We start from the raw sequence: 230,686 nt of genomic DNA, 5'->3' as shown, positions 1-230,686 counted from the left end.
GGCACAGGCGTTGGGGCACCCGTTGATGTTGATGGTGAGCGGCTCGTCGAACTCCGGCAGGCGGCGCTCCAGTTCGTCGATGAGCGAGGCGCCGCGCGCCTTCGTCTCGACGATCGCCAGCTTGCAGAACTCGATGCCGGTGCAGGCCATCGTGCCGCGTCGGAAGGACGAGGGCCGCACCTGGAAGTCCAGTGCCTCCAGCCCTTCGACCAGCGAGTCCACCTGGTCGGGCGCCACGTCCAGGACGATCATCTTCTGCTCGACGGTGGTGCGCAGCCGGTCGGAACCGTGCGCGGCGGCGAGATCCGCGATCTTGGTGAGCGTCGAACCGTCCACCCGGCCGACGCGCGGGGCGAAGCCGACGTAGAAGTTGCCGTCGTTCTGCCGGTGCACGCCGATGTGGTCGCGCCAGCGGGAGGTGGGCTGCGCGGGGGCGGGGCCGTCGAGCAGCGGACGCTTCAGGTACTCGTCCTCCAGCACCTGGCGGAACTTGGCGGGACCCCAGTCGGCCATCAGGAACTTCAGCCGGGCGCGGGTGCGCAGACGGCGGTAGCCGTAGTCGCGGAAGATCCCGACGACCCCGGCCCACACGTCGGGCACCTCGTCCAACGGCACCCAGGCGCCGAGCCGTTCGGCGAAGCGCGGGTTGGTGGAGAGCCCGCCGCCGACCCAGACGTCGAACCCGGCACCGTGCTCGGGGTGTTCGACGCCGACGAAGGCGATGTCGTTGATCTCGTGGACCACGTCCTGTACCGGTGAACCGGAGATCGCGGTCTTGAACTTCCGCGGCAGGTTGGAGAATTCCTTGCTGCCGATGTACCGCTCGTGGATCTCGTCCACCGCCGGCGTGCCGTCGATGATCTCGTCCGCCGCGATGCCCGCCACCGGCGAACCGATGATCACGCGGGGGCAGTCGCCGCAGGCCTCGGTGGTGGAGAGCCCGACGGCCTCCAACTTCTCCCAGATGGCCGGGACGTCCTCGATGGCGATCCAGTGCAGCTGGATGTTCTGCCGGTCGGTGATGTCCGCGGTGCCGCGGGCGTACTGCTGGGAGATCTCACCGATCACCCGCAGCTGGGCGGAGGTCAGCCGGCCGCCGTCGATGCGTACCCGGAGCATGAAGAAGCGGTCGTCCAGCTCCTCCGGCTCCAGCACGGCGGTCTTGCCGCCGTCGATCCCGGGCTTGCGCTGGGTGTAGAGGCCCCACCAACGCATGCGTCCGCGAAGGTCGTTCGGGTCGATCGAGTCGAAGCCGCGCTTGGAGTAGATGTTCTCGATGCGTGCCCGCACGTTGAGAGCGTCGTCGTCCTTCTTGAACTGCTCGTTCCCGTTGAGGGGGGTGTAATGCCCCATCGCCCACTGGCCCTCGCCGCGGTGGCGTCCGGCCTTGCGGCGAGGCGTGGTGGTCGCAGGCTGTTCAGGGGTAGCGGCCATGACAATACGTCCTTCGGGACTGCGGGCGGGCGGCTCTGAGCTGCGCACTCGCGTGGACGCGGTGGTGCGACGGGGCTTGCAGAGGAGGGGGAGCGCGGCGGTGCTGGGACTCTCAGCCCGCCGGACAGATGGCGCTGGACATGCGGCAGAGGTCGACGTGGCGTCGACTCACCAAGGCAATTCCAGTTCCAGGCATGACGGAAGCGTGTCACGCGCATCTCTGGACAGTCCATACCTATCCATCATCCGGACGAGATCGTCTCGCACAGTGAGACGATGTGGATTGCGTCACCCGGGCGCGTCTCCGTTGGGTCCGCATCGGTCCCGCTATGTCCCAAAGGTGCTCGCGGATCATCCGCCAGACGGGGGTTCAGCTGCTGGACACCCAGCTCAGCGGCGGTCCACCCGGCCCGCTCACGCCGGGAACGCTCATGCCGGGAACGCTCAGGCCGGGAACGCTCAGGCCGGGAACGCCCCCGGCCACGGCCCGGGTGCCGCCACCTCCGGCTCCGGCCCGACCGTGGTGTCGAAGAGCCGGTACCCCCGGCGCTCGTAGTTGGCCAGGGCGTGCGGGCCGTCCAGCGAGCAGGTGTGCACCCATACCCGTCGGGTCGCCTGCCGGCCGGGCCACCGCCCGGCGAGATCCCAGGCGCGCTCGGTTCCCCGGCTGAGCAGATGGCCACCGATCCGGCGCCCCCGGAAGGCCGGGACGAGCCCGAAGTACATGATCTCCACGACGCCGTCGGCCTGCGGGTCCAGCTCGACGTACCCGGCCGGCGTCCCGTCGACGTACGCCACCCACGTCTCGGCCCCCGGCCGGTCCACGATCTCCTGCCACTGCGCGTACGTCAGGCCGAGCCGGTCCGTCCACCGGACGTCCCCGCCGACCGCCGTATAGAGGAAACGGCTGAACTCCGGCGACGGCACCTCGGCCCGGACGATCCGCACGTCGTCGTCCGGCGCCTTCGCGGACGCGAGATCGCTGGGGGAGGTCTGCTCCAGGGACCAGGTGATCACGTCGACCATGGGAGCGGTGGGAGCGGTGGGAGGCATGGGGGCTGTGGGGCGATCGGGGCTGTTCATGGGCGTCAGCGAACCACGACCGCCGCCGGACCGGGGAGGCGGGTCCCCGGACGCGGCGAGGACCCGGACGACACCGGGGACTCCCGCGGCGGCGCCCTCAGGAGCTCCCCGCCGAGGCCCTGGCCCGCACCACCACCGGCGCGGTCGAGTGCGGCAGCAGATCGGCCGGTTCGTCCGGGTGGACGACCTCCACGTCGACCCCCTCCCGGAAGCGGTACGGGCGGTGGGCCAGCACCTCCGCGAGGTGACGGCGCATCCGGGAGATCTCGGCGCGCACCGTCACCGTGCGGGTTCCGTCGCCGAAGATGTCCCGCGCCAGCTCGGAGGCCGTACACCCCTCCTTGCGCAGGGCCAGTGCGTACAGCATCTCCGCATGCCGGGGCGAGAGCCGCTGCGTCCAGGTCCCCACCGGCCCCGCCACGTGCACCACCGGCTGCCCGGCCCGCCCCAGGTCCAGCACCACCCGGCGCGGCGGCCCGTCCGAGGCGTTCGTGGACGCCCCGTCCAGCACCTGGACCAGCCAGCCTCCGGGCAGCGGCTCCACCCGGCACATCCCCAGCGACGGGAACCACACCCGGCCAGGGGCGAGCGACTTGGGCAGCGGCAGCCGGTCCACCGGCGGCATCCCGGCCACCGCCGCCAGCCGGCCGTGGGTGTCCACGGCGAGGGCCCGGCCACCGATCCGGCAGAGAATCGGCGCGGCCACCGACCGCAGCCGCTCGATCGTCGCCAGATGACGATTGCGTATCTCGCTCTCGGCGAGCTTGGCCACCGAGTCCACCAGGGCCAGCGTCGCCGGGTGGAAGGTGGACTCCGGACCGCTGATGTCGACGATGCCGATCAGGCGCCCGTCACGCGGGTCGCGCACCGGCGCCGCCGCGCACGTCCAGCTCTGCAGGGCGTTCACGAAGTGCTCCGCGGAGTGCACCCGAACGGGGGTACGCGCGACCAGCGCCGTGCCGATCGCGTTCGTCCCTCTCACCGGCTCGGTCCACGTGGCGCCCTCCTCCAGCAGGATGCCCTCCGCCCGCCGCATCACGGAACGGTCGCCCTGCCGCCACAGCACGCGCCCCTGCGCGTCGCTGACCACCATGATCTGCCTCGTGCCGTCCGCGAAGGCCGCCAGCCCCTCGCGCAGCAACGGCATCACCGCGCCGAGCGCCGTGGCACGCCGCTGGTGTTCGATCTCCTCGGCCTCCATCAGTGGCCCGTCCGGCGCCCGCTCCGGGTCCACCCCGCTGCGCAGCACCCGGGACCAGGAGGCATCGATCTCCGCCCGGGGCGCGGCCGCGCGCCGGCCCGACAGCCGTGCCTCGCGGGCCCGGCGCAGCGCGTGCACCGCGTCGACGGGTGCCGGCCCGGAAGCCGGCGGGGCGGTTCGGGCAGGGCCTGACTCCATCGCTGGTTTCACGAGTTTCCCCCCACAAAAGGTGCCTCGGCCCCCGATCCAGGTCCCAAGGTACTCATCCTGCTCGCCGACGGGGACCCGCGCGTCCCCCACACCCGCCCCGCTTGCAACCCTTTGCAACTCTGGCCAAGCCTCGGGCGAAGGGTGAGAATGTGTCCACACCGTTCGGTGCGGCTTCACGCCGGCGCCGCCCGGTGCAGCACCGGCGTGGAGGGTGGTGCCGTGTCGGCGCAGCACCACCCTCCTTCGCTGTGCCCGGCCCGCCGGCCGCCCGGCACCACACCCGTCAGAGACCGGTCGGCCGTGCCCGGGCGACGACGGACGCCAGGTCGAGGGTGTGCGGCAGCGTTCCGAACGCCGATCCCCAGTCGCCGCCCAGCCGCGAGGCGCAGAACGCGTCGGCGACCTCCGGCGGCGCCCAGCGCACCAGCAGCGACCCCTGGAGCACCAGTGCCATCCGCTCGACGATCCGCCGGGCCCGCGCCTCCACGCCGTCCAGATCGGCCAGTTCGGTCAGCAGGTCCTTGATCGCCCCGTCCAGCCGGTGATCGGCTCCCCGCGCCTTTCCGACCTCCCGCAGCAGCGCGTCCAGCGCCCTCGGTTCCCGCTGGAGGGCGCGCAGCACGTCGAGAGCCTGCACATTGCCGGAGCCCTCCCAGATGGAGTTGAGCGGCGCCTCCCGCAGCAGCCGGGGCATGCCGGACTCCTCGACGTACCCGTTGCCGCCCAGGCACTCCAGCGCCTCGCCCACCACCGCGGTGCACCGCTTGGTCACCCAGTACTTCGCGGCCGGCACGGCGAGCCGCAGGAAAGCCCGTTCCTCCTCGGTGTCGGCGTCGTACGCCGCGGCCAGCCGCATCCCCAGCACCGTCGCCGCCTCCGACTCCAGCGCGAGGTCGGCCAGCACGTTGCGCATCAGCGGCTTCTCGATCAGCAGCCCGCCGAAAGCGCTCCGACGGGTGCTGTGGTGGATCGCCTGCGCCACCGCCTGCCGCATCAGCGCGGCGGAACCGACGACGCAGTCCAGGCGGGTGGCCGCGACCATCTCGATGATGGTGCGCACCCCCCGGCCCTCCTCGCCGACCCGGCGGGCCCACGTCCCGTCGAACTCGACCTCGCTCGACGCGTTGGACCTGTTGCCCAGCTTGTCCTTGAGCCGCTGGATCGCGAACACGTTCCGGGTGCCGTCCGGCAGTACCCGCGGCACCAGGAAACAGGTCAGACCGCCCGGCGCCTGAGCCAGCACCAGGAAGCCGTCCGACATCGGCGCGGAGCAGAACCACTTGTGCCCGGTGAGCAGGTACTCGCCGTCGGCGGCCAGCGGCTCGGCCCCGGTCGTGTTGGAGCGGACGTCCGTACCCCCCTGCTTCTCGGTCATCCCCATGCCGAACAGGACCCCGGACTTCTCCGCGGCGGGCCGCAGCCCCTCCTCGTACACGTGCGAGGTCAGCAGCGGCTCCCACACGGCGGCGAGCGCCGGGTCGGTACGGAGCGCGGGCACCGCCGCGTGCGTCATCGACAGCGGGCAGCCGTGCCCCGCCTCGGCCTGCGTCCAGACCAGGAAGCCCGCCGCCCGCCGCACGTGGCCGCCCTCCCTGCCCCAGGCGTCGGTGAGGCCGGCGGACACGGCGTGGCCCAGCAGCCGGTGCCAGGCCGGGTGAAATTCGACCTCGTCGATCCGGTGTCCGTATCGGTCGTGAGTGCGTAGTTTCGGTGGATTCTCGTTCGCCTGCGCCCCCCACTCCTGAGCCTGGGCCGATCCGGCCGCCTGTCCGAGAGTGCTCAGCTCCTGCCGTGCCTGGAGCAGGATTCCGGGCGCGAGATGTCGTTCCACCGCTTCGGACAGGGCGCGGTCCGCGCCGAAGACGTCGTAGCCGACCAGCGGCGGTACCTGATTGGTCACTGTGTGGGTGGTGGCTGCCATGCCGATACGGTAAGGACGTGCAGGCAGCAAATGAAACACCCGAGCGGAGATCGAGCCGGCTCCACCGCGCCCGAGTTCTCTACCGCAACGTCTCCAAGCGGCAGATGGCGTGGCATCTGCTCAAGGACACCGTCAACTCGTGCATGGAGTACCGGATCCTCGGGCTCGCGGCCGAGGCGGCGTTCTTCACCCTGCTGTCCTTGCCGCCCCTGTTGCTCGGCCTGATCGGCCTCCTCGGGTACGTCGACGACTGGACCTCGACCACCACGGTCGCCTCCATCGAGCGGAACATCCTCGACGCCGCGCAGACCGTCCTGTCCGAGCGCGGTGTCAACGACTTCGCCAAGCCGCTCCTGGACGACATCACCAACGGGGCCCGCCCCGACGTCATCTCCATCGGCTTCGCCATCGCCCTGTGGTCGGGCTCCCGCGCGGTGAACGTCTTCGTCGAGACCATCACCGTCATGTACGGACTCGACGGCCAGCGCGGCATCGTCAAGACCCGCCTGCTCGCCTTCCTCCTGTACGTCGTCGCCCTGCTGCTGGGGGCGGTGGTGCTGCCGCTGCTGGTGGCCGGCCCGGACCGGGTGGTCGACCTGGTCCCCTGGGGCACCGAGGTCCTGGCCGTCCTGTACTGGCCCCTGGTCATCCTGCTGACCATCGCCTTCCTGACGACCCTCTACCACGTGTCCGTCCCCGTGCGGTCGCCGTGGATGGAGGACGTCCCAGGGGCCCTGGTGGCCCTGGGGATGTGGGTGATCGGCAGCTTCGTCCTGCGCTTCTACCTGACCAGCACCGTCGAGGGCCCGACGATCTACGGCTCCCTGGCGGCCCCCATCGCCGTGCTCCTGTGGATCGGCGTCTCCGCCTTCGCGGTGCTCGTCGGCGCCGCGGTGAACGCGGCCATCGACCGGGTGTGGCCGTCCCTGGCCACGGCCGAGGCCCGCGAGGCCAACGACCTCGCCCGCGCCGCCCAGGCCGCCGAATTCGTGGCCCGGACCCGGCCCTCGGCCTGGGCGGTGTACGACGACGACGAGGACGGCCTCGACGAGGGCGGCGACATGCCCTCCGAGTACCCGGAACGATGGTCCCGCTTCCTGCCCCCGGAGGACCTGAGGTCCCGGCTGCACGCGGCCTGGGACAAGGAGTCGCGGGACGCCAGGGAGAGTAAGGCGCACCGGGACGACAAGGAGCCCCGGGAGCCGAAGGATTCCGCCGAGGGCACGGTCGGCGGCTCCACCTGGCGGCCCGGGGCGCCGAAGTAGTCCGGGGGCCATCCGCCCGACCGCAGGCGTTCCGCAGGATCCGTCACGGCCGCGGCGACCTCTACCGCGCGTGCCGCCCGCCACGGCCACGGCGTTACCCTCGGGTCCGGACCGTGGTCCGGGCCGTCCCGTACCCGACCGCCGGCCGGTCCGCTCCGGACGGGGGAATCCATGGAACTGCGCCATCTGAGGGGCTTCGTCGCAGTGGCCGAGGAGCTGCACTTCGGCCGCGCCGCCCGACGGCTCCGGATGGCCCAGCCGCCTCTCAGCCGGCAGATCCGCGGTCTTGAGAAGGAACTCGGCGTCCAGCTCTTCGAGCGCAGTACCCGTTCCGTACGGCTGACCGGTGCGGGGGAGTCCTTCCTCGAACCGGTGCGCCGGGTCCTGGCCGGACTGGACACCGCCGTCGGTGTCGCCCGGGCGGCCGGGCGGGGCGAGTACGGCAGAGTCACCATCGGCTTCGCGGGGGCTTCCTCCCACGAGACCCTGCCGAAGCTCACCCGGGCCGTCCGCGCCGCCCACCCCGGCCTCGAACTGGTCATGACCGGTCAGACCTACGCGAACGTGGCCCTGGCCCGGGTCGCCGACGGCTCGCTCGACCTCGGGTTCGTACGGCTGCCGGTGAGCAGGCCGGGCGTCGCCCACCGGGTGATCGGCGAGGAGGAACTCATCTGCGCGCTCCCCTGCGACCACCCGCTCGCGGGCCTGCCCGCCGTGCCGCTCGGCGCGCTCGCCGACGAGCCCTTCGTCTCCTTCCCGGCCGACGCGGGCTCCACCGTCCGGGACGCGATGGAACAGGCCTGCGCGGCCCACGGGTTCGCCCCGCACGTGGTGCAGGAGGCCCCCGACTCGTACACGATCATGGCGCTGGTCGCGGCCGGGGTGGGCGTGACCCTGACCGTCAGTTCCTGCGGGCACATCCAGCAGAACGGGCTCGTCCACCGCCCCCTCGCGGGCCCGCCCGTACGCCGCCACACCGCACTCGCCTGGCGGGAGGACAACCCCTCGGCCGCCCTGCGGGCGGTGCTCGCCGTGGCCGCGCAGGCGCTGCCCACACCGCCCGTACGACCGGCCACGACCGATTAGTACGCCGATCGTCCTCAATCAGGGCCCATTCGGTATTGGACCGACTCGGCCGCCGGGTGCGAGGGTCGTGGGGAACGGAACGCCGGGACCGCCGCCCGAGGGACGCCGCGCGCCCGCCGGTACCCGCGCACCGCGAGGCCCCGGGCACGTACCGCCGCCATACCCGCGTACGCCGCCCCGGCCGTGATTCCGTACCCGCAGAGAGAGGCCCCACCGTGATGGACCCGCTCGACGTCGTCGTCTGCGAACCGCTGCGCACCCCGATCGGCCGTTTCGGCGGCTCCTTCGCGCGGTCGACCCCCGCCGCGCTCGCCGCGCGCGTCATCTCCGAACTGGTCGCGCGCACCGGCATCGACCCGGAGCGGATCGACGAAGTCGTCCTCGGCCACTCCTACCCGAGCGCCGAGGCGCCCGCCGTCGGCCGGGTCGCCGCGCTCGACGCGGGGCTGCCCGCCACCGTCACGGGCACACAGATCGACCGGCGCTGCGGCTCGGGTCTCCAGGCCGTCCTGGACGCGGCGATGCAGATCCGCGCCGGCTTCAGCGAGGTCGTGATCGCGGGCGGAGTCGACGTCATGAGCGCCGCCCCCTACTACACCCACGACGGCCGCTGGGGCATCAAGGGCCCCGGCCTCCAGCTCCACGACTCCCTCGCACGCGGCCGGGCCACCGCCGGCGGCCTCCACCACCCCGTCCCCGGCGGCATGATCGAGACGGCCGAGAACCTGCGCAGGACGTACGGAATCAGCCGAGAGGACCAGGACGCGCTCGCTCTGCGCTCCCAGCACCGCGCCGCCCGCGCCGCAGCCGAGGGCCGCTACGGCGCGGAAATCGTCCCCGTCACGGTCCGGACCCGCGAGGGTGAGCGGACCGTCACGGCCGACGAGCACCCCCGCCCCGACACCACCGCCGAACAACTGGCCTCCCTGCGCCCGGTGCTGGGGAAGGCCGACCCCGGCGCGACGGTCACCGCCGGCAACGCCAGCGGCCAGAACGACGCGGCCGCCGCCTGCCTCGTCACCAGCGCCGCCACTGCCGAACGCCTGGGCCTGACACCGCTGGTGAGGCTGGTCTCCTTCGCGCGTGCCGGTGTTCCCGCCGCCACCATGGGCATCGGTCCGGTTCCCGCCACCCGGACGGCGCTGGAGCGCGCCGGACTCACCCTCGCCGACCTCGACCTCATCGAGATCAACGAGGCGTTCGCCGCCCAGGTCCTCGCCTGCACCCACGAGTTGGGCCTCGGCGAGAAGGACCACGAGCAACGGATCAACGTCAACGGCTCGGGCATCTCCCTCGGTCACCCCGTCGGCGCCACCGGCGCCCGCATCCTGGCCACCCTCAGCCGGGAGATGCACCGCACCGGCGCCCGCTACGGCCTGGAGACCATGTGCGTCGGCGGCGGGCAGGGCCTCGCCGCGATCTTCGAGCGGGTCGCCGTCTGACGGGGCGCACCGTCAGACGGCGATACCGGAAGGGGTGTCACCACCCCGAGCGGGCACGGCCACTGGTGGGAAGCCGCGGGTGAGGCGCGGGCGTCGACGCACCACGCTCTCCCGGGACTGGGCTCCCGGAACAGCGGAAGGCCCGGCCGGGAAGCGCTCGCTCCCGGGCCGGGCCGCACGGTCCGACGTACCTCAGTTGCGCGCGTCCCGGGCGCGGCGCATCAGCAGCACCCCGCCGAGCAGCATCGCGGCGCTCGTACCCGCGGCCAGACCGGTCTCGGCCGCACCGGTCTCGGCCAGCTCCGGCGGAGCCGGCGCCACGGGGGTGTCGACCGGCGGTTCGTCGACGGGCGGCTCGTCGATGGGCGGGACGTCGACCGGGGGCTGGACCGGGGGCTGGACCGGCGGCTCGACCGGGGGTTCCACCGGCGGCTGGACCGGCGGCTCGACCGGGGGCTCGACCGGGGGTTCCACCGGCGGCTGGACCGGGGGTTCCACCGGCGGCTGGACCGGGGGCTCGACCGGGGGTTCCACCGGCGGCTCGACCGGCGGCTGGACCGGGGGCTGGACCGGCGGGACGTCGGGCGTGCTCGTGTTGGCGCAGGTGTTGCCGAACGCCGGGTTGAGCAGCGCGATGACGTTCACCGTGTTGCCGCAGAGATTGACCGGGACGTGGACGGGGACCTGGGCCACGTTTCCGGAGCCCACCCCCGGGGAGCCGACTGCCGCGCCGGACGCGTCGGCATCGGCGAACGCCTGCCCACCGGCGACGGAGAGGAGCCCCGAGGCGGCGGCGATGAGCAACGTGCTTTTCTTCAGAACCTGTCGCATTTCCTGCTCTTCCTTGGAAATTTTCCGTATGACCGGACCCGCTCGAGGAATGACTGGGCGGTTGTCACTGTGCGACCGGGGCCGGAGACCTTGGCGGACAGACGTCCCACGTGCGCGCTGGATAACAGCCCTAACGAAGCGGGCCCGTGATGGAAACTCGGAAAGTTCCGGAAAGATCTCAATCACTCGTACGGATTACTCGTGAATGCGCGAAATGACGCGCTGTCCGAAAGATGGTTGCCTCAACTACCCTTTGGTCTCCGCCTGTTCGGCGAAGAGTCCGCCTCCTGTGCCCCTGGTGGGAATGGGCCCTCTGGAGCGTAGTTTTGTGCGCTGAATGTGGTCGCAATTGGTGTGATTTGTCCGCCGCGAATGGAATGCGGGAGGGTTCGGGACGGTTCACGGTCTGCGGCCCGGCGGGCGTCCGAGAGGGGTTGCGGGAGGCTCCGGTGGGCCCGCAGAAGTCTCGTACGTGCGGTCGGACGCCCACTCGGACGGGCAAGAATTTCCGCGTTTCGCCAGGTGGGCGAAGGGGCTGCCGGGCAATCGGGTGAACGCGGAGAACCAAACGGCGGGCAGCGAGTTGATCAGGCCGTTCCCCTCCACGGGGCAACGAGTACGAGAAGGGTTAATCGTGATCAAGAAGGTTCTGGCGACGGGTGCCGTCGCCGCATCCATCCTCGGTCTCGGGGCCACGCAGGCCATGGCCATCGGCAACGACGGCGGCACCACTTCGGTCAACGGCAACGGAGCCACTCAGTCGTACGGCAACGCCGAGACGAACGGCGACTGGAGCCCGCAGTTCGGCCTGGTCCAGGGATCGCTCAACAAGCCCTGCGTGGGTCTGCCGCTCAAGGCCAACCTCGGTTCGCTCATCGGGGCCATCCCGATCTCGGTCCAGGACGTCAACGTGCTGTCCTCCCCGCAGAACCAGCAGTGCACGGAGAACTCGACCCAGGCGAAGGGCGACGAGGCGCTGTCGCACATCCTGGACGACATCCCGATCCTCTCCGGCAACGGCATCGGCAACAACTGATCGACGCACGTCGGAGGGCCCGGGCCGACGGCCTTCCTCCCCGTGCGGCCCGGGCCCGTCCGCTGCCGTTCTTCGGCAGTGCGCGGCGGCCCGCCCGTGCCGCGTGCCTGTCGCGACACTGGTGGCCGTCGGATCATCACACCATGCGGGTGGATTTCCGGAAAATCTCCTTGAGGGAGTTTCGATTCCGCCCACTCCTCGTTATGAAGGAAAGCGTCGGAGTTGCGAGCGATCTTCGGAACGCTCGTGCGGCACGAAATACGTGACCGCCTCGGGCTCCGCCGCGAGAAAGGGATGAAAATGAAGTACACCAAGGTTGCCGCTGTCGCCGCCGGAACTCTGATGGCGCTGGGTGCCGCTGCCCCCGCCATGGCCGACGCCGGTGCCGAGGGCGTCGCCGCCGGTTCCCCGGGCGTCATCTCCGGGAACGTCATCCAGGTCCCGGTCCACATTCCGATCAACCTCTGCGGCAACACGATCAACGTGATCGGCCTGCTGAACCCGGCCTTCGGCAACACCTGCGTCAACGCCTGAAAAAGGCCCGGGTGAGCCGAGCTCATCCATGGTCGGCCCCGGATCGCCTCGGTGACCCGGGGCCTTCGCTTTTACCCAGAACGCTCCGCCGGCCCCGGGCAGCGGTTTGTTCGGGGGCCGGGAAGTCCGGAAAATTTCCCCCCGCACGCAGTTTCCGGGGCCGTCCCGGACTCGTTGTCCTGGTGCGAGCGGCAGGAGTCACAGCCACGGAAGGCTTGTGTGCGGTCGCCCTGAAGGGCCGACACGGCTGCCGCTCCGGAAGGGAAGCTGAAAGTGAAGTACGCGAAGACTGCCGCGTTCCTTGCCGGTTCGGTGGTCGCCCTCGGAACGGCCGCCCCCGCGTTCGCCGTCGCGGAAGCCGCAGCGGAAACCTCCACGGCCCCCGTCTTCAGTCTCGACACCGGCCTGAACCAGGTCATGGACAACACTCCGCAGGTTGTCGACGCGCTCGGCGGCACGGTGGAAGGGGCGACGGAGACCATGAAGAAGGACGGCACCGTCGGCAGGCTCGCCGGTGAGGCGAAGAGCGCCGCCAAGGGCGCGACGCCGCTCCTCGGCGGGCTTTCGCTCGGCGGCTGACGAACGATCGCTCAGCCCGTCCACGGCTTTCCGCAGGGCCCGCCCGCGGAAAGCGCCGATGCGTCGGACCGGTCCGCGCCGAGCGCCGACTTCCGCGGCCGAAACACCATTTGAGTGAACCGCCGCAACCAATCCCGCACCCGAGAGTTGATCAGGTCGCTCCGGACAGGCGGGCTCGTAGACATTTCAAGAAGGGCATTTCCATGTTCAAGAAGATTATGGCCTCCGCTGCCGTCGCGGCCTCCGTCGTCGGCGTCTCCGCCGCCTTCGCGCCCTCCGCGATGGCCATCGGCAACGACGGCGGCACCACGTCCGTCAACGGCAACGGCGCCGTGCAGTCCTACGGCAACTCCGCCACCCACGGCGACTGGAGCCCGCAGTTCGCGCTCATCCAGGGCTCGCTGAACAAGCCCTGCATCGCCCTGCCGGCCAAGGCCAACCTCGGTTCGCTCATCGGACTGGTTCCGATCACGGTCCAGGACATCAACGTGCTGTCCTCGCCGCAGAACCAGCAGTGCACGGAGAACTCCACCCAGGCGAAGGGCGACGAGGCGCTGTCGCACATCCTGGACGGCATCCCGATCCTCTCGGGCAACGGCACCGGCAACAGCTGACACCCGCGGGTGCGGCCGTGACGCCGCGAGGACGCGCGTCCCGCACCCACGGCTGTCCCGTTCACCGGCGCTGGATTACGCGCGGGGCCTGTTCCGTCGTACGACCGATCCTTCGGCCGTGGGACGGGACAGGCCCTTCGTCGTGTCCGGGCCCCCGCGACGATGTCGCGCCGATACCGCTGTCGGTACGGCTGTTGGGCCGGATGCCGCAGCGTGGGCTCCCGCGACGGCCGGGTGCGGGTAGGGGTCCTCCATGGACCAGTACGACAGTCAGAATCCGCCGCACGGGCAGCGGCCCGCGGAGAGCGACACCCCCATCTTCGACCGGCTGTTGGCCGAGTGGCAGGCGGCGAAACGTCTTCCCGGACCGACGGACCCCGTCGCCGCGGTCGCGGGCTACCGGGTACCGGCGGCTCGAAATCATCATAAAACGCCTGGAAGGTAAGCCATTGGCGTCTATTTCACGCCAGATCAAACCCATTTGAGTGGTACTGCGCAACCGAATCTTCCGCAGAGGGTTGATCAATACGTTCCACAACGGAACGCTCCGAAAGGTGAAGCGTGATGAAGAAGATGATGACCGGCGCGGCAATGGCCGTGTCCCTGATCGGTCTGTCCGTCGCCGCGGCCCCGATGGCCCTGGCGATCGGCAACGACGGCGGCACCACGACGGTCAACGGGAACGGTGCCGAGTCGGAGGTCGGCAACAGCGAGACCAACGGTGCCTTCAGCCCCCAGAACCAGCTCATCCAGGGCACGCTGAACGACCTGTGCCTCGGTGTTCCGGTCAAGGCCAACGTGGGCTCGCTGATCGGGCTCATCCCGATCACGGTCCAGGACGTCAACGTCCTGGCCAACCCGCAGAACCAGCAGTGCGCGGACAACTCCACGCAGGCGAAGGGCGACGAGCCGCTGTCGCACGTCCTGGACGACATCCCGGTCCTCTCGGGCAACGGCGCCGGCAACAACTGACCCGCGCGCGGGCGGGCGGTCGGCGGGAATCTCCCCGCCGCCGCCCGCACCCGCGGGTGAGGCACCGCTCATGATGATGTCCACCACCCCACGGGGATGGTGGACATCGTCGTTTTCGTGGGGAGGCGGGGCCGGGTCAGCCGAGCGCGCGCACCGGCATCATGCAGTGGGCCGAGGTGGCGACGATGTCGGGGTTCGCGGCGAACGCCCGCAGCTGGTCCTCGGACACCGGCCGGCCGGGCACCGCCTCGGGCCACGGACGGGTCGCGAACATGCCGTACACCTGGCCCCGGTCCCTGGCGGCGGCCAGCCACTCGGCGGGCGCCGGGTACTGCGCCGTGAAATGAGGAAGCGTCAGGACCGCCTGCCCGGACTGGACGAGGAGTTTGACCTGGACGCCGGACTTCTCCGCCGTGTCGACGACTCCGCCGCCGACCTGGAGGCCGGCGCGGTCGAGTGCCGTCCGCATGGCGGCCTGGCCCGCCACCGGGCCGTCCTGCCCGTCCCCGAGGGAGTAGGTCAGGAGGAAGGCGACATCGGGCCCGCCCTCGGGATGCCGGCCGCTCCAGCCGATCACGATCTGGGAGCCCAACTGGGCAGGGGAGTAGGGGTGGATGGACGTCTGGGGTGAGGTCATGCTCGGCACCCTAACCGTGGCGGACCGGGTGTTGTGCACGCTTATCACCTGAAAGAGGGAGATCTGCTGGTAATGCCGACGTGTGACCACAGAAGCCCGCAGAGCCGCGGCCGGCCGTGTACGGGGGCTCCCGGAAAATCCGTTGGCGGCCACCGGGGCGGCTGGCTAGGGTGGACACCGTTCCCCTGCGACAGCGCACGGGACGGAGAGCCGGCGGACGACCACCGCCGAGGAACCAGGAGGTGAGGACATTGATGACTGTCATGGCGACGGGCGCTGCCCGCAATCGGACGAGCACTGTTCTCCCCCCTGTGGCCACCGGCTGACCTTCACTTCGCTGAGCGCGACGCGCTGCCGGGGCCACCCTGTGAAGGGTTTCCCCTTGTCTTTCCCCTCTCTCACCGCTCTCTCCGGCCTCCCGTCCCCGTCGCATCCCCTCACGCCCTACGGCTGGGACGACGACTGGGCCGCCGCCTTCGCCCCGTACGCCGCGCAGGGTCTCCTGCCCGGTCGCGTGGTGCGGGTGGACCGGGGCCAGTGCGACGTGATCACTCCCTCCGGCACTCTGCGGGCGGACACCGCGTTCGTCGTGCCCCGTGACCCGATGCGGATCGTCTGCACCGGCGACTGGGTGGCCGTCGATCCCGACGGTGACCCGCTGTTCGTCCGTACGCTGCTGCCGCGGCGTACGGCCTTCGTACGGTCGACCTCCTCGCAGCGTTCCGAGGGACAGGTGCTCGCCACCAACATCGACCACATCGTCATCTGCGTCTCCCTCGCGGTCGAACTCGACCTCGGGCGGCTCGAACGCTTCCTCGCGCTCGCCCACTCCAGTTCCGGCGGCGACGCCCTGCTGGGCGGTGCGGCCGATGGCGGCGGACAGCCCGAGACGGTGGTCGTCCTCACCAAGGCGGACCTGGTGCCGGACGCGGCGACACTCGCACACCTCACCGAGGACGTCGCCGCCGTCGCCCCCGGCGCGCAGGTCCTCACCGTCAGCGCGCACGCCGGCGAGGGCCTCGACGTCTTCACCGCCCTCGTCTCCAGCGGTACGAGCGTCCTCATCGGCATCTCCGGCGCGGGCAAGTCGACGCTGGCCAACACCCTGCTCGGCGAGGACGTGATGGAGGTGACGGCCACGCGTGACGTCGACGGGAAGGGCCGTCACACCACCACGACCCGGAATCTGCTGATCCTGCCGAACGGTGGCGTGCTCATCGACACCCCCGGGCTGCGCGGGGTCGGACTCTGGGACGCGGAGGCGGGCGTCGGCCAGGTCTTCTCGGAGATCGAGGAGCTGGCCGGAGACTGCCGCTTCCACGACTGCGCCCACGCTTCCGAACCCGGTTGCGCGGTGGCCGCCGCCATCGAGGACGGGTCTCTCTCCGTCCGGCGGCTCGACAGCTACCGCAAGCTCCTGCGCGAGAACCAGCGGATCGTCGCCAAGACCGACGCCCGCGTCCGTACCGAGATGCTGCGCGAGTGGAAGCGCAGAGGAGCGGAAGGCCGGTCCGCCATGGAAGCCAAGCGGGGGCGGAGCAGGTAAGGGCTGTCCCTCGGGGATCACCCCTCACGTCCGCCGGGCCGGTGCCCCGGTCCGGCGGACGTGATGAGCTAATGAGTGGCATGACCTACTTCATGTACGACATCACGGGCACTCCGGTCGAGGAGCCCGACGCCGACGCCGTGAAGGCGGCGGTGGCCTCCCTCGGCGAGACGGACCGCGAGAACCCGGACATCTCGCTCACCCACGACTCCGGCTGGTCGCTGACCGCCTACGCGGGAGGGCTGCTGCTCTGGGAGAACGTGGAGGACGACACGCTCGTCCCCGGCGTGATCGAGCAGGCCACCACCGAGGACGTGCTCCGGCTGTTCGGCAGGCTCGCCGCCGGAGACACCGACACCGTCGAGGCGGAGGGCTGGCGCCGCGAGTGAACCGGTGCGCGCGGGCGCGGGCGGTCCGGGGCCGGTTCAGCCCAGGACGACCGCGCCCAGCCACGCCCCGGCCACCAGCAGACACGCGTACAGCTCCACCAGCAGCGCGTAACCCGTCGCCCGCAGCACCGACCTGACCGAGGCCCAACCGGCGTTCCGGGACCCCAGCCGCAACCGCTCGACGCCGTAGACACCGCCGACGTAACCGAGGGCCCCGCCCACCACCGGCAGCACGAAGAACCCCCCGATGGCGGACAGCCCGCCGATGAGCAGGGTCCGGCGCGGCGTCCCCGACTCCCTCGGACGGCGGGGCGGCAGCAACGGCTTCAGCGCCTGGTTCAGCAGCAGGACGGCCGTCGACCCGATCAGCACGACCCAAGCGAGCGGCGACACGTCGGTCAGGGCCCACCACAGCACGGCGGCCCAGACGATCGCCTGGCCCGGTACACCGGGGACCAGGACTCCGACCAGCCCGAGCAGCATCACCAGGCCCACGGCGACGAGCTGCCACACACTCATTCGCCCAGACTGCCAAAGGCCCCGCGTTCCCGCGCGTCAGCACGGGTCCCACGGGGCGTGCCCGGTCCCGGCACGACGGCCGCGGCCTGGTCCCGGCCCGAGCGGTGGCCGGGACCAGGCCGGCGGGATCAGGGCCGGGGGTGGGACGAGAACCGGGGTGGGATCAGGGGTGGGATCAAGGACCGGGCCGGGATCAGGGCCGGGGGTGGGCGCGGGCCACCCAGCCGCGCTCGTACGCGTGCCAGCCGAGCTGGAGCCTGGTCGACACGCCCGTCAGCTCCATGAGCCCCTTCACCCGGCGCTGAACCGTCCGCAGCCCCAGCTCCAGCTGTTTGGCGACACTCGCGTCCGTCAGACCCGCGAGCAGCAGCGACAGGATCTCCAGATCGGTGGAGTCGGGGCCGTTCTCGCCCTCCTTCAGACATCCCTGCTCGCCCAGCCGGAGCGGCATCGCCTCGCGCCAGACGGCCTCGAACAGGCCCATCAGCGACTCCAGCAGTCCGCTCGCGTGCACGACCAGAGCCGCGGGCTCGGCGTTTCGTCCGGTCAACGGCACCATGGCCAGAGCCCGGTCCGCGATCACCAGTTTCGTCGGTACCCGCTCCACCACCCGGCACTGTTCGTCCCGCCCCAGCGCGGTCGAGACCTCCACGATGCCCTGCGGCAGCGACAGCATCTCGCGCTCGATGACCACGCGGAACGACACCCCGCGCGCCGCCGCCCGTTCCTCGGACTCGTTGTCCATGCCGCTGACCGCTATCGGTTTCCCGGTCACGAGCGCGCAGACCTCGAAGACCGCGCCCAGCTGCAACTGGTGGAAGCGCTGGGCCACCGCGCTCGCCCCGGTCACCACCTCCACCAGATCGTGCACGGTCGGTTCGCTCGCCTCGGCGCGGTACTCGGCCGCCAGCAGAGCGGACGCCAGCTCCGCCTGATCCAGTTCGTGCCGCTGCTGGATCAGCAGAGCGCCCAGCGCGACCCCCGGCGGCGCCGCCACCCACCGGTCGGAGCGGGCCGACGACTGTGCGGCGAGCCCTTGTTGTTCCAGCCGGCGCAAGGCCCGCTCGGTCTCCGCCTCCGGCAGGCCCAGACGGTGGGCGAGATGCGGGAGTTCGGCCGCCCCCAGGGCGACCAGCGCACGGTAGGCGGCTTCCTGTCGTTCGTCGAGACCTATGGCACTCAGCATTCTCCTCGGACCCTCCCCGGGCGTAGCGAATCACGCACCACCTGCACCGGCCGACCCGCCGTGGCGGGAAACGGCCACGGCGCAAACCCGCCGCGCCCATCATCCCCGTACCGGAGGCCCCCCTGCCAAGGTGGCCCCACCCGGGGGCGGTTCCGCGTGCGCCGCGCACGTGTCCGGTACAGCCGCTCCGGGCCGCCGGGACCGGCGCGCCGGGCGCCCTTCCCGTGGGGGGTGGGGCAGCCCGGCGGGCCCACCCAGCGCCACCCTTTTTCGCGGCGACCCGGTTTGGTCCGCCGTTCCCGGTGGACAATGAGGGCATGAGTCAGCAGGGGGAGAACCCCACCGCCCACGAGGACGAGTGGTGGCGCAAGCTCTACGACGGCGCCGCGCCGGACACCGGACCCGCCACCGCGCGGGACAGTCTGGACGACCGCTTCGACTCCGCCGCGGACGCGGTGAGTCCGCCGACGCCGCCGGACCCGCTCGACGGCCCGTCGGGTGCGGGAACGTACGGCGACGACCCGTCCGTCCCGAACGCCGACACGGGTCCGTACGCGCCGTACGCCGACGCGGACCTCGACGGGGAGACGGATCCCCGGACCGGCTTCCGGACCGCCGTGCCCCTGGCCGGGACCGACGACGACGAGGCGCTCCTCGCGGACCAGGAACACGAGGACACCGTGATCACCGACGCCTGGCCGGGCACGGTGTCACCCGCGCCGCAACACCGCCCGGAACCCCGCCCGTCCGAGCCCGGCCCGTCCGAGCCACCTCCGCCGGTGCTCGGACCGCCGCAGCGCCCGCCCGCCCCGCGCACCGCGCCGACGCCCGGAGCCGTCCGGTTCGCGGCACCGTGGGAGACGCCCGCCGGGCCGCCGGAACCCCGCACCTTCGCCGTACCCGTGCCCGTACCTCCTCCACCGGAGCCCGCCCCGGAGGAGAGCCGGACCGACACGGCCGGTGGCCGGCACGCCAAGGGCCCCGCCCGGCAGGAGGCGGACGCGCCGCTCCCGGTCACCGGACGCCGGCCGGTCGCTCCCGGACACCTCGGGGAGCACGCGCCCGCCTTCGAGGCCGAGCCCGCCACCCTGCCGGCCGCCACCCCGCTCAACCTCGACGGACTCGTCCCCGACACCGTCCTCGACGGTGCCCGGTACGGCACGTACACGCTCCGCACCGTCTCCGTGCGCGGCGACGCGGCCCGCTTCCGCGGCGAACCCCGGGGCGACGCGCTGCTCACCGCCCGGTTCGGCAGCGGCGAGGGCGGCCTCGTCCTCGTCGCCGTCGCCCGGGGCACCCGGGGCGCGGAGGGGGCGCACCTCGCGGCGGCGGACGCCTGCCGCTGGATCGGCGGGGCGGTGGGCCGCAGCCACGCACGGCTCTCCGAGGACGTCCGGGCCGGACGCCGGGGCGACCTGAAGTCAGGGCTCCACCGGCTCACCGACCGTACGTACGGCAAGCTCCGGTCCCGCGCCGCCGAACTGGGGCTGGATCCGCGCGACCACTCCGTCGAACTGCGCTGCCTGCTGCTGTCCGCCGATCCCCGGTGCCGCACCCGGGTCTTCTTCGGCGTCGGCGGCGGAGGCCTCTTCCGGCTCCGCGACGGCGTCTGGCAGGACCTCGAACCCGCACTCCCGGAGGGCGGGGCGGCCACCGGTGCGGCGGTCGTCGGCTTCGGCTCGCCGCCGCGCGAGCCGATCGCCACGGGCACGCCCGGCCCCGCCGAGGACCGGCTGACGCTGGACCTCCAGATCGTGACGCCCCCGGGGCCGTACATCGAGGGTCCGGTGCCCCCGCCGTCCGAGCCCTTCAGGTTCCGGGCCTCCGTGGCCCGTTCGGGCGACACGCTGCTGCTCTGTTCCCCCGGGCTCGCCGATCCGATGCGCGCAGAGCCGGCGCTCGCCGGGGAACTCGCCGCGCGCTGGACTCCCGAAGGCGCGCCCGGCCTCGCCGAGTTCCTGGCGGATCTCCAGATCCGTGTCGAGGGACACGCCGACGACCGCACGGCCGCCGCGGTCTGGGAGGCGTAACCCCGCCCGCCGTGGGTTGATGGACTGCGGAGACCGTCCGGCTGCGATTCCCGGGAGCCCGGGAGTTTCGGGTTCCGTAGTCCGGACAGCCGAGCGTGCACGGAGCACGGGCAGAGAGGGCACATTCCCATGGCCAAGCAGAACGTGTCGGAACAGTTCGTCGACATTCTCGTACGGGCGGGAGTGAAGCGGATGTACGGCGTCGTCGGCGACAGCCTGAACCCGGTCGTCGACGCCATCCGGCGCCACAAGGGCATCGAGTGGATCCAGGTCCGGCACGAGGAGACCGCGGCTTTCGCGGCAGGCGCCGAAGCGCAGATCACCGGTGACCTCGCGGCCTGCGCCGGCTCCTGCGGCCCCGGCAACCTCCACCTGATCAACGGGCTGTACGACGCACACCGCTCCATGGCGCCGGTGCTCGCCCTCGCCTCGCACATTCCCTCCGGCGAGATCGGACTCGGCTTCTTCCAGGAGACCCATCCGGAGCTGCTCTTCCAGGAGTGCAGCCACTACAACGAGATGATCTCCAACCCGCAGCAGATGCCGCGCCTCCTCCAGACGGCCATCCAGCACGCCATCGGCCGGGGAGGCGTCAGCGTCGTCTCCATGCCCGGTGACATCGCCTCCCAGCCGGCGCCCGAGAAGTCGGTCGAGCACGCCCTGATCACCTCGCGGCCCACGGTCCGCCCGGGTGACGAGGAGATCGACAAGCTCTGCCGGATGGTCGACGAGGCCAAGCGGGTCACGCTGTTCTGCGGCAGCGGCACGGCGGGCGCGCACGCCGAGGTGATGGAGTTCGCCGAGAAGGTGAAGTCGCCGGTCGGCCACGCGCTCCGCGGCAAGGAATGGATTCAGTACGACAATCCGTACGACGTCGGGATGAGCGGACTGCTCGGCTACGGCGCCGCGTACGAGGCGACCAACGAGTGCGATCTGCTGATCCTGCTCGGCACCGACTTCCCGTACAACGCCTTCCTGCCGACCGACGTGAAGATCGTCCAGGTCGACGTCCGTCCGGAACGGCTGGGACGGCGTTCCAAACTCGATCTCGCCGTCTGGGGCGACGTGCGCGAGACACTGCGCTGCCTCACGCCGAGGGTCAAGCCGAAGAGCGACCGCAAGTTCCTCGACCGGATGCTGAAGAAGCACGCCGACGCGCTGGAGGGCGTGGTCAAGGCGTACACCCGCAAGGTCGAGAAGCACGTGCCGATCCACCCGGAGTACGTGGCCTCGGTCCTGGACGAGATCGCCGACGAGGACGCGGTGTTCACGGTCGACACCGGCATGTGCAACGTCTGGGCGGCACGCTATCTGACGCCCAACGGCAAGCGGCGGGTGATCGGTTCGTTCAGTCACGGCTCGATGGCCAACGCCCTGCCCCAGGCGATCGGCGCACAGTTCACCGACCGCAACCGCCAGGTCGTCTCGATGTCCGGCGACGGCGGATTCTCCATGCTGATGGGCGACTTCCTCACCCTCGTCCAGTACGACCTGCCGGTCAAGGTCGTCCTGTTCAACAACTCTGCCCTCGGCATGGTGGAGTTGGAGATGCTGGTCGCCGGACTGCCCTCGTTCGGCACGACCAACAAGAACCCGGACTTCGCCGCGGTGGCGCGTGCGGCCGGTGCCTACGGCGTCCGGGTGGAGAAGCCGAAGCAGCTGGAGAGCGCCTTGCGGGACGCCTTCAAGCACAAGGGGCCGGCGCTGGTGGACATCGTCACCGACCCGAACGCCCTGTCCATCCCGCCGAAGATCAGTGCCGACATGGTGACCGGCTTCGCACTCTCCGCCGGGAAGATCGTGCTGGACGGAGGGGTGGGCCGGATGCTCCAGATGGCCCGCTCCAACCTGCGCAACGTCCCACGGCCCTGACCCGCCGGACACCACGGGGGACGCGGACCCGGTCGGGCCCGCGCCGCCGGTGGGGGGCGGCGGCGCGGGCGGAACCGGATCTCCTGGTGGGAGTGACCCGTCAGCAGCCGTGGTCGACGAGGTCGAAGGTCACGTAGTGGTCGGCGGTGTAGTAGTCCTGCACCGCCGAACCGGTGACGATCCGGCGGGCGCCCCTGGTCGAGGAGCCCGGCGTGACCACCGTGTACTCGTGGTAGTAACCGGAGGCCTTGGCGGGCAGGACGCCCTCGCGGTTCTGGAACACCACGCCGTCCTGCGAGTAGGGGAAGGGGCCTCCGGCGTCGATGAGGTCGAGCGTGTCGTGCGCCTGGGACGGGAGGGCGGAGTAGCAGATGCTGCCGACCGAGGCGGCGGAGAGCGGGGTGTAGCGGGAGGAGGCGGCGTACGCCGGGGAGGAGGCGTACGCCGCGGGGTGGGTGGGGGAGAGGTCCGTGACGGCGGCCGACGCCGGGGCGCCGACGAGGAGCGCGGACAGGAGGGCGGCGGTGCCGCTGAGCGTGATGACCCGTGGGGGGATTCGCATGAGCCCTATGATGACGCGCGTAGATCCCTCCGCGTCAACGGCAACTCACGGAAGTTTTCTGGAAGTTAACCCGGGGCGGTGCCGGTCGGCGCCGTCGTGCGCGACGAAGCGTGATCGGGCGGTGACGGGGCATGCATCCCGTGAGGACGTTCGAGGGATCGAGGCAGAAGGAGGCCGATTCGGCGTGCGGGCGGGGGACATGATGGAACGTCACGACAGGGCCGGTCACCGCGGAGGCGGTGGGCCGTCCCCTGGTGGGGGAGAGGGGCAGGGCGAGTGTCTGTACCGCCGCCTCGGACACACGGACAGCTCCGCGGTCGGACAGGTCCGGCGTGATCTCCGGGACTTCCTCCGGCCCCGGATCGGCACCGGGTCCGTGGAGACCGCGGAACTGCTGTTGAGCGAACTGCTGACCAACGCGCTGATCCACACCCGCAACGGCGCGGCCGTCACGGCCACGGTCGAGGGGGCGAAGGTCAGGGTGGAGGTGCGCGACTTCGCGTCCGGCATGCCCCGGTCGTACGTACCGAACGCCGACGACGGTACGCACGGCCGGGGTCTGATCCTGGTGCGGAGTCTCGCGGACGCCTGGGGGGTGGAGGCGCAGGCGCTGGGCAAGGTGGTCTGGTTCGAGGTGGCCGAGTGAGGCCGCCGGGTGTGCTCAGCCGAACTGCTGCTCAAGATCCTTGAGTTTGCGCTCCAGGGAATCGAGGCGCGGCAGAGCCTGGGTGTCGTCCTCGGCGGTGAGGTCGACCAGCGGCTCGCCGCCGGGACCCGGCGTGCCGTTCTTCGGGCCGGAGTCGCCCGTCGTCCGCTGCGAACCGCTGACGGCCTGCAACGGTGGCCGGGGCCGCAGCGGCAGTTGGCCCGGTTCCGTCGTGGCGGATTCCACGACGGGCAGCTCCGGGACCGGCGCGGGGGGCAGGGCCGGAGCCTCCACCTGGCGGCCGTTCCGGCCCCTGTTCCAGGCGCGGTTCTGCCGGTTGAGGGCCTTGATGTGGGCCCGGTCCAGCTTCTCCTGGCCCCGCCTGCGCAGGCGGTCCTGCTCCTGCTCGCGGCGGTCCTCGCGCACCTCGTCGACCGCCTCGTCCAGGGTGCGTACGCCTTCGAGGAGCATCAACGACCAGGCGTCGAAGGTCTCCCGGGGGGCGCGCAGCCAGCGGACGATCCTGATCTGCGGCAACGGCCTCGGAACCAGGCCCTGTTCGCGGAGTGCGGCCCTGCGGGTCTGCTTCAGCGCGCGGTCGAAGAGCACGGCCGCCGAGAGCGACATCCCCGCGAAGAACTGCGGCGCGCCCGCGTGGTCGAGGCCGCGCGGTGCGTGGACCCAGTTGAACCAGGCAGCCGCCCCGGCGAACGTCCATACCAGCAGCCGCGATCCGAGCGCCGCGTCTCCGTGGCTCGCCTCCCGCACGGCCAGCACGGAACAGAACATGGCCGCACCGTCGAGACCGAACGGGACGAGGTACTCCCAGCCTCCGCCGAGACCGAGGTTCTGCTGGCCGAAGCCGACGAGGCCGTGGAAGGACAGTGCGGCGGCGACGGCCGCGCAGCAGAACAGCAGGAGGTAGGAGGCGGTCGCGTAGAGCGCTTCCTTGCGCCTGCGGCGGTCCTCGCTGCGTTCCCAGGTGTCGTCGGCAGAGGCTTTGCCGGCCGCACGCTTACCGCGTGCGACCACCGTCACCGCCGCCGTGACTCCCACGAGCAGTACGGCGCCCGGAAGCAGCCAGTCGAGCGACATGTCGGTCAGTCTCATGCGCGGTTCCTCGGGTCACGTAGGGCGTTTTCGGACGCCATCGTGACGGAACTTCCGCCCGTCCCAAGCCGATTCGGGGCAAGAGCACGCCTTCGGGGGGCCCGGAACGCACAAGTGACCCCATTTTGGTCGAACTGCCGCACGATATCGGGGAGTTGCATTCGAGAGGGACTCCCTCGTGCGGGTGGTGTCGGTCAGAGGGCCGTGGCGAGCCTCTTCACGCGGTCGCTGTCGCACGTGCGCGGGCAGGTCACGCAGGTGTCCTCGGGGCGCAGGGTGTAGAAGAGGCAGCAGCTCGCGCGGTCGCGGGTCGGCAGCGACTCGCCGCTCGGGCCGGTCAGCTCGCGGAAGCCGGCCGCTCCGACGTACGGCTTGGTGGCGCCCGGGAGCAGGCGTTCCAGCTCGGTCATCGCCCGGGTCTCCTCGCCCAGCAGGTGGGCGACGTACCAGAGGCCCTCGACGATCTCGTCCGTCGCCATGCCCCACAGCGCCCGCTTCCCGCGCCGCATGCGCGGTCCGAAGCCCTCCAGGACCGGGCCCATGTGGGCGGCGACGGAGGCCAGCACCTCCGCGCGGAGCGCCGCTTCGTCCGGTACGACGCGCGCGTCGGGGTGCGAGGCCGCAGGGTCGTCGGGCAGGCAGGCGAACTCCGGTACACGGACGGCGAAGTGGCCCAGCGCCCGCTGGAACGCCACGTCCTCGACCGGTACCCGCACCACTCTCCGGTGCAGGAACCACGGCAGGGTCACCAGCAGGCAGGCGGGCCAGGCGTACCGGTGGAGCCCGAAGCTGGCCACCACGTCCGGGCGGGCCCGCTGCTGGTAGTCGCGCAGGATCTGCGCCTCGTCCCACTCCAGGAAGGCGTCGACCACCGCGCCGCCCGAGGCGAGCGCGTCGGCGCGCACCCAGCCGGAGCCGGAGGGCAGTGGTGCGGTCCGGTCGAGCACGTCGGTGCGCAGCCCGGGGAAGACCTCGGCGAGGCGCGCGTACGCGGAGGCCACCGGGGAGGCCGGTGTGGCGGCGCCTGCGGGCGCCGTGGGAACGGTCATGCGGGACCACCGAATCGCGAGCGCTGACAGGCAAGGCTTACCTTACCCGACGTGATCGACGTGTGAACCTCGGGCCCCTGCGCCTATCGTGCACGGGTGGCGCCGTCCGAGCGGGACGACGCGGTCGGGGCGGGACGGGTACGAGGAGGACCGGTGGAGCAGGGCAGAACGCGGCAGGACGCGCCGGCGTACTCCGCCGCGTACCCGGCGGAGCGTGCCGGGGCTTGTGGAGCCGGTACGGACCCCCGGGTGCCCGCGCAGGCGGGACGCGGCTCGGCGCGGGGCGACCACACCCACGGCGAGGCCGCCGCGCCCCCGCCCGTCCACCGGTATTCCGTACGCGGGCAGATCCTGGACGCCCTGCGCGACGCCCTGGCCGCGGGGGAACTCGTCCCGGGGCACGTGTACTCCGCCCCCGCGCTCGGCGCGAGCTTCGGGGTGTCCGCCACCCCGGTGCGCGAGGCGATGCAGCGGCTGGCCGCCGAGGGGGCGGTGGAGGTCGTGCCGAACCGGGGATTCCGCATCATCGAGCGCGGCCCGCGCGAACTGGCCGAGCTGGCCGAGGTCCGCGCGCTGATGGAGGCTCCCGTCGTGCTGCGACTCGCCCGGACCGTGCCGGCCTGCCGCTGGGCGACGCTGCGCCCGCTGGCGGAGGCCACGGTCGCGGCGGCGGCGACCGGCGACCGCTCGGCCTACACGGAGAGCGACCGCGTCTTCCACCGGGCGCTGCTCGGGTTCGCCCAGAACGTCCAACTGGTGGCCCTCGCCGACGACCTCCACCGCCGCTGCCCCGGGCCGCTTCCGGGAGCCGTGCCGGGCCGGCCCGCGAGCCTGCGGGCCGACGCGGCGCAGCACACCGCGCTGCTGGACGCGCTGGGCGACCGTGACCTGACGGCCGTGCGGGCCCTGGTGGCGGAGCACTACCGGAGCCCGGCGGACGCCTGAGAGCCTCTCGGCCGTGTCCGGCCATTCCCGCCGGGCGCGCATGGCCGGACACGGACTGCGGCGGCCTCCGGCACGGGCCGCACGCGTGCGCCCGGGGCCGGGCGCACGCGGACGGGGCTCAGTTCGCCGCGGCGACCTGCGGCTCCGGCGGCTCGTCGAGCAGCGGGGCGAGCCAGGTGGGTACACCGCCCAGCAGTCGGAAGAGGCGGCCCGCCTCGGCGCGCAGCCGGGTGGCCACCGGCTCCGTCTCGGTCTCGGCGAGGGAGATCAGCGCGGGTGCCGTGCCGACGAGATAGCCCAGTTCCTCCCGTATCCGCAGCGACTCCGCGAACCCGTGGCGTGCCTGCGGCAGGTCCCCCTCGCTCAGGGCCAGGGAAGCCAGGTGGCGCCAGGTGAAGGAGAGCAATAACGCGTCCCCCCGGGCGGTGGCGCCCGCGTGCGCGCGGCGGAAGGCGGTCCGCGCGGAATCGGGCGCGCCGGCGATGTTCTGCGCGATCAGCCCGCGCCGGAAGTCCAGCAGGGGCCGGCCCGGCGCGTCCGGGGCGAGCAGCGCGGCCGCGCGGCTCAGCGCCACGGACGCCTCGTCGGCGCGGTCGCGGATGCCGAGCAGGGTGGACGCGTACGCGAGGTAGCCGCGCTCGCAGGCCGCGGCTCCCCGCTCGGCGTTGTCCTTGGCGAGTGCCTCGGCCGTCCGCAGGGCATCCTCCGCCTCGGTCCAGCCCTCGGTCGTGTAGAGGCAGCGCTCGGTCAGCAGCGTGGTGCGCTGGAGGGCCGCGACCGGGTCGGTCGCGGCGCTCGGGCCGAGCAGGGCTGCGGCGTCCGTCCAGCAGGCGCGGGAGCGCAGCCGCCACACCGCGGTCAGGAGAGGAGGTTCGTCATCGGCTGTCGTTCCGGACCCAGACATGGCGGTGTGCGCCACATTGCCTCCCCGAGCGCGCCATTGAGCTGTTGAGTGTGGGCGCATCTCAGCACGGATCGGCAGCCCGGCCAAGAGGGCGGGCCAGGTTCAGGTGAAAGATTTCACAAACGGGTGTCGGCCTTGTCGCGCCCGGGCGGTGCCCGGCCGGACGAGGAAGGTCAGCTCATGCGCAGGGCGAGGAAGAAATCGAGCTTGTCCTCCAGCCGGGCGAGGTCGCGACCCGTCAACTGCTCGATACGCCCGACGCGGTAGCGCAGCGTGTTGACGTGCAGGTGGAGGCGGGTCGCGCAGCGGGTCCAGGAGCCGTCGCACTCCAGGAACGCCTCCAGCGTCGGGATCAGCTCGGCGCGGTGGCGTGCGTCGTAGCTCCGCAGCGGGTCCAGCAGCCGCGCGGTGAAGGCCCGCCGCACGTCGTCCGGGACGAACGGCAGGAGCAGTACGTGCGAGGCCAGCTCGTCGTGGCCCGCCGCGCAGACCCGGCCCGGGCGGGCCGCCGCGACCCGGCGGGCGTGCCGGGCCTCCTCCAGCGCACCGTGCAGCCCCTCGGCCGAGTGGACGGCCGCGCTGACACCCAGCGTGAGCCGGCCGTCGTCCGCGAGTCCCGCCGAGAGCGGCTCGCGCACCGCGTCCAGCAGGGTGCTCGCGCGCAGAACGGGGCCCGCTCCGTGGACGGAGCCGTCGTGCTCCGGCCCCTCGCCGGGTGCCTGCCCGGCCGGGGCGACCGCGGGCAGCGGTACGAGCGCGATGGCCTCGTCCTCCGTGTACGCCACCGCTATCCGGTCGGCGGAATCCGGCCCGGTGACCGCCGGATCGACCAGGATCTCCTCCAGCAGCGCCTGGGCCACCGGGCCGCCCGCGCGGTCCTGCGCGCCGCTGCGGGCGGGGGAGCCGCCGTCCGGGGCCGCCTCCCACTCCACCCGTGCCACCACGACCTGCCAGTGCGGCGCGGTACCGAGGCCGGGCAGCAGCACCGGCGCCGCCACCCGCAGCCGGGCCGCGATCTCGGCCGGGGCGGCGCCGGTCTGCACGAGCTCCAGCACCTCCTGGGCCAGCCGCCGCCGCACCGTGCGCGCGGCGTCGCGCCGGTCGCGCTCGACGGCGATCAGCTGGGTGACCCCCTGGAGCAGGTCCAGCCGGGCCTCGGGCCAGTCGCCCGGGTCGGCCTCCACCGCCAGGAGCCACTCCGAGAGGGCGGACCCGCGTGAGTCCTGCGGGGCGGGCACGGCGCTCCGGCCGGTGTTCCGGATCGGGAAGAGCGCGTACGTGGTGCCGTCCACCGAGGTCGCGTGCGGACCCCGGCGACCGGTCCTGGCCGCCGCCAGGTGACGGCCCGCGAGAGCCGTCGCGACCGGGCCGGGCAGCGGCTTCCCTGCGTCGGCGATCCGGCGTCCGGTGGGCGAGAGCACCCACGCCGACAGGGACAGATCCCCGGCGAGCAGGTCCAGCACGACCTCGGGACCGCCGCCCGCCGGGCCGGAGGTCATCAGCCTGCGGTGCCGGTCCACGACGGCGGCCAGATCCCCGGCGCGCTCGCCCGACACCTGCCGTACGACGTGTTCGGTGATCGTCGCGAAGGCAACCGTCTCGTTCACCGCGAAGAGCGGCACGCGGTGACGCAGACAGGCCTCGACCAGGTCGCCGGGTATGGGACCGAGCTCCGCCTCGCCCGCCGCCAGCGCGCTGACCCCGGCCTGGGCGAGTATCCGTACGAAGGGCTCGGAGTCCGCCGCGTCACGGCGCCAGGCCAGTCCGGTGAGCACGAGCTCGCCGCCGGAGAGGTAGCGGCTCGGGTCGCGCAGGTCCGTCGTCATGACGCCCCGGACCGGACGGTCCAGCTCGTCCTCGCCGCCGAGCAGCCGCAGCCCCAGCGCGTCCGTGTCCAGCAGTGCGCGCAGCCGCATCTCGTTGCCGCCGATCTGTTTTTCCGTAGGTCCAGGGCCCCGGTGAAGGTCCAGGAGTCTTGTGATGGTCCAGGAGTCCTGTGAATTGCGGTGAGGTTTCCGACCCCCACCATTCGTTCGAATCTACAAGACGAGCGAGGAGACCAGCCAACTCCTTCATTGTTTCGGTGACTGCACCGGTTGGAGCACGGCTTGTGTACTGGAGGCCACCCTGCGTCAACAACTGATGAAGAGCGACCGCTCCCCGGCCCCACGCGGGCCCCTCCACCCTGCGCAGCCCATCGAGAAGAGAGCCACTCATGGACTTCCTTCGGCCCGCCGCCTGGGAGGACGCGCTCGCCGCCAAGGCCGAGCACCCGGCGGCCGTGCCCCTGGCGGGCGGCACGGACGTCATGGTCGAGATCAACTTCGACCACCGCCGCCCGGACCACCTCCTCGACCTGAGCCGGATCGGCGAGCTCCACCAGTGGGAGGTCGGCGAGCGGACCGTACGCCTCGGCGCCTCGGTGCCGTACAGCGCGATCATGGAACACCTGCGGTCCGAGCTGCCCGGACTGGCCCTCGCCGCGCACACCGTCGCCTCCCCCCAGATCCGCAACCGGGGCGGCGTCGGCGGCAACCTCGGCACCGCCTCACCCGCCGGGGACGCCCACCCGGCGCTGCTCGCCGCGGGCGCGGAGGTCGAGGCGGTGTCGGTGCGCGGCACCCGGATGATCCCGATCGACGCGTTCTACACCGGCGTCAAACGGAACGCCCTCGCCCCCGACGAACTCATCCGCGCCGTGCACGTCGCGAAGGCGGACGGCCCCCAGCAGTTCTCCAAGGTCGGCACCCGCAACGCCATGGTCATCGCCGTCTGCGCCTTCTCGATCGCCCTGCACCCCCGGACCCGTACGGTGCGCACCGGCATCGGCTCCGCCGCGCCCACCCCGGTCCGCGCCACCGCCGCCGAGGAGTTCCTGAACGCCGCGCTCGACGAAGGCGGCTTCTGGGAGAGCGGCGACATCATCACCCCCTCCCTCGCCCGCGAATTCGCCGGCCTCGCCTCGGGAGCCTGCAACCCGATCGACGACGTCCGCGGCACCGCCCGCTACCGCCGGCACGCGGTCGGCGTCCTCGCCCGCCGCACCCTCGGCTGGACCTGGGAGCAGTACCGCACCGGCCGCACCCTCGAAGGAGCCCGCTGACCATGCGCGTCCACTTCACCGTCAACGGCCGGCCACAGCAGGCGGACGACGTCTGGGAGGGTGAGTCCCTCCTGTACGTCCTGCGCGAACGCATGGGCCTGCCCGGCTCCAAGAACGCCTGCGAACAGGGCGAGTGCGGCTCCTGCACCGTCCGCCTCGACGGAGTGCCCGTCTGCGCCTGCCTGGTCGCCGCCGGACAGGCCGAGGGCCGCGAGGTCACCACCGTCGAAGGACTCGCCGACTACGCCCGCCACCGCGCCGACGCCCACCCCGGCAGCGGCTGCGCGGCCCGGGGCTGCGGCACCGGCCTCGACGAGGCCCGCGCGTGGCAGGCCGCGCCAGGACCCGACGGGCCCCCGCTCTCCCCGGTCCAGCAGGCATTCATCGACGCCGGAGCCGTGCAGTGCGGCTTCTGCACCCCCGGGCTCCTGGTCGCCGCCGACGAACTGCTCGAACAGCGACCCTCCCCGTCCGACCAGGACATCCGCGAGGCGCTCTCCGGCAACCTCTGCCGCTGCACCGGCTACGAGAAGATCCTCGACGCGGTACGCCTCGCCGCCGCCCGCACCAAAGCGGCGGTCCGGCCATGACGAAGACGACCACCGGCACCCCGGTCGGCCTCACCCAGGGCTCACCCACCCGGGGCGGGATCGGCGAGTCCACCCTCCGCCCCGACGGCACCCTCAAGGTCACGGGGGAGTTCGCCTACTCCTCCGACATGTGGCACGAGGACATGCTCTGGGGCCACACCCTGCGCTCCACCACCGCGCACGCCGAGATCCGCTCCATCGACGTCGCGGAGGCGCTCGCCACCCCCGGCGTGTACGCGGTCCTCACCCACGACGACCTGCCCACCGCCGTGAAGAACTACGGCCTGGAGATCAAGGACACCCCCGCCCTCGCCCACGGCCGGGTCCGCCACCACGGCGAACCGGTCGCCCTGGTCGCCGCCGATCACCCCGAGACAGCCCGCCGCGCCGCCGCCAAGATCCGCGTCGACTACGCCGAACTGCCCGTCGTCACCGACGAGGCGTCCGCCACCGCACCCGACGCCGTCCTGCTCCACGAGGGCCGCGACGACCACCACAGTGCCCACGTCCCGCACCCCAACGTGGTGCACCGCCAGCCGGTCGTGCGCGGCGACGCGGCGGCGGCAGCGGCCCGCGCGGACGTGATCGTCCGCGGCAGTTACGTCTTCGGCATGCAGGACCAGGCCTTCCTCGGCCCCGAGTCCGGACTCGCCGTACCCGCCGAGGACGGCGGCGTGGACCTCTACGTCGCCACCCAGTGGCTGCACTCCGACCGGGGGCAGATGGCACCCGTCCTGGGCCTCCCGGAGGAGAAGATCCGGATGACGCTGTCCGGAGTCGGCGGCGCCTTCGGAGGCCGCGAGGACCTGTCCATGCAGATCCACGCCTGCCTGCTCGCGCTGCGCACCGGCAAGCCCGTCAAGATGGTCTACAACCGCTTCGAGTCCTTCTTCGGACACGTCCACCGCCACCCCGCCAGGCTCACCTACGAACACGGCGCGACGCGCGACGGCAAGCTGACCCACGTGAAGTGCCGCATCGTGCTGGACGGCGGCGCCTACGCCTCGTCCTCCCCGGCCGTCGTCGGCAACGCCGCCTCGCTCTCGGTGGGACCGTACGCCGTGGACGACGTCGACATCGAGGCGATCGCCCTCTACACCAACAACCCTCCCTGCGGGGCGATGCGCGGCTTCGGAGCCGTTCAGGCCTGCTTCGCGTACGAGGCGCAGATGGACAAGCTCGCGGCCGAACTCGGGCTCCACCCGGTCGAGTTCCGCCGGATCAACGCGATGGAGCAGGGCACCCTGCTGCCCACCGGGCAGCCCTGCGACTCGCCCGCACCCGTCGCCGAACTCCTGCGCCGCGTCAAGTCCCGCCCGTTGCCGCCCGAACGGCAGTGGCTCGTCGCGGGCCCGGCGTCGGGCGCCGGTCCGGTCGACCTGCGCGCACTGCCCGGAGGCCTCTCCAACACCACGCACGGCGAGGGCGTCGTACGGGGCGTGGGGTACGCGGTCGGCCTGAAGAACGTCGGCTTCTCCGAGGGCTTCGACGACTACTCCACCGCCCGGGTCCGGATGGAGGTCATCAACGGCGAGGCCGTCGCGACCGTGCACACCGCGATGGCGGAGGTCGGACAGGGCGGCGTCACCGTGCACGCCCAGATCGCGCGCACCGAACTCGGCGTCGGCCAGGTCACCGTCCAGCCCGCCGACACCCGGGTCGGCTCGGCCGGCTCCACCTCCGCCTCCCGCCAGACGTACGTCACCGGGGGCGCGGTCAAGAACAGCTGCGAGGCCGTCCGGGAGCGCGTGCTGGAACTGGGGCGTGCCAAGTTCGGTACGTACCACCCCGCTTGGGCCACCGCCGAACTGCTCCTGGAAGACGGCAAGGTCGTCACCGACGGCGGCGAGGCCCTCGCCGGCCTCGCCGACGTCCTGGGGGACGAGGTGGTCGAGGTGGAGCTGGAGTGGCGCCACCGCCCCACCGAACCGTTCGACCTCCGCACCGGCCAGGGCAACGGCCACGTGCAGTACTCCTTCGCCGCCCACCGCGCCGTCGTGGAGGTGGACACCGAACTGGGACTCGTGAAGGTGGTCGAACTCGCCTGCGCCCAGGACGTCGGCAAGGCACTCAACCCGCTCGCCGTCGCCGGACAGATCCAGGGCGGCACCACCCAGGGGCTCGGCGTCGCCGTGATGGAGGAGATCCTCGTCGACCCGAAGACCGCCAGGGTCCGCAACCCGTCCTTCACCGACTACCTGATCCCGACCATCCTCGACACGCCGCCCATCCCCCTCGACGTGCTCGAACTCGCCGACCACAACGCCCCGTACGGTCTCCGGGGCGTCGGCGAGGCCCCCACCCTCTCGGCCACCCCCGCCGTCCTCGCCGCGATCCGGGCGGCGACCGGCCTCGAACTCAACCGCACCCCGGTGCGCCCCGAGCACCTCACCGGTACCTGACCGGTTTCCCGGCGCGACGACCCCTGTTCCGACGCCGCAAGAGAGGAGAGAAGCATGCTGGACATCGCCGCCGAACTGCACCGATGGACCGTGCAGGGAAGGGACTTCGCCGTCGCCACGGTCGTCCGGGTCACCGGGAGCGCACCTCGACAGCCGGGCGCCGCCCTCGCCGTCGACCGGGCCGGTGAGGCGGTCGGCTCGGTCTCGGGCGGCTGCGTGGAGGGCGCGGTGTACGAACTGTGCCGTCAGGCCCTGGACGACGGGATCACCGTGCGCGAGCGGTTCGGCTACAGCGACGACGACGCCTTCGCGGTCGGCCTCACCTGCGGCGGGACCATCGAGGTGCTGGTCACCCCGGTCCGGGCCGGCGACGCCGTCCTGCCGGTCGTGGCGTCGGCGCTCGCGGCATCGGCGGCCGGGCTGTCCACCGCGCTCGCCCGGGTCGTCGCGGGCCCCCCCGAATTCCTCGGGCGGGCCGTGGCGGTGCCGACGAGTGACCTCGCTGAGGGGCAGGGTGATGGGCAATCAGAATCCACGGATGCCTTCGAGCGGGCGGTCGTCGAGGAAGCGCGGGCGATGCTGGCTTGCGGACGAACCGGCCCGGTCACCGTCGGGACGGACGGCTCGCGGTGCGGGCCGCCCGTCGTCCTGTTCGTCGAGTCGAGCGTGCCGCCACCCCGCATGATCGTCTTCGGGGCCGTCGACTTCGCCTCCGCCCTGACCCGCGCGGCGACGTTCCTCGGCTACCGGGTCACCGTCTGTGACGCCCGGCCCGTCTTCGCCACGGCCGCCCGCTTTCCCGAGGCGGACGAGATCGTTGTCGACTGGCCGCACCGCTATCTCGCCACCGCCGAGGTCGACGCGCGTACCGTCCTCTGCGTCCTCACCCACGACCCCAAGTTCGACGTACCGCTGCTGAAGGCCGCGTTGCGGCTTCCGGTCGGGTACGTCGGCGCCATGGGGTCGCGGCGCACGCACCGGGACCGGGAGGCGGCACTGCGCGAAGAGGGGCTCACTGAGGGCGAGTTGGGGATGCTGCACTCGCCGATCGGGCTGGACCTCGGGGCCCGCACGCCGGAGGAGACCGCCCTCTCGATCATGGCGGAGATCGTCGCCGAGCGGCACGGCGGCAGCGGTGCGCGGCTCACCGGCGCCCACACCCCGATCCACCACGGGTCCGCACACTCGCCACGCGTCCCAGTCATGGACTTCGCCGCCATGAACGTGTTTGCCGTGCCTGGCGGTTAGTCGCCACGGCGGCTTCCTGCCATTGCGAAACCGCATGGCAGCCCGCCATTTGCCGGTAGATCAACACCATGACATTTTCAGCCTCCTCCGTTTCCGGCCGGGCGAGACCCGCTCGTCAGGGACGCACGCTCCTCCTCATGGCGACCTCCGTCGCGCTCGTGAGCGGTGTCGTGCTTCCTGCCGCCGGTTCCGCTTCGGCATCCCCCCGCTCGGCGAACCCCCAGCCCTCGACCGCGCACCCCCGGCAGGCGGCCGAACCGCAGAGCCACGACATCACCCTCGTCACCGGCGACGTGGTGCACTACGTCCAGGGCGTCGGAGCCGGCGACGAGGGCACGGTCACCGTCGACCGCCCGGACGGCGCGACCGGCGGCGTCCACGTGCAGCAGGCCGGTGACGACCTCTACGTCCTGCCCGACGAGGCCACCTCCCTCCTCGCCGCGGGCAAGCTCGACCGCAGGCTCTTCAACATCTCCGCACTGATCGCCATGGGGTACGACGACGAGGGGACCGGCGGAATCCCGCTGATCGCCACCTACCCGCAGTCCGTGGCGCGTTCGCTGCCCGTCGCGCCGGACGGCGCCAGGAAGACGCGCACCCTGGAGTCGATCCACGGAGCGGCACTCACCGCCGACAAGGCGGACGCCCGCACTTTCTGGGACGACATATCCGGTTCACAGACGGCCCGTTCGCTGGACGCCGGCATCTCCAAGCTCTGGCTCGACGGCCGTTCGACGGCCCAGCTGTCCGAATCGGTGCCGCAGATCAACGCCCCCGCCGCCTGGGCGGAGGGGTACGACGGCACAGGCATCAAGGTCGCGGTCCTGGACACCGGTATCGACGCCGACCACCCGGACGTCAAGGACCGCGTCCTGGAGTCGAAGAGCTTCGTCCCCGGCGAGGAGGTGGACGACAAGAACGGCCACGGCACCCACGTGGCCTCGACCGTCGCCGGCTCCGGCGCGGCGTCGGGCGGGCTGAACAAGGGCGTCGCCCCCGGCGCCGGACTGCTGATCGGCAAGGTGCTCGGCGACAGTGGCGAGGGCGCCGACTCCGGCATCATCGAGGCGATGGAGTGGGCGAAGGCCGAAGGCGCCGACGTCGTCTCCATGAGCCTCGGCGCCCCGGTGCCGGACGACGGCAGCGACCCGATGGCCCAGGCGGTCAACGCTCTCTCGGCGGACGGCGGTCCCCTCTTCGTCATCGCGGCCGGCAACTCCTACGGCGCCGGTACCATCAGCGCCCCCGGCTCCGCCGCCGAGGCGCTCACCGTCGCCGCCGTCGACAAGCAGGACAACCGCGCGGACTTCTCCTCCATGGGCCCGCTGATCAACACCCACGGCCTGAAGCCGGACCTCTCCGCCCCGGGCGTCGGCATCAACGCGGCGGCCTCCCAGTCGGTCCCCGGCATGGAGGGCATGTACCAGTCGATGGACGGTACGTCGATGGCAACCCCGCACGTCGCCGGTGCCGCCGCCATCCTCAAGCAGCGCCACCCCGACTGGTCCGGCAGCCGGCTCAAGGACGCGCTGATGAGCTCGTCCAGGCAACTCGACGCGTACACCCCGTACGAGCAGGGCACCGGACGCGTCGACGTCAAGGCGGCGGTCGACACCACGATCGTTGCCACCGGCTCCGTCGAGGTCGCCGACTACGCCTGGCCGCACGACGCCTTTGACGAGGTGGCCCGGCGGACCCTCACGTACACCAACACCGGCAAGCAGGACGTCACCCTGCACCTGGCGACCGACGTGGACGCCGCGGCGTACACCCTGTCCGCCCCGGAGCTGACCGTCCCGGCCGGGTCCACCGCCGAAGCGGTGCTCTCGATCGACCCGTCCAAGGTCGACGCGGGCACCCTCTTCTCGGGACAGGTCCTCGCCACCGACGCGACCGGCGCGACCGTCGCCCACACGGGCTTCGCCGTCAGCAAGGAGGAGGAGCGTTACGACCTCACCATCCAGCTCCGTGACCGCGCGGGCCGACCGGCCGACGGCCAGGTCGTGTTCGCCGCGCTCGAAGACCCGAACCTGAGCGTCGTGAACGTCTCCGGCTCCACCACACTGCGGCTCCCGCCGGGCAACTACACGGCCTGGACCGCGCTCGACGTCGACGGCGACCGCGCCGACTCCAAGGCGCTCGCCTTCCTCGCCGCACCCGAGACCATCCTCACGGACGGCCCGCGGACCATCACCCTGGACGCGTCGAAGGCCCACAAGATCAGCGCCCGGGCCCCGCAGGAGTCCGAGACCCGCCAACTCCGCTACGACATGGCCAGGACCGCCCCCAGTGGCCTGGTCCAACGTGATCTCTACCAGATCCCGCTGGTCTACGACGAGTTGTGGGCCGCGCCCACCAAGAAGGTCACCCAGGGCTCCTTCAGCTTCCTGACCCGCTGGCGCCTGGGCGAGGAGCAGATCGACGTCACGGCCGACCAGACCGATGTCCCCGTCACCGTGCAGGGCGGCTCCGTCGTCGCCGAGGACCGTGAGCAGAAGCTGAAGTCCGTCTACGCGGGCGACGGAAGCGCCGCCGCCTACAAGGGGCTTGGTGCCAAGGGCAAGGCCGTGGTCATCGACCGCAGCGACGCCGTCGCCCCCGTCGACCGGCTCGCCAACGCCCTCGCCGCGGGAGCGTCGGCCCTCTTCGTCGTCAACGACGGCCGGGGCGTCGCCATGGAGACCTACACCGACTGGGGCACCGAGACCGCCATCCCGGTGGTCGCCGCCCAGAAGCTCGCCGGCCAGGCCCTGATCAAGGCAGCCCAGCGCGGCAAGACGATCAGCGTCGACCAGAAGAAGTTCGCCGACTACGTCTACGACTTCGTCGACCGCCACGACGGCACCATCCCGGACCGCTCCCTGGCGTTCGCCCCGTCGGTCCGCCGGCTGGCCAAGGTGGAGAACACCTTCTACGGTGCCAAGAAGACGCTCGGCGCCGGCTACCGCTACGACATCCCGGACTACGGACCCGGCGTCGGCTTCGAGGAGTACGAGCAGTTCCCGGGCGTCCGCGACGAGTGGGTCACCCCCCTGCCGGGCGACTCCTTCTGGTACGAGAACCACTCCGTCCTCAACGCCGACGCCACCGACACCGCCGCCGAGATGCGCAGCACCGACCTCGACTACACGGCCGGCCACACCTACAAGGACGACTGGTTCGCCCCGGTGACGAGCCCCCGTCTCGGCACCGGCTTCTGGGGCCCGTTCCGTACCTCGTACAACGACATGCAGTTCAACATCAGCGCGTGGACCGACTCGGGCGAGGGCCACTCGGGTTCGATGCCCGCGGACGAGTACGACACCACGAGCTACGCCTTCTACCAGGGTGACACCCTGATCAAGGAGGGCGCGGGCCGGGCCGGTTACGCGTGGGACCTCTCGCCCGAGAAGCTGCCGTACCGACTGGTGCTCGACTCCCGCCGTGACGCCGACACCTGGAAGTCCTCCACCCGCACGCACAGCGAGTGGTCGTTCCTCTCGGGGCAGCTCGACGCGGGCGAGGCCGGCTACGCCCAGGCCGACATCCCCCTGATCCAGCTGGACTTCGACGTCGACACCGACCTCGCCGGTGACGTGAAGGCGGGCAAGAAGGTCGAACTCGGCCTCGGTGCAGGGACGCAGGCCTGGCTGGACGGCGCGGTGAAGGCGACGAGCGCCTCCCTGCAGGTCAGTTACGACGACGGCGCCAAGTGGAGCACCGTCAAGTTGAGCAGGACCGCGTCCGGTCAGTGGGCCGCGACGTTCACCCCGCCGAAGAAGGGGGCCTCCTCGGTCTCCCTCAAGGCGCACGCCGAGGGCCCGGACGGCCTCGCGGTGGACGAGGAGATCATCAGGGCCTTCGGCCTGAAGTGACCTCCGTGCGCTGAGAACCGATGGTGGCCCCGTACCCCCCGTCCGTCCGAGGGGGTGCGGGGCCACCGTGCGCCGCACCGAGGGGGTGCCGTTACGCGGCGGAGACGGTCCTACCGGCGCCCGGTACCCGTCGGCGTGCCCCGCGCGCTCTCGACACGATCACCGCCGCCGACAGGGCGGGTACGGCGGCCAGCGCGAAGCACACCGCCGTCGGCAGCCGGTCCACACCGAGGCCCGCCGCTGCGGCACCCAGTGAACTTCCGGCGTTGAAAGCGGTGTTGGCCCAGGCCCCGGCGCGGGTGCGGGCCTCCTCGTGAACCGCCGCGTCGGCCAGCAGGTACGCCGTCGTGATCACCGGAGAGACGAACAGCCCGGCGACACCGGCGACCGCCACCAGGACGGACACGTGCGGGGAGAGGCCGGCGACGGCCAGCGCCGCGCCGAACGCCCCGGTCAGGACGGCCGCCCTCACGGCGCCGCCCTCCCGCCGGGCCAGCGCGCCGTGGGCGAGGCCGCCGACCGCGCTGCCGGCCGAGAGGGCGGCCAGCACCCAGGCGGCGGCTTGAGGGCGGTCCGGCGCGAAGGCCACGACCAGGAGGTCCAGCGCCCCGAGCCCCAGCCCGACGCCGGCCATGACGGTCACGGCGTGGCGCACGCCCGCCGTCCGCAGCGGTGACGGGCGTCCGGAGCCGCCGCCGACCGCCCCGCCGGTGCCGTCCGCGCGGCCGGACTTTCCGCCCGCGGCGCGGACGGCCTCCCCGGCGCGGACCGCCGGGGAGTACGCGAGTACGAGCGCCCCCGCCACGACGAGGGCGGCGCCGGCGGCCAGACCCGCTGCCGGGACCGCGTGGAGGACGAGGAGCCCGACGAGCAACGGGCCGCTGACGTACAGCAGTTCCTCGGCCACCGCGTCCAGGCTGTACGCCCTGCGCAGGAGGTCGCGGTCGGTCAGGAGCGCGCTCCACAGGGCTCGCATCACCGGCCCCATCGGGGGCATGCAGAAGCCGGCGGCCACCGAGAGCGTCACCAGCCGCCACTCCGGCGCCCCCGGCCGCCAGGTCTCCCTGGCCAGCAGGGCGAGCAGGAGCGCGTAGGCGCCGGCCATCGGCGGAAGGGCCCGGCGGGCTCCGTACCGGTCCAGCAGGGCGGCCCGGGCGGGGGAGAGAACGACCCCGGCGGCCCCGAACAGGGCCCCGGCGAGTCCGGCCGCCGCGTAGGAGCCGGTCGCCCCGGAGACGGCGAGCATCAGGGAGAGCGGAACCGTCCCGTAGGAGAGGCGCCCGAGCAGAGAGGCGACGAAGGCCGTCCGGGCGAGCGGGGTACGGAGAACGGCCCGATAGGAAGGGGGAGAAAGGGAAGACATGGGGGTTCCTCGGAAGGGCGACGCGCGGGCGCGACGCGGGCGTGCGGGGACACCGGAGTGCCGCTGCCACCGAGTGGGAGCGTGCGCGGGGTGGTGTCCGGGACCGTGTCTGACCATTCGCGCCGGATCGGCGGAACGGCCGGACAGGGCCTAAGCACGGGAGAGGAACATGGGCCGCAGCCTACCGAGCCGGTCCGGCCGGGCGGAAGGGCGCGTGCCAGGGCGGGCCGGCACCCGCTCCCGGCCCGCCCGCCCGCGCGTCGCCCGGCCGATCCGGCCGTCCCGGTCAGCCGCCGGCCTGGAGGGCCTCCCAGGTGGCCGTACCGACGATGCCGTCCACCGTGAGTGCGCGGTCGGTCTGGAAGGTGCGTACGGCGGTGGCGGTGCCCGAACCGAACTGGCCGTCGATGGCGACGGTCGAGCCGAGGGCCGCCGTCAGCGACCGCTGGAGGCGCCTGACGTCGTCACCGGTGCTGCCCTGCCGCAGGTCCGGGGTGGTACCGGCCGACAGCAGCGCCGTCCAGGTCTTCGTGCCCACGATGCCGTCCGCGCTGAGTCCGCGGGCCCGCTGGAAGTTCTGGACCGCCGTCTTGGTCTCTGCGCCGAACACCCCGTCCTGCGCTCCGGCTTCGTAACCCTGGGTGTTGAGGAGCTGCTGCACGGCCTTGACCTGGGAGCCGCTGGAGCCGGACTGCTGGGTCGTGTAGGTGGCGAAGCTCAGCGCGTCCGTCGTTCCACCGGTGGTGCCGCCGACCAGCTGCATGTAGGTGGTCCAGTCCCAGTAGGGGCCCGGGTCCGTGTGGTCGTTTCCGGGCGCCTCGCTGTGCCCGATGATGTGCGTCCGGTCCTTCGGGACGCCGTGCCGGTCGCAGAGGTAGCGGGTGAGCGCCGCCGAGGAGCGGTACATCGCGTCCGTGAACCAGCTCGGGTCGTCGATCCAGCCTTCGTGCTCGATGCCCAGGGCCGAGGCGTTGGCGCTCTTGGCGTGGTACGCGGTGTCGCTGTCGCGCACCATCTGGGTGATCTGGCCGTCCGAGGAGCGGATCACGTAGTGGGCGCTGACCACGGCGGCGGGGTCCTGGAACCAGCTGATCGAGCCCGCGTACGAGCCCTGCGTGACGTGGATGACGATCTTGTCGATGTCCGCCGTCCGGCCCACCCGGTAGTTGGTGGTGGCGGCCGGCACCCAGAGCGCCGAGGGGTAGTCCGCCGACCGGGTGCTGACGTCCGGCGGCGCGATCGTGCCCTTCTCCGGGGAGACCGGACGCGAGGTGACGGTGACCTCCTCGCCCTCGGGGGTCCTGCCTCGCAGACCCCCGGCGAGGAAGGAGTAGACGGCGTCCGCGTAGAGCGCGGCGGCCGGCCCGTCGGCGCCGCCGTACCGGGCGACGGCCGGGTACCAGGAGTCGACGTCGAGCCGCTCGTCCCCGTCGAGCCCGAGGGAGTCGGCGTACGAGCGGAGCACCGCGGCGCCGCCGAGGACGTTCGTCGCGGTGTCCTCGCGCAGCCGGGCGGCCGAGGCTCCGGTGAGGGCGGCGGCCTTCTCCAGGGACCGGTTGGTCGGGTTGCTCACCAGGTGCATGACGCCGTAGCCGTTGTCCTGGCTGGGCAGTCCGTGGTGGCCGTCGAAGTGCGTCTCGCCGTAGCCGACCGCCGCGAGCAGGTCGCGGGGTACGCCGTACTCCGCGGCGGCGCGGGCGAAGGCCCGGTTCAGGGAGTTGGCGGCCGGGTCCGGCGCGGCCGACGCCGGGGTCGGCGCTCCCGCCGTCACGACGGCCGCGACGGTGAGGGCCGCCAGGGCGGCGGCGGAGGCGCGACGACGCGATGGGGTCGCGGGGCGTCTGGGCATGTCTGCTCCTGTGTGTGGGGGGAGAGGAGCCCCACGTCCCGGTGGGGGTGGGCGAAGGGCTGCCGAGCGGGCACAGGCTACCCACGTGATGAATGCATGACAACGACGCGGCCGTGCGGCGCGCCGGGTCAACACCTCATCGGCGCAACGGAACTGACGGTTCGTCCGCAGATGGCGGCGCCCGCCACCCGGACGGGTGGCGGGCGCCGGGAAACCGAGTACTACCAGCGGTCCCGGTGCACGACCTCGGCGACCGGGCGACGCCGCACGGGGCCGAAGTTCCCCTTCGGCCACCCCACCGGGACGGCGGCGAAGGTCCGCATCTCCTCGGGGATGCCGAGCGCCTCCTTCCACTCCTCCTCCAGCATCAGGTGCCAGATGGTGACATTGGCCGCGAGACCCAGGCCCCGGGCGGCCAGCAGCAGGTTCTGGACCCCCGGATAGACGCAGGAGCCCTCCGCCAGCGCCTGGAAGCGGTCCTGCGTGGTCATCAGCCGCTCGGTCGCCACCGGCCCCAGCGCCACGGCGGAGGCGATCAGGCCCTCCTCGTCCAGGCGGGGCTCGGGGAACCGGTAACACGGCACGATCAGCGCGGGCGTGTCGGCGAAGTGGTCGCGCTGGTACTCGATGGCCGCGACCATCCGGCCGTACGCCGCCTCGTCCATGCCCTTCGGCGCGTACTTCCCGGTCGTCGCCAGATAGGCGTCCACGCACCGCTTCCACAGCGGCGCCAGATCCGCCATCACCTGCCGGTCGGTGACGACGACGTACTCGTAGGCCTGCATGTTGCCCCCGCTGGGGCCCCACACGGCGGCCTGCACGAGTCGCTCCAGCGTCTCCCAGGGCACCGGCTCCGGCGAAAGCCGCCGCATGGCGCGCATGGTGGACATGGTGGCGAAGAGGGTCGGGTCTTCGGTTGCCGGGACTTCCCGGAGCGGCGATTCCGTCGTCATGATCGCGGAGTCTACGGGTCCAAATGGGGGAACGTGCGGGGGCGTTGGCCGCCCGCCGGAGAGTCGTCCGGCAGGGACGCCGGAGAGACGTCACCATCGAGCCGGCTCCCGGGGATTCGCACACCTGCCCAGACCCCCACCGCACGGGGGAACGTGGGGCCGATCATGCTCCGCGAGGGCGTATAAAGGCCCTTCGGAGCAGCCGGCGTCCCCCGATGGCCCACCTCATCCCCACGCGGCAGGCGTCACCGCGTCACCGAGCGGAGGAGCGCGCCATGAGCACCTCGGAACACATCACCGACCTGCTGGTGTCGAACTTCGGTACCGACCCCGAGTCGATCGGGAACGATGTGCCGCTCCGTCGGCTACGTCTGGACTCCCTCGCCCTGGAAGAGCTGAGGCTGCTCATCGAGGACCGGATGGACGTCGACCTGGAGGACGTCGAGATCACCTCCCGCGACACCGTCGGCCGGCTCGTCTCCGCCGTGCACGACAGGGTCACCGCGTGACGGGCCGGCCGGCCCCCGGTCCGTGGCCGCGTCCCCGCCCGGAGCCGTTCCACGCCGCCGTGACCGGCATCGGCCTGGTCACCGCCGCCGGCGTGGGTACCGATGCCTCGTGGCGCGGAGTCCGGGGCGAGGGCGGCGGGCCCTCGGTTCCCCACCGCAGCGAGCTCGAAGGCCTGCCCTGCGACTTCTTCTACACCGTCACCGGTCTGGACACCCGCGCCGAACTCGGCATCGCCGCCCAGCGGCTGATGGACCGGTTCTCCCAACTCGCGGTCATCGCGGCCCGCGAGGCCGTCGCGGACGCGGGCCTCGACCCCTCGGTCTGGGACAGCGCCCGGGTCGGCGTCGTGATCGGCTCGGCCCACGGCGGACTCCCGTTCTACGACGAACAGCACACCGCCCTCGGCGAGCGCGGCGCACGCCGGGTCTCGCCGAAGCTCGCTCCCCTCGTCGTCGTCAACGGCGCCGCCAGCAGCGTCACCCTGGACCTCACCGTCCACGGCCCCAGCCTCGCGGTCTCCACCGCCTGCTCCTCCGGCACCGTGGCCATCGGCACGGCACACCAGTTGCTCCGCACCGGAGCCTGCGACATCGTGATCGCGGGCGGCGCCGAATCGGTCTGCTCCCGGCTGCTGATCGCCAGCGCCTGCCAGATGAAGGCGGTCTCCACCCGACGGGACGACCCGGCTTCCGCCTGCCGCCCCTTCGACATCCACCGGGACGGCTTCGTCGTCGGCGAGGGCGCCGGGCTGCTGGTCATGGAACACCCCGACCACGCCCGCGCCCGGGGCGCCCTCGTCCGGGCCCACGTCAGCGGCTACGGCGCCGCCAGCGACGCCTTCTCCACCGTCGCCCCCGAGCCCGACGGCCTGGGCGTCGAACGTGCCCTGCGCACCGCCCTCGCCGACGCGGGGCTCACCGGCCGGGACATCGGCCACGTCAACGCGCACGGCACCTCGACGGTCGCCAACGACCTCATCGAAGCGACCATGCTCCACCGGGTGATCGGCGACCAGGCCCTCGTCACCTCGACCAAGGCGATGACCGGCCACACCCTCGGGGCCGCCGGAGGCATCGAGACCGCCCTGACGGTCCTCGCGCTCCAGCACCAACTGATCCCGCCGACCGTCAATCTCGACGCACCGGACCCCGAGATCCCGGTCGAGGTGGTGAGCAAGGAGGCGAGGCCGCACACCTTCGAACACGCCGCCAAGACCTCGCTCGGCTTCGGCGGACACAACGCGGCCCTCGTTCTCACCCGGGCCTGAGGCAGGAGGAGCACGCGTCATGGGCGAGGAGATCATCCGGTCGTTGTCGGTGGAGGGGGTGCCCTTCTCCTACCGCCTGCTAAGACGCGGCGGCGGTCCCGACGGCTCGGGGCAGGCGCGTGTACCGGGCCCCGGTGCCGGTCCGGACGCGGCGCGGGTGCCCGGCCCGCAGGAGGCGCCCGGGGCCGGTGCGGCCCCGGGCCCCGGCCCCGCCACCGAGCCGGTCGTGGTGCTCGGCGGCGCGCTCCAGGGCATGTACGGGTGGCCCCAGATGGACGACCACCTCGGACCGGTCGCCGACGTGGTGACCGCCGACCTCCCCGGCATGGGAAGCGCCGGTGCGCTGCCGCCCGGACCGAGTGCCGTACTGCTGCGTCGGGCGGTCACCCGCATCGTCGACGACCTCGGCGTCCCACGGGTCAACCTCTTCGGCTTCTCGTACGGCACCGCCATCGCCTTCGACTGGGCCCGCCACAACCCCGGCAGGGTGGCCCGGATCGCGCTGGGCGGGGTCCCCACGCACATCTCCCCGGCCCAACGCGCCCACTGGCAGCGGGCGGTGGAACGGATGACCGCAGGCGACGCGGACGGGCTCGCCACCCTCGCGGCCGAGGCCCTGATGTGCACGGACCCCGAACGGTACGTCCACCGGGGCGCGTTGGCCCAGCGTTACGTACGGCGGTCCTTCCTGCACGCCCTGCGCACCTCGCCGCACGCGGCCGACTCGCTGGTACGCGCCCTGGGCGACCGCCCCGACTTCTCCGGCGGGCTCACCGGGGTGCCGGCGCTGATCTTCGCCGGCGAGCACGACACGGTCACCTCGCCGGAGCGGCAACGGGAGTTCGCGGAGAGCGTCGAGGGCAGCCGGTTCCTCACGCTCGCCGACGCCGACCACTGGGTGGTACTCGAACGCGCCGACGACGTCGCCGAGTTGGCGGCCCGCTTCTTCACCGACCGCCCACTCCCGGCCGACCGGAGGCCAGGCCCGGGGATCGGGCAGGCGTACGCCGCGCCCGCCCCCCGGGCCGGGTCCTGAGGGCGCCGCCGAGCGGCTACGCCGCCGGCTGGGGCTGCTGGGACAGCTGGACCAGCGAGCCGTCGGCAGGGTCCAGGGTGTAGCCGAACACCAGCGGATCGGTGGAGCGGTCGGCGAGCCTGTCGAGCTGTTCCAGGAAGCGGGCCAGGTCGATCGGCCGGTCCGTGGCCGAGGAGTTGAAGGGCCGTGCCACCTCGATCCGGGCCGTCTCGGCGATCCGGATGTCGTGCGTCCGGCCGCTCGCCTTCCACAGGGGCACCGAGGACTCGGAGCAGTCCCAGGCGCCTTCCTCGGCGGAGAGGTAGATGATGTCCTGGCTGATGCGGTGGCCGAGCAGGCGCAGCGCGTGGCCGGTCGGGTCGGCGCACTCGTCCGGGTTCTGCGGGGCCGGTGACGACGACGGTGCGGACGTGCCGGCGGTCTCGGCCGGGGAGGCGGGCGCCGAAGCCGCGGGGGAGGGGGTGGAGCCCGTGGATGGTGCCCCGTGCGCGGACGGCTCGTTCTTCGAGCCGTCGCAGCCGGCGACGGCCAGTAGCAGGGCGATTCCGAGCACCAGCGGCCCGCTCCGGGCGTACCGCCGTCCGCCGTCCCCAGAGCGCCCGGCCGTTCCAGCTGTGCCGATCATGGTTCCCCCCATGGTGATTCCCCCGTGCGCGGACGGCCTGTTGGCTCTCCGCGGGGCGAGTGGGCGACCGCGCACCCGCCACTTACTGAATGCGCCCGGAGGGCCGTCCGGTTGCACCTCGGGGGAAACTGGTGCACGTCGTTCCGCCGGCGCACGGTGTCCTCCGGCGTGGCGCACGGTGTCGTGAGGTCCGGTGCGCGGTGTCCAGTGGTGCGGCACACGGTGCTTTGTGGTCCGGCACGGCGGAGGGCCGCCCGCGAGCGGACGGCCCTCCCCTGTCGACGGTGCGGGGTCAGTGCCCCTTGCCGTGCCCTTTGTCCTTGCCGTGGTTCTTGTCGTCGTGCTTCCTGTCGTCCTTGGCCGAGCCGCCGAGGTTCACGCGGACGATCTGCGGGTCGTGGTCGCTCGCCTGGTCGGAGAACTCCGCGTTGATGTGCACCACGTCGTAGTCGAGCCGGCGGACGCCGGGGCTCGTCAGGATGTGGTCCAGCGTCTGGGAGTTGCCCTCGTACACGTAGCTGTACTGCTCGTTCGCGGGCAGTGTGGTGATCAGCGGCTTGAGCACCTTGCCGTCGGTCAGCGCGGTCACGGCCGGGGAGAACGCGAAGTCGTTGAGGTCGCCGAGCGTGATGATCTTGGCCGACTTGTCGGCCGCCAGCAGCGACTTGACGAAGGCGTTGACCTCGGCGCCCTGCTGGATGCGCTTGACCTCCGAACTGCGCTCCGGGGCCTGGTTCTTGCCGTGCAGGGGCAGGTCGCCGCCCTTGGAAGCGAAGTGGTTGCCGATGACGAAGACGGTCTCGCCGTCGAAGCGGAACTCGCCCACCAGCGGCTTGCGGCTGTCGGCCCACGCGGCGCTCGTCGGGTTGATCCGGCCGGGTGAGGCGGAGAGCTCGACGCCCTTGCGGGTGTCCACCGCGGTGACGGCGGTCGTCGCGCCGCCACCCGGGCGGTCCACGAAGGAAACCCGCTTCGGGTTGAAGAGGAAGACGTTACGGATGTTGCCGCCGGGCTCGCCGCCGTCCTTGCCGTCCTCGGGGGCGATGTAGCGCCAGGAGTACCGCGGTCCGCCGGCGGCGACGATCGCGTCGGTGAAGCGCTTCAGCGTCGCCTCGGAACCGACCGTACCGTCGCTGGTCGCGCCGTTGTCGTCCTGGATCTCCTCCAGGGAGACCACGTCCGGCGAGGAGAGGTTGACGGCGACGCCCGAGGCGAGGGTGTCGAACTTCGCCTGGTCGTCGAGCGCGTCCAGGTTCTCCACGTTGTACGTGGCGACCGCGAGTTCCTTCTTCTTCTGCTTGCGGGTGACCTCGCGCTTCAGCCCGTTGTCGGTGCGCGTGCCGACCTCCGTGGCCTGGAGGGCGTAACCCCCGAAGGAGACGTAGTCGAGGACGCCCGTCGTGGTGCCGGAGAGCACGTCGCCCACGTTCGCGGGCGGGAGCGGATCGGCGGTGTCCAGGGACATCACCTCGATGCGCCCGGTGTTCTGGTCGGTGTACGAGGTGTAGATCGTGCCGCCGCGCGCGCTGGGGTTCTCGTTCGGCTTGACCGTCACCCACATCTCGCCGTAGGAGTTGGTCGCGCCGACGACCCGGGTGTCCGCGATCCGGACGCGGACGCCTTCGAGGGACTCGTACAGGTCGAGGGCGTAGGTGCCCGGCTCCAGCGGGAGCGCCTCGATCGAGCCGCCGCCCGCGGTGGGCGTGTACGCGGCGGGTACCGAGGAGGCGTCGAGCACGACCGGTGCGGGCAGGGCGTTGCCGCGCGACAGCACCGTGGTCTTCGGGGCGGTGATCTCGGTGACCGACTGGGCCCCGGTGCCCGGGTAGTACTCGTCCACCTTGCCGCTGACCAGGACGGAGTCACCGGCGACGACGCCGGGGGCGGCCGATCCGGTGTAGACGAAGACTGCCTCGCTGGTGCGGGCGTCCGCGTCGGGGGCGGTGTCCTGAAGCCAGTAACCGCGCGAGCCGGTCGTACGGACACCGGTGACGACGCCGGGTACCGCCGTGACCGTCTGGCCGTCGAGCGGCGAGAGGCGGGTGGTGCCCTGGATGTCGTGCACCCGGACGGTGCCGGGCTCGGTGGGCTCGCTCGGCTCCTCGGGGTCGGTGGAGCCACCGCCGGGGGTCTGGCCGGCCGAGTTGACCGGGGTCGGGGCGCCCGCGGCGAGATCGGCCGAGTTGTCGTCGGTGTCGGCCAGCGAGGCGGCACGGGTCACGGAGGCGGTGGCGGACGGGGCAGGGGCCGGGGCGGTCTCGCGGACGACGGCGGAGCCGTACCCGACGAGGTCGACGATCCGGGTGTCGATGGCGCAGTCGGCCGCGGTCTTGCAGGTGAGCGGGGTGGTACCGGAGACCAGCGCGACCGTGCCGCTGCCCGCGGCCATCGCGACGGTGCCGGTGGCGTCGGGGGTGGGCAGCGCGACCGTGCCGCCCGTACCCGCGGCCTCGGCCACGAGGTAGCGGCCACCCGGGGCGACGGAGCCGGCCAGGGGGGACACCTGCCAGAGCGAGCCGGCGGACGGGGTGCCGGGCAGGTACTGGACGCTGTAGCCCGAGAGGTCGAACGCCGCACCGCCCGCGTTGCCCAGCTCGATGAAGTCACGGGTGAGCGTGGCGCCCGAGTTGCCCCCGCCGCCATAGACCTCCGCGATCACGGCGTCGGCGGACGGGACTGCGAAGGCGGCGGGCAGGGCCGTCACCGACAGCGCGACGGCGACGACACCGGCCAGCGCGGCCGAACGGGCTCTGGATATCTGCACGGGTACTGCCCCCAAAATGTGTAGTTGAGAGCAGAAAGCTATGCGCGTAGAACAGGCATGACAAGGCATCAGAGGTTAATTCCCCGCATCGTGTGGGTGAGTTGCGGGTGCGGGGCGGGCGGCGGCGCGCTCGTCGGCGATGCGTTCGGGTGGCGCATTCGGGTGTACGGGCGGTTGGTGCGGACGGACGGTACGGGGTACGCGCCGGGCCCGGCGCGGCCGGCCTCCGGCGGGTGCGGGGCATGGCGGGTGCGGGGCATCGCGGGTGTGCGGGCCCGGCGCGCGGGCACGAGTCCTCCCGTGCCGGACCGGCCTATTGAAGGGACACCTGGAACGATGCCTGGAGAGACTCCGGCAGAGACACCTGAAGGACCACCTGACGGCCCGCCCGAAGGGATGTCCGAGGGGATGCCCGCGCGGGCCGGGATGAGGAATCCGGGCAGCCCGCCTAGGGTCCGAAGCATGACTCCGAGCACGGCGCGTCCCGGTTCGCAGGGGCCCGGAACACCTCCCGGCTCCCCCTCCGGCTCCGGCGGATCCGGGCAGGGCGAGCCCGACCCCAACCGTTGGCGGGCCCTCGCGGTCTGCCTGGTGGCCGGGTTCATGACCCTGCTGGACGTGTCGATCGTCAATGTGGCGCTGCCGTCCATCAAGGAAGGGCTGCACACCCCCGAATCGGATCTCCAGTGGGTGCTCTCCGGCTACGCCCTGGCCTTCGGGCTCTTCCTGATCCCGGCCGGACGGCTCGGCGACGCGCGGGGGCGGCGCGCGGTGTTCATGGTGGGGCTCGCCCTGTTCACCCTCTCCTCCGCCGCGTGCGGGGCGGCCCAGTCCAGCCTCTGGCTCGTGGTCGCCCGACTGGTCCAGGGACTCGCGGGCGGCCTGCTCTCGCCCCAGATCTCCGCCCTGATCCAGCAGATGTTCTCCGGGCACGAGCGCGGCCGGGCCTTCGGGATGTTCGGCACGGTCGTCGGCATCTCCACCGCCGTGGGACCGCTGCTCGGCGGGCTGCTGATCCAGCTGGCCGGCGCGGAGGAGGGCTGGCGCTGGGTGTTCTACGTCAACCTTCCGCTCGGCGTCGTCTGCCTCCTGCTGGCCCGCCGGCTGCTGCCGGACACTCCGTCGGCCGGTCACGTACGCGCCCGCGACCTGGACCCGCTCGGCGTACTGCTGCTCGGCGCGGGCGTGCTCTGCCTGCTGCTGCCGTTCGTCCAGGCCCAGCAGTGGCACGGCAACGAGAAGTGGCTGCTGCTCCTGGTCGCCGCGGCGCTGCTCGTGGTGTTCGTCGCCTGGGAGGCGCGCTGCGCCGGCGGAGGGACGCAACCGGTGCTGGACCTGTCGCTCTTCCGGCTGCGTTCGTACTGGCTGGGCTGTCTGCTGATCCTGCTGTACTTCGCCGGGTTCACCTCGATCTTCTTCGTCACCACGCTCTATCTGCAGTCCGGCCTCGGCTACAGCGCTCTCCAGGCGGGCCTGGCCATCTCCCCGTTCGCGGTCGGCTCGGGCCTCTCGGCCATGATCGGCGGACGGCTGGTCGGGCGCTTCGGGCGTCCACTGGTCGTCGTGGGGCTGGCCATGGTCGCGGTCGGCCTGGCCGGGACGGCCCTCGCCGTGCACCAGGTGCCGGGGCACAACGCGGGCTGGGCGATGGCGGCCCCCCTGCTGTTCGGCGGGATCGGCAGCGGCCTGGTCATCGCCCCCAACCAGACACTCACCCTCTCGGACGTACCGGTGGCCCACGCGGGCAGCGCCGGCGGCACCCTGCAGACCGGCCAGCGCGTCGGCTCCGCGATCGGCATCGCCGCGGTCGGGGCGGTCTTCTTCGCCCAGGTCACCGGCGACGGCTGGGCCACGGCCTACGACCACGGCCTCATCGTCTCGGTCGCCTTCGTCTGCGCCGGACTCGTCGCGGCGATCGCCGACGTGGTCGCCGGGCGCCGCCACGGCAGGCGTACGCGGAAGCCGGCCGGGCGGGCCGGCGGGGCGTGACCGGCGTACCGGTCACCGCCTACTTCACGCGGGACGGGGGCAGGGGATTGCCGGAGGCGAGGGGCGACCGGGAGAGCTCCAGACAGCCCACGCCGATCAGAGCGACCGCCACCAGCTCCGGCAGCAGCCACCAACCGGTGCGCAGCGTCTCCCCGAAGAGGGTCACCCCGTACAGGACGCTGATCAGCGCGTCGCCGAGCGTCAGCATCGGCTGGACGGCCACCAGCGTGCCCGCCTGAAGGGCGTTCTGGAGCAGGTACAGCGCCCCGACCCCGGCCGCCGCCGTGGCGTAGAGCTGCCAGGCGGCGAGCAGTCGGGTCACCCCGCCGGAGCCGTCCAGCCGGCCCATGGCGTCCTTCATCAGGGCCGCGGTCAGCGCGTATCCGCAGGCGGCGGCGAGCCCGAGCAGTGCCGCACGGACGTTGCGCCGGGAGGCCAGGGCCGCCACGATCAGGGCCGCCTCGAAGGCCCCGGTGACCAGGAGCGCCACGACCCAGACGGTGCCCACGACCGTGTCGTGGCCCCCGCCCGGGGCGGCCGACGCCATGCCCAGGGCCAGGCCGGTCGTCACGGCCGCGACCCCGTACCAGACCTGGCGGGGGACCCGGACGCGCATGACGAACCCGGCCAGCAGCAGGGTCGAGGGAAGCTCGATCACGAAGATCGGCTGCACCACGGCGATCGGTCCGGTCGCGAGGGCCACGGCCTGGCAGACGGCCGCGACGATCACCAGCGCGATCCCGCCGAGCCACACCTTCTGGCGCAGCAGATGGCCGAACAGGGAGAGCCGCATCGCCGCGGAGTCCGGCACGTTGACGGCCGCCCGGCGCTGGAGGACCGAGGCGGCGCCGTTGCTGAGCGCGGTCAGGACGGCGAACAGGACGCTGATCACCGGTCCATCATGCGGGCGGGGCCGCTCCAGCCCCGGGCACACGGGCTGCCCGAGTGTGTCGCCCGGCCGGAACGGTCGCGGCGGAGAGGACGGTCGCAGGGGCGCGGGAGCCCCGGGTGCGGGAGCGGGAGGCAAGGGCCGCCGGAGAGGGAGCCCCGGGTGCGGGAGCGGAGGAAAGGGCCGCAGGAGCGCGGGAGCTCCGGGACGGCGCCGCCGACCGGCCGAGGAACATGCACCGAGCGGCGCCTTCGCGGACCGGAACTGTCCGCGAGTCCGCGTACCGTGCCGGGCATGGCCGCCCAGAAGAACCCTCCCGGACCCCGCCCCACCACCGGGCCGGTGCGCCCGGCCGTGCTCTCGGCCCGGGCGCTGAACCGGGCCACGCTCCACCGCCAACTCCTGCTCGAACGGTCGGAGATGTCCCCGAAGGGCGCCGTCGCCCACCTCGTCGGACTCCAGGCGCAGAACACCAAGCCCCCCTACTTCCAACTCTTCTCGCGGCTCGCGGACTTCGACCCCGCCGACCTCTCCGCGCTGATGGAGTCGCGCGAGGTCGTACGGATCGTCACCCTGCGCTCCACGATCCACACCCACACCGCCGAGGACGCCCTCACCATCCGCCCGCTCGTCCAGCCCGCCCGGGACCGCGAGCTGAGACTCTTCCGCCAGGGACTCGCCGGGGTGGACCTCGACCGGCTCAAGGACATCAGCAGGGCGCTCGTCGAGGAGCGGCCCCGCACGGTGAAGGAGCTGCGCACGGCACTGCTCGCCGAATGGCCGGACGCCGACCCGCTCGCCCTCACCGTGGCGGCCCGCTGCGCGCTTCCGCTGGCGCAGACCACGCCCCGGGGCCTCTGGGAGCGGAGCGGGCAGGTCACGCTGACCACCCTGGAGCACTGGCTCGGCCGCCCCGCGCAAGACCTTCCGGCCCCCGACACCCTGGTGCTGCGCTATCTCGCGGCCTTCGGCCCCGCCTCCGTGAAGGACCTGCAGAGCTGGTCCGGACTCACCCGGACGCGCGAGGTCTTCGACCGGCTGCGGCCTCGGCTCCTCACCTTCCGCGACGAGAACGGCGTCGAGCTCTTCGACCTCCCCGACGCCCCGCGCCCCGATCCGGACCTCCCCGCCCCGCCGCGCTTCCTGCCCGAGTTCGACAACGTCCTCCTCGGCCACGCGGACCGCACCCGGGTCATCCCGGCCGAGTTCAACGGGCGCAACGGCAGGGGGAACCAGGCGTACGGAACGGTGCTCGTCGACGGATTCCTCGCCGCGGTCTGGCGCCTCGACCGTACGGACGACACCGCGACCGCCACCGTGCAGCCGCTGGGCCGGCTCGGCCGCGCGGACCGGGAAGCCGTGGCAGAGGAGGCCGTGCACCTGCTGACCGTGATGACGGACGCGGGCGTACGCGAGGTCCGTTTCGCCGGCTTCGTGGACTTCGGGGAGTGAGCGGACCGGGCCGGGCGGGCGGGCTCCGCAGCGGGTGAACCGGGCTGCGGAAAGCGCGCACCGCGGTGGGTGGTGGGGCGGGAGGGGCTGGTTGAATCGAGGGAGGCGACCGGTCCGGTCCACACAGAGGAGGACACATGTCGGCAAACAGCGCGACCGAGACGTTCCGGGCGGCTAGGGACTTCTTGCTCCGGCACCGTGAGGACTGGGCGACCGCCGGTGCGGGGTTCCGGTGGCCCCGGTTCGACCGGTTCAACTGGGCGCTCGACTGGTTCGACGTGATCGCCGAGGGCAACGACCGTACCGCCTTGCACATCGTGGAGGAGGACGGCCGACGCACCGAAGTGTCGTTCGCCCGCATGTCGGCCCGCTCCAACCGGGCGGCCAACTGGCTCGCCGCTCAGGGAGTGCGCGAGGGCGACCGCATCCTCGTCATGCTGGGCAACCAGGTCGAGTTGTGGGAGACCGCGCTCGCCGCGATGAAACTGCGCGCCGTGGTCATCCCCGCGACCCCGCTGCTCGGACCGCTCGACCTGCGCGACCGGGTCGAGCGTGGCCGGGTCGCCCACGTGATCGTGCGCGCGGAGGACACCGCCAAGTTCGACGACGTGCCCGGCTCCTACACGCGGATGGCCGTGGGCGAGGCCGGCGACGGTGAGTGCCCGGACGGCTGGCTCCCCTACGCGGGCGCCGACGAGCACTCCGAGGTGTACGTACCGGACCGGGAGACGGCCGCCGACGAGCCGCTGATGCTGTACTTCACCTCCGGCACGACCGCCAGCCCGAAGCTGGTGGAACACACCCATGTGTCGTACCCCGTGGGCCACTTGGCGACGATGTACTGGATCGGGCTGCGGCCCGGAGATGTCCATCTGAACATCTCCTCGCCAGGTTGGGCCAAGCACGCCTGGTCCAACCTGTTCGCCCCCTGGAACGCCGAGGCGACCGTCTTCATCTTCAACTACCAGCGCTTCGACGCGAGTCGGCTGATGGCGGAGATGGACCGCTCGGGCATCACCAGCTTCTGCGCCCCGCCGACCGTCTGGCGGATGCTCATCCAGGCGGACCTCACCCGGCTCGCCCGCCCCCCGCGCGAGGTCGTCGCGGCTGGTGAGCCGCTCAACCCCGAGGTCATCGAGACCGTGCGGCGAGCGTGGGGGGTGACCGTCCGGGACGGCTTCGGCCAGACCGAGACCGCCGTCCAGGTCGCCAACTCGCCCGGCCAGCAGGTGAAAGCCGGCTCCATGGGTCGCCCCACCCCCGGCTACACGGTCGAGCTGCTCGACCCGGTCACCGGTGAACCCGGCGCCACGGAGGGGGAGATCTCCCTCGATCTCGCCGACGCCCCCGTCGGGCTGATGACCGGCTACCACGGGGACGCGGAGCGTACGGCCGAGGTGATGGCGGGCGGCTACTACCGCACCGGTGACATCGGCTCGCGCGACGCGGACGGGTACATCACCTACATCGGGCGGTCCGACGACGTCTTCAAATCCTCCGACTACAAGATCTCGCCCTTCGAGCTGGAGAGTGCCCTGCTGGAGCACGAGGCGGTCGCCGAGGCGGCGGTCGTGCCGGCCCCCGACCCGGTCCGCCTCTCGGTGCCGAAGGCGTACGTCGTACTCGCCGAGGGCTGGGAACCCGGGCCGGACACCGCGAAGGTGCTCTTCGAGCACTCCAGGGCCGTCCTCGCCCCGTACAAGCGGCTGCGCAGGCTGGAGTTCGCGGAACTGCCCAAGACCATCTCGGGCAAGATCCGCCGGGTCGAACTGCGCGAGCGGACCGCTCGCTCCACCGGCACGGAGTACACCGAAGGGGACCTGCGGTGAGCGGACCGACGTAGCGCACCGCACCGGGCGCCGATGGGCACCGGGGCCGATGCGGCGCCGGGGGGCCCGGCGGTGATGCGCGAGGTGCTCCGGCGGGCGTTCGCACGCGCGCCCGCGACCCCGGCCCTTCGCCGACTCAGGCGGCCTCGACTATGTCCGTCCCGGGGTCCCGGGTCGCCGCCGCCCATTCGATGAGCAGGACCTCATAGGCCTCGGAGGACCAGTCCCGTCCTGCGCGGGAGTCCACGAGGGCCCTGATGGCCTCGTTGGTCTCGACGGCGGACGGGCTCGTGGAGCCGGTGGGCCGAGGGGGGCGGGCGGAGGAGTGACGAGAAGTCAGAGCCATTCCCGAAGGCTAGCGTTCGCCACTGACAACGCCGGTCCGGGGGGCCCGGCCCGATGTCCGGTCGCCGCCCAGCGCGAGAGGACGGGGCAGCACGATCCGGGCGGGCTCGCGGCGCATGCAGACGCGGGGCCGCCGGTCCAGGCCGTTGCCCACCTCTTCGGCCCTGATCCGCCGCAGCCCCTCGGTGAGTTGGTCCTCGCGCAGCACGGCGAACCCGATGCGCGCGTAGTACGGGGCGTTCCACGGGACGTCGGAGAAGGTCGTCAGGGTGAGAGCGCGGAGACCCTGGCCCTCCGCCCACGCGGCGGCATGGTCGATGAGGGCCCGGCCGATGCCGAGCCGGGCCGCCGAGGGATGGACCGAGACCTGTTCGATGTGGGCGGCACCGTCCACGGGGTCCGCGATGAGATAGCCGACGGGGCTGTCGTCCGCGGGGGTGTCGGGACGGGTGGCCACCCAGCAACGTCCGGCGGCCCGGTAACTCTCCAGCAGTTCGAGGGGCGGCGGCTCGTCGTCGGCGACGTCTGCCATCCCGAGGGCTCTGAACGGTTCCCCTGCGGCGCGCTCGATGTCCTGGAGCCGGCGGAGATCGGAGCGTCTGGCGGAGCGGATACGCATACGGTCAGTGTGACTCCTCGCCCACCCGAAGGTGGGGGCTTCTCGTGACGCCGTGACGGCGTCGCCTACGCCCCCGCGCTCAGCAGTTCCTCGGCGGCGCCGTTGGCCGGCTGCGGAGTACCGGTGAGGTCCAGGGCGAACAGTGGCATCGACACGAGGTCCGCCCGCCGGGTGGCCGCGTCCTCGTATCCCGCGAGCGAGAAGAAGATGCCGGACACGGACTCGCTCAGCGCGTTCAGCCAGAGGCACTCGATCTCACGCACCCCGGTCGGGCAGGTCGAGGTCTCGACCTGCGCCATCGCCCCCTCTGCCCGCAGATCGATGCGCGAGGCCGGGCGTTCGTCCGGCTGGGAGATCCCCCGGTAGCCGAGCCAGCCGAGGTACAGCCCGGCCGCCGTCACCGCGTCCCGCGCGGTGCGGACGGGTAGTGGCTGGAAAGGCGCGCGCGGCCGGGACGCGGTACGGGGGAGCGGGATGTGCGCGGGAGGCCCGCCGCCCGCCGCCGGCCCCGCGACGGTCGTCGGTGCCGCACCGGTGGCGGCTCCCGCGTCCGGACCGGCCTCGGTACCGGGTTCCGGCTTCGTGGCGGCCTCGGGACCGGTTTCCGGCTCGGTGGCGATGTCGGCGGGGGGTCCGGTCAGGACCGGGACGCGCAGGACCGTGCCGCAGGGGCATCCCAGCTCCGGCTGCGGCCAGTGGTCCTCGCGCCCGCACGCCTCGCAGCGCGCGGTGACCCAGAAGTCCGCCCAGACGCGCTGGGTGACCGTGGTCGCGGGCGCCCCCCGTGCCGCACGCAGGGCGACGGGGGCGCCACAGGGGCAGGAGTGGACGGGGACCACGAACGCGTGGTCGCGCAGACAGAGGGGGCAGCGCACGAGCACAGGTTCCACAGCGTCTCCTTCCGCCGACGCCCGGACGCGGCGCGGCGTTCTGTGGGTGATGGGTGATGGGTGATGGGCGATGGCGTGAACGGTGAGGGAGGTGAGGGAGGTGATGGAGGTCGCGGGCAAGGGAGCGGTGCGTGGGGCGGTGGGAGGAGCGGCCTCGCCAGCTCCGCTCCTCCCACCGCCCCTCGTGCGCCTGCGCACATCGTCCTCCAGGGAGGGGTGCCGGGTCAGGCGATCGGTGCTGTTTCCGGTCGATCCGGGCAACCGGGGCAGCCGCCCCGCCGCGTTACAGTCGGGGCCGAGCCGGCCTGTACGCCGGCCGGAACTCCCGGGAGGGACCGTGCGTCTGAGGGTGGAATTCACCACCGAACCCTTCGATCTCGACGAGGCCCCCGCACACGCGGTGGTGGCCCGTGAGGTCATCGGCGCCGCGCCGCTGGACGCGGTGGACGTCGGCCCCTTCGGCAACACCGCGGAGGGCGGCGCCGAGGTGGTGCTGGCCGCCGTGGACGCGTTGCTCCGGCGCACCATCGACGCCGGGGCCACCCGGATATCGTTCCAGGTCAACGTGATCGCCGAGGGGGAGAGGTGAGCACCGGAGCCGCCCCGGAACACCCCGCCCCGGAACACCCTCTGGTCGTCGCCGTGAAGCCGCTGGTGGACGCGATGGGCGGCGAACTGCTGGAAGCCGCCCAGGCGGGGCCGGACGACGTGGTGCTCGTCTGGGAGGGCCGGGACGTCATGGCCGTACGGCTGCCCCAGCTGTCGGAGTCCCTGGACCACGTTCTCTCCGCGATGGAGCGGACGTACGGCAGCCCGCTGTCCGGACTTGACCGTCGGGCGAAGCAGTCCGTGGTCCGCACCCTGGAGGCCCGGGGAGCGTTCGCCGTACGGCACGGGGTGGAGACGGTGGCGAGCGCCCTCGGGGTCAGCCGCTTCACCGTCTACAACTACATCAATTACGCCAACGAGCAACGGGCCAGAGAGGCCGGCGGCGGCTAAGGGCTGTCCCGCAATTCGTGGTGGATCAGTGCGCGGCGTCAGATGCGGTGCATCGCAAGGCGGAGGGGCGTCCGCATACTGGATGTATGTGGACGTTCCGACAACGCGGCGAGGTGCCGTAGCTGTCGTCGCGCACCCGCCAGGAATTGCGGGACAGCCCTTAGTACTCCAGCCGTAGATCGTGATCTTCAAGTCTGATTCGCGGCTTGTCGGTGGTAGTGGCTGGCCTGGGCTCGGGCCTGGTGACAGCGTCGCCAGGCGGACCAGCGGAGCCGGTGGACCGCGTCGCGCATCGGCCGGACGAATGCTGTGAACAGTCTCTGGATCTCGTTGCAGGTGAGCGGGATCAGCTCGTCCGGGGCGGGATGGCAGGCGTGTTCATCGGCACGGACGACGGCGAGGGAGGCGTGAGCGAGCATGGCCAGGGTGACCCAGCGGGACCATGAGGTGAAGCGTCTCCTCGTCGCCCAGATGCTCCAGCACATACTCACGCACGTCGTCACGCACACGGTCGGCATCCCACTTCGCCCGGGCGAGCAGGTGCTGCATGCCGTCCGGACTTGCCTCCCCGGCCCACTCGGCGATCGACCAGCAATTCTTGCGCAGCAGGTCCGACAGCAGCCCCAGCACCAAGTCCTTCACCCGGCGCCGGGGTTCGACCCGTGTGAACCGGCCTGCGATCCGGGCCATCAGGCCCTCGAACGCCTCCTGCCAGCGGGCAGGGTCCACGCTGACCTGCGACCACCGCACGATCGTTTGCCCTCACACACCGATGATCAGCGGTGGCCGCAGCCTTCCCGCAGCCAGACCACCAGCAAGATCACGGTCTACCGCTTCGGTACCAAGTCACGCTGATACCAGGGGCCTGAGCTACCACCGAGGTCGGCCGGGTCCGCCGGGCTGACCAGGACAAACCCAGCCTTGATCAGCACCCTCTGGGACGCGACATTCTCGCAGGAGGTGCCCGCCCGCAGGGCGCGCAGCCCATGCCTCGCCACCGCCAGCCGGCACAGCTCCCGGACGGTCGCGGTCGCCATGCCGCGGCCGGCGATGTGCTGCGCGACCCGGTAACCGAGCTCAGCAGCGCCGTTCTCGAGGTCGTACAGGTTGAACCGGCCCAGAACCGAGCCGTCGTCGGCAACGAGTAGGTAGAAGGCGCAAATGCCGGCCTCCTGCTCGGCCAGCAGGGCGCTGTACCGGTCCGTGAACTTGTCGAAGAAGTCGTCGCCGCGGTCGGGGACCGAGGCAGCGAAGTAGGCGCGGTTCGCCAGCTCGAAGGCCAGGACTGCCGGGGCATGGCCAGCATGCAGCCGCTTCAGATTGGGCACCGCCCGACCCTAACCGGTTGGTGGGCTCAGATCCTTTGAGTTTCCGCCAGCGGCAGACAATCCCCAGACCAGGACACATGACGATCTACGACTGGAGTACTAGTCGTAGATCGTGATCTTCATGCCTGAGTGGCTTGCTGCCGGTAGTGGCTGGCCTGGGATCGGGCCTGGTGGCGGCGCCGCCAGTCGGACCAACCAAGCCGGTGGGCGGCATCGTGGACCGGTCGGACAATGAGGGTGATGAACAGGCGCTGGATCTCGTTGCAGGTGAGCGGAATGAGGGCATCGGGTGCGGGGCGGGTGTGCTCGTCTGCGCGTACGACGGCGAGGAAGGCGTGCGCGAGCATGGCGAGGGTGACCCAGCGGGACCAGGACGCATAGCGGCGGACCTGGTGCTCGTCGAGTGCGGCCAGGCCCTTGCCGGACTGGAAGAACTCCTTCACTCGTCATCTTGATCCAGCGACTCTGACCAGTACGGTCAGCGGCGCAGGTGCGGGCGAGTAGCAGCGGTAGTAGGCGAGTTCGCCGGTGCTGCGGTTGCGGCGGATCAGCAGCTGCCGACTCCCGGGGCGAGGGTCGGCGAGGTCGATGACTGCCCAGTCGGTGCCGGTGTATTGGCGCTGGACGCCGACCGTGCCAGTGCCCTTCTTCACGTCGCCGGTCTCGTCCACGACCAGTACCGCCTGGTCGTCGTGCAGGTGCTCCACCACGTAGCTGCGTACGTCGTCGCGGACCTGATCGGCATCCCACTTGGCCCTGCCCAGCAGGTGCTGCATGCCGTCCGGGGTCGCGCCGCCGGCCCACTCGGCGATGGTCCAGCAGTTTTTGCGCGGCAGGTCGGACAGCAGTCCCAGCACCAACTTCCCCATCCGGCGCCGGGGTTCGACCCGGGCGAACCGACCCGCGACCCGGCCCATGAGGTTGTCGAACGCCTCCTGTCAGCGGGCGAGGTTCCCGTGGGGCCCGGCGGTCACCAGTTGGCCGCAAGAGGCAGGAGGTTCTTTCACAGGCCCAACTGGTCGCGCATCGCATCGGCGTCGCGCAGGGCCCAGTGCTCGACGATTCGGCCGTTGCGGACGCGGACCATGTCCATGCTGAGGACTTCGTAGCGTCGGTCGGAGTCCGTGTGGGTGCCCCTGCTGGTGTACCGGTTGACGGAGGTGTCGCCGGAGACGATGTTCTGCTCAATCGTCACGGAGACGTCGTGGAACGCGCTGCCCGCGCTCATCCGCTCCCACTTCTGTCGCCAGGCGTCGCGTCCCCGGTGATCGCCTTGGGTGCCTCCCCGGTGGTCGACGACTTCGGGGTCGATCAGTTCCAGGGCGTCTTCGAGCCGGCCTTCCAGGATCTGCGCGTAGCTCTCGACGATGCGCCGGTGAATCTCTCCCGGTCCCGGGTGCGCGGTGCCTTTTGTCCCCTGCGGCATGCGGCATCTCCTCTGGTGGGAATACGAGGCGGCAAGTGGGGAGTTCCCCACTTGCCGCGTTCGGCTACCGTAACCGGGGAAGTCCCCGATTAACAAGGAGGGTCATGCCATCGCAGAGCGCCGGACCTGCGCCGCGTTCGGAACCCCAGCGTCGTCGTCGCGCGGACGCCCAGCGCAACTACGACCTGCTCGTGGCCGCGGCCAGAGATATCTTCCACGACCACGGCGTCGACGCCCCGCTTGACGACATCGCCCGCCGGGCCGGCGTCGGTAACGCCACCATGTATCGGCACTTCCCGACGCGTCGCGAACTGATCATCGCCGTCTACTCCGAGGAAGTGGCCGAGCTCTGCGCCCGGAGCCAGTCCCTACTGGCCGAGGATCCTCCCGGCGACGCCCTCTTCGCCTGGCTTCAGGATTTCATCGCACACGTGGCAGCCAAGCGGGAACTGGCGCTGTCGATCACCGATGACCGCACCGGTCAGCGATCGGCGCTGTTCGACCGCTGGCACCAGTCGATGCACACAGCCGCGTCCGCACTGCTGACCCGGGCGCAAAGCGCCGGTGCTGTCCGCGCCGACCTCAACGCATCGGAACTACTTGCCCTGGCCAACGGGATCGCCCTGACCACCACCGACGCCACTCAAGCAGAGCGACTGGTCGTCCTGGTCAGACAGGGCACGGACACTCGCTCGACACCGGCCGACAGCATCCGCTGAAAGTGGCAAGCACGACGCCGACTTCCGCCGCGTCCTCGAAACACGCGCTCTGGACCCTACTGCGAGCCACTCGGGCATGAAGATCACGATCTACGACGAAGTGTGACTCGCATGCCGCGTTGGTCCATGACATGGCGTCGGCGCTCGCCGAGATGTCTGCCGCCGATCGGCAGCGTGTCTACGACAGGTTGGACGGGCGGCCCCGGTCCAGAGTGCCTCGACCGACGCCGGACGAGCGGGAACTTCCTCGTCTCGACGGGCCTCCGCGCCCTCCGGGACGGTGGTGCGACTGACAGGGGCGGCTGGAGTCTTCACGGGCGTCCACCGACTTGGGCTGGGTGACCTGCTCGCAGGACGGGCACCGCCAGTACTCCGGCCGGGGCCTTGACGATCCCTCTTGACCGGGGAGGACGGCCTCTTCCATCCGCTACCAGGCCCGCGTACTTACAGGGCAAGGCGGGGTTCGGGAAAGAGACGCGCGGGCGGGGGCGCTGGGGAACAATACGGAGCAACCACGGTGGGCTGGGGGGAGAGTGGGGCGTTGGCTTCGTTCGTAGGGACCGGATGCCTTGTTGTGGACGTCACGGGGGTGGCAGCGGGCGGGAAGACCGGGTGGGAAGCAGGGCCATTAGCCGTAATCACGGGGGCGGGTCCGGTGGACGGGAGCGACGTGGTCCTTGCCGGACGGGAGGTCAGGCTCGGGTATTTCGAGCACCGCGTGGCGGAGGCACTGTACGGGGCGCCGGGCCAGTCCGCACGCTGGTCCCGACGAGTTTCCGGACGGATCGGCAGAACGCAGGTCCTCGCGGTTGAAGTAGTGCGGGTGCCAACGGAGTTCAGCGAGGGCGACGGGCTCGCTGTGCTCCATGTACGCTTCGGCGCCGATCCGCTCACCGAACTCGAAGGGTTGACCGACCTTTCGGCGTCCGAGCACGGGAGATCCAACCGCGAGGCGATCGAGGCTTTACTGCCTGCGGGAACGGGCGTCGCGAAGGGGTTCCGGCGCTGCTGGACGCTGGTCCACCTGACCCGCTCCGAAGGGCCCTGGCCGGAGGTGATGCCAGCCGCTTACAGCGCCTGGGGAGCCAGAGACCAATGGCTGTGGCTACTTGCTGCGGCTACCCCGGTGGACCGGTATCCGCCGGACCCTGAGGAGCACGCTGACTCCTTCCGCGGCCGAGTCCGCTTCTCCGCCGACTGGCAGGCGTTGGTGCTGCGGGACGGTGCGGCCTTCCTCGGCACGACGGCGGACCCGGAGGATCGCGGTTCCTTCCACCGGCTGGCCCGCACGCATGTGCACAGTATCTACCTGGACGCCTTCCTGCTGGGCAGGCTCCAGATGAAGGCGTTGGGCGATCTGACGGAGCGGGTGGCGGCGATCCGGTCCCACCGGTTGGATTCGTCCGCGATCGCGACGCTGGAGCGCCAATTGATCGATTTCCGCAGTGTGCTGGGTGCCGATCACGTCACCGTGCGGGGAAAGGGCAACGAGTTGCTGGCCGCCTACCGCGAGCAGCACCGGCTGACCGAGTTGCGCGCCCGCGTGGTAGACGACCTGGCCGTCTGCACCCGCGTTGTGGAGGCATCGACCGCCCGCGCCGTGAACGCGGCGCTCGGCATTGTCACGGTGCTGGGCGTGCCGTTCTCGCTGGTCTATGGTGGCGCCGCACTGGCAGTCGGCAGCAGCAGTGGCGCGTTCCTTTGGGCCACCGGACTCTCGGTGTTGCTGGCCGGCGCCGCCCTCGCACTGGTCCCCCCGCTCCGTGGCATGCTCCGCGCTCTCCGCGGCAGCTCCCGCACCCGTCGGCGAACCGAGCCCCGTGACGGGCCGACTTCACAGGGCGGAGCCTCCGGCGCGTAGCTGCCCGGACACCACACGTGAGATCCGGACACCGTACATGAGAAAGGAAGCCGCCTGTGCTGGTGGGTTTGTACCGCGATGGCGCGTTGCGCCAGCGCATCCGCAAGGGCTACGTGATCGCCGGCGAGGACCCTGCGGAGGTCATGAGGCCGCTGCTCGGACGGCCTCTGACGACGGAGCGGCAGGCACCCGTCGTCCGCGGTGAAGTGCAGCCGGCCGGGGCCGGTCGGGTGTGGCTCGACTCGGGTCCCGTCTCCCTGAGCACACCTGTGACCCGGGCGCGAATCGCTCGCTCGCTCGCCCGTGCCACTGCGGCTCTCGCTACTGAGGTACGGCGCCGTGGCGGGGTACTCCTCCCCTCGGGATACGTGCCCGGCGGCCCGCCCACGTCCGCCTGGCTGACCGGCGACGAGTACGACGTCGAGGTGCACAGTGACGTCCAGCGGGAGCTGTGCACCAACCTCTTCCGGCAGCATTCGGCAGCGCTGATCGCTTTGACCGGACGGAGCGCGTACGGCCCGCACACCGCCGGCGGCCAGGGGTCACGCCGACTGGCCGAGGTGACGGACCAGCTCACCACCCGGTACCTGCACTCCGCCTCGCCCGTCCATCTGGAGCGATTAATCGCCTCCTTGAGCCGTGACGAGGGGGTGACCCGACTGGACCTGATGGACGTGGACCCCCTGGGAGGGAGTGACGACGGTTTCCCCGCGGTCACGTTGCGGATGTTCGACGCCCAGATCCTTGTGGCTGACACGATGGCGCATGCCCTGCTCGTGCAGGCCCTGGCCATCCGGGCCCGCCGGTTCGAGCGGGAGGGGCGGCGGGTCCCCGCCCTGCCGCAGCAGATCGTCGACTCCAATCGCTCCCGAGCCATAGCCCACGGCTTGGCCGCCTCCTTCAACGTCGAGCCCGGTCCGGCGAACCGGCAGGGGCGGGGCGGGTCCGGGGCAGGCAGAGACGGCGGGCAGCGTGCCACCGCAGACCGGGCGAAGACCAAACCGCCGGCCAAGGTTCGCAAGGCGCACCACGTGTGCCTGGAGCTACTGAAAGACCTGACGCCGGAGTTCCGGGCCATGGACGTCGGGTTCACCGAGGTCGCCCCGCTGCTGGTCGGCTTGGCCCTCCAGGACACGCATTCGCTGGCCGCCTGCAACGAGAACGACCTCGTGGCGTTCTGGCGCCGCACCACGCCCGCCGAATTGCACGGCCGGCAGGTCGCCGACCGGCTGGCCGACGCTGACTGGTTGCTCACCGACCATGTGGCCGCGCTGGCCCGCAGTCTCGCCCCCGGCTCGACCTCTCTCCTCGCGCTGGAGTGGGAGCAGCCGCTGGCCTGGAACACCCCCGCGCAGCCCGCCAGAAGGGAGCGGCCGAGGGACCGGCGCGATGCGAGCGACTCCATCGGCCGCCCGGCCAAGCGCCGCCCGGGGCAGCCTCCTCAGAGTCGTGCCACAGCTCCCCGGACTGCCGCCACGCTTCTCACCGCCCTGGAACGGGCCGACAACCCGTCCGGTGCCGCGGCGTTCGCGGTGGTACGCGAGCACCTCACCGGCGGAGGCGGCGGTGATCTGGACCGGGAGTTGCGCAACCACGCCCGGGCCCGCGAGATCCGCCGCTCCCTGCGCCCGCCGAGGCGGCAGACCGTCACCGCCGACGACGCACGCTTCAACTGGGACAGCGAGGCGGCAGTGCAGGCCGTTGCCTTGGCCCGTCGGTACGGTGTCGCGCTCCTGGCCTGCGACGTCCCGCTTTCCGACAAGCTCGACCTGAACGCCTCGGTGCGGCACTGCGCCCACCATCGCCCGGAAGGGCTGGCGGTGGTGACCCTGGCATCCACGGTCTACCGTTCGGAGCGAGGCCAGCGTGCCAAGTCGGAAATGCTGGTGGTCGACATCGCCGGGAGTCGCACCGCACCGGTCCGGGGAGGCGACGAGCCGCCGGCGGACGACGAATCACCTGCGCATCACGAGCCCCTCTCGAACCAGCAGGAACCAGACATCCGTGGTCGGCGTGCGGACGAGGAGGCTGCCCGATGAGCGACCCAGCACACCCTGTGCCCGTCAGCCTTGACGTGCGCGCATACCGCGAGCCTCTGCCGGACGCAGACGCCTACCTGGCTCTCTGGCAGCTGATCGAACCGCACCTGCTCCGCGTCGACCCGCGCGAGCACCGGAGTCTGCGGCTGGACCTGGGCGACCGCGGCGCGCTCACGCTCCAACTGCTCGACCCGGTGGGCAATCCCGACGCTTTCAGCTCGGCTACGGAGTTCGCTGTCCGCGGCATCCTTGAGACCGCGCGCGTCCGGTACACGTGTGGGCCCTGCGTCACCGCGGGCACTCGCACGTACGGGCCCTTCCAGTGCCACGTCTGCAACGAAGAGACGCGCAAGGAGGGCGGTACCCGGCTCTGCGACCGGCATGTGATTCTCCTGGAAGGCGCCTTCCGCACGGTATGCCCCGACCACGCCCCTGCCTGCCCTGCGTGCGGCCGGCCCGGCGAATTCTGGTGCGACGGTGCCCGCTGCAGGAACCGTCAGGCGTGGTGCTCCGCTCACCAAGTCCCGCACCCGGGTGACGCCCGTACCTCCTACTGCCGGCACTGCTTCGACGACCGCTTCCCGACGTGCGTGGCGCCGCGGTGCGGGCAGACCGGCTACCTGCGCTGTGAGTATGTGCGCGCCGCGGGCGAGTCCTGCCCGCACCGGGTTTGCGCCGTGCACGCCGGGAGATGGCAGATCTATGGACCTCACAAGCGCGGGCTCGCCCTGTGCCCGACTCACCTGACCGGGCTGCGCCGCATGTCACGGGAGGACACCGTCTTCCAGATCGTTGCCGCCACGGCCCTGCGCCGTCGGTCGCGCGCGATCGGCCCGGCACTGCTCCCGCGCCTGTCCGTCGTGCGTCACATCCTGATTCACGTACGTGACGAGGCGCTGGACATGGGCGTCATCGACGCGCTGTTCACCCGGCTGCGGGCCACGCTCGACGGCACCGGCGGTGGCGCGGCGATGGCTACCCTGCTGGACGCGCACGCCCGTGTGCGCCAGCAGGATCTGACCGTTTTCCGGGGCGATCGGGAGGTGGGCCGCCGGCACTACGAGACCCTGCTGCGCATGCTGATCGCCGACGGCAGAGGTCAGCTCGCCGAACGGCTCTCCTTCTCGGACTTCCGGCCCAAGGCGAACACCCTCTACGTCAGGGTGCCGCCGGATGTGGCCGGGTTGTTCATCGGGCGCGGCGGCTCGGGTATCCGCGACCTCGGCGCCCGGCTGGGTGTCACGTTGAAGGTGGAGAAGCGATGAGGGTCCTTCTGGGCCGCGTCCACGGTACGCGGCTGGTGATCGTCGCCGGCGATGGGCTGGTCACGGACAACCGGGTCGGTGTCTCGGCGGCCGACATGACCGCCGAGTGCACGGGCTTGCTGCTACCCGCGCACGGCGACGAGCGACGCGGTTCGGCCGTGCGGATGGTTCCGACACCCGATCTGCCGACGGGTGTGGTGGCCGTGCACGAGGACCTGGCCCGGGCAACGGGCCTTTCCGGCGCTGCCGGCGAGGACTGGCTGCTGCTCGAACGGCCTGCCACTTTCGCGGACTCGGTCGTGCTGGAGTCCGCTGCCGACGCCCCTCCGGAGGTCTCGGTAAGACAACTGCGCGGCTCCTCCGCTCTGGATGGCCAGGTCTTCCGGCACGAACCCGAGGCGCGCGAGGCCACCTGGTTGTACGTGGACGGCGTGCCCTACCGGGTGCGCAGCGTTGCCGACGGCTCGGGCGAACCGCTGACCGGACTCCTGCGGATCGGCGCTGCCACCACCTTGCACCTGTTCCTGCCGGGAAACAGGACCGGCGTGGACGTGGTGATCCTCGCCGACTGCAGCGGCTCGATGTCCTGGGATGACGTGCTGGACGACAGGGACGTCGGGCGCTTCGGCGGTCGTGCGCAGCGGTACGTGACCCGGATGCACGCGCTCAAGCACGCGCTGCACGAGATGGCCGACGTCCGGCTGTCCTCGGGCGGTCGGCCCACCCGGCTGGCGCTGGTCCGCTTCACGAAGAGCTCCGTCCCGGTGTTCCCGCGTTCCGGTGGGATGGCCGACCTCGGCGACGAGTCCACCATCGAGGAGTTCCGCGCCGCGGTGGGCCTGCTCAAGCCGGAGTCGGCGGGCACCGACATCGGCCAGGCGCTGCACCATGCCTCGGAGCTGCTGCACCGCTACGGCAATCCGCACAACGAGCGCTTGGTGGTGCTCGTCAGCGACGGCGCCGACTGGGTGGAGAAAGGCGTGGACGCGACTGGCGAGATGCTGGCGGCAACTGCGGACCCGGTGTCGCTGATGGAGGAGCTGAACGGCTCGCTCGGCATCCGCCTGCACGCCGTGGGGGTCAGCGCCGAGGCTACCTTCTGGCCGTGGTGGGAGCGCCACCACCGGCGCAGCGACGGTGAGCCGCATGTCAGCATCGTCCCCAACCACGTGCTGCTGCGCCACTTGGTGGACGTGGGTGGCGGCGACCCGACCCGCATTGGCGGCACCGATGTACTGATGGAATACTTCGGCGAGTTGGGCGCCGGGGTCACCCGGACGGTGGGCCATCCGCAGCCTGGGCGGCTGCCCGAGCCGCAGCCCGAGATCGGGTCTGCTCTCAGCCTGAGCGCTGCCACGGCCACCGACGCCAGGCGCGGTGAACTGGCGGAGAAGATCAGCCTGTTGTACTCGTCGTGTGTCGACGCGTCCCGTCGGCGCATCGGCCGACCGCTCTACCGGCAAACCAACGACACCCGGGCCCTGCACCACACGGGCCAACCGGTCCGCGACCGCGCGGCCTTCGCGGCCTGGGTACTCGACGTGCACAAGGTCTTCTACGAGCAGCAGGAAAGCGCCCTCAACTCGCCGCAGGACAGGGGCTCCTACCCCATCCCGGGCGTTGCCGACATCATCTGGGACGGCCGCCTCTTCCGGATCCACACCATGCGGCTGGAGACGGCGCACGACAACGTCGGCCGGAACAACAAGAAGCAGGCGGAGCAGCACCAGCGCATGGTGGGAGAGGTATTTCGCGCCCACACCGGCCGTTACCACCTGCTTGACGATGACGAGGTCGGCTGGGGCCGGCTGCAACTGGGTCTGATGGAGGACCTGGCCGGGATGCTCACCGACGTCTACGCCGTGCTGAACACCGAGCAGGTACCCGCGCCGGCCTATGCGGAGGCGGCGCAGGATGGGCAAGCCGGGGGGTTCATGCCCGCGGAGAGTACTGCGTTGCGGGTCCAGGGCTTCTGAACCCAGTCGTCCCGGTGCCGGCGTACGGTCACGTCCACGGGTACGCCGGCACCGGGGGAGGCAGCCGCCGAATCCTGCTGCGCGGTCGGGCGTCGGTCTACAGCTACCTCCACCGCGAGAAGGGCCACGGAGGGACGGCCCGCGAGACCGTCGGGCCGGCCCCGACAGGCCAATTTCAACAAACTGTTGACGAGAAGTCGGACGGGGGCGTTAGCTGTTCGCAGCCCGCACGACGCCTAGCGACGTGACAGCGACGATCAGCGCGGAGGCTCCGTGACGTCGAGTTCCTCATCGGGCCTGGCCCGGTTCAACGCCCTGGCGCACGACGAAGTCGCCGACGTACTGCACGAGATCTGCTCCAGCGACGCTTGGGTCGCCGCCCTCCTCGCGTCCCACCCCTACGCCACCGCCGCCGACCTGCTCGCCGAGGGCGACGCTGCCACCGCCGCACTGTCCGGGGAAGAGCTCGCCGAGGCCATGGCCGGTCATCCGCCGATCGGGCGACCCGAGCCAGGCGATCCCGTGTCCGCGCGGGAACAGCGGGGGATGGCGGACGCGTCCGACGCCCTCAGGGCCGAGATGCTCGAACTGAACCTGGCCTACCAGGAGCGCTTCGGCCACGTCTTCCTGATCTGCGCCACGGGCGCCACGGGCGAGCAGATGCGCGACGCCCTGCGGGCCCGCGCGGCGAACACGCCAGAGCGGGAGAACGCGATCGTGCGCACCGAGCTGGGCAAGATCAACCGTATCCGGCTGACCCGCCTCCTGACCGAAGGGGAGTGACGGTCCTGAGTACCGACACCACCACCGCCACGGTGTCCACGCACGTCCTGGACACCAGCCTCGGCCGTCCCGCGGCTGACGTCCCCGTCCGTCTCGCCACCCGCCCCGGCCCTACCGCGGGCTGGGAGCAGCTCGGCGGGTCGGTGACCGACGCGGACGGCCGCTGCGCGGATCTGCCCGCCCTGCCGGAGGGCACCGCCCAGGTGCGCCTCGAATTCGACACCGACACGTACTTCGCCCGGGAGGCCGACGGGCCGCCCGCTCCGCACGCCGTCGGCGGAACGTTCTTTCCGGAGGTCGCGATCACCTTCACCGTCCGTCCCGGCGAGCACCACCACGTACCCCTGCTGCTCAGCCCGTTCGGCTACTCCGTCTACCGGGGGAGCTGAGGCCCCCGCACCGGGTCACCGGCCACCTCGTCGCCGACACGCACCTCACCGCGGCGGGGCTGCCCCGCCGTACCCGGACGCAGTCCGCTCGCACCACCGCCCCGTACGTACGCCCCCGGGCCCGCACCCCTGACGGCGCCGCTTCCGCTTCCCGCAGAAAGGTCCGGCACCCATGACCACTTCCGCCCAGCAACCCCCCGAGGCCGCCGCCCCCCGGTCCCGCACCGTGGTCCTCGGCCAGAACCAGTACGGCAAGGCCGAGAACCGTGTCGTCAAGATCGTGCGGGAAGGCGCCACCCACCACATCAAGGACCTGAACGTCTCGGTCTCCCTCTCCGGCGATCTCGACGAGGTCCACATCTCCGGCGACAACGCCGCGGTGCTGCCGACGGACACCATGAAGAACACGGTGTACGCGTTCGCCAAAGAGCACGGCATCGACTCCGCCGAGCAGTTCGGCATCCACCTCGCCCGGCACTTCGTCCTCTCCCAGCCGGCGATCACCCGGGCGCGGGTGCGGATCGAGGAGTATGCCTGGGAGCGCATCGAGGACCCCTCCGCCACTGACCCGGACCGCCCGCGCCACTCCTTCGTACGCAAGGGCCAGGAGGTCCGCACCGCGCAGATCGCCTACGACGGGGAGCGCTGGGAGGTGATCTCCGGAGTGCGGGAACTCACCGTGCTGAACTCCACCGCATCCGAGTTCTGGGGCTACGCGAAGGACAGGTACACCACCCTCAAAGAGGCGTACGACCGCATTCTCGCGACCGACGTCTGCGCCCGGTGGCGCTACAACTGGTCAGAGGACACCGAGGAGATGCCCCGCTGGGAGGAATCCTGGCAGCAGGCCCGCGCGCATCTGCTCCGGGCGTTCGCCGAGACGCACTCCCTCTCGCTCCAGCAGACGCTCCACCGGATGGGCGCCCGGGTGATCGAGAACCGCGACGAGATCGACGAGATCCGCTTCTCGCTGCCCAACAAGCACCACTTCCTGGTGGATCTGGAGCCGTTCGGACTCGACAACGCGTCCAAGGACGGTGCCGTCTACCTCGCCGCCGACCGCCCCTACGGACTGATCGAAGCCACCGTGCTGCGCGAAGGCGCCGCGCCGTCGATCCCGGTGGACCTCACCAATCTCTGATCCGGTCCCGCGAACCGCAGGCCCGTACGCATCGGCTCTCACCCCTCGGTACTCACACAAGTCCGGCACTCACCGGAGCCCGGCACTCGTAGAAGGAAGCACGATGACCGATCCGGCAGGGATCCAGCGCCTCGTCATCGAGAACTGCGCGGTCGCCACCGTCGACGCGCACGACACCGAGTACGCCGGCGGTCATGTCGTCGTCGCGGGCGACCGCATCGAATCCGTCGGCGCGGGCCGCGCCCCCGAAGGGCTGGTGAACGTGGTCCGTCGCATCGACGGCACCGGCCACCTGGTCACACCCGGGCTCGTCAACACCCACCACCACTTCTACCAGTGGATCACCCGGGGCCTGGCCACCGACCACAACCTCTTCGACTGGCTCGTCGCGCTCTATCCGACCTGGGCACGCATCGACGAACCCATGGTCCGTGCGGCGGCGCAGGGTTCGCTGGCGATGATGGCGCGCGGCGGCGTCACCACCGCGATGGACCACCACTACGTCTTCCCCCGGGGTTCCGGCGACCTGTCCGGGGCGATCATCGAAGCCGCCCGGGACACGGGCGTACGCTTCACCCTCGCGCGAGGTTCCATGGACCGCGGGGAGAGGGACGGCGGACTGCCGCCGGACTTCGCGGTGGAGACGCTCGACGGCGCGCTCGAAGCAACCGCGGCCACCGTCGACGCCCACCACGATCCGTCGTTCGGCGCGATGACACAGATCGCCGTCGCACCCTGTTCACCCTTCTCCGTGTCCACCGAACTGATGCGGCAAGGGGCGGAGTTGGCGCGCGCCAAGGGAGTGCGACTGCACACCCACGGCTCGGAGACGGTGGAGGAGGAGCAGTTCTGCAAGGAGCTGTTCGGGATGGGGCCGACCGACTACTTCGAGTCCACCGGCTGGCTCGGCGACGACGTGTGGATGGCCCACTGCGTCCACATGAACGACTCCGACATCGCCGCGTTCGCCCGGACCGGTACGGGCGTCGCGCACTGCCCGTCCTCCAACGCCCGCCTCGCCGCCGGAATCGCCCGGGTGCCGGACATGCTCGCGGCCGGGGTTCCGGTCGGTCTCGGCGTCGACGGAACCGCCTCGAACGAGTCGGGAGAACTCCACACCGAGTTGCGCAACGCTCTCCTCGTCAACCGCCTGGGGCCTTACAGGCACCGCGCTTTGACGGCACGTCAGGCCTTGCGGCTCGGTACGCACGGCGGGGCCCGGGTGCTGGGCCGCGCCGAACAGATCGGTTCCCTCGAAGCCGGGAAGCTCGCCGACCTGGTGCTCTGGCGGATGGACACCCTCGCCCACGCCTCCATCGCCGACCCGGTCGCGGCCCTCGTCCTCGGTGCGGCGGCCCCCGTCACCCTGTCGCTCGTCGGCGGCCGGCCGGTCGTGGAGAACGGGCGGCTGACGACCGTGGACGAGGACGCCGTCGCCATCGCCACCCGTGAGGAGGCCCGGCGCCTGGCACGCGCCGCGCGTTCCTGAGGGCTGTCCCACGGGGTTTGTCGGTGGTGGGTGAGCGGCAGGCGGTCCTTGGGGGTCGATCAGCCGGAGCCGGCCTCTTCCCTGGGTGTCCTGGTGTCCGGTTCGACGGTGGTGGGCGTGCGGTGGCGCAGGCAGGCGCGGACGAAATCGCCGATGACGGCGTCGTTGTCGCCCGCGGGTGCCCACGCGACCCCGACCTGGCTGGAACTGACGCCGGTAACGGGGCGGTAGGTCACCCCGGGGCGCTGGTAGAAGCGGGCGGTGGCCTCGGGGGTGAGGCTGACGCCGTAGCCATTGGCGATCGCGGTGAGCCATTCGTCCGGGTTCTGGGCGATGGCGCCGATCTTGACGGGGCGACCGCCGCGTTCGTCGGTGGCCAACCAGTAGTCGCGCCACCAGCCTGACTCGGTCGGGGTGGCTACGAACGGCTCGTCCCAGAGCTGACGGAAAGGAATCTCGGCAAGCTCCGCGAGCGGATGGGTGCTGGGGATGCCGACCCATCGCGGCTCGGTGATCAGCACCTCGACCCGTAGCGCGTCCTGGCCGGGGAACGGCAAGCGCAGCAACGCCACGTCCACCTGCCCGTCCGCCAGTCCCGCGGTGGGGTCGGACCAGCCGGTCTGCCGCATCTCCACCCGCCAGCCGGGGCGGTACCGGGCGAACGAGCCGATGATCTTCTGGGTGCTCTCGTTGGCGGCGCTGGCCACGAATCCGACTCGCAGGACGTGGGAGGCGCGGCTGGCGGCGCCGCGCGTCTCGCGCAGTGCGATGTCCCAGTCCTCCAGGACGATCGGGACCCGCTCGGCCAGCATCCGTCCGGCGTCGGTGAGGGACATGCCGGTCCGGGAGCGGGTGAACAGCTCGACCCCCAGTTGGGCCTCCAGCTGCTTGATCTGTTTGGTCAGGGCCGGTTGGGAGATGAACAGCCGCTCCGCGGCCCGGGTCAGGTGCCCTTCCTCGGCGACGGTCGCGAAGTAGCGCAGCAGCCGGGTGTCGATGTCCATGCCGTCAGGTTATGGATGCGGGTATTGGACGGTGACGGCGGGGCCCAGCAGGATTGATCACGCAAGCAGGAACCGGCAGGTCGACCGAAAGAGCGGACACCATGAGCGACAAGACCTCGAAGATCGACGCCATCAACAAGTTCTTCTCGGCCTATGCCACCTACGACCTCGACGGCATGCGGGCGGTGCTGACGGACGATGTCGAGTGGACCATCCCCGGTCACCACGCGCTGTCGGGGACCAAGCGCGGTGTGGAGGAGGTCGCGGCCTTCTTCACCCAGCTCGGCAAGGCCAGTTTCCAGGCCGAGCCGCTGTTCCTGGAGGCCAATGAGGAGTACGTCGTCGACATCCACCGCGGCTGGACCACCGAGGGGACGGGCAAGGTGGATACCACCTGGGCCCTGGTGTGGCACTTCAACCGCGAGGGCAAGGTCGACCGGGTCGTCAACCTCTCCGGCGACCAGCACCAGATGGACGCGTACGTCTGGAACAACTACACGCTGGCCCCGATCCCCGACCGGCTGGCGTGAACCGTCCCGAGAGTGCCTGGTGGGCCCGGGCAGACCGGTTCCGAGGGGTCACGCAGGTGTGTGGAAGACCGTAGGAGAGTCCAACCCCTCCGTACGACGGAGGGGTTGGACTTCCGCGCGAACTCATCCAGGGCGGAACACGGCCCGGTGCTTCGCGGATCGTCTCCCGCCCGGAACCGGACAGCCTGCGGTCACGCTTCATGGCGACGGCGGATGGAGCGGCTTCTCGGGGGTACGCGAGCCGAGCGACGCAGGGCGGGCCGGCGCGCTGTGAGGGGAGTCGGTTGATGAGGTTCGACGACGACGCCGCCCTGGACACCTCCGAGGTCCAGGACAACCGGGGCGGGGCACTGGGTGGGATTCCCGGTGGCGGGAAGACCGTGGGCGGCGGGGTGGTCGGTCTGCTGGTGCTGATCGCCTCGGTGGTGTTCGGGATGGACCCGGGCATGCTCGGTTCGGACCCGGCCACCGGCACCGGCGCGTCCAGTGGGGGCGATGCCGGGGATCTGGCAGCGGACTGCCGGACGGGTGCCGACGCCAACACCAAGGACGACTGCCGCATCGTGGCCGTGGTCGACAGCGTCCAGGCGTTCTGGAAGCAGACCGAATCAGCCGCCGGGAAGTCCTACACGCAGGCCCCCACCTTGCTGTTCACCGACAGCGTGAGTACCGGGTGCGGTGACGCGACGTCCGAGGTGGGCCCCTTCTACTGCTCCGCCGACGACAAGGTCTACCTCGACCTCGGCTTCTTCGACGAGCTCACCAGCAAGTTCGGCGCCCGGGGAGGCCCCTTCGCCGAGGCGTACGTCGTCGCGCACGAGTACGGGCACCACATCCAGGACCTCAGCGGCACCATCTCCCGCGGCAGTGGCCAGGGCCAGGACAGCGGCTCGGTGAAACTGGAGCTCCAGGCGGACTGCTTCGCCGGAGTCTGGGCCCACCACGCGACCACCACTCCCGACCCGAAGAGCGGCAAGCCCTTGATCACCGAACTCACGGAGGCGGACATCAATCTGGGACTGGACGCGGCTGCCGCCGTCGGCGACGACCGTATCCAGGAGAAGTACCAGGGCAAGGTCACGCCGGACTCCTGGACGCACGGCTCCGCGGCGCAGCGTCAGAAGTGGTTCACCGTCGGCTACCGGTCCGGCGAGGTCGCCGACTGCAACACCTTCGCCTGAACGTGACCCTGCCGCGTCAGCCGATGTGGTAACTGTCCCCGTACACCTTCCAGTCGAGCGGCGGGTTCAGGCCGAGGTTGCCGTTCCGCAGGAAGACCCGCTGTGCGGTGTCGACTCTGCTGGTGTCGGAGTGGGCCTCCTCCTGCCGCATGGCCCACACCCGCGCGTCGAGGTAGGCGTCGAGGTACACCGTCTCGCCGCCGCCCTCCGACGGTGGCCGGGCCTTGGCGAGGGCTCTGGAGCGGATCGATCCGAAGCTCGCGCTGTCGTCACCCTCGCCGTGCATGACGAGCGCGTCGTAGTACGCGAACTGGCCCAGCGTGCCGAGGCCGTCGGCCTTCGCCTGCTTCACCGCCGGGTCGAAGTACACCCGGTCGCGCTCGTCGTCCTGCACCCCGCGGAAGACCGGGTCGGTCAGCGCGGCCTTCTCCCACGCGGCGGTGAACCGGGAGCCGAGCCCCTCGTGCGAGTCGGTGCCGTCCACCTCGCGCAGCGCGGGCAGGAACGGCGCGAGGATGTTGCCCGGAGCGCGCTCGGTGTAGAGCTCCACGACCCCCAGCATGTCGCTGGTGCCGGAACAGAATCCGACGATGCCGCCGGTGTAGCCGCGGCCGTCACCGATGTCCTCGATGTACTTGTACTGGTCCCGCCAGTCCAGGCTGGAGTTCTCCGCACTGGAGACCAGCTGCATGGCGATCTCCTTCTTCGCCGGATCGTCCAGCCCCACCGTGGGGGCCCACGCGACCGGCCGGACCGCTTCGTGACGCATCGCCACCTCCTGAGTCGGAGAGTCCGCCAGGGCGCTGCCCGGGGCGACGGTGAGGGCGAGCCCGAGAGCGGTGGCCACGGCCACCGAGGGGAGTGCGGTACGGCGGCCGGTGGCTGCGCGACGGGCCCGGGCGGCCGGAACGGGGGAGGCGTCGCGACTGCGGAACGCGGCATCGGCCTGGGTGTGAGGCACCTGTCCTCCATCGGAGACACGTTGATCATCTGCTCTGTCGCGAGCTTCCTATCAGGCCTTTCGTGTCTCACCGGCCTCCCGTTCCGGTCGAAACGCCGTGTCACCCGCCCGGGTCAGGACGGGCGGGAGCGGGCGCTCCTGGCGGGGGCCGACGACCGGCAGGGACCGGCAGGGGCGGGGTCCTGGAGCCCCGCACCGCTCGGCTGGCGCGGTGCGGGGCGGTCCGGGGAGAGGCGGGCCGCACTCCCGGAGTACCGGCCTCCGGATCGCCAACGGTGCGAGGTACCGATCCGTCACGGGCGGGCGGGCGGGACGGCCGGGGGCCGGGGCCGGGGCCGGGGGCTGGGGGCGGGCTGCCCACCCGGTTGCCTCAGCCGTCGATCCGGAAGCTCTCCCCGTACACCTTCCAGCGCAGCGGGGTCTCCAGCTGGAGCTTTCCCTCGCGCACGAACCGGCGCTGGGCCGTCTCGATCCTGCTGGTGTCGGTGTGCGAGGGCTCCTTGGCGATGGCGGCCACCCGGGCGTCGAGGAAGGCGTTGAGGTACGCCTCCTCGTCACCGCCCTCGGCCGGGGAGTCGGCGGCGGCCAGTGCCTGGCGGCGGATGCTCGTGAACCCGACCGTGCCTTCGGTGTCGCCGGCTCCGTGCATGACGTACGCGTCGTAGTAGATGAACTGGCCCAGAGCGCTGAGACCGTCCTTCTCGGCCCGGTCCACCGCCGGCCTGAAGTAGCCCGCGTCCAGGACCGCGTCCTGTGCCGCGCGGAAGGCGGAGTCCTTCGCGGCGGCGGCCCACGCCTCCGTGAACGCCGTGCCGAGGCCCGCGTGCGAGTCGGTTCCGTCCACTGCCCGCAGGGCCGGGACGAACCGCGCGAGCCCGTTGCCGGGGCGGGCCTTCGTGTACCGCTCCACCACGTCGAGCATGTCGCCGGTGCCGGAGCAGAACCCGATGATGCCGCCGGTGTAGCCGCGGCCGTCACCGATGTCCTCGATGTACTCGTACTGGTCTTTCCAGTCCAGGGTGGAGTTCTCCGCACTGGAGACGAGCTCCATGGCGATCCGTTTCTTCGCCGGGTCGTCGAGACTCTTCTCCGGCTTGTCGTCCGTGGTGGAACAGGAGGTCAGCAGGGCGGTGGTCAGCAGGGAGACGAAGGCCGTGGCGAGCAGACGGTGGGCGACGGGCCGGACGGTACGGTTCACCCCCCAAGCCTGCCAGGCCGGGGTGCGGCGCTCGGCCCCGCCCACCGGCTGTAGCGTCAGGGGCATGGAAGATCAGTCTGTTGTGGATGTGGGCGATGTACGGCTCGCGTACCGGACGTGGGGCGACCCCTTCGGCTCGCCGGTCGTCCTCCTGCACGGTCTCGGCGGTTCGTCCGCCGACTGGGAGGCCACCGGGAGCCTGCTCGGCGCGGAGTGGCGGGTGTACGCCCTCGATCTGCGCGGGCACGGTGAGAGCGACTGGCCGGACGAGTACGCGTTCGAGCAGATGAGGGACGACGTGGTCGGGTTCCTCGACGAGTGCGAACTCGACCGGGTCGGGCTGGTGGGCCACGGCATGGGCGGCACCGTCGCCCTGCTGCTCGCGGAGGAGCACGCCGACCGGGTGGAACGGCTCGTCCTGGTGGAGACCCCCGCACCCTTCCCCGGGGACCCGGGGCCGGCGGGGCGGGCCGAAGGGCCGGTCGACTACGACGAGAACGCCGTGCCCGCGGTCCACGCGCAGCTGTCCGAACCCGACCCGGAGTGGGCGGAGACGCTCGGCGAGATCGTCGCCCCCACGATGATCATCGCCGGCGGTCCCGAGAGCGCCCTGCCGCAGGCCCTCCTGCCGGAGGTGGCGTCACGCATCCCCGACTGCCGCATGGTCACCGTGCCCGGCGGCCACCGGATGCACGAGACCCGCGCCGACCAGGTCGCCCAGCACATCAGCGAGTTCTTCACCAGCTGAGACCAACAGGAGGGAGGCCCGGCGAACCCGCCGGGCCTCCCTCCTCGCACGCACGATCCCTGAGCGCGTTGCGAAGGTAGCGCCGTCCGTCCGCCGGACAGGCGGGACTTTCGACACACGCCCTAGTCGGCGCCGAACTCCATGGCGGCGCTGTCGAGCAGCTTGTCGCCGCCCGGGGCCTCGCCGCGCGAGGCGATCTCCTGGGCGTTGCCCTCGGGCATCGCACCGATCAGCGGGGTGGAAGCGGCCTGCGCACCGATCAGCGCCTGGTGGGAGGTGCCGACCATGCCGATGGCGGCGTACTGCTCCAGCTTGGCGCGGGAGTCGGCGATGTCGAGGTTGCGCATGGTCAGCTGACCGATCCGGTCCACCGGCCCGAAGGCGGAGTCCTCGGTGCGCTCCATGGACAGCTTGTCCGGGTGGTAGCTGAACGCCGGTCCTGAGGTGTCCAGGACCGAGTAGTCCTCGCCGCGCCGCAACCGCAGGGTCACCTCGCCGGTGACGGCCATGCCGACCCACCGCTGGAGCGACTCGCGGATCATCAGCGCCTGCGGGTCCAGCCAGCGGCCCTCGTACATCAGGCGGCCGAGGCGACGGCCCTCGTTGTGGTAGGTGGCGAGGGTGTCCTCGTTGTGGATCGCGTTGACGAGGCGCTCGTAGCAGGCGTGGAGCAGGGCCATGCCCGGCGCCTCGTAGATGCCGCGGCTCTTGGCCTCGATGATCCGGTTCTCGATCTGGTCGGACATGCCCAGCCCGTGCCGGCCGCCGATGGCGTTGGCCTCCAGCACCAGGTCGACGGCGGAGGCGAACTCCTTGCCGTTGATGGTGACCGGGCGGCCCTGCTCGAAGCCGACGGTGACGTCCTCGGTCTCGATCTCGACGGACGGGTCCCAGAACCGCACGCCCATGATCGGGTCGACGTTCTCCAGGCCGGTGTCGAGGTGTTCGAGGGTCTTGGCCTCGTGCGTCGCGCCCCAGATGTTGGCGTCGGTGGAGTACGCCTTCTCCGTGCTGTCCCGGTAGGGCAGCCCGTGGGCGAGCAGCCACTCGGACATCTCCTTGCGACCACCGAGCTCGGTGACGAAGTCGGCGTCCAGCCAGGGCTTGTAGATGCGCAGCGACGGGTTGGCCAGCAGGCCGTAGCGGTAGAACCGCTCGATGTCGTTGCCCTTGAAGGTGGAGCCGTCGCCCCAGATCTGGACGTCGTCCTCCAGCATGGCGCGCACCAGCATGGTGCCCGTGACCGCCCGGCCGAGCGGGGTGGTGTTGAAGTACGCGCGCCCGCCGGAACGGATGTGGAAGGCCCCGCAGGTCAGCGCGGCGAGCCCTTCCTCGACGAGGGCGGCTCGGCAGTCGACCAGCCGGGCGATCTCCGCCCCGTAGGCGTGGGCGCGTCCGGGCACGGAGGCGATGTCGGGTTCGTCGTACTGGCCGATGTCGGCGGTGTACGTGCACGGCGCCGCGCCCTTGTCGCGCATCCACGCGACCGCGACGGAGGTGTCGAGACCGCCGGAGAAGGCGATGCCGACGCGTTCCCCGACGGGCAGAGAGGTCATTACCTTAGACATAGGAAAAGTATGCACTTCGATGCATGTTCATGCAACCCGGTCGGCCGAGTCGTGGCTCACTCGATAGGTGGGTGGCGGTCGAGATGTCGAGGAAGACTCCTTAGGGTGACGATCGCGTCGTCCAAGGTTACCCAACGTGACCAGGGGTAGGTCTCGCGTCGCCCACGACTGCCTCCTCGGTCCGTGCCGACGAGGGGTCGGGGGTGGAAGTGGAAGACACCTCGTACCCGTCTCTTCGGGGCGGGAGATCCAGGGAGACCGCTCATGGCAGTACGGAAGACCGCCGCGATCCTGTCGGCCGCGGCGGCGCTCGTCGCCGGCTCGCTCTTCGGGCTGATGGGGCCGGCGTCGGCCTCCGCCCGACCCGACACCGCCCGACCCGAGGCCGCCCTCGCGGCCGACGCGCTCGCGGGCGCCCGCCGGCACGCGGTGGAGTCGCCCACCGTGGCGAAGTCCGCCGCCGCCGCGCTGTCCTGCTCCTACACCTACGTGTGCGGGCAGGGCTCCAACGGCAGCAGCTTCGCCTACACCAAGTGCAACACCCTCTACCAGCTCCCCAACCTGACCGGCAGCGGCCCCCTCGTCAACAACCAGACCCCCGGCACCGTGGCGTACTTCTACGACAAGAACCAGAACTACCTCTTCTCCTCCACCGCCTATCAGTCGACGACGGTGAACTGGACCCCGGTCTGGTACGCCATCGCCTGCTGACGGCCCGTCGGTGATCGAGGCGGGGCGCCCGTGCCGTTCCCGGGGCCGGTGGCCCGGGTGCCCCGCCCGTTCGCCTGAACGTCCGCCAGGCGGAATCAGGGACTCCGTAACCACATCCGGGTGCCCCGGTGCAAGCCGGACGGGGCGTACATCGGCACATTGCGGAACGTTCCGCGCACCCCTCTTGTGACCGGCCCGCGCGCCGTGCCATACAGGTCTGGACCAACGCCCCGGATGAAAGGCGGCAGCGCCGTGCAACGTCCCCCCACGCGTGTCGTGTCGACCTGTTCCGCAAGCCTTCTCCTCGCCCTGCTCGCCGGATGCGGCGGCTCGGCGGAGGCGTCCGACACCGACGCGCCCACCACCCCCCAGGACGTGACCGCCCAGTCGAGCAGCGCCACCTCCGTGCACGTCATGTGGGAGCCGTCCACCGACGACAAGGCGGTCACCGGATACGAGATCTACGACGGCGCCACCCGTGTGAAGACGGTCCCCGCCACCAAGCACATGATCGACGTCGACGGGCTCACCGCGTCCACCGGACACACCTTCACCGTCCGGGCCCGGGACGCCGCCGGCAACCTCTCCGAGCCCGGCCCCGGGGTGTCCGTCACCACCCAGGCCACCCCGCCCGACGACCGGAAGGCGCCGTCCGTCCCGGCGGCACTGCGCGCCACCGCGGTCGGCACCGACAGCCTGACCCTGTCGTGGAAGGCCGCGACGGACGACGTCGGCGTCTCCTCGTACGACGTCTACCAGGAGGACTCCCGCATCCACAGCGCCTCCGGCACCGTGACCAGCGCCCGGCTGACCGGCCTGCGACCCGGGACGGTCTACACCTTCACGGTCCGCGCCCGCGACGCGTCGGACAAGTCCTCGGACGACAGCCGGTCCGTCGACGTCACCACCCGGTCCGCCCCCGGAGCCCCCGTGAGCACCGCCCCCACCGGCCTGCGTGCGGAGACCAGGGACGAGTCCGGCAGCTACGTCGTGCGACTCTCCTGGGACCAGCCCGAGCTGGGCGGGGCGATCCCCGGGTACGAGCTGTACCTCGACGGGAAGGCCACCACGACCATCGTCTGGGGCGGAACACCACCGAAGGGCCGCGCCACCTACGAGCTGACGCTCACCGAACCGAAGGGCACCCGGCACTCCGTCAAGCTCCGGGCCAAACTCCCCGACGGCACGTGGGGAGACTTCTCCGCGCAGCGCACCCTCGTACTCGGCGGCTGACGGTCCGGCCGGCGGGCGCGACGTCCGGCCTCGCGGACGCGCGTGGGCGCCCGCCCTGTGGTCCATTGATCCCTGAGGGGCGTCCCTCAGGGCGTGTCCGCGAAGCCCCGCGCCCGGCCCGCCGCGCCCGGCGGGGACCGTCACACACCGGGGGCCGCGGACGCGAGTACACGAGGAACAGGGGTGTGCACCATGGACCTGAGCACCCGGGTCGACGCGCTGATGGACGGTCTGACCGCCGACCTGGAACGGCTGACGGCCATCGCCTCCGTCGCCTTCCCCGGCTTCCCGCCCGAACCGGTCCTGGAGGCCCACGACCTCGTGGTGGACCTGCTGCGCGGGGCCGGCGTCACGCGGATCGACCGGCTGGACCTCCCCGGCACCGCACCCGTCATCGTGGCCGAGACGCCGCCGCCCACCCCCGGCGCGCCCACCGTCCTCCTCTACGGGCACTACGACGTCCAGCCCCCGGGCGACGAGAGCCTCTGGCGGTCACCGCCCTTCGAGCCCACCCTCCTCGACGACGGAGGCGGTCTCAGGGCCCGGGGCGTCGCCGACGACAAGGCGAACGTCATCGTCCACCTCGGCGTGCTGAGGGCTTTCGGCGGTGTGCCACCGGTCGGGCTGAAGATCGTCCTGGAAGGCCAGGAGGAGTACGGCAGCGCCTTCGACGAGTATCCGCCCACCGACCCGGACCGCTTCGCCTGCGACGCCATGGTCATCGCGGACCTCGGCAACATCCGCCCCGGCAGCCCCACCCTCACCACGGGGCTGCGCGGTGCCGCGGAGGTCGTCGTCGAAGTGCGTACCCTCGCGGAGCCCCGGCACAGCGGCGAGTTCGGCGGCGCCGCCCCCGACGCGCTGCTGGCCCTGCTCGGCGCGCTCTCCACCCTGCACGACGCGCACGGCGACGTGGCCGTGGAGGGGCTGCGACGCGAGGAGTGGACCGGTACCACCTTCACCGAGGAGGAGTTCCGCTCCCTCGCCGGAGTCCTCGACGGGGTACCCCTGACCGGATCGGGCAGCCTCGGCGAACGGCTCTGGAGCGGACCGGCGATCACCGTCGTCGGCATCGACGCCCCGAGCGTCGACCACGCCGCCTCGGCCGTCGTGCCCTACGCCCGCGCCAAGCTGAACCTCCGGTTCCACCCGTTGCAGGACCCGCGGGAAGCGAGGGGACTCCTCGTCACCCACCTGGAGGCACTCCGCCCGTTCGGAATTCCGCTCACCGTCACCGCCGGGGACACCGGCCCCGGATTCGAGGCCCGGACCGACGGCCCGGCCTACCGGGCGGCCCTCACCGCGCTGCGCGAGGGCTGGGGCGCGGAACCCGCGTACATCGCCAGTGGCGGATCGATTCCACTGGTGAACGGTCTGGCCAAGGCGGTGCCCGGAGCGGAGGTGCTGCTGTTCGGGGCCCAGGACAACATGTGCAACCTGCACGCCCCGAACGAACGGGTGCTCTTCTCCGAACTCCGGTCGGCGGTGATCGCCGAAGCCGCTTTCCTGAGGGAGTTCGCGGCCGGCCACCGGGCCGGAGGTGCGGCGTGAGCACCCAGGTCACGGGCGGCACCGAATCCGACGAGAAGCCGCCGCCCAAGCGGAAGTTCACGTTCCCCAGCGCGCTGACGGTCCTCGCCCTGGTGACCCTCGCCGTCTGGGCACTCGCCTTCCTCATCCCCTCCGGGGCCTACGACCGCAACGACGACGGCGCCCCGGTCCAGGGCACCTACCACCGGGTCCCCTCCGGCCAGAGCCTCGTGGACCGGCTCAACGACCTCTTCCTCTCGCCCGTCAACGGCCTGTACGGAGTCCGGGACCCCGAAACCGGCCAAGTGGGCCCCGATCTGGCCGGCGAACTGTACGGCAGCGCGGGCGTGTTCCTCTTCGTCATCGCGATCGGCGCGTTCATCACCGTCGTCTTCGCCACCGGAGCCCTCGACCGGGGCATCGGCCGCCTCGCCCACCGGCTGCGCGAGCGCGGCGCGCTGCTCATCGCCGGAGTCATGGTCGTCTTCTCGCTGCTCGGCACGGTGGAGGGCTTCGCCGAGGAGACCCTCGGCTTCTACGGGCTGATCGTGCCGCTGATGCTCGCCCTCGGCTACGACCGCATGGTGGCCACCGGCACCATCATCCTCGGCGCCGGTATCGGGGTGCTCTGCTCCACCGTCAACCCCTTCGCCACCGGCGTCGCCTCCTCCGCCGCCGACATCTCCCTCGGCGACGGCATCGTGCTGCGCGGGCTCATGTGGATCGTCCTGACGGCGGTCACCATCGCCTACGTCGTCCGGTACGCCTCCAGGGTCCGCAAGGACCCCGCACGTTCCCTCTCCGGCTTCCTGCCAGGCGACCGCGAGCAGTCGGCGGTGAAGACGGAGGAACCGCCTCCGCTCACCCGGCTGCACCAGATCATCCTGGTGCTGGTCGGACTGACCTTCGCCTTCATGATCTTCTCCGTGGTCCCGTGGTCCAGTGCGCTCACCGGAGACGCCGACGCCACTCCGTACGCCTTCGAATTCGGCTGGTCGTTCCCGCAACTGGCCGCGCTCTTCATCGTCGCGGCAGTGGTCGTCGGCGTGGTGGCCCGGTTCGGCGAACAGAAACTGAGCGCGACGATCGTGCAGGGCGCGGCCGACTTCATCTCGCCCGCGCTCGTCATCGTGCTGGCCCGGGGCGTCACCGTCATCATGAACAACTCGCAGATCACCGACACGGTCCTGCACTCCATCGAGGGGGCGGTGTCCGGGGTCTCGTCCGGTCTCTTCGCCGTCGTCGTGTTCATCGTCAACCTGCCCCTGGCATTCCTGATCCCCTCCACCTCCGGCCACGCGACCCTCGCCATGCCGATCCTCGCGCCCCTGGCCGACTTCGCGGGCGTCTCACGTGCCGTGGTGGTGACGGCCTGGCAGGCGGCGAGCGGCTGGATGAACCTCTGGGTGCCCACGACGGCCGTGACCATCGGCGGTATCGCGCTGGCGAAGATCGGCTACGACAAGTACCTGCGCTTCGTCTGGCCGCTGCTGGCGATCCTGTCCGTCCTCATCTGCGGATTCGTCGCGCTCGGCGCGGTGTGGACGTGATCTCGCTGCTCCGACGAATGCGCGGGCGGGGCAGGGGTGCGATTTAGTCATGATCATTGGTCTTTGTCGAGTGTTCCGAGTCACTCGCGACCATCGGTCGTTTCTCGCCCGTCCAGCTGCCATTCCCCGTCGTTAACGTGCGACCTGCCCGTTTCCCTCCCGAATTCGACCCGGGAAGAGGCAATCAGGAATGCGCAAGGATTCGGGCCCGATCGGACAATGGACTTGCCTGAGGCACCCTTCTGGGGATAGATCTACTTCACGACCCTGGGGAGGGGCGCCACCGTTGGTGGGGGGTTTTTCCGTTTCCGTCATGCCGTGCGCCGGTGTCACGACCGACATCGAATGCACGTCGACGGCGCCATGCATCCGACACCGCTCACGCGTGAGTCGGCTCCGGCGCGCGCCACTCTCCGTGGAGTCGTCATTTCCACAGGAGGCAGAATGCCCAACCCCGCAGTACCCGGGACCCGACGGTCCCGGAAGATGGCCACCTCGGCAGCGATAGTCTGCGCCGGTCTCCTGGTCAGCGGTTCGATGACGATCACCGCACACGCGGCCGGGAACGACGCCGCAGACCACGGCACGGTCGCCGTGCCGCAGCACTCCACCCCCGCACACTCCACCTTCACCGCCCCGGACCGCCAGAACGCCGTGGCGCCGAAGGCCGGCAACCCGATGGCCCGTTCCGCCGTCGACCTCACCGTCACGGCCGCCCAGCGCGCCGACTTCGACGGCGACGGCACCGGCGACATCGCGTACCGCGAGAGCTGGGGGGACGTCTACACCGACTGGGGCTACAGCTGGGCCGACGTCATCTCGGGCGAAACCGCCGAGGTGAAGGACCTGCTGCTGCCGGGCGACATGACCGGCGACGGCAAGGCCGACCTGCTGACGGTGACGCCCACCGGGTCGCTCCGGCTCTACAACGGAGCGAACGCGACCGTCGACGGTGGACTCAGCTCGTACACCACGCTCAGCAGCGGCTGGCAGGCGTACAACAAGCTCATCGTCCCCGGTGACCTGAACGGTGACGGCGCTCCGGACCTGCTGGCCCGCAGCACCGCCGGTCTGTTCCTGTTCCCCGGAACCGGAACCAACTTCGGCAAGGGCATCCAGGTCGGCGGCGCCGGCTGGTCCCAGTTCGACCAGCTGGTCGGCGCGGACGACCTCAACGGTGACGGCTTCGCCGATCTGGTGGCTCGCAACGCCACCGGGCTCTACCTGTACCCCGGCAACGGCAAGGTCAACGGCTACCCGTTCGCCACCCAGATCCAGATCGGAGGCACCGGCTGGGCGCAGTACAACCAGATCACCGGCGGCACCGACTACAACGGCAACGGAACCGCGGACCTCACCGTCCGCGGCTACGACGGCAAGTTGTACTTCTACGACGGCAAGGGCACCGGCTTCTTCCAGGCCCGCGTCGCGCAGTCGACCACGGGCTGGAACACGGTCACGCAGCTGGCCGGGGCGGGCAACAACGCGGCCTTCGGCAAGTCCGGAGTCTTCGCCCGCACCAGCGGCGGCACCCTGTACTACTACGAGGGCACCGGACTCGGGAAGCTCTCGACGAAGTACCTCATCGGCACGGGCTGGACCCGTTCCGTGAGCAGCCTCACCCACAGCGTCTCGCTCACCTCCAACGGGGTGTCGGACCTGATCGAGCACAGCGCGTACGACGGCCACCTGTACAACACGGCCGCCTACGCGCAGAACGACCCCGAGATCGCGGCTGCTTCGAAGTCGTACAACCTGGTCGTCGGCCCCGGCGACCTGAACGGTGACGGCAAGAGCGACCTGATCGCCCGCAGCTCCACCGCTCTGTACTTCTACGCGGGCAACGGCAACGGCCTTTCGTTCAAGGGCCGGGTCCAGGTCGGCGGCAGCGGCTGGAGCCAGTACAACAAGCTGGTCGGCGCGGGAGACTTCAACCGCGACGGCCATGATGACCTCATCGCCCGCAGCTCCGCCGGGCTGTTCTTCTACCCCGGCACCGGCAAGGCGGCCACCCCGTTCGGGGCCCGCGTGCAGGTCGGCGGCACCGGCTGGAGCCAGTACTCCAACCTCACCGCTCCGGGCGACATCAACGGGGACGGCATTGCCGACCTCCTGACGTCCAACTCCAAGGGCCAGCTGTTCTTCTACGCGGGCACCGGCGTCACCAAGACGCCGTTCAAGGCCCGTGTCCAGATCGGCACCGGGGGCTGGAACCAGTACCCCGACCTGGTCTGATCGCTGAACCCGGCGATGCGCGCTGAGCGCATCGGCGAACACCGGCCGCCCCGCCCCCGTACACCAGCGGGGGCGGGGCGGCCGTTCGCTGCACGGCTCGGGTTCAGGTCCCCGGGTCAGTAGCGTGCGGCGTCGGTCACGAACGCTGTCCAGGCGTGGGGGGCCAGGGTGAGTGTGGGGCCGGTGTGCTGCTTGGAGTCGCGGACGTGGACGGTGCCGGGGGAGGTGGCCGCCTCCAGGCAGTCCCCGCCTTCGGCGCCGCTGTGGCTGCTCTTGACCCAGTGGAGTGCTGCGACGGAACCGCCTGTGGTGACGTGGACGCTCATACCTCTGCCAATCCTTTCGGCAACGGCTACGGGGTCAATCGCGTGCGGCGTCGGTCACGAACGCTGTCCAGGCGTGTGGGGCCAGGGTGAGTGTGGGGCCGGTGTGCTGCTTGGAGTCGCGGACGTGGACGGTGCCGGGGGAGGTGGCGACCTCAAGGCAATTCCCGCCTTCGGCGCCGCTGTGGCTGCTCTTGACCCAGTGGAGTGCTGCGACGGAACCGCCTGTGGTGACGTGGACGCTCATACCTCTCCCAGTTGTTTCTCGATGAAGCCCAGGGACTCACGCGGGTTGAGGGCCTGGGCTCGGATGATCCCATAGCGGGCCGACAAGGCCCGGACCTCCGCCCGCTCGGTCACCAGTGTGCTCCGACCCTGCACTTCGAGATAGCCGACCGGCTCGCCGTGATGCGGAGTGAGGAGAGTGAACGGGCCGTCCACGCCCGCGTTGTCCTCGCGGTCCGCCGGCATCACCTGGATCTCGACATTGCGCTTCTCCCCGATCAGCAGCAGGTGTTCGAGCTGGCCGCGTCGCGCCTCGCGGCCGCCCAGGCCCCGGGTAATGACGTACTCCTCCATCACGAAGCTGAGCAAGGGTGCCGGCCAGCGGTTGAAGATCTCTTGGCGCGCCTGCCGTGCGGCCACCCGGAGTTCGATGGTGGCCTCGTCGAGCAGGGGGCGACGATCCTTCAGGAGCGCGCGGGTGTACTCCTCGGTCTGAAGGGGGCCATTGACCACCAGGGACTCGTAGCCGGAGAGTTCCGCCGCCTCCGCCTCCATTTTGGCGGCGTCCCGGAAGAAGGCCGGATACTGCGCGCGGGCCACTTCCTCCTTGCCCGCGCCCAGCACCCCGTTGGCCCCGAGGACCTCGTCCACCTGGTCGATGAACTTCGGCGGGGGGATGCGTCGCCCCTGCTCGAAGGCCGCGATGGTGGAGGCGGAGTACCCGGTCAAGTTGCCGAGCTGGGCCCGCTCCAGACCGGCCGCCGCCCGGAACAGTTTCAACTGGCGCCCGAAGACGGCCAGGATGCCCGTCCCGCTCTCGTACGCCTCAGGTGGTTGCTGCTGCTCCGGCATGACGCCTGCCTCCACGATCGTTCCGCCCTGCCGTCTCACGCTCCGTCGCGTGTACAGGGTGCGCACTGCCGCGTACAGCACCGAGCCGTCAGCGCGTCAGTCCTGGTCACGTTATGCGGACGCGGCCAGGGTTTTCCTCATGAACGAAGCAATTACCTCTCCCGGGGAAATGGTTGAAAATCGCACTCCGACACGGGAGTTCGCCATGCGGTTCACCTCGACACCGCGCGGTGCCCGGTTGTCCCGACGGCTCGTCTCGCTTCGGCTGCACGAGTGGGGACACCCCTGGACTTCGGAGACGAACGACACTCTGTCCCTCATCGCCGCCGAGCTGACCGCGAACGCGGTGCGTCACGGTCGGGTGGCGGGCCGGGACTTCCATGTGCGGCTCACCGAGGTGGGCAGCACTCTGCGGGTGGAGGTGACGGACACCCGCACCGAGCGGTGCCCGTCACCCGGTGATCCGCTCGAACCGGCCTTGGACGAGGAGTCGGGCCGGGGGCTCCTCCTCGTCTCCCGGCTCGCCGACCGCTGGGGAGTCGCGCCCCGACCCGGTGCACCGGGCAAGACGGTGTGGGCGGAGGTGAGCGGGGAGAAGGGCCCGCCCGGCACCGTCTGACCGTACGCGGTCAGCTCTGCCCGGTCTGCCTCTCTCCCGCCGTCTTCGCGGGCAGCTCGCCCGCCCGGTCGACCACGCCCCAACCGGTCCGCGCCAGACCGGAGAGGAGGGTGCCCGCCTCCCCGTACGAGGTGTCCTCGGTGAGGTAGCTGCGCGAACCGAGGAAGGAGAGGTCGGTCCGGTCGAAGACCCACTCGGTCCGGGTGCCGTACCGGGTGTCCTCGCGGGCGATACCGAGTCCGTGCCGTCCGAGGGCGTCGGCGGCCTGCGGGGCCTCGACCACTCCCGGGAGTCTGGCCGCGGCCTCGTACAGGGCGGCGGCGGTGGGCGCGGGCATCACCGCGGTCAGCAGCTCGCCGATCCGGTCGAAGACGGCCTGGGCGCGCTCCTGGTCGGGGGATTCGGGGGTGTGCGCGTAGAGGTACGTCAGCAGCTTCTCCGGGTCGGTAGGGAGCGAGCCGAGCCAGGCGTACGTGGGACGGCTGAGCCCGGCGGGCGTGCCCTCCGTGTCGCCCAGCTCCGCGTTGATGGCGAAGGTCTCCCCGCCGGTCCGGATCAGACCGAGCTTCTTCAGCGGACGCGGGTCCTGGGCGGCCCACTCCTCGCGCTCCTCCGGCGGGCCGACCACGGCCTTCCCGCTGGTGAGGTCCGCGCCCCGGACCGTGGAACGGGTGTAGAGGAACTGGTCGTCGCGGACGGCGGGCACGCCCGTGCGCAGTGCCACCGCGGAGATGCGGTGCAGCAGAGCCGGGCCGCCGTGGCCGGTGCCGCCGGACGCGGGCGAGGCGGAAGTGGTCGGCCGGTCCGGGCCCGGGGCGACGGCGACGGCGGTGATCACCACTCCGGCGAGGGTGAACGCCGACACCGGTACGAGCAGGGCCGGGCGGAGGAAACGGCGACGGGGCGACCGGCCGGGCCCGCTGGTTCCGGAGGTGACGGTGGTGGTGCCGGCCTGTTCGGCCGTGTCGTGGTCGATGAGGTTCATGAGCAGCTCCTTGTGGTGGCGGTGCCGCTCGGGGGAGAGCGCGTCCACGTCCGGGGCCGGCAACAGCCGGGCGATCTCCCGGGCGTCGGCGTCCGGCGGCTGCCGGACGCCGCGCCGGTCCTGGGACAGGCCGGTGTCGTCGTGGTTCATCGGGTCTCCTCCCGTACGGGCAGGGCCGTGAGTACGGCCGTACCTGTCACCTCTCCGCGAGTGCCGCGCGGTTCCCGTTCCTCTTCCACGAGCCGGGCGAGCCTCTCGCGGGCGCGCGAGAGGCGCGAGCGCACCGTCCCGACCGGCACTCCCAGGGCCCGCGCGGCCTGCTCGTAGTCGAGTCCGGACCACACGCACAGGGACAGCACCTCCCGGTCGTGCCGTCGCAGCCTGCCGAGAGACTCCTGGACCGCCCGGAGCCGCCTCACGTCGTCGAGGCGGCCCACGGTCTCCGGGGCGAAGTCCGGCACCACTTCGGGCCTCGGCCAGCGGGCGAGGAAGGCGATGCGGCGGCGGGCTCCGCGCCGGGCGTTCTCGCACTTGTGGGTGGCGATGCCGAGGAGCCAGGGGAGCAGTGGGCCGCCCTCCTCCGTCACTGTCTCCCGTCGGCGCCAGGCGGTCAGAAAGGTCTCCGACATGATGTCCTCGGCGGCCGACGGGTCGCCCGTCAGCCGCAGAGCGTGCCGGTGGACCCGGGGCGCGCACTCCTCGTACAGCTCGGCGAACGCCTCGCGTTCACCCGCCCGTACGCGTCGGCGCAGGTCGTCGTCTTCTTGTTCCCTCACACCTGTCATCTCTCCGCGGCACGGGCCGGGTTCCTGTGACCTGGGTCATGCCGACAAGCAGCGCGTACGCGCGCGACCGCCCCCGGCGTGGTGCGGTGCCGGGGGCGGCCGGGGCGGGAGCGGGGTGCGCTCAGCGCAGCTGCTCGTACGCGGGCAGGGTGAGGAAGTCCGGGTAATCGGTGTCCAGCGCCACCTGGAGCAGCAGGTCGTGGGCCTGCTGCCAGCGCCCGGCCGCGAAGGCATCCTCGCCGATCTCGGCGCGGACGGTGGCGAGTTCCTCGGCGGCCACCTTGCGGGCGAGATCGGCGGTGGCGTGTTCGCCGTTCTCGAAGACCACGTCCGCGTTGATCCACTGCCAGATCTGCGAGCGGGAGATCTCCGCCGTCGCCGCGTCCTCCATGAGGCCGAAGATGGCCACGGCGCCCGTACCGCGCAGCCAGGCCTCGATGTAGCGGATGCCGACCGCGACCGCGTTGCGCCAACCCTCGTACGTGGGACGGGCGTCCAAGGTGTCGACGGCGATCAGGTCGCCCGCCGCCACCGAGACGTCCTCGCGGAGCCGGTCCTTCTGGTTCGGCTTCTCGCCGAGCACCGCGTCGAAGGAGGCGAGGGCGATCGGGACCAGGTCCGGGTGGGCGACCCAGGAACCGTCGAAGCCGTCGGCGGCCTCGCGGTCCTTGTCCGCCTTGACCTTCTCGAACGCGACCTTGTTGACCTCGGCGTCGCGGCGCGAAGGGATGAAAGCCGCCATGCCACCGATGGCGTGCGCGCCCCTCTTGTGGCAGGTGCGGACGAGGAGTTCGGTGTACGCGCGCATGAACGGGGCGGTCATCGTGACCGCGTTGCGGTCCGGCAGCACGAACTTGGAGCCGCCGTCACGGAAGTTCTTCACGATGGAGAAGAGATAGTCCCAGCGCCCGGCGTTGAGGCCGGAGGCGTGCTCGCGCAACTCGTAGAGGATCTCCTCCATTTCGTAGGCGGCGGTGATCGTCTCGATGAGCACCGTCGCGCGCACCGTGCCCTGCGGGATGCCGACGTAGTCCTGGGCGAAGACGAAAACGTCGTTCCAGAGCCGGGCCTCCAGGTGGGACTCCGTCTTCGGGAGGTAGAAGTACGGGCCCTTGCCGAGGTCGATCAGCCGCTGCGCGTTGTGGAAGAAGTACAGGCCGAAGTCGACCAGGGCTCCCGGGACCGGGGTTCCGTCGAGCCGGAGGTGACGCTCGTCCAGGTGCCAGCCCCGTGGGCGGGTGACGACGGTCGCCAGTTCCTCGGCGGGCCGCAGGGCGTACGTCTTCCCGGAACCCGGGTCGGTGAAGTCGATGCGGCGCTCGTAGGCGTCGATCAGGTTGAGCTGCCCGAGGACGACGTTCTCCCAGGTGGGGGCCGAGGCATCCTCGAAGTCGGCGAGCCAGATGCGGGCGCCGGAGTTGAGCGCGTTGACCGTCATCTTCCGGTCCGTCGGCCCGGTGATCTCCACCCGGCGGTCGTCCAGCGCCGCCGGTGCGGGCGCCACCCGCCAGGAGTCGTCGGCGCGGACGCCGACCGTCTCGGGCAGGAAGTCCAGTGTGGAGGTGCGGGCGATCTCGGCACGGCGCTCCGCCCGGCGGGCGAGGAGCTCGTCGCGGCGGGGCGTGAACCGCCGGTGCAGTTCGGCCACGAACGCGAGGGCCGCGTCGGTCAGCACCTCCTCCTGCCGGGGCAGGGGCTCGGCATCGACGATGGCCAGCGGGGAGGGCGCCGGTGCGGACATGAGCTGTCACTCCTTCAGCGAGCGGGCGAGCGGGCGGGCGTGACGCCGGGCGTGACGCCCGGCGTGCGGGGGCTGCAGGGCTCCCGGTCCGGTCGTGTCTTCTGGCTAGTGGATAGTAGTTTCCTCATGGTGGAACCTCAATGGTTCGCAGGCGTGGCGCGCGTCGAGGCGAACCCCGCCGACTGCGGCCCCGGCCTCCTCGGCGGCGGTGCGAACATGTGCGTCATGGCGACTACGACGGTTCGAGGACTGCCCCTGCCCGCCCGACTGACGTCCCTCATCGAGCGCGGCCTCTGGCAACACCCTGGCGATGCCGTACTGGCCGAGGTCGTCCCGTGGTTCGAGGACCCGCTGGCCTTCGTGAGGAACCCGGAGCAGATGATGTACGCGTCCATGTCGCTGGACATGTTCGCCGACGATCCGTACTCCGACTACTTCAGGGTGGGACGCGGAAGCCGGTCGGACGCCCCGCTCGACCTGCCGTGGCTGGACGCCGATCAGGCAGTGCTGATCGCCATCACGCGCAATCCTGGCGATGACGGCGCCCTCGCGCTCGACTACCGGACCGATCCTGACGACCCACGGGTCGTCGGTACCGACTTCTGGACGGACGACACCGATCTGTGCCGATGGCGGGTCGTGGCACCCGCCTTCTCGGCATTCGCCGGACGACTGGGTCTGTAGGGTGCGGGCGGCGTCCCGGCGGCTTCTCACCGGTCCACGAGGCGCACCAAGTCCTCCGGGGTGTCGATGTCGTACGGCTGCGCCACGTCACCGCACTCGACGAGCCTGAGCGCCTCCCGGTGCTCCCGCAGATAGGCGCGGGCCCCCTGGTCGCCCGTCGCTCCCGCCGACACCCCCGCCCAGTGGTCCGCGCCGAGGAGTACCGGGTGGCCACGCGTGCCGTCGTACGAGGCTGCCGCCAGGGCCACCCGCGAGGTGTGGGCCGCGCGGAGCCGGGACACCGCCTCGGCTCCGATGCCGGGCTGGTCGACGAGGAGGACGAGCGCCGCGTCCGCTCCGGTCCCCGCGAGCGCGGTCAGGCCCGTACGCAGCGAACTGCCCATGCCTCGTTGCCACTCCGGATTGACCGTCACCGCGCATCCCGCGAGCGACGCCCGGGACCGCACCTCCTCGGCGGCGGCGCCCAGGATCACCACGATCCGGTCACAGCCGCCGTCGCGAAGTGATCGAATCGCGTGTTCGACCAGCGGGCGACCTCGGTACGTGAGGAGTGCCTTGGGCCGGCCGCCGAGGCGCCGACCGCCGCCGGCGGCGAGCAGTACCCCGGTGACCAGGGGGTTCTTCCGTACAGGGACCATATGCACTGGATACCACCGACGCTCCGTCGAACGTGCTCGCACACGCGAAGTCGGGGTCACTCTCAGGGGTAACCCCGATTTCTCGTCACGGAGTGGCGCCGGCCACCTCCGATGGCGTTAACTTGCCTCCACTCCGGAGCACTTGACCATGCGCCGGAGCGCGAACGGCAGACGGCACGATGGCGTGCGAGGGGGAGTGCATTGTTGCGAAGTGTGGAGCAGAAGCGGGTGACCGGGAGCGGCGAGGACCCCAGGGTCACGGAGTTGCGGACATCGGTGTCCAAGCTCCGTCGCGAGCTGGCCGGGCATCCCGCGGAGTTCTCCGACCGGGGCATCGCGGAGGACGAGCTGGCCGCGCTGGACGCCATGGCGGTCAGCGGAGTGCCGGAGATTCCCCGACTCCGCCGTTCCCTGCTGCTGATCGCGGGAGCGATCGGCTCGGTGAGCGCGCTGGCGCCCGGGCTCCGGGCGGTACGGAACGCGGTGGATCTCTTCGGGGAGCCGCCGCGCGGGTGACGCGTCACGCGGACGGGCCTCGAAAGCCGCACCCGGGCCGTCCGAGAGTCGTGCGTACGTCGTATACGGGAGGGGCGGCGGGGGGCCGTGTCCCCGCCGCCCCTCCCGGTGCCGTCCGCCACGCCGGCCGTGACGGACACCGGCCCGGCTCGTCCTCCCGGCGCCCGGCCTCCCGCCGCTCAACCCCCGCCGCTCAACCCCCCCGCCGCGAGAACCTCGGAGAGCTTCTTCGCGGTCTCCTGGAGGATCGGCACGATCCGTTCCGTCGCCGCCTCCGTGACGCGTCCGGCCGGGCCCGAGATGGAGATCGCGGCGGCGGTGGGAGAGTCGGGCACGGCGACGGCGAGACACCGCACCCCGATCTCCTGCTCGTTGTCGTCGACGGCGTAACCGGTGCGGCGGACCTGCTCCAGCGCTTCGAGGAAGCCGTCAGGGGTGGTGATCGTCTTCTCGGTGGCGGCCGGCATCCCGGTGCGCGCCAGCAACGCCCGTACCTCCTCGGGCGACGCGTGCGCGAGCAGCGCCTTGCCGACTCCGGTGGAGTGCGGCAGTACCCGGCGGCCCACTTCGGTGAACATCCGCATCGAGTGCTTCGACGGGGCCTGCGCGACGTACACCACCTCGTCGCCGTCGAGCAGTGCCATGTTCGCGGTCTCGCCCGTCTCCTCCACCAGATGCTGGAGGTAGGGCCGCGCCCAGGTACCGAGCAGCCGGGAGGACGATTCACCCAGGCGGATCAGCCGGGGACCCAGTGCGTAGCGGCGGTTGGGCTGCTGGCGTACGTACCCGCAGACCACCAGGGTGCGCATCAGGCGGTGGATGGTGGGGAGCGGCAGGCCGCTGGTCGTGGAGAGCTCGCTCAGACCCACCTCGCCCCCGGCGTCGGCCATCCGCTCCAGCAGGTCGAAGGCGCGCTCCAGGGACTGCACCCCGCCGCTGGAACCGGAGGTCTTGAGGTCGGAAGTGCTGGCGTCGGACGACGGCACGTCAACGGTCCTTTCGAAGCGGGAGGCAAGGTAGCAGAGTACCGGCAGGGTCGCGTTCCGCGCACTGGTCGTGGCAGGGCGTATTTGCCGGTCAGGGGCTGTTTCCCGTCGTCGCGGGCGGGCCCCGCGAGCTTCCCGAGGGCGTCCGCCGACTCCGTGGGCATTCCGAAATGCGGAAGCCTGGTTCTGTTTCACGGAAGTTTCGGCCCGTCCCCGCGTTCCTCTCCGAGGGGATGCGGGCGCGGCGCTCCGGCGGAGGAGAGGTCTTGACGGCGGGGAACCCCGCATGAAGACTCCCCGCAGGGAGCTCCCTTCAACAGTTCGTTGAATTCGCCGAGGGATCGCCGAGGTTGTCCCGGTGCAAGCAAACGGAGCGAGGAGTACGGGTGTTCGGTGCGGACGTAGGGAAAGACCTGAACGCCGAGGGGCGCACCCCGGGCGGCCCGGCCCCGGATCTGATGCTGCGCTCGACCCGCGTCGTCACACCGGCGGGGACCCGCCCCGCCCTGGTCGCGGTCTCGGCCGGACGGATCGAGGCGGTCCTGCCGCACGGCGCCGAAGTGCCGCCGGGCGTCAGGCTGGAGGAGCTCGGCGACCTGGCCCTCCTCCCCGGGCTCGTGGACACCCACGTCCACGTCAACGATCCCGGCCGAACCGAGTGGGAGGGATTCTGGACCGCCACCCGGGCGGCGGCTGCCGGCGGCGTCACGACCCTCCTCGACATGCCGCTCAACTCCCTCCCCCCGACCACCACCGTCGGACACCTGAGGACCAAGCAGCGGGTCGCGGCCCCCAAGGCGCACGTGGACACCGGCTTCTGGGGCGGTGCGGTCCCGGCGAACGTCAAGGACCTGCGCCCGCTCCACGAGGCCGGGGTCTTCGGCTTCAAATGCTTCCTCTCGCCTTCCGGCGTCGAAGAGTTCCCGCACCTGGACCAGGAAGGGCTGGGGCGCTCGATGGCCGAGATCGCGGGCTTCGGCGGTCTGCTCATCGTCCACGCGGAGGACCCCGGCCACTTGGACGCGGCCCCGCAGCAAGGCGGCCCCGCCTACGCCGACTTCCTGGCCTCGCGCCCCAGGTCCGCCGAGAACGCCGCGATCGAAGGGTTGATCGCCCACGCGAAACGGCTGGACGCCCGCGTCCACGTCCTGCACCTCTCTTCCGGCGACGCGCTGCCGCTCATCGCCGCGGCCCAACGCGAGGGCGTACGTGTCACCGTCGAGTCCTGCCCGCACTTCCTCACCCTCACCGCCGAGGAAGTGCCGGACGGGGCGACCGAGTTCAAGTGCTGCCCGCCCATCCGGGAGGCGGCCAACCAGGACGCGCTGTGGCAGGGGCTCGCCGACGGGGTCATCAGCTGTATCGTCTCCGACCACTCGCCGTGCACCACCGACCTGAAGACGCCCGACTTCGCCTCCGCCTGGGGTGGTATCTCCTCCCTCCAGCTGGGCCTCCCCGCCATCTGGACCGAGGCCCGCCGACGCGGCCACTCGCTCGACGACGTGGCGCGCTGGATGTCCACCGGCCCCGCCCTGCTCGCCGGAGTGCACCGCAAGGGTGCCATCGAGCCGGGCCGCGACGCCGACTTCGCCGTACTCGACCCGGAGGGCACCTTCACCGTCGACCCCGCGGCCCTCCACCACCGCAACCAGGTCACCGCCTACGCGGGCCGGACCCTGTACGGCGTCGTCACCTCGACCTGGCTGCGCGGTGAACGGATCGTCCACGACGGCGTGTTCGCCGAACCCTCCGGCCGCCTTCTCGAAAGGACCCACTGACCATGACGGAGTCCGCCCCGCCGCGCTGGACCGGAGACGCCCTCCCCTACGCGGGGGGCGATCCGTACGCCGACTACCGCACCCCGGGCCCCGCCGGTTTCCCCTTCGGCCACCTCGTGGACCTCGCCGGACGGCAGCTCGGCGCCGGGGTGATCGCCGCCAACGACGAGTTCTTCGCCGAGCGGGAGAACCTGCTGAAGCCGGGGCCCGCCGTCTTCGACCCCGAACGCTTCGGGCACAAGGGCAAGATCATGGACGGCTGGGAGACCCGCCGCCGACGCGGAGCGCGTGCGGACCGCCCGCACCCCGAGGACGAGGACCACGACTGGGCGCTGGTACGGCTCGGTGCCCCCGGTGTCGTGCGGGGACTGATCGTCGACACCGCACACTTCCGCGGCAACTACCCCCGTGCGGTCTCCGTGGAGGCCACCTCCCTGCCCGGCTCGCCCTCGCCCGAAGAACTGCTGGCGCCCGACGTGAAGTGGACGACGCTGGTGCCCCGTACGGAGATCGCAGGTCACGCGGCCAACGGCTTCACGGTCGACGCCAGACAGCGCTTCACCCACCTACGGGTCAACCAGCACCCCGACGGAGGTATCGCCCGGCTCCGGGTCCACGGCGAGGTCGCGCCCGACCCCGCCTGGCTCACCGCCCTCGGCACCTTCGACCTGCTGGCCCTGGAGAACGGCGGCCGGGTGGAGGACGCCTCGGACCGCTTCTACTCCCCGGCCACCAACAGCATCCAGCCCGGTCGCTCCCGGCGGATGGACGACGGCTGGGAGACCCGCCGCCGCCGGGACCGGGGCAACGACTGGATCCGCTACACGCTGCCCGCGCAGGCGGAGATCCGGGCGGTGGAGATCGACACCGCCTACCTCAAGGGCAACGCCGCCGGCTGGGCGACGCTCTCGCTCAGCGACGGCCCGGCGGGAGCGGACGGCGACGGCGAGGTGTGGACCGAGTTCCTGCCCCGGACCCGCCTCCAGCCCGACACCAACCACCGCTTCCTCCTGGAAGCCCCGGTCCGTGCCACCCGGGTGCGCATCGACATCTTCCCGGACGGCGGGATCTCGCGACTGCGCCTCTTCGGCTCCCTCACCGAGGCCGGGGCACGCCGGCTGGCGGCCCGTCACCACGAGCTGGGCGGCTGAGCGGCCGCACGCACGGAAGCGGAGGCGGTCGGGGCGGTCGGAGGCGGTGGGCGCGGACCGGTGTGCCCGAAAGGTTCGTCACGGGGCGATATGCCACCCTGGTCGGTGCCGCCGGGCCTCCGACGCCCGGCGGCCCGTCACCGTACGCCCCGACCAGGAGCAGCCATGATCTTCATCGCCGTCAAGTTCACCGTGCTCGTCGCCGAACGCGACAACTGGCTCCCCGCAGTGGAGGAGTTCACCGTCGCCACCCGGTCCGAGCCGGGGAACCTGTTCTTCGACTGGTCGTACAGCGTGGAGAACCCCAACCAGTTCGTGCTGCTCGAAGCCTTCGCGTCGGCCGAGGCGGGGGAGGAGCACGTGAAGTCCGCCCATTTCCAGGCCGCCATCAAGACGATGTCGTCCCTGGTCGCCGAGATCCCCGAGATCATCAACGTCGAGGTCCCGGGCGAGGGCTGGTCCCGGATGGCGGAGGTGACACCCGTCAACCGCTGACGGGAACGCGGCGGTGCGTGCGCGCGCCCGGAACCCCGGGCGCTCCCGTCGGCCCCTCGCCGCAGGGTAACGCCTCGGGCGCTACCACCGGTTGCGCGCCTCCTCGGCCCAGCCGACCAGCCCGTCGAGATCCGTCCTCGTCCCGTCGTCGGTCATGGCCCAGCCGCTGAAGGTGCCGAAGCACTGGTGCGTCTCGTTCGCGACGACCAGCAGATTCGTCCGGCCGCGCCTCTCGTGGAACGGACGGAACCACACGTCCACCCGCTCACCGGCGATGTGCCACGGACGCATCCAGTCCCGCCGGTCGTAGCTCCAGCGGAGATCCTCGCCGATCTTGTGCAGGCGGCCGTCGACGAACAGGGCGTTCTCGGTGCTGCCGGTGCCGTCGGTCCACTCGCCGCCCAGCTGGAGCGCGCGCCCCGGGGCCGCGCCCGCCGCCCAGTTCCACCGAACCGCGTACGGCCACTTGCCGCGCCCGTGATCCAGTACCGCGAACGCCTCCGGGCCGCCCACCTCGTAGGTCCGTCCCCGCACCGACAGCGTGCCGTGCACCGGGCGGCCGACGTCCTTGACGGTGTACTGGAACCGCTTGCCGCTCCACGGCACGACCACCCCGAGCGATTCGTGCCCCTCGGGCAACGGCACCTCCACGTCGAGGCGCACCCCGGGCGCCGTCGCGCGGATCGTGGTGCCGTCCGGTGCCTGCGCGACAGCGATCTCCAGCTTGCCGGCCCGCGCCGAGACCTCGCCCTCCCCGCTGCGCGCGGGCAGCACCGTGCCGCGGGCCAGTGGTGCCACCACGTCGGTGCTGTGCTCGACGCCGGTCGACCGGTCCAGCACGTAGAGCCCGTGCACACCCGCGTAGTCCAGTGACGAGACGACCAGGCCGACCACGTGGTCCGGCGTGACGACGCCCCAGTACTCCCAGCGCTTCCCCCTGCCCCAGCCGCGCAGGTTGGCGGTGTGCAGGGGGCGCCGGGTCCAGCCGACCGCCGCGGGGTTCAACCGTCCGCCGGGGAGGCAGAGGTCGACGGGGGACGTCAGCTCGGTCTCATGCGTCATCCGCGCAGAATAGAACTCCGGCCGCCGTGTCGTCCGTACGGAGGTCCGTACGGACGAGGAAGCGGCCACCACACACCGCTCCCCATGGGGCGGACGTTGCCGGGCGCGGCACTCGGCCGTGTCTCGAAGGTCCCGTCTGTCCGGCCTCGGCGAGGACGGCGCCACTCTCCGGACACGCCTTGGCAGGCACGGGAAGTCCAGTCCTCCAGGTTCCGGTGGCGGTCCAGCCCCACGGCCTCGAACCCGTCCTCGCCCGGACTCCTTCGTGCGCCCAGCCGCCCCAGGGCCGGGCGGGCGGGACTTTCGGCACCGCCCCGGAGAGCCACTTCCCCATCTCCTCGCCCGGCGGCCCCAGGACCAGTACCAGTGCGCCGGCGTCCCAGACGGCGGCTCGTCGCTCGCCGACTCCCCCGAAGCAGGAACCGCGGGCTTCGCCCGGAACCCGTACCTCGGCAGCGGGTTCCAGCCACGTGAACCGTCGGATTCCGCGACCCGCCGGTCTCGGTTCAGAACTCCTCGTGGTCGTCCGGGTCGCCGCCGAACCGGTGCCGGTCTCCCGAGCCGATCCGGTCCATCTGGTCCGTCGTCAGCTCGAAACCGAAGAGGTCCAGGTTCTCCCGCTGCCGCCCGGGGTCGGCCGACTTCGGGATCGGTACGACCCCCAGCTGGGTGTGCCAGCGCAGGACCACCTGTCCGGGCGTCACCCCGTGCTCGCGGGCGATGGCCACGGTCTCCGTCGCCTCCAGCACCTCGCGTCCGCGCGCCAGCGGACTCCAGGCCTCCGTGACGATGCCCTTCGCCGCGTGCACTTCCCTCAACTCGTCCTGGGGAAGCAGCGGATGCAGCTCGATCTGGTTGACCACGGGCAGCACCCCGGTCTCCCGCTCCAGCCGGTCGAGCTGCGCGGGGGTGAAGTTGGAGACGCCGATGGAGCGGATCAGCCCGTCCTCGCGGAGCTTGATCATCGCCTTCCAGGTGTCCACGTACTTGTCCACCCGCGGCAGCGGCCAGTGGATGAGATAGAGGTCGACGTACTCGACGCCGAGCGCGGCCCGCGACTCCTCGAAGGAGGCCAGCGTCTCTTCGTAGCCGTGGTGGCGGCCCGGCACCTTGGTGGTGACGGTGATCTCCTCGCGAGGCACGCCGCTGCGGGCGATCCCGCGTCCGGTGCCGCGCTCGTTGCCGTAGTTCTTCGCCGAGTCGACGAGCCGGTAGCCGAGGCCCAGCGCCCCGGCGACCGCCTTCTCCGCCTCCTCGTCGTCCAGGGGATAGGTGCCGAGACCGACCGCGGGGAGGGTGCGGTGGTCCAGGAGGGGGAGCTGAGGGGCGGCGCTCATGATCGTCCTTTCGGTGATCGGTGATCGGTGATCGGTATGTCCGTGGTCCGTGCGTCCGTGGTCCGTGTGTCCATGATTCGTGATCTTGAATCCGGGACCCGTACCGGTGCCGCCAGGGTAGGACGCCCGGTGGCTCCGGGCAGGTCGCGGGGGGAGAGGCCGCGTGCGGGGCGGGGGAGTGGCGTACCGGGGCGGGGCGAACGGGTGAGCGCGGCCCGGAAAAGCGGGTTCCGCGCGGGAGTGGCGCCCGGTAGCGTGGGCCGGTCGGTGTGCGAGCCAGCGAGGTCTCCACGCTCGTGTCCCGTCATGGAGAATCCAGGAGTACCAGGTGTCCGCTGTCGCCGTGCCCGCCGTCGCCCCGTCCCGTTCCGCCTGGTCGACCGACCTGCCCGTACTGGCGGTCGCCGTCGTCTGGGGATCGAGCTACCTCGCCGCCAAGGGCATCACCACCCCGCAGACCGTCGTCGCGGTCCTCGTCTTGCGCTTCGCGGTCGTGCTGCCCGTTCTGGCCGTCGCCGGAGCGCGTGGGCTGCGGGCCCTGACCGCGGCCCAGTGGCGGGGCGCGGGGCTGCTCGGGCTGATCCTCAGCGGGATCTTCCTGCTGGAGACGTACGGAATCGTGCACACCTCGGCCACCAACGCCGGGCTCATCATCAGCCTCACCATGATCTTCACCCCGCTCGCGGAGTCGGCGGTGACCCGCACCCGCCCGACCGGCCGCTTCCTCCTCGCCGCCGGGCTCTCGGTCGTGGGCGTGCTGCTGCTGACGCAGGGCGGAGGGTTCACCAGCCCGTCCGGCGGCGACCTGCTGATGCTGCTCGCCGCGCTCGCCCGTACGGTCCACGTCCTCGCGATGGCCCGGCTCAAGGCGGTCCGGTCGGCCGACTCGCTCCCCCTGACCACCGTCCAGCTGGGCGCCGCGGTGGCCGTCTTCGCCGTGCTCGCCGCCGCGCCCGGTACCGGCACCGCGCCCTGGACCGTGGCCGCCGACTTCGGTGCGGGGGAGTGGGCGGGCCTGCTGTTCCTCGCGGCCTTCTGCACGCTCTTCGCGTTCTTCGTGCAGATGTGGGCGGTCCGGCGCACCTCGCCGTCCCGGGTCAGCCTGCTGCTGGGTACGGAACCCCTGTGGGCCGCCGCGGTCGGCATCGCGATCGGGGGCGAGCGGCTCGGAGCGGTCGGTGCGGTGGGCGCCGTACTGGTGCTGGCCGGAACGGCCTGGGGGCGGCGCGGCGCACGGGTCTGAACCGGCCAAGTGCAACCGCGTCCGAGGCTCGGAGGGTTGGACCGCCCAGCAGTGAGGTAGGGACTCGCACGAGGGCGGGCCGCTCCCGCTGCCGTCACGCGCCGGCTACGGTCCGCACCCGGTCGGCGCGGCCGGACCTCCGAAAGGAACCGCAGTGACCACCGAAGCGATACTGGATCTCGGCGCACTGGGCGAGGCGTTCACCCGGGACCCGTACCCCACTTACGCCGAACTCCGCGCCCGGGGACCGGTCCACCGGGTGGTCCTGCCCGACGGAACGCCCGCCTGGCTCGTGGTGGGATACGAAGCAGGACGCGAACTCCTCGCCGACCAGCGGCTGTCCAAGGAGTGGGGGAACGCCTCGCCGCTCCTCGACCTCCATCAGATGACGGCCGGGAGGTCGATGCTCAGTTCGGACGCACCGGACCACACCCGGCTCCGCAAGCTGGTCAGCCGCGAGTTCACCCCGCGCCGGATGGAGCAACTCGTACCGCGCGTACAGAGCATGACGGACCAGCTGTTGGACGCGATGCTGGCGGAGCCCGACCGACGCACCGATCTCGTCGACGCGCTGTCGTTCCCGCTGCCCATGGCGGTGATATGCGAGCTGCTCGGCGTGCCCGACATGGACCGGGTGAGCTTTCGGGAGTGGTCCAACACCGCCCTCTCCTCCACCGACGCCGAGACGCGCCGGCGCGCAGCCGCCGCGATGAACGCGTACATCGCCACGATGCTCGACGACAAGCGCAAGAAGCCGGGCGACGACCTGATGAGCGCGCTGATCCACACCGCGGACGAGGAGGGGGACCGGCTGTCCGGTGACGAACTGGCGGGCATGGCCTGGCTGTTGCTCGTCGCCGGACACGAGACCACCGTCAACCTCATCACCAACGGGGTACTCCATCTCCTCGCCCATCCTGACCAGTTGGCGGCCCTGCGCGCGGACCCCGGGCTGCTCGGCAACGCGGTGGAGGAGATCCTGCGCTACGACAGCCCCGTCGAGACCCCGACGTTTCGCTTCACCACCGGGCCGCTCGACGTCGGCGGCTCCGTGATCCCGGGCGGCGGCGAGCTCGTGCTCGTCGCGATGGCGGACGCCAACCGGGACCCCGCCCGTTTCGAGGGCGCGGAACGATTCGACATCACCCGCGACGCGCGCGGCCACGTCTCCTTCGGCCACGGCATCCACTACTGCCTCGGCGCACCGCTCGCCCGCGTCGAGGCGAGGGTGGCGATCGGCTCGCTGCTGGCGCGCTGCCCCGGACTACGGCTGGACACCGGTCCGGAGCGGCTCGTCTGGCGTACCGGAATGCTGATCCGGGGCCCCGAGCACCTGCCGATCGCCTGGTAGAGCCGCCCCGGGGCCGGTCAGCCGAAGGGGATCTCGGCGAGCGCCACCGGGCGCCGCTCCCGCCGCGAGCGCTCGCACGCCTCGGCGATCCGCAGCGCCGCCAGGGCTTCCCGGCCGTCGCACGGATTGGCCGCCCGGCCCGCCGCCAGCCGGACGAAGGCGTCGAGCTCGGCCTCGTACGCCGGGGCGAACCGCTCCAGGAAGCCGGGCCAGGCCTTCAGCGGGGCGTCCGGGCCCCCCGGCTCGACCGAGGTGAGCGGGGCGCGGTCGTCCAGGCCCACGGCGATCTGGTCCAGCTCACCCGCCAGCTCCATCCGTACGTCGTACCCGGCGCCGTTGCACCGGGTCGCCGTGGCCGTCACCAGGGTCCCGTCGTCCAGGGTCAGCAGCGCGGCGGCGCTCGACACGTCGCCCGCCTCGCGGAAGGCGGCCGGGCCGGCGTCCGACCCGGTGGCGTACACCTCGCTCACCTCGCGGCCGGTCACCCACCGCACCATGTCGAAGTCGTGGATCAGGCAGTCGCGGAAGAGCCCCCCGGAGAGCGGGAGGTAGGCGGCGGGCGGCGGGGCGGGATCGGAGGTGACGGCCCGCACCGTGTGCAGCCGGCCGAGCCGCCCCTCGCGGACCGCCTCGCGCGCGGCGCGGTACCCGGCGTCGAAGCGGCGCATGAAGCCGAGCTGGAGCACCGACCCCGCCGCCTCCACCTCCGCCAGCGCGGCCAGTGTCCCCGGCAGGTCCAGGGCGACGGGCTTCTCGCAGAACGCGGGCAGTCCGGCACGGGCCGCGCGGCCGATCAGACCGGCGTGGGCGGCCGTGGCCGACGCGATCACCACCGCGTCCACCCCGCCGGCGAAGACCTCGTCGACCCCCACCGCCGTCGCGCCGGTACGGGCCGCCGCGGCCGCCGCGTGCGCGGGATCGACGTCCGCCACGACGAGTGAACCCACCGCGGGATGACGGCTGAGCGCCTCCGCATGGAAGGTCCCGATACGTCCCGTTCCGACCAGTCCGATACGCATGGCCTCACCGTGGCGTCCGCCCTGTCGCCGTGTCAAGCACGTGCAAAGGGCCGGGCCCGCCACAGCAGCCCCCCGCGACCTGGGAATTCACCGGTGCGCCCGCGCGACACATTCATTTGCCCGGGCCCTGCCGGGTGCCGCCCGTCGAACCTCGGGGATACTTGGGCAGCCGGGCCGGGACTCCACACGTCCGCGGCGCACCAGGCGGCACAGTGAGCGGCACAAGAAGGGCACGGCTTCGTGGCAAGGGTTCGGACAGGGGTACGCGCGATGGGCGCCGTGCTGGCAGTGGTGCTCGGGGCCTCCCTCGCGGGATGCAGCAGCACCGGCGGCAGGCGGGCGGAGGAACGCGCGGCAGCATCCCAGGCCGCCTCCGAAGGCCATTCGGCCGTGAACACGCCCCGCTGGACGTTCGCCATGATCACCCACTCGGGTGATGGCGACACCTTCTGGGACATCGTCCAGAAGGGCGCCGAGGAGGCGGCCGGCAAGGACAACATCAACTTCCTGTACTCGCACAACGACGAAGCGCAGCAGCAGGCGCAGCTCGTCCAGGCCGCGATCGACAAGAAGGTCGACGGAATCGTCGTCTCGCTCGCCAAGCCGGAGGCGATGAAGGACGTCCTCGCCAAGGCGACCAAGGCCGGCATCCCGGTGATCACCGTGAACTCGGGCTCCGCCGAGTCCAAGGCCTACGGCGCGATCACCCACATCGGCCAGGACGAGTCGATCGCCGGCGAAGCGGTCGGCGACGAGCTGAACGCGCGCGGCCGCGAGAACGCCCTCTGCGTGCTGCACGAACAGGGCAACGTCGGCCACGAGCAGCGCTGCGCCGGTGTGAAGAAGAACTTCGACGGCAAGACCACCAACCTCTACGTCGACGGCACCAACATGCCCGACGTCCAGGCGTCCATCGAGGCGAAGCTCCAGACCGACAAGAGCATCGACGCCGTCGTCACCCTCGGCGCCCCCTTCGCCGACGCCGCAGTCAAGGCCAAGAAGTCCGCCGGCAGCGGCGCCGAGATCGACACCTTCGACCTGAACGCCAAGGTCGCCGCCGGGCTCAAGGCCGAGACCCTCGGCTTCGCCGTCGACCAGCAGCCCTACCTCCAGGGCTACGAGGCCATCGACCTGCTCTGGCTCTACCGCTTCAACCGCAACGTCCTCGGCGGCGGCCAGCCCGTCCTCACCGGCCCGCAGATCATCACGGCCGCCGACGCCGACGAACTCGCCGAGTACACCGCCCGGGGCACCCGATGACGGGAACCACGGCCCCCGCCCCGGCGCCGGGCGGGACCGACGAGCGGCTGCTGCGCACCTCACCGCTGCGCAGGCTCCTCGGCCGTCCCGAACTCGGCTCGATCGTCGGCGCCCTCGCCGTCTTCCTGTTCTTCGCCGTGGTCGCGGACAGCTTCCTCCAGCTGTCCAGCTTCGGCACCGTGCTCTACGCGGCCTCGACCATCGGGATCATGGCCGCGCCGGTCGCGCTGCTGATGATCGGCGGGGAGTTCGACCTCTCGGCCGGCGTCATGGTGACCAGCTCGGCGCTGGTCTCCTCGATGTTCAGCTACCAGATGACGGCCAACGTCTGGGTCGGTGTCTTCGTCTCGCTGCTGGTCACCCTGGGCTTCGGGGCGTTCAACGGGTTCATGCTGACCCGGACGAAGCTGCCGAGCTTCATCATCACCCTCGGCACCTTCCTCATGCTGACCGGACTCAACCTCGGCGTCACCAAGCTCATCAGCGACACGGTGTCGACCAAGGCGATCGGTGACATGTGGGGCTTCGACTCCGCCCACGCCCTCTTCGCCTCGCAGCTCACGCTCGGGGACGTCGAACTGAAGGTGACGATCCTCTGGTGGGCGGGCCTGGTCGCCGTCGCCACCTGGATCCTGCTCCGTACCCGCTTCGGCAACTGGATCTTCGCGGTCGGCGGCGACGAGAGCGCGGCCCGCGCGGTCGGCGTCCCGGTGATCCGCACCAAGATCGGCCTCTACCTCGGGGTGGCGTTCGCCGCCTGGGTGTCCGGCCAGCACCTGCTCTTCAGCTACGACGTGGTCCAGTCCGGCGAGGGCGTCGGCAACGAGCTGATCTACATCATCGCGGCCGTCATCGGCGGCTGCCTGATCACCGGCGGCTACGGCTCCGCCATCGGCTCGGCAGTCGGCGCGATCATCTTCGGCATGACCAGCAAGGGCATCGTCTACGCCGAGTGGAACCCGGACTGGTTCAAGTTCTTCCTCGGAGCGATGCTGCTCCTGGCCACCCTGCTCAACGCATGGGTACGCAAGCGCGCGGAGGCGACGACATGACGGCCCCGGACGACCGGGCGACGGCCCCCCAGGCGCTGGTCCAGCTCGACCACGTCAGCAAGTTCTACGGCAGCATCAAGGCCCTGACCGACGTCTCGCTGGAGGTCCACGCGGGCGAGATCACCTGCGTGCTCGGTGACAACGGCGCCGGCAAGTCCACGCTCATCAAGATCATCGCCGGACTGCACCGGCACGACGAGGGCGCCTTCCGGATCGACGGCGAGGAGACCACCCTCGCCAACCCCCGTGACGCCCTGGACCGGGGCATCGCCACGGTCTACCAGGACCTCGCCGTCGTCCCCCTCATGCCGGTCTGGCGCAACTTCTTCCTCGGCTCGGAGCCCACCACCGGCTCCGGCCCGTTCAAGCGCCTGGACGTCCGGCTGATGCGCGAGACGACCCGCGCCGAACTGCTCCGCATGGGCATCGACCTGCGCGACGTCGACCAGCCGATCGGCACCCTCTCCGGTGGAGAGCGGCAGTGCGTGGCCATCGCGCGGGCCGTCCACTTCGGCGCCAAGGTCCTCGTCCTGGACGAGCCCACGGCGGCCCTCGGCGTCAAGCAGTCCGGAGTCGTCCTGAAGTACGTCGCGGCGGCCCGCGACGCCGGACTCGGCGTGGTCCTCATCACGCACAACCCGCACCACGCCTACCTCGTCGGCGACCGGTTCGTCCTCCTCAAGCGCGGCGCGATGGCCGGCAGCCACACCAAGAACGACGTCACGCTCGACGAGCTGACCCGGCAGATGGCGGGCGGCAGCGAGCTCGACGAGCTCAGCCACGAGCTGGAGCGGGCGCCCTCGCCGACCTCCATCGGCGGTCACCCGGTGGACGACGACACCGAGTGACCGGGCGGCGCCACCGCCTCGGCGAACCGTCGAGGCGGCTCGGGGCGGACGGCAGTGGCAGAATCGATCGAGGTGGGCGCCGTCCGCCGCCGGCAGCACTGACCCGCCGGCCACCCCAGACACCGCAGGGACGATGAGCACGTACCGCGACTTCACCCACCGCGGCTCCGCCCGCGCCACCGTCCTCAAGACCGTCGGTACGAGGGAGCGGCGCTCCCACCTGACGGCGCCCCGCGTCCCCACCGTCGGCATCGACATCGGCGGCACCAAGGTGATGGCCGGCGTCGTCGACGCGGACGGCAACATCCTGGAACAGCTCCGCACCGAGACGCCGGACAAATCCAAGAGCCCCCGGGTCGTCGAGGACACCATCGTCGAACTGGTGCTGGACCTCTCCGACCGCCACGACGTCCACGCCGTCGGCATCGGCGCGGCCGGCTGGGTCGACGCGGACCGCTCCAAGGTGCTCTTCGCCCCGCACCTCGCCTGGCGCGACGAACCGCTCCGCGACGCCCTGGCCTCCCGCCTCGTCGTCCCCGTCATGGTCGACAACGACGCCAACACCGCCGCCTGGGCGGAATGGCGCTTCGGCGCCGGCCGGGGCGAGGACCACCTGGTGATGATCACCCTCGGCACGGGCATCGGCGGCGCGATCCTGGAGGACGGGCAGGTCAAGCGGGGCAAGTACGGCGTGGCCGGCGAGTTCGGGCACATGCAGGTGGTCCCCGGCGGCCACCGCTGCCCCTGCGGCAACCGGGGCTGCTGGGAGCAGTACAGCTCCGGCAACGCCCTGGTCCGCGAGGCCAAGGAGCTCGCCGCCGCCGACTCCCCGGTCGCCTACAACCTCATCGAGCGCGTCAAGGGCAACATCCCGGAGATCACCGGGCCGCTCATCACCGAGCTCGCCCGCGAGGGTGACGCGATGTGCATCGAGCTCTTCCAGGACATCGGCCAGTGGCTCGGCGTGGGCATCGCCAACCTCGCCGCCGCGCTCGATCCCTCCTGCTTCGTCATCGGCGGCGGCGTCAGCGCCGCGGACGACCTGCTGATCAACCCCGCCAGGGACGCCTTCAAGCGCCACCTCACCGGCCGCGGCTACCGCCCCGAGGCCCGGATCGTCCGGGCGCAGCTGGGCCCCGAGGCCGGCATGGTCGGGGCCGCCGACCTCGCCCGGCTCGTCGCCAGGCGCTTCCGCCGCGCCAACCGCCGCCGGGTCGAGCGGTACGAGCGCTACGCCCAGATCTACGACCAGGCCGCGAGCACCCTGCGCAGCACGCGGAGCGCCCGTACCGGCGACTGACCGCCGGGCGGTCCGCGCGGAGCCCGCTCCCGCCGGCCGCCGCAGGCCGCCCCGTAACCCCGCCCGCGTACCGAAGCTCCGAGGGATCCGAAGATCATGACCGCAGCCGAGCATCCGAGTTCCGAAGGGACCGTGATCGCCGAAGCCGCCGAGCATCCCGTGGTGCCGCGCCAGTGCGCACCGGGGGACGGTGAGCCCGTGCGGGACCCGCGCCGGGTCTTCCGCAGACGACTGATCACCGCGACCATCATCGTGCTGCTGATCGGCATCCCGGCCGGTTACCTGCTGGTCTCGGCCGGCCAGAGCCGCAGGTCCGGTAAGGACAAGGAGGCCGAGGCGGCCGCCCAGGGGCTGCGCGCGAGCTGGCCGTCGCGGATGCAGCGGCGGATCTTCGAGGTGCCCGTCCCGGGGAACGCGACCGGTGTGCAGTACTACGAGACCAACAACTGGAAGGCGAGCCGGATGTACCTCAAGTTCCGGACCACCTCCGCCGGTCTCGACCGCTTCCTGAGCGGGATGGGCACCGACCGCGCGGCGCTGAAGACCGGCAAGGTCACGATCTCCCAGCGGGACATCCGGATCACCGACTGGAACTTCTGGTCCGGCGCCGAGTGGGCCGGGACGACCCACAAGAACAAGGACCCCCGGCCCACCCAGAACATCACCGTCAACATGACCGACCCGGCGTCGCCGGTCGTCTACGTGGTGTCGGCCGCGACGCCCTGACCACGCCCATCCCGGCGAGCGCCTCGCCACTGCCCTGCGCAGGCGCGCCCCCGCGGGCTTCTCTCCGGTGAACCCGCCCTGCCCGGAAGGCCGTTACGCGCCGCCCACGCCGTACCGCGCGGACAGGACAAGGCCCATCCTCTGGCCCGGCGCACGAGGGAACCCCGCTACCCCGTTGCCCGGATGCAGCCACCACAGCCTCACACCGCCCCCGGACCGACGGCCCCGGAACAGCCGCGCAAGCGCACCAGGACCGTGCTCCTCCCCCTCCTCGCCGGGCTCGTGCTCGGCGCCGCGGGGACAGGTGCCGCATGGATACTGAGCACCGGCGACGCCTCCGTCGAAGGAAGCCCGGCCGGCCGAAGCGGGTTCCCCGAGCCGTGGGCGCGGCGCCGGGGGCCCTGCCGGGCGGCCTGCGAACGCCCCGCCGCGCCGCCGAAGCCGGCGGGTAGAGTCCATGCCGGCAGTCACGGACCGGGGAAGGGCGGGATCTGGGGTGGGCGCGTCGTCGTGGCAGTACATCGAGCCTTGTGCCGGAGGAGTCGCGGCGGCCTTGGCCGCCGTACGGCAGAGGGAGTTCGAGAGGCTCTTCGTCCGCGGAACGGACGGGAACGGGCTGCGACCCCCGGGTAAGCCGTTCACCTCGGTCGACGACCTGGACGACCTCTGGGAGGACGAGACCTTCGGCAGCGAGGGAACGCACACGGTCATTGACGTGTGGGAGTTGATCGACGCCGAGGCGTACGACGACGACCACACCGTGCGCCCGCTGTCGGACGAGGAATCCATCGAGCTCTTCGGGACCGTGGAGCCGACCCTGGCGGACTTCGCACGAGCCCAGGAGCGTGACGCCGCACAGCACTCCGGCTCGGACGGACTGTGGGACATGCCGAGTTGGTCGGCGTGGTGCAGGCCGTTGAAGGACGCCGATGGGGCGAACACGGTGATCGCCTTCTGGGGCAGGTCCGGCGACTGAAGGCCGCTCCGGGCCGGGGAAGCCCCGATGCCCCGGCCCTACCCGGGCGGGGGAGCCGTGCTCTCCCGCAGGACGAGCCGCGTCGGTACGAGGGTCGTCCCGTGCTCGGGGCCGCTCTGCCGCATCTGGTGCAGGACACCCGCGACGCAGCGGCGGCCCACTTCGGCGAAGTCCTGGTGGACGGTGGTCAGCGGCGGCTGGAAGGAACCGGCCTCGGCGATGTCGTCGAAACCGACGACGGAGACGTCCTCGGGTACCCTGCGACCGCGCTCGTGGAGGGCGCGCAGCAGGCCGAGCGCCATCTGGTCGTTCGCGGCGAACACAGCGGTGCAATCGGCCTGTTCGGCGATACGGAGCCCCGCCCGGTAGCCGGACTCCGCCGACCAGTCACCTCGTACGAGGGGCGGTGGCACCCGCCCCTCCTTCTCCAGCGCGGCGCGCCAGGCGTCCGTCCGGCGCTGCGCCGCGTAGGAGTCCCCGGGACCCGCCAGGTGCCAGACGGTGCGATGCCCCAGGCCCAGAAGGTGGTTGACGGCGTCGCGGGTGCCGCCCGCCTGGTCGGTGTCGACGACGGAGTAGCGGTCCCCGGCGTCGGAGTCCGCGACGACGACCTTCACGTGAGGCGGCAGCGAGAGGCGCGCCTCGTCGAGGAGGTGGACCTCCATGATGACGATGGCCGCGTCGATGGCGAGTTCGCCCAGGCGTGAGAAGGCGCCCCGGACCTCGTCCTGGGTGGGGACCGCGACCGGCAGCAGGGTGACCGCGTACCCCTCCTGGGCGGCCGAGGTCGCGATGGCTTCCAGGGTGCGTACGTTCCCGGTGGTGGAGAGCGTGAAGGTGATGACGCCGATGGTGCGGAACTCGCCGCGCTTGAGCGCGCGTGCCGCGCTGTTGGGGCGGTAGCCGAGGTCCTTCATCGCGGCGAGCACCTGCCGCCTGGTCTCCTCGTTCACACCCGGGAAGCCGTTGGAGACGCGGGAGACCGTCTGGGAGGACACCCCCGCGACGCGGGCCACGTCCGCCATCGAGGCGGTCCTGCGCCGCGTGGGACTCCCCTTTCCGGGAGCCGGCCCGGTCGGGGCCGAGCCTGTGGCTGGGGGGCGTTCGCCTGCTTCGTCCACCGTCTCCCTCATCGGATGTCGCCTTCCGTGTGCGGCTCTTGACCGCCCGTCTGGGGGCAGTGTAGACATGCCGCCACCGAATGTTTACGTAAACATAATGCCAGGCGGGCAGTCAGGGCGAGCCTGTTCACCGGCCTGGAACGTGTGCGTGAACGTCCTCTTCGGTCTGGTGAAGCACGAGCGAGGGGCGCGAGATGACGACGCTGCAACCGCCGGCGGCCACAGGGGCCCGTCCGGCCGGACCGCCGATGACACGGCCACGCCGTTCATGGGCGGGCTGGGGGTTCATCGGCCCCTTCGTGCTCGTCTTCGCCCTGATCTTCCTGGTCCCTCTCGGGTACTCCGTCTACCTGAGCCTGTACCGGACCCAGCTGATCGGCGGCACCACGTTCGTCGGCTTCGACAACTACCAGCAGGCCTTTCAGGACCCGCAGTTCTGGGACGGAGTCGCCCGGGTCGGAATCTTCCTGCTGGTCCAGGTGCCGATCATGCTCGGCATCGCGCTCTTCGTCGCGCTCGCCGTCGACAGCGGACGTCTGTACGGCAAGGAGTTCTTCCGGATATCCGTCTTCCTGCCCTACGCCGTCCCCGCCGTCGTCGCCACCCTCATGTGGGGCTTCCTGTACGGCCCCCGCTTCGGCCTCGTCGGCGACATCAACGACGCGTTCGGCCTGCACCTGCCCGACCCGCTCTCCTCCGGACTGGTCCTCGCCTCGATCGGCAACATCGTCACCTGGGAGTTCGTCGGCTACAACATGCTGATCTTCTACTCGGCGCTGCGCGTGATCCCGCACTCCCTCTACGAGGCCGCGGAGATCGACGGAGCCGGCCAGTGGCGGGTCGTCTCGGCGATCAAACTCCCGGCGATCCGGGGCGCCCTGGTCATCGCGACGATCTTCTCGGTCATCGGCAGCTTCCAGCTCTTCAACGAGCCGGCCATCCTCCAGAAGCTGGCGCCGAACGCCATCACCACCGACTACACCCCGAACTACTACACGTACTCGCTGTCCTTCTCCGGCCAGCAGCACAACTACTCGGCGACGGTCGCCATCGTCATGGGCGTGATCACCATGGTCGTCGCCTACGTCGTCCAACTGCGCGGCATGCGCAAGGAAGCGTGAGCGTGATGACGACGAACAGTGCGATGACCGAGACCGCACGACCCGGCACGGCCCCCAGGAGCGCGGCCGTACCGCGCCTGCGCGCACAGCGCCGCGCACACACCCCGGGACGCCCCCGGCGCAGTGTCCTGCTGACCGTGGTCACCGGCGTGGTCCTTGTCTACAGCCTGCTCCCGCTGGTCTGGCTGGTCATCAGCGCCACCAAGTCCCAGACAGGACTGTCCCGTTCGTTCGGCCTCTGGTTCGACGGCGACTTCGCTCTGTGGGACAACCTGAGCCAGACCTTCACCTATCAGGACGGCGTCTTCGGCCGCTGGCTCCTCAACACCCTGCTCTACGTCGTCGTCGGAGCGGGCGGCGCCACCTTCCTCGCGGTACTCGGCGGTTACGCGCTCGCCAAGTTCCAGTTCCCGGGAAAGCGCGCCGTGTTCGCGGTCGTCATCGGCGCGGTCGCCGTCCCGACCACCGCGCTCGCCGTCCCGACCTTCCTGCTGTTCAGCAAGATCGGACTGACGGACACCCCCTGGGCGGTGATCATCCCCTCCCTGGTCTCGCCGTTCGGGCTGTACCTGATGTGGGTGTTCGCCACCGAGGCCGTCCCCGTCGACCTGATGGAGGCCGCCCGCATCGACGGCGCCGGCGAACTGCGCACCTTCTTCCAGGTCGCGCTGCCGCTGCTCGCCCCGGGCACCGTCACCGTGCTCCTGTTCACCACGGTCGCGACCTGGAACAACTACTTCCTGCCGTTGATCATGCTCAAGGACCCCGACTGGTACCCGCTCACGCTCGGCCTGGACGCCTGGAACAAGCAGGCTGCCACGGCCGGCGGCGAGGCCGTCTTCAACCTGGTCGTCACCGGCTCGCTGCTCACCATCGTGCCGCTGATCGCCGCCTTCCTGCTCCTCCAGAAGTACTGGCAGTCCGGCCTCGCCGCCGGGAGCGTCAAGGAATAGCGCGGCCCCGGGCGTCGCGCGTGTCCGCCGCGACGCCCGCCCCCTCTCACCGTCCGCACGTCATGTCGATCGAACCACGAGGAAGTGGAAATACCGCCATGTCCCAGCACTCACGCCGCCTATTGCGCGGCCTCGGTCTTGTCTGCGCCCTGGCCCTGGGCGCGACCGCCTGCGGTGGCTCGGACGACGACGCCGGCCAGAAGCCGGTGGGTTCGTCCGACATCCAGTCCGCCCTGCAGAAGGGCGGCACCGTCACGGTGTGGGCGTGGGAACCCACGCTGAAGCAGGTCGCCGAGGACTTCGAGAAGAAGTACCCGAAGGTCCACGTCGAGCTGGTCAACGCGGGCACCAACAACGACGAGTACAAGGCGCTGTCGAACGCCATCTCAGCGAAGAAGGGTGTCCCCGACGTCGCCCAGCTGGAGTACTACGCGCTCGGCCAGTACGCCCTGACGAAGCAGGTCGCCGACCTCAAGGCGTACGGCGCCGACAAGCTGGCGGACTCGTACTCGCCCGGCCCCTGGAACTCGGTCTCCTCCGGCGGTGGTGTCTACGGCCTCCCGATGGACTCCGGGCCGATGGCGCTCTTCTACAACAAGAAGGTCTTCGACACGTACAAGATCGCCGTGCCGACGACCTGGGACGAGTACGTCGAGGCCGCCCGCACGCTCCACAAGGCGAACCCGAAGGCGTACATCACCAGCGACCTCGGTGACGCCGGTCTGACCACCAGCCTTCTCTGGCAGGCGGGTTCGCACCCGTACACGGTGGACGGCACGAAGGTCGGCATCGACTTCACCGACGCGGGCGCAGCCAAGTACACCAACACCTGGCAGAAGCTGATCGACGAGAAGCTCGTCGCTCCGATCGCCGGCTGGAGCGACGACTGGTACAAGGGCCTGGGCGACGGCACCATCGCCACCCTGCCGATCGGCGCCTGGATGCCCGCCAACTTCGCCTCCGGTGTGAAGGACGCCGCCGGCGACTGGCGCGTCGCCCCGCTGCCGCAGTGGGAGGCCGGCGCGAACGCCAGCGCCGAGAACGGCGGCAGCTCGCTCGCCCTGCCCGCGCAGGGAGAGAGCAAGGAACTCGCCTACGCCTTCGTCGAGTACGCCAACTCCGGCGCGGGCGTCCAGACCCGCATCAAGAACGGCGCGTTCCCGGCGACCACCGCGGACCTGGACTCCAAGGAGTTCCAGGACACCGAATTCCCCTACTTCGGCGGCCAGAAGGCCAACAAGATCTTCGCCGAATCCGCGAAGAGCGTTCCCAGCGGCTGGAGTTACCTGCCGTACCAGGTGTACTCCAACTCGATCTTCAACGACACCGTCGGCAAGGCGTACATCTCCTCGACCAAGCTGTCGGACGGGCTGAAGTCCTGGCAGGACAAGTCGCTCCAGTACGGCAGCGAACAGGGCTTCACCGTCGAGAAGTAGCACCCGAGGCCGCCGGGGGCGGTGTCCGGCGGATCAGGGCAGGGGCAATGCCGTGACCGCCCCCGATCCGCCGGACACCGCCCCGTCACCTCCTCTCAACCCCGGCCTGTGGAAGGACGCGCATGACCTCCCCCCGCACCTCCCGTTTCCCGTACGCGAAGGGCCCCGACGGCAGCCGCCGGCTCGGCTACGGCGCCGACTACAACCCGGAGCAGTGGCCACGGGAGGTGTGGGAGGAGGACGTCAGACTGATGCGCGAGGCCGGGGTGAACATCGTCTCCCTGGCGATCTTCTCCTGGGCCCGACTCCAACCCACCTCCGACAGCTGGGACTTCGGCTGGCTGGACGAGGTCATGGGCCTGCTGCACGCCGGTGGCATCGGTGTCGACCTCGCCACCGCCACCGCCTCCCCGCCGCCCTGGCTGACCACCGAGCACCCCGAGATCCTCCCGGTGACCGCCACCGGCGAGACCGTCTGGCCCGGCGCGCGACAGCACTGGCGGCCCACCTCGCCCGTCTTCCGCAGCCACGCACTGCGCCTCGTGAGGGAGATGGCGACGCGCTACGCGGACCACCCGGCCCTCGTCGCCTGGCACGTCAGCAACGAACTGGGCTGCCACAACGTCTACGACTACTCCGACGACGCGGCCGACGCCTTCCGCGACTGGCTGCGCCGCCGGTACACCACGCTCGACGCCCTCAACCACGCCTGGGGCACCAACTTCTGGTCCCAGCACTACAGCGACTGGGAACAGATCCTGCCGCCCCGACTGGCCGGCTCGCACCCCAACCCGACCCAGCAGCTCGACTTCAAGCGCTTCTCCTCGGACGCGTTGAAGGGGTACCTGCTCGCCGAGCGCGAGATCCTGGACGAGATCACCCCCGGCACCCCGGTCACCACCAACTTCATGGTGATGAGCGGAATCAAGGGAATGGACTACGCGGACTGGGCGGACTCGGTCGACTTCGTCTCCAACGACCACTACGCCACCACCGGACCGCGCAGCCGCGACGAACTCTCCTTCTGCGCCAACCTCACCAGCGGGATCGCGGGCCACCGGCCGTGGTTCCTCATGGAGCACTCCACCAGCGCGGTCAACTGGCAGCACATCAACCTGCCGAAGAGGCCCGGCGAGCTGGCGCGCGATTCCCTGCTCCACGTCGCGCACGGAGCCGACGCCGTCTGCTTCTTCCAGTGGCGCCAGTCCGCGGCGGGCGCCGAGAAGTACCACTCGGCGATGGTGCCGCACGCCGGAGAGGACAGCCAACTCTTCCGCGACGTCGTGGAGCTGGGCCGCACTCTGGAGGCGCTCGCACCCCTCGGCGGCAGCGTGCGCGAACCCGCCCGGGTCGCGATCCTCTTCGACTGGGACTCCTGGTGGGCCAGCGAGCAGGACTCGCACCCCACCTCCCTCCTCGACTACCACCGCGAGGCCCTCGACTGGTACTCCGCGCTGCTGCGTCTCGGCGTCCGCGCCGACGTCGTACCCGCCCACCGCACCGAACTCGGCCCCTACGACGTCGTGATCGCACCGGTCCTGCACGTATTGCCGCAGACGCTCGCCAAGGAGCTCACCCGCTACGTCGAAGGCGGCGGCCACCTCGTCACCACCTACTTCTCCGGTGTCGTCGACGAGAACGACCACATCTGGCTCGGCGGTTACCCCGGCGCCCTGCGCGCCCTGCTCGGCATCCGGGTCGAGGAGTTCGGCCCACTGGCCGACGGGGACACGGTCGGCCTCGACCCCGACCCCGCCGCCGGTGTTGACGGAGCCCTGACAGGAAGCCTCTGGACCGACCGGATCGACGTCACCGGTCCCGACGTGGAGATCCTCGCCCGCTACCGCACCGGAACGTACGCCGCACGCCCGGCCGTCACCCGCCGTCGCATCCCGGACCGGGGTTCGGCGACGTACGTCTCCACCCGCCTGGGTGCCGACGGCCTGACCGCGCTGCTTCCCGGGCTGCTCGCACCCGCCGGGGTCGCCGGCGAACTGCCCGAGGAGGCGGGGGGCGCGGTCGAACAGGTCGTGCGCCGCGACGGCGGCAACCGCTACGTGTTCCTGGTGAACCACGGTGACGCCGAGGTCCCGTTGCCCGGACTGACCGGTGAGGTGCTGGTGGGACCGCCGGCCGCAGAGACGCTCGTCCTGCGTCCCCGGGAGGTCGCCGTACTGCGGCAGACCGCATCACCGGACGCGGCGACGCAGCCGCACCGGACACGCTGACGCGCCCGGGAGTGCCGGGCGGGCATCCGGACGGCCGACGCGTGAGGGCGGCGGACCCGTACGACAGGGTCCGGAGGATGCCCGCCCGCGCCGGCCGTCCGTGCGTGCCTGGCCGTGCCGGAGGGCGGGAACGCGCCAGTACGAGCAGGGGGCGGTCCTGACAGGCGTGGTCGAACCCGCCCTGGCGGGCGTACCAGTACTTCTCGAACCTCGGCAGGTCGTGAAGCCGCGTACCTCGCCCTCGCCGAAGGCCAGCGACACCCGCGCGTCGGTGCCGCACGCCACCAGCGTCTCGCGCAGGACCCCTTCGGTCCGGGCGGCCGTCCACGAGATGCCGTACGTGGTGATCGGCTGGGCTTCCAACTCACCTAGACGCGGGCTGAGTTCCTCGCGCAGTGGCTCGATGCGCGGCTCGATGCCCGCTTCCGCGACTCTGGTCCGCTCGGTGCGGATGCGCCGACGCGGACGCGCGGACACCGGGGTCAGACAGCTCTCGGAGTCGCCGTCGTCGACCATCGGACAGCGCGTCGGGCAGTCCGCGGTACGCTCCGCGACCGCGAGCCAGCGCTCTGCCGCTGTCGGGGCACACCACCGGCTCCGCCGCGGGCACGACCCGGTGCCGCGTTCCGGACGCCGAACCGACCCGGTGACGGCTCGGCGCTCCCATGGGCCGTCCCGCATGTCCTGGCAGGCGGGCGACGACGCCTGCGGCACCCCGCCGGACTGTCGAAAGGTTCCGCTACATCCCGTACGCGGATATTCCTTCGCCTTGCGACGTACCGCATCCGACGCCGTGCACCGATCCACCGCGCGTCGCGGGGACGGCCCTTTAGGACACAATGCCCGGGGACGACCTCACCGTCTCCCACCTCCCTCTTTCTGCGAAAGGTCCCTTCTCCTCATGCCGCTGGCTTTGCTGGCTCTGGCCGCCGTCGCGTTCGGTATCGGCACGACCGAGTTCACCACGATGGGACTTTTGCCCCAGATCGCCGACGGAGTCGGCGTGTCCGTGCCGCACGCGGGCAACCTCGTCTCCGCGTACGCCCTCGGCGTCGTCGTCGGCGCACCCCTGCTCACCGGCATCGGTGCGCGAATACCGCACAAGCGGCTGCTGCTGCTCCTCTCCGCACTGTTCATCGTGGGCAACACCGCGTCGGCGCTCGCCCCCGGCTTCGGGACACTCTTCGCCGCCCGCTTCGTGGCGGGGCTGCCGCATGGGGCGCTGTTCGGCGTCGGCGCCGTCGTCGCCTCCCGGCTGGTCGTTCCCGAACGGGCGGCGCGGGCCGTTTCGAAGATGTTCCTCGGCCTCACCGTCGCGAACATCGTGGGCGTTCCCGCCAGTACGGCCTTGGGCCAGCACCTGGGATGGCGGTCCGCCTACTATGCCGTCGCCGTCATCGGACTCATAGCCCTCGCGGCACTCGCCGCCTCCGTCCCCGACCAGCCCCGCGGCGAGCAGTCGGGCATCCGCCACGAACTGCGGGCGATGGGCAACAGGCAAGTCGTCCTCGGCCTGGCCACGGCCGTGGTCGGATTCGGCGGTTTCTTCGCCGTCTACAGCTACTTGGTGCCGATGCTGACCCACCTGACGGGCATCTCGGACTCCTCCACCACCCTCGTCCTCGCGCTGTACGGCGTCGGGATGACGGTCGGCACGCTGATCGCGGGGCCGCTCACCGACCGTGCTCTGCGGCCAACCCTGTACGGCGGCCTCGTCCTCCTCGCCGCGGCGCTGGTGACGTTCTACTTCACCGTGCACCACACGGTGCCGGCGCTCATCAACGTCGCCTTCATCGGAGCGGTCGGGGCGCTCATCACCACGCCCGTGCAGATGCTCCTGATGGCCAAGGCGAAGAGCGCACCCACCATGGCGGCGGCCTCGAACCATTCGGCGTTCAACCTGGCCAACGCCGGCGGCGCCTGGCTGGGCGGCATCGTCATCTCGGCGGGCTGGGGCTGGGCCTCGCCCACCCTGGCCGGAGCGGTCCTGGCCATGGCCGGACTGGGACTCGCCGTGGTCAGCGGCCGTATGGACCGAGGCGGCCCCGCCTGCGAACCGACCACCTCCTCGGGCACACCGCTCCCGACCGGAACGGAACCGGCATCTGCGGACAGGTGAGGTCGCCGAGGCTCCACCAGGCCCGCCTCCGGCGCTTCGTCCGCCTGGTTGACGAACATCGTCACCGGTCATGTACGTCACGACGAAGAGCAGGAAGATCGGCGCGCTCCGCGCGATGAACGCCTGCCGGACTGCACTGCCCGGCGGCAGGAACTCCATCGCGCGCGACACCAGGCCCGGCCGCGGCTCAGGGTTCGACCGGCGGCTCTCGTTGGCTCCTGGGCCACCGTCGTCCGCCTGATCGGCCGCCGAGTGCAGCGAGGTTGCCGCAGGAGGAGACCGCTACCGCCGTCCCCAACGCGACCACCTGATAGCCGACTTGAAGAGCTTCGCCACCGGCTCCGTGCGCTGGGGGCGGTCGGCGCCGTCGCGACCTGGTGGTGTGCCGGATGCCGACCAGCCCGGCCCACCCGCACGGCGCACCTCCGCTCGCGCGGAGAACACGCGGTGAGCCGCGGCATCAACCAGTGCGCCTTCGGCTCACCTCCGCTCGCGCGGAGAACACAGGAGCTTGGCGAGGGTCCGGGAGTTCAGCGGCGGCTCACCTCCGCTCGCGCGGAGAACACGCTGGATGGCGTCTGCTCGCCAACGACCGGATCGGCTCACCTTCGCTCGCGCGGAGAACACTACTTGGCGTTGGTCCAGAACACGGGGTTGAGCGGCTCACCTCCGCTCGCGCGGAGAACACGTTGGCTCGGCTGGCAGCCGGACGGGACATTCCGGCTCACCTCCGCTCGCGTGGAGAACACGCCGGCCCGAGCGCGAACGCCCATCTCGGCACCGGCTCACCTCCGCTCGCGCGGAGAACACAAGCGGCCTTCGGTGTCCGCGACCTTCTTCAGCGGCTCACCTCCGCTCGCGCGGAGAACACAGCGTGTGTGAGGCACTCGTGAAGGTGGTCAGCGGCTCACCTCCGCTCGCGCGGAGAACACCCCATCGACATGTCCGGCGGATTCAAAGACTTCGGCTCACCTCCGCTCGCGCGGAGAACACCCGGTAACACCAACAAGCAGGCGGCGCCCCAACGGCTCACCTCCGCTCGCGCGGAGAACACTCCGGCAGTTCACAGCCAGCGCGCTGGTACGCCGGCTCACCTCCGCTCGCGCGGAGAACACGTCGGGGCATGCGGCTTCGAAGCGGTCGGCGGCGGCTCACCTCCGCTCGCGCGGAGAACACCGGGGATCGACGTTCCACAGTTCGTCGTACAGCGGCTCACCTCCGCTCGCGCGGAGAACACCTTCTGGTCATCGGTTCCGTCGTTCTTCTGTCCGGCTCACCTCCGCTCGCGCGGAGAACACCGCTCACCAAGGACCAGCAGCAGGACAAGCGGCGGCTCACCTCCGCTCGCGCGGAGAACACCTCGCCAGCCTCATCATCTTCGGGCGAACCGGCGGCTCACCTCCGCTCGCGCGGAGAACACCGGCGCATCTGGCAGCACAAGATCGTGCGCGACGGCTCACCTCCGCTCGCGCGGAGAACACCCTTTTTGACCTGCAACGTTAGAGGGGGTTTGCCATTTCTTGACTCTCTCTGGAGAAGGTGATGAGCGTGAGTCCGTCGAAGTCGAAGGGTTCGCGGCGGCGGATGCCTGCTGTTCTGAGTGGGAAGCCCTGTTCGTTGTCGGCAGGGTGGGCGAGGGCGGCATGCCGTCGTGGGTGCTGGCGGCGAAGGCGGCATCCTGAAACGGCACCTCCCTAAGCCCGGTCGCGCCTGTGAGTCGTCTCGCCGAGCCCGAGGGCCATGCCGCCCATGAGTTGACGAGCGAGGTCCTCCAGGATCGAAGGATTGGCAGCGAAGAACTCCGTGATCCGCTCGGTTCGCTGCTCAGGCGAAAGCTCTTTGAGTTTCTGCTGCCATGCCAGGGTGGCAGCACCGCCATCCTCGACCTCGGCATTCACGATGAGGCTCCAGAGCGCCTGTTGGGCGTCCTCACGGGCGAGCCACGTCGTGAACATCTGCTGGAATTGCTCGCTCGTCACAGTGACCTGCGGGTTGCTGGGCGCGCCGGCCACCCCTTGGGAAGGCGCGTCCGTCGCGATCTCCGGGACGGCAACAGGAGGTGCCGTCGTGACCCCGGCGCGCAAGGCCTTCTTCCGAGCTCTTCGGGCCTGGTGCTTCAGCACCACGGCTTCGCGCTTGGCGACGAGGAAGGGCTCGGCCTGGGTGTGCCACCAGCGGGCTACGAGGGGCTTTGCGACTTCTACGAGACTCTCGATGATCTGGCGCGCGATTTCGGCCTGGAGCTGTTGGCCGGGGGTGAGCTGAGGACGCTGATCCTCCACGTACTCGGTGACGTAGACGATCTCGGGCCTGTCCGCGAAACCTGACTCGTCTTCGGCCTTCAGGCGGATCTCGACGTGCTGCGGCCCCTTGTCACTCGTCTTGGGAGTGAACCCACGACTCCAGCCTTCGTTCGTCCGTGAGTCGGCGAGGCGCTCGCCCTTGGGGATGCGAACAACTGCGTTGACCTCGTCGTAATCCTCGTCGCCGGCCATGCGTCCTCGTCGGTGCTGGGGTCTTCCTCGGTACTCGGTCGACGAGGAAGTCGCGGTAGTGGAACCTCACCCGTAACCGTAGCGGTCCTGTCCGAGGGTTCGGCAGGTTCGGCGAACATCGCATCAGCCACCACCGAGCCGTAGCCACAAGGTTGTTACCCACCTCCTTGCCGGATTCGCTCGTCGGACACGATTCCGTAGACGTACCGCCCGGAACGTTGGGGGCATCGTGGAATCTCCGACGGCCCCACGACCGGCGATGCCTCCAGCGCTGACCTGGTCTCGTGCACTGCACGTTGCGCCGGCTCCCGACGGTGACCAGGGTCTGGCGGTTGGCCGGTGGGTGAAGGGCTTGCCGGTCTTCGTGCGGAAGACCTCGCCCTGGTGCTCCTCGATCCGAGGCCTCGTCGTCTCCGTGTCGGGACCGACCGGCACCGGCTCGGGCGGCGGTGGCACTGGACGCCTGCCCACCGGAGCCTTTCGTCCGGAGTCGGCATCGAGAACCTCGCCGGGGACGGACTCACATGATGGGCGGACAAGGCGCACCAATGGGTCAAATGGGGACTGTTCGGGCCCCGTTTTGGGGCCGCCGTCCCAAGCGAAGGAAGCGCGCCGTCACCACAGCAGCCACGCCCGGATCCGCTGCCTCGGCGAGCAGGCCAGGGCCAAGGGCTGCTGACGACTCCTCCGCAAGCTCCGGTGCGGCACCAACCGCATCGCCGACATAGTGAAGGCCGCCCTCGCCCTTCACCTCACCTCAATCTGAGGTTGGAAAGGGCTCAGGGCTCACTACTGGTTGAGGATGATTGCCCGGACGTCCGCCAACCATGGGCGCAGCTGAACCCCCGTAGGCGGGGCGACTGCACGTCCCAGTGCGCTCGTCCATTTTCTGAGAGATTGATCCGATTCGTTGAGGGTGAGGAACTCGCGGATTTCCTCCGCCACTTGTTGAAGGTCACTCTCGGGTGTATCCGAGATGTAGTCGTCAAGGGCTTCTCTGTGTGAGGAGTAATCCAGCGGGAAGTCCTGGTGGAAGTACGCTCCCAGCATCTGTGCCAGTTCGGGGAAGCGCTCTGCCCACCCCTGCGCGGTTCGAGGCGGGGTGCGGGCGGATGTTGCCGGACCTGTCAGGCTCCTTCGGAGGTGGCCGCCGATGACGGCGAGGCACCCTTCCACCGTCTCTCCGTCGGGTGGATTGATCCTGGGAAGGAGATCGACGTCTTCCGCCATTTCTTCGTCGAACAGGCCGACCGTGAGGAGATCCTCGATTTCGGCTACCGCCTCGGCCGCGCGTCCTGGGTCTGACGCCGTTTGACTGAGGTAGGCGGAGAGTGCGTCCCCGGGGCGGCTCTCGGTATCGTCGAAGGCGAGACCCGTCGATTCGTAGGAGGACAGGAGACGCCGAAGTTCTCGGAATCGATCGGTCGATGTTGCCACTTACGTATGCCTCTGTTCATGAGCTATGCCCCGCGCGACCCATTGGGAATGGACAGGCGTGACCGTGCGGCGGGGCACCTCCCCTTCCCGGGGCCCTGCCGCACGCAACTCGTCAGGGAGCCCACGGCCCGAGCGCGCTCTTCATCGCGTCGGTCATCGCGAGTTGCAGCAGCGGGCCGTAGGTGATCCGGCCGACACCGAGGCGCCGGAAGCGCTCGAGGTCGTGCTTGACGGGATGAGCGGTGGAGTTCACCGGGACGGCTACGGCGCCGGTCACGGCCGTGAGCAGATCGTCGTCGTCCTGGATACGTACCGGGTAGACGCTGTCGGCGCCGGACTGCTCCATGGCCCGCAGGCGCTCGATCGCCTCGTCGAGGACATCGGCCGGCTTCTCCGCGTGCAGGAAGAGGTCGGTGCGCCCGTTGATCCAGACCGGGACGCCGGCGTCGTCGGCCGCCGCGCGCAGGCCGGCGATGTAGCGCGCGTGCTCCTGAGTGCTGCGCACGCGGCCGCCGTCGGAATGGACGGTGTCCTCGAGGTTGAGACCGACGCCGCCGGCCTCGGTGAGTCCGGCGATGAGGTCCGCGGGCTCCTGCCCGTATCCGGCCTCCAGGTCGACGGAGACGGGGATGTCGACCGCTGCGATGATCGGTCGGACGGCGGCGAGAACCTCTTCGAAGGTCTGCCCTTCCTGGTCGTCGGCTCCCCGGGAGTTGGCGAGCGGATGACTGCCGATGGTCAGCGCGGGGAATCCGGCGTCGGCCGCCGTCCGCGCCGACCAGACATCCCACACGGTCGGCAGTACGAGCGGCCTGTGTTCGGCATGCAACTGCTTGAGACGGCGAGCGCGTTCAACAGTGGTACGAAAGTCCATGGTCGGCACGCTACTCCTGGAACACGTTGCCCGGTGCTCCGACGGCAGGCGTGGCGTCCACACCTGCTCTGGACGTTCTGGGTGCAGGCCGGCGGGCGGGACGCGCCGCTGTCCATGAGTTTCTGGTCGATATGGCGCGGTGCACAAAGCGGAGAAGAGTTCACGAGCAGGCAGGTGCGTCGGCGCGCGTACGAGGTCATGGGAACCCTCGAACTCGACGTGTCCGGCTGTACGACGCTCGCTCAGGGCTGTTCCGCAGTTCCCGGCCAACATGGGAGCGCCCGACCCGGGCGAAGGGGCGCGGCCGGTAGGGCCGACCCGGTTCTGTGATTCCTCATGCGGTCCGTCAAGCCCGTCGGGACAGCAGCCGGCGGCCGCTCTCGTCGATCGCGACGCAGTGGTGGTGGGTCTTGCCTGCGTCGATGCCGGCCCAGATCAGAGTCATGGGTGCCTCCGTGCGGTGTGAAGCGGGTGCCTGCCACGGACGACCTCGCTGTCGATTCCCTACTCAGCGATCATTCGCAATTCCTCATTGGCAGCCGGGTCGTCGTGGGGCCGTACAACACGGGGCTACGGCTCGAAAACCACAGCGGCAACGGGACCACCGTGGTGAGCGGCAACGACACCACCAACTACTTCCCCAAGGTCACCGCGTGTGTCAACCTCGCTGTGCAGCCGGACTGGCGCGGCCGGGATGACCGCCCCGGAGGCGGACGGTAGTCAGCATTCCATCGCGGTGGGGCGGTCCGGACCGCCCCACCGCGCGGTCGCGTTCCAGGCACGCACGACAGCACAGCGAGGACAGAATGGGTGGGTACGGTGCATGAGTCGGGGGACGGGCAACCCGTTCTGGAGATCACAGGGTTGCGACACAAGGCGGGCGAGCGAACGCTCTTCACGGACCTCGCCCTCTCGCTGCGTGCCGGAGGGTCCGTGGCCGTGACCGGACCCAGCGGATCAGGGAAGAGCACACTGCTGTCGTGCGTGCTGGGACTGATCAGTCCGGACGCGGGTTCGGTGAAGGTGGCCGGCACGGAGATCGTGGGGCTGCGGCGATCGCGGCTCGCCACGCTGCGGGCCCGGGCGATCGGCATGGTCTTCCAGTTCGGCGAACTCCTCCCGGAACTGAGCCCCGTGGACAACGTCGTACTCGCCTCCCTGCTCTCCCGCGACAGCCGCGGCGACGCACGCGACCGGGCGCAGCGTCTGCTGGACGACCTCGGAGTGCCAAGTGCTACGACCAGTGAGGAGCTGTCCGGCGGCGAGCGGCAGCGTACGGCGGTGGCCCGGGCACTGATCAACGAACCGGCCCTCGTACTGGCCGACGAACCGACCGGTGCGCTGGACGCCGAGACCCGCGACCGGACCGCGGAGCTGCTGTTCGCCCTGCCCCGGCGTCATTCCTGCGGGCTCCTCGTCGTGACCCACGATCCGGGCATCGCCGAGCGCGCCGATCGTGTGCTCCGGCTCTCCGCCGGAACACTGGAAACGGTCATCGAGGGAGCGGCCGAGTGAAGGGCACAGGCGACTCGCGCGGGCTCGCGCGAAGGCTCCTGGCAGTCGGCCGGGTCGCGGGCCGGCGCTCGGAGGCGGGCGGAGCGCGGTTCGTCGCGCTGCTTCTCGCGACGGTCGTTCTCGTCCTCGGTCTGGGCACGCTGGTCGCGGTGCACGCCGTGTACACGGGCCAGGAGGAACGGCGGGTGGCCCGGACCCCGGTGGTGGAGCGTGCGTCGCAGCAGGCGGAGGGTTCCACCGCGTGGTTCGTGGGATCGGACACGCTCGACGGGGAGCGGCGTTTCAGCGTGGTGTACCTCGCCCCTCACCGGGGGAACGCGCCGCTTCCGCCCGGCGTGGACCACTGGCCGGCTCCCGGGCAGGCGGTACTGTCCCCCGCCCTCCGGGAAGCCGGCGCGGACGAGGACATCGACCTCCGGTACGGCGAACTGGCCGGCACCATCGGGCCGCTGGGGGTGGACGAGCCGTCCGAGTGGCTCGCGTACGTCCGCCCGCGCGACGGCCTGGGAGCGCAGCCGCCGAGCGCACTGGTCAGCGGGTTCGGGCCGACTGCCGGACAGGTCGCCACCGGCCTCGAACCCGGCTCGGGCCGGTACGACAACAAGCCGGAGTGGATGTTCGAGGCCGTCGTGGCCGGCATGGTCGTTCTGCCCGGGCTCGCCCTGCTGGTGGTAGGGGTACGGATCGGTGCCCACGCCCGCGACCGCAGGACCGCGCTCGTCGCCGCTCTGGGCGGTAAGCGACGCGACCGTGCCCTCGTCGCGGTCGGCGAGGCCCAACTCCCGGCCCTGATCGGCGCCGCCCTCGGAGCGGCAGTCGTGGCCACCGCGCTGCTGCGCGACCTCCGGATTCCCCACACCGGCTATGCGCTCTCCTCCGCGTATCTTCGCGAGCACGGCTGGGGAATCGCACTGGTGCCCGTGGTGGCGCTCCTCGTCGTCCTCGCGGCGGTGGTCATCGCGGACCTCGCTCCGCGCCGGGGTGCGGGAGGGACACGGCCCCGCAGCACGGCCAAAAACACCTGGATGTCTCGTCTGGCCGCCCTGTGCCCGGTCATGACGCTCGTCGCGATACGCGGACCGGACTTCGCCGGAACAGGCTCCGCCTGGCACATGCTCCTCGGCTGGGCAGGTACCGCGGGCACCATGCTCACCCTCCCCGCCGCGGTAGCGACCGTCACAATGGCCACCGGACGAGTCCTCACCCGACAGGGACAGGCACACGGCCTCGCCGGAACCCTAGTGGCGGGACGCCGCACCAGCACACACCCCGGAGCCACCGCCCGTCTGGTCACCGGCATCACCGTGGCGCTCATCGTGCTGATGCAGGCCATCGCCTGGCAAGGCCTGTTCGCATCGCAGAGCACCGACGCCCAACACACCCTCAACCGCATCGGCCGCAGCGCTGTTTCGGTCGGTACCCACGGCACCGTGACCACAGCCGACATGACCACCTTCCTCCGACGCCTCCCGGACACCGAGGCCGTCCTGCTCACTCCACCGACGGACAGCCGCGACGGGCCGATCACCCTGTACGGCGACTGCACAGCCCTCACCGCCCTGCGACTCCCCTGCCCTCCGCACGACGCGCGGGCGGACGGCGTGCCAGAGGATCTGAGACTGCGGGAACTGCTCCGCTGGACACCCCACGGCTCTCTCACACTCGACATCCGCCGCACCACACACGACACGCTCGCCCGACTCGCCGCCGCCTCCAGCGAGAATGCCACCTTCGCGGTTCTGCGCCCCGATGGGGCCGATCTCTCCGTTCCCGCCCTCAAGAAGTTGTCGTACGAGGTGTTCCCGCGCGGCGCGAGGGTCGGCGCTCCGGGCGAAGGCGAGCTGACCGCCGGCATGCCCAACCGGGACCAAGGCCGTTGGAGCGTCCTGTTCGGCGTATTCGGTATCGCCGTGCTCGCCGTGACGGCCGGACTCAGTGGCGTGGCCGAGTTCCTCCGCCACGGACGGGCGCTCGCACCGCTGTCCGTCCTGACCGGTGGCCTGCGGGTCTTCCGGACGAGCGCCGCGTGGGCCGTCCTGGCCCCCCTCGCACTCGCCGGTCTGTTCGGCAGCGCTGTCGCGGCGGCCCTGGCCGCCCCCATCAACGCCAACGGCGAGTCCTACATCACCCGCGAACTGCTCTGGTCAGTGGCGGGAGTCGTCCTGGTCATCAGCATCCTGATGTGGATGTGGGCAGTCACCGTCTCCACCCGCCTGGCCCAGGCTTGGCGACCGCGCGGCGACTGACACCGACCGGCGGTACGACGCTCGCTCGTCGTGCCTGACTTTCCTGGCCAACAACGGAGTGCCTGACCATATTCTCGCGCGGTGGGCCGGTCACAAGAACGTGAGTACGACCAAGAGGTACTACGTGAAGCCCGGCGTGGAGGACCTGCGCGCTGCCGCCGTCACATGGGACGGGCTCCACGGGCGTCCGGCGGGCGGGCCGGCGGCGGGGCTGCCCCCGCAGACGAAGGGGCGCAGCCGGTAGGGCCGACCCGGTTCAGTGAGAGATAGTGAGAGATGAGAGGGTCGGGCGGGTGAGCGAGACATCATCGAACACCCTCCAATACCGCTTTGACGGGCCAAAAGACGCTCCGGTCCTGGTGATCGGGCCGTCCCTGGGTACTACATGGCACATGTGGGACCGCCAGATACCGGACCTCTCCCAGCACTACCGGGTGCTGCGGTACGACCTGCCGGGCCACGGCGGCGCACCGGCCCGTCCGGCGGTCTCCGTCGCCGAACTCGGCGACCGGCTGATCGCCACCCTCGACTCCCTCGGCATCCAGCGCTTCGGCTACGCGGGCTGCTCCATCGGCGGCGCCGTCGGTGCCGACCTCGCGCTGCGTCACCCCCACCGGGTGGCCTCGCTCGCGCTCGTGGCGGCCTCGCCCAGATTCGGCAGCGCCGACGAGTTCCGTCAGCGCGGGGTGATCGTCCGTACCAACGGCCTGGAGCCCATCGCCCGCAGCTCTCCCGAGCGCTGGTTCACGCCCGGGTTCGCCGCCGCGCAGTCCGCCATCGTCGAGTGGGCCGTGCAGATGGTGCGTACCACCGACCCCGGGTGCTACATCGCCGCGTGCGAGGCGCTCGCGTCCTTCGACATCCGCGGTGAGCTGGACCGCATCGGGGTGCCCACGCTCGTCGTGGTCGGCGCCGAGGACCGGGTCACCGGCCCCGCCGAGGCACGCACCCTGGTCGCGGGCATCCCCGACGCCCGCCTCGCCCTGGTGCCGGGGGCCTCGCACCTCGCGCCGGTGGAGCAGCCGGCCGCGGTGATGGAGCTGCTGTTCACCCACTTCTCGACCACCTGGCAGGACACCCTCGGCGCCGTTCCGGTCGTCGCGTCAGTCCCTCCCGCCGCCGTCCCGCCGCTCTCCGCTCCGTACGCGCCGGTCGCGGAGATCGCGCCGCCGGCCCCGCGCGCGGTCGACTCGGAGCGTACGGACCGCCACGCGGTCGGTACGAAGGTCCGCAGGGAGGTGCTCGGCGACGCCCACGTGGACCGGGCCGGCGCCGCCACCGACCCGTTCACCGAGGACTTCGAGGACCTCGTCACCCGCTACGCGTGGGGCGAGGTCTGGAACCGAGAGGGTCTCGACCGTCGTACCCGCAGCTGCGTCACGCTCACCGCGCTGATCGCGTCCGGCCGGCTGGAGGGCCTCGCCGCACACCTGCGGGCGGCGCTGCGCAACGGCCTCACGCCCGCCGAGATCAAGGAAGTGCTGCTCCAGACCGCCGTGTACTGCGGGATTCCCGCCGCCGGGGCCGCGTTCGCCGTGGCCCAGTCCGTGATTCAGGAAGAAACGACACCGCCCGCGTAGCAGGATGGAGACCATGAACGCATCGCCCCTCACGCTCACCAAGAAGCGGCACTCCTGCGTCCGCCTGGACAAGGACGGACAGGCCCTCGTCATCGACCCGGGCGGGTTCTCCGGGGAGGACGAGGCCGTCGGCGCCGACGCCATCCTGGTGACCCACGAGCACCCGGACCACTTCGACGAGGGCCGGCTGAGGTCGGCCCTGGAAGCCAACCCGGCGGCCCGGATCTGGACACTGCGCAGTGTCGCCGAGCAGTTGGCGGCGGCTTTCCCCGGGCGGGTGCACACCGTCGGCCACGGCGACACCTTCAGCGCCGCCGGGTTCGACGTCCAGGTCCACGGCGAACTCCACGCGGTGATCCACCCCGACATCCCGCGCATCACCAACGTGGGCTTCCTCGTCGACGGCGCGGTCTTCCACCCGGGCGACGCGCTCACCGTTCCCGAACAGCCGGTCGACACCCTGCTGCTGCCGGTGATGGCCCCGTGGAGCAAGATCTCGGAGGTCATCGACTACGTCCGCGAGGTCGGGCCGCGCCGGGCCATCGACATCCACGACGCCCTGCTCACCGACCTGGCCCGGCCGATCTACGACAGCCAGATCGGGGCTCTCGGCGGCAGCGACCACGGCCGGATGGCGCCGGGGGAGCACACCGGGTTCTGAGGACTCGCCCGGCTTCGAGGGCTCTCCCGCCACCAGCCGGCCAGGTCCGCGACTGTCGGTGGCAGCGGTTAGGTTGGGTCCCATGCGCATCGCCACGTGGAACGTCAACTCGATCACCGCCCGGCTGCCGAGGCTGCTGGCCTGGCTGGAAAGCACCGGCACCGATGTGCTGTGCGTCCAGGAGACCAAGTGCACGGCCGAGCAGTTCCCCGCCGACGAACTGCGGGAGCTGGGGTACGAATCCGCCGTGAACGCCACCGGTCGATGGAACGGCGTGGCGCTGATCTCCCGCGTGGGTCTCGACGACGTGGTCATGGGCCTGCCGGGCGGCCCCGCGTACGACGGTACGGAGGAGCCCCGGGCGATCTCCGCGACCTGCGGGCCCGTCCGGCTCTGGTCCGTCTACGTACCCAACGGCCGCGAGGTCACGCACGAGCACTACGCGTACAAGCTGCGCTGGCTGGAGGCGCTGCGCGGTGCCGTCGCCGCGGACGCGACGGGCCCCCGGCCCTTCGCGGTGCTGGGCGATTACAACGTCGCGCCCACCGACGAGGACGTGTGGGACCCGGCGCTCTTCGTGGGCGCCACCCACGTCACCCCCGCCGAGCGGGACGCCCTCGCCGCACTGCGCGGGCAGGGGCTGAGCGACGTGGTGCCGCGCCCTCTGAAGTACGACCACCCGTTCACCTTCTGGGACTACCGCGAGCTGCGCTTCCCGAAGAACAGGGGCATGCGGATCGACCTCGCCTACGGCAACGCCCCGTTCGCCGCCGCCGTGAAGGACGCCTACGTCGACCGCGAGGCGCGCAAGGGCAAGGGTGCCTCGGACCACGCCCCGGTCGTGGTGGACCTGGAGTTCTGAGGACCGGGTCCGCAGGGCGGAGGCCGGTACCCCGGTAGCCGCGGCCTCGTCGACACGCCACCGACTGACAACCGAAGGTTGACACTCTCCGGAGTGTCAACTTAAGGTTGACATATGACGCAACCGGCATCAGTGAACCCGCCCGTGCGCCTCGACGACCTCATCGAGGCCATCAAGAAGTCCCACGCGGACACCCTGGAGCAGCTCTCCGGCGCGGTCGTCGCGGCCGACCACCTCGGTGACGTCGCGGACCACCTCATCGGCCACTTCGTGGACCAGGCCCGCCGCTCGGGCGCCTCCTGGACCGACATCGGCAGGAGCATGGGGGTGACCCGGCAGGCCGCGCAGAAGCGCTTCGTCCCGAAGAAGCCGGACGAGTCCGCGGAGCCGGACCCCAACGAGGGCTTCGCCCGGTTCACCCCCCGGGCCCGGAACGTCGCGGTCGCCGCCCACAACGAGGCCCACCTCGCCGGGAACACCGAGGTCCTTCCCGCGCACCTGGTGCTCGGCCTCGTCGCCGACACCGAAGGTGTCGGCGCCCGGGTGATCGCGGCGCGGGGCGTCACCCCGGAAGCCGTGCGCGCCGCGGCCCTCGCCGTGCTCCCGCCCGCCGCCGACGAGGTTCCCGAGCTGATCCCGTACGACGCCGGCTCCCGCAAGGTCCTGGAGCTCACCTTCCGCGAGGCCCTCAGGCTGGGCCACGCCTACGTGGGAACCGAGCACATCCTGCTGGCCCTGCTGGAGCACGAGGGCGGCGACGGGGTGCTCACCGGCCTCGGGATCGACAAGCAGCACGCGTCCGCAGCCGCTGAAGCCATGGTCGCGGCCGCCACCGGGGCCACCCGGAACCGGCCCGGCGCCTGACCCGCTCGCGGGGGTGTTCGCACGGTGGACGCCCCCGCGACCATCCGAGCACCCGACCATCCGAGCACCCGACCATCCGAGCACCCGACCATCCGAGCACCCGACCATCCGAGCACCCGAGCACCCGCCTCAGTGGACGGAGAGCCCGCCGTCCACGAAGAGCGACTGCCCGGTCACGTACGCCGAGCCGGGACCGGCCAGGAACACCGCGGCGGCGGCGAAGTCCTCGGCCAGCCCGTTGCGCCCCACCATGGTGCGGGCGGCCAGCGCCGCCACCTTCTCCGGGTCCGAGGAGAGCCGGGCGTTCAGCGGGGTCATCACGAAGCCGGGGACGAGGGTGTTCGCCGTGACCCCGTGCCGCGACCACGCCTCCGCCTGGGACCGGGCCAGCGACTCCAGTCCGCCCTTGGAGACGCCGTACGCCCCGCTGTTCACGAAGGCGCGGTGCGCCTGCTGCGAGGAGATGTGGATGAGCCTCCCGTACCCGCGCTCCGCCATCCCCGGCCCGAACCGCTCGCCGAGCAGATAAGGGGCCTTGAGGTTGATCGCCATCGTGGTGTCCCAGACGTCCTCGCCCAGCTCGCCCATCGGCGGACGCAGGTTGATCCCGGCGCAGTTCACCACGATGTCCGGTTCCCCGGACCGCGCGACCGCGGCGTCGGCCGCCCGCCGGACCCCTTCGGTCGTGGCGAGGTCCGCGCTCACCCAGCCGGCGCGGCAGCCTGCCTCGGTCAACTCGTCCACGGTCGCCTTCAGTTCGGCCTCGCGGCGGGCCACGACGGTCACCTCGGCACCCGCGCGGGCGAGCGCCTCCGTGATCGCCCGGCCGATGCCGGAGCTGCCCCCGGTGACGAGGGCGGTCCTGCCTTCCAGGGAGAAGAGTCCGGAGAGATAGTCCTGTGTGCTCATCCCGGCAGCTTACGGAGCGGCCGGTGCCCCTCCCGGGCCGGGTGCCACGCCCTTGTCGCGTGGCGCGCGCCCTGTGGCGTACGGGGGGACGAAAGTGCGACCCTTGTGGGGTGAACATCCCCTTCTTGGACAACTGGCGCAAGCGTCAAGGCGGTACGCGCGCGGTGACGCTGGCGGAGACCGCGGCGACCGACCCCGCCGGCCTCGCGGAAGTTCTCGCGGAGTGCGAGCTGCTGCGCGTCCGCGCGGAGAGCGGCGGCCTCGAACTGGACGACACCCCGGGCTCGTTGACCGCGCTCGACCAGCTGCCGCCGCGCTGGCGCGACGATCCGGAGGAGGTGCCGTGGATGGGGAACGACGCGGGCCTCTACCTCGGCACCGTGCTCGTACGGACCGTGCCGGGCGCCCGGTGGGACATCTGGCCGAGCGGGCAGCCCGTCGTGCTGCTGGCCTCCGGGCGGGAGATCGACGTCGTCGGGGCGGGCCTGGACTGGGCGGTCTACGGCAGTCCCGAGCTGTCCCAGGTGTACGCGGAGGCGGCCGAGGAATGACGTCCGGGTGGTGTCCGGCCTCCGGTCCGCCGGAGACCACCTAGATAAACAGCCTTTTGCCCTGTTTGCGTGTCGGGCGTGAAGTCCCTTACCCATGCGGATAGTTTCCGCTGAGCCGACACACAGCGACACATGGGCAGGGCAGCGTATGGCCGTCGATCCGTTGATCGATCTGCGGGACGTCAACAAGCACTTCGGAGAGTTGCACGTTCTGCGGGACATCAATCTCACCGTCGGCCGCGGGGAGGTGGTGGTGGTCATCGGCCCCTCCGGCTCCGGGAAATCCACGCTCTGCCGTGCGATCAACCGGCTGGAGACGATCGAGTCGGGCCGGATCACCATCGACGGGAAGCCGCTCCCCGAGGAGGGCAAGGGACTGGCGCGGCTCAGGGCCGAAGTCGGCATGGTCTTCCAGTCGTTCAACCTGTTCGCGCACAAGACCGTGCTGGCCAACGTCTCCCTCGCGCAGATGAAGGTGCGCGGGCGGAAGAAGCAGGTGGCCGACGCCCGTTCCAGGGAACTACTGGAGCGCGTGGGGCTCGCCGCGCACGCCGACAAGTTCCCCGCGCAGCTCTCCGGAGGACAGCAGCAGCGCGTGGCCATCGCCCGCGCACTCGCCATGGACCCCAAGGCCCTCCTCTTCGACGAGCCCACCTCGGCGCTCGACCCGGAGATGATCAACGAGGTGCTGGAGGTCATGCGGCAGCTGGCGCGGGACGGAATGACCATGGTCGTCGTCACCCACGAGATGGGCTTCGCCCGTTCCGCCGCGAACCGGGTCGTCTTCATGGCGGACGGACTCATCGTCGAGGACCGCACTCCGGAGGACTTCTTCACCGCGCCCGAGAGCGACCGCGCCAAGGACTTCCTGTCCAAGATCCTCAAGCACTGACGGGAGGCTCCGCGTTGCGTACGAAGAAGATCACCGCACTGCTGGTCGGCCTTGTGCTGGCGACGCTCGCCGCCGGGTGCGGCAAGGAGGGCAGCCCGCCGGTCAAGGGACCCAAGGCCGACGCGTTGCCGCACTACACGGTGAACACCGGCTTCCGGCTCCCCGCGTCGAAGACCTGGACCGCGGCCGAACGGCGCGGACGGCTGGTCATCGGCGCCAAGGAGGACCAGCCCTACCTCGGCGAGAAGGACCCGGCCACCGGGATCTACTCCGGCTTCGACATCGAGATCGCCACGATGGTGGCGGCCTATCTCGGCTTCGGTCCGAAGGAGATCCAGTTCAAGACCATCGCCTCGGCCAACCGCGAAACCGCCCTGCAGAACGGCCAGATCGACTACTACGTCGGCACCTACACCATCAACGACATGCGCAAGAAGCTCGTCGGATTCGCCGGCCCGTACTTCATGGCCGGACAGGGGCTGCTGGTGCGCACCGACGAGAACGACATCCACGGTCCCGAGGACCTGGCCGGCAAGACGGTCTGCTCGGCCGCCGGGTCCACCCCCTACCAGCGCATCGCCGCCGACTACCCGAAGGCGGACCTGGTCGCCTACGACACGTACTCCATCTGCGTCGACAACCTGCTGACCTACCAGGTCGACGTCGTCACCACGGACGACGCGATCCTGCTCGGCTTCGCGGCGAAGGCGCCGGACGAGATGAAGGTCGTCGGCAAGCCCTTCTCCGAGGAGCCGTACGGCATCGGCGTGCCGCGCAGCGACAACGCCCTGCGGTCCGCGATCAACGACGCGTTGGAGGAGAACGAGAAGAACGGCAACTGGAGGAAGGCGTTCGAAGCGACGCTGGGGCTGTCCGGAGTCCCTGCGCCGACGCCGCCGCCCATCGACCGCTACCCGGCGAACTGAGGGACCGGCCACCATGGACGTACTGACAGAGAACTTCTCGCTCTACGGCAAAGGGTTCCTCGGCACCCTCGAACTCACGGTCTTCGCCTCGCTCCTGGCCCTGGTGCTCGGCTTCGTCATGGCCTCGTTCCGGGTCGCGCCGGTCGGCTCGCTCCGGCTCGTCGGCACCGTCTGGGTGACGGTGCTGCGCAACACCCCGCTCACCCTGCTGTTCTTCGCCGTCCTCCTCGGCCTGCCGCGCTTCGGCCTCGTCCTGCCGTTCGACGTCTTCGCCGTCCTGGCGCTCGGCTGCTACACCTCGGCGTTCATCTGCGAGGTACTGCGCTCCGGCATCAACACCGTGCCCACCGGCCAGGGGGAGGCGGCCCGGAGCCTCGGAATGTCCTTCGGGCAGACGCTGAACACGGTGGTGCTGCCGCAGGCGTTCCGCTCCGTGATCCCGCCGGTCGGCTCCACACTCATCGCGCTCGCCAAGAACTCGGCCATCGCCGGCGCCTTCAGCGTCACCGAGCTGCTCGGCACCTACAAGACCCTCAACGAGCTCGGCTACAGCATCATCTGGACCTTCGTCTGGATCGCCGTCGGCTACCTCATCATCACCCTGTCCATCAGCGCGCTCTTCACCGTGCTGGAGAAGCGCTGGGGAGTGACGCGATGACCACCCACGCCGTGCCCGCCGCCACCGCGCTCTACGACATCCCGGGCCCCGAAGCCCGCAAGCGGCACTTCCTCTACGGCGTCGCCGCCACGATCCTGGTGGCCGCCCTCGTCGGCTGGATCGTCTATCTCCTGATCGACACCGGCCAGTTCGCCGCCGCCAAGTGGAACCCCTTCACCTACAAGGGAATCCAGGAGCTGCTGCTGCGGGGCCTGGGCAACACCCTCAAGGCGTTCGGGTACGCGGCGGTGCTCTCGCTGGCACTCGGCGCGGTCCTGGCCGTCGGCCGGCTCTCCGTGCACCGGCCGGTCCGCTGGATCGCCACCCTGCTGGTCGAGTTCTTCCGGGCCATGCCCGTGCTGGTGATGATCTTCTTCATCTTCGTGGCGCTGAAGGTCCAGCCGCTGCCCGCGCTGGTCGCCGGACTGACCCTCTACAACGGGTCGGTACTCGCCGAGGTGTTCCGTACCGGCATCAACTCCGTGGAGCGCGGCCAGCGGGAGGCGGCGTACGCGCTGGGGATGCGCAAGACGCAGGTCACGGCCTCCGTGCTCGCGCCCCAGGCGGTACGCGCCATGATGCCGACCATCATCAGCCAGCTCGTGGTGGCCCTGAAGGACACCTCGCTCGGATACCTGATCACCTACGAGGAGTTCCTGCACGCGGGGAAGCTCATCGCCTCGAACCTCGACTACGACCTGCCGTTCATCCCGGTCGTGATGGTGATCTCCCCCATCTACATCGGGATGTGCATGCTCCTCTCGTGGTTCGCCACCTGGATGGCCAAGCGCCAGCGCCGCAACCCGAAGACGGAGGCCGTGGAAGTCTCCGCGGCCGGACCTGGACCCCTGTTGCCCTGAGGGGGCCCGGTGGATCAACCCCGGACACCCCGGCCGGCCAGCAGCCGGTGATCACCTCCCGCGCGCCCGGAACCCGGACGTCTTCCGGGCTCCGGCCCGCGCGGGGAGAAGGTCAGCTGTATGCCGGTGAACCCGCCGAAAGGCAGAGGGGGCGTTGCCCAACCGAAGTACCGGAAGGTGCCGTTGACGGAGAACGGGTCGTCGTCGTGGGGATGCACGACGAAGGCCCGTTCCTCTGTTCGCTTCCCCTGCGCTGTCTGTTCGCTTTCGGTTCGGGTGGCCGAAACCCATGTGTTTACTGTGTGATGCGTGTCACTTCGATACGTTGTCGCTGGTGGTATTGGAACCGGGAGGACGGGTTCCGAATGGGTGCGAAGATCGGATGATCTGAGGGATTTGGTGGAGGTGTCGAGAGGATGACCTCGCCGCCCCGGTGGCACTCCGTAGTGAGCGGAGGTGGATGGGGCGAGGTGCGAATCTCGGCATACAGGTTGTTCTTCGGGGGTGATCGCCGACAAACCTCTGGTGGAAGTCAGGCCACTCCTTGACGAGGGTGTCCGATCGATCGTTGACTCCCCTCCCGTTGGAGTACGCGGTGTGAGGAGTTACAGCCGTACCGTCGTCAGCTACGACAACCTCTACCGGGCGACCAGGTCACAGATTTCCCTCGCGGCCTCGGACCCGCTCGTCACGTCGAAATCCGCCGCGGCCACGTACACCTCCGACACGGCCTACAACCCCGACGGCACAGTGGCGTCCACCACGGAACCCGCGGCCGGGGGACTTCCCGCCGAGACGATCCAGACGAAGTACACCGCGACGGGCCAGCCCACGTCCGTCTACTCCGGCACCTCCGGCTATCTGCAGAGCGCGAGCTACAGCGCGCAGGGGCAGCCCCAACTGCTGAGCCTCGCCGTGTCGTCCGCCACGGGCAGCAAGAAGACCGACCTCAACTTCGACTACGAACCGGGCACCGACCGACTGCTCCGCTCCTACGTCACCACCCCGCAGACGGCGCCCTGCAAACCCCAGGGCCTCACCTACACGTACGACGACGCGGGCAACGTCCTGAAGATCACAGACGAGCCCAATCGCGCATCGGGGCCCGTGAGTTCGACCCGGCCACAGGGCGCTTCCTCAGCGCGGACCCGCTGTTGGAGACGGGCAAACCCCCATCGCTCAACGGGTACTCGTACGCCGAGAACAACCCCGTGACGCTGGCGGACCCGACCGGCATGTACGTGCGTTGGTGCTCGTTCTCAGCGCGACGATTCTGTCGACGGCGTGTACGACAACGCCCCCGGACCCCGCTGAAACCGGATACCGGATGGAGAACGGTGAACTGGTAGTCGTCATGCCTGTCTGCCCCGGGGTCTCGATCCAGTCGGTCGAGGTGGCGGTGAGAGTGAAGGGTGAGGGTCGCGGGGACGGTTCGTGACCCTGTGGGAGGCCACCGGTCCAAGGACGCAGGAGGCGCGGGAGGGCGCCTTCACGGTGGGCAGTGCGCGGAGCTTCGCCACGGAGCGGAAGCCGTTGGCCCGAGCGCTTCCCAACATGTACTACGTCCTGGCGCGGTACACCCCTGAGGCTTTCGGATCCACCAGCGAGGAGGGGGCGGTGGACCTTGGACGGCTTCGGTCGGCGACCCTGGGCCCCGACGAGTACATGACTCATCGGAGCGAGGTGATGACCGAAACTCAGATCAGGGCCCAGTACCCCTGTGCGGAAGCGTCCGCCACGCCCTCGCTGTAGGCCTGCGGCGTCCGGGAGAAGGCCGGGGCATGATCGGGCCGTTGCCGCCGGGGATGCACGACGGCAACGGCCCGATCTCCGTGTGCGCTCCGCCGAAGCCGCCGATGCCGCCGCTCAGTCGGCGGCATCGGCGGCGGGCCGTCGGCGGGAGAAATGTCTGTGCGGCGTGCGTCACGCCTGCTGCCACCTGCACCCTGCCGGGGCCCTACGCCTCGGAGTTGACGGCCTTCCGCAGCGGACGGAAGGCCGGGTCGCGGTGGGCCCGCGCCAACTTGTCCTCTCTGCGCGAGAGTTGGCGGGACGCGGCCTGGTCGGTGATCGCGCGCCGGCCGCGGAGGAGGGGCGCGCACTGTGGCGTGTCTCCCGTCCGTCCCGCGTTTCGCATCCCTCCCCGGACCCTTTCCTGTCATTGGTCCGCTGGGATCTGACGTCGGTGTGCTGCCTCTGACGTAACTGACGATTCCCTGAACCGCACCGCCTTGTCCGCGTCTCCGCGACCGTCGAACCTTGAGGTCACGGCCTGGTGGCGTGTCCTGGAGAGGTGGGCGAAGTCCGGTGGAACCTGTGACGGGCGGTTCGTGGGAGTGGGCGGGAACGGGGTGCGCGGACGGCTCGGCCGTCGGGCGCACGCCGCGGCCCGGCCGCGCCGCACGGCCGCCCGTCCGTCCGGCCGGCCCCGTCCACGAGGCGCCGACAGCCGCTGTTCGCGTGGTTCGTGGCGTGCCCGCCGCCGTGGGGGCCTCTTCGTCCGTCGACCCCGCGCCCGGGGCACCGGCCGCCGCCGAAGCCGGCGTCCGCGGTCCCGTCGTCGCGCGCTGTCGGCCCACCGGCTGACCCGAGCGGCCCGTTCTCAGGGCCGCGACCCTTCCCGCCCGTCCGGGCGCGTCCGTGCGTGCGCATCGTCCGCGCAGGCAGCGCCGGAAGGTCCCGCAGCGGGCGCGCCACGCCGCAGTCATGTCATGAACGCAACATGAACCAGGAGTGAGTGATGCACAGCACGCTGATCGTGGCACGGATGGAACCAGGCGCGAGCGCCGACGTCGCCCGGTTGTTCACCGAGTTCGACGCCACCGGAATGCCGCACCGGATGGGCACCCGCCGACGCCAGTTGTTCTCCTACCGAGGCCTGTACTTCCACCTCCAGGACTTCGACGAGGACAACGGCGGCGCCCTGATCGAGGAGGCCAAGACCGACCCCCGCTTCCTCGGCATCAGCGAGGACCTCAAACCGTTCATCGAGGCGTACGACCCCGCGACCTGGCGCTCCCCGGCCGACGCGATGGCCAAGCGCTTCTACACGTGGGAGGCGTCCGCGTGAGCGAGCGCCGCGTCGTCATCACCGGCGTCGAGGTGCTCGCACCCGGCGGGGTAGGCGTCAAGGACTTCTGGAGCCTGCTCAGCGAGGGCCGCACCGCGACCCGGGGCATCACCTTCTTCGACCCCGCGCCGTTCCGCTCCCGCGTCGCCGCCGAGATCGACTTCGACCCGTACGAACACGGGCTGACGCCCCAGGAGGTCCGGCGGATGGACCGCGCCGCGCAGTTCGCGGTCGTCGCCGCGCGCGGAGCGGTCGCCGACAGCGGCATCGCCACCGGCGAGCTCGACCCGTACCGGATCGGCGTCTCCGTCGGCAGCGCCGTCGGCGCGACCATGGGACTGGACGAGGAGTACCGCGTCGTCAGCGACGGCGGGCGGCTCGACCTCGTCGACCACCGGTACGCCGCGCCCCACCTCTACGGTCACCTCGTCCCCAGCTCGTTCGCCGCCGAGGTGGCCTGGGCCATCGGCGCGGAAGGCCCCAGCACCGTGGTCTCCACCGGCTGCACCTCCGGCATCGACTCCGTCGGCTACGCCGCCGAACTGATCCGCGAAGGCAGCGCGGACGTGATGGTCGCGGGTTCGTCGGACGCACCGATCTCCCCGATCACCATGGCCTGCTTCGACGCCATCAAGGCCACCACACCCCGCCACGACGACCCCGCGCACGCCTCCCGCCCGTTCGACGGCACCCGCAACGGATTCGTTCTGGGGGAGGGCGCCGCCGTGTTCGTGATCGAGGAGCTGGAGAGCGCCCGCCGCCGAGGAGCGCACATCTACGCCGAGATCGCCGGCTACGCCACGCGCTCGAACGCCTACCACATGACCGGACTGCGCCCCGACGGCGCCGAGATGGCCGAGGCGATCCGGGTCGCGCTGGACGAGGCGCGGCTGCCCGTGGAGTCGATCGACTACATCAACGCGCACGGCTCGGGCACCAAGCAGAACGACCGGCACGAGACGGCCGCGTTCAAGAAGAGCCTCGGCGACCACGCCTACCGGACGCCGGTCAGCTCGATCAAGTCCATGGTGGGCCACTCCCTGGGAGCGATCGGTTCCATCGAGATCGCGGCGTCCGTTCTCGCCATGGAGCACGACGTGGTCCCGCCCACCGCGAACCTGCACACCCCCGACCCCGAGTGCGATCTCGACTACGTGCCGCTGCACGCACGGGAGCAGCTCACCGACGCGGTGCTCACCGTCGGCAGCGGGTTCGGCGGGTTCCAGAGCGCGATGGTGCTGGCCGACCCGGAGAGGAGAGCGGCGTGACCACTCCCTCCTCCGTCGTCGTCACCGGCCTCGGCATCGCCTCGCCCAACGGCCTCGGTACCAAGGACTACTGGGCGGCCACCCGCGGCGGGAAGAGCGGCATCGGCCGGCTCACCCGCTTCGACCCGTCCCGCTACCCGGCGAGGCTCGCCGGCGAGGTACCCGGCTTCACCGCCGAGGACCACCTGCCGAGCCGCCTCATCCCGCAGACCGACCGGATGACCAGGATCGCCCTCGCCGCCGCCGACTGGGCGCTCGCCGACGCCGGGGTGCGCCCCGAAGAGCTCGACGCGTTCGACATGGGCGTGGTCACCGCGAGCGCCTCCGGAGGCTTCGAGTTCGGCCAGAACGAGCTGCGCAAACTGTGGAGCCAGGGCAGCAAGTTCGTCTCCGCCTACCAGTCCTTCGCCTGGTTCTACGCCGTCAACAGCGGACAGATCTCCATCCGCAACGGCATGAAGGGGCCGAGCGGGGTCGTCGTCGGGGACCAGGCCGGCGGACTCGACGCCGTGGCCCAGGCCCGCCGCCAGATCCGCAAGGGCACCCGGCTCGTCGTCTCCGGCGGAATCGACGCCTCCCTCTGCCCCTGGGGCTGGGTCGCACAGCTCGCGAGCGGCCGGCTCAGCACCAGCGAGGAACCGAGCCGCGCCTATCTGCCCTTCGACCCGGACGCCCGGGGGCACGTGCCCGGCGAGGGCGGCGCGATCCTCATCCTGGAGGACGCGGAAGCCGCCACGGAACGCGGCGCCCGCCACTACGGGGAGATCGCCGGATACGGCTCCACCTTCGACCCGAAGCCCGGTTCCGGACGCCCGCCCGGTCTGCGCAAGGCCATCGAACTCGCGCTGGAGGACGCCTCGTCGGACCCGGAAGGCATCGACGTCGTCTTCGCCGACGGCGCGGCCGACCCCGGACTCGACCAGGCCGAGGCCGAGGCGATCACCGCCGTCTTCGGGGAGCGCCGCGTGCCGGTCAGCGTGCCCAAGACCATGACCGGCCGGCTCTACTCGGGCGGTGCCCCGCTCGACGTGGCCGCCGCCCTGCTGGCGCTGCGCGACGGGTTGATCCCCGCCGCCGTGAACGTGCGGCCTTCGCCCGGCCACCCGCTCGACCTCGTCGTCGACCGGCCCCGCCCGGCCGCACTGCGCACCGCGCTCGTGCTGGCCCGCGGCCACGGTGGATTCAACTCCGCCGTCGTGCTGCGCGCCCCCGCCGAGCCCCGCCCCGCCCACTGACCCGACCACTTGAGGACTCCCCATGCCTGCCGCAGAGTTCACCCTCACCGACCTCGAACGGATCCTCCGGGAGGCCGCCGGCGCCGAAGAGCGCACCGACTTCCACGACGCCGTCCTGGACACCGATTTCGGGTCCCTCGGTTACGAGTCGCTGGCGCTTCTGGAGACCGGCGGAAGCATCGAACGCGAGTACGGCGTGACGCTCGACGACGACGCGCTGACCGACACCACCACGCCGCGCGCGCTCATCAAGGTCGTCAACGAACTGCTGTCCGCCTCCGCCACCTCCTGACGCCACTTCCTGACGTCCGCCACTTCCTGACGCCACCTCCTGACGTCCGCCACTTCCTGACGCCACTTCCTGACGTCCGCCACCTGCTGAGAGGACCATCCACCATGACCGCCACCACCAGCGAGGCAGGCCGCGTCGCCCTCGTCACGGGAGCCACCAGCGGTATCGGACTCGCCGTCGCCCGACTGCTCGGCGCTCAGGGCCACCGGGTCTTCATCGGCGCCCGCGACGCAGGGAACGTCGAGTCCACCGTCAAGGAACTCGCCGCCGAGGGGCTGACCGTCGCCGGAGCCGTCGTCGACGTCCGGGACGCCGACGCCGTACGGGAGTTCGTACAGGCCGCCGTCGACCGGTTCGGCACCGTCGACGTGCTGGTCAACAACGCCGGCCGGTCCGGCGGCGGCGTCACCGCCGACATCGCCGACGAACTCTGGGAGGACGTCATCGAGACCAATCTGACCAGCGTCTTCCGGGTCACCCGCGAGGTCCTCACCACCGGCGGCCTCCGCCACAAGGACCGCGGTCGCATCATCAACATCGCGTCGACCGCCGGAAAGCAGGGTGTGGTCCTCGGAGCCCCCTACTCCGCCTCCAAACACGGCGTCGTCGGCTTCACCAAAGCCCTCGGCAACGAACTGGCGCCCAGCGGGATCACCGTCAACGCGGTCTGCCCCGGATACGTCGAGACGCCGATGGCCCAGCGGGTCCGGCACGGATACGCCGAGGCGTGGGACACCACCGAGGACGCGATCCTGGCGAAGTTCCAGGCCAAGATCCCGCTCGGCCGGTACTCCACCCCCGAGGAGGTCGCCGGTCTGGTCGGCTACCTCGCCTCCGACCCCGCCGGTTCCATCACGGCCCAGGCGCTGAACGTCTGCGGCGGCCTCGGCAACTTCTGACCGCCGCGAAACCCGGTCCCCGGGCCCACCCGCGAAGCCCGGACCCGGGCCGACCGCAGGACCCCTCCGCGAAGCCCAGCCCCCGAACCTGAGGAGCAGTGACCATGACGACCCGTGAGGTCGAGCACGAGATCGCCGTCGACGCCCCCGCACCGGCGGTCTACCGCCTGTTGGCCGAGGTGGTGAACTGGCCGCGCATCTTCCCGCCGACGATCCACGTCGACCAGGTGGAGCGGAGCGAGGGTGAGGAGCGCATCCGGATCTGGGCCACCGCCGGCGCAGGCGGAGAGGCCAAGAACTGGACCTCGCGCCGCACCCTGGACCCGGAAGCCCTGCGCATCACCTTCCGGCAGGAGATCAGCGCCCCGCCGGTCGCCGCCATGGGCGGCACCTGGATCGTCGAGCCGCTCGACGGGGACAGGGCACGGGTGCGGCTGCTGCACGACTACCGCGCCGTCGACGACGATCCCGCCGGACTCGCCTGGATCGACGACGCCGTCGACCGCAACAGCCGCTCCGAGCTCGCCGCCCTCAAGATCAACGTCGAGGCGGCCCACGCGGCCGAGGAGCTGACGTTCTCGTTCACCGACAGCGTCCAGGTCGCGGGGGCCGCGAAGGACCTCTTCGACTTCATCGACCAGGCCGACCGTTGGGAGGAGCGGCTGCCGCACGTGGCCACCGTGCGGCTCACCGAAGACGCCCCCGGACTCCAGACGCTGGAGATGGACACCCGCGCCAAGGACGGCTCCACCCACACCACGAAGTCGTACCGGGTGACGTTCCCGCACCGGCGCATCGTCTACAAGCAGGTCACCCTGCCCGCCCTACTGACCCTGCACACCGGCGTCTGGACCTTCGACGAGGGGCCCGACGGCACGGTCGCCTCCTCCCAGCACACCGTCACCCTGAACACCGAGAACATCCCTGCGGTGCTCGGCCCCGACGCCGGCGTGTCCGACGCCCGTGCCTATGTGCACTCCGCCCTGTCCACCAACAGCCTCGCCACCCTCGGGCACGCCAGGGCGTACGCCGAGAACCTCGCAGGGGAGCAGGGCTGACATGGTTCACGACCGTCCGGACACCCAGGTGGTGGTCGTCGGAGCCGGTCCCGTCGGGCTGCTGCTCGCCGGGGAACTGCGCCTCGGCGGGGCGCGGGTCGTCGTACTGGAACGGCGCACCGGACCCCTCACCGAGTCGCGGGCCACGACGCTGCACGCCCGCACCATGGAGATCCTGGACAGCCGTGGACTGCTGGAGACGATCCCCGCCCCGCCGAACGACCTCCGCGGCCATTTCGCCGGCATCCCGCTCGACCTCGGCCTGCCCGGCAGCCACCCGGGCCAGTGGAAGGTTCCCCAGGCCGCCACCGAGCGGCTGCTGGGCGACTGGGCCGCCGGGCTCGGCGCCGACATCAGGCGCGGCCACGAGGTACGGGCCGTCACCCGGAACGCCGGGCACGTGGAGGCCGAGGCGCTCGGACCCCGCGGCCCCGTGCGGATCCGGGCCGACCACCTCGTCGCCTGCGACGGCGAGGACAGCACGGTCAGGCGGCTGGTGGGGGCGGACTTCCCCGGCCACGACGCGCGGCGCGAGATGGTGCGCGCCGACGTCGACGGCATCGACGTGCCCGACCGCCGGTTCGAGCGGCTGCCGGACGGCCTGGCCATCGCCGCCCGGCGGCCCGACGGCGTGACCCGGCTGATGGTCCACCCGCACGGTGCGCCGGTCCGGACGCGCACCGGCGCACCGGCGTTCGCCGAGGTGTCCGAGGCGTGGAAGCGAGTCACCGGCGAGGACGTGAGCACGGGCGTGCCGTTGTGGGTGAACGCCTTCGGCGACGCGTCCCGGCAGCTCGCCCGCTACCGGCACGGGCGGGTGCTGTTCGCGGGGGACGCGGCCCACCGGCAGATGCCGATCGGCGGCCAGGCACTGAATCTGGGCCTCCAGGACGCCTTCAACCTCGGCTGGAAACTGGCCGCCGAGGTCACCGGCCGCGCCCACCCCGGCCTGCTCGACACCTACCACGACGAACGCCACGCCGTGGGCGCGCGGGCCCTCGCCTCCATCGAGGCACAGGCACTCCTCCTGCTGGGCGGACCCGAGGTCGACGCGGTGCGCACTCTGATCCGCGAACTCGTCGCCCACGCGCCCGTCCGCGCGCGTCTGGCCGCCGCCGTCGGCGGACTCGACGTCCGCTACCCGGTCGGCGGTCCGCCGCACCCGCTGCTCGGCACCAGGCTGCCGGTCGTACCGCTGGCGGCCGCGGGAGGCGCCCCCGCCACCAGCACCCAGGTGCTGCGGGCCGGGCGGGGTCTCCTCCTCGGCCGGGGCACGCCCCCCGGCCTCGGGGGCAGGACCGTCCCCGTCTTCGCGCCGGGAGAAACCGGTGGGGGAGAGGACGGCGGCTGGACCCTGGTGCGCCCCGACGGCCACGTCGTCCTGGCCGGCGCCCACACCGACACGCACCAGAAGGAGTTCCACGACGCGCTCACCCGGTGGTTCCCGGCCGCCTGACGCCCCACCTCCCCGTACCCCCGCCCCACCGACCCTGCCCGCTCAGGTCCACCGGCCGACGCGGACAGGCCCGCCGCGGCCGGACTCCGCACCCGCCGCACATCCGATCACTTGCTCACGGAGGAACGACCATGCCCCTCATCACGCCCGACGACCACTACCTGACCCTCTTCAACGTCTTCGAGACGGAGACCCCGGAGCTCCAGGACGAAGTCCTCGAAGCCATGCGGGACATCGTCGACAACGCCGATTACCCCGGCTGGATCTCCTCGACGCTGCACGCGGGCGTGGACTCCCCGGGCACCGCCAACTTCATCCAGTGGCGCAGCGCCGCCGATCTCCAGGCCCGCTACGAAGGCCAGAAGTTCCAGCAGAAGACCGTGCCCCTCTTCCACAAACTCTCCCGCACCGTGAGGCAGTTGAAGACGGAGCTCGCCTTCAGTCAGCATCACCCCGCGTTGCGGGGCCCCATCGAGTTCTCGCCCGACCGGGACGACCACACCGTGCTCATCGTGCTCGACACCCGGCCGGAGGACCAGCGAGAACTCCTCGACACCCTGGCCGTGCCCGACGAGTGGATCAAGACGGTGCCCGGCTACCGCTCGCACACCTACTTCCGCGGCCTGGACGGAACCTTCGTCGTCAACTACGCCCAGTGGGAGAGCAAGGAGCACTACGACGCCTTCCACACGTTGCCCGAGGAGCAGCGGCCCGCCGACGTCCGCGCCGGCCGCGACCGCGCCCGCGCCCTCGTCACCGGACGGCAGGCCAACGCCTACCGGGTGACCCGCTCGCGCTCCGCGGCGACGGGCTGACGGCCATGGCGACGGAACGCAGGACCGCGGCGGACCCCCGGCACGTGACCGCCGAGACGCCGGACACCGAGACGCCGGACACCGAAGGGCCGGACACCGAGGGGCCGGACACCGAAGGGCCGGACAGCGGGGTACCGGCGGCCGAAGAGCTGGACACCGACGTGATCATTGTCGGCGCCGGCCCCACCGGCCTCACACTCGCGGGCGAACTCCGCCTCGGCGGCGTACGCGTCGAGGTCCTGGAACGCCTCACCGCGCCCACCGGGCAGTCCCGGGGGCTGGGCTTCACCGCGCGGGCGATGGAGACGTTCGACCAGCGCGGGCTGCTGTCCCGGTTCGAGCCGTGCGGTACGCCCGAGACCAGCCCGATGGGCCACTTCGGCGGCGTCCGGTTCGACTACACCGTGCTGCCGGGCGCCCACTTCGGCGCCCGCGGCATACCCCAGTCCCGGACCGAGGCCGTCCTGGAGAGCTGGGCCGTCGAACGCGGGGCCCGTGTGCACCGCGGATGGGAATTCGCCGAACTGCACCGGGGCGCCGGGCCCGACGACGGTTCGGTGGAGATCACCGCACGCACCCCGGAGGGCGAACGCAGGCTGCGCGCCGCCTACCTGGTGGGCTGCGACGGCGGTCGCAGTCCGGTCCGCGAGGCGGCCGGCATCGCCTTCCCCGGTACCCCCGCCTCCCGTGTGATGTACCTGGCCGACGTCGTCGGCCGGTCGCTGCGCCCCCGGCCGCTGGGCGAACGTCTGGAGCACGGCATGGTGATGGCCGCTCCGCTGGCCGACGGGGTGGACCGCGTCATCGTCTGCCCGGACGGCAGCCCGCCCGGCGACGACGACGTTCCCGCCGCCTTCGCCGAGGTCGCCGCCGCGTGGCAGCGCCTCACCGGTGAGGACATCGCCGACGCCGCCACCGAGTGGGTGAGCTCCTTCACCGACGCCACCCGCCAGGCCGCCGAATACCGCAGGGGCCGCGTGCTGCTCGCGGGCGACGCCGCCCACATCCACCTGCCCGCCGGCGGCCAGGGCATGAGCACCGGCATACTCGACGCGGTCAACCTCGGCTGGAAACTGGCCGCGGTCGCCCGGGGGACGGCCCCCGACCCGCTGCTCGACACGTACCACTCCGAGCGCCACCCGGCCGGTGCCCGGCTGCTGACGAACACCCGCGCCCAGGGCACCGTCTTCCTCGGTGGGCGCGAATCGGACCCGCTGCGCGCCCTGTTCGCCGAACTCATCGAGTACGACGACGTCAAGCGCCATCTCGCCGGAGCGGTGAGCGGCCTCGACGTGCGCTACGACACCGGTGGCGGCCACCCGCTGGCCGGCCGCCGCGTCGCACGACGGGTGCTGGTCGGGCCCGCCGGCGAGACCACCACCACCCGGCTCCTGCACTCCGCCCGCGGAGTCCTGCTCGACCTGAGCGACGACCCGGCGGTGCGCGAGGCAGCCGCCCCCTGGCGCGGCCGGGTGGCGGTCACCACCGCCGCCCCCAAGCCGGCCGACGAGGCGGACGACGAACTCGCCTCCGTGACAGCCCTGTTGATACGCCCCGACGGATACGCCGCCTGGGTCTCCACCATCTCGGGGGCCAACGGGCTCACCGAGGCACTGCACCGCTGGTTCGGCCCGCCCCCGGCGCGCGTCCCGGCCGGCGCGCCCGCCCCGCAGACGAAGGACGTGTGATGGCAGTACGCCTGTTCACCTCGGAATCGGTGACCGAGGGACACCCGGACAAGATCGCCGACCAGATCAGCGACACCGTCCTCGACGCCCTGCTGCGCGCCGATCCGACCGCCCGGGTCGCCGTGGAGACGCTGATCACCACGGGCCTGGTGCAGGTCGCGGGCGAGGTGACCACCACCGCCTACGTCCCCATCGCCCAACTGGTGCGCGAACGCATCCTCTCCATCGGCTACGACTCCTCGCACAAGGGCTTCGACGGCGCGTCCTGCGGAGTCTCGGTGTCCATCGGCGCCCAGTCGCCCGACATCGCCCAGGGCGTGGACACCGCTTACGAGAGCAGGGTGGCCGGGCAGGAGGACGACCTCGACCGGCAGGGGGCCGGCGACCAGGGCCTGATGTTCGGCTACGCCTGCGACGAAACGCCCGAACTGATGCCGCTGCCGATCCAGCTGGCCCACCGGCTGGCCCGCAGGCTCGCCGAGGTCCGCAAGGACGGGACCGTGCCCTACCTGCGGCCCGACGGCAAGACTCAGGTCACCGTCGAGTACGACGGCGACCGCCCGGTGCGCCTCGACACGGTCGTCGTCTCCTCGCAGCACGCGGGCGACGTGGACCTGGACGGCCTGCTGATCCCCGACATCCGCCGCCACGTCGTCGAGCACGTGCTCGCGGTGCTGCTGGACGCCGGTCTCAAGCTGGACACCGAGAACTACCGTCTGCTGGTCAACCCCACCGGGCGTTTCGAGATCGGCGGCCCGATGGGGGACGCCGGACTCACCGGCCGCAAGATCATCATCGACACGTACGGCGGCTACTCCCGGCACGGCGGCGGCGCGTTCTCCGGCAAGGACCCTTCCAAGGTGGACCGTTCGGCCGCCTACGCCACCCGCTGGGTGGCCAAGAACGTGGTGGCCGCCGGGCTCGCCACCCGCTGCGAGATCCAGGTGGCCTACGCCATCGGGAAGGCGGCCCCGGTCGGTCTCTTCGTCGAGACCTTCGGTACCGCCACCGTGGACCCGGTCGCCATCGAGCGGGCGATCGGCGAGGTCTTCGACCTGCGCCCCGCGGCGATCATCCGGGACCTCGACCTGCTGAGGCCGATCTACGCGCTGACCGCCGCGTACGGCCACTTCGGGCGCGAGCTGCCGGAGTTCACCTGGGAGCGGACCGACCGGGCGGCGGCGCTGCGCACGGCGGCCGGAGCGGATCCCGCGTGACCGCCGTGACCCCGTCCGCCGTCGCCCCGCCGCTGTCCGCCGGGGTGCGCCGCGTCGTCCTCGACGGCGCGGGCGTCCAGCTCTCCGCGCTGCTCGCCGAACCCGCCGCGGGCCGTGCCCCACGTGCGGTCGTGGTCGCGGTGCACGGCGGCGGGGTCACCTCCGGGTACTTCGACGGGCAGGCCCATCCGTCGCTCTCGCTGCTGACCCTCGGCGCGAGCCTCGGATACACGGTGCTGGCGGTCGACCGCCCCGGCTACGGGGACTCCGCCGCCCGCCTGCCCGCCGGGCTGCCGCTCGCCGAGCAGGCGGTGGTGGTGCGCGCCGCGCTGGCGGGATTCTCGGAGCGGCGCCCCGGCGACGCCGGACGTCTGCTGCTGCTCGCGCACTCCTTCGGCGGCAAGCTGGCCCTGCGGCTGGCCGCCGACGAAGGGCTGCCCGGTCTGCGCGGCATCGACATCTCGGGCTGCGGCCACCGCAGTACGGTCCGTGCCGACGAGCCGCTGCCCCGCGCCGGTATCCGCCGGGCGGTGCGGCACTGGGGTCCCGCCCGTCTCTACCCGGCCGGCGCCTTCCGGCCCGGCCGGGTGCCGGCCGCCCCGGTACCGGCTGCGGAGGTCGCCGAACTCGCCTCCTGGGCAGCCGACTTCGAAGAGATCGCGCCCCGCGTCCGGGTGCCGCTGCGGTTCACCTTCGCCGCGCACGAACCCTGGTGGCGGCACGGCGACGACGACCTCGCCGACCTCGCCGCACGGTTCGTGCACGCACCCCGGGTGCACACCGAACGGCTCCCGGAAACCGGCCACAACATCAGCCTGGGGCTGACCGCCCGCGCTTACCACCGGGGAGCGCTGGACTTCCTGGGCGGGTGCCTCGCCGACCCGGAGCCACCCTGAGGGCCGCCCGCGCCCGCCCCGACCGCCCGCCCCACACCCACTGACCCGTCGCCCCGCCCCGCCCGCCCCGCACCCACTGACCCATCGCCCCGCCCCGCCCGCCCCGCACCGACCCCACCACCCCGCACCGCCCGCCCCGCACCACCCGCATCCCAGAAGGAGAGGCCGAGTCGACATGACCACCACCGCCACCGGCGCCGCGCCGCAGAACCGGACCGAGCCCCGCGCCGGACACGACGACGGAGAGCCCGACACCACCGGGGAGACCGTGAGCGCCCTGCGCGCCGAGGTCCGCCGGCTCACCGACCGGGCCGACCTCGTAGACCTCGTCGACCGCTACGTCCACCACCTCGACCGGGACCGCCACCGCGACGACTGGTTCGCCGACGTCTTCACCGAGGACGCCGAACTCACCCTCCCCATGGGGACGTACGAGGGATTCTCCGGGCTCGCCGCGTTCCAGGAAATGGCCCGCACCACCTTCGAGCGCACGCACCACCAAGCCTCCGCGCACGCCGTCGCCGTGGACGGCGACCGCGCCACCGTGCGGGCCCACCTGACCGCCGTACACGTCCGCACCGCCGGCGAACCGGCCACCCACTTCGACATCGGCGGCCACTACGAGGCGACCGCCGTGCGCACCCCCGACGGGTGGCGCGTCAACCGGTTCTCCTTCGACCTGGTGTGGAGTACCGGCCAGGGGCCGCAGGGCGCTCCGGGCCACTGACCTGCACATCTGCAGGGATCTGACGTACTGCACAAAGACCTGACACAACGTGCCTTGAATCTGCCGGTCACTCGGAACAGGCTTCATCCGGGCCTGTCGGTGCGCCCCGATCCGAAGTCCCCGGCCACCACCCCTCATCAAGGAGGAAGCTCCGCCATGCCCACAGCCAGCAACGAACCGCCCCTGCCCGCACAGGTGCTGCAGATCCTCACGGCCGGTTGGCTCGCCCAGGCGGTGAGCGCCGCCGCCGAACTCGGCGTCGCCGACGCGCTCGCCGACGGGCCCCGGCCCCTGGCCGAGATCGCCGCCGCCACCGACACGCACGCCCCCAGCCTCTACCGGCTGCTGCGGGCATGCGCCGACATCGGGCTGTTCGCCGAGAACGACGACCAGGTCTTCGAACTGACGCCCCTGGGCGACGCCCTGCGCGTCGACAGCCCGGTCAGTCTGCGGAACTTCGCGATCTGGACCGGCCTGCCCGCGGAACGACACGCCTGGGCCGGACTCGCCGACGCCGTGCGCACCGGGCAGACCGCCTTCGCCCAAGTGCTCGGCAAACCGGTCTGGGACTACATGCACGAACACCCCGAGGTGCTCGGCGTGTTCGACCGGGCCATGACGGAGGCGTCCCGGCAGATCATCGCACCCGTCGTCGACGCCTACGACTTCTCGCCCTTCGGCACCGTGGTGGACGCGGGCGGCGGGCGCGGCGCCCTGCTGGCCGCCGTCCTCGCCTCGTCGCCGCACACGCGCGGCATCCTCTACGACCGCCCCGAGGTCATCGCCGGCGCCGGAGCGCCGCTGGACGACGCGGGAGTGCGGGACCGCGCGGAGCTCGTGGCCGGAGACTTCTTCGCCTCGGTGCCGGCCGGCGCCGACGCGGTCGTCCTGTCCAACATCATCCACGACTGGGACGACGAGCAGTCCCGCCGCATTCTCGTCAACGCCCGCGACGCCCTCGCCGACCAAGGCCGCGTCCTGCTGGTGGAAGCGGTGCTGCCGGACCGGCCGCGCCCCTCGCCCACGGTCTCCCTGATGGACCTCGACATGCTCGTGGTGGCCGGCGGACAGCAGCGCACCACCGACGAGTTCGCCGCCCTGCTCACCTCCGCCGGCCTCCGGCTCTCCCGTGTCGTCCCCGGCGGCCACTGCAGCATCGTCGAGGCCGTGCGCGCCTGACGGCCGCCCGGCCCCCGCCCCACCCATCGAGCAACGCTCCGTGCACCCGCACGGCCCGCACCAGGAAGAAGGTGGCCTCCAGCCATGCCAGAACGGCTCGCACGCAGACTGTGGTTCGGCGTAGGACCGGGGATCGGAGTCGCCGACGCGTCCGAGATCGTGCGCACCGTCGAGTACGCGGACAGGGCGGGGCTCGACTTCTTCACCGTCTCCGACCACCCGTACTTCGGTGACCGGCTGGAGGCCTACTCCTCCCTCGCGCTGCTCCTCGGCCGCACCCGGAACATCACGGGGGTCGCCACCGTCACCAACACGCCGACCCGGCCGGTACCGCTGCTCGCCCGTTCGCTGGCAACCCTCTCCGTGCTCTCCGGCGGCCGGGTCGTCTACGGCGTCGGCGCCGGCGGGTACTGGGACGACATCGTGCGCTTCGGGGTGGACCGGCTCGGATCCGCCGCCGCCGTACGCGCCATGGAGGAGGCCATCGGCCTCGTCCGGGCGCTGCACGGCGGCGGCGCGCCGGTCACCCTGGACGGCGAGTTCACCCGGGTCGACGCGCTGGACCCGGCGGCGGTCCCCGCACCTCTGGTGTGGACGGGGTCGGTCGGCCCGAAGTCCCTGGCCGTGACCGGCCGGACGGCGGACGGCTGGATACCGGGAAACGCGGCCGACTGGCGCAGCGAGCGCTACCGCACCTCGCGCCCGCTGGTCGACGAGGCCGCCCGGGAGGCCGGCCGCGACCCCGCCGACATCGCGACCGTGTTCAACCTGCCCGGCCGCGTCACCGACGCCCCGCTGCCGTCGACCCGGGACGCCACCGGGCGCTGGCTCGGCGGTTCCACCGGCCAGTGGACCGAGGAACTCACCGAGGCGGTGCTCGAACACGGCGCCTCCGGATTCGTGTACTTCGCCTCGGGCGACCCCTCGGGCCGCATCGGCATCGAGCGCTGGGCCGAGGAGATCGTCCCGGCCGTCCGTGAGGCGGTCGCCAAGGGCTGACGACGGGACGAGCGGGCCGGCGACGACGGAGCAGGAGAGGAAGAGGCGGACATGCCCGAGGCGAAAGTGACCCTGACGGTCAACGGTGTCCAGCACACCATCGACATTGAGGCCCGGCTCACCCTGGCCGGCGCCCTCCGCGACGAACTGGGTCTGACCGGAACCAAGATCGGCTGCGACCGGGGCGAGTGCGGTGCCTGCACCGTGCTCGCCGACGGGCGCCGGATCAACGCGTGCACCGCTCTCGCGGTGATGCAGGACGGGCGCGAACTCACCACCGTGGAAGGGCTGGCGGCCGAGGACGGCACCCTGCACCCGGTGCAGGAGGCGTTCGTCCGGCACGACGCCTTCCAGTGCGGCTACTGCACCCCCGGCCAGCTGCTCTCCGCCGTCGCCTGCATCGCGGAGGGCCACACCGGCGACGACGACGAGATCCGGGAGTGGATGAGCGGCAACCTCTGCCGCTGCGCCGCCTACCCGCAGATCGTCGCCGCCGTACGCGACGCGGCGCGCCGCACCGGCGAAACGGCGGCCCGCGATGCGTGACTTCGCGTACGCCAGGGCGGCCGACGCCGATGCCGCCGTCACTCTGCTCGCCGACCGCCCGGACGCCCGGCTGATCGCCGGCGGCACCGACCTGCTGGGTCTGCTCAAAGAGGACATCGAGCATCCCGGCCTGCTCGTCGACATCTCACGGACCGCCCTGACCGGCGTCTCGGCCGGCCCCGACGGGCTGGTCCTCGGCGCACTCACCCGGCTCTCCGACGCCGCCGCGCACCCCCTCGTACGGGCCGCCTTCCCCGCGCTGGCAACGGCGTTGGAGAAGTCCGCCTCACCCCAGTTGCGCAACCTCGCCACGCTCGGCGGGAACGTGCTCCAGCGCACCCGGTGCCCGTACTTCCGTGCCGAGACCGACCTGCCCTGCAACAAGCGGACCCCCGGCTCCGGATGCGCCGCCCTCACCGGGCACCAGCGGGCCGCCGGGCTCTTCGGGACGAGCGACGCCTGCGTCGCCACCCACCCGTCGGATCTCGCGGTCGCCCTGGCCGCGCTGGACGCGACCGTCCTGGTCCGGGGCGCCCGAGGGGAACGCGCGCTCGGCATCGAGGCGCTGTACGCCCCTGCGGACAGCCCTCCGCACGTCGAACACCGCCTGGAGCACGCGGAGATGATCACCGGAATCCGGGTTCCCGCCACACCGCTCGCCGCTCTCTCGCGCTACCTCAAGGTCCGCGAGCGGGCGTCGTACGAGTTCGCCCTCGTCTCCGCGGCGGTCGCCGTCACCGTCGACCGGGGCACGGTGAGCGACGTCCGGATCGCGCTCGGCGGAGTGGCCCCCCGGCCCTGGCGGCTGCGCGGAGCCGAACAAGCCCTCAGAGGAGGGCCGTTGACCCCCGAGTCGGTCGCCGACGCCCTCGCAACCGAACTGGACGGCGCCCGCACCCTGCCCGGAAACGCCTTCAAGGTCCCGCTGGTCCGCAGGACCGTGGTCCGCGCCCTGACGGGAGAGAGCCCATGACCGCGCCCACCGCCGACCGGTACACCCGCACCGACGCCCGGGAGAAGCTCACCGGCGCCGCCCGCTTCGCCACCGACCGGCCGGCCTCCACCCACGCCGTCCTCGTCAACTCCACCGTGGCACGCGGCCGGATCACCCGCATCACCCTGGACCGGGACTTCCCCGGCGTCCGCCTGCTCACCCACGAGAACGCCCCCCGCCTCGGCCCGCTCGACGAGGGCGGCCAGATCGCCGAGGGCAAGGTCGCCGTCTACGTCCAGCGGCTGCTGCCACTGCAGGACGACCGGGTGCACTACGAGGGCCAGCCCGTCGCGGTGGTCCTCGCCGACCGTCTCGACCTCGCCCGGGAGGCGGCGGACGCCGTCCGGATCGACTACGCCACCGAACCGGCCGTCGTCCCGGCGGACGCGGACCCGGCCGATGCCCGGCCCGCCCGCGACTGGCTGGTGCCCTCCTCCTCGGACACCGGCGACATCGACGCCGCCGTCGCCGGCGCCGACCTCGTGCTCTCCCGCGACTTCACCACCGCCGCCCGCCACCACAGCCCCATCGAACCCGCCGCGACGGTCGCCTCCTGGGACGGGTCCGCCCTCACCCTGCACGACGCCACCCAGTCGCTGTTCGCCGTACGCGCCACCGTCGCCGCCGTGCTCGGAATCCCCGAGGACGCCGTGCGGGTCGTCGCCGAACACGTCGGCGGCGGCTTCGGCGCCAAGGGATACGTCTGGCCGCACGTCCTGATCGCCGCCGTCGCCGCCCGCCTGGTCGGCGGGACCGTCTCGCTGGCCCTCACCCGCGCCCAGAGCTTCACCGCGCACGGCTACCAGCCCGGGACCCGCCAGCACGTGCTGCTCGCCGCGCGCGCCGACGGCACCCTCACCGCCGTACGCCACCACTCGGTCAACACCACCGCCCGCTACGCCGAATACCCCGAGTTCTCCACCGTCGGCACCCGCACCCTGTACGCCGCCGACGCCATCGAGACCCGGACCTCGGTGCTGCCCGCCGACCTGAACCTGCCCACCCCGATGCGCGCTCCGCACGAGGGGACCGGCATGTTCGCCCTGGAATCGGCCATGGACGAACTCGCCTACGCCCTCGACATCGACCCGCTGGAACTGCGGCTGCGCAACTACGCGGAGGAGGACCCCACCGAGAAGCGCCCCTTCTCCTCCAAGGAGCTGCGCGCCTGCTACGAGGAGGGCGCCCGGCGCTTCGGCTGGCAGAACCGTCCGATGCGGCCGCGCAGCCTCCGCGACGGCGACGAACTGGTGGGGCAGGGCATGGCCAGCGTGATCCTCCACTCGGTCCGGCTGCCCGCGACCGCCCGCATCTCGATGGACCCCGACGGGCACGTCACCCTGTCGGCCGGCACCCAGGAGATCGGCGGCGGCACCCGGACGATCATGCCGCAGATCGCCGCCGAGACACTCGGCATCGACCGCGACCTGGTCACCTTCGAGATGGGCGACACCGCCCTGCCGGCCAACCTCTACTCGGTCGGATCCTCCACCGCCAACAGCCTCGGCTCCGCCGTCCGGGCCGCCGCACTGGCCCTGCTGGAGCGGCTCGGGGGCGACGCGCGGCCCCCGGCCGAGACCGTCACCGTCACCGAGACCTGGCTGCCGCGCCCGTCCGACCACTCCGTGCACAGCTTCGGCGCCGTCTTCGTCGAGGTCGGGGTCGACGCCGGTCTGGGCACCACCCGGGTTCGGCGGCTGACCGGCGTCTACAGCGCCGGCCGGGTGATCAACCCGCTCACGGCGCACAGTCAGCTCACGGGCGGCGCGGTGTGGGGGATCGGACAGGCCCTTCTGGAGGAGTCCGCCGTCGACCCGGTCCTCGGCCGGTTCGTCCACAAGAACTTCGCCGGCTACCTCATCCCCGTGAACGCCGACGTCCCCGATCTCGACGTGTCCTTCGTCGACGAGTACGACCCGCACGCCGGGGCGCTCGGCGGACGCGGCATCGGCGAACTCGCCCCCATCGGGGTGGGCGCCGCCGTGGCGAACGCCGTCCACCACGCCACCGGACTGCGCCTGCGCGACCTGCCGCTGCGCACCGTCGAAGCCCTCACCGCCGACTGAAGCGCCGCGCCCCGGGCCGCCCCCTCTCACCCGGACCCTTGCGTCACCCGAACCCCCCGCACGTCCGCACCACCCGCACCCCGCACCTCAGAGAGGTACCCCGATGTCCCCAAGAACCTCCGGGCCGGACCACCGCCCGCGGCTCCGCCTCGCCCTCGCGCTGCTGGCCGTCGCCCTCCCCGTCGCCGCCTGCTCCGGCGGCGGCACGGAGAACACCGGTGCGAGCGCGAGCGGTGGCACGCCCCGCGACGGTGGCACCCTGCTCATCGGCTCCGAGGCGGACCCCTCCTGCCTGGACCCGCAGCAGACCGGCCAGATAGCGGCCCTGGACATCTCGCGCTCCGTCGTCGACACCCTCACCGACCAGGACCCGAAGACCGGGCGCATCGTCCCCTGGCTCGCCACGTCCTTCGAGACCAGCGCCGACGGCCGCGCCTTCACCTTCGTACTGCGCGAGGGCGCCACCTTCAGCGACGGCAAACCCGTCGACGCCGCCGCGGTCAAAGCCACGTTCGACAACCTGGTCAAGCTCCCCGCCAACGGGGCGCCCAGCTATCTGCGCGGCTACGAGGGAACCACCGTGGACGGGGCCCAGCGGCTGACGGTGAAATTCGACGCCCCCAACGCCCAGTTCCTGCAGGCGACCTCGACCACCGGGCTCGGCATCCTGTCGCCGGCCACCTTCTCCGCCTCCGCAGCCGAACGCTGCCGCGGCTCGTTCATCGGCTCCGGCCCGTACGTCCTCGACCACTACACCGCCAATCAGGAAGCCGTGCTGAAGAAGCGCGCGGACTACGCCTGGCCCTCGTCCCTGGCCACCACCAAGGGCGCGGCCCACCTCGACAGCGTGACGTTCTCGTTCATCCCCGAGGGCGGGGCCCGCTCCGGCGCCCTCGGCTCCGGGCAGGTCCAGATCGCCAAGGCGTTGCAGCCCACCGACGAGGTCCGCTTCAAGGGCAACGGTTTCCGGATCCTCTCCTCGCCCGCCCCCGGCGTCGTGCCCCCGCTCTCCCTCAACCACAAGGGAATCCTGGCCGACCAGAAGGTGCGCCGGGCGCTGCTGATCGGTGTCGACCGGCAGGAACTGGTAGAGACCGTCTTCAGCTCCGCGTACAAGCCCGCCACCAGTGTGCTGTCCTCGGCCACCCCGTTCTACAAGAGCGCGGGTGACAAGCTCCGGTACGACCCCGAAGGGGCCGGAGCCCTGCTCGACGAAGCCGGCTGGAAGAAGGGCGCCGACGGCCTCCGGGCCAAGAACGGCAAGCCGCTCAGCCTCACCTGGCTGATCCCGGCGCCCATGCCGCCCGCCGACGAGGCGGTCCAGGCCCAGCTGCGCAAGATCGGCGTCGACGTGAAGCTCAAGGCGGTCCCGCCGGCCGCGTACGTCGAGCAGCAGGGCAAGGGCCAGTTCGACCTCACGGCCGTCGGCGTCAGCCGGGCCGACCCGGACGTGCTGCGCAACCTCTTCTACAGCAAGGGCTCCAACCTCTGGCACCTGCCGCCGAGCGATCTCGACGGCTTCCTGGAGAAGCAGGCCGCGGCCCCCGACGAGAAGAGCCGGCAGGAGGCCGTGACCTCCGCCGTCGACTGGCTCCTCGACCACGCCGACACGGTTCCCCTGTACGAGGGCGCCCAGGTCCACGGCGTGTCCGACAAGGTCGGAGGCCTCGAACTCGACGCCTCCAACCGGCTCGACCTGCACGACGCCTGGCTCGGCTGAGGGGAGGAGAACCCGTGACCACGGCCCTGTACGCGGCCACCCGGGCATCGCGCGCGCTGTTCGTCGTCTGGGCCGCCTTCACCCTCACCTTCGTCGCGCTGCGGCTGCTGCCCGGCGACCCCGTCGCGCTGATGCTCAGCGGACGCGGCGGCTTCGAGGAACTGACGCCCCAGCAGATCGCCGAGGCGCGGGCGGAGCTCGGCTTCGACCGCCCGCTGCTCACCCAGTACGGCTCCGCGCTCGTCGACGCGCTGCACGGGGACTTCGGCGCCTCGCTCCAGACCGGTCAGCCGGTCTCCCGGATGATTGCCGACGCGATGCCGCCGACCCTCCGGGTGGGGCTCATCGCACTCGGTCTCGCGCTGGTCCTCGGCACCCTGCTCGGGGTGTCCGCGAACCTCACCCGGAGTTCACCGCTGCGGCAGTTCCTGCGCTCCGTGCCGTCGCTCGCCGCCTCCCTGCCGTCCTTCTGGGTGGGGCTGCTCCTCATCCAGCTGCTGTCCTTCCAGTGGCACGTGTTCCCCTCCCTGGGGGACACCGGTGCCGAGAGCCTGGTCCTGCCGGCCTGCACCCTGGCGATCCCGGGGGCCGCGCTGGTGGCCCAGGTCCTGGGCAAGAGCCTGCACACCACCCTGCAGGAACCGTACGCCGACACGGTCCGCTCCACCGGAGCGGGCCGGGTCCGGCTGCTGTTCGGCCACGGGCTGCGCAACGCGGCCATCCCCGCCGTCACCGTCGTCGGACTCCTGGTCGGCTATCTGATCGGCGGCGCGGTGATCGTGGAGACCGTCTTCTCCCGGCCCGGCATGGGCCGCATCACCCAGTCGGCCGTCGCCACCCAGGACCTGCCGGTGGTGCAGGGCGTGGTGGTCGTCGCCGCCGTGGCGTTCGCCGTGGTGAACCTGCTGATCGACCTGGTCTACCCGGTGCTCGATCCGCGGATCCGCTCGACCGGACGGCTGGTGGCGGCATGACGCGTACCGCCCCGGCCGCCGCCCCGTCCCTGTCCGGCCCGCCGGAGCCGGCGGACCGCGAGGACCGCGCGAAGCCCGCGTCGGGCCGGCCCGGCCGGCTGCGGCGAGCCGTGTCGCTGCCCCTGAGGTCGCCCGGCGTCACCCTGTCCGTGCTGGTCCTGCTGCTGGTGCTCGGCTGGGCCGTCGTGCCCGAGTGGTTCACCGGCCGCAACCCGCTGATCGGCGTACCGGCCGAGCAGTTCCGGGCCCCCAGCGCGGAACACCCCTTCGGAACAGACCAGTTGGGGCGTGATGTGTACGCCCGCGTGGTGCACGGTGCCTCCCTCTCGCTGCGCGCCACGGTCGCCGCCCTCGCGATCGCCCTGGCCGGCGGAGTCGTGCTCGGCCTCATCGCCGGCTTCTTCGGCCGCTGGGCCGACTCCGTCATCATGCGGCTCGTCGAAGTCATGCTGTCGGTGCCGCCGGTGCTGCTGTCGCTCACCGTCATCACCGCCCTCGGTTTCGGCACCGCCCAGGTCGCCTTCGCCATCGGCGTCACCAGCGTCGCGGCCTTCACCCGGCTCATGCGCGCCGAGGTGCTGCGGGTGCGGACCGCCCCGTACGTCGAAGCGGCGATCCTCTGCGGCGCGCGCTGGTGGCGGATACTGCCGCGCTACGTCCTGCCCGCCGCCATCGGCCCCGTACTCGCCCTGGCCGCACTCGACTTCGGTCTCGTCGTCCTCGCCATCGCCGGACTCAGCTTCCTCGGCTACGGGGAGCCCCCGCCCGCCCCCGAATGGGGCTCGCTGGTCGCCGACGGACGCAACTACCTCGCCACCGCCTGGTGGCTCACCACCCTGCCCAGCCTCACCGTGACCGCCGTCGTGCTCGCGGCCAACCGGCTCTCGCGGGTCCTGGAAGCGGAAAGAGGACGCCGATGAACGCCCCGCGCACCCCGACGGACAGCCCGCACCGGGAGAGCCCGCCCGACCCGGCGGCCACCAAGACCGCCGATGCCCCCTTGCTCGTCGTCGAGGGACTGCGGGTCGCCTACGGCACGGGCGCGGGCCGCCGGGTCGCCGTCGACGGACTCCACCTCACCGCGGCGGCCGGACAGATCACCGCCGTGGTGGGCGAGTCCGGGTCCGGCAAGAGCAGTACCGCCCACGCCCTCGTCGGACTGCTGCCGGCCGGCGGAACCGTCGAGGCGGGATCGATCCGGCTCCGCGGCGAGGAACTCACCGGACTCGGCGAACGCGCCTGGCGGGACGTCCGGGGCCGACACGTCGGCCTCGTCCCGCAGGACCCCGGTGTCTCCCTCGACCCCGTCAAACCCGTCGGCCGCCAGGTCGCCGAAGTGCTGCTGGTGCACGGACTGGCGACCCGCCGGGAAGCGGGAGGCCGCGCCGTCGACCTGCTCGCCGGGGCCGGGCTGCCCGACCCCGCGCTGCGCGCCCGCCAGTATCCGCACGAACTTTCCGGCGGCATGCGCCAGCGCGTCCTGATCGCCATGGCCACCGCCGCCCGCCCCCGCCTCTTGGTGGCCGACGAACCCACCTCCGCACTGGACGTCACGGTGCAGCGGCAGATCCTCGACCACCTGCAGGAAGTCGTCACCACCACCGGCACCGCGATGCTCCTGGTCACCCACGACCTGGCGGTGGTCGCGGACCGCGCCCAGCACGTCGTGGTGATGTCACGGGCCCGGGTGGTCGAGGCGGGCCCGACCGAACAGGTGCTCACCGACCCCCGCGACCCGTACACCCGCCGACTGCTGGCCGACGTCCCCACGGTGGCCGCGCGCCCCGGGCGGCCCCGGCCGCCGGACCCCGGGGCACGGGAACCCCGCACCGGCGAAAGCCCTGGGCCCGCGGCGAGTTCCGGCCCGGCCCGGAACTCCGTACAGGCCCAGGATCCGCCGCCCGGACCGCTGCTCCGGGTCACCGGGCTGACCCGGTCCTTCCCCGTCCGCGGCACCGGCCTCGCCCGTCGCCGCACGCGGACCGCCGTGGACGGGGTCAGCCTCGACCTCGCCCGCGGCGAGACCCTGGGACTCGTCGGGGAGTCCGGCTCCGGCAAGTCCACCACCGCCCGCATGATCCTCGGCCTGGAGAGCGCCGACAGCGGCAGCGTGCTGCTCGACGGCCGCGACGTCACCGGACTCCGGGGCGCCGCCCGGCGCGCGGTCCACCGCCGGATGCAGCTCGTCTACCAGAACCCGTACGCCTCGCTGAATCCGCGCTTCACCGTGGGCGAGATCCTCACCGAACCGCTGCGCAACCACGGCGTCGGGGACCGGACCGAGCGGGCCGCGACCGTACGCCGGCTCCTTGACGACGTGGCCCTGGCGCCGGGGACCGAGGACCGCAAGGCGGCCGAGCTCTCCGGCGGGCAGCGCCAGCGTGTCGCCATCGCCCGCGCGCTGGCGCTCGGTCCCGAACTCCTGGTCTGCGACGAGCCCGTCTCCGCGCTCGACGTCACCGTCCAGGCCCGCATCCTCGAACTCCTCGCCGGCCTCCAGGAGCGGCACGGCCTCAGCTACCTCTTCATCTCCCACGACCTCGCGGTGGTCGCGCAGGTCAGCGACCGGATCGCCGTCATGCGGCACGGCCGGATCGTGGAGAGCGGCCCCGCCGAGCAGGTCCTGCGGGCCCCCACCCACCCCTACACCGAAGAACTGCTGGCCGCCGTCCCCGGCGACCGGCGCACCCACGGCACGACGGAGGACCTCACATGGAGCTAGGGCTCATCACGTTCGGCAGCCTTCTCCCCGACCCGCTCACCGGCGAGACGCTCACCCAACGCCAGCGACTGCGCGACGTGGTCCGGGCCGCCGCGGAGGCGGAGCAGGCCGGCTTCGCCTGGTACACCGTCGGCGAACACCACTTCGGGGAACGCGACGTGATCCCTTCCCCCGCACTGGTCCTGGCGGCCATCGCCGAACACACCTCGACCATCCGGCTCGCCACCGGCACCACCCTGGTCGCCAACCGCGACCCGGTCCTCGTCGCCGAGGACTACGCCCTGGTCGACCTGCTCTCCGACGGCCGCCTCGAACTGATGGCGGGGGGCTCCTTCTTCCCCGACCCGTACACCGTCTTCGGCCAGGACCCCGCCACCAAGGCCGCGCGCAAACGCGAGAACACCGAACTGCTGCTGCGCCTGTGGTCCGAGGAGAAGGTCACCTGGCAGGGGGAGTTCCGTCCCCCTCTGACGGGCGTGACCGTGCAGCCGAGGCCCGTGCAGGAGCGCGCCCCGCTGTGGATCAGCGGTGGCATCGGCCTCGAGTCGGTCCACCTCGCCGTCGACCACGCGCTTCCCCTGGTGGTCGGCACCACCGCCCGTGAACCAGGCCTGTTCGTACCGGTCTTCGACGCCTACCGGAACCTGTGGCGCGAACGCGGGCACGCCGGTCCGCCCGGCCGGCTCGGCGCCGCCAGCCACGTGTTCGTCGCCGAGTCCTCCCAGCGCGCCCGGACCGTTTGGCAGCAGTACATGAACAACTACCTCACCGTGAGGAAGCCCGGCACCACCCACCACACCACCCCGCCCGACTTCGACACCTACATCGGCGACCAGGGGCCTGCGATCTGCGGCAGCCCCGCCGAAGTCGTCGACAAGCTCGGCAGGCTGCACGAGGCGTGGGGCCACGACCTGCACCTGCTCGCCATCGACGTGGGCGGCATCCCGTACGCCGAGGTCCGGGCCGCCACCGAACTGACGGCGTCCCAGGTGCTGCCGCAGGTCGCCGGCCTCGGCACCGGGACGGTGACCGCCGGTGCTTGACGCCGACGTCCGCGAGCTGGCCGCCGCCCGCACCCTCGGGGCGTTCACCACCCTGATGCCCGACGGCACCCCCCAGACCAGCCTGGTCTGGCCGCACGCCGACGACGAGCACGTTCTCGTCGGCACCAACGACTCCCGGCAGAAGTACCGCAACGTGGTGGCCGATCCGCGCGTGAACATCCTGCTGATGGACTCGGTCAACAGCCGCCGGTACATCGAGATCCGCGGCCGGGTCGTGGCCGTGGAGCCCGGCGAGGCCGCTCTCGCCCTGGCCCGTACCACCTTCACCAAGTGGACCGGCAGCGACCGGCTCAGGGTCGCCGAGGGGGAGCGAGTCCTGCTCCGGATCCTCCCCGACCGCGTCCACCGCAAGGAATGACCGACCGGGGGCCGGTTCCGGGCGGCGCCGCCCGGGACCGGCCCCCGCGCCCGCCCGTACGTCCCGCGCCACCGGAAGGACCCGCCGTGCCCGAACCCGTACGCCCACCCGCCCCCGCGCCGGACCCCGCCGCCTCCGCCTTTGCCCTCCCGCCCGTGGTCGACGCGGCCTGGGTACGCGAGCGCCTCGGCGCGCTCGTGCTCGCCGACGTGCGCTGGTTCCTCGACGGCCGCAGCGGCCGGGACGCCTACCGGGCCGGACATCTGCCCGGAGCCGTCTGGGTCGACGTCGACACGGTGCTCTCCGCGCCGGCCGACGAGGTGGAAGGGCGCCACCCGCTGCCGGACCCCGAGGACTTCGCCCGTGCGCTCGGCGCGCTCTCCGTCGGGGACGGCACCACCGTGGTGGCGTACGACGCCGACGGCGGGGCGTACGCCGCCCGGCTGGTCTGGCTGCTGCGGAGCACCGGGCGGCCCGCCGCCCTGCTCGACGGCGGACTCGCCGCCTGGGAGGGGGAGCGGGAGACCGGAGACGTGACACCGGTACCGGCTGTGCTCACCCCCGTCGACTGGCCCCGGGACCTGCTGCGCACCGCCGACGAGGTCGCCTCCGGCGAGGCCGTGGTCCTGGACGCCCGCGCCGCCGACCGCTACTCCGGGGCCGCCGTACTCCCCTCCGACAAGGCGTCGGGGCACGTCCCCGGGGCCCGCAGCGCCCCCTGGGCCGGCAACCTGGCCCCGGACGGCTCCTTCCACACCCCCGAGCGGCTGCGCGAGCGGTTCCGGGCGCTCGGCGTGGAGGAAGGGACCGGGGTCGTCGTCTACTGCGGCAGCGGTGTCACCGCCTGCCACGACCTGCTCGCCCTGGAACGCGCGGGCGTCACCGGAGCGGCCCTCTACCCGGGCTCCTGGTCCGCCTGGTCGGCGGACCCGTCCCGCCCGGTGGCGACGGGACAGGAACCCGGGTGAGTGTGCGGGCACCGCGGAGCGGCCCGGGTGCCCGGGCCGCTCCGGCCGGATCACCAGCCGGTGCCGTACCGTGCCATCGGCTCGATCAACTCCGCTTCCTCGTAAGCGAGATGCGACAGCAGTACGTCGGTGAGCAGGTCCACCGCGGCGGCCAGCCCGTCCCGGCCGCCCTTGCCCTCGACGAAGGCGACCAGCTCCCGGTCGAGCCGGTCGATCACCCCCTGTATGGCGTGGTGCTCCTCGGTGAGCCGGTCGAGGACCGGGGCGAGGCCCGGTTCGGAGCGGCGCAGGTGCGGGAAGAGGTCCTCGTCCTCGCGCGTGTGGTGCAGGGTGGTCACCCGGCAGTACGACGCGCAGTAGGCGCCCAGCGTCCAGTTGTTCTGACGCAGGCTCAGCTTCTGGATCTCCGAGCGGGCCGCGCCGGGGTCCAGGGTCTCCGCCAGCACCTCCCGTGCCACCTCGCGGAGCCGGTCCAGGTCGGACCGGAGGCTGTCGTGCGCGGCCACGAGATTGCGCGCCGGAGCCGGGTCGCGCCGCCGCTCCGGGCCGGCGGGCGGTGCGACGGGCCGGGTCGACTCGTCCCACAACCGCTCGGTGGAGAAGCGCTCGGCGGGCGGCGGCGTGGCCCGCACCCCGAGCCGGTCCCCGTCGCCGGAGGGCTCCGCCCGGCGGCGGGCGGGGGGCACCGGAGCGGCGGGCCGCGCCTGAGGCTCCGTACCGCCGCCGCCCCTGCGCGCCCGTTCCACCAGCTCCCGGGTGGCCGGGGCCACTTCCTCGCCGAACGTCCGCAACAGATCCGGGTGGTGGGCCGGCAGCAGGAACGCGCTGGTGCCGTGCTCCAGGACCAGTTGGGCCAGTTGCTCCGGCCACGCGGCGGGAGGCCCCTCGGGGAATCCGCCCGGTCCCGGCGAGAGGTTGTACAACCGCCGTACGTCCGCCGGAGCGCGACCCGCCCGTTCGGCGGCCTCGTCGACGATCCGGTGGCCGGCCCCGAGACGCGCCGGCGGCACGTGCGGCACGCTGGGCAGCCAGCCGTCGCCCGCCGACCCGACCAGCTCCAGCATCCGGGGACCGACCGCCCCGACCCACAGGGACATGGGGTGGGCCGGGGCGGGGCCGGAGGAGGCCCCGTAGAGCCCGTAGTGCTTGCCGTCGAGGCGGACCTGCCGCCCAGGGGTCCAGAGCGCCCGGATGACCTCGATGGCCTCCCGGGTCGCCCGGACCGCCTCGCCGGGGGTCCTGCGCGGTCCGCCGTCCGCGGCGATCGAGTCCCAGTAGGCCCCCGCGCCGAGGCCCAGCTCGACGCGCCCGCCGGTCAGCAGGTCCAGGCTCGCCGCCGTTCGGGCCAGCACGGAGGGCGGACGCAGCGGCAGGTTCGCCACGTTGGGGAAGACCCGCACCCGGGAGGTGGACGCGGCGATGACCGCGAGCGCCGCCCAGGCGTCGAGCATGCCCGGCTGGTAGGGGTGGTCCGGGACGCTCACCAGGTCCAGTCCGGCCCGGTCGGCCGTGCGGGCGAGGGCGACGGCCGAGTCGCCGTCCCCGGCCGAAGGCACCAGGACGGTGCCGAAGAGGAGGTCGTGTCCGTAGTCGGGCATGCCTGTGGGCTCCTGGGATCGTCAGGCGGCGCTGGGGCCGCTGCTCGGGGCGGCGGCGGGGGCCACGGCCTTGCGGCGCAAGGACCCCGGACCCGCCAGGGCGGCCAGCGTGGCTACGCCGAGGGCGATCGCGGACATCACGAACGCCGTGGTGTAGCCGGACTCGACGGGGATCGGCGTGCCCGGGATCGTCTCCGCCGCGACCAGCGACGCCGCGATCTGCGCGCCCAGCGAGCCCCCGATGGTCCGCATGATGGTGTTGATGCCGGTCGCCTGGCCGGTCTGGCTGCGGTCGACGGCGCTGACCACGAGGTTGGCGAGGGCCGCGAAGGCGAACCCGACACCGATGCCGAGGACGGCGGAGCCCGCGTACATGGCCCACTCGCTGTCGTGCGCCGCCGCGTAGACGACGAACCCGACCACGCCGATCAGGCAGGCCAGTACCAGCGGGAGCTTCCACCCGAAGGCCGCGCCGAGCCGGCCGGCGAGCGGACTCGCGAACAGCATGGTCACCGCCATCGGCACCATGAACAGCCCCGACTCGGTGACGGAGGCGTCGAAGCCGTATCCGGCCCGGGATGGGGTCTGCGCGAGCAGCGGGACGAGGGTGAAGGCCCCGTACATGCCGAAACCGATGATGAGGGCGGTGATGTGGCTGGTCAGGACCGCGGGGCGGCGCAGCAGTTCGATGTCGATGAGCGGCTCGCGCACCTTGGTCTCCACGTACCAGAACACCACCAGCAGAACGAGCGCGGCGACGAACAGACCGATGACCGAGGCCGAGGCCCAGCCCCACGACTTGCCCTGGCTGATGGCGAGCAGCAGCGCCACGATGCCCGCGCTGAGCAGGAAGACGCCGGGCCAGTCGATGCGGCCGGGGGAACGGACCGAGGACTCCTGGATGAAGGCGGCCACGGCGGCGATGCCCAGCACGATCACGATCAGGCCGAGCCAGAAGATCCAGTGCCAGTCCAGCGCGTCCACGATCGGCCCCGGGATCACCAGGCCCACTCCGAAACCGATGCCGAAGGTGGAGGAGATCAGCCCGATGGCCACCGGGACCCGCTCGCGCGGGAACTGGTCGCGCACGATGCCGAAGGCCAGCGGGAAGGCGGCCGAGCCGACGCCCTGGACGGTGCGGGCCGCGATCAGCAGACCGAGGGAGTCGGACAGGGCGGCGAGCAGGGTGCCGAGAGCGAAGACGCTGAGGCTCGCGATCAGTACCCGCTTCTTGCCGAACATGTCGCCGACCCGGCCCAGCAGCGCGGTGGCGACGGAGGCGGACAGGAGGAAGGAGCTGATCACCCAGGAGACGCCGGTCGTCGAGGCGCCGAACTCCTCCCGGAGATTGGGCAGCGCCGGCACGACCATCGTCTGCATCAGCGAGAAGGACAGCACCGCGAGGAGCAGCGCGGCGAACGGCGCGGCGATGGAGCGCGCGGCCGGGGCGGAGGCCGGGGCCTCGGCGGGGGTGGTGGGCGTGTCGGTCATCGAGCGGTCCTCCGGGACGTGGGCGCCGCCGTATGCGGAACGGGGCGGGAGCGCCAAATTAATATCACGACGGAATCATTACATGACGTTGCCCTTACGTCCAGGCACTGTCTTCGCGTACGATGCCGGTATGAGCGACACCGAGCAGTGCCGACCCGGCGGCAGCCCTTCGGAGAGCGCCGGCCCGCGAGGGGACCTGCCCCAGGAAGGGCTCCGCCCGCCCAGCCTGCTGGCCCTGCCCTCGTACGTCGCCAGCCACGTGGCCCGCATCGGGCACGAAGCCCTGGTCGACGCGGTGGGCCGGTCGGGGCTCCGGCTGCCGCACTTCGCCACGCTCACCGCGCTCGCCGACTTCGGCCCGCTGCCCCAGCACGTCATGGCGGACCGGCTCGGATTCCAGCGCAGCCATCTGGGCGGGTACCTCGACACCGTCGAGGAGCGGGGTCTGGTGCGGCGCACCCGGGACCGGGCGGACCGGCGGCGCCAGGTGGTGGAACTCACGGACGAGGGTGCGGCGGAGCAACGCCGGCTGGGCGAGGTCGCGAAGGCGTCCCAGGACGCCTTCCTGTCCTGTCTCGACCCGGACGAGCGCAAGACGCTCACCCTGCTGCTGCGGCGCGTCCTCGACGCGGACGACCGCGCGGACGGCTGACAGCCCTCAAGGGGTGCCCGACCGGTTCCGGTGGTCGAGGTGGACGAGCGACGCGGGGGACGGACGGGCGGCTGGGGCCGGACGAGGGGTGGCCCCCCCGGCTCGGGTCCCGGACGGCCCGAACTCCCGCGCGTGTTCGGCGTGTTGCGCGTGTTCCGTGGCCCGTGTGGTCCGCGTGTTTCGTCCGCCCCGCGCCCCGGGGCGGTATCTGTCGCACCAGTCGCACCAGTCGCACCAGTCGCACCAGGAGGGGTGAATGCTCGACTTGGCCGGAGAACTGCGTCGATGGCGGGACGAGGGGAAGGACTTCGCGGTGGCCACCGTGGTCGGCGTCCAGGGCAGCGCCCCGAGGCAGCCCGGTGCGGCGCTCGCTCTGGACCGGACGGGCACGGTGCTCGGCTCGGTCTCCGGGGGATGCGTGGAGGGGGCGGTCCACGACCTCTGCGAACGCGCCCTGGACGACGGGCAGGCCGTGCTGGAACGATTCGGCTTCAGCGACGAGGACGCCTTCGCCGTCGGCCTCACCTGCGGCGGGGTCATCGACGTCCTGGTCACCCCGGTCCTGGCGGCCGCGGGCGCCGGGGCGCTGGACGACGCACTGGACCACGCGGCGGCCGGCAGGGGCGTCGCGCTCGTACGGGTACTGGACGGCCTGCCGGATCCGGGGGGCAGACTACTGACCGTCCGTCAGGACGGCTCAGTCTCCGGGACGCTCGGCGGTGATCCCCGGCTGGACGAGGTCGCGGCGGCGGAAGCCGCGGCGCTGCTCGCCGTCGGCCGGACGGGCGCCGTGACCCTGGGGGCCGACGGCTCGTACTGCGGCCGGCCGGTCACCCTCTTCGTCGAGTCGTCGGCACCTGCGCCGCGTCTGATCGTCTTCGGCGCCAACGACTTCGCGGCCGCGCTGACGCGGATCGGCGTCTTCCTCGGCTACCGCGTCACCGTCTGCGACGCCCGGCCCGCCTTTCTCACCCCGGCCCGCTTCCCCGGGGCGGACGAGGTGGTCGTCGACTGGCCGCACCGCTATCTCGCGGGAACCGACGTGGACGCCCGGACGGTGCTCTGCGTGGTCACCCACGACCCCAAGTTCGACCTGCCGTTGCTCGCCCTCGCCCTGCGGCTGCCGGTCGCCTACGTCGGGGCGATGGGTTCCCGCCGGGTGCACGGGGAGCGGGTGGCGCGACTGAGGGAGGAGGGCGTCACCGAGGCCCAACTGGCCCGGCTCGCCTCGCCGATCGGGCTCGATCTGGGCGGCCGTACGCCGCAGGAGACGGCGATCTCCGTCGCCGCGCAGCTGGTCGCCGGGCGGCACGGCGGTACCGGACTCCCCCTCGCGTCCACCGGGTTGCCGTTGCACCGCCCGTCCTCGGCGCCTCCCGTCAAGGCCGGGAAAGGGGACACGGCGCCACCGGAAATGGCTGCCCCTGACACACGTCACCCGCTTGGGGCGGGAAATTCGGGATGACCGGAAGCGACCCGCGGCGCGGTCCGGGCCGCCCGGAAAACGGGAGGGCGGGCAGGTCGGCCCGAGCGCGGGCGATTGCGCGCAATCCCCGGGCCGAGCCGTGGGACACATATTGGATACTGTTTCATGCGACTGCAACAGTCTCTTCACCCTGCGGCCCTGTGGGTTCGCTAGTCCCGTTCGTAGAATTGCACCCGCCAGGAATTGCGGGACAGCCCTTACGTGACCGCACTCCGCGAACGTGTCCAGGGGGACAATATGCCGCACACTTCGTCGCAGCGGTCGCCGGGGCCTCTCATACCGGAGGCGGCCGCCCTGTCCGGCCGCGCCGGGACGGCGGCCGCGGTGCGCCCGCCGTCCGTCGGGCTTCCCGTCCGCGCCGCGCAGTCCGCGCCTGGCGGTTGGCGCATCCTCATCGTGGAGAACGACGCCTCCGACGCCTGCACACTGGTGGACGGTCTGCGCCGGCACGGCCACGAGGTTGCCGCCGTGGACCGCGGAAGCGCGGCGCTGGAGGCCCACGAAGACGTGGATCTGGTCCTGTTGGACCTCGATCTCCCCGACCTGGACGGACTGGAGGTGTGCAAGGGGATCCGCGCGGTGAGCTGCGTGCCGATGATCGTCGTCACCGCCCGCGGCTCCGAACTCGACCGCGTCCTCGGCCTGCAGTCCGGCGCCGACGACTACCTCGTCAAGCCCTACGGCTTCCGGGAGCTGATGGCCCGGATCGACGCGGTCATGCGCCGGGTGCGCTCCCGGCGCAGCGCGGGCGCGGCGATCGACCGCGGCCCCCTGCACATCGACGTGAATTCCCGTGAAGTCCGTCTCGCCGGACGGAACGTGGGGCTGACCCGCAAGGAGTTCGATCTTCTCTGCGTGCTCGCCTCGTACCCGGACACGGTAATTCCGAGGAAGAGGTTGCTCCAGCAGGTGTGGGGTGATTCATGGTCCAGGCGGACCGTGGACACGCACGTCAGCAGCCTCCGCGGAAAACTGGGCGCCAATGGATGGATCATTACCGTGCGAGGGGTCGGATTCAAGCTCGGAAGCGGTTGAACCGCCCCGCGTCGAACCGCGACCCGGCGCACACGCCTTTTCCGCTTCCGCCGGCTTTGCCTCCCGCGTCCTCGGCGTCCGGATTCCGGAATGCCGTTTCTCCGCCCGGTGTCCCGCTCAGTCCGTGGCTTCGGTGGCTTCGGTGACAGCGGCCGGTGCGGGGAGAGGGGTCTGCGCGGCGCGCGTCACGTCCGCGACCACCTCCACCATGTCGTCCACCATGTCAGGTCCGTACGCCTCGGAGTTGACCACCTTCAGCAACGGGCGGAAGGTCGAGTCGCGGTAGGTGCGCGCCAACTTCTCTTGGTGGCGTACGAGATGGCGGGCCGCGGCCTGGTCGTCGCGTGCTGTCGGCCGAGGACGAACAAGCTCAGTACCTGGTGCCGCGTGCGGGACGGGCCGTCGTCGTGGGGACGCACGAGGACGGCCGCCGGGCGTTCCTGCCGGCCCGCGCGGGTGTCGGCGGCGCCATGGTCGACAGGCGGCGGAAGCCGTCCGTGGGACCGCCGTGACGGGATCGCGCCGCGACGGCTACGGGTGGCCGGACACGACTTGCCCTTGACGCAACTCCATCGCGGCCGTCCCTGGAGGGGTGGAGACAATGTGGCTAGAGTGGTGGCATCTTGATCAGGTTCGGTGTCAAATCTGTCAGATTCCGTGTATAGGCGGCAACGGGGGCGTTGTAGCCGTGGGGAAAGCGGGGGCGTTGGTGCTTCAGGTCGTATTCCGTATCCTGGGGCCGCTGGACGTCGAGGTGGACGGTAGGGCAGTGCCACTGCAGGGGGCCCGCCAGCGCACTCTCATGTCGATGCTGCTGCTCGCTCCGGACCGGGTGGTCTCGGTCGACGCCCTGGCCGAGGCGGTGTGGGACGGCAGTCCGCCCGCGACCGCTCGCAACCAGCTCGCCATCTGCGTCTCGGCTCTGCGCAAGACCTTCAAAAAGGCGGCGGGTCTCGACGGCATCCTCGTCACCAGCCATCCCGGCTACATGCTCAGCACCGGTGAACACCGCATCGACGCATCCGAGTTCGAGCGCAGCGCGATGCTCGGACGGGACGCAGCCAGGGAGGGCAGGGTCCAGGAGGCCTGCGCCCGCTTCCAGGACGCCCTCGCCATGTGGCGCGGGCCCGCTCTGGAGGGCGTGATGTCGGGCCGTGTCGAGGCGGAAGCCGGCCGGCTCGACGAGCTGCGGTGCGACATCTACGAGGAGTACGCCGGGCTGCGTATCGGTCTGGGCCAACACCAGGAAATACTGGGTGAGCTGGCCAGTTTCACGCTGGCGCACCCACTGCGTGAGCAGGCCATCGCCCACCTGATGCTCGCCCAGTACCGCTCGGGTCGGCGGGCGGAGGCGCTGGGGACGTACTGCTCAGGACGGACACGCCTCGCCGAGGAGCTGGGCATCGACCCCGGCCCCGCCCTCCAGGAGCTGTACGAACTGATCCTCGCCGACGCGCCGCAGCTGGGAGCCCCGTCTCCGGCGGTCCCGGCGGCCGGCGGCTCCACCGTCCCATCCCAACTTCCTGCGGAATTAGCATCCTTCACGGGAAGACGTGAGGAAGTAGCACTGCTCGATCCGCTGTTGGGCAGGCTGGGAGGCGGAGCACTGCCAGTCGGGTTCGTCGTGGGCGCCGGGGGCGTGGGCAAGACCGCGCTCGCGGTTCGCTGGGCCCACCAGGTCGCCGACCGCTTCCCCGGCGGCCAGCTCTTCGCGGACCTGCGCGGGTACGACGAGGAAGAAGCCCCTCGCCGCCCCAGCGCGGTCCTCGACGGCTTCCTGCGCGCACTCGGTGTCGCCGCTCCGCAGATACCCACCGACCAGAACGAGCGCGCGGACCTGTTCCGCGGCATCCTGGTGGGTCGCCGCGTCCTGATCGTCCTCGACAACGCCCGCTCCTTCTCACAGATCCGCTCGCTGCTGCCCGGCGCCGGGCACTGCTGCGTCCTGGTCACCGGCCGCGACGCTATGGCCGGTGCGCTCGCCGGCGACTACGCCGTCGAGTCGCTGAACCTCGGTGCGCTGGACGAGTACGAGGCAGTCTCCCTGCTGGCCCGGGTCGCGGGGGACGGCAGGCTGGCCGCCGACCCCGTGGGCGCGGCCAGGATCGTCCAGCTCTGCGACGGGCTGCCCCTCGCCCTGCGGATCGCGGCGGCGCGTCTCGCCGCCAAGCCGCACTGGTCGGTGGGCACTCTGGTCAGGCGCCTCCAGGACCAGCGTCGAAGACTTGACGAACTGAGCCCCGACGAGCGCGGCGTGCGCGCCAGTCTGCGGCTCAGCTACCGGTACCTGGCGCCCGGTGCGGCCAGGATGTTCCGGCTCCTCGGCCTGCTGTCCGTGCCCGACTTCGCCGCTTGGGCCGGGGCCGCCCTGCTGGACATCGAACCAGCCGAAGCCGAGGACCTGGTGGAGGAACTGGTCGACGCGCAGCTCCTCGAACCGCTCAGCGCCGGCTCCGACGGCCAGGTCCGCTACCGGTTCCAGGAGCTGCCGCGGCTGTTCGCCCGCGAATGCGCGAACGCGGAGGAGAGCGAAGACGACCGCCGGGGCGCCGTGCGGCGCGCGTACGGCGGCTGGTTCGGGTTGGCCCGGGAGGCCCACCGCCGGGTCTACGGGGGAAACTTCACCGTCGTACGCAACCCGTCCGCGCCGCATCCGCTACCCGCGCGGCTGGTCGACACCCCGGTGGGCTGGTTCGAGACCGAGCGGGCGTCCATCGCCGCTCTCGTGGAGCAGGCATCGCAGGACGACGGAGCCGGGTCGTACGCCTGGGGGCTGACATCCTTGAGTGTCACGTTCTTCCAGAGCGGCAACTACCTTGAGGACTGGCGCCGTTGTGCCGAGTTGTCCCTGGAGGCTGTGCGGCGGGACGGGGATCCGCTGGGCGAGGCGGTGATGCTGCACTCCCTGAGCACCCTGGAGATCGTCCAGTGGGACCACGACGGCGCGCGGGAGCGGCAGAGACTCGCCCTGGAGCTCTTCGAGAAGCTGGGGGAGCGGCAGGGCTGCGCACTGGTGTTGCGGAACATGGCGATGTGCGAACGCCATCAGGGTGAGCCGGACAGGGCCGCGGTGATCGGCCGCGAGGCGCTGGAGAACTTCCGGTCGGTCGGCGATCTGTACGGAGAGGCGTACATGCTGGGGCTCCTCGCGCAGATCGAACTGGAGCGCGGAGAGGCGGCGGCGAGCCTGGAACTCTCCGCCGAGGCTATCGTCCGCGGCCGGGCACTGGGCAGCGGGCGCGGCGAGGCGCAGAGCTCGGTGCGGTTGGCCGAGGCGCTCACCCGCCTGGGCGAGGCGGCCAAGGCCGAGAAAGCGTGCCGCAGGGCGCTGGAACTCGTCAGGGAGTCGGGGGACGTGCGCGGAGAGGCCCACGCACTCCGGGCTCTCGGCGAGGCGCTGTGGGGGCAGGGCCGGACGGCAGAGGCCGAATCGGTTCTGCTGGAGGGGCTGTCGGTGGCGTGCGAGGTGCCCGACCGGTTCCTGGAGGGGCGGGCGGCAGCCGTCCTCGGCTGCCTGCTGGCGCTGCGGGGCGACAAGCCGGGAGCCGTGGACCGGCTGCGTACGGCCGCCCGCCTCTTCGCGGAGGTGGGGGCCGGCAGCCGCTGGCGGGAGCGGGCGGAGACCTTGCTCGCAGCGGTGGACACGGGTGGCCCGGAGGATGCGAACGGTACGGCCGCGCTGCCGGACCCCGATGAGCTCTTCGCGCTGGTCAAGCCGTAGGGGCCCACGGGCTCACGGGCCCACGGGCCCACGGCCTTCGGACGGCGGGCAGCCCGGGGCCGGCGCCGGAGGCTACGCGGAAGCAGGGGCAGGGGCGGAGCGGGTCCAGGGGTCGTCGGGCGTGGTGCGGGGCGTCGGGCTGGTCCACGGGCTGTCTCTGTACGGGGCCGAGCGGACGCCCGTCCACGGGCCGGAGCCGAGCGTCACCGTGAGGCCGGTGAACGCACCGGCCACGCCCAGGAGCATCACGTGGCTCGCGAGGAGGACTCCGAGCGGAGCGAGTAACTTCGTGCGCTGGGCGGCGTGCCTCATGTGTCCCCCTGGGATTCCTGTGGATGTCCGGCCCGCTGTCGGCGCGCCGCGAAGCAACAGTCAGAACAATACGGAGAGTCGCTTTCCGGGCTCTTTCGAAACTATTTTGCTGCGATGTGTCGCGAAGCTCTCCGCCGAGGCGAGGAGTTGTCGTAAGGTGCCGAGCCTGCCTGCGCGTACCGATCCGGCCACTCCACCGGGAGCCGTCAGAGATTCTTGGTAGACCGCGAGGGTGGCATCACGGCATGGGATGCCGCATCGGAAGAATCGTCGTGGTGGGGGGCACCACCGCAGGCTGGCTCAGCGCCGCCTACCTCGCCGGGACCCTCGGGAGCGCCGTACGGATCACCGTCCTCGAAGCACCCGGGGAGACCCTCGGGAGCGATGCCGACGCCGCCGCGACGGGAGACGTGCAGGCGCTGCCCGCCGAGATGCAGAATGACTTCTTCGATCCGCTCGGAATCCAGGAGTCCGACTGGATGCGAGCCTGCCGCGCCTCCTTCCGAGTGGCCGCCCGTTACACGAACTGGCGCACCGGCGGGCCTGCGCAATGGGCCGCGAGAGAGCTCCCCAACGGCGGTGCCGACCGGTTCTACGATCCTGTGGGGGGCAGCAGGACCGAGATATCGCACGTCGCCCTTCCGTACTACTGGGCCTGGCGCCGGAACGCCGGGGAGACGCTTGAGCCCCTCGACCGTGCCTGCTTCCGCGAACCACCGCTGCTGGACGCGCGGAGGTCGCCACGCTGGCTGGACGGCCGCGCGGCGCTGTCCTACGGCTGGCACGTCGACACGGCCTTGTTCACCGCCTACCTGCGGGACGTGGCGACCCGCAGGTGGGGCGTGGAGACGGCGCGGGGGAGCCTGGGACGGGCGGTGCGCGACGCGCGCGGCGACGTCGTGGCGGTCGTCACCGGGCAAGGGCTGCGCGTCGCGGGCGAGCTGTTCCTCGACTGCACCGGGACACCCGCCGATCTGCTCGCGGGAGCGCTCGGAGAGCCCCGCGCGGGCGAAGCCGACCGGCTGCTGTGCGACCGCACCGTCACCCTGACCACCCCCGCCGGCTCCGACGCGGGCATCGCTCCGTACACCAGCCTCCTCGCCGCGCCCGACGGCTGGCTGTGGCGGATGCCCCTGCTGGACCGCACGGGCGTCGGACGCGTCTACGCGGCCGAGTTCACCCGCCCCGAGGACGCCGCACGGGAACTCGCCGTGCTCTGCGGCCTCGATCCCGAGGAGGCGGAGGTGCGCCACAACTCGCTGCCCCAGGGGAGGCTCCGTCGCGTGTGGGTCAAGAACTGTGTGGCGATCGGTGGTTCGGCGTCCCTGGTGGAGCCGTTGGACACCTCGCGCACAGGCGGGGTGCTGCACGCGCTGCGCCGACTCGTGCGGCACCTGCCGTCGGCCGCGGAGGAACGCGAGGCCGCCGTGGACCGCTTCAACCGGGAAGCCGAGTGCCGGCACCGGGCGGACCGTGATTTCGCCCAGCTGCACTACGCGTTCGGGCCCCGCCGGGACAGCCCGTTCTGGAGCGAGCAGACCGCCCGCCCTCTGTCGGTGGCGGTGCGCGACCTCGACGCGGCGTACCGGAGCGGCCTCCCGCTCTCCGGCGGAGACCTGAGGCACCTCACCGTCCTGGCGTCACTGGACACGGGCCTGCCCGTCGTACCGCCCGCCCTGGCGCGCCTGGACCGTGAACGCGAGGAGGCCGCGGAGCAGATCGAGCGGATCGCCCGGCAGCAGCGCATCCTGGGGGAGACGCTGCCCTCGGCGAGCGAGTACCTGACCCGACTGCACGAGGGCGCGTCGAGGCGGTCAGGCCGCGCGGGCGACGAGTGACATGCGAATGGTGGCCACCGGCACTCCCGTCATGTCCTCGGCCTCCGCCCGCAGTTCGAGTACGTCGCTGCCCGCGAGCGACCTCACCGCGTCGATGTGGACGACCAGCCGGAGGACGTCGCCCGCATACACCGGCCGCTCGAAGGTGAACCGCTGATCGCGGTGGACCACCCTGGCGTAGTCCAGGCCGAGTTCGGGATCGAGGACCACCGGGTCGGTGGCCCGCTGCATCAGTACCGTGAGGAAGGTGGGAGGAGCCACCAGGTCGCGGTGGCCGAGTACCCGGGCCGCCGCCGGATCGTGGTGGGCCGGGTGCGTCTCGCCGATCGCGACGGCGAACTCGCGGATCTTCTCCCGCTCCACCTCGTACGGGCCGGTGGTCGGGTAGACACGGCCGGCGAACGCGGGATCGAGGGGCACGCTGGCTCCCATGTGCGTGAGAGAAAAGGAGGTTGACCGAGTCTATGGCCCCGTCCCCGATCCTTATAGATCGCCCATAGCGGTGGCGCGAACTCTCGGCATTCCCAACGCACTGCCGTTTCACGAAGGGAGAGCCGTGTTCGCAGGGCTCAAGGGCATTCTCTCAGCGGTGGGCGAGACACCGCTCGTTGAACTGGAGCGGCTGATTCCCGGCTTCTCCTCCCGTGTGTACGCCAAGACCGAATGGTTCAATCCGGGCGGCAGCATCAAGGACCGCTCCGCGCTCAGCATGCTGCTCGACAGGATCAGGTCGGGCCAGCTGGTGCCCGGAAGCTCCACGGTCGTCGAGTCGAGCTCCGGTAATCTCGCCATCGGGATCGCCCAGCTGTGCCGGTACTTCGGGCTGAGTTTCGTCTGCGTCGTGGACGCCCGCACGACAGCGCAGAACATCGCGATCCTGCGGGCGTACGGAGCCGATGTGCGCATCGTCTCCGAACCGGACCCGGAGACCGGGGAACTGCTGCCGCAGCGGCTGAAGCTGGTCGCCCGGCTGTTGACCGAGATCCCCGGCGCGTACTGTCCCGACCAGTACTCCAACCCGCTCAACCCGCGCGCGCACCTGGCCACCATGGCCGAGATCGACGAGGCCCTGGACGGCGAAGTCGACTATCTGGTGCTCTCCGTCGGGACCTCGGGGACGCTCGGCGGATGTGCCGAATACGTCCGGAGCCGGGGGCTTCGCACGAAGATCGTGGCGGTCGACGCCATCGGCAGCGTGCTCTTCGACTCGGCCTGCGCGTGCGGCCGGATCATCCCCGGGCACGGCTCGTCGGTGCGTCCCGCCGTACTCGACCGCGAGGACGCGCACCGGGTGGTGCACGTCGGCGACCTGGACTGCGTGGTGGGCTGCAGGCGGCTGGTACAGCGGGAAGCCGTACTGGCGGGCGGGTCGTCGGGGGCAGTCGTCTCCGCGCTGGAGCGGATCGCGCCGGAGATACCGGCGGGCTCCACGTGCGTGCTGATCCTGCCGGACGGCGGAGACCGCTATCTGGAGACCATCTACGACGACGACTGGGTGCGTGGCCAGTTCGGCGACGTCTCCCATCTGTGGAAGCGCTCCGCGGGGTTCCCGGCGGAGCCGGAACGGAAGAACCGGCAAGAAGATGAGAGAGAGGTCGTTCCGTGCTGATCGTCGGCCATCACGAGGTAACCACCCTGCTGGACGGGCACGAGAAGGAGGTCCTCGAACTCGTCGCGGAAGCTTACCGATTGCACGACGAGGGCCGTACGTCCCTGCCGCACTCGGTCTTCCTGCGCTTTCCCGGGGACGACCGCAACCGGGTCATCGGTCTGCCCGCCTTCCTCGGCGGCGACGACGCCGTGGCCGGGATGAAGTGGATCGCCAGCTTCCCCGGCAACCTGGCGCGCGGCGCCGAGAGGGCCAGCGCCTCGATCGTGCTGAACTCGACGGACGACGGCCGGCCGGAGGCGTTCATGGAGGCTTCGGTGATATCCGCCCGCCGGACCGGCGCCTCGGCCGCACTCGCCGCAGGCGTGCTCACGGAGGCGGCCGGGGGCGGGGCGCCGGAGGGAATGGGCCTGCTCGGACTGGGGCCGATCAACCTGGAGGTGCTGCGGTTCTGCGCGGCACGGCTGCCGTCGCTGCGCGAAGCGGTGGTGTACGACCTGGATCCCGGGCGCGCCGAGGAGTTCAGGGTGCGGGCCGGGGCTGTCGCGCCGGGTGTGGAGGTGAGCGTGGCCGCGGATGTGTCGCGGGCGCTCGGCACGCACCGGCTGGTGTCGCTGGCCACCACGGCCGGGACCCCGCACATGGATCTCTCCGCCTTCCGGGCGGACGCGACCGTGCTGCACGTGTCGCTGCGTGACCTCACCGCGCAGGCGGTGCTCGGCGCCCAGAACGTCGTCGACGACACCGACCACGTCTGCCGCGAGCGGACCTCCCTGCACCTCGCCGAACAGGAGAGCGGGGGAAGGGAGTTCGTGGGGGCGGAGATCGGAGCGCTGCTGCGCGGCACCTCCGGATTCCGCCGCGAGGCGGGCCGCCGCGTGGTGTTCTCCCCGTTCGGTCTCGGAGTGCTCGACCTCGCGCTGGCCCGCTGGGTCCGCGACCGCGCGGCCCGGGAGGGCCTGGGCGTGCGGGTCGAGGGCTTCCTGCCGGGGCCGGTGGCCGCGACGGTGTGAGCCGGGTGCGCGCAGGGGCCCGGGAGTGGTCTCCCGGGCCCCTGCGGCGTGCCGGGTTGCGGACGGCTCAGTCGAGCACGGCACCGGCCGTGTGCCGCAGCGGCCGGTTGCGGCGGTTGTCCAGCGACGCGTACACCCGGTGCAGCCACCGGTCCGTACCGTCGTAACGAGGTACGAACGGTGAACGCCCGTGTACGGCCAGACGGTTGTCGACGATCGCGAGGTCTCCCGGAACGACCGCGAGCGCGGACGTGGTGCGGATGAAGGCGTCGCGCAGCTCGGTCATCGCCTCCCGGGCCTCACCGTCGAGCGGGTGGGTGGCGTGGAAGTCGACCAGGACGTCCGGGTCCTCCGCGGCCCCCGGCAGGATCGCGTGCGCGGGCGCCGCGCCGGCGCGCCCCTCGAAGGACGGCGGGGCCTCGGTCAGGAAGCGGGCCTCGGAGAGCACCGAGCGGGCCCGCGAGGAGAGCAGCGGCAGGGCCCGGCGGATGGACGCCGTGCACAGGCGGGCTTCGCCCGAGGGGTCCTCCCGGACGCACAACAGGCCGATGTAGTCGGGCCGATTGTCGTGGAACGCGTTCTCCACATGCATTTCCAGCAGCTCGGAGCCCGCGTTGGACTGCTGGCGCTCCTGCCCCGGTACCGGCACCACGTTCTGGACGATCGCACCGGACTTCTCGTTGCGGAAGGCGATCACCTCGCCCAGCTGGAGCATCGCCGCCGTGATGACCGCGGCCGCCGTGGTCGCGGTGCGTTCCACGGAGCCGGCGTGCGAGGGAGTGGGGGGCAGCGGGGCCCCGTCGGCCGGATGGACGGGCAGATTGCGGACCAGGAGCACCCCGTCGGGGCCGGCGTCGTGGCGGAAGGAGCGCAGTCCGGCGAGCAGCCGCTGCGGCAATTCCGCCGAGGCGTCACGCACCGCGCGGATCCAGTCCAGGTCGTCGGTCTCGGCGGGCCCGGTTCTCGCCAGCCGCTCGGCGAGCCCGCCGATCTTCCTGCGTTCGGCGCCGGTGAGAACCACGGCTGTCGAGGCCACGGTGGTCGCCACGGAGGTCTGTGTCATGAGGCGTGCCTTAGCTGTCGGTGAGCGGGGTCGTGTGCCGGTGTACGGTCCGGCGGATCACGGGCGAGTCTCGGCGGGGCCGCTATACCGCCCCCATAGCCGCGGGCGTCCACTCCCGAGCACCGCGGGTCCGTCGCGCCCGAGCCCGCTTCCGCCGCGGCTCGGGTCCCCGAGGGCCTCGTGCGAGGGCGGCGGCACGACCCGTCCCTGTTCAGGCGGAGGCGCGGCGCGCCGACCGGGCGAGCCGTTCCTCGCGGCGTGCCGTGAAGGTGGCGGCGCGCCGCTCCAGGTCCTCCACGAAGCGGGCCAGGTCCTCGCGGGCCGCCTCGCCGGCCGGCCCGAGCCCGGTGCGTTCGAGGACGCGCAGGTGCCGCAGGACGGGCATGACGACCTTCTCGTGATGCAGCGGGAGGTCGTAGATTCCGGCCATCGCGATCATCGCCGAGAACCGGGCGAAGCCCGGCTGGTTCTCACCCGGCATGCGGAAGTCGAGCACCACGTCACGGATGGCGGTCATGGTGTCGTCGGGCGCCCGGTCCAGGGCCGCCTCCAGCAGGTTCCGGTAGAAGAGCATGTGCAGGTTCTCGTCGGCGGCGATGCGGACGAGCAGTTGCTCGGCCACCGGACAGCCGGTCGCGACTCCGGTGTTGCGGTGGGAGATCCGGGTGGCCAGTTCCTGGAACGTCACGTAGGCGAGGGTCTGGAGGATCCCGCCGGGCGCCCCGCCGCTGCCCGCCGACATGTGGGCCAGGCGGCGCTGTTCGAGGTCCACCGGGTCGACGGCGCGGGTCACCACGAGGTAGTCGCGCAGGGCGATGCCGTGGCGGGCCTCCTCGGCGGTCCAGCGGTTGGTCCACTCGCCCCAGGCCGCGTCCCGGCCCAGCGTGCCGGTGAAGTCCCCGTGGTAGCCGGGGAGGTTGTCCTCGGTGAGCAGGTTGACGACGAGCGCGGCCCGCACGGCGGGGTCGAGGGTGGTGTCCTCGGGAACCCAGTCCTCACCGCCGAGTAAGGCGTAGTCGCGGCCCCGGCTCCAAGGGACGTAGTCGTGCGGATTCCAGTCCCGCACGACCGCCAGATGCCGGTCGATGTTCTGTGCCACGACCGGCTCCAGCTCGTGCAGCAGTACCGAATCGGCCGCCGGATCGGGATGTCGGGGCGCACCGTTGGTGGTTTCCGTCGGAGTCATTGCCTTCCCCTCTGCGGTTCGGCTTCGTTTCCCCGACCGTAGACCAGAAATGACCACTCCTCGACAGTGCGCGGCAAGTATAGATCACTTGTAGTCGACTTCGTCAGGATGCCGTTCTGAGGAATCATCAGTCGGGCTGGGGGTGTGCTGGGCGAATGCTCATCAACGCGGAGGGCCGTCGAATATCGACGGCCGGCGTGGACAGGACTTGTGCGGCCGTCGCACGAGAACTGCGCAGACGAGGAATGAACGAGAAGAGCAGGGTTCTGCTGACGGGTGAGAACTCCGAGGAATTCATTCTCGTGCTGTTCGCGCTGATGGAATGCGGGGTCTCGGTCGCGCTGGCCGACCGGCGGCTGCCCGCCGCCCAGCAGGCCGCGCTGGCCGCCGCCGCCGGAGCGGACCGGATCCTCACCGACACCAGGCTGCCGGACGCGGCGACCGGACAGGAGCTGCTGTCCGACCTGGTCGACGCCGCGGACGCCGACCTCGCGGACGCCGGGGAACCCCGGTACACGGGAGACGCCGGCGGCGCGCTGCCCGGTCCGGCCGGCTCCGAGCGGTGGTTCGCCCGCGAGGACGCGCTGATCGTGTGGAGTTCGGGCAGCACGGGCGCCCCCAAGGGCATCGTGCGCTCCGGTGCCTCGGTCCGCGCCAACGTCGAGCGGACCGCTGACCGCATGGCGTACCGCTCCGACGACGTCCTGCTCCCGCTGCTTCCCTTCACCCACCAGTACGGGCTGTCCATGCTGCTGCTGTGGCGGCTGACCGGGGCGACCCTGGTGCTCCGGACCAGCAGTCAGCGGGTGGACCGCGCGCTGGACGCGATCCGCGACCAAGGTGTCACCGTCGTCGACGCGGTCCCGGCCACGTACACCACCCTGCTCAACCTGGTCGACGGCGCGCGGGCCGGGAAGAGCGACATCGGCACCGTCCGCATGTGGTGCGTGGGCGGCGAGCCGCTCGGTCGTGAGCTGGACGAACGCTTCACCCGTACGGTCGGCAGCCCGCTGCTCGACGGCTACGGCAGCAGCGAGGCGGGCAACATCGCTCTCGCCGTGCATCCCTCGCCGCGGGGCTCCGGACGGCCGCTGGACGGTATCGGGGTCCGGGTGCTGGACGACACGGGGCGCGAGGTCCCCACGGGGGAGACCGGCGAGATCGTCGTCCGCTCCCCGGACTACATGACCGGCCTGCTCGGCCCCGGAGGAGTCGTGCTGCCGGTTGAGCGGGAGGAGTACCGGACGGACGACATCGGCCGTCTGGACGCCGACGGCAACCTGACCGTCCTCGGCCGCAAGGACGCCGTGCACCGTAACGGATTCACCCTCTACCCGGACTCGATCGCCGACCGGGCCGGAGCCTGCGGCGCACGCGTCCGGGTGGTCGCCGTACAAGGGGGCCGGGACGACCGGGTGCAACTGGTGTTCTTCGTCGCCGACCCCACCGGCCGGCCGGCGGCCCGCTGGCGACGGGAACTCGCCCGGTGCGTGGCGGAACACGAACGTCCCAACCGTGTCGTCGTTCTGCGGGAATTCCCGCTGAACAACACGGGGAAAGTCGACCGCCGGGCACTGAGGGACATGGCATTGCTGGAAACGGCGTCGAGGAATACGGCGCCGCACCGAAACCCGGAGCGGGAACCAGTGGCCCGGAATTCCACGAGAGGCATACTGCGATGATTGAGGTTCTGGCCCGCGATGGGGCCCAGGATGAAGACGTCCAGGAGAATCTGGAGCCCGACCGGGACCCGGCGGCGTACACGATTCCCTTCCCGGAGAGACTCGAGGCCCTGCGCGCGGTGGCGGACCTGTTCCGCACACGGCGCGAGGAAGTGCTCCAGGAACTCTTCGCGACGTGCAACCACCGCACCGCCGGCGGGGAGATAGACGTCTCCATCAGCGCGCTGGAGGGCGCGTACGACGAGGTCATGCGGTACGAGCCGCCACGCGTGGAGCAGATCAGCGTGCTCATGCCCTCGAACATCCCGCTCTACAGCTATGTCCTGTACCTGCTGATCCCCAGCCTCTACAGCAACCGGGTGACGTTTCGGCCCTCCGGCCGTATCAGCGACCAGACGGCGAAGCTGCACAAGCTCATCGGTACCGTGCACGACCTGCCCGTCGAGCAGTGCCGGGTCGGCCAGCGCGAGTTCCTCGAAGGCGAGGCATCCCGCTCCGAAGTCCTGGTTTTCACAGGCGCGTTCGAGAACGCGGAGAAGATCCGCGGCCGGCTCCGCAAAGACCAGCTGTTCCTCTACTTCGGGCAGGGCGTCAACCCGTTCGTCGTCGGCCCGGAAGCCGACCTCGGCAGCGCGGTCGACGGCGCGCTGCACGCCCGCATGATGAACTCCGGGCAGGACTGCTTCGGTCCCGACGTCTACTTCGTGCACACCTCGCTCAGCTCGCAGTTCTGCAACCTCCTCGCCCGGCGGGTGAGTTCGCTCAAGCACGGCCGCAACGAAGACGCGGCGGCCGACTACGGCTCCATGTACTACCTGGACGCCTTCGAGTCCGCCCTGAGCCACCTCGTCGACAACCGAGCCTTCATCGCCGCCGGCGGCCGGGCGGATCTCACCGAAGGCCATCTCAGCCCCACCGTGCTGGTGCGGCCCGTCGAGTCCCCGGTACGGCCGCCCGAGATGTTCGCGCCCATCTTCAACGTGGTGCCGTACACCAGCCGGGACTGGCTGTGCTCGATGCTCACCCACCAGTACTTCGAGGAGCGGGCGATGGCCGCCACCGTTTACGGCGACGACCCCGCGCTGGTCGAACTGCTCGGCCGCCACCACACCGTCAGCGTCAACCGCACCCTCGTCGACATCGAGAACGGCAACGCCCCCTTCGGCGGCACCGGCGTCCGCGCCAACTACGCCGCCATCAAGGGCGTGCGGCACACCGAGCCGCTCCTCGTCTCCAAGGCCGTCGCCGACCACGCGATACCCGCCGGAGGCCCGAGATGAGCAGCGCCGCCCCCCAGGACGACACGGCGACCGTGACCGGCTGCTGGCAGGCGGTCGTCCAGGTCCTCGAACAGGCGGGAGTGCGGGACGCCTTCGGGCTCCCCGCCGACGACCTGGACCTCCTCGCCGCCCTCGACACCACCGACATCCGCGCGGTGCTCTGCCGCGACCAGCGCAACGCCCTGTTCATGGCGACCGGATACGCCCTCCAGTCCGGGAGGACCGGCATCGCCTTCACCGGCAAGGGCCCCGCCGTGACCAACGCCCTCACCGGACTCCTGGAAGCCAGATCGTCGGCGGCGCCCCTGGTGCTGCTCTCCGCCGGCACGGCCGCCGACAGGCGCGGGGCGGGAGCCTTCCAGGAACTCGACCAACTGGCCCTCGTCACCCCGTTGGTGAAGTGGGCCGCCCGCGTCGACGCCCCCGGCCGCCTGGTCCCCCTGCTCCGCCGCGCCCTCATGGTCGCCTGCGAAGGCGTACCCGGACCGGTCTACCTGGAGATTCCCGACCATCTGCTGACCGCCGAGATCCCGTACGACGCCGGCGCCCCCGCCGTTCACGGCGCGGTACGCCCCCGGACGGTCCAGCTCGCCGAGGACTCCGAGGCGATCCGCACCCTCAGGTCCGCCGAACGTCCGGTTCTGCTCGTCGGCGGCGGAACACGCCACCACAACGCGGACCGCATGCTGGAGCGGCTCGCCGACCACATGGGTGCCGCCGTGTTCTGCACCGCCAGCGGGCGCGGGTCCTTCGACGAAAGCCACCCCCGTTTCTGCGGACTTGCCGGGCTCTACCTCCCGGAAGCCGCAACCGGACTGTGGCAGGAGACGGACTGCGTGGTCACCCTGGGCAGCCGCTTGGAGGAGACCGCCACCTTCGGATGGCCCCGGCGCATCGGCACCGAGGTCCCGGTGGTCCAGGTCAACATCGACGCGGCCGAATTCAGCACCGACTACGCCGGGCCCAAGATCCTCGCCGATGCGGCCGCCCTGACGGCGGGTCAGCTGGCCCGCGAGTCGGTCTGCTCCCCCTCCGCCGACTGGACGCGACGCGCCGCCGCCGTCCACGCGGACCTGCACCGCGCCCATCGCGCCCACCTCCACGAGCTTGCCGCCGAGCCGCAACCACAGGTCGCGGAGGTGCTGGCGGCCCTCGCGGGCGTACTTCCCGACGATCTCGTCCTGGTGCAGGAGAACGGTCTGCAGGACATGTGGTCCTACCGCTACCCCGTGCACGACACGGGCCGGTCCGGCGGCTCCGTCGTCCCTTCCGAACAGACCAGCCTCGGCTTCGGCGCGGCGGCCGCCGCCGGAGTGAAGGCCGCCGCGCCCGGCCGCCCCGTTGTCGCCTTCGTCGGCGACGGGGCCTTCGGACTCTTCGAGTCCGACCTGGTGACGGTCGCCGAGCAGGAGCTCGGAGTGATGTACGTCGTCCTGGACAACGGAGGGTACGGCTGGCTGCAGAGCCAGCTCGACCAGCGGGAGACACCGTTGCCGCGTTACCGGTTCGCCGACCCGGGCGCACCTCGCCGGACCGGGCGCGAAGTCCCGGGCACGGAAAGGATGGTGCTCGACGACAAGGCCACCCTGAGGGCCGACGTCGAGCGCGCGTGGAAGCTCTGCGAGTCCGGCCGGCCGGTGGTCCTGCGCGTGCCCGTCGCGCTGGCGGACTCGCTGTTCGGGGCGGTGGCGGGCGGTGGCGACTTCCCCCTGCTGCCGGCGCCGGACGAAGCGCCGCACGCGACCGGCGCGGACGGCACGACCCGTACGACCGACGGGCACGAGACGACCGATTCCACCGAGGGGGGCGCGTGATGGCGACGGACAACACGAACGAGGGCCGGACCAGGGTCGTCATCACCGGCTGGGGCATGGTCACCCCGCTCGGCCTGGACACCCCGACCACCTGGGAGGCCCTGCTCGCCGGCCGCAGCGGCATCGGCCCCATCACCCAGGTCGAGGCCGCGGACCTGCCCGTACAGATCGCCGGAGAGGTCAAGGGCTTCGACGCGGCCCGCCACCTCCCGTACAAGGTGGTCCGCCGCACCGATCCGTACGCCCGATACGCCCTGGTCGCGGCCCAGGAGGCACTGGAGCACTCCGCTCTCACCATCGACGAGTCCAACGCCGACCGGGTGGGCGTCCTCATCGGCAGCGGCTACGGTCCGATGAAGTCCATCGCCGACCACGTCCGCGACCTCGACGCGAAGGGGCCCCGCGCGGTCGCGCCCATGGCGGCCATCACCGGGGCCATCGACAGCGCCGCCGGCGAGATCAGCATGATCACCGGCGCCCGGGGCCCCTCCAGGGCCACCAGCAGTGCCTGCGCGTCGGGCACCGACGCCATCGGCGAGGCCGCCCGGTGGATCCGTACCGGCGCCACCGACGTCGTCCTCGCGGGCGGAGCCGACGACATCATCACCCGCGTCGACATCGCGGGAAGCGGCAACGCCCGTGCCCTGTCCGGCAGACAGGGCGACCCCACCGAGGCCTCGCGGCCCTTCGACGAGGACCGGGGAGGCTTCGTCATGGCCGCCGGGGCGGGCGTGCTGGTCCTGGAGTCCGCCGAGCACGCCCTGGCGCGCGGGGCGCGCGTTCTCGCCGAGGTCATCGGCTACGGCGCCAGTTCGGACGCCTACCACTGGACGGCCCCCCACCCGGAGGGCATCTCGGTGCGCCGGGCGATGAACGAGGCCCTGCACGACGCCGGGATCACCCCCGGGGACGTCGACTACGTCAACGCGCACGGAACCGGAACGCAACTCAACGACCAGGCCGAACTCGCCTCGCTGCGAGCCGTGTTCGGCAAGCACATCGAGACCGTCCCGGTCAGCTCCACCAAGTCGATGACCGGTCACATGATCGGCGCCGCGGGAGCGGTCGAGGCCATCATCGGCGCCCTCGTGATCAAGGAGGGCGTGGTGCCGCCCACCATCAACTGCGACACCCCCATCGACCCCTCGGTCAACTTCGTCGCGCACACCGCCCAGGCGCACGACGTCGACGTGGTGATGAGCAACTCGTTCGGCTTCGGCGGTCACAACGCCGTGGTCGTGCTCCGCCGCTGGGCCGCGTGAGCGGCGGGGCGGACCGGCACGTCCCGCAACCGGGCACCACCCAACGGACAACAGCAGTTCACTCGTGCAGACTTCGGGGAGATTCAACATGACCACGTCCGCGTCCGCGGCCACGTCCAGCGACGAGCGCCGGCCGCTCACCGCCGCGCAACAGGGAGTCTGGTACGCGCAGCAGCTGAACCCGGACAACGCGTTCGTGACCAGCGAGTACCTGGAGATCCACGGCCCCGTCGACGCGGACCTCTTCGGCCGGGCGCTCGTCCTCACCCTTGAGGAGATGGACACCGTGCGGGTCCGCTTCCTCGAGGACGAGGACGGCCTGTGGCAGCGCCCCGACCCCCGGGCGATCCGGCTGGAACACCTCGACCTCAGCGAGCGGGCCGACGGCCGCGACGAAGCCGTGCGGATCATGAGGCACCGGCTCGTCCAGCCCGTCGACATGGCGGACGGACCGTACTTCGAGGACGTCCTGTTCAAGATCTCCGAGAACTGCTTCCTCTACTACCAGCGCAACCACCACCTCATCGGCGACGGCATGGGCGGCCGTATCTACTGCCAGCGGCTGGCCGAGATCTACACCGCGCTGGTCGCCGGCACCGGCTGGAGCCCGCGCGTCTTCGCCACCCTGGACGAGTTCATCGCCGAGGACACCGGCTACCGGGCGTCCGCGAAGTTCACCGAGGACCAGGAGTTCTGGCGTTCCCGGATGGCACTCAGGCCCGAGGCCGTCTCGCTGACCGCCCGCACGGCCCCGGCCACCCTCGCCTTCCGGCGCAGCTGCGCTCCCGTGCCGGCGGAGCTGATGGACGACCTCAAGCGCGTCTCCCGGGACGGCCGGGCGCCCTGGCCGATCGGCCTGCTCGCGGCCGTCGGCGGCTATCTGCACACCGTCGCCGGCACCCGCACCCTGTCGCTGGGCTTCCCCCTCCAGGCGCGCACCACCCCGGTCCTGCGCGTCACGCCCGGCGTGGCCTCGAACATCCTGCCCCTCGTCCTGGACGTCTCACCGGAGACCACGTTCACCGAACTGGTGCGCCGATGCGCGGTGGAGGCGCGTTCCGCCGTACGCCACCAGCGCTACCGGCAGGAGGACATCACCCGCGATCTCCAGGCGGCGGGCGGCGGAAACCGTACCGCCGGAGTGGTCGTCAACGTGATGCCCTTCGACTACGACGTCACCTTCGGGGGCCACCCCGTCACCGCCCACAACCTCTCCAACGGTGTCGTCGACGACATCGAGGTCAGCGCGATCGACCGCAACGACGGCCGGGAGGTGACGCTGAACCTCGACGGCAACAGCGACCTGTACACCGACGAGGAGATCGCCACCCACCACCGCCGGCTGCTGCGCTTCCTGTCCCGGGCCCTCGCCCACCCCGACGCCCCGATCGGACGGATCGACGTCCTGGAGGACACCGAGCGCGAGCTGGTCCTGACCACCTGGAACGACACCGCCGTCACCGACGACGGCGGCCTGCACCACATCGTCCGCCGCGTCCAGGAGCATGCGGAGGCCAGACCGGACGCCCTCGCGGTCGTCGACACCGACGCGACCCCCGTCACCTACGCCCAGCTTGCCTCCCGGGCCGCCGCCATCACCCACGACCTGCGCGCGGCGGGCACGGGCCGGGGCGACGTGGTGGCGCTGTCGGCCGTGCCGGGTGCCTGGTTCGTCGCCGCCGTACTCGCGGTGATGGCGGCCGGAGCCGCGTACGTCCCCCTGGACCCGTCGGCGCCCGCGGCGCGCACCCGGTCGCTCCTGGAGCGGTGCGGGGCGAAGGCCCTCGTGGTCCCCCGCCGTTCCGAGGCGGCCGGCGTGGAGACCGCGGCCGGCCTCGACGTGCGCGTGGTGGTCGAGAGCGGCGCGGGCCGCCGCTGGGAACCCCCGGTCGCGGCGAGCCCCGACGACCTCGCCTACATCATCTTCACCTCGGGCTCGACCGGAGCCCCCAAGGGCGCGATGGTCCACCACCGGGGCATGAACAACCACCTCCTCGCCAAGATCGAGGACTGCGGACTCACCGCCGCCGACACCGTCGTCCAGAACGCACCGCTCACCTTCGACATCTCCGTCTGGCAGATGCTCGCCCCGCTCGCCGTCGGCGGCACGGTGCGCGTCGTCGACCGGGACACCGCCTCGGACCCGTGGAAGCTGTTCGCCGTCACCGCCGACGAGCGCGTCCCCGTGCTGGAGGTCGTCCCCTCCCTGCTGCGCGCCGCCCTGGACGGCTGGTCGTCCGCCCGTACGGCGCCGCCCGCCCTTCCCGCCCTGCGGCTGCTCATGGTCACCGGCGAGGCGTTGCCGCCCGAGGTGTGCGCCCGCTGGCTGCGCGCGTACCCGGCGATCCCGCTGATCAACGCGTTCGGTCCCACCGAGTGCTCCGACGACGTCACGCACGCCGTCCTCGACACGGGCTTCCTCGGCGCCCTCGGCGACGGCGCGGCCGTCCCCGTAGGCCGCCCGGTCCGCAACACCCGGCTCTACGTCCTGGACGACCGGCTCCGCCCCGTCCCGGCCGGCAGCCCCGGTGAGCTGTACGTGGCGGGCACCGGAGTCGGGCGGGGTTACCTCGCCGACCAGGTGCGCACGGCGGCCGTGTTCGTCGCCGACCCGTTCTCCGGCACACCCGGTGCGCGGATGTACCGCAGTGGCGACTTCGTCCGGCACGACGGCGAGGGCCGCCTGGTGTTCCTGGAACGCCGCGATCACCAGGTCAAGGTCCGCGGCCACCGCGTCGAGCTCGGCGAGATCGAATCGGCCCTCGCCACGCACCCGCGGGTCGGCCAGGCCGTCGTCGTGGTCCGCGAGGACGCCTCCGGCCTTCAGCGCCTCGTCGGATACGTCACCCCGGCCACCGCGGCCGCCCCGCCGGAGTTCTGGGAACTGAAGGAGCACGCCGCCGCCAAGCTGCCCGAATACATGCTCCCGGCCGCGCTCGTCACCCTGGACGCCCTGCCCCTCACCCTCAACGGCAAGCTTGACCGCAAGGCGCTGCCGGCCCCCGCGACCACGGCCGGCGAAGGACGCGCACCCCGGACCGCCGGCGAGGAGATCCTCTGCGCCCACTTCGCCGAGGTACTGGGCGTCCCCCGGGTCACCGTCGACGACGACTTCTTCGAGCTGGGCGGGCACTCCCTGCTCGCCACCCGCCTCGTCGGCCGCGTCCGTGCCGCGCTCGGCGTCGACGTCTCGGTCCGCGACGTCTTCGAAGCGCCCACGGTGGCGGGACTCGCCGCACGCCTCCAGCACGGCGGAGCGCCGGGCGACGGCCCGGCGGCGGTTCCCCCGCCGGGCGTCCGGAACCGGCCGGAGATCCTTCCCCTGTCGTTCGCCCAGCGACGGCTGTGGTTCCTGGACCGGCTGGAAGCGGAGAGCGGCACGTACAACATCCCCCTCGCGATCCGCCTGCGAGGCCCCCTGGACGTGGACACGTTGAGCGTCGCACTGGACACGGTGGCGGCCCGGCACGAGTCCCTGCGCACGGTGTTCCCGGTGGTGGAGGAGGAACCGCGGCAGCTGATCCTGGAGCCCGCCCCCGTCCCCCTCGCGGTGCGAGAGGTGGCGGCGGACGAGCTGGGCGACCGGCTGGCCGAGTCGGCCGCGCGCGGTTTCGATCTGACACAAGGCCCGCTGCTTCGTGCGGAGTTGTTCGTCACCGGACCGGAATTCCATGTGCTGCTGCTGGTGCTGCACCACATCGCGGGCGACGGCTGGTCGCTCGCGCCGCTGATGCGGGACCTGGAGGCGGCGTACACGGGACGCGAACTCCCGCCGCTCCCACTCCAGTACGCCGACTACACGCTGTGGCAGCAAGAGGTCCTCGGTTCCGAGGGCGACCCGCAGAGCCTCTCCTCCCGGCAACTGGCCTTCTGGAGCGAGCGCCTGGCGAACCTGCCGGAGATCTCGGAGCTCCCGACCGACCGGGCGCGGCCGGCGGTTGCCTCCTACCGCGGCAGTCGTACCGACTGGAGCCTCGACGCGGCGGCCCACACGGCGCTGACCGCGCTGGCGAGAGACACCGGGGCGAGTGTCTTCATGGTGCTCCAGGCCGCGGTCTCGGCCCTCTTCTCCCGGCTCGGCGCCGGTCAGGACATCGTGCTGGGGACGGCGGTCGCGGGCCGGTCGGACGAGGCCCTGGACGACCTGGTCGGCTTCTTCGTCAACACGCTGGTCCTGCGGACGGACGTGTCCGGGAACCCGACCTTCCGTGAACTCGTCGCGCGGGTGCGGGAGTCGGACCTGTCGGCCTTCGCGCACCAGGACGTGCCGTTCGAGCGGCTGGTGGAGGTCCTCAACCCGGAGCGCTCGCTCTCCAGGCACCCGCTCTTCCAGGTGATGCTGCTCCTCCAGAACACTCCGGAACCCGACCTCGCACTGCCCGGCATCACCCCGTCCCTGGAAGGGATCTCCGGCGGCATCTCCAAGTTCGACCTCTCCTTCGACCTCCGCGAGACCTTTGACGCGGACGGCCGCCCGGCCGGCATCGAGGGCGAGGTGGAGTTCGCCCACGACCTCTTCGACCTGCCGACCGTGCGGGCCCTCTGCGGTCGGCTCGGCAGTCTCCTCGCGCAGGTCTCCGCTCGTCCTGATGTGTGTGTGGGTGAGTTGGATGTGGTGGGTGGAGCGGAGCGTGGGTTGTTGGCGGAGTGGGGTCGTGGTGGGCCTGTGGTGGGTGGTGCGGGACTGGTGGAGCGGTTCGAGCGGTGGGTGGTGGAGTCGCCGGGTGCGGTGGCGGTGGTGTGTGGTGGGGAGTCGTTGACGTATGGGGAGTTGGGTGCTCGTGCGGATCGTCTGGCGCGGGTGTTGGTGGGTCGGGGTGTGGGGCCTGATCGGTTGGTGGCTGTGGCGTTGTCGCGGTCGTTGGATCTGGTGGTGGCGTTGTGGGCGGTGGTGAAGGCGGGTGCGGCGTTCGTTCCGGTGGATCCGGCGTTGCCGGCGGATCGGGTGGCGTTCGTGCTGGAGGATGCGGCGCCGGATTGTGTGATCTCTTCGGTTGAGGTGGTGGGGCGGCTTCCTTGGGTGGAGGGGGTGTTGCTGCTGGATGGTCCGGGTGGTTTGGAGGGTGAGCGGGTTCCTTCGGGTGTGGAGTTCGCTGAGGTGTCGGCTGATTGTCTGGCGTATGTGTTGTACACGTCGGGTTCGACGGGTCGGCCGAAGGGTGTGGGGGTGACCCGGGGTGGTCTGGAGAACGTGTTGGCGGACATGGGGGCGCGGTTCGGGGTGTCGGTGGCGGACCGGTTCGTGGCGGTGACGACGTTCGGGTTCGATATTTCGAATGTGGAGATTTTTGTTCCGTTGCTGGCGGGTGCGCGGTTGGTGCTGGTGGAGCGGGATGTGGTGTTGGACCCGGTGCGGCTGGGGGCGTTGGTGGTGGCGTCGGGGGCGACGTTCATGCAGGCCACGCCTACGTTCTGGGAGTCGTTGGTGGCTGAGGTCCCGGAGTCGTTGGCGGGTGTGCGGGTGCTGATGGGGGGTGAGGCGGTTTCGGCTTCGTTGGCGTCGCGGTTGGGTGCGGTGGCGCAGAGCGTGACCAACGGGTACGGGCCGACGGAGACGGCGGTGTACTCGGTGGTCGGCGGGGTCGGCGGGGTCGGCGGGGTCGGCGGTGCTGGCGGGGTCGGCGGTGCTGGTTCGGGTGTTGTGGGGATCGGTCGTCCGGTGTCGGGTACGGAGGTGTTCGTGCTGGACGAGTGGTTGCGGGTGGTGCCGGTTGGTGTGGCGGGGGAGTTGTACGTCGCGGGTGTGGGTGTGGGGCGTGGGTATGTGGGGCGTGCGGGGTTGACGGCCGAGCGGTTCGTGGCGTGTCCGTTCGGGGGTGTGGGGGCGCGTATGTACCGGACCGGGGATGTGGTGCGGTGGTGTGCGGACGGGACGTTGGAGTTCGTGGGGCGGGCTGATGATCAGGTGAAGATCCGTGGTTTCCGGATCGAGCCGGGTGAGGTCGAGGCGGTGCTTGCGGGGTGTGCGGGTGTGTCGCGGGCGGCGGTGGTGGTGCGTGAGGACCGGCCGGGTGAGAAGCGGTTGGTGGCGTATGTGGTGGGTGGGGTGGAGGGGTTGGCGGATTACGCGGCTTCTCGGCTTCCGGGGTACATGGTTCCTTCGGCTTTTGTGGTGTTGGAGGAGTTGCCGCTGACGGCGAGCGGGAAGTTGGACCGGCGTTCGTTGCCGGTGCCGGAGTGGGTGGTGGGTGGTGGGCGTGGGCCTCGTTCGGCGCGTGAGGTGGCGTTGTGCGGGATTTTCGCCGAGGTTTTGGGTGTGGAGCGGGTCGGGATCGATGACGGGTTCTTCGAGCTGGGTGGGCATTCGTTGCTGGCCACGCGTTTGGTGAGCCGGGTCCGGTCGGTGTTGCGTTGTGAGTTGGATGTGCGTGCGGTGTTCGAGGCGCCGACGGTGGCGGGTCTGGCTCTGCGGTTGGAGGGTGCGGCTGGTGTGGTGGTGCGGGAGCCGGTGCGGCCGGTGGTGCGGCCGGAGGTGGTGCCGTTGTCGTTCGCGCAGCAGCGGTTGTGGTTCTTGGACCGGCTCGACAGTCAGGGGGGTATGTACAACATTCCGTTGGCGGTCCGGTTGCGGGGGCCGTTGGACGCGGTTTTGCTGCGGTCCGCGCTGGAGCGGGTGACGGTGCGTCATGAGGCGTTGCGGACGGTCTTCCCCGAGACCGACGGACGTCCCCGCCAGTTCGTACTGGACACCATCACGGTCCCCCTGCCCCTGAGGGAGGTGCCCGAGGAGGAGCTGCACGCGGCGCTGACCGTGTCGGCGAACCGCTCCTTCGATCTGACCGCCGAACCTCCGCTGCGTGCCGAGCTGTTCGTGATCGGGCCGGAGGATCACGTACTCCTGGTGGTGCTGCACCACATCGCGGGCGACGGATGGTCCCTCGCGCCGCTGATGCGCGACCTGCGGTGCGCCTACCTGGGCGAGGAACTGCCGGCCCTTCCGGTCCAGTACGCCGACTACGCCCTCTGGCAGCGCGAGACCCTCGGCACCGAGGACGACCCCGACAGCGCCATGGCCGCACATCTCGCCTACTGGAAGAAGCAGTTGGCGGATCTGCCGGAGGTGCTGGAGCTGCCCACCGACCGTACCCGTCCCGCCGTCGCCTCCTACCGGGGCGGCCGGGTCCGGTGGCGTCTCGACGCAGGCACGCACGCCGCGCTGGCCGGGCTGGCCGGGGAATCCGGTGCGAGCCTGTTCATGGTCCTCCAGGCCGGTCTTGCCGCGCTCCTCTGCCGGCTCGGTGCCGGACACGACATTCCCCTCGGCACCGCGGTGGCGGGACGTTCCGACGACGCCCTGGACGAGCTGGTCGGCTTCTTCGTGAACACGGTGGTGCTGCGGACCGACGTGTCAGGGAATCCGGCCTTCGCCGAACTCCTCGACCGGGTCAGGGAGACGGACCTGACGGCCTTCGACCGTCAGGACGTGCCCTTCGACCGGCTGGTGGAGCTGATCAACCCCGAGCGCTCGCTCGCCCGGCACCCCCTCTTCCAGGTCATGCTGACCCTCCAGAACACCGCCGAACCCGACCTGGACCTGCCCGGCATCACCCCCTCCCTGGTGCCCACCGGCGACGCCCCGGCCAAGTTCGACCTCCTCTTCGACCTGCGGGAGGAGTTCGGCGAGACGGGCAGCCCGGCGGGGATCATCGGCGAAGTCGAGTACGCGCAGGACCTGTTCGACCGGGAGACCGTCCAGATCCTGTGCGAACGCCTCGGCCGGGTACTGGGTGAGGCCGCCGAGGACCCTGCCCGCCGCGTCGACGAGCTGACCCTCCTCGAACCGGCCGAGCGCACCCGCCTGCTCGAGGACTGGGGCGGCTCCGGCAGGCCCTCGCCGCACCTGTCGATCGTGGAGTTCTTCGAGCAGCAAGTCATGGAGACTCCCGACGCGATCGCCGTCGTCGCGGACGAGGGGGAGGTCACGTACGCCGAGCTGGAGGCCCGGTCCAACCGCTGGGCGCGCTTCCTGCGCGGCCGGGGAGTCGTGGCCGGGACGCCGGTGGCTCTGCTGCTGGACCGGTCCGTCGAGCTGGTGGTGGCCGAGCTGGCCGTGGTGAAGGCGGGCGGGCACTACGTACCCCTGCACGACGCGTACCCGGCGGACCGGCTGAGGTGGATCGTGCGCGACGCTCGGGCGCGGCTCCTGCTGACCGACCGGGCCGAGCTCCCCGAGGGGCTCGCCGACGAGGCCGACTGCGTCGTACTGAGCGAGGTCGCCGACGAGGCCGCCGCGCTGCCGGCCGGCACGTTCGCCGGTGGTGAGATACCGGCCGAGCAGGTCGCGTACGTGATGTACACCTCCGGTACGACGGGTCTGCCCAAGGGCGTCGTGGTCAGTCACGGCAACGTGGCGGACCTGGCCCTGGACCCGTCGTTCGACGGATCGGCGCACGAGCGGGTGCTGATGCACTCTTCGCACGCCTTCGACGCCTCCACCTACGAGATGTGGGCCCCGCTGCTGCGCGGCGGCCGCGTGGTCGTCGCGCCCGGAGGCCAACTGGGCCCGGACGAGCTCCGCGCCGCCGTCACCCGGCACGGCGTGACCTCCACCTTCATGACGGCGGCCCTGTTCAACGTCCTCGTTCGGGAGGCCGCCGACTCACTCGCGGGAATGCGCGAGGTGTGGTTCGGGGGAGAGGCGGCCGACATCGGCGCGGTGGACCTCGCGCGGCGGGTCTGCCCGGACCTGCGTCTGGTGAACGGCTACGGTCCGACCGAGACGACCACGTTCGCCACGGCCTGGCGGGTCCCCGCCGACCGGAAGCCCGGTAGCTCCGTTCCGATCGGCCGGCCGCTCGCCGGGATGCGGGCGTACGTTCTCGACGCGGGTTTGCGTCTGGTGGCGCCGGGGGTCTCCGGTGAGTTGTATCTGGCCGGTACGGGTGTGGCGCACGGTTATCTGGGGCGTGCGGGGTTGTCCGCGGAGCGGTTCCCGGCGGATCCGTTCGGGGTTCCGGGTACGCGTATGTACCGGACGGGCGATGTGGTGCGGTGGACCCGGGACGGGGCTCTGGAGTACGTGGGCCGGGCGGACGACCAGGTCAAGATCCGGGGGTTCCGCATCGAGCCCGCCGAGATCGAGGCCGTACTCGCCTCGCACCCGCAGGTCGACCAGGTGGCGGTGGCGGTACGGGAGGACCGTCCCGGCGACCGGCAGCTGGTGGCCTACGTCGTCGGCGCACCCGAGCAACTGCGTGAGTACGCCACCGGCCGCCTGCCCGCGTACATGGTCCCCTCCGCGTTCGTCGCCCTGGAGGCTCTGCCGCTGACGGTGAACGGCAAGCTCGACAAGCGAGCCCTGCCCGCCCCTCGGCTCCTCGTCCCCGCCGAGAGGGCCGAGCCCACCGATTCCGGCTCGGCTACGGAGGAGTTGCTGCGCGAGGTGTTCGCGGGGGTGCTGGGTCTGGAGCGGGTGGGCGTCGATGAGGGGTTCTTCGATCTGGGTGGTGATTCGATCGCGTCGATCCAGTTGGTCAGTCGGGCGCGGCGGGCGGGGTTGGTCTTCACCGCGCGGGATGTGTTCGAGCGTCGGACGGTCCGGGAGTTGGCGGCGGTGGCGGGTGGTCTCGGTGCGGGTGAGGCGGCCGGGCGTGTGGGTGTGGGTGTGGTGCCGGTGACTCCGATCATGGAGTGGTTCCGGTTGGGTGGTGGTCCGGTGCGGGAGTTCAACCAGTCGTACGTGGTGCCGGTGCCGTCGGGTGTGGTGCTGTCGGATCTGGTGGCGGCTTTCGTGGCGGTGGTGGATCACCATGACGCGTTGCGTATGCGGTTGGGGCGTGGTGCGGGGGGCCGGTGGTCGTTGGAGGTGCCGGCGGCGGGTGGTGTGCGGGCCGGTGAGTGGGTGCGTCGGGTGGATGTGGTGGGGCTGGACGCGGATGCCGTGGCGGGGGTGGTGGAGCGGGAGGCGGCGGTCGCTCGTGGGGGGCTGGATCCGGAGCGGGGGGTGATGGCTCGGTTGGTGTGGTTCGACCGGGGGGCCGGGGTGGACGGCCGGTTGTTGCTGGTGGTGCATCACTTGGTGGTGGACGGGGTGTCGTGGCGGGTGTTGTTGCCGGATCTGGCTGCCGCGTACGGGGCGGTGGTGGAGGGGCGTGCGGTCGGGCTGGATCCGGTGGGGACCTCGTTCCGGGGGTGGGCCACCGCACTGTCCGAGGCGTCGGAACAGGACCGCTGGACCAGTCAACTTCCCTACTGGAAGGCCGTGGTGGCCGGATCATCCGCACCTCTGGGCGCCCGTCCGCTGGACCCCGTCGAAGACACCCTGGGGACCGCCCGGTCGGTCGATCTCGATCTTTCGGTGGGGGAGACGGAGAAGTTGCTGACGACGGTGCCGTCGGTGTTCCGGGCGGGGGTGAACGACGTGTTGTTGACGGCGTTGGCGTTGGCGTTGCGGCAGTGGGCTCCGGAGTTCGCGGAGGGGGGTGTGCTGCTGGACGTGGAGGGTCACGGGCGGCATGAGGATCTGCTGGGTGCGGGGCACGATCTGTCGCGGACGGTGGGCTGGTTGACCAGCATGTATCCGGTGCGGGTCGATCCGGGGCCGTTGGGCTGGGCCGAGGTCGCGGCGGCGGGTCCGGAGGTGGGCGGTGCGTTGAAGCAGGTGAAGGAGCAGATGCGGGCGGTGCCCGATCAGGGTCTGGGGTTCGGTCTGTTGCGGTATCTGAACGCGGAGACGGGTGCGGTGCTGGGGGGTTCGGCGGCGCCGTTGGTGGGCTTCAACTATCTGGGCCGGTTCGCGGCCGATTCGGGTGAGGGTGGCGGGGAGTACTGGACTTCGGTGAGTGACGCGGGCTCGGGTGTGGGTGAGGCGGAGTTGCCGTTCGCCCATGTGCTGGAGATCAACGCGGCCACCCGGGACACGGTGGAGGGCCCTCGGTTGCGGGCCGCGCTCTCCTGGCCGGGTGCCCTGTTCACCGAGGCCCGGGTGGCCGGGCTGGCGGGGCTGTGGCGCCAGGCGCTGGGAGCGCTCGTCGCGCATGCCGAGAACCCGGACGCCGGAGGACTCACTCCCTCGGACCTCTCCCTGGTCCCCCTCACCCAGCACCACATCGACCTCCTCGAAGAAGAGGAAGCCCTGTACGACGACGACTTCGACGACCTCGAGTTCGACGACGACGGCGACAGCCACTCGTGAATCGGCCCGCACCAGCAAACCCTCACCCCGTCGCACACCGGAAAGGCAAGAACATGAGGAAGTCGGCACAGGCGGTACCGTCGGCGGACCAGGCTGGTTCCGCGAAGTCGTCCAGGAAGCCGAAGTCCGCGATCGAGGACGTTCTGCCTCTCTCGTCCCTCCAGGAAGGGCTGCTGTTCCACGCGCTCTACGAGGACGAGGGTCCGGACCTCTACACCGTCCAGATCGCCGTCGAGATGTCCGGTCTCCTGGACACCGCACGCCTGCGGACCGCCGCCGAAGCCCTTCTTCGCCGACACCCCAACCTACGGGCCGGCTTCCGGTCCAAGGGCCTCGACAAGCCCCTCCAGGTCGTCCGACGCAAGGTCCGTACCCCCTTCGAGCGAGTCGACCTCCGTGACCTGGGGGAAGGGGCGGAGGCCGCGTACGGTGAACTCGCCGACAAGGAGCGGTCCCGGCGCTTCGACATGGCCCGCCCGCCGCTCGTACGCTTCACGCTCGCCGCACTGCCCGGCGGGCGGCACCGGCTGCTCGTCACCGTCCACCACATCCTGCTCGACGGCTGGTCCGTGCCCGTCCTGCTGGACGACCTCTTCGAGCTGTACGAGCGCGGCGGCGACGAAACGGGCATGCGCCGCGTGCCGCCGTACCGGGACTACCTCTCCTGGCTGGCCCGCCAGGACCGCCCCGCCGCCCTCGCCGCATGGTCCCGCGAGCTGACGGGCCTCGACGAGCCCACCCTGCTCGGCACGGGCGGCGCGGGCGGGGCGGTCGTCCCGCACAGCACCCTGGTCGAGCTGACCCAGGAGGAGACGGGGGCCCTCGCCGCGCTCGCCCGCAGCCGGGGCTGGACCCTCAACACCCTGGTGCAGGGCGCCTGGGGACTCGTCCTCGGCCGCCTGCTGGGCCGGGAGGACGTGGTCTTCGGCGGCACCGTCTCCGGCCGGCCGCCCGAGCTGCCCGGCGTCGAGACCATGGTCGGCCTGCTCATCAACACCCTTCCGGTACGGGTGACATGGAGACACGGAGACAGGCTCGCCGATCTCTTCACCGCCCTCCAGGACCGCCAGTCCGCGCTCACCCCGCATCAGTTCGTCCAACTGGGCGACATCCAGAGCCAGTCGGGGCACCTCGAACTCTTCGACACCACCACCGTCTTCGAGAACTACCCGCTCGGTCCGGACCAGGCGCCACCGCTCTCCGGTGGTCTGGAGATCACCGACGTGGACGCCCGCGACGCGACCCACTACGCGATCAGCCTCGTGGGACTGCCCGGCGACGCGCTCTCCTTCCGCGTCGACTACCGTCCCGACGTCCTCGACGCCGCCACCGCCGCCCGCGTCGCCGACTGGCTGCGCGACCTGCTCACCGCGGCCACCGCGGACCCGGACGTCACTCTCGCGAGCATCGACCTGCTGGACGAAGGCGCGTACGACCGCGTGGTCGGCGAGTGGAACGACACCGGTCGCGCCGTCCCCGACACCACTCTCACCGCGCTGCTGGAGGAGGCCGCCGCCGCCCACCCGGACGCTCCGGCCGTCGGACACGGCGGGATCTCCCTCAGCCACCGCGAACTGCACTCCCGGGCCAACCGGCTGGCCCGCCACCTCGTCGAGCGGGGCGCGGGACCCGACCGGACGGTGGCTGTCGCGCTGCCGCAGCGGCCCGAACTCGTCGTGGCGCTCCTCGCCGTCCTCAAGTCCGGTGCCGGGTACCTCCCCCTGGACCCGGACCACCCCGCCGGCCGGATCGCCGGAATGTTCGAGGAGACCGACCCGGTCTGCGTCCTCACCACCACCGACCTCGCGGACCGGCTCCCGTCGGAGGGCGCCACGCCGGCGGTCCTCCTGCTGGACGACCCGGCCCTCCGGGACCGGCTGGCCGCCCTGCCCGACTCCCCCCTCACCGACGCCGACCGCGGCTCCCCGCTGCTGCCCGACCACGCGGCGTACACCATCTACACCTCGGGTTCCACCGGCCGCCCCAAGGGGGTCGTCGTGGAGCACCGCTCCGTCGTCAACTACCTCCTCTGGGCACTCGACCTGTACCCGTCGGCCGGCCGCAGCACCCTGCTCCACTCGCCGGCCTCCTTCGACCTCACCGTCACCGGCCTGTACGCGCCCCTGATCAGCGGAGGCAGCGTGCATCTGACCCGGTTCTCCGGCGGCGGCCCCGATCCGGAGGCACCCGTCCCGGCCGGCGGCGTCGCCTTCCTCAAGGGCACCCCCAGCCATCTCGCCCTCCTGGAGGAGCTGCCGGCCGCCTACTCTCCGACGGCCGAACTCGTCCTCGGCGGCGAACCGCTCTCCGGCGCCCGCCTCGACCACTGGCGCGCAGGTCATCCCGGCGTGCGCGTCGTCAACGAGTACGGCCCGACCGAGACCACCGTCGGCTGCACCGCGTTCACCGTGGAGCCCGAGGACGAGATTCCCGCCGAGATCCTCTCGCTGGGCACGCCCATGTGGAACTCGCGGGTGTACGTCCTGGACACCGCCCTGCGCCCGGTTCCGCCCGGTGTCGTGGGTGAGCTGTACGTGGCCGGAACCTGTGTGGCCCGCGGCTACGCCGGACGGTCCGCGCTCACCTCCGGCCGATTCGTGGCCAACCCCTTCGGAGCGGAGGGCACCCGGATGTACCGCACCGGTGACATGGTCCGGTGGCGCTCCGACGGCACCCTCGAGTTCGCCGGCCGCACGGACGACCAGGTGAAGATCCGCGGCTACCGCATCGAGCTCGGCGAGATCGAGACGGTCCTCGCGGACCGGACGGGCAGTGCCCAGGTGGCCGTCGTGGTCCGCGAGGACCGCCCCGGCGACCAGCAGCTCGTCGCGTACGTCGTCGCCGGTGACACGGACGGGATGCGTGAGTACGCGGCGGCCCGCCTCCCCGCCTACATGGTGCCCTCCGCGTTCGTCGCCCTGGACACGCTGCCCGTCACCGGCAACGGCAAGCTCGACAGGAAGGCGCTTCCCGTCCCGGTCTTCGAGGGGACGTCCGCCCCGGCCGCCGCCGGGCGCCGACCGCGCACCCCGCAGGAGGAGATCCTCTGCCAGGTCTTCGCCGATGTCCTGGGTGCCCCGAAGGTCACCGTCGACGACAACTTCTTCGAGCTGGGCGGGCACTCCCTGCTCGCCACCCGACTGGTCAGCCGCATCCGTACCGCCCTCGACGCGGAACTCGCGATCCGTACCGTGTTCGAGCACCCCACGGTCGCCGGGCTCGCCCGCGTGCTGGCCGGCGCGGACACCGCCAGGGCGGCACTGGAGGCGAGGGAACGGCCGGAGACCGTTCCGCTGTCGTTCGCCCAGCGACGGCTGTGGTTCCTGGACCGCCTGGGCGTCCCGGGCGGGACGTACAACATCCCCCTCGCGATCCGGCTCGAAGGAGACCTCGACGTACGGGCGCTGAGGTCCGCGCTGGAAGCGGTGGCGGCACGCCACGAGTCCCTGCGGACCGTGTTCCCCGACGCCGACGGACAGCCTCGCCAGCACATCCGCGCCACGGCCGAAGTGCCCTTCGCCGTACGCGAGGTGACCGACGGCGGTGCGCTGCGGGAGGCCCTGGAGACGGAGGCGCAAGCCCCCTTCGACCTCACCGGGCGGCCTCCGGTGCGGGCCACGCTCTTCGCCCTGGACGACCGTACCCACGTCCTGCTGGTCGTGCTGCACCACATCGCCGCCGACGGTTGGTCGCTCGCGCCGCTGATGCGGGACCTGGAGACGGCCTACCTGGGGCGGGAACTCGCCCCGCTTTCGGTGCAGTACCCGGACTACGCCCTGTGGCAGCGCGAAGTACTGGGGTCGGAGGACGACCAGCAGAGCGTTGTCGTGAAACAACTCTCCTACTGGAAGGAACGGTTGGCGGACCTTCCGGAGGTACTGGAGCTGCCGGCCGACCGCCCCCGCCCCGCCCTCGCCTCCTATCGGGGAGGCAGGATCGGCTGGCGCCTGGACGCACACAGCCACGCCGCACTCGCCGAGCTGGCGCGCACCTCGGGGGCGAGTGTCTTCATGGTGCTCCAGGCCGCGCTCGCGGCCCTCTTCTCCCGGCTCGGCGCCGGCACCGACATCCCCCTCGGCACGGCAGTCGCCGGGCGCACCGACGACGCCCTGGACGACCTGGTCGGCTTCTTCGTCAACACGCTGGTCCTGCGGACGGACGTGTCCGGGAACCCGACCTTCCGTGAACTCGTCGCGCGGGTGCGGGAGTCGGACCTGTCGGCCTTCGCGCACCAGGACGTGCCGTTCGAGCGGCTGGTGGAGGTCCTCAACCCGGAGCGCTCGCTCTCCAGGCACCCGCTCTTCCAGGTGCTGCTGCTCCTCCAGAACACCGCCGAACCCGAGCTGAACCTGCCCGGCCTCAGCCTCTCGGTCGAGGAGATCGCGGGCACCGTCGCCAAGTTCGACCTCTCCTTCGACCTCCGCGAGACCTTTGACGCGGACGGCCGCCCGGCCGGCATCGAGGGCGACGTCGACTACGCCCTCGACCTCTTCGACCAGGAGACGGTCGCCGCCCTCTGCGGTCGGCTGGCCCGCACTCTCGAACTCCTCGCCGCTCGTCCTGATGTGTGTGTGGGTGAGTTGGATGTGGTGGGTGGTGCGGAGCGTGGGTTGTTGGCGGAGTGGGGTCGTGGTGGGCCTGTGGTGGGTGGTGCGGGTCTGGTGGAGCGGTTCGAGCGGTGGGTGGTGGAGTCGCCGGGTGCGGTGGCGGTGGTGTGTGGTGGGGAGTCTTTGACGTATGGGGAGTTGGGTGCTCGTGCGGATCGTCTGGCGCGGGTGTTGGTGGGTCGGGGTGTGGGGCCTGATCGGTTGGTGGCTGTGGCGTTGTCGCGGTCGTTGGATCTGGTGGTGGCGTTGTGGGCGGTGGTGAAGGCGGGTGCGGCGTTCGTTCCGGTGGATCCGGCGTTGCCGGCGGATCGGGTGGCGTTCGTGCTGGAGGATGCGGCGCCGGATTGTGTGATCTCTTCGGTTGAGGTGGTGGGGCGGCTTCCTTGGGTGGAGGGGGTGTTGCTGCTGGATGGTCCGGGTGGTTTGGAGGGTGAGCGGGTTCCTTCGGGTGTGGAGTTCGCTGAGGTGTCGGCTGATTGTCTGGCGTATGTGTTGTACACGTCGGGTTCGACGGGTCGGCCGAAGGGTGTGGGGGTGACCCGGGGTGGTCTGGAGAACGTGTTGGCGGACATGGGGGCGCGGTTCGGGGTGTCGGTGGCGGACCGGTTCGTGGCGGTGACGACGTTCGGGTTCGATATTTCGAATGTGGAGATTTTTGTTCCGTTGCTGGCGGGTGCGCGGTTGGTGCTGGTGGAGCGGGATGTGGTGTTGGACCCGGTGCGGCTGGGGGCGTTGGTGGTGGCGTCGGGGGCGACGTTCATGCAGGCCACGCCTACGTTCTGGGAGTCGTTGGTGGCTGAGGTCCCGGAGTCGTTGGCGGGTGTGCGGGTGCTGATGGGGGGTGAGGCGGTTTCGGCTTCGTTGGCGTCGCGGTTGGGTGCGGTGGCGCAGAGCGTGACCAACGGGTACGGGCCGACGGAGACGGCGGTGTACTCGGTGATGGGCCGGGTGGACGGTTCGGGTGTTGTGGGGATCGGTCGTCCGGTGTCGGGTACGGAGGTGTTCGTGCTGGACGAGTGGTTGCGGGTGGTGCCGGTTGGTGTGGCGGGGGAGTTGTACGTCGCGGGTGTGGGTGTGGGGCGTGGGTATGTGGGGCGTGCGGGGTTGACGGCCGAGCGGTTCGTGGCGTGTCCGTTCGGGGGTGTGGGGGCGCGTATGTACCGGACCGGGGATGTGGTGCGGTGGTGTGCGGACGGGACGTTGGAGTTCGTGGGGCGGGCTGATGATCAGGTGAAGATCCGTGGTTTCCGGATCGAGCCGGGTGAGGTCGAGGCGGTGCTCGCGGGGTGTGCGGGTGTGTCGCGGGCGGCGGTGGTGGTGCGTGAGGACCGGCCGGGTGAGAAGCGGTTGGTGGCGTATGTGGTGGGTGGGGTGGAGGGGTTGGCGGATTACGCGGCTTCTCGGCTTCCGGGGTACATGGTTCCTTCGGCTTTTGTGGTGTTGGAGGAGTTGCCGCTGACGGCGAGCGGGAAGTTGGACCGGCGTTCGTTGCCGGTGCCGGAGTGGGTGGTGGGTGGTGGGCGTGGGCCTCGTTCGGCGCGTGAGGTGGCGTTGTGCGGGATTTTCGCCGAGGTTTTGGGTGTGGAGCGGGTCGGGATCGATGACGGGTTCTTCGAGCTGGGTGGGCATTCGTTGCTGGCCACGCGTTTGGTGAGCCGGGTCCGGTCGGTGTTGCGTTGTGAGTTGGATGTGCGTGCGGTGTTCGAGGCGCCGACGGTGGCGGGTCTGGCTCTGCGGTTGGAGGGTGCTGCTGGTGTGGTGGTGCGGGAGCCGGTGCGGCCGGTGGTGCGGCCGGAGGTGGTGCCGTTGTCGTTCGCGCAGCAGCGGTTGTGGTTCTTGGACCGGCTCGACAGTCAGGGGGGCATGTACAACATTCCGTTGGCGGTCCGGTTGCGGGGGCCGTTGGACGCGGTTTTGCTGCGGTCCGCGCTGGAGCGGGTGACGGTGCGTCATGAGGCGTTGCGGACGGTCTTCCCCGAGACCGACGGACGTCCCCGCCAGCTCGTACTGGACACCGCAGGCATCTCCCTCCCGGTGTGCGAAACGGACGAGTCGGAGCTGGCAGCCGCCCTCGTCGCCGAGTCGGTGCGTGGATTCGACCTCGCGCGCGAAGTGCCCGTGCGCGCCTCGCTGTTCGTGATCGGGCCGGAGGATCACGTACTCCTGGTGGTGCTGCACCACATCGCGGGCGACGGATGGTCCCTCGCGCCGCTGATGCGCGACCTGCGGAGCGCCTACCTGGGCGAGGAACTGCCGGCCCTTCCGGTCCAGTACGCCGACTACGCCCTCTGGCAGCGCGAGACCCTCGGCACCGAGGACGACCCCGACAGCGCCATGAGCGAACAGATCGCCTACTGGCGGCAGACCCTGGCCGGCCTGCCGGAGGCGCTGGAGCTGCCCACCGACCGTACCCGCCCCGCCGTCGCCTCCTACCGGGGCGGCCGGGTTCCGTGGCGGCTCGACGCGGACACGCTCGCCCGGCTGTCCGTGCTCGCCCAGGACACCGGAACGAGCCTCTTCATGGTTCTCCAGGCCGCGCTCGCGGCACTCTTCTCGCGTCTGGGGGCCGGTACGGACATCCCGCTCGGGACCGGGGTCGCGGGCCGTACCGACGACGCCCTGGATGACCTGGTCGGCTTCTTCGTCAACACCCTGGTCCTGCGGACCGACGTGTCGGGTGATCCGACCTTCGCCGAACTCCTCGACCGGGTGAAGGAGGCTGACCTGTCCGCCTTCGCCCACCAGGACGTGCCCTTCGACCGGCTCGTGGAGGTCCTCAACCCCGAGCGCTCGCTCGCCCGGCACCCCCTCTTCCAGGTCATGCTGACCCTCCAGAACACCGCCGAACCCGACCTGGACCTGCCCGGCATCACCCCTTCCGTCGAGGAGGTGAGCAGCGCGGTCGCCAAGTTCGACCTGTCGTTCGGGCTGGCCCCGGACTTCGACGCCGAGGGGCGGCCTGCCGGACTCACGGGTGAAGTGGAGTACGCCCAGGACCTGTTCGACGCGGAGACGGTCCTCGCGCTCGGCGCGCGCTTCGGCCGGGTGCTCGCCCAGGTGGCGGCCGACCCCGGCCGCCGCGTCGGTACCCTGGAACTGCTGGACCCGGCGGAGACCGCTCTCCACCTCGACCGGTGGGGAACGGGACCGCGCACCGCCCCCCGTTCCTCCCTCCCCGAGCTCCTGGCCCGCCAGGTCGCCTCGACGCCGGGGGCGCCGGCCGTCGTCGGCGACGGAGAGTCTCTGACGTACGCGCAGCTCGACGCCCGGTCCCACCAGTGGGCGCACTACCTGCGAGGGCGGGGGGTGACCGCGGGGACGCCGGTGGCACTGCTCCTGGACCGTTCGGTTGACCTGGTCGTGGCGGAGTTGGCGGTCGTGAAGGCGGGCGGATTCTACGTACCGCTGCACGACGCCCATCCCGCGGAGCGGCTGAGCTGGATCGTCCGGGACGCACAGGCCCCCCTCCTGCTCACCGACCGCGCCGAACTCCCGGAGGGCCTGGCGGCCGAGACGAGCTGCGTGGTCCTCGGCGAGGTCGCCGCCGAGGTGGCCGCCCTGCCGGCCACGGCCCTGACCGGCCCCGCGTTCCCGGCCGAGCAGGTCGCGTACGTGATGTACACCTCCGGTACGACGGGTCTGCCCAAGGGCGTCGTGGTCAGTCACGGCAACGTGGCGGACCTGGCCCTGGACCCGTCGTTCGACGGATCGGCGCACGAGCGGGTGCTGATGCACTCTTCGCACGCCTTCGACGCCTCCACCTACGAGATGTGGGCCCCGCTGCTGCGCGGCGGCCGCGTGGTCGTGGCCGCCGGGGGCCAACTGGGTCCGCAGGAGTTGCGGAACGCCGTGACCCGGCACGGCGTGACCACGGTGTTCATGACGTCGGCGCTCTTCAACGCGCTGGTGCGGGAGGCCCCCGACGCGCTGACCGGGCTGCGCGAGGTGTGGTTCGGGGGAGAGGCGGCCGACATCGGTGCGGCGGACCTCGCGCGGCGGGTCTGCCCGGACCTGCGACTGGTGAACGTCTACGGCCCGACCGAGACGACCACGTTCGCCACGGCCTGGCCGTTCCCCGCCGACCGGAAGCCCGGTAGCTCCGTCCCGATCGGCCGGCCGCTCGCCGGGATGCGCGCGTACGTTCTCGACGCGGGTTTGCGCCTGGTGGCGCCGGGGGTCTCCGGTGAGTTGTATCTGGCCGGAACGGGTGTGGCGCACGGTTACCTGGGGCGCGCGGGGTTGTCCGCGGAGCGGTTCCCGGCGGATCCGTTCGGGGTTCCGGGTACGCGTATGTACCGGACGGGCGATGTGGTGCGGTGGACCCGGGACGGGGCTCTGGAGTACGTGGGCCGGGCGGACGACCAGGTCAAGATCCGGGGGTTCCGCATCGAGCCCGCCGAGATCGAGGCCGTACTCGCCTCGCACCCGCAGGTCTCGCAAGCGAGCGTCCTCGTCCGTGAGGACCGGCCGGGCGCCAAGCGGATCGTCGCCTATGTGGTGGGCGATCCGGCGCAGTTGGGAGAGTACGCCGCGGCCAGGCTGCCCGCGTACATGGTGCCGTCCGCCTTCGTGACCATGGACGCGCTGCCGCTGACCGTGAACGGCAAGCTCGACAGGAAGGCCCTGCCCGCTCCCGGACTTCCCTCCGCAGCGAAGGATTCGGAGCCGACCACCCCGGTCTCCGCGCGGGAGGAGTTGCTGCGCGAGGTGTTCGCGGGGGTGCTGGGTCTGGAGCGGGTGGGCGTCGATGAGGGGTTCTTCGATCTGGGTGGTGATTCGATCGCGTCGATCCAGTTGGTCAGTCGGGCGCGGCGGGCGGGGTTGGTCTTCACCGCGCGGGATGTGTTCGAGCGTCGGACGGTCCGGGAGTTGGCGGCGGTGGCGGGTGGTCTCGGTGCGGGTGAGGCGGCCGGGCGTGTGGGTGTGGGTGTGGTGCCGGTGACTCCGATCATGGAGTGGTTCCGGTTGGGTGGTGGTCCGGTGCGGGAGTTCAACCAGTCGTACGTGGTGCCGGTGCCGTCGGGTGTGGTGCTGTCGGATCTGGTGGCGGCTTTCGTGGCGGTGGTGGATCACCATGACGTGTTGCGTATGCGGTTGGGGCGTGGTGCGGGGGGCCGGTGGTCGTTGGAGGTGCCGGCGGCGGGTGGTGTGCGGGCCGGTGAGTGGGTGCGTCGGGTGGATGTGGTGGGGCTGGACGCGGATGCCGTGGCGGGGGTGGTGGAGCGGGAGGCGGCGGTCGCTCGTGGGGGGCTGGATCCGGAGCGGGGGGTGATGGCTCGGTTGGTGTGGTTCGACCGGGGGGCCGGGGTGGACGGCCGGTTGTTGCTGGTGGTGCATCACTTGGTGGTGGACGGGGTGTCGTGGCGGGTGTTGTTGCCGGATCTGGCTGCCGCGTACGGGGCGGTGGTGGAGGGGCGTGCGGTCGGGCTGGATCCGGTGGGGACCTCGTTCCGGGGGTGGGCCACCGCACTGTCCGAGGCGTCGGAACAGGACCGCTGGACCAGTCAACTTCCCTACTGGAAGGCCGTGGTGGCCGGATCATCCGCACCTCTGGGCGCCCGTCCGCTGGACCCCGTCGAAGACACCCTGGGGACCGCCCGGTCGGTCGATCTCGATCTTTCGGTGGGGGAGACGGAGAAGTTGCTGACGACGGTGCCGTCGGTGTTCCGGGCGGGGGTGAACGACGTGTTGTTGACGGCGTTGGCGTTGGCGTTGCGGCAGTGGGCTCCGGAGTTCGCGGAGGGGGGTGTGCTGCTGGACGTGGAGGGTCACGGGCGGCATGAGGATCTGCTGGGTGCGGGGCACGATCTGTCGCGGACGGTGGGCTGGTTCACCAGCATGTATCCGGTGCGGGTCGATCCGGGGCCGTTGGGCTGGGCCGAGGTCGCGGCGGCGGGTCCGGAGGTGGGCGGTGCGTTGAAGCAGGTGAAGGAGCAGATGCGGGCGGTGCCCGATCAGGGTCTGGGGTTCGGTCTGTTGCGGTATCTGAACGCGGAGACGGGTGCGGTGCTGGGGGGTTCGGCGGCGCCGTTGGTGGGCTTCAACTATCTGGGCCGGTTCGCGGCCGATTCGGGTGAGGGCGGCGGGGAGTACTGGACTTCGGTGAGTGACGCGGGCTCGGGTGTGGGTGAGGCGGAGTTGCCGTTCGCCCATGTGCTGGAGATCAACGCGGCCACCCGGGACACGGTGGAGGGCCCTCGGTTGCGGGCCGCGCTCTCCTGGCCGGGTGCCCTGTTCACCGAGGCCCGGGTGGCCGGGCTGGCGGGGCTGTGGCGCCAGGCGCTGGGAGCGCTCGTCGCGCATGCCGAGAACCCGGACGCCGGAGGACTCACTCCCTCGGACCTCTCCCTGGTCCCCCTCACCCAGCACCACATCGACCTGCTCGAAGCGAAGCTGAGGAAGTGACGATGTCCCAGAGCCGGATAGAGGATGTTCTGCCCCTGTCGTCGTTGCAGTCCGGGCTGCTGTTCCACGCCCTGTACGAGGACGAAGGCCCGGACCTCTACACCGTGCAGCTCGCCGTCGAGCTGCGCGGCCCCCTCGACGCGGCGCGCCTGCGGACCGCCGTCGGAGCGCTCCTGCGCCGCCACCCCAACCTGCGGGCGCTCTTCGTCCACGAGGGCATGGACCAGCCCGTCCAGGTCGTCCGCAGTGAGGTCGACATCCCTTGGAGGGAGGTCGACTTCTCGGACGCCCGGTCCGGGGCCGACCGGACACCCGGTGACTTCGACGCCCTGCGGGAAGCCGAAAGGGCACGCCGATTCGTGCTGGACGAGGACGTCCTGCTCCGCTTCGTCCTCGCCCGGCAGCCCGACGGTTCCCACCGGCTGCTGATCACCCTGCACCACATCCTGCTCGACGGCTGGTCCGTGCCCGTCCTGCTGGACGACCTCTTCGAGCTGTACGAGCGCGGCGGCGACGAAACGGGCATGCGCCGGGTCACTCCCTACCGGGACTACCTCTCCTGGCTGGCCCGCCAGGACCGCCCCGCCGCCCTCGCCGCCTGGTCCCGCGAGCTGGCAGGCCTCACCGGCCCCACCCTGCTCGGCGCCGGCGCCGAGCAGGGTGGGGCGCTTCTCCCCGAAACCCTGTCGGTCGAGCTGAGCCGGGACGAGACACGGGCCCTCACCGCGCGGGCCCGCAGCCGGGGCTGGACCCTCAACACCCTGGTACAGGGTGCCTGGGGACTCGTCCTCGGGCAGCTCCTGGGCCGGGACGACGTGGTCTTCGGCGGCACCGTCTCCGGCCGCCCGCCCGAGCTGCCCGGCGTCGAGACCATGGTCGGCCTGCTCATCAACACCCTCCCGGTACGGGTGACATGGAGGCCCGAGGACCGGCTCTCTGACCTCCTCACCGGCCTCCAGGCCCGGCAGTCCGCGCTCACCGGTCACCAGTTCGTGCAACTCGCGGAAATTCAGAGCCGGTCGGGCCTTCAGGATCTCTTCGACACCACCACGGTCTTCGAGAACTATCCGGTCGACGCGGCCACCGCCCCGCAGCTCGCCGGCGGAGTGGAGATCACCGACATGGAGGCGCGGGACGCCACCCACTACGCGGTCACCCTCCTCGGCCTTCCGGGCGAACAGCTCCGCTTCCGCCTCGACCACCGCCCCGACCTCCTCGCCCCCAGGGCCGCCGCCCGCCTCGGCAACCGGCTCCGCCGGGTTCTGGCCGCCTTCGCGGACGATCCCGACCTGACCGTACGGGACCTCGTCCTGATCGACGAGGACGAACGGCACCAGGTTCTCACCGCCTGGAACGACACCGCGCACCCCGTCCCGGACACCACGCTCACCGCGCTCCTGGAGGAGCGCGTGCCGCGGTCGCCCGAGGCCGTCGCCCTCCGACACCACGCGCCCGACCCGGCGGGCGGGCAGGGTACGGAGTGGACGGTGACCACCTACGCCGAGCTGCACGCCGACGCCAACCGGCTGGCCCGCCTCCTCATGGACCGGGGCGCGGGCCCCGACCGGCCGGTGGCCGTCGCCATGTCCCGGGGTCGGGACCTCGTCGTCAGCCTCCTCGCCGTACTCAAGGCGGGTGCCGCCTACCTGCCGGTGGACCCCGAACTCCCGCCGGAACGGGTCGAGTCGATGCTCCGTACGGCGGGCGCTGTCGGCCTGGTCACCGACCGGCGCACGGCCGAGGACCGGCCCGCCGTTCTCGCGTGCGCCGCGGCCCGCGAGGTCCGCACGATCGTCCTCGACGCCCCGGCCACCGCAGGCGAACTCGCGGCCCTGCCCCACCACCCCGTCACCGACGGTGAGCGTGCGGCGCCGCTGCGCCCCGGCCACCTCGCCTACGTCATCTTCACCTCCGGCTCCACCGGCACCCCCAAGGGGGTGGGGGTCCCGCACTCCGCCGTCGTCAACCGGCTGCTCTGGGCACAGGACAGGTACGCCCTCACGTCCGACGACCGGGTCCTGCAGAAGACACCGTTCGGGTTCGACGTCTCGGTGTGGGAGTTCTTCTGGCCGCTGCTCACCGGCTCCTCCATCGTCGTCGCCAAGCCGGACGGCCACCGCGACCCCGCCTACCTGGCCGAGACCATCGCCGCCCAGAGGGTCACCACCGCGCACTTCGTCCCCTCGATGCTGGACGCGTTCCTCCAGGACTCCACCGCCGTCCGCGCCGCCGGAGTGCTGCGCCGCGTCCTGTGCAGCGGCGAGGCGCTCCCGGGCGCGAGTGCCGGCCTTGCGGTCGAGGTACTCGGCGCACCCGTGCACAATCTGTACGGGCCGACCGAGGCGGCCGTCGACGTCACCCATTGGGACTGCGTCCCCGGCGGGGCTCCGGTGCCGATCGGCCGGCCCGTGCACAACACCCGTCTCTACGTCCTGGACGGTGCGCTGCGCCCGGTCCCGCCCGGTGTCGTCGGTGAACTTCACCTGGCGGGAGTGCAGTTGGCGCGCGGTTATCTCGGTCGGCCGGCTCTCACCGCGGAGCGGTTCGTCGCCGACCCGTTCACCGCGGACCGGCCCGGCGCTCGGATGTACCGCACCGGCGACCTCGTGCGGTGGCGGGAGGACGGAGCGCTGGAGTACCTGGGCCGCACCGACGACCAGGTCAAGATCCGCGGACTGCGCGTCGAGCCGGGCGAGATCGAGTCCGTGCTCGCCGCCGCTCCCGGCGTCGCGCACGCCAGGGTCGTGGTCGGCGGCCGGCCGGGCGGGGAGCGTCTCGTCGCGTACGTGGTCCCCGTCGACCCCGCGGCGCCTCCGGAGGAATCCGCGCTCCGCGAGCGGGCCTCGGCCGCGCTGCCCGCGTACATGGTGCCGTCAGCCTTCGTCCGCCTCGGTGAACTGCCGCTGACCGCCAACGGCAAGCTCGACCGGAGGGCGCTGCCCGCCCCCGATCTCAAGGCCGCAGCCGGTGGCCGGGAAGCGCGTACCGCCACCGAACAGGCTCTGTGCGCGGCCTTCGCCGAGGTGCTCGGACTGGAGAGGGTCGGCGTGGACGACAGCTTCTTCGACCTCGGCGGCCATTCCCTCACGGCGACCCGTCTGGTCAACCGGGTCCGCGCCGCACTCGGCGCCGAGATCGGTGTCCGCTCGGTGTTCGCCGCCCCGACCCCGGCGGCCCTCGCCGCTCTGCTGGGCGGCCGCGACCTCGAATCCGGCGGCCTCGGCCCCGTGCTGGAGCTGCGCACCGCAGGCAGTCTGCCGCCTCTGTTCTGTCTGCCCCCGGGCGCCGGACTGAGCTGGTGCTACGCCGGACTGCTCGGTGGCCTCGATCCCCGCCAGCCCGTGTACGGCCTCCAGTCGCCGGGCCTCACCGGGGTGTTGGCGGACGAGACCCTCGACGCGCTCGCCGGACACTACGTCGAGCACATCACCCGCATCCGGCCGAGCGGCCCCTACCGGCTGCTCGGCTGGTCGGCCGGCGGGCACCTCGCCCACGAGGTCGCCGTACGCCTCCAGGAGCGCGGCGACCGGGTCGAGCAACTCGTCGTACTGGACTCCTATCCGGCCCAACCGCCCGGAGAGGGAGGGGAGACGGTGGGCCGGGACGCGATCCTCGCCGAGACCTTCGGGGACGCGCTGCCCGATCCGCAGGCGCCGGACGCCCGGGACAGGGCCCTGGAGCTCGTACGGGAGGAGCTCGGCGAGAGCGCCCTGGGACGGGTCGGCGACGCCGTGGCAGAAGCCGTCCTGGAGACGTACCTCCTGCACGCACGAGCGATTCTGAATTACCGGCACGGTCTGTTCGACGGTGACCTGGTGTTCTTCCGGGCCGCCGACTGGACGGTGGACGCGGACCGGCGCGACGTGCGGCGCTGGGCAGCCCACGTCAGCGGCACGATCACCCTTCACGAACTCGCCGTCAAGCACGAAGAAATAGCCCTCCCTGGTATTCTCGCGGAAGTCGGAAAGGCTATTGCGGAAATGAATTCGACTAACTAGTGTTGTGGCATCCTGCTGGAAATCGGAGAAAAGGAAGAGGCTGTGGTGAATCCCTTCGAGGACAATGAGGCCGAGTTCTACGTCCTGGTCAACGACGAGGGCCAGCACTCGCTGTGGCCGGCGTTCGCCGACGTCCCGGCGGGCTGGAGCCAGGTCTTCGGCCCCGGAGCCCGGCAGGACGCCCTGGACTACGTCGAGCGCGAGTGGACCGACCTGCGGCCCGCGAGCCTGGTCCGCGAGATGGCCGGGGCGAAGGACTGATGGGGGCCGTCGGCGGCGCCGGCGCCGGGGGGACCGCGGCGAAGGAGGCGGGGACCCGGTGGCTGCGCAACTGGCAGCCGCGCCCCGGGGCCGCGGTCAACCTGGTGTGCCTGCCGCACGCCGGTGGCTCCGCCGGGTTCTACCGGGGCTGGCCCGGCCTGCTGCCGGCCGGGATCGACTTCCACGCCGTGCAGTACCCCGGCCGCGAGGACCGTTTCGCCGAGACGCCCCTGTCCCGCATGGCCGAGCTGGCTGACGGGATCACCGATGCCGTCCGCCCGCTGTTCGACAAGGACGTGATCCTCTTCGGGCACAGCATGGGCGCCAACGTGGCGTGGGAGGTCGCCGGCCGGTGCGAGGCCGAAGGCCTGATGCCCCGACTGCTGCTGCTGTCCGGGCGCTCCGCCCCGCAGCCCCGGCCGGACGGGGCCCGCCGGCCCCGTTCCGACGACGAGATCATCGACGAGATCCGGGGCTTCTCCACCGCCGGATCGACCGCCCTGGACGACCCCGACCTGCGGGAGCTGCTGCTCCCGATGATCAGGGCCGACTACCGGCTGGTCGAGGAGTACCGCCTGGAGAGCGCCGCCCCGGTCCGGGCGCCGATCGCCGTCCTCCGTGGGCGCGACGACACCGAGGTCACCGCGGAAGGGGCTTTCGCGTGGCGGGAACTGACGGCGGGCGCCTGTACCGATCACGTCTTCGACGGCGGTCATTTCTACCTCCGGGAACACGAGGGGCCGGTCCTGGGTGCCGTCGCCGCGCTGGTCGCGCGTGCCCTGCGCTGAGAACGCCGTCCGTGCCCGGTTCAGCCTTTGCGGGCGCGCCGGACGCGGACGGCCGCGCTGAGCAGGGCGATTCCGCCCAGAATGAGGATCGCGCTGGCCAGGCCTTCATTTCCGGGAAACGAGTTCACGATGAAAAAACTCTCCTCCGGGTCCTTCCCGCTCATCCGCTGGACGACGGGAGCGATCCCCTGGAGGAGCAGGAGTACGCCGCCAATATCAAGAATCCACAGCATTGATTCAGTTCCTCTTCCCTGCGCGACAGCAGCTGGTCTAATGTTCTCGCGTGCATCGTAATGGCGTTCCGGGTTCCTCGGGGCGCCATCTTTGCAAATATTGGCCGAATATAGACCCCCTGTAGATTCGAGAGGGAAAGAATATGGACCTGCTCAAGGGGAAGACGGTACTCGTCACCGGCGTCCTCACCCAGAACTCGATCGCCTTCCACACGGCCCGCCTCGCCCAGGAGCAGGGCGCCACGGTGCTCCTCACCGGGTACGGACGGATGAGCCTCGTCGAACGGATCGCCCGCAGGCTTCCCGAACCGCCGCCGGTACTGGAACTCGACGTCACCGACAAGTCCCAACTCAATTCTCTCGCAGCGCGGTTGAGCGATCACACCGATCATCTCGACGGAGTCCTCCACTCGGTGGCGGGAGCCCCGGCCGGCGCCCTCGGGGGCAACTTCATGACCACCGAGTGGGACGATGTCGCCCGGGCGGTGCAGGTCTCGACGTACTCGCTCCAGGCACTCACCCGTGCCGCCCTGCCCCTGCTCGGCGAAGGCTCCAGCGTCGTGGGTCTCGACTTCGACGCCACCCGCGCCTGGGCGGAGTACGACTGGATGGGAGTGGCCAAAGCCGGCCTGGAGTCCTGCGCCCGCTACCTCGCCTCCTACCTCGGAGCCGGCGGAGTCCGCGTCAATCTGGTGGCCGCAGGCCCTCTGCGTACCACCGCGGCTGTCAACATCGGCTCCGGGACCGGATTCGACGCGGCCGAGGAGTGGGCGACCAGGGCTCCGCTCGGCTGGGACGCGGAGCACTTCGCCCCTGTGGCACGCGCCTGCGTGGCCCTGCTCTCCGACTGGTTCCCGGCGACCACCGGCGAGATCATCCACGTCGACGGCGGTGCGCACGCCGTCGGGGACCGCCCCGGCGCGATCCGCCCGCCGGCCGGAGCCCCCGCATGAGTGCAGCCGCCCGTGCCGTCCCGTACGCCCTGGAGGGCGACGGGCTGGTGATCGGCGCGATCGTCGTCTGCGAGATCGCCTTCTGGGCGTTCCTGGTACTCGGGCTCCTCGCCCGGTACGCCCTGCGCGCCGGCCGTCTCGGCGCGGTGCTGCTGCTCTGCGTGCCGCTCACCGACCTCGCGCTCGTCGCCTTCTCCGTCGCCGACCTGCGCTCCGGCGGCACCGCCGGAGCCACCCACGGGCTGGCCGCCGTCTACCTCGGCGTCTCGATCGGCTTCGGCCCCGAGATCGTCCGCCGAGCCGACGCCTGGTCGGCCCATCGGGCCACCGGCGCCCCGGCCCCCCCGAAACCGCCGGAGTCCGGGCCCGAACGGGTACGGCACGAATGGAGGCTGTGGCTGCGGTGTGCCACCGCCTGCGCGGTGGCCGCCGCGCTCACCCTGCTGATGTCGGCCGTCGCGGACCCGGGCGCTCAGGCGTCCGGCCTCTGGAACCTGGTCGCCCAGTTCGCCCTCGTGACCGTCGTCTGGCTGGTCGTCGGCCCGCTGCGGTACCGGTACCGCGCGAACCGTGACAGAACGCGGGCCTGACCGGGCGCGAGGACGGAGCGCGACCGGACGGCGTCCGGGAAGAGGAGAGAGCCTGACCAGCACTCGAATCCCGAGGGGACACAGTGACGACCACCCGCGCCACGCATGACGGCGGAGAAGGCCGCACGAACGACGGCGCGACGGCGCCGGGGGGACGGCGCTCCGCCGCGGAGGTGCTGGAAGAGCTCCGCCGCACAGGCGACATCCATGTCTGGGGCCGGCGGACCGGCGGGACCCCGGACGCCGACGACCTCGCCCTGCTCGACGAGGCCGAACTCCGTCGTGTACGCGACCACCACCTGCCCCGGGACGGCGCCGCGTTCGGCCGTACCCGGGCGTTCGCACGGAGGGCACTCGGCGGACTCCTCGACGTGCGCGCCCAGGACATCTCCCTGGGCAATCGCCCTTGCCCGGCCTGTGGGGCACCGCGGCACGGCCCGCCGCTCCTGCTGCGCCCCCCGTACCCCCTGGCCGTCAGCCTCTCCCGCACCGAGGGATACGGGATGCTGGCCGTCTGCGCGGACACCTCGGTCGGCATCGACGTGGAGGCGCTCCGCCCGGTCGACGCGGAAGGGCTCGCCGACGTGGTCCTCACCGCGCGCGAGCGCGCCCACGTGCTCGGCGTTCCCGACGGGCCCGCCCGCGCTCAGCGGCACCTGCGCTGCTGGACCCGGAAGGAAGCCGTCGTCAAGGCCGCGGGCAGCGGCCTGCTGGGAGCCGACCTCACCCGGCTGGAGGTCCGTCCCGAGGATCCCGGGCCCGTGCGGATCGCCTTCCACGACCGAGGACACGTCCCCACCTGGTGGCAGGTGCACGACGTGCCGATCGACGGCCCGTGGATCGCGGCGGTGGCGCGCCCGGCCGTCGCCCCGGAAAGGCCAGGGGCGACGTACGACGCCGGCGCCGTCGTCCTGCACCCACCCGGCCCCGGGGCCTGAACCGGAGGCCGGGAGCGCACGACGATCCCGCGCACCTCGCGGTGCCTATCCCTGGGGCTTCGCGCGCCCCCACTCCCGGACCGGCGGCTGCTCCCAGTGCTGCCCCGACGGTTTCCCCGCGGCGGGCTCCGGAGGCTGCTCCTGGGCGAACAGACGCACCAGCGAGGGCAGTCGGTAGATGAGCCGCTGGTCGGGCCCGACCCCCGTCACGTCGATCAGCCGCGCGTCCGCCAGAGCCTCCAGGGCCTCCTCGGCCTCCCGCTCGTCGGTCCGCAGCACCGCGGTGGCGCCCGCCGCCGAGAAGTCGTTCTCCGCCAGGACTGTCAGCCGGCGCAGCGTCCTCACGGACGAGGCGGGCAGCGCGGCGTAAGCGGAACGCAGGCCGGACCGGACGTCCAGGCCGCCGTGCCTCAGCTCGTCCAGCCGCCGCCGGGCGGGCAGCAGCCGGGACAGCAGCGCGGTCACCCGGGCCCTCGGGTCCTCCGCCAGCCGCAGCGCGCAGATCCGCAGGGCGAGCGGCGAGTGGTCGCAGAGCTCCGCCAGCGAGACCGCGGCGCTGGCCTCGGCCGCGACGCGTTCGGGTCCCGCCCCCGAGGCCAGAAGGGCCAGCGCCTCGTCGGTGCCGAGCGGGTGCAGCCGGATCAGGCGGAACGCGCCGTCGAGGGCCGCCGGCGCCCGACAGGTCAGGATGCTGCGCGACCGGGCGCCCGTCGGCAGCAGCGGGGCGACCTCCGCCGCGTCCACCACGTTGTCCAGCACGACGAGGACCCGCCGGTCGGCGAGAATCCGCCGGTAGAGCTGGACGCGGTCCTCGGCCGATTCGGGCAGCGCGTGCGCGGGTGTCCCGAGGGCTCGCAGGAAGTTCCGCAATACGCCCTGCGCGTCGGGCCGCGAGTCCTCCGTCCCGCCGAAGTCCGCGTACAGCTGGCCGTCGGTGAACTGGTCCCGCAGCAGGTGGGCGGCGCGCAGCGCCAGCGCGGACTTGCCCGCCCCGGGCATTCCGGTGATCACGACCCTGTGCCGCCGGCCCGGATGAGCGGGCCGGGCCGTGCCGCGCAGCTCGTACACCACCTCGGCGAGGGGCATCGCGTGCCCGGTGAAGTGCGTGACGTCGGGCGGCAGCATGGCGGGTACGGGCCTGACGGCGGGCAGGGGCGCACGGGCCCCCGCGGGCCCCGTGGTGCCGCGCCCGCCGTACGGGCCGGTGCTCCCGGCCACCACTCTCGTCCTGCCCGGGGAGGCGAACTCCCTGCCCTCCAGCACCTGCCGGTGAACCTCGCGGAGTGCGGGTCCGGGGTCGATGCCGAGCTCCTCGCGCAGCAGCGAGCGGCCCTGCTGATAGACGGAGAGGGCGTCGCCCTGCCGGGAGGCCCGGTACAGGGCGGTCATCAGCTGCGCACGCAGCCGCTCGTCGAGGGGGTGGACGGCCACCATTCGGGTCAGTTCGGCGACCAGCTCATGGTGCCGACCCCGTGCCAGATCGGCCTCGATGCGGCAGGACAGCGTGGCCGACCACGCCTCCTCCCACTGCGGGACCTCGGACTCGCACAGAAACTCGCTGGTGCTGGCGAAGGGGGAGCCCCGCCAGAGCTCCAGTGCCGCTGCCAGAAGGGTGCTCGCCTTGTCGAAGTGCCGCGCCTCCAGGGCCTCGCGGCCCAGCCGGTCCAGTCGGTCGTACTCGACACTGTCGATCCAGGAGTCGCCCGGCGCCAGCGCGTAACCCGGCTGGCAGCGCGCGATCTCGACGTCGCCGTCGAACTGCTTGCGCAGGCGAGAGACGTACGTGTAGATCTGCGCCTTCATCGTCGTCGGAGGCGACCAGCCCCAGAGGAACTCGCTGAGCCGGCCGTCCGAGACGACCCGCCCCCTGGCGAGCAGCAGCGCGGTCAGCACCGTGTGGATCTTGGACCCGGTCAGCGGCAGAACCGTGCCGTCGCGGCGGGCCTCTACCGGTCCGAGGATGCGGAACTCCATGGTCTACCCCGTTAGCGTCTGGCCTCGATTGACATCCGTGGGCGGACGGTAGCGGGAGGCCGTGTCGTACGGCTGTCGGCGCGATTTCGCCGGTGGAGGAGTGGCGAAATCGCGCCGACAGAGGGTGGTTTACGGCTCTGCGCAACAGCTCTGCGGACCGAGCCGGGGGCCGGCCCTCAGGCGGGGGCCGCCGGGCCGTCCCCGGCTCGGAACGGGCAGCTCCACTCCCGCTCCGTCATCCGCCCTCCGTAGTGCCGGGCCTCTTCCTGGTACGTCAGGAAACTCGGGTTGGCGGAGCCGTGGAAGGCGCGTTCCCGCTTGCGTATCTTCATGCGCAATTTGAAGAAGTTCACACCCAGCGCGTTGAACTGCTCGTGCGAGTTGAAGACCAGCGCCGGCCGGGAGAACCTGCGGCTCGGCCGGGACGCCCCCGGGTGCAGCCCCACGACGAAGAAGGGATGGCTCTTCACCGAGTACGCGAAGTTCTTCGACGTGGGATCGCTGTCGTACGCCTCGCTCCAGCCGTACCGGGTCCGGTCGAGCTCGTGAAGGGCCTGGAGGTGCTGCCACAACACGCTCTCGAACTCCTCCTCGGTGAGCAGCGGTCCAGGCCCCTCGAAGGTGGCGACGAACGAGGTGAAGCTGCGCGCGCTCGGCTCGAACGTCTCCAGGAATGTGCTGAGATCCTTCAGCTGGGCCGTGACGGCGGCGGCGGAACCGAGTTCGCCGTAGTGGTGGTGCTCGATCGAGTCGCGCCGAAGCGCCGCCCGGGCCCCGAGGCAGACGAAGTCCTCCTCCTCGATGAACGAGGTCAACGCGGAGTACACCTCGTCCGCCGCCGACTCCGTCCCGGCCGCCGCGGCTTCGCCCATCGCGCTCACCTCCCGGACCGGCCGAACAACGAGACCGACCAGGGCACGACCACCAGCATGACGCCGACGGACCAGCCCACCGTGGTCAGGACCGTCCCGGCGGGCGCGGAGCCGGTGCCGATCAGCAGCCGGCAGGCGTCCGCCAGGTTCGACAGCGGGTTGACTTCGGTGAAGGCGTGCAGCCAGCCCGGCATGGTGGACGTGGGAGCGAAGATGGAACTTCCGAACTGGAGGGGCAGTACGGCCACCATCCCCAGCCCTTGTACGGCCTGCGGGCTCTTCAGCGCCAGCCCCAGCAGAACCGACACCCACAGAAGCGCCACCCCGAACAGCCCCGTCAGCCCCACCGCTCCCAGCAGCCCGGAAACACCGCCCGGCAGCCTCATCCCGAGCAGGAACGCCATGACGAGGAGCACCGCGGTGGCGGCCGCCATCCGCCCGCACTCCACGACCACCTTCGCGGTCAGGACGGCCGCCCGGTGGATCGGCAGCGTGCGGAAGCGGTCCATGACCCCCGTCCTGAAGTCGGAATTGATCCCGGTTCCGGCCGTCATGGCGATGTTGACCGCCATCATCGACATCAGCCCCGGCATCACGTACTGGACGTACTCCTCCTGGCTCCCCGCCACCGCGCCGCCGAAGACGTACACGAACAGCACGGTGTAGATCACCGGCATCAGCAGGACGTCGAACAGGGAGTCCGGGTCCGCTCTGATCTGCAGCAGATTCCGTCTGATCAGCGCGCTCACATGACCGATCCCGCTCCGCGCGTACACGCTCGCGCCCCTTCCGGGCGCCCCCACGGCACTCATACGAGAGCCACCTCGTTCACTCCGAGAGCCTCGTCCGCCCGCGCGTCACGGGCGGCGTCCTTGCCGGTCAGCGTGAGGAACACCTCGTCCAGACTCGGCAGCCGGGTGTCGAGCCCGGCCAGCGCGAACCCACGCGCACCCAGCACCCCGACCAGCGCGCTGAGGTGCTCCGGACCGCGCAGAGGCACCCGCAGCACCCCTCCCGGCCCGTCCGGCCCGCTCTCCGGGGTCCCGGGCGACCGGCATTCCGGCGAGGCGTCCTCCGGCGCCGGTGCCCCCTTTTCGGGACCTGCCGCGTCCAGCAGTCCGGCCGCCACGAGCGCAGCGGCCATCGCACCGAGGTCCTCGGTGCGCTCCGGCCGGATGCGCAACTCACGTCCGCCGACCCGCGCCTTCAACTCCTCCACGGGCCCGCTCGCGATGACGCGTCCTCGGTCGATGACCGTGAGCTCGTCCGCGAGCCGTTCGGCCTCCTCCATGTACTGGGTCGTCAGCAGCACGGTCGTGCCGTTCCCGGCGAGCCCGCGCACCTCGTCCCACACCTCGTTGCGGGTACGCGGGTCGAGCCCGGTCGTCGGCTCGTCCAGGAAGAGCACGCTGGGCCGGCCCATCACGCTCGCCGCGAGGTCGAGCCGCCGCCGCATGCCGCCCGAGTACGTCGCCGCCTGGCGCCCCGAGGCCCCGGTCAGCGAGAACCGCTCCAGCAGTTCGTCGGCCCGTGCCCGCGCGGTCGTGCGCGACATGTCCAGCAGACGCCCGATCAGGTACAGGTTCTCCCGGCCCGAGAGCTTCCCGTCGACCGCCGCGTACTGTCCGGTGAGACCGATGCTGCGGCGTACGTCCCGAGGACTGCGCGTCACGTCGAACCCGTCCACCGAAGCCGTGCCGGCGTCGGGCCGTACGAGTGTCGAGAGAATCCGCACCAGAGTCGTCTTGCCGGCCCCGTTGGGTCCGAGCACCCCGAGAACGGTCCCGCGCCGGACGGTCAAGTCCACTCCGTCGAGAGCGGTCACCCCGGACTGCCCGCCGAAGTGCTTGACCAGCCCCTGAACGACGACCGCCGTGGTGTCCGTCCGTGGTAGTGGTGTCATGCCCCGCATTGCACAATCCGCCCCTATGCCGCCCCCATACTCCCGCTACAGCGAGGTCCGGGCCCTCGTCCGGCCGCGCGGGCGTCGTGCCGACGGTCCGGCCCCGGGGGCTCGTCCCGCGCACCGCGGTCCCCGGCCTCCGCCACGGGGCTCCCTCACGTGGGTTCCACCAGGGCGAACGGTCGCTCGCTCCGCCGGGTCAGCCGTCGGCGCTCGCGCCGCTCTCGCGGGTGCGGGCTGCGGCGGGGAGGGGGGTCCGGGCGGCTTGTGTGACGTCGGCGACGAGTTCCACCATGTCGGGCCCGTACGCCTCGGAGTTGACCACCTTCAGCAACAGGCAGAAGGTCGAGTCGCGGTAGGTGCGCGCCAACTTCTCGTAGTGGCGTACGAGATGGCGGGCCGCGGCCTGGTTGGTGATCGCACGCTGTCCGCAGAGGAGGAACACCGGCCTGGCCTCCCGGCCGATGCTCAGCCGGGCCAGCAGTACGTGTTCCTGGACTCCGCTCTCCACCGGGTAGTACTCCGTCCCGATGCGGAAGGAGGCCCGGTCCGGGCCCGGTTCGCGGTCGGTGTTCACCCGCACGCCGGGAAGGAGGGACTGGAGGTGGGCGGCCATGCGCCGGTTGGATCCCGGACCGCCCACGCAGTACTCCGTACGTTCCCCGAAGCCCTGGCGTGCCGTGTCGTGGGAGAGGATCTGCGCGTGCGCCCCGCACTCCTTGACCATCGCCGACAGCTCCAGCAGGGCGAAGACGTCGTGGCGGTGCACCGCGCCGTCCGTGCCCGGGTCCCGGTTGACGACCAGCAGGCATTCGGAGTTGGCCGGAAGGCCGAAGAAGGCCTGCTTGCGGCGGAGTTTGCGGCGCCAGAGGTAGGTGCGCGCGAGCCAGCCGAGAGCCGCGCTCACCCCTGCGGCCATGACGCCCAGCACGATGTTGCGTACGTCGTCGGTCATGGCCGGGGATAGTAGCGGGCATTCGGGTGCCTGTTCGAGGCGGTCCTGACGATCCGGCCGCCCCGGGGTTAGTCTGCGCGGACGGTTCTCAACTGGAGGTACGCATGCGTCGTCCTGTCGGACGGAACGTATCGGTCCTGGCCGTACTCGCCGTGGTGGCGTCCGTCGGGGCGGCAGCCCCCGCCGGATCCTCGCCACGACCGGGCTCACCGGCCAAGACGCCGGTGGCCGCGGGATACGGGGGAGCGGTGGCCAGCGTGGACGCGGACGCCACCGCGGCCGGTATCGAGGTGCTGCGCAAGGGCGGCAACGCCGTGGACGCGGCCGTGGCGACGGCCGCCGCGCTCGGCGTCACCGAACCGTACTCGGCCGGGATCGGCGGCGGCGGGTACTTCGTCCACTACGACGCCAAGTCCCGTACGGTGCAGACCATCGACGGCCGCGAGACGGCGCCGCGCAGCGCGGACTCCTCGCTCTTCCTGGAGGACGGCAAGCCGCTCGCCTTCAACGACGCCGTCACCAGCGGACTCAGCGTCGGCACCCCCGGCACGCCCGCCACCTGGGACAAGGCACTCGACACCTGGGGCACCAAGTCGCTCGGCACCCTGCTGAAACCCGCCGAGCGCCTGGCCCGTGACGGGTTCGTCGTGGACGGCACCTTCCGCAGCCAGACCGAGGGGAACCAGGAGAGGTTCGCCGACTTCCCGGACACCGCGAAGCTCTTCCTGCCCGGCGGTGAACTCCCGGTCGTGGGATCGGTGTTCAAGAACCCGGACCTGGCCCGTACGTACGAGAAGCTCGGTCGTGAGGGCGTCGAGGAGCTCTACCGGGGCGACCTGGCCGACGACATCGTGCGCACCGTGCGCAAGCCTCCCGTCGACCCGGCGTCCGGCCGCGTCGCGCGGGCCGGTGACCTGACCACCAAGGACCTGAAGGCGTACCGGGCGCTGCGGCAGGCGCCGACCAAGGTGGGCTACCGCGGACTCGACGTCTACGGCATCGCACCCTCCTCGTCCGGCGGCACCAGCGTCGGCGAGGCCCTCAACATCCTGGAGTCCACCGACCTTTCGAAGGCGAGCCAGGCGCAGTATCTGCACCGGTTCGTCGAGGCGAGCCGGATCGCCTTCGCGGACCGGGGGCGCTGGGTCGGCGACCCGGCGTTCGAGGACGTCCCCACGGCCGGACTGCTCAGTCAGCGGTTCGCCGACTCGCGCGCCTGCCTCGTCCGCGACGACGCCGTGCTGACCAGCCCGCTGGCGCCCGGCGACCCCACGTCCCCGACCCCGTGCGCGACGGGTGGGACCGCCGCCCCGACGACCTTCGAGGGGGAGAACACCACCCACCTGACGACCGCGGACAAGTGGGGCAACGTCGTCGCCTACACCCTGACCATCGAGTCGACCGGCGGCAGCGGCATCACGGTGCCCGGACGCGGGTTCCTGCTCAACAACGAGCTGACGGACTTCTCCTTCGCACCCGCCAACCCGGCCGTGCACGATCCGAACCTGCCCGGACCGGGCAAGCGCCCGCGCTCCTCGATCTCGCCGACGATCGTGCTCGACCACGGGAAGCCGGTGCTGGCCCTCGGGTCGCCCGGCGGAGCGACCATCATCACCACGGTGCTCCAGACCCTGACCGGCCGGCTCGACCGCGGGCTGCCGCTCGTCGACGCCATCGCGGCGCCCCGCGCCAGCCAGCGCAACGCCGCGGCCACCGAGATCGAGCCCGCCCTGTGGGACAGCCCGCTACGGGCCCAACTGGAGGCCCTCGGGCATGTGTTCAAGCTGAACCCGGAGATCGGAGCGGCCACCGGCGTCGAGCGGTTGCCCGACGGGCGATGGCTGGCGGCGGCGGAGACGGTACGCCGGGGCGGCGGCTCGGCCATGGTGGTGACGCCGAGCGGCGGCAGGCGCTGACCGAGGTTCGAGGTGGGCGGTCCGCAGCGCTCGCGGTCCGCCCGCCGGGCCCCTCAGAGCGCCGTCAGGATGCGGGGGCCGTCGTCGGTGATGGCCACGGTGTGTTCGGCGTGGGCGGCCCGGCTGCCGTCCGTGGTCCGCAGAGTCCAGCCGTCCGGGTCCGGCCGGAAGTGGTCCCCGCCGCCGGCGATCAGCATCGGCTCGATCGCCAGCACCATGCCGTTGCGCAGGGGAAGCCCCCGCCCCGGACGTCCCTCGTTCGGCACGGACGGGTCCTCGTGCATGGCCCGGCCGATGCCGTGCCCGCCGAACCCCTCGGGGATGCCGTAGCCCGCCGCGCGGCAGACCGTGCCGATCGCGTGGGCGATGTCACCGATGCGGTTGCCGACGACCGCCGCCGCGATGCCCGCTTCCAGCGCCGCGTACGCGGTGTCGATCAGCAGGGTGTCGGCGGGCCGCGCGCGCCCCACGGTGAAGCTGATCGCGGAGTCGCCCGCCCAGCCGTCCAGCAGCGCGCCCGCGTCGATGCTGACCAGGTCGCCGTCGCGCAGCCGGTAGCCGTCGGGGATTCCGTGCACGATCGCGTCGTTCACCGACGCGCAGATCACCGCCGGAAACGGTACGGGCGCGAAGTGCGGGTGGTAGTGGAGGAAGGGCGATCCGGCCCCGGCCTCACGCAGTACGTCGTGCGCCACGGCGTCGAGGTCACGCAGGCTCACGCCCTCCACCGCCGCCTCGCGCGTCGCGGTCAGCATCTGCGCCACGACCCGGCCGGCCTCCCGCATCGCGGCCAGGGAGGTTTCTGTCTTGAGTTGCACCATACCAATTACTATACCGGTCGATGCGGTATTAGAATGACGGCATGGTACGAACGCCCCTGACCCCGGAAGAGCGCCTGCGCGGCGAACGGCTCGGCGCCCTGCTGCGCGAGGCGCGCGGCGAGCGCAGCATGGTCGCCGTCGCGGCGAGCGCCGGCCTCTCCGCCGAAACCCTCCGCAAGATCGAGACCGGCCGTGCTCCGACGCCCGCGTTCTTCACGGTGGCGGCCATCGCTGCCGCCCTCGGGCTCACCCTGGACGAGATCCTCGCGGGCTGCGCCGAGGCGCCGGGCGGAGCGGAGCCGGCGCGACCGGCGTCCGCCCCCGCCGGGTACCTGCTGCCGCTCGGCGCCTGAGGGCCGCTGTCGGGCCCATCGCGAGTCCTCTCGGGCGTGTTGCGAGAGTCCCGCCCGTCCGGCGACGCCCGGCACGCAGGCTCGCCGCTTTGTCGGGATCGCCCCGACACGTCCAGTATCGGGGTGTCCCTCCGCTTTGCGATCGCACGCACCGGACACCGCCGGACCCACCCTCCGGGCGGACGGCGCTGCTCCCGCAACGCGCTTTAGGCCAAGGCCGTGAAGTTACGGCTCGGGGGACGGGTTGGCGTGTGGGTTGATCTGGTGCGATCCGGGACGTGAGAAGCGGAGCCCCGGTAGAACTGGCAGTCGACCAAGACAGCCGTTCACAGCACCGGAGGCTCCGCTGTCCGATCAGTGTGTCATCACGAGTGAAATCACGGTAGCCAAGGGCCTGTTCGCTCCCGGGCATCTGGGGGAACTCACCCGGATCGTCCCGTTCGAGATGGTCGACGCGGCCCTTGCCGAAACAGGTGCGGTCCAGCAGCGGCTGCGGAAGATCCCTGCCCGGGTGGTGGTCTACCTGCTGCTGGCCGCGGCCCTTTTCGACGACTGCGGCTACCTGGCGGTCTGGCGCAAGCTCACTGCCTCACTGGAGGCGATACCGGTCGCGAACGTGACCGGCACGGCGCTCTGGCACGCCCGGACACGCCTGGGGGCGCGTCCCATGCAGGCCCTGTTCGACCTGTTGCGCGGGCCGGCCACGGCGATCCGTACCGCCGGCGCCCATTTCAAGGGCCTGCTGACCGTCGCGATCGACGGTACCTGCCTCGACGTCCCCGACAGCCCGCTGCACCGGGCCCGTCTGGGCGGGATCACCAACCAGTACGGGACCTCCGGCTACCCGCAGATCTGCCTGACCGCGCTGGTGGCCTGCGGCACCCGCGCGGTCCTGGACGCCGCCTTCGGCCCCCGCACCAGCGGCGAAACCGTCTACGGCACACGACTGACCCGTTCCCTGCACGCGGGAATGATCGTCCTTCTCGACCGGGGCTTCTCCGGCAATCCGTTCCTGACCGCCGTCGCCGGCACCGAGGCCGCCTTCCTGGCCCGTATCTCGGCCGCCCGCAGACCTCCGGTCCTGGAGCGTTTCGAGGACGGCTCCCACCTCTCCCGCTTCGGCGGCCTCGAAGTCCGCATCATCGAATGCGAGATCACCATCATCACCAGCCAGGGCCGCACGACCGGCCTCTACCGAATGGCCACCAGCCTCCTCGACCACCACCGATACCCGGCATCCGACCTGGTCAGCCTCTATCACGAGCGATGGGAAGTGGAGTCTGCCTACTTCGCGATCAAGAAGTCGATGCTGGGCCGACGAGTCCTGCGCTCCCAGACCTGTGCAGGCATCTCCCAGGAGGTCTACGCCCTCCTGAGCGCCTACCAGGCCCTGCGGATCGCGATCGCCGACGCCACCGGGACCACACCCGGAGCCGACCCCGACCGGGGAAGTTTCAGCGTCGCACTACGATGCGCCCGCGATCAGATCGTCCGAGCCGCAGGCATCATCGCCGACACCGCGATCGACCTCGTCGGAACGATCGGCCGAGCCGTCCTGGACCAGCTCATGCCCGCCCGCCGCCTCCGCGTCAGCCCCCGAGCGGTGAAACGACCCCTATCCCGATACGCATACAAAAGCCTCAGAGTCGACCGGCACACCCACACAGCCACCCTCAACATCAAGATCTTGACGCCAACGCCCACGTCTTAACTTCACGGCCTTGCGCTTTAGGCTCGGTCCGTGACTCTCCACGATTTCGCACGCAGCGAGTACGTCAGCCTGACCACCTATCGCAAGGACGGCACCCCCGTCGCCACGCCGGTATGGGCGGCGGCCGACGGCGGGACGCTCTACGTCTGGACCCGCTCCGACTCGTGGAAGGTGAAGCGGCTCCGCCGCGACTCCCGAGTCCGCGTCACCGTCTGCGACGTCAAGGGGCGGATCGCCGAGGGTGCGCCGAGCGCCGAGGGCACCGCCCGGCTCGTCGGAGGGGCGGACATGGCGGCCGTACGCAAGGCGCTGGCCCGCAAGTACACCTGGAAGTTCTGGCTGGTCGACTGGCCGGCCATGGTCGTACGGCTCGGGAAGCGGCCGCACACCGGGATCGCCGTGACCTTCTGAGAGGGCCGGGTGCCCCTGGGGGCGCTCGCGCGGCCGTGCGCCCCGGACCCCCTGTGCCTCGGACTCGAAAAGTGGGCGTAGCCGCGTCGTAACACGACTGCGGTCGAATGCGAGCTGACTGGAGGGTTCCAGCCGAGGGCCGACGAGGGCGGCGATGACGGTGCGTCAACAAGTGTTCGAAGTGGACGAGTTCGCGCGGTTCCTGGGGGAGTTGGCCGCTCGTCTCGATCCCGGGAGCGGTTGGTACGGGGTCTTCGTCCGGCGTGATCCCGCCGGGATGCGGGCCTGCTTCGAGGGGGTGGAGATACCGCCCTGGGACGTTGTCGAGTCGCTCCTGCAGGATCTGGCCGCCGCCCGCGGTGCGCGATTCGCCGAACGGGAGTCCGTGCGGGCCGCCTCCCTCTATTCGGCCTCGGCGGCGGCCCGCGACCGGCTCCCCGGCGGCCGTCAGGAGCTCGACCAGCGGCTGCGGTTGATGGTCCGCGAGCAGGAGGAGGCGGGCCGCCGACTGCGCGCCGCGGGGGCGGGCGGAGTGCGTACCGCAGACCGGCAGGCTCTCGCCTGGGCCCAGGACGACCACCGCCGCGCCTGTGCCCGCTGCGACGAACTCCGCACCCGCCTGGCGGCGATCGCCGCCCCGAGCGGCTGGTTCCGGCCCGAGGCGGACGGATACGAGGCGGACGGATACGGGGCGGACGGATACGGGGAGAGTCCCGGGGGCGCGGTGCGGGAACGGCGTGCCCCGAAAGCCCGTACGGGGCGCGTGGCTTCGCCGCCCGCCGTGCCCGCACCGCCCGAGCCGGCAGGCCGCCCCGCTGCGAAGCCGGTGCGCGGGAAGCCGCGTGGCGCCCGGTTCGCCGGGCTGGAGACCGACGAGGCCGGGCCCTCGCCCTCGGTGTTCCCCCTGCTGCCCTCCGCAGCCCCGTCCGCTCCGAAGCCCCGGGGTGCCCGCTTCGGGGCCTCCGCACCGGCGGCGGACGCGGGTGCCGATGGGCCGGCGCCGGTCCCGGCCGCGGACCCGGAGACCGTACGGGCCGCCGCCGACGCGGTCGCGCTGCTCCTGGCGATGCGGGCCGAGGGGCGCACGGGAGAGGCGTACGCGGTGCTGTGCGAGGCGGCGGCCTGGCCCGCCGAGCGGCTGCCGGTGCTGGCGGTGGCGTTGGGGCTCGCCGGCCTCGGTGCCGACTGGGCCACCCTCCTCTGGGAGGTGTCCTCGCTGCCGCCGGCCGGGCTGGCAGCGGCGGTCGCCGCCCTCGCGGAGGCCGGGCGGGGTGAGGACTGCGGGCCACTTCTGCGGCAGGCCGCC

General features: G+C 71.5%; 186 protein-coding genes, 6 pseudogenes and 1 CRISPR repeat array (2 of these 193 cut by a window edge). Of the genes and pseudogenes, 129 read left to right on the top strand and 63 right to left on the bottom strand.

Features of this window, described 5'->3' with window-relative positions:
• The 5 genes from OHT52_RS03670 to OHT52_RS03650 all read right to left on the bottom strand — a co-directional run.
• Positions 1-1,434, bottom strand: partial view of a nitrite/sulfite reductase gene (locus OHT52_RS03670; RefSeq protein ID WP_328718665.1) — the 5' portion only. It extends 264 nt beyond the left edge of the window; the window shows 1,434 of its 1,698 coding nt (coding positions 1-1,434); it begins with the start codon at positions 1,432-1,434; the stop codon falls past the left edge of the window.
• Between the two features lie 112 nt (positions 1,435-1,546).
• Positions 1,547-1,630: a putative leader peptide gene (locus tag OHT52_RS03665; RefSeq protein ID WP_328723604.1), complete on the bottom strand. Its 84-nt coding sequence runs from the start codon at positions 1,628-1,630 to the stop codon at positions 1,547-1,549.
• Between the two features lie 263 nt (positions 1,631-1,893).
• Positions 1,894-2,487 carry a GNAT family N-acetyltransferase gene (locus tag OHT52_RS03660; protein ID WP_328723603.1) on the bottom strand — a complete coding sequence of 198 codons (594 nt, stop codon included), beginning with the start codon at positions 2,485-2,487 and terminating at the stop codon, positions 1,894-1,896.
• Between the two features lie 127 nt (positions 2,488-2,614).
• Entirely contained in the window at positions 2,615-3,916 is a 1,302-nt protein-coding gene (locus OHT52_RS03655; RefSeq protein ID WP_328718664.1) for a GAF domain-containing protein, read from the bottom strand.
• A gap of 295 nt (positions 3,917-4,211) precedes the next feature.
• Positions 4,212-5,849 carry an acyl-CoA dehydrogenase family protein gene (locus tag OHT52_RS03650; RefSeq protein WP_328718663.1) on the bottom strand — a complete coding sequence of 546 codons (1,638 nt, stop codon included), beginning with the start codon at positions 5,847-5,849 and terminating at the stop codon, positions 4,212-4,214.
• Positions 5,850-5,866: 17 nt separating this feature from the next.
• Between OHT52_RS03650 and OHT52_RS03645 the strand changes: the two genes are divergently transcribed.
• The 3 genes from OHT52_RS03645 (at position 5,867) to OHT52_RS03635 (ending at position 9,642) form a co-directional block, all read left to right on the top strand.
• Positions 5,867-7,114: a YihY/virulence factor BrkB family protein gene (locus tag OHT52_RS03645; protein ID WP_328718662.1), complete on the top strand. Its 1,248-nt coding sequence runs from the start codon at positions 5,867-5,869 to the stop codon at positions 7,112-7,114.
• A gap of 171 nt (positions 7,115-7,285) precedes the next feature.
• Positions 7,286-8,200, top strand: a complete 915-nt coding sequence (locus tag OHT52_RS03640; protein ID WP_328718661.1) for a LysR substrate-binding domain-containing protein — start codon at positions 7,286-7,288, stop codon at positions 8,198-8,200.
• Positions 8,201-8,418: 218 nt separating this feature from the next.
• Complete coding sequence (locus OHT52_RS03635) at positions 8,419-9,642, top strand: acetyl-CoA C-acetyltransferase (RefSeq protein ID WP_328718660.1); 1,224 nt, start codon at positions 8,419-8,421, stop codon at positions 9,640-9,642.
• A 192-nt stretch (positions 9,643-9,834) separates the two neighbouring features.
• Here OHT52_RS03635 and OHT52_RS03630 read toward each other — a convergent pair whose 3' ends face one another.
• Positions 9,835-10,473: a chaplin gene (locus tag OHT52_RS03630; RefSeq protein WP_328718659.1), complete on the bottom strand. Its 639-nt coding sequence runs from the start codon at positions 10,471-10,473 to the stop codon at positions 9,835-9,837.
• Positions 10,474-11,107: 634 nt separating this feature from the next.
• Here OHT52_RS03630 and OHT52_RS03625 point away from each other — a divergent pair.
• The 5 genes from OHT52_RS03625 to OHT52_RS03600 all read left to right on the top strand — a co-directional run bounded on the left by OHT52_RS03625 (position 11,108) and on the right by OHT52_RS03600 (position 14,208).
• Positions 11,108-11,509, top strand: a complete 402-nt coding sequence (locus OHT52_RS03625; RefSeq protein ID WP_328718658.1) for a rodlin — start codon at positions 11,108-11,110, stop codon at positions 11,507-11,509.
• Positions 11,510-11,809: 300 nt separating this feature from the next.
• On the top strand, positions 11,810-12,043 hold the full coding sequence (locus OHT52_RS03620; protein WP_328718657.1) for a chaplin: 234 nt from the start codon (positions 11,810-11,812) through the stop codon (positions 12,041-12,043).
• 273 nt (positions 12,044-12,316) lie between these two features.
• The gene (locus OHT52_RS03615; RefSeq protein ID WP_328718656.1) at positions 12,317-12,622 is read left to right on the top strand and encodes a hypothetical protein; all 306 of its coding nucleotides are present in this window, start codon (positions 12,317-12,319) and stop codon (positions 12,620-12,622) included.
• Between the two features lie 203 nt (positions 12,623-12,825).
• On the top strand, positions 12,826-13,236 hold the full coding sequence (locus OHT52_RS03610) for a rodlin (RefSeq protein WP_328718654.1): 411 nt from the start codon (positions 12,826-12,828) through the stop codon (positions 13,234-13,236).
• Between the two features lie 564 nt (positions 13,237-13,800).
• Positions 13,801-14,208, top strand: a complete 408-nt coding sequence (locus OHT52_RS03600) for a rodlin (RefSeq protein WP_323180461.1) — start codon at positions 13,801-13,803, stop codon at positions 14,206-14,208.
• Positions 14,209-14,344: 136 nt separating this feature from the next.
• On the opposite strand, the gene OHT52_RS03595 is transcribed toward OHT52_RS03600, so the two are convergent.
• Complete coding sequence (locus OHT52_RS03595; RefSeq protein WP_328718652.1) at positions 14,345-14,845, bottom strand: DUF5949 family protein; 501 nt, start codon at positions 14,843-14,845, stop codon at positions 14,345-14,347.
• 382 nt (positions 14,846-15,227) lie between these two features.
• Here OHT52_RS03595 and rsgA point away from each other — a divergent pair, with 382 nt between their 5' ends.
• Entirely contained in the window at positions 15,228-16,391 is a 1,164-nt protein-coding gene (gene rsgA, locus OHT52_RS03590) for a ribosome small subunit-dependent GTPase A (protein WP_328718651.1), read from the top strand.
• A gap of 80 nt (positions 16,392-16,471) precedes the next feature.
• Positions 16,472-16,780 (top strand): hypothetical protein, encoded by a 309-nt coding sequence (locus OHT52_RS03585; protein WP_328718650.1) that lies wholly within the window; start codon positions 16,472-16,474, stop codon positions 16,778-16,780.
• A gap of 36 nt (positions 16,781-16,816) precedes the next feature.
• On the opposite strand, the gene OHT52_RS03580 is transcribed toward OHT52_RS03585, so the two are convergent.
• Positions 16,817-17,299, bottom strand: a complete 483-nt coding sequence (locus OHT52_RS03580) for a DUF456 domain-containing protein (protein WP_328718649.1) — start codon at positions 17,297-17,299, stop codon at positions 16,817-16,819.
• Positions 17,300-17,492: 193 nt separating this feature from the next.
• A complete protein-coding gene (locus OHT52_RS03575; RefSeq protein ID WP_328718648.1) occupies positions 17,493-18,485 on the bottom strand; it encodes a helix-turn-helix domain-containing protein in 993 nt (330 codons plus the stop codon).
• Positions 18,486-18,802: 317 nt separating this feature from the next.
• On the opposite strand from OHT52_RS03575, the gene OHT52_RS03570 reads away from it, so the two are divergent.
• Both OHT52_RS03570 and OHT52_RS03565 read left to right on the top strand, forming a co-directional pair.
• Positions 18,803-20,515 carry a protein phosphatase 2C domain-containing protein gene (locus tag OHT52_RS03570; RefSeq protein ID WP_328718647.1) on the top strand — a complete coding sequence of 571 codons (1,713 nt, stop codon included), beginning with the start codon at positions 18,803-18,805 and terminating at the stop codon, positions 20,513-20,515.
• A 129-nt stretch (positions 20,516-20,644) separates the two neighbouring features.
• Positions 20,645-22,387 carry a pyruvate dehydrogenase gene (locus tag OHT52_RS03565; protein ID WP_328718646.1) on the top strand — a complete coding sequence of 581 codons (1,743 nt, stop codon included), beginning with the start codon at positions 20,645-20,647 and terminating at the stop codon, positions 22,385-22,387.
• 100 nt (positions 22,388-22,487) lie between these two features.
• Here the strand turns inward: OHT52_RS03565 and OHT52_RS03560 are convergent, their stop codons facing one another.
• The gene (locus tag OHT52_RS03560) at positions 22,488-22,949 is read right to left on the bottom strand and encodes a ribonuclease domain-containing protein (RefSeq protein WP_328718645.1); all 462 of its coding nucleotides are present in this window, start codon (positions 22,947-22,949) and stop codon (positions 22,488-22,490) included.
• A gap of 280 nt (positions 22,950-23,229) precedes the next feature.
• Between OHT52_RS03560 and OHT52_RS03555 the strand changes: the two genes are divergently transcribed.
• Entirely contained in the window at positions 23,230-23,595 is a 366-nt protein-coding gene (locus tag OHT52_RS03555) for an ATP-binding protein (protein WP_328723602.1), read from the top strand.
• 15 nt (positions 23,596-23,610) lie between these two features.
• Here OHT52_RS03555 and OHT52_RS03550 read toward each other — a convergent pair whose 3' ends face one another.
• A complete protein-coding gene (locus tag OHT52_RS03550; protein ID WP_328718644.1) occupies positions 23,611-24,705 on the bottom strand; it encodes a DUF2637 domain-containing protein in 1,095 nt (364 codons plus the stop codon).
• A gap of 194 nt (positions 24,706-24,899) precedes the next feature.
• Positions 24,900-25,754, bottom strand: coding sequence for a (2Fe-2S)-binding protein (locus tag OHT52_RS03545; protein WP_328718643.1), 855 nt, complete (start codon positions 25,752-25,754; stop codon positions 24,900-24,902).
• A gap of 153 nt (positions 25,755-25,907) precedes the next feature.
• Between OHT52_RS03545 and OHT52_RS03540 the strand changes: the two genes are divergently transcribed.
• Positions 25,908-26,699 (top strand): GntR family transcriptional regulator, encoded by a 792-nt coding sequence (locus tag OHT52_RS03540; RefSeq protein ID WP_328718642.1) that lies wholly within the window; start codon positions 25,908-25,910, stop codon positions 26,697-26,699.
• Positions 26,700-26,817: 118 nt separating this feature from the next.
• On the opposite strand, the gene OHT52_RS03535 is transcribed toward OHT52_RS03540, so the two are convergent.
• Positions 26,818-27,603 (bottom strand): hypothetical protein, encoded by a 786-nt coding sequence (locus tag OHT52_RS03535; RefSeq protein WP_328718641.1) that lies wholly within the window; start codon positions 27,601-27,603, stop codon positions 26,818-26,820.
• A 173-nt stretch (positions 27,604-27,776) separates the two neighbouring features.
• Positions 27,777-29,519: a PucR family transcriptional regulator gene (locus OHT52_RS03530; RefSeq protein ID WP_328718640.1), complete on the bottom strand. Its 1,743-nt coding sequence runs from the start codon at positions 29,517-29,519 to the stop codon at positions 27,777-27,779.
• A gap of 299 nt (positions 29,520-29,818) precedes the next feature.
• Here OHT52_RS03530 and OHT52_RS03525 point away from each other — a divergent pair, with 299 nt between their 5' ends.
• The 5 genes from OHT52_RS03525 (at position 29,819) to OHT52_RS03505 (ending at position 38,800) form a co-directional block, all read left to right on the top strand.
• Positions 29,819-30,706: an FAD binding domain-containing protein gene (locus OHT52_RS03525; RefSeq protein WP_328718639.1), complete on the top strand. Its 888-nt coding sequence runs from the start codon at positions 29,819-29,821 to the stop codon at positions 30,704-30,706.
• Positions 30,707-30,708: 2 nt separating this feature from the next.
• Complete coding sequence (locus OHT52_RS03520; protein WP_328718638.1) at positions 30,709-31,296, top strand: (2Fe-2S)-binding protein; 588 nt, start codon at positions 30,709-30,711, stop codon at positions 31,294-31,296.
• Positions 31,293-33,698 carry a xanthine dehydrogenase family protein molybdopterin-binding subunit gene (locus OHT52_RS03515; RefSeq protein WP_328718637.1) on the top strand — a complete coding sequence of 802 codons (2,406 nt, stop codon included), beginning with the start codon at positions 31,293-31,295 and terminating at the stop codon, positions 33,696-33,698. The genes OHT52_RS03520 and OHT52_RS03515 overlap by 4 nt, the downstream gene beginning before the upstream one ends.
• A 54-nt stretch (positions 33,699-33,752) precedes the next feature.
• Entirely contained in the window at positions 33,753-34,946 is a 1,194-nt protein-coding gene (locus OHT52_RS03510; protein WP_328718636.1) for an XdhC family protein, read from the top strand.
• Between the two features lie 137 nt (positions 34,947-35,083).
• Entirely contained in the window at positions 35,084-38,800 is a 3,717-nt protein-coding gene (locus OHT52_RS03505; RefSeq protein WP_328718635.1) for a S8 family serine peptidase, read from the top strand.
• Between the two features lie 91 nt (positions 38,801-38,891).
• On the opposite strand, the gene OHT52_RS03500 is transcribed toward OHT52_RS03505, so the two are convergent.
• The 3 genes from OHT52_RS03500 to OHT52_RS03490 all read right to left on the bottom strand — a co-directional run bounded on the left by OHT52_RS03500 (position 38,892) and on the right by OHT52_RS03490 (position 42,965).
• A complete protein-coding gene (locus tag OHT52_RS03500; RefSeq protein WP_328718634.1) occupies positions 38,892-40,163 on the bottom strand; it encodes an MFS transporter in 1,272 nt (423 codons plus the stop codon).
• Positions 40,164-40,449: 286 nt separating this feature from the next.
• Positions 40,450-42,012, bottom strand: coding sequence for a peptidoglycan-binding protein (locus OHT52_RS03495; protein WP_328718633.1), 1,563 nt, complete (start codon positions 42,010-42,012; stop codon positions 40,450-40,452).
• A 221-nt stretch (positions 42,013-42,233) separates the two neighbouring features.
• A complete protein-coding gene (locus OHT52_RS03490; protein ID WP_328718632.1) occupies positions 42,234-42,965 on the bottom strand; it encodes a nitroreductase family protein in 732 nt (243 codons plus the stop codon).
• 275 nt (positions 42,966-43,240) lie between these two features.
• Between OHT52_RS03490 and OHT52_RS03485 the strand changes: the two genes are divergently transcribed.
• Genes OHT52_RS03485 through OHT52_RS03475 form a run of 3 tightly spaced genes read left to right on the top strand, consistent with a single transcriptional unit; the run spans position 43,241 to position 45,778 of the window.
• Positions 43,241-43,474, top strand: a complete 234-nt coding sequence (locus tag OHT52_RS03485) for an acyl carrier protein (protein ID WP_328718631.1) — start codon at positions 43,241-43,243, stop codon at positions 43,472-43,474.
• Complete coding sequence (locus tag OHT52_RS03480) at positions 43,471-44,742, top strand: beta-ketoacyl-[acyl-carrier-protein] synthase family protein (RefSeq protein WP_328718630.1); 1,272 nt, start codon at positions 43,471-43,473, stop codon at positions 44,740-44,742. The genes OHT52_RS03485 and OHT52_RS03480 overlap by 4 nt, the downstream gene beginning before the upstream one ends.
• A 19-nt stretch (positions 44,743-44,761) precedes the next feature.
• Positions 44,762-45,778, top strand: a complete 1,017-nt coding sequence (locus OHT52_RS03475; protein ID WP_328718629.1) for an alpha/beta fold hydrolase — start codon at positions 44,762-44,764, stop codon at positions 45,776-45,778.
• Positions 45,779-45,794: 16 nt separating this feature from the next.
• Here OHT52_RS03475 and OHT52_RS03470 read toward each other — a convergent pair whose 3' ends face one another.
• Complete coding sequence (locus OHT52_RS03470) at positions 45,795-46,403, bottom strand: hypothetical protein (RefSeq protein WP_328718628.1); 609 nt, start codon at positions 46,401-46,403, stop codon at positions 45,795-45,797.
• Positions 46,404-46,695: 292 nt separating this feature from the next.
• Positions 46,696-49,167, bottom strand: coding sequence for an endonuclease/exonuclease/phosphatase family protein (locus tag OHT52_RS03465; RefSeq protein ID WP_328718627.1), 2,472 nt, complete (start codon positions 49,165-49,167; stop codon positions 46,696-46,698).
• Between the two features lie 462 nt (positions 49,168-49,629).
• On the opposite strand from OHT52_RS03465, the gene OHT52_RS03460 reads away from it, so the two are divergent.
• Positions 49,630-51,156, top strand: a complete 1,527-nt coding sequence (locus OHT52_RS03460) for an MFS transporter (RefSeq protein ID WP_328718626.1) — start codon at positions 49,630-49,632, stop codon at positions 51,154-51,156.
• Between the two features lie 19 nt (positions 51,157-51,175).
• On the opposite strand, the gene OHT52_RS03455 is transcribed toward OHT52_RS03460, so the two are convergent.
• On the bottom strand, positions 51,176-52,048 hold the full coding sequence (locus OHT52_RS03455; protein WP_328718625.1) for a DMT family transporter: 873 nt from the start codon (positions 52,046-52,048) through the stop codon (positions 51,176-51,178).
• Between the two features lie 291 nt (positions 52,049-52,339).
• On the opposite strand from OHT52_RS03455, the gene OHT52_RS03450 reads away from it, so the two are divergent.
• Together OHT52_RS03450 and OHT52_RS03445 are read left to right on the top strand one after the other, a co-directional pair.
• The gene (locus OHT52_RS03450) at positions 52,340-53,497 is read left to right on the top strand and encodes a winged helix DNA-binding domain-containing protein (RefSeq protein ID WP_328718624.1); all 1,158 of its coding nucleotides are present in this window, start codon (positions 52,340-52,342) and stop codon (positions 53,495-53,497) included.
• Positions 53,498-53,634: 137 nt separating this feature from the next.
• Positions 53,635-55,326 carry an AMP-binding protein gene (locus OHT52_RS03445; RefSeq protein ID WP_328718623.1) on the top strand — a complete coding sequence of 564 codons (1,692 nt, stop codon included), beginning with the start codon at positions 53,635-53,637 and terminating at the stop codon, positions 55,324-55,326.
• Between the two features lie 136 nt (positions 55,327-55,462).
• Here OHT52_RS03445 and OHT52_RS03440 read toward each other — a convergent pair whose 3' ends face one another.
• The 3 genes from OHT52_RS03440 to OHT52_RS03430 form a co-directional block, all read right to left on the bottom strand.
• Positions 55,463-55,672: a hypothetical protein gene (locus OHT52_RS03440; RefSeq protein WP_328718622.1), complete on the bottom strand. Its 210-nt coding sequence runs from the start codon at positions 55,670-55,672 to the stop codon at positions 55,463-55,465.
• Positions 55,673-55,681: 9 nt separating this feature from the next.
• Positions 55,682-56,290, bottom strand: coding sequence for a GNAT family N-acetyltransferase (locus OHT52_RS03435; protein ID WP_328718621.1), 609 nt, complete (start codon positions 56,288-56,290; stop codon positions 55,682-55,684).
• 65 nt (positions 56,291-56,355) lie between these two features.
• On the bottom strand, positions 56,356-57,180 hold the full coding sequence (locus OHT52_RS03430; RefSeq protein ID WP_328718620.1) for a hypothetical protein: 825 nt from the start codon (positions 57,178-57,180) through the stop codon (positions 56,356-56,358).
• 337 nt (positions 57,181-57,517) lie between these two features.
• Here OHT52_RS03430 and OHT52_RS03425 point away from each other — a divergent pair, with 337 nt between their 5' ends.
• Positions 57,518-57,769 (top strand): hypothetical protein, encoded by a 252-nt coding sequence (locus OHT52_RS03425; protein ID WP_328718619.1) that lies wholly within the window; start codon positions 57,518-57,520, stop codon positions 57,767-57,769.
• Positions 57,770-57,843: 74 nt separating this feature from the next.
• Entirely contained in the window at positions 57,844-58,179 is a 336-nt protein-coding gene (locus OHT52_RS03420; protein ID WP_328723601.1) for a helix-turn-helix domain-containing protein, read from the top strand.
• Between the two features lie 450 nt (positions 58,180-58,629).
• On the opposite strand, the pseudogene OHT52_RS03415 reads toward OHT52_RS03420, so the two are convergent.
• The 5 genes and pseudogenes from OHT52_RS03415 to OHT52_RS03400 form a co-directional block, all read right to left on the bottom strand.
• A pseudogene (locus tag OHT52_RS03415) lies at positions 58,630-58,869 on the bottom strand (transposase); the annotation flags it as partial.
• Positions 58,870-59,006: 137 nt separating this feature from the next.
• Positions 59,007-59,507 carry a GNAT family N-acetyltransferase gene (locus OHT52_RS03410; RefSeq protein WP_328718618.1) on the bottom strand — a complete coding sequence of 167 codons (501 nt, stop codon included), beginning with the start codon at positions 59,505-59,507 and terminating at the stop codon, positions 59,007-59,009.
• A 119-nt stretch (positions 59,508-59,626) separates the two neighbouring features.
• Complete coding sequence (locus tag OHT52_RS31425; RefSeq protein WP_443046479.1) at positions 59,627-59,950, bottom strand: hypothetical protein; 324 nt, start codon at positions 59,948-59,950, stop codon at positions 59,627-59,629.
• A 159-nt stretch (positions 59,951-60,109) separates the two neighbouring features.
• Positions 60,110-60,424, bottom strand: a pseudogene (locus OHT52_RS31420) (transposase); the annotation flags it as partial.
• 86 nt (positions 60,425-60,510) lie between these two features.
• Positions 60,511-60,933, bottom strand: coding sequence for an ester cyclase (locus OHT52_RS03400; protein WP_328718617.1), 423 nt, complete (start codon positions 60,931-60,933; stop codon positions 60,511-60,513).
• 104 nt (positions 60,934-61,037) lie between these two features.
• Here OHT52_RS03400 and OHT52_RS03395 point away from each other — a divergent pair, with 104 nt between their 5' ends.
• From OHT52_RS03395 to OHT52_RS03355, 9 genes are all read left to right on the top strand, one after another.
• Positions 61,038-61,652: a TetR/AcrR family transcriptional regulator gene (locus OHT52_RS03395; RefSeq protein ID WP_328718616.1), complete on the top strand. Its 615-nt coding sequence runs from the start codon at positions 61,038-61,040 to the stop codon at positions 61,650-61,652.
• Between the two features lie 655 nt (positions 61,653-62,307).
• A complete protein-coding gene (locus OHT52_RS03390) occupies positions 62,308-63,513 on the top strand; it encodes a hypothetical protein (protein WP_328718615.1) in 1,206 nt (401 codons plus the stop codon).
• A 56-nt stretch (positions 63,514-63,569) separates the two neighbouring features.
• The gene (locus OHT52_RS03385; RefSeq protein WP_328718614.1) at positions 63,570-65,552 is read left to right on the top strand and encodes a hypothetical protein; all 1,983 of its coding nucleotides are present in this window, start codon (positions 63,570-63,572) and stop codon (positions 65,550-65,552) included.
• The gene (locus OHT52_RS03380; RefSeq protein ID WP_328718613.1) at positions 65,549-66,817 is read left to right on the top strand and encodes a KH domain-containing protein; all 1,269 of its coding nucleotides are present in this window, start codon (positions 65,549-65,551) and stop codon (positions 66,815-66,817) included. The genes OHT52_RS03385 and OHT52_RS03380 overlap by 4 nt, the downstream gene beginning before the upstream one ends.
• On the top strand, positions 66,814-68,793 hold the full coding sequence (locus OHT52_RS03375) for a vWA domain-containing protein (protein ID WP_328718612.1): 1,980 nt from the start codon (positions 66,814-66,816) through the stop codon (positions 68,791-68,793). Before OHT52_RS03380 ends, OHT52_RS03375 begins: the two co-directional genes overlap by 4 nt.
• 273 nt (positions 68,794-69,066) lie before the next feature.
• The gene (gene uraD / locus OHT52_RS03370) at positions 69,067-69,576 is read left to right on the top strand and encodes a 2-oxo-4-hydroxy-4-carboxy-5-ureidoimidazoline decarboxylase (RefSeq protein WP_328718611.1); all 510 of its coding nucleotides are present in this window, start codon (positions 69,067-69,069) and stop codon (positions 69,574-69,576) included.
• Complete coding sequence (gene uraH, locus OHT52_RS03365; RefSeq protein ID WP_443046478.1) at positions 69,573-69,965, top strand: hydroxyisourate hydrolase; 393 nt, start codon at positions 69,573-69,575, stop codon at positions 69,963-69,965. The genes uraD and uraH overlap by 4 nt, the downstream gene beginning before the upstream one ends.
• Before the next feature lie 172 nt (positions 69,966-70,137).
• Complete coding sequence (gene pucL, locus OHT52_RS03360) at positions 70,138-71,106, top strand: factor-independent urate hydroxylase (RefSeq protein ID WP_328718610.1); 969 nt, start codon at positions 70,138-70,140, stop codon at positions 71,104-71,106.
• 103 nt (positions 71,107-71,209) lie between these two features.
• A complete protein-coding gene (locus OHT52_RS03355; RefSeq protein WP_328718609.1) occupies positions 71,210-72,595 on the top strand; it encodes an 8-oxoguanine deaminase in 1,386 nt (461 codons plus the stop codon).
• Between the two features lie 59 nt (positions 72,596-72,654).
• Here the strand turns inward: OHT52_RS03355 and OHT52_RS03350 are convergent, their stop codons facing one another.
• Entirely contained in the window at positions 72,655-73,599 is a 945-nt protein-coding gene (locus OHT52_RS03350) for a LysR family transcriptional regulator (protein WP_328718608.1), read from the bottom strand.
• 101 nt (positions 73,600-73,700) lie between these two features.
• On the opposite strand from OHT52_RS03350, the gene OHT52_RS03345 reads away from it, so the two are divergent.
• Complete coding sequence (locus OHT52_RS03345) at positions 73,701-74,129, top strand: nuclear transport factor 2 family protein (protein ID WP_328718607.1); 429 nt, start codon at positions 73,701-73,703, stop codon at positions 74,127-74,129.
• A gap of 287 nt (positions 74,130-74,416) precedes the next feature.
• Positions 74,417-75,310 carry a KPN_02809 family neutral zinc metallopeptidase gene (gene ypfJ, locus OHT52_RS03340; protein WP_328718606.1) on the top strand — a complete coding sequence of 298 codons (894 nt, stop codon included), beginning with the start codon at positions 74,417-74,419 and terminating at the stop codon, positions 75,308-75,310.
• A 16-nt stretch (positions 75,311-75,326) separates the two neighbouring features.
• Here ypfJ and OHT52_RS03335 read toward each other — a convergent pair whose 3' ends face one another.
• The gene (locus OHT52_RS03335) at positions 75,327-76,163 is read right to left on the bottom strand and encodes a chitosanase (protein WP_443046762.1); all 837 of its coding nucleotides are present in this window, start codon (positions 76,161-76,163) and stop codon (positions 75,327-75,329) included.
• Positions 76,164-76,641: 478 nt separating this feature from the next.
• On the bottom strand, positions 76,642-77,535 hold the full coding sequence (locus OHT52_RS03330) for a chitosanase (protein ID WP_328718605.1): 894 nt from the start codon (positions 77,533-77,535) through the stop codon (positions 76,642-76,644).
• Between OHT52_RS03330 and OHT52_RS03325 the strand changes: the two genes are divergently transcribed.
• Positions 77,534-78,217, top strand: a complete 684-nt coding sequence (locus OHT52_RS03325; RefSeq protein ID WP_328718604.1) for an alpha/beta fold hydrolase — start codon at positions 77,534-77,536, stop codon at positions 78,215-78,217. The two genes, OHT52_RS03330 and OHT52_RS03325, sit on opposite strands and share 2 nt — an antisense overlap.
• 122 nt (positions 78,218-78,339) lie before the next feature.
• On the opposite strand, the gene argG is transcribed toward OHT52_RS03325, so the two are convergent.
• Positions 78,340-79,785, bottom strand: coding sequence for an argininosuccinate synthase (gene argG, locus OHT52_RS03320; RefSeq protein WP_328718603.1), 1,446 nt, complete (start codon positions 79,783-79,785; stop codon positions 78,340-78,342).
• Positions 79,786-80,049: 264 nt separating this feature from the next.
• On the opposite strand from argG, the gene OHT52_RS03315 reads away from it, so the two are divergent.
• The 5 genes from OHT52_RS03315 (at position 80,050) to OHT52_RS03295 (ending at position 87,044) form a co-directional block, all read left to right on the top strand.
• Positions 80,050-80,496, top strand: coding sequence for a hypothetical protein (locus tag OHT52_RS03315; protein WP_328718602.1), 447 nt, complete (start codon positions 80,050-80,052; stop codon positions 80,494-80,496).
• 234 nt (positions 80,497-80,730) lie between these two features.
• Positions 80,731-81,729, top strand: coding sequence for a fibronectin type III domain-containing protein (locus OHT52_RS03310; RefSeq protein ID WP_443046476.1), 999 nt, complete (start codon positions 80,731-80,733; stop codon positions 81,727-81,729).
• Positions 81,730-81,921: 192 nt separating this feature from the next.
• A complete protein-coding gene (locus OHT52_RS03305) occupies positions 81,922-83,280 on the top strand; it encodes a M20/M25/M40 family metallo-hydrolase (protein WP_328718600.1) in 1,359 nt (452 codons plus the stop codon).
• Complete coding sequence (locus tag OHT52_RS03300; protein WP_328718599.1) at positions 83,277-84,809, top strand: YfcC family protein; 1,533 nt, start codon at positions 83,277-83,279, stop codon at positions 84,807-84,809. The genes OHT52_RS03305 and OHT52_RS03300 overlap by 4 nt, the downstream gene beginning before the upstream one ends.
• A 486-nt stretch (positions 84,810-85,295) precedes the next feature.
• Positions 85,296-87,044 (top strand): FG-GAP repeat domain-containing protein, encoded by a 1,749-nt coding sequence (locus OHT52_RS03295; RefSeq protein WP_328718598.1) that lies wholly within the window; start codon positions 85,296-85,298, stop codon positions 87,042-87,044.
• 116 nt (positions 87,045-87,160) lie between these two features.
• On the opposite strand, the gene OHT52_RS03290 is transcribed toward OHT52_RS03295, so the two are convergent.
• Genes OHT52_RS03290 through OHT52_RS03280 form a run of 3 tightly spaced genes read right to left on the bottom strand, consistent with a single transcriptional unit; the run spans position 87,161 to position 88,444 of the window.
• On the bottom strand, positions 87,161-87,370 hold the full coding sequence (locus OHT52_RS03290; protein ID WP_328718597.1) for a DUF397 domain-containing protein: 210 nt from the start codon (positions 87,368-87,370) through the stop codon (positions 87,161-87,163).
• A gap of 34 nt (positions 87,371-87,404) precedes the next feature.
• Complete coding sequence (locus OHT52_RS03285; RefSeq protein WP_328718596.1) at positions 87,405-87,614, bottom strand: DUF397 domain-containing protein; 210 nt, start codon at positions 87,612-87,614, stop codon at positions 87,405-87,407.
• Positions 87,611-88,444, bottom strand: a complete 834-nt coding sequence (locus tag OHT52_RS03280) for a helix-turn-helix domain-containing protein (protein ID WP_328718595.1) — start codon at positions 88,442-88,444, stop codon at positions 87,611-87,613. The genes OHT52_RS03285 and OHT52_RS03280 overlap by 4 nt, the downstream gene beginning before the upstream one ends.
• Positions 88,445-88,649: 205 nt before the next feature.
• Here OHT52_RS03280 and OHT52_RS03275 point away from each other — a divergent pair, with 205 nt between their 5' ends.
• On the top strand, positions 88,650-89,063 hold the full coding sequence (locus tag OHT52_RS03275; RefSeq protein ID WP_328718594.1) for an ATP-binding protein: 414 nt from the start codon (positions 88,650-88,652) through the stop codon (positions 89,061-89,063).
• Between the two features lie 10 nt (positions 89,064-89,073).
• Here OHT52_RS03275 and OHT52_RS03270 read toward each other — a convergent pair whose 3' ends face one another.
• The 3 genes from OHT52_RS03270 to aceB all read right to left on the bottom strand — a co-directional run bounded on the left by OHT52_RS03270 (position 89,074) and on the right by aceB (position 92,574).
• Positions 89,074-90,198 (bottom strand): CU044_5270 family protein, encoded by a 1,125-nt coding sequence (locus OHT52_RS03270; RefSeq protein ID WP_328718593.1) that lies wholly within the window; start codon positions 90,196-90,198, stop codon positions 89,074-89,076.
• A complete protein-coding gene (locus tag OHT52_RS03265) occupies positions 90,195-90,800 on the bottom strand; it encodes an RNA polymerase sigma factor (protein WP_328723598.1) in 606 nt (201 codons plus the stop codon). The genes OHT52_RS03270 and OHT52_RS03265 overlap by 4 nt, the downstream gene beginning before the upstream one ends.
• 154 nt (positions 90,801-90,954) lie before the next feature.
• The gene (gene aceB / locus OHT52_RS03260; protein ID WP_328718592.1) at positions 90,955-92,574 is read right to left on the bottom strand and encodes a malate synthase A; all 1,620 of its coding nucleotides are present in this window, start codon (positions 92,572-92,574) and stop codon (positions 90,955-90,957) included.
• Between the two features lie 126 nt (positions 92,575-92,700).
• Here aceB and OHT52_RS03255 point away from each other — a divergent pair, with 126 nt between their 5' ends.
• Positions 92,701-93,258 carry a hypothetical protein gene (locus tag OHT52_RS03255; RefSeq protein ID WP_328718591.1) on the top strand — a complete coding sequence of 186 codons (558 nt, stop codon included), beginning with the start codon at positions 92,701-92,703 and terminating at the stop codon, positions 93,256-93,258.
• Between the two features lie 26 nt (positions 93,259-93,284).
• Here OHT52_RS03255 and OHT52_RS03250 read toward each other — a convergent pair whose 3' ends face one another.
• Positions 93,285-93,896, bottom strand: a complete 612-nt coding sequence (locus OHT52_RS03250) for a nucleotidyltransferase family protein (protein ID WP_328718590.1) — start codon at positions 93,894-93,896, stop codon at positions 93,285-93,287.
• Positions 93,897-94,109: 213 nt separating this feature from the next.
• Between OHT52_RS03250 and OHT52_RS03245 the strand changes: the two genes are divergently transcribed.
• Positions 94,110-94,412, top strand: a complete 303-nt coding sequence (locus OHT52_RS03245; protein ID WP_328718589.1) for a DUF5955 family protein — start codon at positions 94,110-94,112, stop codon at positions 94,410-94,412.
• Between the two features lie 179 nt (positions 94,413-94,591).
• Here OHT52_RS03245 and OHT52_RS03240 read toward each other — a convergent pair whose 3' ends face one another.
• The gene (locus OHT52_RS03240) at positions 94,592-95,398 is read right to left on the bottom strand and encodes an IclR family transcriptional regulator (protein WP_328718588.1); all 807 of its coding nucleotides are present in this window, start codon (positions 95,396-95,398) and stop codon (positions 94,592-94,594) included.
• 458 nt (positions 95,399-95,856) lie between these two features.
• On the opposite strand from OHT52_RS03240, the gene allB reads away from it, so the two are divergent.
• From allB to OHT52_RS03225, 3 genes are all read left to right on the top strand, one after another.
• Positions 95,857-97,176 carry an allantoinase AllB gene (gene allB, locus OHT52_RS03235; RefSeq protein ID WP_328723597.1) on the top strand — a complete coding sequence of 440 codons (1,320 nt, stop codon included), beginning with the start codon at positions 95,857-95,859 and terminating at the stop codon, positions 97,174-97,176.
• A 2-nt stretch (positions 97,177-97,178) separates the two neighbouring features.
• The gene (alc, locus tag OHT52_RS03230) at positions 97,179-98,327 is read left to right on the top strand and encodes an allantoicase (protein WP_328718587.1); all 1,149 of its coding nucleotides are present in this window, start codon (positions 97,179-97,181) and stop codon (positions 98,325-98,327) included.
• Positions 98,328-98,492: 165 nt separating this feature from the next.
• On the top strand, positions 98,493-98,822 hold the full coding sequence (locus tag OHT52_RS03225; RefSeq protein WP_328718586.1) for a putative quinol monooxygenase: 330 nt from the start codon (positions 98,493-98,495) through the stop codon (positions 98,820-98,822).
• Positions 98,823-98,903: 81 nt separating this feature from the next.
• On the opposite strand, the gene OHT52_RS03220 is transcribed toward OHT52_RS03225, so the two are convergent.
• Both OHT52_RS03220 and OHT52_RS03215 read right to left on the bottom strand, forming a co-directional pair.
• Positions 98,904-99,884, bottom strand: a complete 981-nt coding sequence (locus OHT52_RS03220) for a DUF2804 domain-containing protein (RefSeq protein WP_328718585.1) — start codon at positions 99,882-99,884, stop codon at positions 98,904-98,906.
• A gap of 506 nt (positions 99,885-100,390) precedes the next feature.
• Positions 100,391-101,221 (bottom strand): aldo/keto reductase, encoded by an 831-nt coding sequence (locus tag OHT52_RS03215; protein ID WP_328718584.1) that lies wholly within the window; start codon positions 101,219-101,221, stop codon positions 100,391-100,393.
• Between the two features lie 328 nt (positions 101,222-101,549).
• Between OHT52_RS03215 and OHT52_RS03210 the strand changes: the two genes are divergently transcribed.
• Positions 101,550-102,464, top strand: coding sequence for a DMT family transporter (locus tag OHT52_RS03210; protein WP_328718583.1), 915 nt, complete (start codon positions 101,550-101,552; stop codon positions 102,462-102,464).
• A 154-nt stretch (positions 102,465-102,618) separates the two neighbouring features.
• A complete protein-coding gene (locus tag OHT52_RS03205) occupies positions 102,619-103,815 on the top strand; it encodes a cytochrome P450 family protein (RefSeq protein WP_328718582.1) in 1,197 nt (398 codons plus the stop codon).
• Between the two features lie 17 nt (positions 103,816-103,832).
• On the opposite strand, the gene OHT52_RS03200 is transcribed toward OHT52_RS03205, so the two are convergent.
• The gene (locus OHT52_RS03200) at positions 103,833-104,834 is read right to left on the bottom strand and encodes a Gfo/Idh/MocA family protein (protein ID WP_328718580.1); all 1,002 of its coding nucleotides are present in this window, start codon (positions 104,832-104,834) and stop codon (positions 103,833-103,835) included.
• Between the two features lie 240 nt (positions 104,835-105,074).
• Here OHT52_RS03200 and OHT52_RS03195 point away from each other — a divergent pair, with 240 nt between their 5' ends.
• From OHT52_RS03195 to OHT52_RS03170, 6 genes are all read left to right on the top strand, one after another.
• Positions 105,075-106,094: a sugar ABC transporter substrate-binding protein gene (locus tag OHT52_RS03195; RefSeq protein WP_443046474.1), complete on the top strand. Its 1,020-nt coding sequence runs from the start codon at positions 105,075-105,077 to the stop codon at positions 106,092-106,094.
• The gene (locus OHT52_RS03190; protein ID WP_328718579.1) at positions 106,091-107,146 is read left to right on the top strand and encodes an ABC transporter permease; all 1,056 of its coding nucleotides are present in this window, start codon (positions 106,091-106,093) and stop codon (positions 107,144-107,146) included. The genes OHT52_RS03195 and OHT52_RS03190 overlap by 4 nt, the downstream gene beginning before the upstream one ends.
• Positions 107,143-107,994, top strand: coding sequence for an ATP-binding cassette domain-containing protein (locus tag OHT52_RS03185; RefSeq protein ID WP_328718578.1), 852 nt, complete (start codon positions 107,143-107,145; stop codon positions 107,992-107,994). Before OHT52_RS03190 ends, OHT52_RS03185 begins: the two co-directional genes overlap by 4 nt.
• A gap of 133 nt (positions 107,995-108,127) precedes the next feature.
• Positions 108,128-109,294 (top strand): ROK family glucokinase, encoded by a 1,167-nt coding sequence (locus OHT52_RS03180; RefSeq protein WP_328718577.1) that lies wholly within the window; start codon positions 108,128-108,130, stop codon positions 109,292-109,294.
• Between the two features lie 96 nt (positions 109,295-109,390).
• A complete protein-coding gene (locus OHT52_RS03175) occupies positions 109,391-110,020 on the top strand; it encodes a hypothetical protein (RefSeq protein ID WP_328718576.1) in 630 nt (209 codons plus the stop codon).
• A gap of 553 nt (positions 110,021-110,573) precedes the next feature.
• A complete protein-coding gene (locus OHT52_RS03170; protein WP_328718575.1) occupies positions 110,574-110,996 on the top strand; it encodes a hypothetical protein in 423 nt (140 codons plus the stop codon).
• A gap of 38 nt (positions 110,997-111,034) precedes the next feature.
• Here the strand turns inward: OHT52_RS03170 and OHT52_RS03165 are convergent, their stop codons facing one another.
• A complete protein-coding gene (locus OHT52_RS03165; RefSeq protein ID WP_443046473.1) occupies positions 111,035-112,129 on the bottom strand; it encodes a LacI family DNA-binding transcriptional regulator in 1,095 nt (364 codons plus the stop codon).
• 182 nt (positions 112,130-112,311) lie between these two features.
• On the opposite strand from OHT52_RS03165, the gene OHT52_RS03160 reads away from it, so the two are divergent.
• From OHT52_RS03160 to OHT52_RS03140, 5 genes are all read left to right on the top strand, one after another.
• On the top strand, positions 112,312-113,238 hold the full coding sequence (locus OHT52_RS03160; protein ID WP_328718574.1) for a carbohydrate ABC transporter permease: 927 nt from the start codon (positions 112,312-112,314) through the stop codon (positions 113,236-113,238).
• A gap of 23 nt (positions 113,239-113,261) precedes the next feature.
• Complete coding sequence (locus OHT52_RS03155; RefSeq protein WP_328723595.1) at positions 113,262-114,191, top strand: carbohydrate ABC transporter permease; 930 nt, start codon at positions 113,262-113,264, stop codon at positions 114,189-114,191.
• 98 nt (positions 114,192-114,289) lie between these two features.
• Entirely contained in the window at positions 114,290-115,627 is a 1,338-nt protein-coding gene (locus tag OHT52_RS03150; protein ID WP_328718573.1) for an ABC transporter substrate-binding protein, read from the top strand.
• Positions 115,628-115,749: 122 nt separating this feature from the next.
• Positions 115,750-117,855: a beta-galactosidase gene (locus OHT52_RS03145; RefSeq protein ID WP_328718572.1), complete on the top strand. Its 2,106-nt coding sequence runs from the start codon at positions 115,750-115,752 to the stop codon at positions 117,853-117,855.
• 901 nt (positions 117,856-118,756) lie between these two features.
• Entirely contained in the window at positions 118,757-119,974 is a 1,218-nt protein-coding gene (locus OHT52_RS03140; RefSeq protein ID WP_328718571.1) for an MFS transporter, read from the top strand.
• 415 nt (positions 119,975-120,389) lie between these two features.
• Positions 120,390-121,455: direct repeats of the CRISPR family, unit length 29 nt; unit sequence CGGCTCACCTCCGCTCGCGCGGAGAACAC.
• Positions 121,456-121,473: 18 nt separating this feature from the next.
• Here OHT52_RS03140 and OHT52_RS03135 read toward each other — a convergent pair.
• A pseudogene (locus OHT52_RS03135) lies at positions 121,474-121,584 on the bottom strand (type I-E CRISPR-associated endoribonuclease Cas2e); the annotation flags it as partial.
• Between the two features lie 84 nt (positions 121,585-121,668).
• On the bottom strand, positions 121,669-122,469 hold the full coding sequence (locus OHT52_RS03130) for a hypothetical protein (RefSeq protein ID WP_328718570.1): 801 nt from the start codon (positions 122,467-122,469) through the stop codon (positions 121,669-121,671).
• A 528-nt stretch (positions 122,470-122,997) separates the two neighbouring features.
• On the opposite strand from OHT52_RS03130, the pseudogene OHT52_RS31415 reads away from it, so the two are divergent.
• Positions 122,998-123,235: pseudogene (locus tag OHT52_RS31415) on the top strand (IS5/IS1182 family transposase); the annotation flags it as partial.
• A gap of 23 nt (positions 123,236-123,258) precedes the next feature.
• Here the strand turns inward: OHT52_RS31415 and OHT52_RS03125 are convergent.
• Positions 123,259-123,906 (bottom strand): contact-dependent growth inhibition system immunity protein, encoded by a 648-nt coding sequence (locus tag OHT52_RS03125; RefSeq protein ID WP_328718569.1) that lies wholly within the window; start codon positions 123,904-123,906, stop codon positions 123,259-123,261.
• A 112-nt stretch (positions 123,907-124,018) separates the two neighbouring features.
• Positions 124,019-124,780, bottom strand: a complete 762-nt coding sequence (locus OHT52_RS03120) for an isocitrate lyase/PEP mutase family protein (protein ID WP_328718568.1) — start codon at positions 124,778-124,780, stop codon at positions 124,019-124,021.
• Between the two features lie 471 nt (positions 124,781-125,251).
• On the opposite strand from OHT52_RS03120, the gene OHT52_RS03115 reads away from it, so the two are divergent.
• The 8 genes and pseudogenes from OHT52_RS03115 to OHT52_RS03080 all read left to right on the top strand — a co-directional run bounded on the left by OHT52_RS03115 (position 125,252) and on the right by OHT52_RS03080 (position 132,508).
• Positions 125,252-125,500 carry a hypothetical protein gene (locus OHT52_RS03115; protein ID WP_328718567.1) on the top strand — a complete coding sequence of 83 codons (249 nt, stop codon included), beginning with the start codon at positions 125,252-125,254 and terminating at the stop codon, positions 125,498-125,500.
• A 90-nt stretch (positions 125,501-125,590) separates the two neighbouring features.
• Positions 125,591-126,295 carry an ABC transporter ATP-binding protein gene (locus OHT52_RS03110; RefSeq protein WP_443046472.1) on the top strand — a complete coding sequence of 235 codons (705 nt, stop codon included), beginning with the start codon at positions 125,591-125,593 and terminating at the stop codon, positions 126,293-126,295.
• Complete coding sequence (locus OHT52_RS03105) at positions 126,292-128,541, top strand: ABC transporter permease (protein ID WP_328718566.1); 2,250 nt, start codon at positions 126,292-126,294, stop codon at positions 128,539-128,541. The genes OHT52_RS03110 and OHT52_RS03105 overlap by 4 nt, the downstream gene beginning before the upstream one ends.
• Before the next feature lie 25 nt (positions 128,542-128,566).
• Positions 128,567-128,785: pseudogene (locus tag OHT52_RS03100) on the top strand (hypothetical protein); the annotation flags it as partial.
• A gap of 25 nt (positions 128,786-128,810) precedes the next feature.
• Positions 128,811-130,121, top strand: a complete 1,311-nt coding sequence (pcaDC, locus tag OHT52_RS03095) for a bifunctional 3-oxoadipate enol-lactonase/4-carboxymuconolactone decarboxylase PcaDC (RefSeq protein WP_443046471.1) — start codon at positions 128,811-128,813, stop codon at positions 130,119-130,121.
• 13 nt (positions 130,122-130,134) lie between these two features.
• Positions 130,135-130,782 (top strand): MBL fold metallo-hydrolase, encoded by a 648-nt coding sequence (locus tag OHT52_RS03090; protein ID WP_328718564.1) that lies wholly within the window; start codon positions 130,135-130,137, stop codon positions 130,780-130,782.
• An 82-nt stretch (positions 130,783-130,864) separates the two neighbouring features.
• Entirely contained in the window at positions 130,865-131,644 is a 780-nt protein-coding gene (locus tag OHT52_RS03085) for an exodeoxyribonuclease III (RefSeq protein ID WP_328718563.1), read from the top strand.
• A 114-nt stretch (positions 131,645-131,758) separates the two neighbouring features.
• Positions 131,759-132,508 carry a Clp protease N-terminal domain-containing protein gene (locus OHT52_RS03080; protein ID WP_328718562.1) on the top strand — a complete coding sequence of 250 codons (750 nt, stop codon included), beginning with the start codon at positions 131,759-131,761 and terminating at the stop codon, positions 132,506-132,508.
• Positions 132,509-132,637: 129 nt separating this feature from the next.
• On the opposite strand, the gene OHT52_RS03075 is transcribed toward OHT52_RS03080, so the two are convergent.
• Complete coding sequence (locus OHT52_RS03075; RefSeq protein ID WP_328718561.1) at positions 132,638-133,417, bottom strand: SDR family NAD(P)-dependent oxidoreductase; 780 nt, start codon at positions 133,415-133,417, stop codon at positions 132,638-132,640.
• Positions 133,418-133,527: 110 nt separating this feature from the next.
• Here OHT52_RS03075 and OHT52_RS03070 point away from each other — a divergent pair, with 110 nt between their 5' ends.
• The 32 genes from OHT52_RS03070 to OHT52_RS02915 all read left to right on the top strand — a co-directional run bounded on the left by OHT52_RS03070 (position 133,528) and on the right by OHT52_RS02915 (position 165,515).
• A complete protein-coding gene (locus OHT52_RS03070; protein WP_328718560.1) occupies positions 133,528-133,968 on the top strand; it encodes a DUF6278 family protein in 441 nt (146 codons plus the stop codon).
• Between the two features lie 148 nt (positions 133,969-134,116).
• On the top strand, positions 134,117-134,860 hold the full coding sequence (locus OHT52_RS03065; protein ID WP_328718559.1) for an amino acid ABC transporter ATP-binding protein: 744 nt from the start codon (positions 134,117-134,119) through the stop codon (positions 134,858-134,860).
• Between the two features lie 14 nt (positions 134,861-134,874).
• Positions 134,875-135,786 (top strand): glutamate ABC transporter substrate-binding protein, encoded by a 912-nt coding sequence (locus OHT52_RS03060; protein WP_328718558.1) that lies wholly within the window; start codon positions 134,875-134,877, stop codon positions 135,784-135,786.
• Between the two features lie 13 nt (positions 135,787-135,799).
• Complete coding sequence (locus OHT52_RS03055; protein ID WP_328718557.1) at positions 135,800-136,444, top strand: amino acid ABC transporter permease; 645 nt, start codon at positions 135,800-135,802, stop codon at positions 136,442-136,444.
• Complete coding sequence (locus OHT52_RS03050; protein ID WP_328718556.1) at positions 136,441-137,304, top strand: amino acid ABC transporter permease; 864 nt, start codon at positions 136,441-136,443, stop codon at positions 137,302-137,304. Before OHT52_RS03055 ends, OHT52_RS03050 begins: the two co-directional genes overlap by 4 nt.
• Positions 137,305-137,901: 597 nt before the next feature.
• Entirely contained in the window at positions 137,902-138,519 is a 618-nt protein-coding gene (locus OHT52_RS03045) for a hypothetical protein (RefSeq protein WP_328718555.1), read from the top strand.
• On the top strand, positions 138,402-138,653 hold the full coding sequence (locus OHT52_RS03040; protein WP_328723593.1) for an RHS repeat-associated core domain-containing protein: 252 nt from the start codon (positions 138,402-138,404) through the stop codon (positions 138,651-138,653). Before OHT52_RS03045 ends, OHT52_RS03040 begins: the two co-directional genes overlap by 118 nt.
• Before the next feature lie 85 nt (positions 138,654-138,738).
• Complete coding sequence (locus OHT52_RS03035; RefSeq protein WP_328718554.1) at positions 138,739-139,056, top strand: hypothetical protein; 318 nt, start codon at positions 138,739-138,741, stop codon at positions 139,054-139,056.
• Positions 139,057-140,044: 988 nt separating this feature from the next.
• Complete coding sequence (locus OHT52_RS03030) at positions 140,045-140,374, top strand: TcmI family type II polyketide cyclase (protein WP_328718553.1); 330 nt, start codon at positions 140,045-140,047, stop codon at positions 140,372-140,374.
• Positions 140,371-141,642 (top strand): beta-ketoacyl-[acyl-carrier-protein] synthase family protein, encoded by a 1,272-nt coding sequence (locus tag OHT52_RS03025; RefSeq protein ID WP_328718552.1) that lies wholly within the window; start codon positions 140,371-140,373, stop codon positions 141,640-141,642. The genes OHT52_RS03030 and OHT52_RS03025 overlap by 4 nt, the downstream gene beginning before the upstream one ends.
• Positions 141,639-142,877 (top strand): ketosynthase chain-length factor, encoded by a 1,239-nt coding sequence (locus OHT52_RS03020; RefSeq protein WP_328718551.1) that lies wholly within the window; start codon positions 141,639-141,641, stop codon positions 142,875-142,877. The genes OHT52_RS03025 and OHT52_RS03020 overlap by 4 nt, the downstream gene beginning before the upstream one ends.
• A 22-nt stretch (positions 142,878-142,899) precedes the next feature.
• The gene (locus tag OHT52_RS03015) at positions 142,900-143,169 is read left to right on the top strand and encodes a phosphopantetheine-binding protein (protein ID WP_328718550.1); all 270 of its coding nucleotides are present in this window, start codon (positions 142,900-142,902) and stop codon (positions 143,167-143,169) included.
• Between the two features lie 104 nt (positions 143,170-143,273).
• The gene (gene fabG, locus OHT52_RS03010) at positions 143,274-144,068 is read left to right on the top strand and encodes a 3-oxoacyl-ACP reductase FabG (protein WP_328718549.1); all 795 of its coding nucleotides are present in this window, start codon (positions 143,274-143,276) and stop codon (positions 144,066-144,068) included.
• Between the two features lie 104 nt (positions 144,069-144,172).
• On the top strand, positions 144,173-145,126 hold the full coding sequence (locus OHT52_RS03005; RefSeq protein WP_328718548.1) for an aromatase/cyclase: 954 nt from the start codon (positions 144,173-144,175) through the stop codon (positions 145,124-145,126).
• 1 nt (position 145,127) lies between these two features.
• Complete coding sequence (locus OHT52_RS03000; protein WP_328718547.1) at positions 145,128-146,582, top strand: FAD-dependent monooxygenase; 1,455 nt, start codon at positions 145,128-145,130, stop codon at positions 146,580-146,582.
• A gap of 131 nt (positions 146,583-146,713) precedes the next feature.
• Positions 146,714-147,397, top strand: a complete 684-nt coding sequence (locus tag OHT52_RS02995) for an antibiotic biosynthesis monooxygenase family protein (protein ID WP_328718546.1) — start codon at positions 146,714-146,716, stop codon at positions 147,395-147,397.
• 149 nt (positions 147,398-147,546) lie between these two features.
• On the top strand, positions 147,547-149,085 hold the full coding sequence (locus tag OHT52_RS02990) for an FAD-dependent monooxygenase (protein ID WP_328723592.1): 1,539 nt from the start codon (positions 147,547-147,549) through the stop codon (positions 149,083-149,085).
• Complete coding sequence (metK, locus tag OHT52_RS02985; protein WP_328718545.1) at positions 149,085-150,302, top strand: methionine adenosyltransferase; 1,218 nt, start codon at positions 149,085-149,087, stop codon at positions 150,300-150,302. Before OHT52_RS02990 ends, metK begins: the two co-directional genes overlap by 1 nt.
• Positions 150,299-151,198, top strand: a complete 900-nt coding sequence (locus OHT52_RS02980; RefSeq protein ID WP_328718544.1) for an alpha/beta hydrolase — start codon at positions 150,299-150,301, stop codon at positions 151,196-151,198. The genes metK and OHT52_RS02980 overlap by 4 nt, the downstream gene beginning before the upstream one ends.
• A gap of 175 nt (positions 151,199-151,373) precedes the next feature.
• Positions 151,374-151,925 carry a nuclear transport factor 2 family protein gene (locus OHT52_RS02975; protein WP_328718543.1) on the top strand — a complete coding sequence of 184 codons (552 nt, stop codon included), beginning with the start codon at positions 151,374-151,376 and terminating at the stop codon, positions 151,923-151,925.
• A 156-nt stretch (positions 151,926-152,081) separates the two neighbouring features.
• Positions 152,082-153,104: a methyltransferase gene (locus OHT52_RS02970; RefSeq protein WP_328718542.1), complete on the top strand. Its 1,023-nt coding sequence runs from the start codon at positions 152,082-152,084 to the stop codon at positions 153,102-153,104.
• 84 nt (positions 153,105-153,188) lie between these two features.
• Positions 153,189-154,103, top strand: coding sequence for an LLM class flavin-dependent oxidoreductase (locus OHT52_RS02965; protein ID WP_328718541.1), 915 nt, complete (start codon positions 153,189-153,191; stop codon positions 154,101-154,103).
• A 51-nt stretch (positions 154,104-154,154) separates the two neighbouring features.
• Positions 154,155-154,649 carry a (2Fe-2S)-binding protein gene (locus OHT52_RS02960; protein WP_328718540.1) on the top strand — a complete coding sequence of 165 codons (495 nt, stop codon included), beginning with the start codon at positions 154,155-154,157 and terminating at the stop codon, positions 154,647-154,649.
• On the top strand, positions 154,642-155,622 hold the full coding sequence (locus OHT52_RS02955) for an FAD binding domain-containing protein (RefSeq protein WP_328718539.1): 981 nt from the start codon (positions 154,642-154,644) through the stop codon (positions 155,620-155,622). The genes OHT52_RS02960 and OHT52_RS02955 overlap by 8 nt, the downstream gene beginning before the upstream one ends.
• Positions 155,619-157,709, top strand: coding sequence for a xanthine dehydrogenase family protein molybdopterin-binding subunit (locus OHT52_RS02950; RefSeq protein WP_328718538.1), 2,091 nt, complete (start codon positions 155,619-155,621; stop codon positions 157,707-157,709). The genes OHT52_RS02955 and OHT52_RS02950 overlap by 4 nt, the downstream gene beginning before the upstream one ends.
• A 103-nt stretch (positions 157,710-157,812) precedes the next feature.
• Positions 157,813-159,429: an ABC transporter substrate-binding protein gene (locus tag OHT52_RS02945; protein ID WP_328718537.1), complete on the top strand. Its 1,617-nt coding sequence runs from the start codon at positions 157,813-157,815 to the stop codon at positions 159,427-159,429.
• 14 nt (positions 159,430-159,443) lie between these two features.
• On the top strand, positions 159,444-160,403 hold the full coding sequence (locus tag OHT52_RS02940; RefSeq protein ID WP_328718536.1) for an ABC transporter permease: 960 nt from the start codon (positions 159,444-159,446) through the stop codon (positions 160,401-160,403).
• The gene (locus tag OHT52_RS02935; protein ID WP_328718535.1) at positions 160,400-161,323 is read left to right on the top strand and encodes an ABC transporter permease; all 924 of its coding nucleotides are present in this window, start codon (positions 160,400-160,402) and stop codon (positions 161,321-161,323) included. Before OHT52_RS02940 ends, OHT52_RS02935 begins: the two co-directional genes overlap by 4 nt.
• On the top strand, positions 161,320-163,125 hold the full coding sequence (locus OHT52_RS02930) for an ABC transporter ATP-binding protein (RefSeq protein ID WP_328718534.1): 1,806 nt from the start codon (positions 161,320-161,322) through the stop codon (positions 163,123-163,125). The genes OHT52_RS02935 and OHT52_RS02930 overlap by 4 nt, the downstream gene beginning before the upstream one ends.
• Positions 163,116-164,168, top strand: a complete 1,053-nt coding sequence (locus tag OHT52_RS02925; RefSeq protein ID WP_328718533.1) for an LLM class flavin-dependent oxidoreductase — start codon at positions 163,116-163,118, stop codon at positions 164,166-164,168. The genes OHT52_RS02930 and OHT52_RS02925 overlap by 10 nt, the downstream gene beginning before the upstream one ends.
• Positions 164,161-164,547, top strand: a complete 387-nt coding sequence (locus tag OHT52_RS02920; RefSeq protein WP_328718532.1) for a TIGR03618 family F420-dependent PPOX class oxidoreductase — start codon at positions 164,161-164,163, stop codon at positions 164,545-164,547. The genes OHT52_RS02925 and OHT52_RS02920 overlap by 8 nt, the downstream gene beginning before the upstream one ends.
• 155 nt (positions 164,548-164,702) lie before the next feature.
• On the top strand, positions 164,703-165,515 hold the full coding sequence (locus OHT52_RS02915; RefSeq protein WP_443046760.1) for a sulfurtransferase: 813 nt from the start codon (positions 164,703-164,705) through the stop codon (positions 165,513-165,515).
• Between the two features lie 50 nt (positions 165,516-165,565).
• On the opposite strand, the gene OHT52_RS02910 is transcribed toward OHT52_RS02915, so the two are convergent.
• Both OHT52_RS02910 and OHT52_RS02905 read right to left on the bottom strand, forming a co-directional pair.
• On the bottom strand, positions 165,566-167,113 hold the full coding sequence (locus tag OHT52_RS02910) for an LLM class flavin-dependent oxidoreductase (protein ID WP_328718530.1): 1,548 nt from the start codon (positions 167,111-167,113) through the stop codon (positions 165,566-165,568).
• Positions 167,114-167,134: 21 nt separating this feature from the next.
• Positions 167,135-168,661, bottom strand: coding sequence for an MFS transporter (locus tag OHT52_RS02905; RefSeq protein ID WP_328718528.1), 1,527 nt, complete (start codon positions 168,659-168,661; stop codon positions 167,135-167,137).
• A 73-nt stretch (positions 168,662-168,734) separates the two neighbouring features.
• On the opposite strand from OHT52_RS02905, the gene OHT52_RS02900 reads away from it, so the two are divergent.
• The 3 genes from OHT52_RS02900 to OHT52_RS02890 all read left to right on the top strand — a co-directional run bounded on the left by OHT52_RS02900 (position 168,735) and on the right by OHT52_RS02890 (position 171,777).
• A complete protein-coding gene (locus OHT52_RS02900; RefSeq protein ID WP_328718527.1) occupies positions 168,735-169,256 on the top strand; it encodes a MarR family winged helix-turn-helix transcriptional regulator in 522 nt (173 codons plus the stop codon).
• Between the two features lie 256 nt (positions 169,257-169,512).
• The gene (locus OHT52_RS02895) at positions 169,513-170,721 is read left to right on the top strand and encodes an XdhC family protein (RefSeq protein WP_328718526.1); all 1,209 of its coding nucleotides are present in this window, start codon (positions 169,513-169,515) and stop codon (positions 170,719-170,721) included.
• Between the two features lie 258 nt (positions 170,722-170,979).
• Complete coding sequence (locus OHT52_RS02890) at positions 170,980-171,777, top strand: response regulator transcription factor (RefSeq protein WP_328718525.1); 798 nt, start codon at positions 170,980-170,982, stop codon at positions 171,775-171,777.
• A gap of 117 nt (positions 171,778-171,894) precedes the next feature.
• On the opposite strand, the pseudogene OHT52_RS02885 reads toward OHT52_RS02890, so the two are convergent.
• Positions 171,895-172,116: pseudogene (locus tag OHT52_RS02885) on the bottom strand (hypothetical protein); the annotation flags it as partial.
• 5 nt (positions 172,117-172,121) lie between these two features.
• On the opposite strand from OHT52_RS02885, the gene OHT52_RS02880 reads away from it, so the two are divergent.
• Positions 172,122-172,289 (top strand): hypothetical protein, encoded by a 168-nt coding sequence (locus tag OHT52_RS02880; protein ID WP_328718524.1) that lies wholly within the window; start codon positions 172,122-172,124, stop codon positions 172,287-172,289.
• Positions 172,290-172,546: 257 nt separating this feature from the next.
• Positions 172,547-175,498, top strand: a complete 2,952-nt coding sequence (locus OHT52_RS02875; protein WP_328718523.1) for an AfsR/SARP family transcriptional regulator — start codon at positions 172,547-172,549, stop codon at positions 175,496-175,498.
• A gap of 72 nt (positions 175,499-175,570) precedes the next feature.
• Here the strand turns inward: OHT52_RS02875 and OHT52_RS02870 are convergent, their stop codons facing one another.
• Complete coding sequence (locus OHT52_RS02870) at positions 175,571-175,810, bottom strand: hypothetical protein (RefSeq protein WP_328718521.1); 240 nt, start codon at positions 175,808-175,810, stop codon at positions 175,571-175,573.
• Between the two features lie 245 nt (positions 175,811-176,055).
• Between OHT52_RS02870 and OHT52_RS02865 the strand changes: the two genes are divergently transcribed.
• Positions 176,056-177,648 carry a tryptophan 7-halogenase gene (locus tag OHT52_RS02865; RefSeq protein ID WP_328718520.1) on the top strand — a complete coding sequence of 531 codons (1,593 nt, stop codon included), beginning with the start codon at positions 176,056-176,058 and terminating at the stop codon, positions 177,646-177,648.
• On the opposite strand, the gene OHT52_RS02860 is transcribed toward OHT52_RS02865, so the two are convergent.
• On the bottom strand, positions 177,625-178,080 hold the full coding sequence (locus tag OHT52_RS02860) for a MaoC family dehydratase N-terminal domain-containing protein (RefSeq protein ID WP_328718518.1): 456 nt from the start codon (positions 178,078-178,080) through the stop codon (positions 177,625-177,627). The two genes, OHT52_RS02865 and OHT52_RS02860, sit on opposite strands and share 24 nt — an antisense overlap.
• A gap of 157 nt (positions 178,081-178,237) precedes the next feature.
• Here OHT52_RS02860 and sbnA point away from each other — a divergent pair, with 157 nt between their 5' ends.
• Positions 178,238-179,257: a 2,3-diaminopropionate biosynthesis protein SbnA gene (gene sbnA / locus OHT52_RS02855; protein ID WP_328718517.1), complete on the top strand. Its 1,020-nt coding sequence runs from the start codon at positions 178,238-178,240 to the stop codon at positions 179,255-179,257.
• Positions 179,251-180,270, top strand: coding sequence for a 2,3-diaminopropionate biosynthesis protein SbnB (gene sbnB, locus OHT52_RS02850; protein WP_328718516.1), 1,020 nt, complete (start codon positions 179,251-179,253; stop codon positions 180,268-180,270). Before sbnA ends, sbnB begins: the two co-directional genes overlap by 7 nt.
• A 67-nt stretch (positions 180,271-180,337) precedes the next feature.
• Here the strand turns inward: sbnB and OHT52_RS02845 are convergent, their stop codons facing one another.
• Together OHT52_RS02845 and OHT52_RS02840 are read right to left on the bottom strand one after the other, a co-directional pair.
• Complete coding sequence (locus OHT52_RS02845) at positions 180,338-181,333, bottom strand: TauD/TfdA family dioxygenase (protein WP_328718515.1); 996 nt, start codon at positions 181,331-181,333, stop codon at positions 180,338-180,340.
• Positions 181,334-181,544: 211 nt separating this feature from the next.
• Positions 181,545-182,519 (bottom strand): acyl-ACP desaturase, encoded by a 975-nt coding sequence (locus OHT52_RS02840; protein WP_328718514.1) that lies wholly within the window; start codon positions 182,517-182,519, stop codon positions 181,545-181,547.
• Between the two features lie 155 nt (positions 182,520-182,674).
• Between OHT52_RS02840 and OHT52_RS02835 the strand changes: the two genes are divergently transcribed.
• The 9 genes from OHT52_RS02835 to OHT52_RS02795 all read left to right on the top strand — a co-directional run bounded on the left by OHT52_RS02835 (position 182,675) and on the right by OHT52_RS02795 (position 215,750).
• The gene (locus OHT52_RS02835; RefSeq protein ID WP_328718513.1) at positions 182,675-184,201 is read left to right on the top strand and encodes a class I adenylate-forming enzyme family protein; all 1,527 of its coding nucleotides are present in this window, start codon (positions 182,675-182,677) and stop codon (positions 184,199-184,201) included.
• Positions 184,198-185,481 (top strand): aldehyde dehydrogenase family protein, encoded by a 1,284-nt coding sequence (locus OHT52_RS02830; protein WP_328718512.1) that lies wholly within the window; start codon positions 184,198-184,200, stop codon positions 185,479-185,481. The genes OHT52_RS02835 and OHT52_RS02830 overlap by 4 nt, the downstream gene beginning before the upstream one ends.
• Complete coding sequence (locus tag OHT52_RS02825) at positions 185,478-187,295, top strand: thiamine pyrophosphate-binding protein (RefSeq protein ID WP_328718511.1); 1,818 nt, start codon at positions 185,478-185,480, stop codon at positions 187,293-187,295. The genes OHT52_RS02830 and OHT52_RS02825 overlap by 4 nt, the downstream gene beginning before the upstream one ends.
• Positions 187,295-188,557, top strand: a complete 1,263-nt coding sequence (gene fabF, locus OHT52_RS02820) for a beta-ketoacyl-ACP synthase II (RefSeq protein WP_328718510.1) — start codon at positions 187,295-187,297, stop codon at positions 188,555-188,557. Before OHT52_RS02825 ends, fabF begins: the two co-directional genes overlap by 1 nt.
• Before the next feature lie 88 nt (positions 188,558-188,645).
• Positions 188,646-199,691, top strand: coding sequence for a non-ribosomal peptide synthetase (locus OHT52_RS02815; protein ID WP_328718509.1), 11,046 nt, complete (start codon positions 188,646-188,648; stop codon positions 199,689-199,691).
• Positions 199,692-199,744: 53 nt separating this feature from the next.
• A complete protein-coding gene (locus OHT52_RS02810) occupies positions 199,745-210,703 on the top strand; it encodes a non-ribosomal peptide synthetase (RefSeq protein WP_328718508.1) in 10,959 nt (3,652 codons plus the stop codon).
• A gap of 2 nt (positions 210,704-210,705) precedes the next feature.
• Positions 210,706-214,701: an amino acid adenylation domain-containing protein gene (locus OHT52_RS02805; RefSeq protein ID WP_328718507.1), complete on the top strand. Its 3,996-nt coding sequence runs from the start codon at positions 210,706-210,708 to the stop codon at positions 214,699-214,701.
• A gap of 42 nt (positions 214,702-214,743) precedes the next feature.
• The gene (locus OHT52_RS02800; protein ID WP_328718505.1) at positions 214,744-214,962 is read left to right on the top strand and encodes an MbtH family protein; all 219 of its coding nucleotides are present in this window, start codon (positions 214,744-214,746) and stop codon (positions 214,960-214,962) included.
• Positions 214,962-215,750: a thioesterase II family protein gene (locus OHT52_RS02795; RefSeq protein ID WP_328718504.1), complete on the top strand. Its 789-nt coding sequence runs from the start codon at positions 214,962-214,964 to the stop codon at positions 215,748-215,750. Before OHT52_RS02800 ends, OHT52_RS02795 begins: the two co-directional genes overlap by 1 nt.
• Positions 215,751-215,770: 20 nt before the next feature.
• On the opposite strand, the gene OHT52_RS02790 is transcribed toward OHT52_RS02795, so the two are convergent.
• A complete protein-coding gene (locus OHT52_RS02790; RefSeq protein ID WP_328718503.1) occupies positions 215,771-215,983 on the bottom strand; it encodes a hypothetical protein in 213 nt (70 codons plus the stop codon).
• A 143-nt stretch (positions 215,984-216,126) separates the two neighbouring features.
• On the opposite strand from OHT52_RS02790, the gene fabI reads away from it, so the two are divergent.
• The 3 genes from fabI to OHT52_RS02775 all read left to right on the top strand — a co-directional run bounded on the left by fabI (position 216,127) and on the right by OHT52_RS02775 (position 218,464).
• Positions 216,127-216,936, top strand: coding sequence for an enoyl-ACP reductase FabI (gene fabI / locus OHT52_RS02785; protein WP_328718502.1), 810 nt, complete (start codon positions 216,127-216,129; stop codon positions 216,934-216,936).
• On the top strand, positions 216,933-217,526 hold the full coding sequence (locus tag OHT52_RS02780) for a hypothetical protein (RefSeq protein ID WP_328718501.1): 594 nt from the start codon (positions 216,933-216,935) through the stop codon (positions 217,524-217,526). The genes fabI and OHT52_RS02780 overlap by 4 nt, the downstream gene beginning before the upstream one ends.
• 83 nt (positions 217,527-217,609) lie before the next feature.
• Positions 217,610-218,464 carry a 4'-phosphopantetheinyl transferase family protein gene (locus OHT52_RS02775; protein ID WP_328718500.1) on the top strand — a complete coding sequence of 285 codons (855 nt, stop codon included), beginning with the start codon at positions 217,610-217,612 and terminating at the stop codon, positions 218,462-218,464.
• A gap of 45 nt (positions 218,465-218,509) precedes the next feature.
• Here the strand turns inward: OHT52_RS02775 and OHT52_RS02770 are convergent, their stop codons facing one another.
• From OHT52_RS02770 to OHT52_RS02750, 5 genes are all read right to left on the bottom strand, one after another.
• Complete coding sequence (locus OHT52_RS02770; RefSeq protein ID WP_328718499.1) at positions 218,510-220,438, bottom strand: AfsR/SARP family transcriptional regulator; 1,929 nt, start codon at positions 220,436-220,438, stop codon at positions 218,510-218,512.
• A 176-nt stretch (positions 220,439-220,614) separates the two neighbouring features.
• Positions 220,615-221,310 (bottom strand): guanitoxin biosynthesis heme-dependent pre-guanitoxin N-hydroxylase GntA, encoded by a 696-nt coding sequence (gene gntA / locus OHT52_RS02765; protein ID WP_328718498.1) that lies wholly within the window; start codon positions 221,308-221,310, stop codon positions 220,615-220,617.
• A 5-nt stretch (positions 221,311-221,315) separates the two neighbouring features.
• Positions 221,316-222,122: an ABC transporter permease gene (locus OHT52_RS02760; protein ID WP_328718497.1), complete on the bottom strand. Its 807-nt coding sequence runs from the start codon at positions 222,120-222,122 to the stop codon at positions 221,316-221,318.
• Entirely contained in the window at positions 222,119-223,213 is a 1,095-nt protein-coding gene (locus OHT52_RS02755) for an ATP-binding cassette domain-containing protein (RefSeq protein WP_328718496.1), read from the bottom strand. The genes OHT52_RS02760 and OHT52_RS02755 overlap by 4 nt, the downstream gene beginning before the upstream one ends.
• Positions 223,214-223,412: 199 nt before the next feature.
• Positions 223,413-224,168, bottom strand: a complete 756-nt coding sequence (locus OHT52_RS02750) for a hypothetical protein (protein WP_328718495.1) — start codon at positions 224,166-224,168, stop codon at positions 223,413-223,415.
• A 104-nt stretch (positions 224,169-224,272) separates the two neighbouring features.
• Here OHT52_RS02750 and ggt point away from each other — a divergent pair, with 104 nt between their 5' ends.
• Entirely contained in the window at positions 224,273-226,084 is a 1,812-nt protein-coding gene (gene ggt, locus OHT52_RS02745; protein WP_328718494.1) for a gamma-glutamyltransferase, read from the top strand.
• A 53-nt stretch (positions 226,085-226,137) separates the two neighbouring features.
• Here ggt and map read toward each other — a convergent pair whose 3' ends face one another.
• Positions 226,138-226,905: a type I methionyl aminopeptidase gene (gene map / locus OHT52_RS02740; protein ID WP_328718493.1), complete on the bottom strand. Its 768-nt coding sequence runs from the start codon at positions 226,903-226,905 to the stop codon at positions 226,138-226,140.
• A gap of 41 nt (positions 226,906-226,946) precedes the next feature.
• Between map and OHT52_RS02735 the strand changes: the two genes are divergently transcribed.
• The 4 genes from OHT52_RS02735 to OHT52_RS02720 all read left to right on the top strand — a co-directional run.
• The gene (locus tag OHT52_RS02735; protein ID WP_328718492.1) at positions 226,947-227,258 is read left to right on the top strand and encodes a helix-turn-helix domain-containing protein; all 312 of its coding nucleotides are present in this window, start codon (positions 226,947-226,949) and stop codon (positions 227,256-227,258) included.
• 346 nt (positions 227,259-227,604) lie between these two features.
• Positions 227,605-228,969: an IS4 family transposase gene (locus OHT52_RS02730; RefSeq protein ID WP_328723591.1), complete on the top strand. Its 1,365-nt coding sequence runs from the start codon at positions 227,605-227,607 to the stop codon at positions 228,967-228,969.
• A gap of 30 nt (positions 228,970-228,999) precedes the next feature.
• Positions 229,000-229,380 carry a PPOX class F420-dependent oxidoreductase gene (locus tag OHT52_RS02725; protein ID WP_328718491.1) on the top strand — a complete coding sequence of 127 codons (381 nt, stop codon included), beginning with the start codon at positions 229,000-229,002 and terminating at the stop codon, positions 229,378-229,380.
• A gap of 154 nt (positions 229,381-229,534) precedes the next feature.
• A protein-coding gene (locus OHT52_RS02720; RefSeq protein ID WP_328718490.1) for a hypothetical protein crosses the window boundary here: on the top strand, positions 229,535-230,686 show its 5' portion. Its footprint extends 246 nt past the window's final position; the window shows 1,152 of its 1,398 coding nt (coding positions 1-1,152); it begins with the start codon at positions 229,535-229,537; its stop codon lies off the right edge, out of view.

Origin of the sequence: Streptomyces sp. NBC_00247, assembly GCF_036188265.1 — a bacterium.
Classification (GTDB): Bacteria; Actinomycetota; Actinomycetes; order Streptomycetales; family Streptomycetaceae; genus Streptomyces.
Note: the sequence above shows the minus strand (reverse complement) of the source record. Positions and strands in the feature narration are given on the sequence as shown.

What these genes read in the sequence shown, in the direction of transcription:
- OHT52_RS03160 (WP_328718574.1), top strand. Translation starts at nt 112,312, where the DNA reads ATGACGACGCTGCAACCGCCGGCGGCCACAGGGGCCCGTCCGGCCGGA.
- OHT52_RS03310 (WP_443046476.1), top strand. Translation starts at nt 80,731, where the DNA reads ATGAAAGGCGGCAGCGCCGTGCAACGTCCCCCCACGCGTGTCGTGTCG.
- OHT52_RS03470 (WP_328718628.1), bottom strand. Translation starts at nt 46,403, where the DNA reads ATGATCGGCACAGCTGGAACGGCCGGGCGCTCTGGGGACGGCGGACGG.
- OHT52_RS03090 (WP_328718564.1), top strand. Translation starts at nt 130,135, where the DNA reads ATGAACGCATCGCCCCTCACGCTCACCAAGAAGCGGCACTCCTGCGTC.
- OHT52_RS03275 (WP_328718594.1), top strand. Translation starts at nt 88,650, where the DNA reads ATGCGGTTCACCTCGACACCGCGCGGTGCCCGGTTGTCCCGACGGCTC.
- OHT52_RS02830 (WP_328718512.1), top strand. Translation starts at nt 184,198, where the DNA reads ATGATTGAGGTTCTGGCCCGCGATGGGGCCCAGGATGAAGACGTCCAG.
- OHT52_RS03475 (WP_328718629.1), top strand. Translation starts at nt 44,762, where the DNA reads ATGGGCGAGGAGATCATCCGGTCGTTGTCGGTGGAGGGGGTGCCCTTC.
- OHT52_RS03570 (WP_328718647.1), top strand. Translation starts at nt 18,803, where the DNA reads ATGAGTCAGCAGGGGGAGAACCCCACCGCCCACGAGGACGAGTGGTGG.
- OHT52_RS03630 (WP_328718659.1), bottom strand. Translation starts at nt 10,473, where the DNA reads ATGCGACAGGTTCTGAAGAAAAGCACGTTGCTCATCGCCGCCGCCTCG.
- OHT52_RS02935 (WP_328718535.1), top strand. Translation starts at nt 160,400, where the DNA reads ATGACGCGTACCGCCCCGGCCGCCGCCCCGTCCCTGTCCGGCCCGCCG.
- OHT52_RS03510 (WP_328718636.1), top strand. Translation starts at nt 33,753, where the DNA reads ATGCTGGACATCGCCGCCGAACTGCACCGATGGACCGTGCAGGGAAGG.
- OHT52_RS03635 (WP_328718660.1), top strand. Translation starts at nt 8,419, where the DNA reads ATGGACCCGCTCGACGTCGTCGTCTGCGAACCGCTGCGCACCCCGATC.
- OHT52_RS03460 (WP_328718626.1), top strand. Translation starts at nt 49,630, where the DNA reads ATGACTCCGAGCACGGCGCGTCCCGGTTCGCAGGGGCCCGGAACACCT.
- OHT52_RS02910 (WP_328718530.1), bottom strand. Translation starts at nt 167,113, where the DNA reads ATGCCCGACTACGGACACGACCTCCTCTTCGGCACCGTCCTGGTGCCT.
- OHT52_RS03350 (WP_328718608.1), bottom strand. Translation starts at nt 73,599, where the DNA reads ATGGACATCGACACCCGGCTGCTGCGCTACTTCGCGACCGTCGCCGAG.
- OHT52_RS02780 (WP_328718501.1), top strand. Translation starts at nt 216,933, where the DNA reads ATGAGTGCAGCCGCCCGTGCCGTCCCGTACGCCCTGGAGGGCGACGGG.
- OHT52_RS03180 (WP_328718577.1), top strand. Translation starts at nt 108,128, where the DNA reads ATGAGCACGTACCGCGACTTCACCCACCGCGGCTCCGCCCGCGCCACC.
- OHT52_RS02860 (WP_328718518.1), bottom strand. Translation starts at nt 178,080, where the DNA reads ATGGGAGCCAGCGTGCCCCTCGATCCCGCGTTCGCCGGCCGTGTCTAC.
- OHT52_RS03580 (WP_328718649.1), bottom strand. Translation starts at nt 17,299, where the DNA reads ATGAGTGTGTGGCAGCTCGTCGCCGTGGGCCTGGTGATGCTGCTCGGG.
- OHT52_RS03535 (WP_328718641.1), bottom strand. Translation starts at nt 27,603, where the DNA reads ATGTCTGGGTCCGGAACGACAGCCGATGACGAACCTCCTCTCCTGACC.
- OHT52_RS03495 (WP_328718633.1), bottom strand. Translation starts at nt 42,012, where the DNA reads ATGCCCAGACGCCCCGCGACCCCATCGCGTCGTCGCGCCTCCGCCGCC.
- OHT52_RS03545 (WP_328718643.1), bottom strand. Translation starts at nt 25,754, where the DNA reads ATGACCGTTCCCACGGCGCCCGCAGGCGCCGCCACACCGGCCTCCCCG.
- OHT52_RS03550 (WP_328718644.1), bottom strand. Translation starts at nt 24,705, where the DNA reads ATGAGACTGACCGACATGTCGCTCGACTGGCTGCTTCCGGGCGCCGTA.
- OHT52_RS03065 (WP_328718559.1), top strand. Translation starts at nt 134,117, where the DNA reads ATGGCCGTCGATCCGTTGATCGATCTGCGGGACGTCAACAAGCACTTC.
- OHT52_RS03520 (WP_328718638.1), top strand. Translation starts at nt 30,709, where the DNA reads ATGCGCGTCCACTTCACCGTCAACGGCCGGCCACAGCAGGCGGACGAC.
- OHT52_RS03400 (WP_328718617.1), bottom strand. Translation starts at nt 60,933, where the DNA reads ATGCCGCAGGGGACAAAAGGCACCGCGCACCCGGGACCGGGAGAGATT.
- OHT52_RS03560 (WP_328718645.1), bottom strand. Translation starts at nt 22,949, where the DNA reads ATGCGAATCCCCCCACGGGTCATCACGCTCAGCGGCACCGCCGCCCTC.
- OHT52_RS03485 (WP_328718631.1), top strand. Translation starts at nt 43,241, where the DNA reads ATGAGCACCTCGGAACACATCACCGACCTGCTGGTGTCGAACTTCGGT.
- gntA (WP_328718498.1), bottom strand. Translation starts at nt 221,310, where the DNA reads ATGGGCGAAGCCGCGGCGGCCGGGACGGAGTCGGCGGCGGACGAGGTG.
- OHT52_RS02895 (WP_328718526.1), top strand. Translation starts at nt 169,513, where the DNA reads ATGCTCGACTTGGCCGGAGAACTGCGTCGATGGCGGGACGAGGGGAAG.
- OHT52_RS02815 (WP_328718509.1), top strand. Translation starts at nt 188,646, where the DNA reads ATGACCACGTCCGCGTCCGCGGCCACGTCCAGCGACGAGCGCCGGCCG.
- OHT52_RS03640 (WP_328718661.1), top strand. Translation starts at nt 7,286, where the DNA reads ATGGAACTGCGCCATCTGAGGGGCTTCGTCGCAGTGGCCGAGGAGCTG.
- OHT52_RS03515 (WP_328718637.1), top strand. Translation starts at nt 31,293, where the DNA reads ATGACGAAGACGACCACCGGCACCCCGGTCGGCCTCACCCAGGGCTCA.
- ggt (WP_328718494.1), top strand. Translation starts at nt 224,273, where the DNA reads ATGCGTCGTCCTGTCGGACGGAACGTATCGGTCCTGGCCGTACTCGCC.
- OHT52_RS03155 (WP_328723595.1), top strand. Translation starts at nt 113,262, where the DNA reads ATGACCGAGACCGCACGACCCGGCACGGCCCCCAGGAGCGCGGCCGTA.
- OHT52_RS03345 (WP_328718607.1), top strand. Translation starts at nt 73,701, where the DNA reads ATGAGCGACAAGACCTCGAAGATCGACGCCATCAACAAGTTCTTCTCG.
- OHT52_RS03085 (WP_328718563.1), top strand. Translation starts at nt 130,865, where the DNA reads ATGCGCATCGCCACGTGGAACGTCAACTCGATCACCGCCCGGCTGCCG.
- OHT52_RS03190 (WP_328718579.1), top strand. Translation starts at nt 106,091, where the DNA reads ATGACGGGAACCACGGCCCCCGCCCCGGCGCCGGGCGGGACCGACGAG.
- allB (WP_328723597.1), top strand. Translation starts at nt 95,857, where the DNA reads ATGCTGCGCTCGACCCGCGTCGTCACACCGGCGGGGACCCGCCCCGCC.
- OHT52_RS02810 (WP_328718508.1), top strand. Translation starts at nt 199,745, where the DNA reads ATGAGGAAGTCGGCACAGGCGGTACCGTCGGCGGACCAGGCTGGTTCC.
- OHT52_RS03200 (WP_328718580.1), bottom strand. Translation starts at nt 104,834, where the DNA reads ATGCGTATCGGACTGGTCGGAACGGGACGTATCGGGACCTTCCATGCG.
- OHT52_RS03525 (WP_328718639.1), top strand. Translation starts at nt 29,819, where the DNA reads ATGGACTTCCTTCGGCCCGCCGCCTGGGAGGACGCGCTCGCCGCCAAG.
- OHT52_RS03375 (WP_328718612.1), top strand. Translation starts at nt 66,814, where the DNA reads ATGAGGGTCCTTCTGGGCCGCGTCCACGGTACGCGGCTGGTGATCGTC.
- OHT52_RS02840 (WP_328718514.1), bottom strand. Translation starts at nt 182,519, where the DNA reads ATGACTCCGACGGAAACCACCAACGGTGCGCCCCGACATCCCGATCCG.
- OHT52_RS03270 (WP_328718593.1), bottom strand. Translation starts at nt 90,198, where the DNA reads ATGAACCACGACGACACCGGCCTGTCCCAGGACCGGCGCGGCGTCCGG.
- OHT52_RS02735 (WP_328718492.1), top strand. Translation starts at nt 226,947, where the DNA reads ATGGTACGAACGCCCCTGACCCCGGAAGAGCGCCTGCGCGGCGAACGG.
- OHT52_RS03015 (WP_328718550.1), top strand. Translation starts at nt 142,900, where the DNA reads ATGCCTGCCGCAGAGTTCACCCTCACCGACCTCGAACGGATCCTCCGG.
- aceB (WP_328718592.1), bottom strand. Translation starts at nt 92,574, where the DNA reads ATGTCCGCACCGGCGCCCTCCCCGCTGGCCATCGTCGATGCCGAGCCC.
- OHT52_RS02865 (WP_328718520.1), top strand. Translation starts at nt 176,056, where the DNA reads ATGGGATGCCGCATCGGAAGAATCGTCGTGGTGGGGGGCACCACCGCA.
- OHT52_RS02965 (WP_328718541.1), top strand. Translation starts at nt 153,189, where the DNA reads ATGCCAGAACGGCTCGCACGCAGACTGTGGTTCGGCGTAGGACCGGGG.
- OHT52_RS03530 (WP_328718640.1), bottom strand. Translation starts at nt 29,519, where the DNA reads ATGCGGCTGCGCGCACTGCTGGACACGGACGCGCTGGGGCTGCGGCTG.
- OHT52_RS03215 (WP_328718584.1), bottom strand. Translation starts at nt 101,221, where the DNA reads ATGAGCGCCGCCCCTCAGCTCCCCCTCCTGGACCACCGCACCCTCCCC.
- OHT52_RS03585 (WP_328718650.1), top strand. Translation starts at nt 16,472, where the DNA reads ATGACCTACTTCATGTACGACATCACGGGCACTCCGGTCGAGGAGCCC.
- OHT52_RS03250 (WP_328718590.1), bottom strand. Translation starts at nt 93,896, where the DNA reads ATGGTCCCTGTACGGAAGAACCCCCTGGTCACCGGGGTACTGCTCGCC.
- OHT52_RS02950 (WP_328718538.1), top strand. Translation starts at nt 155,619, where the DNA reads ATGACCGCGCCCACCGCCGACCGGTACACCCGCACCGACGCCCGGGAG.
- OHT52_RS03120 (WP_328718568.1), bottom strand. Translation starts at nt 124,780, where the DNA reads ATGGACTTTCGTACCACTGTTGAACGCGCTCGCCGTCTCAAGCAGTTG.
- OHT52_RS03445 (WP_328718623.1), top strand. Translation starts at nt 53,635, where the DNA reads ATGTCGGCAAACAGCGCGACCGAGACGTTCCGGGCGGCTAGGGACTTC.
- OHT52_RS02955 (WP_328718539.1), top strand. Translation starts at nt 154,642, where the DNA reads ATGCGTGACTTCGCGTACGCCAGGGCGGCCGACGCCGATGCCGCCGTC.
- OHT52_RS03665 (WP_328723604.1), bottom strand. Translation starts at nt 1,630, where the DNA reads ATGCCTGGAACTGGAATTGCCTTGGTGAGTCGACGCCACGTCGACCTC.
- OHT52_RS03005 (WP_328718548.1), top strand. Translation starts at nt 144,173, where the DNA reads ATGACGACCCGTGAGGTCGAGCACGAGATCGCCGTCGACGCCCCCGCA.
- OHT52_RS03075 (WP_328718561.1), bottom strand. Translation starts at nt 133,417, where the DNA reads ATGAGCACACAGGACTATCTCTCCGGACTCTTCTCCCTGGAAGGCAGG.
- metK (WP_328718545.1), top strand. Translation starts at nt 149,085, where the DNA reads ATGGCAGTACGCCTGTTCACCTCGGAATCGGTGACCGAGGGACACCCG.
- ypfJ (WP_328718606.1), top strand. Translation starts at nt 74,417, where the DNA reads ATGAGGTTCGACGACGACGCCGCCCTGGACACCTCCGAGGTCCAGGAC.
- OHT52_RS03355 (WP_328718609.1), top strand. Translation starts at nt 71,210, where the DNA reads ATGACCGATCCGGCAGGGATCCAGCGCCTCGTCATCGAGAACTGCGCG.
- OHT52_RS03395 (WP_328718616.1), top strand. Translation starts at nt 61,038, where the DNA reads ATGCCATCGCAGAGCGCCGGACCTGCGCCGCGTTCGGAACCCCAGCGT.
- OHT52_RS02995 (WP_328718546.1), top strand. Translation starts at nt 146,714, where the DNA reads ATGCCCCTCATCACGCCCGACGACCACTACCTGACCCTCTTCAACGTC.
- OHT52_RS03575 (WP_328718648.1), bottom strand. Translation starts at nt 18,485, where the DNA reads ATGCTGAGTGCCATAGGTCTCGACGAACGACAGGAAGCCGCCTACCGT.
- OHT52_RS02790 (WP_328718503.1), bottom strand. Translation starts at nt 215,983, where the DNA reads ATGCTGTGGATTCTTGATATTGGCGGCGTACTCCTGCTCCTCCAGGGG.
- OHT52_RS03435 (WP_328718621.1), bottom strand. Translation starts at nt 56,290, where the DNA reads ATGCGTATCCGCTCCGCCAGACGCTCCGATCTCCGCCGGCTCCAGGAC.
- OHT52_RS02755 (WP_328718496.1), bottom strand. Translation starts at nt 223,213, where the DNA reads ATGACACCACTACCACGGACGGACACCACGGCGGTCGTCGTTCAGGGG.
- OHT52_RS03660 (WP_328723603.1), bottom strand. Translation starts at nt 2,487, where the DNA reads ATGCCTCCCACCGCTCCCACCGCTCCCATGGTCGACGTGATCACCTGG.
- alc (WP_328718587.1), top strand. Translation starts at nt 97,179, where the DNA reads ATGACGGAGTCCGCCCCGCCGCGCTGGACCGGAGACGCCCTCCCCTAC.
- OHT52_RS03130 (WP_328718570.1), bottom strand. Translation starts at nt 122,469, where the DNA reads ATGGCCGGCGACGAGGATTACGACGAGGTCAACGCAGTTGTTCGCATC.
- OHT52_RS02960 (WP_328718540.1), top strand. Translation starts at nt 154,155, where the DNA reads ATGCCCGAGGCGAAAGTGACCCTGACGGTCAACGGTGTCCAGCACACC.
- OHT52_RS03490 (WP_328718632.1), bottom strand. Translation starts at nt 42,965, where the DNA reads ATGACGACGGAATCGCCGCTCCGGGAAGTCCCGGCAACCGAAGACCCG.
- OHT52_RS03655 (WP_328718664.1), bottom strand. Translation starts at nt 3,916, where the DNA reads ATGGAGTCAGGCCCTGCCCGAACCGCCCCGCCGGCTTCCGGGCCGGCA.
- OHT52_RS03185 (WP_328718578.1), top strand. Translation starts at nt 107,143, where the DNA reads ATGACGGCCCCGGACGACCGGGCGACGGCCCCCCAGGCGCTGGTCCAG.
- OHT52_RS03295 (WP_328718598.1), top strand. Translation starts at nt 85,296, where the DNA reads ATGGCCACCTCGGCAGCGATAGTCTGCGCCGGTCTCCTGGTCAGCGGT.
- OHT52_RS02825 (WP_328718511.1), top strand. Translation starts at nt 185,478, where the DNA reads ATGAGCAGCGCCGCCCCCCAGGACGACACGGCGACCGTGACCGGCTGC.
- OHT52_RS03145 (WP_328718572.1), top strand. Translation starts at nt 115,750, where the DNA reads ATGACCTCCCCCCGCACCTCCCGTTTCCCGTACGCGAAGGGCCCCGAC.
- OHT52_RS02900 (WP_328718527.1), top strand. Translation starts at nt 168,735, where the DNA reads ATGAGCGACACCGAGCAGTGCCGACCCGGCGGCAGCCCTTCGGAGAGC.
- OHT52_RS02925 (WP_328718533.1), top strand. Translation starts at nt 163,116, where the DNA reads ATGGAGCTAGGGCTCATCACGTTCGGCAGCCTTCTCCCCGACCCGCTC.
- map (WP_328718493.1), bottom strand. Translation starts at nt 226,905, where the DNA reads ATGGTGCAACTCAAGACAGAAACCTCCCTGGCCGCGATGCGGGAGGCC.
- OHT52_RS02835 (WP_328718513.1), top strand. Translation starts at nt 182,675, where the DNA reads ATGCTCATCAACGCGGAGGGCCGTCGAATATCGACGGCCGGCGTGGAC.
- OHT52_RS03620 (WP_328718657.1), top strand. Translation starts at nt 11,810, where the DNA reads ATGAAGTACACCAAGGTTGCCGCTGTCGCCGCCGGAACTCTGATGGCG.
- OHT52_RS03420 (WP_328723601.1), top strand. Translation starts at nt 57,844, where the DNA reads ATGGGCGGCGAACTGCTGGAAGCCGCCCAGGCGGGGCCGGACGACGTG.
- OHT52_RS03565 (WP_328718646.1), top strand. Translation starts at nt 20,645, where the DNA reads ATGGCCAAGCAGAACGTGTCGGAACAGTTCGTCGACATTCTCGTACGG.
- OHT52_RS02945 (WP_328718537.1), top strand. Translation starts at nt 157,813, where the DNA reads ATGTCCCCAAGAACCTCCGGGCCGGACCACCGCCCGCGGCTCCGCCTC.
- OHT52_RS03290 (WP_328718597.1), bottom strand. Translation starts at nt 87,370, where the DNA reads ATGAGCGTCCACGTCACCACAGGCGGTTCCGTCGCAGCACTCCACTGG.
- argG (WP_328718603.1), bottom strand. Translation starts at nt 79,785, where the DNA reads ATGTCTAAGGTAATGACCTCTCTGCCCGTCGGGGAACGCGTCGGCATC.
- fabF (WP_328718510.1), top strand. Translation starts at nt 187,295, where the DNA reads ATGGCGACGGACAACACGAACGAGGGCCGGACCAGGGTCGTCATCACC.
- OHT52_RS03150 (WP_328718573.1), top strand. Translation starts at nt 114,290, where the DNA reads ATGTCCCAGCACTCACGCCGCCTATTGCGCGGCCTCGGTCTTGTCTGC.
- OHT52_RS03030 (WP_328718553.1), top strand. Translation starts at nt 140,045, where the DNA reads ATGCACAGCACGCTGATCGTGGCACGGATGGAACCAGGCGCGAGCGCC.
- OHT52_RS03600 (WP_323180461.1), top strand. Translation starts at nt 13,801, where the DNA reads ATGAAGAAGATGATGACCGGCGCGGCAATGGCCGTGTCCCTGATCGGT.
- OHT52_RS03225 (WP_328718586.1), top strand. Translation starts at nt 98,493, where the DNA reads ATGATCTTCATCGCCGTCAAGTTCACCGTGCTCGTCGCCGAACGCGAC.
- OHT52_RS03140 (WP_328718571.1), top strand. Translation starts at nt 118,757, where the DNA reads ATGCCGCTGGCTTTGCTGGCTCTGGCCGCCGTCGCGTTCGGTATCGGC.
- fabI (WP_328718502.1), top strand. Translation starts at nt 216,127, where the DNA reads ATGGACCTGCTCAAGGGGAAGACGGTACTCGTCACCGGCGTCCTCACC.
- OHT52_RS02845 (WP_328718515.1), bottom strand. Translation starts at nt 181,333, where the DNA reads ATGACACAGACCTCCGTGGCGACCACCGTGGCCTCGACAGCCGTGGTT.
- OHT52_RS03080 (WP_328718562.1), top strand. Translation starts at nt 131,759, where the DNA reads ATGACGCAACCGGCATCAGTGAACCCGCCCGTGCGCCTCGACGACCTC.
- OHT52_RS03255 (WP_328718591.1), top strand. Translation starts at nt 92,701, where the DNA reads ATGGTGGAACCTCAATGGTTCGCAGGCGTGGCGCGCGTCGAGGCGAAC.
- OHT52_RS03220 (WP_328718585.1), bottom strand. Translation starts at nt 99,884, where the DNA reads ATGACGCATGAGACCGAGCTGACGTCCCCCGTCGACCTCTGCCTCCCC.
- OHT52_RS03285 (WP_328718596.1), bottom strand. Translation starts at nt 87,614, where the DNA reads ATGAGCGTCCACGTCACCACAGGCGGTTCCGTCGCAGCACTCCACTGG.
- fabG (WP_328718549.1), top strand. Translation starts at nt 143,274, where the DNA reads ATGACCGCCACCACCAGCGAGGCAGGCCGCGTCGCCCTCGTCACGGGA.
- OHT52_RS03650 (WP_328718663.1), bottom strand. Translation starts at nt 5,849, where the DNA reads ATGGCAGCCACCACCCACACAGTGACCAATCAGGTACCGCCGCTGGTC.
- OHT52_RS02975 (WP_328718543.1), top strand. Translation starts at nt 151,374, where the DNA reads ATGACCACCACCGCCACCGGCGCCGCGCCGCAGAACCGGACCGAGCCC.
- OHT52_RS03000 (WP_328718547.1), top strand. Translation starts at nt 145,128, where the DNA reads ATGGTTCACGACCGTCCGGACACCCAGGTGGTGGTCGTCGGAGCCGGT.
- OHT52_RS03055 (WP_328718557.1), top strand. Translation starts at nt 135,800, where the DNA reads ATGGACGTACTGACAGAGAACTTCTCGCTCTACGGCAAAGGGTTCCTC.
- OHT52_RS03595 (WP_328718652.1), bottom strand. Translation starts at nt 14,845, where the DNA reads ATGACCTCACCCCAGACGTCCATCCACCCCTACTCCCCTGCCCAGTTG.
- OHT52_RS03325 (WP_328718604.1), top strand. Translation starts at nt 77,534, where the DNA reads ATGGAAGATCAGTCTGTTGTGGATGTGGGCGATGTACGGCTCGCGTAC.
- OHT52_RS03280 (WP_328718595.1), bottom strand. Translation starts at nt 88,444, where the DNA reads ATGCCGGAGCAGCAGCAACCACCTGAGGCGTACGAGAGCGGGACGGGC.
- OHT52_RS03610 (WP_328718654.1), top strand. Translation starts at nt 12,826, where the DNA reads ATGTTCAAGAAGATTATGGCCTCCGCTGCCGTCGCGGCCTCCGTCGTC.
- OHT52_RS02770 (WP_328718499.1), bottom strand. Translation starts at nt 220,438, where the DNA reads ATGGAGTTCCGCATCCTCGGACCGGTAGAGGCCCGCCGCGACGGCACG.
- OHT52_RS02805 (WP_328718507.1), top strand. Translation starts at nt 210,706, where the DNA reads ATGTCCCAGAGCCGGATAGAGGATGTTCTGCCCCTGTCGTCGTTGCAG.
- OHT52_RS02760 (WP_328718497.1), bottom strand. Translation starts at nt 222,122, where the DNA reads ATGAGTGCCGTGGGGGCGCCCGGAAGGGGCGCGAGCGTGTACGCGCGG.
- OHT52_RS02970 (WP_328718542.1), top strand. Translation starts at nt 152,082, where the DNA reads ATGCCCACAGCCAGCAACGAACCGCCCCTGCCCGCACAGGTGCTGCAG.
- OHT52_RS03450 (WP_328718624.1), top strand. Translation starts at nt 52,340, where the DNA reads ATGGCCGCCCAGAAGAACCCTCCCGGACCCCGCCCCACCACCGGGCCG.
- OHT52_RS02795 (WP_328718504.1), top strand. Translation starts at nt 214,962, where the DNA reads ATGGGGGCCGTCGGCGGCGCCGGCGCCGGGGGGACCGCGGCGAAGGAG.
- OHT52_RS03315 (WP_328718602.1), top strand. Translation starts at nt 80,050, where the DNA reads ATGGCAGTACGGAAGACCGCCGCGATCCTGTCGGCCGCGGCGGCGCTC.
- OHT52_RS02750 (WP_328718495.1), bottom strand. Translation starts at nt 224,168, where the DNA reads ATGACCGACGACGTACGCAACATCGTGCTGGGCGTCATGGCCGCAGGG.
- OHT52_RS03505 (WP_328718635.1), top strand. Translation starts at nt 35,084, where the DNA reads ATGGCGACCTCCGTCGCGCTCGTGAGCGGTGTCGTGCTTCCTGCCGCC.
- OHT52_RS03380 (WP_328718613.1), top strand. Translation starts at nt 65,549, where the DNA reads ATGAGCGACCCAGCACACCCTGTGCCCGTCAGCCTTGACGTGCGCGCA.
- OHT52_RS03175 (WP_328718576.1), top strand. Translation starts at nt 109,391, where the DNA reads ATGACCGCAGCCGAGCATCCGAGTTCCGAAGGGACCGTGATCGCCGAA.
- OHT52_RS02870 (WP_328718521.1), bottom strand. Translation starts at nt 175,810, where the DNA reads ATGAGGCACGCCGCCCAGCGCACGAAGTTACTCGCTCCGCTCGGAGTC.
- OHT52_RS03440 (WP_328718622.1), bottom strand. Translation starts at nt 55,672, where the DNA reads ATGGCTCTGACTTCTCGTCACTCCTCCGCCCGCCCCCCTCGGCCCACC.
- OHT52_RS02890 (WP_328718525.1), top strand. Translation starts at nt 170,980, where the DNA reads ATGCCGCACACTTCGTCGCAGCGGTCGCCGGGGCCTCTCATACCGGAG.
- OHT52_RS02930 (WP_328718534.1), top strand. Translation starts at nt 161,320, where the DNA reads ATGAACGCCCCGCGCACCCCGACGGACAGCCCGCACCGGGAGAGCCCG.
- pucL (WP_328718610.1), top strand. Translation starts at nt 70,138, where the DNA reads ATGACCACTTCCGCCCAGCAACCCCCCGAGGCCGCCGCCCCCCGGTCC.
- OHT52_RS03500 (WP_328718634.1), bottom strand. Translation starts at nt 40,163, where the DNA reads ATGTCTTCCCTTTCTCCCCCTTCCTATCGGGCCGTTCTCCGTACCCCG.
- OHT52_RS03165 (WP_443046473.1), bottom strand. Translation starts at nt 112,129, where the DNA reads ATGAGGGAGACGGTGGACGAAGCAGGCGAACGCCCCCCAGCCACAGGC.
- OHT52_RS03305 (WP_328718600.1), top strand. Translation starts at nt 81,922, where the DNA reads ATGGACCTGAGCACCCGGGTCGACGCGCTGATGGACGGTCTGACCGCC.
- OHT52_RS03050 (WP_328718556.1), top strand. Translation starts at nt 136,441, where the DNA reads ATGACCACCCACGCCGTGCCCGCCGCCACCGCGCTCTACGACATCCCG.
- OHT52_RS03330 (WP_328718605.1), bottom strand. Translation starts at nt 77,535, where the DNA reads ATGCCCCTGACGCTACAGCCGGTGGGCGGGGCCGAGCGCCGCACCCCG.